196 protein-coding genes and 4 tRNA genes (2 of these 200 running past the window's edge) are annotated in these 230,686 nt (G+C 51.7%); 102 read left to right on the top strand and 98 right to left on the bottom strand.

Going from position 1 to position 230,686, the window contains the following annotated elements; genetic code table 11:
* Positions 1–16, bottom strand: partial view of a hypothetical protein gene (locus JI741_RS15490; RefSeq protein ID WP_202011057.1) — the 5' end (the start) only. The gene continues 905 nt to the left of window position 1, outside the view; only the first 16 of its 921 coding nucleotides appear in the window; its start codon is at positions 14–16; its stop codon lies beyond the left edge, outside the window.
* A 496-nt stretch (positions 17–512) separates the two neighbouring features.
* On the opposite strand from JI741_RS15490, the gene JI741_RS15485 reads away from it, so the two are divergent.
* The 7 genes from JI741_RS15485 (at position 513) to JI741_RS15455 (ending at position 9,942) form a co-directional block, all read left to right on the top strand.
* The gene (locus tag JI741_RS15485; RefSeq protein ID WP_202011055.1) at positions 513–1,844 is read left to right on the top strand and encodes an ATP-binding protein; all 1,332 of its coding nucleotides are present in this window, start codon (positions 513–515) and stop codon (positions 1,842–1,844) included.
* 9 nt (positions 1,845–1,853) lie between these two features.
* On the top strand, positions 1,854–3,851 hold the full coding sequence (locus JI741_RS15480; protein ID WP_202011054.1) for a hypothetical protein: 1,998 nt from the start codon (positions 1,854–1,856) through the stop codon (positions 3,849–3,851).
* A 373-nt stretch (positions 3,852–4,224) separates the two neighbouring features.
* Positions 4,225–5,496 (top strand): hypothetical protein, encoded by a 1,272-nt coding sequence (locus JI741_RS15475; RefSeq protein WP_202011052.1) that lies wholly within the window; start codon positions 4,225–4,227, stop codon positions 5,494–5,496.
* Between the two features lie 224 nt (positions 5,497–5,720).
* On the top strand, positions 5,721–7,454 hold the full coding sequence (locus JI741_RS15470; RefSeq protein ID WP_202011050.1) for a KAP family P-loop NTPase fold protein: 1,734 nt from the start codon (positions 5,721–5,723) through the stop codon (positions 7,452–7,454).
* Positions 7,369–8,100 (top strand): hypothetical protein, encoded by a 732-nt coding sequence (locus tag JI741_RS15465; protein ID WP_202011048.1) that lies wholly within the window; start codon positions 7,369–7,371, stop codon positions 8,098–8,100. Before JI741_RS15470 ends, JI741_RS15465 begins: the two co-directional genes overlap by 86 nt.
* Before the next feature lie 37 nt (positions 8,101–8,137).
* Positions 8,138–8,950, top strand: coding sequence for a DUF4238 domain-containing protein (locus JI741_RS15460; protein WP_202011046.1), 813 nt, complete (start codon positions 8,138–8,140; stop codon positions 8,948–8,950).
* Between the two features lie 191 nt (positions 8,951–9,141).
* On the top strand, positions 9,142–9,942 hold the full coding sequence (locus tag JI741_RS15455) for a hypothetical protein (protein ID WP_202011044.1): 801 nt from the start codon (positions 9,142–9,144) through the stop codon (positions 9,940–9,942).
* A 27-nt stretch (positions 9,943–9,969) separates the two neighbouring features.
* Here JI741_RS15455 and JI741_RS15450 read toward each other — a convergent pair whose 3' ends face one another.
* From JI741_RS15450 to JI741_RS15440, 3 genes are all read right to left on the bottom strand, one after another.
* Complete coding sequence (locus tag JI741_RS15450; RefSeq protein WP_202011042.1) at positions 9,970–10,251, bottom strand: LytTR family transcriptional regulator DNA-binding domain-containing protein; 282 nt, start codon at positions 10,249–10,251, stop codon at positions 9,970–9,972.
* A gap of 905 nt (positions 10,252–11,156) precedes the next feature.
* Positions 11,157–12,386, bottom strand: a complete 1,230-nt coding sequence (locus JI741_RS15445) for a site-specific integrase (protein WP_202011040.1) — start codon at positions 12,384–12,386, stop codon at positions 11,157–11,159.
* 252 nt (positions 12,387–12,638) lie between these two features.
* A tRNA-Lys gene (locus JI741_RS15440) sits at positions 12,639–12,711 on the bottom strand.
* A gap of 93 nt (positions 12,712–12,804) precedes the next feature.
* Between JI741_RS15440 and JI741_RS15435 the strand changes: the two genes are divergently transcribed.
* Entirely contained in the window at positions 12,805–13,539 is a 735-nt protein-coding gene (locus tag JI741_RS15435) for an SH3 domain-containing protein (RefSeq protein WP_202011038.1), read from the top strand.
* Here JI741_RS15435 and JI741_RS15430 read toward each other — a convergent pair.
* The gene (locus JI741_RS15430; protein ID WP_202011036.1) at positions 13,522–16,221 is read right to left on the bottom strand and encodes a T9SS type B sorting domain-containing protein; all 2,700 of its coding nucleotides are present in this window, start codon (positions 16,219–16,221) and stop codon (positions 13,522–13,524) included. The genes JI741_RS15435 and JI741_RS15430 overlap by 18 nt on opposite strands.
* A gap of 78 nt (positions 16,222–16,299) precedes the next feature.
* Between JI741_RS15430 and rlmD the strand changes: the two genes are divergently transcribed.
* Complete coding sequence (rlmD, locus tag JI741_RS15425) at positions 16,300–17,739, top strand: 23S rRNA (uracil(1939)-C(5))-methyltransferase RlmD (RefSeq protein WP_202011034.1); 1,440 nt, start codon at positions 16,300–16,302, stop codon at positions 17,737–17,739.
* A gap of 210 nt (positions 17,740–17,949) precedes the next feature.
* Here rlmD and JI741_RS15420 read toward each other — a convergent pair whose 3' ends face one another.
* Positions 17,950–18,912 carry a c-type cytochrome gene (locus JI741_RS15420; protein WP_202011032.1) on the bottom strand — a complete coding sequence of 321 codons (963 nt, stop codon included), beginning with the start codon at positions 18,910–18,912 and terminating at the stop codon, positions 17,950–17,952.
* An 84-nt stretch (positions 18,913–18,996) separates the two neighbouring features.
* Here JI741_RS15420 and JI741_RS15415 point away from each other — a divergent pair, with 84 nt between their 5' ends.
* The 9 genes from JI741_RS15415 to ilvA all read left to right on the top strand — a co-directional run bounded on the left by JI741_RS15415 (position 18,997) and on the right by ilvA (position 29,237).
* Entirely contained in the window at positions 18,997–19,986 is a 990-nt protein-coding gene (locus JI741_RS15415; protein ID WP_202011030.1) for an AraC family transcriptional regulator, read from the top strand.
* 107 nt (positions 19,987–20,093) lie between these two features.
* The gene (locus tag JI741_RS15410; protein ID WP_202011028.1) at positions 20,094–21,413 is read left to right on the top strand and encodes a pyridoxal phosphate-dependent aminotransferase; all 1,320 of its coding nucleotides are present in this window, start codon (positions 20,094–20,096) and stop codon (positions 21,411–21,413) included.
* A 364-nt stretch (positions 21,414–21,777) separates the two neighbouring features.
* Positions 21,778–21,900 (top strand): hypothetical protein, encoded by a 123-nt coding sequence (locus tag JI741_RS32815; protein ID WP_255534555.1) that lies wholly within the window; start codon positions 21,778–21,780, stop codon positions 21,898–21,900.
* A gap of 87 nt (positions 21,901–21,987) precedes the next feature.
* On the top strand, positions 21,988–22,875 hold the full coding sequence (locus tag JI741_RS15405) for a branched-chain amino acid transaminase (protein WP_202011026.1): 888 nt from the start codon (positions 21,988–21,990) through the stop codon (positions 22,873–22,875).
* A gap of 95 nt (positions 22,876–22,970) precedes the next feature.
* A complete protein-coding gene (gene ilvD, locus JI741_RS15400; RefSeq protein ID WP_202011087.1) occupies positions 22,971–24,653 on the top strand; it encodes a dihydroxy-acid dehydratase in 1,683 nt (560 codons plus the stop codon).
* On the top strand, positions 24,628–26,385 hold the full coding sequence (gene ilvB / locus JI741_RS15395) for a biosynthetic-type acetolactate synthase large subunit (protein ID WP_202011024.1): 1,758 nt from the start codon (positions 24,628–24,630) through the stop codon (positions 26,383–26,385). Before ilvD ends, ilvB begins: the two co-directional genes overlap by 26 nt.
* A 5-nt stretch (positions 26,386–26,390) precedes the next feature.
* Complete coding sequence (locus JI741_RS15390) at positions 26,391–26,729, top strand: ACT domain-containing protein (protein ID WP_202011022.1); 339 nt, start codon at positions 26,391–26,393, stop codon at positions 26,727–26,729.
* 77 nt (positions 26,730–26,806) lie between these two features.
* Positions 26,807–27,877, top strand: coding sequence for a ketol-acid reductoisomerase (gene ilvC / locus JI741_RS15385; RefSeq protein ID WP_202011020.1), 1,071 nt, complete (start codon positions 26,807–26,809; stop codon positions 27,875–27,877).
* 106 nt (positions 27,878–27,983) lie between these two features.
* Entirely contained in the window at positions 27,984–29,237 is a 1,254-nt protein-coding gene (gene ilvA / locus JI741_RS15380) for a threonine ammonia-lyase IlvA (RefSeq protein WP_202011018.1), read from the top strand.
* Between the two features lie 12 nt (positions 29,238–29,249).
* Here ilvA and JI741_RS15375 read toward each other — a convergent pair whose 3' ends face one another.
* From JI741_RS15375 to JI741_RS15330, 10 genes are all read right to left on the bottom strand, one after another.
* Positions 29,250–30,002, bottom strand: a complete 753-nt coding sequence (locus tag JI741_RS15375; protein ID WP_202011016.1) for a LytR/AlgR family response regulator transcription factor — start codon at positions 30,000–30,002, stop codon at positions 29,250–29,252.
* A 34-nt stretch (positions 30,003–30,036) separates the two neighbouring features.
* Complete coding sequence (locus tag JI741_RS15370; RefSeq protein WP_202011014.1) at positions 30,037–30,567, bottom strand: GNAT family N-acetyltransferase; 531 nt, start codon at positions 30,565–30,567, stop codon at positions 30,037–30,039.
* A gap of 36 nt (positions 30,568–30,603) precedes the next feature.
* Positions 30,604–31,620, bottom strand: coding sequence for a sensor histidine kinase (locus tag JI741_RS15365; RefSeq protein WP_202011012.1), 1,017 nt, complete (start codon positions 31,618–31,620; stop codon positions 30,604–30,606).
* 101 nt (positions 31,621–31,721) lie between these two features.
* On the bottom strand, positions 31,722–32,882 hold the full coding sequence (locus JI741_RS15360) for an FAD-dependent monooxygenase (RefSeq protein ID WP_202011010.1): 1,161 nt from the start codon (positions 32,880–32,882) through the stop codon (positions 31,722–31,724).
* The gene (locus JI741_RS15355) at positions 32,879–33,028 is read right to left on the bottom strand and encodes a hypothetical protein (protein WP_202011008.1); all 150 of its coding nucleotides are present in this window, start codon (positions 33,026–33,028) and stop codon (positions 32,879–32,881) included. The genes JI741_RS15360 and JI741_RS15355 overlap by 4 nt, the downstream gene beginning before the upstream one ends.
* A gap of 93 nt (positions 33,029–33,121) precedes the next feature.
* Entirely contained in the window at positions 33,122–33,829 is a 708-nt protein-coding gene (locus tag JI741_RS15350; protein WP_202011006.1) for an ABC transporter ATP-binding protein, read from the bottom strand.
* 39 nt (positions 33,830–33,868) lie between these two features.
* A complete protein-coding gene (locus tag JI741_RS15345; protein WP_202011004.1) occupies positions 33,869–35,113 on the bottom strand; it encodes an ABC transporter permease in 1,245 nt (414 codons plus the stop codon).
* On the bottom strand, positions 35,110–36,234 hold the full coding sequence (locus JI741_RS15340; RefSeq protein WP_202011002.1) for an efflux RND transporter periplasmic adaptor subunit: 1,125 nt from the start codon (positions 36,232–36,234) through the stop codon (positions 35,110–35,112). The genes JI741_RS15345 and JI741_RS15340 overlap by 4 nt, the downstream gene beginning before the upstream one ends.
* Before the next feature lie 135 nt (positions 36,235–36,369).
* Positions 36,370–37,005 (bottom strand): peroxiredoxin, encoded by a 636-nt coding sequence (locus JI741_RS15335; RefSeq protein ID WP_202011000.1) that lies wholly within the window; start codon positions 37,003–37,005, stop codon positions 36,370–36,372.
* Between the two features lie 157 nt (positions 37,006–37,162).
* Positions 37,163–37,609, bottom strand: a complete 447-nt coding sequence (locus tag JI741_RS15330) for an RrF2 family transcriptional regulator (RefSeq protein ID WP_202010998.1) — start codon at positions 37,607–37,609, stop codon at positions 37,163–37,165.
* An 88-nt stretch (positions 37,610–37,697) separates the two neighbouring features.
* Between JI741_RS15330 and JI741_RS15325 the strand changes: the two genes are divergently transcribed.
* The 6 genes from JI741_RS15325 (at position 37,698) to JI741_RS15300 (ending at position 40,317) form a co-directional block, all read left to right on the top strand.
* Positions 37,698–37,769 (top strand) — tRNA-Thr (locus tag JI741_RS15325).
* Positions 37,770–37,952: 183 nt separating this feature from the next.
* Positions 37,953–38,339 (top strand): fluoride efflux transporter CrcB, encoded by a 387-nt coding sequence (gene crcB / locus JI741_RS15320; protein WP_202010996.1) that lies wholly within the window; start codon positions 37,953–37,955, stop codon positions 38,337–38,339.
* An 87-nt stretch (positions 38,340–38,426) separates the two neighbouring features.
* A tRNA-Leu gene (locus JI741_RS15315) sits at positions 38,427–38,510 on the top strand.
* 60 nt (positions 38,511–38,570) lie between these two features.
* Positions 38,571–38,652, top strand: a tRNA-Leu gene (locus JI741_RS15310).
* 133 nt (positions 38,653–38,785) lie between these two features.
* Entirely contained in the window at positions 38,786–39,520 is a 735-nt protein-coding gene (locus tag JI741_RS15305) for a phosphodiester glycosidase family protein (protein ID WP_202010994.1), read from the top strand.
* 74 nt (positions 39,521–39,594) lie between these two features.
* Positions 39,595–40,317 carry an ankyrin repeat domain-containing protein gene (locus JI741_RS15300; protein WP_202010992.1) on the top strand — a complete coding sequence of 241 codons (723 nt, stop codon included), beginning with the start codon at positions 39,595–39,597 and terminating at the stop codon, positions 40,315–40,317.
* 33 nt (positions 40,318–40,350) lie between these two features.
* Here JI741_RS15300 and JI741_RS15295 read toward each other — a convergent pair whose 3' ends face one another.
* From JI741_RS15295 to JI741_RS15285, 3 genes are all read right to left on the bottom strand, one after another.
* Positions 40,351–40,863, bottom strand: a complete 513-nt coding sequence (locus JI741_RS15295) for a GNAT family N-acetyltransferase (RefSeq protein WP_202010990.1) — start codon at positions 40,861–40,863, stop codon at positions 40,351–40,353.
* A gap of 11 nt (positions 40,864–40,874) precedes the next feature.
* Positions 40,875–42,128, bottom strand: coding sequence for an NADase-type glycan-binding domain-containing protein (locus tag JI741_RS15290; protein ID WP_202010988.1), 1,254 nt, complete (start codon positions 42,126–42,128; stop codon positions 40,875–40,877).
* A 103-nt stretch (positions 42,129–42,231) separates the two neighbouring features.
* Positions 42,232–43,017, bottom strand: coding sequence for an XRE family transcriptional regulator (locus JI741_RS15285; RefSeq protein WP_202010987.1), 786 nt, complete (start codon positions 43,015–43,017; stop codon positions 42,232–42,234).
* 751 nt (positions 43,018–43,768) lie between these two features.
* Here JI741_RS15285 and dinB point away from each other — a divergent pair.
* From dinB to JI741_RS15255, 6 genes are all read left to right on the top strand, one after another.
* A complete protein-coding gene (gene dinB / locus JI741_RS15280) occupies positions 43,769–44,962 on the top strand; it encodes a DNA polymerase IV (RefSeq protein ID WP_202010985.1) in 1,194 nt (397 codons plus the stop codon).
* Positions 44,963–44,997: 35 nt separating this feature from the next.
* Positions 44,998–45,534: a 2'-5' RNA ligase family protein gene (locus tag JI741_RS15275; RefSeq protein WP_202010977.1), complete on the top strand. Its 537-nt coding sequence runs from the start codon at positions 44,998–45,000 to the stop codon at positions 45,532–45,534.
* 48 nt (positions 45,535–45,582) lie between these two features.
* Entirely contained in the window at positions 45,583–45,819 is a 237-nt protein-coding gene (locus JI741_RS15270) for a hypothetical protein (RefSeq protein ID WP_202010975.1), read from the top strand.
* 311 nt (positions 45,820–46,130) lie between these two features.
* The gene (gene recQ / locus JI741_RS15265) at positions 46,131–48,278 is read left to right on the top strand and encodes a DNA helicase RecQ (RefSeq protein WP_202010973.1); all 2,148 of its coding nucleotides are present in this window, start codon (positions 46,131–46,133) and stop codon (positions 48,276–48,278) included.
* A gap of 53 nt (positions 48,279–48,331) precedes the next feature.
* Positions 48,332–51,385, top strand: a complete 3,054-nt coding sequence (locus JI741_RS15260; RefSeq protein ID WP_202010971.1) for a DNA polymerase III subunit alpha — start codon at positions 48,332–48,334, stop codon at positions 51,383–51,385.
* 82 nt (positions 51,386–51,467) lie between these two features.
* On the top strand, positions 51,468–52,004 hold the full coding sequence (locus JI741_RS15255; RefSeq protein ID WP_202010970.1) for a M23 family metallopeptidase: 537 nt from the start codon (positions 51,468–51,470) through the stop codon (positions 52,002–52,004).
* 273 nt (positions 52,005–52,277) lie between these two features.
* On the opposite strand, the gene JI741_RS15250 is transcribed toward JI741_RS15255, so the two are convergent.
* From JI741_RS15250 to JI741_RS15205, 10 genes are all read right to left on the bottom strand, one after another.
* Complete coding sequence (locus JI741_RS15250) at positions 52,278–52,823, bottom strand: hypothetical protein (RefSeq protein WP_202010968.1); 546 nt, start codon at positions 52,821–52,823, stop codon at positions 52,278–52,280.
* Positions 52,824–53,206: 383 nt separating this feature from the next.
* On the bottom strand, positions 53,207–53,692 hold the full coding sequence (locus JI741_RS15245; RefSeq protein ID WP_202010966.1) for a hypothetical protein: 486 nt from the start codon (positions 53,690–53,692) through the stop codon (positions 53,207–53,209).
* Positions 53,693–53,952: 260 nt separating this feature from the next.
* Positions 53,953–54,759, bottom strand: coding sequence for a DUF2705 family protein (locus JI741_RS15240; protein WP_202010964.1), 807 nt, complete (start codon positions 54,757–54,759; stop codon positions 53,953–53,955).
* Between the two features lie 9 nt (positions 54,760–54,768).
* Positions 54,769–55,662, bottom strand: coding sequence for an ABC transporter ATP-binding protein (locus JI741_RS15235; RefSeq protein ID WP_202010961.1), 894 nt, complete (start codon positions 55,660–55,662; stop codon positions 54,769–54,771).
* Positions 55,663–55,722: 60 nt separating this feature from the next.
* Positions 55,723–56,232: a DUF4252 domain-containing protein gene (locus JI741_RS15230; RefSeq protein WP_202010954.1), complete on the bottom strand. Its 510-nt coding sequence runs from the start codon at positions 56,230–56,232 to the stop codon at positions 55,723–55,725.
* A gap of 17 nt (positions 56,233–56,249) precedes the next feature.
* Entirely contained in the window at positions 56,250–56,735 is a 486-nt protein-coding gene (locus JI741_RS15225) for a DUF4252 domain-containing protein (protein ID WP_202010951.1), read from the bottom strand.
* 85 nt (positions 56,736–56,820) lie between these two features.
* On the bottom strand, positions 56,821–57,363 hold the full coding sequence (locus JI741_RS15220) for a DUF4252 domain-containing protein (protein WP_202010950.1): 543 nt from the start codon (positions 57,361–57,363) through the stop codon (positions 56,821–56,823).
* A 101-nt stretch (positions 57,364–57,464) separates the two neighbouring features.
* Positions 57,465–57,968, bottom strand: a complete 504-nt coding sequence (locus JI741_RS15215) for a PG0215 family putative anti-sigma factor (RefSeq protein WP_202010947.1) — start codon at positions 57,966–57,968, stop codon at positions 57,465–57,467.
* Positions 57,958–58,470: a GFO_1088 family ECF-type sigma factor gene (locus JI741_RS15210; RefSeq protein WP_202010945.1), complete on the bottom strand. Its 513-nt coding sequence runs from the start codon at positions 58,468–58,470 to the stop codon at positions 57,958–57,960. The genes JI741_RS15215 and JI741_RS15210 overlap by 11 nt, the downstream gene beginning before the upstream one ends.
* A 149-nt stretch (positions 58,471–58,619) precedes the next feature.
* Positions 58,620–61,385 (bottom strand): vWA domain-containing protein, encoded by a 2,766-nt coding sequence (locus tag JI741_RS15205; RefSeq protein WP_202010943.1) that lies wholly within the window; start codon positions 61,383–61,385, stop codon positions 58,620–58,622.
* Between the two features lie 228 nt (positions 61,386–61,613).
* Here JI741_RS15205 and JI741_RS15200 point away from each other — a divergent pair, with 228 nt between their 5' ends.
* Both JI741_RS15200 and ygiD read left to right on the top strand, forming a co-directional pair.
* On the top strand, positions 61,614–62,141 hold the full coding sequence (locus JI741_RS15200; protein WP_202010942.1) for a YceI family protein: 528 nt from the start codon (positions 61,614–61,616) through the stop codon (positions 62,139–62,141).
* Positions 62,142–62,321: 180 nt separating this feature from the next.
* Complete coding sequence (gene ygiD / locus JI741_RS15195) at positions 62,322–63,146, top strand: 4,5-DOPA-extradiol-dioxygenase (RefSeq protein WP_202011085.1); 825 nt, start codon at positions 62,322–62,324, stop codon at positions 63,144–63,146.
* Positions 63,147–63,184: 38 nt separating this feature from the next.
* Here the strand turns inward: ygiD and JI741_RS15190 are convergent, their stop codons facing one another.
* Positions 63,185–63,706 carry a 5' nucleotidase, NT5C type gene (locus JI741_RS15190; protein WP_202010940.1) on the bottom strand — a complete coding sequence of 174 codons (522 nt, stop codon included), beginning with the start codon at positions 63,704–63,706 and terminating at the stop codon, positions 63,185–63,187.
* A gap of 179 nt (positions 63,707–63,885) precedes the next feature.
* On the opposite strand from JI741_RS15190, the gene JI741_RS15185 reads away from it, so the two are divergent.
* Positions 63,886–64,293 (top strand): putative signal transducing protein, encoded by a 408-nt coding sequence (locus tag JI741_RS15185; RefSeq protein ID WP_202010939.1) that lies wholly within the window; start codon positions 63,886–63,888, stop codon positions 64,291–64,293.
* 68 nt (positions 64,294–64,361) lie between these two features.
* On the top strand, positions 64,362–64,868 hold the full coding sequence (locus JI741_RS15180; protein ID WP_202010937.1) for an SLOG cluster 4 domain-containing protein: 507 nt from the start codon (positions 64,362–64,364) through the stop codon (positions 64,866–64,868).
* 87 nt (positions 64,869–64,955) lie between these two features.
* Here the strand turns inward: JI741_RS15180 and JI741_RS15175 are convergent, their stop codons facing one another.
* A complete protein-coding gene (locus tag JI741_RS15175; RefSeq protein ID WP_202010935.1) occupies positions 64,956–65,951 on the bottom strand; it encodes an aldo/keto reductase in 996 nt (331 codons plus the stop codon).
* Between the two features lie 164 nt (positions 65,952–66,115).
* On the opposite strand from JI741_RS15175, the gene JI741_RS15170 reads away from it, so the two are divergent.
* The 3 genes from JI741_RS15170 to JI741_RS15160 all read left to right on the top strand — a co-directional run bounded on the left by JI741_RS15170 (position 66,116) and on the right by JI741_RS15160 (position 67,372).
* On the top strand, positions 66,116–66,616 hold the full coding sequence (locus JI741_RS15170; protein ID WP_202010933.1) for a TPM domain-containing protein: 501 nt from the start codon (positions 66,116–66,118) through the stop codon (positions 66,614–66,616).
* Positions 66,617–66,624: 8 nt separating this feature from the next.
* Positions 66,625–66,852, top strand: a complete 228-nt coding sequence (locus JI741_RS15165; RefSeq protein ID WP_202010931.1) for a UPF0175 family protein — start codon at positions 66,625–66,627, stop codon at positions 66,850–66,852.
* Positions 66,853–66,943: 91 nt separating this feature from the next.
* A complete protein-coding gene (locus JI741_RS15160; RefSeq protein ID WP_202010929.1) occupies positions 66,944–67,372 on the top strand; it encodes an energy transducer TonB in 429 nt (142 codons plus the stop codon).
* A 278-nt stretch (positions 67,373–67,650) separates the two neighbouring features.
* Here the strand turns inward: JI741_RS15160 and JI741_RS32540 are convergent, their stop codons facing one another.
* From JI741_RS32540 to JI741_RS15145, 4 genes are all read right to left on the bottom strand, one after another.
* A complete protein-coding gene (locus tag JI741_RS32540; RefSeq protein ID WP_236676075.1) occupies positions 67,651–67,875 on the bottom strand; it encodes a hypothetical protein in 225 nt (74 codons plus the stop codon).
* A 43-nt stretch (positions 67,876–67,918) separates the two neighbouring features.
* Positions 67,919–68,614: a tetratricopeptide repeat protein gene (locus JI741_RS15155; protein ID WP_202010927.1), complete on the bottom strand. Its 696-nt coding sequence runs from the start codon at positions 68,612–68,614 to the stop codon at positions 67,919–67,921.
* A 123-nt stretch (positions 68,615–68,737) separates the two neighbouring features.
* Positions 68,738–71,578, bottom strand: coding sequence for a CHAT domain-containing tetratricopeptide repeat protein (locus JI741_RS15150; RefSeq protein WP_202010926.1), 2,841 nt, complete (start codon positions 71,576–71,578; stop codon positions 68,738–68,740).
* A 144-nt stretch (positions 71,579–71,722) separates the two neighbouring features.
* The gene (locus JI741_RS15145; RefSeq protein ID WP_202010924.1) at positions 71,723–72,661 is read right to left on the bottom strand and encodes a hydroxypyruvate isomerase family protein; all 939 of its coding nucleotides are present in this window, start codon (positions 72,659–72,661) and stop codon (positions 71,723–71,725) included.
* A gap of 323 nt (positions 72,662–72,984) precedes the next feature.
* Between JI741_RS15145 and JI741_RS15140 the strand changes: the two genes are divergently transcribed.
* From JI741_RS15140 to JI741_RS15125, 4 genes are all read left to right on the top strand, one after another.
* Entirely contained in the window at positions 72,985–74,175 is a 1,191-nt protein-coding gene (locus JI741_RS15140; RefSeq protein ID WP_202010922.1) for an RsmB/NOP family class I SAM-dependent RNA methyltransferase, read from the top strand.
* A 528-nt stretch (positions 74,176–74,703) separates the two neighbouring features.
* Positions 74,704–75,555 carry a formylglycine-generating enzyme family protein gene (locus JI741_RS15135; RefSeq protein ID WP_202010920.1) on the top strand — a complete coding sequence of 284 codons (852 nt, stop codon included), beginning with the start codon at positions 74,704–74,706 and terminating at the stop codon, positions 75,553–75,555.
* A gap of 65 nt (positions 75,556–75,620) precedes the next feature.
* Positions 75,621–76,961 (top strand): Gfo/Idh/MocA family protein, encoded by a 1,341-nt coding sequence (locus JI741_RS15130; RefSeq protein ID WP_202010912.1) that lies wholly within the window; start codon positions 75,621–75,623, stop codon positions 76,959–76,961.
* 123 nt (positions 76,962–77,084) lie between these two features.
* Complete coding sequence (locus tag JI741_RS15125; RefSeq protein ID WP_202010910.1) at positions 77,085–77,834, top strand: lysophospholipid acyltransferase family protein; 750 nt, start codon at positions 77,085–77,087, stop codon at positions 77,832–77,834.
* Positions 77,835–77,899: 65 nt separating this feature from the next.
* Here JI741_RS15125 and JI741_RS32535 read toward each other — a convergent pair whose 3' ends face one another.
* From JI741_RS32535 to JI741_RS15095, 7 genes are all read right to left on the bottom strand, one after another.
* On the bottom strand, positions 77,900–78,058 hold the full coding sequence (locus JI741_RS32535; protein WP_236676074.1) for a hypothetical protein: 159 nt from the start codon (positions 78,056–78,058) through the stop codon (positions 77,900–77,902).
* The gene (locus JI741_RS15120) at positions 78,051–79,604 is read right to left on the bottom strand and encodes a vanadium-dependent haloperoxidase (protein ID WP_202010908.1); all 1,554 of its coding nucleotides are present in this window, start codon (positions 79,602–79,604) and stop codon (positions 78,051–78,053) included. The genes JI741_RS32535 and JI741_RS15120 overlap by 8 nt, the downstream gene beginning before the upstream one ends.
* On the bottom strand, positions 79,601–80,536 hold the full coding sequence (locus JI741_RS15115; RefSeq protein WP_202010906.1) for a transporter: 936 nt from the start codon (positions 80,534–80,536) through the stop codon (positions 79,601–79,603). Before JI741_RS15115 ends, JI741_RS15120 begins: the two co-directional genes overlap by 4 nt.
* Before the next feature lie 223 nt (positions 80,537–80,759).
* Complete coding sequence (locus tag JI741_RS15110; protein WP_202010904.1) at positions 80,760–81,299, bottom strand: hypothetical protein; 540 nt, start codon at positions 81,297–81,299, stop codon at positions 80,760–80,762.
* Positions 81,300–81,458: 159 nt separating this feature from the next.
* Entirely contained in the window at positions 81,459–82,088 is a 630-nt protein-coding gene (gene rsmG, locus JI741_RS15105) for a 16S rRNA (guanine(527)-N(7))-methyltransferase RsmG (protein WP_202010902.1), read from the bottom strand.
* 14 nt (positions 82,089–82,102) lie between these two features.
* Entirely contained in the window at positions 82,103–82,711 is a 609-nt protein-coding gene (locus tag JI741_RS15100) for an RNA polymerase sigma factor (RefSeq protein WP_202010900.1), read from the bottom strand.
* Positions 82,699–83,799, bottom strand: a complete 1,101-nt coding sequence (locus JI741_RS15095) for a glycosyltransferase (RefSeq protein WP_236676073.1) — start codon at positions 83,797–83,799, stop codon at positions 82,699–82,701. The genes JI741_RS15100 and JI741_RS15095 overlap by 13 nt, the downstream gene beginning before the upstream one ends.
* A 701-nt stretch (positions 83,800–84,500) precedes the next feature.
* Between JI741_RS15095 and JI741_RS15090 the strand changes: the two genes are divergently transcribed.
* From JI741_RS15090 to JI741_RS15075, 4 genes are all read left to right on the top strand, one after another.
* A complete protein-coding gene (locus JI741_RS15090; RefSeq protein WP_202010898.1) occupies positions 84,501–85,568 on the top strand; it encodes a LacI family DNA-binding transcriptional regulator in 1,068 nt (355 codons plus the stop codon).
* Between the two features lie 63 nt (positions 85,569–85,631).
* Entirely contained in the window at positions 85,632–86,762 is a 1,131-nt protein-coding gene (gene tgt / locus JI741_RS15085; protein WP_202010897.1) for a tRNA guanosine(34) transglycosylase Tgt, read from the top strand.
* 30 nt (positions 86,763–86,792) lie between these two features.
* Positions 86,793–87,926: an LptF/LptG family permease gene (locus JI741_RS15080; RefSeq protein WP_202010894.1), complete on the top strand. Its 1,134-nt coding sequence runs from the start codon at positions 86,793–86,795 to the stop codon at positions 87,924–87,926.
* Positions 87,927–88,829 (top strand): DMT family transporter, encoded by a 903-nt coding sequence (locus JI741_RS15075; RefSeq protein WP_202010893.1) that lies wholly within the window; start codon positions 87,927–87,929, stop codon positions 88,827–88,829. It abuts the gene before it with no gap.
* On the opposite strand, the gene ispE is transcribed toward JI741_RS15075, so the two are convergent.
* The 3 genes from ispE to JI741_RS15060 all read right to left on the bottom strand — a co-directional run bounded on the left by ispE (position 88,816) and on the right by JI741_RS15060 (position 92,514).
* On the bottom strand, positions 88,816–89,631 hold the full coding sequence (gene ispE / locus JI741_RS15070) for a 4-(cytidine 5'-diphospho)-2-C-methyl-D-erythritol kinase (RefSeq protein ID WP_202010891.1): 816 nt from the start codon (positions 89,629–89,631) through the stop codon (positions 88,816–88,818). The two genes, JI741_RS15075 and ispE, sit on opposite strands and share 14 nt — an antisense overlap.
* A gap of 69 nt (positions 89,632–89,700) precedes the next feature.
* On the bottom strand, positions 89,701–90,513 hold the full coding sequence (locus JI741_RS15065) for an enoyl-ACP reductase FabI (protein ID WP_202010889.1): 813 nt from the start codon (positions 90,511–90,513) through the stop codon (positions 89,701–89,703).
* A 90-nt stretch (positions 90,514–90,603) separates the two neighbouring features.
* Positions 90,604–92,514: an ATP-binding protein gene (locus tag JI741_RS15060; RefSeq protein ID WP_202010887.1), complete on the bottom strand. Its 1,911-nt coding sequence runs from the start codon at positions 92,512–92,514 to the stop codon at positions 90,604–90,606.
* A gap of 217 nt (positions 92,515–92,731) precedes the next feature.
* Here JI741_RS15060 and JI741_RS15055 point away from each other — a divergent pair, with 217 nt between their 5' ends.
* The 13 genes from JI741_RS15055 (at position 92,732) to JI741_RS14995 (ending at position 108,394) form a co-directional block, all read left to right on the top strand.
* Positions 92,732–93,469 carry a hypothetical protein gene (locus JI741_RS15055; protein ID WP_202010885.1) on the top strand — a complete coding sequence of 246 codons (738 nt, stop codon included), beginning with the start codon at positions 92,732–92,734 and terminating at the stop codon, positions 93,467–93,469.
* 65 nt (positions 93,470–93,534) lie between these two features.
* Positions 93,535–94,347 (top strand): glutamate racemase, encoded by an 813-nt coding sequence (gene murI / locus JI741_RS15050; protein WP_202010883.1) that lies wholly within the window; start codon positions 93,535–93,537, stop codon positions 94,345–94,347.
* Between the two features lie 94 nt (positions 94,348–94,441).
* The gene (locus JI741_RS15045) at positions 94,442–95,524 is read left to right on the top strand and encodes a complex I subunit 1/NuoH family protein (RefSeq protein WP_202010882.1); all 1,083 of its coding nucleotides are present in this window, start codon (positions 94,442–94,444) and stop codon (positions 95,522–95,524) included.
* Between the two features lie 4 nt (positions 95,525–95,528).
* Positions 95,529–97,553: an ATP-binding protein gene (locus JI741_RS15040; RefSeq protein ID WP_202010881.1), complete on the top strand. Its 2,025-nt coding sequence runs from the start codon at positions 95,529–95,531 to the stop codon at positions 97,551–97,553.
* Between the two features lie 100 nt (positions 97,554–97,653).
* Positions 97,654–98,385 carry a 4Fe-4S binding protein gene (locus JI741_RS15035; RefSeq protein ID WP_202010880.1) on the top strand — a complete coding sequence of 244 codons (732 nt, stop codon included), beginning with the start codon at positions 97,654–97,656 and terminating at the stop codon, positions 98,383–98,385.
* On the top strand, positions 98,382–98,900 hold the full coding sequence (locus JI741_RS15030; RefSeq protein WP_202010879.1) for an NADH-quinone oxidoreductase subunit J family protein: 519 nt from the start codon (positions 98,382–98,384) through the stop codon (positions 98,898–98,900). Before JI741_RS15035 ends, JI741_RS15030 begins: the two co-directional genes overlap by 4 nt.
* 1 nt (position 98,901) lies before the next feature.
* Entirely contained in the window at positions 98,902–99,207 is a 306-nt protein-coding gene (gene nuoK / locus JI741_RS15025) for an NADH-quinone oxidoreductase subunit NuoK (protein WP_202010878.1), read from the top strand.
* A 5-nt stretch (positions 99,208–99,212) separates the two neighbouring features.
* Positions 99,213–101,153 (top strand): NADH-quinone oxidoreductase subunit 5 family protein, encoded by a 1,941-nt coding sequence (locus tag JI741_RS15020; protein ID WP_202010877.1) that lies wholly within the window; start codon positions 99,213–99,215, stop codon positions 101,151–101,153.
* A gap of 28 nt (positions 101,154–101,181) precedes the next feature.
* Complete coding sequence (locus tag JI741_RS15015) at positions 101,182–102,786, top strand: complex I subunit 4 family protein (RefSeq protein ID WP_202010875.1); 1,605 nt, start codon at positions 101,182–101,184, stop codon at positions 102,784–102,786.
* Between the two features lie 4 nt (positions 102,787–102,790).
* Positions 102,791–104,272, top strand: coding sequence for an NADH-quinone oxidoreductase subunit N (locus tag JI741_RS15010; RefSeq protein WP_202010874.1), 1,482 nt, complete (start codon positions 102,791–102,793; stop codon positions 104,270–104,272).
* A 120-nt stretch (positions 104,273–104,392) separates the two neighbouring features.
* Positions 104,393–106,276, top strand: a complete 1,884-nt coding sequence (locus tag JI741_RS15005) for an amidophosphoribosyltransferase (protein ID WP_202010872.1) — start codon at positions 104,393–104,395, stop codon at positions 106,274–106,276.
* Between the two features lie 106 nt (positions 106,277–106,382).
* Complete coding sequence (locus tag JI741_RS15000) at positions 106,383–106,913, top strand: YcxB family protein (RefSeq protein ID WP_202010870.1); 531 nt, start codon at positions 106,383–106,385, stop codon at positions 106,911–106,913.
* A gap of 110 nt (positions 106,914–107,023) precedes the next feature.
* Positions 107,024–108,394, top strand: coding sequence for an alkaline phosphatase PhoX (locus JI741_RS14995; protein ID WP_202010868.1), 1,371 nt, complete (start codon positions 107,024–107,026; stop codon positions 108,392–108,394).
* Positions 108,395–108,515: 121 nt separating this feature from the next.
* Here the strand turns inward: JI741_RS14995 and JI741_RS32530 are convergent, their stop codons facing one another.
* Complete coding sequence (locus JI741_RS32530; protein WP_236676072.1) at positions 108,516–108,707, bottom strand: hypothetical protein; 192 nt, start codon at positions 108,705–108,707, stop codon at positions 108,516–108,518.
* Between the two features lie 165 nt (positions 108,708–108,872).
* Here JI741_RS32530 and JI741_RS14990 point away from each other — a divergent pair, with 165 nt between their 5' ends.
* The 3 genes from JI741_RS14990 to JI741_RS14980 are packed head-to-tail and all read left to right on the top strand — an operon-like array spanning position 108,873 to position 112,409.
* Positions 108,873–109,286, top strand: coding sequence for an EVE domain-containing protein (locus tag JI741_RS14990; RefSeq protein ID WP_202010867.1), 414 nt, complete (start codon positions 108,873–108,875; stop codon positions 109,284–109,286).
* A 14-nt stretch (positions 109,287–109,300) separates the two neighbouring features.
* Positions 109,301–110,911, top strand: coding sequence for a hypothetical protein (locus tag JI741_RS14985; RefSeq protein ID WP_202010865.1), 1,611 nt, complete (start codon positions 109,301–109,303; stop codon positions 110,909–110,911).
* A 16-nt stretch (positions 110,912–110,927) separates the two neighbouring features.
* Positions 110,928–112,409 carry a hypothetical protein gene (locus JI741_RS14980; RefSeq protein WP_202010863.1) on the top strand — a complete coding sequence of 494 codons (1,482 nt, stop codon included), beginning with the start codon at positions 110,928–110,930 and terminating at the stop codon, positions 112,407–112,409.
* A gap of 27 nt (positions 112,410–112,436) precedes the next feature.
* Here the strand turns inward: JI741_RS14980 and JI741_RS14975 are convergent, their stop codons facing one another.
* Positions 112,437–112,871 carry a hypothetical protein gene (locus JI741_RS14975; protein WP_202010861.1) on the bottom strand — a complete coding sequence of 145 codons (435 nt, stop codon included), beginning with the start codon at positions 112,869–112,871 and terminating at the stop codon, positions 112,437–112,439.
* A gap of 215 nt (positions 112,872–113,086) precedes the next feature.
* Between JI741_RS14975 and JI741_RS14970 the strand changes: the two genes are divergently transcribed.
* From JI741_RS14970 to JI741_RS14950, 5 genes are all read left to right on the top strand, one after another.
* The gene (locus tag JI741_RS14970) at positions 113,087–114,178 is read left to right on the top strand and encodes a TlpA disulfide reductase family protein (protein ID WP_202010859.1); all 1,092 of its coding nucleotides are present in this window, start codon (positions 113,087–113,089) and stop codon (positions 114,176–114,178) included.
* Positions 114,179–114,299: 121 nt separating this feature from the next.
* Positions 114,300–114,842 (top strand): bifunctional pyr operon transcriptional regulator/uracil phosphoribosyltransferase PyrR, encoded by a 543-nt coding sequence (gene pyrR / locus JI741_RS14965; RefSeq protein WP_202010857.1) that lies wholly within the window; start codon positions 114,300–114,302, stop codon positions 114,840–114,842.
* Between the two features lie 5 nt (positions 114,843–114,847).
* Complete coding sequence (locus tag JI741_RS14960; protein ID WP_202010855.1) at positions 114,848–115,774, top strand: aspartate carbamoyltransferase catalytic subunit; 927 nt, start codon at positions 114,848–114,850, stop codon at positions 115,772–115,774.
* 67 nt (positions 115,775–115,841) lie between these two features.
* On the top strand, positions 115,842–117,212 hold the full coding sequence (locus JI741_RS14955) for a pyridoxal-phosphate dependent enzyme (RefSeq protein ID WP_202010853.1): 1,371 nt from the start codon (positions 115,842–115,844) through the stop codon (positions 117,210–117,212).
* Positions 117,213–117,267: 55 nt separating this feature from the next.
* A complete protein-coding gene (locus JI741_RS14950; protein WP_202010851.1) occupies positions 117,268–118,797 on the top strand; it encodes a tetratricopeptide repeat protein in 1,530 nt (509 codons plus the stop codon).
* Here the strand turns inward: JI741_RS14950 and JI741_RS14945 are convergent.
* The 3 genes from JI741_RS14945 to JI741_RS14935 form a co-directional block, all read right to left on the bottom strand.
* The gene (locus tag JI741_RS14945; protein WP_202010849.1) at positions 118,794–120,083 is read right to left on the bottom strand and encodes an OmpA family protein; all 1,290 of its coding nucleotides are present in this window, start codon (positions 120,081–120,083) and stop codon (positions 118,794–118,796) included. The two genes, JI741_RS14950 and JI741_RS14945, sit on opposite strands and share 4 nt — an antisense overlap.
* A gap of 89 nt (positions 120,084–120,172) precedes the next feature.
* On the bottom strand, positions 120,173–122,539 hold the full coding sequence (gene pbpC, locus JI741_RS14940; protein WP_202010847.1) for a penicillin-binding protein 1C: 2,367 nt from the start codon (positions 122,537–122,539) through the stop codon (positions 120,173–120,175).
* A 71-nt stretch (positions 122,540–122,610) separates the two neighbouring features.
* Positions 122,611–128,187: an alpha-2-macroglobulin family protein gene (locus JI741_RS14935; protein ID WP_202010844.1), complete on the bottom strand. Its 5,577-nt coding sequence runs from the start codon at positions 128,185–128,187 to the stop codon at positions 122,611–122,613.
* 950 nt (positions 128,188–129,137) lie between these two features.
* Between JI741_RS14935 and JI741_RS33070 the strand changes: the two genes are divergently transcribed.
* Positions 129,138–129,785 (top strand): response regulator, encoded by a 648-nt coding sequence (locus JI741_RS33070; protein ID WP_202010842.1) that lies wholly within the window; start codon positions 129,138–129,140, stop codon positions 129,783–129,785.
* Positions 129,786–129,791: 6 nt separating this feature from the next.
* On the opposite strand, the gene JI741_RS14925 is transcribed toward JI741_RS33070, so the two are convergent.
* On the bottom strand, positions 129,792–130,565 hold the full coding sequence (locus JI741_RS14925; protein ID WP_202010840.1) for a sensor histidine kinase: 774 nt from the start codon (positions 130,563–130,565) through the stop codon (positions 129,792–129,794).
* Between the two features lie 189 nt (positions 130,566–130,754).
* Between JI741_RS14925 and JI741_RS14920 the strand changes: the two genes are divergently transcribed.
* Together JI741_RS14920 and JI741_RS14915 are read left to right on the top strand one after the other, a co-directional pair.
* Positions 130,755–131,822, top strand: a complete 1,068-nt coding sequence (locus tag JI741_RS14920; RefSeq protein WP_202010838.1) for a mechanosensitive ion channel family protein — start codon at positions 130,755–130,757, stop codon at positions 131,820–131,822.
* Entirely contained in the window at positions 131,819–132,544 is a 726-nt protein-coding gene (locus JI741_RS14915) for a L,D-transpeptidase family protein (protein ID WP_202010836.1), read from the top strand. Before JI741_RS14920 ends, JI741_RS14915 begins: the two co-directional genes overlap by 4 nt.
* Positions 132,545–132,568: 24 nt before the next feature.
* Here JI741_RS14915 and JI741_RS14910 read toward each other — a convergent pair whose 3' ends face one another.
* From JI741_RS14910 to JI741_RS14885, 6 genes are all read right to left on the bottom strand, one after another.
* Positions 132,569–134,527: a DUF3857 domain-containing protein gene (locus tag JI741_RS14910; RefSeq protein WP_202010834.1), complete on the bottom strand. Its 1,959-nt coding sequence runs from the start codon at positions 134,525–134,527 to the stop codon at positions 132,569–132,571.
* Positions 134,528–134,630: 103 nt separating this feature from the next.
* On the bottom strand, positions 134,631–136,565 hold the full coding sequence (locus JI741_RS14905; RefSeq protein WP_202010832.1) for a transglutaminase-like domain-containing protein: 1,935 nt from the start codon (positions 136,563–136,565) through the stop codon (positions 134,631–134,633).
* 222 nt (positions 136,566–136,787) lie between these two features.
* Complete coding sequence (locus JI741_RS14900; RefSeq protein ID WP_202010830.1) at positions 136,788–137,891, bottom strand: chorismate mutase; 1,104 nt, start codon at positions 137,889–137,891, stop codon at positions 136,788–136,790.
* A gap of 12 nt (positions 137,892–137,903) precedes the next feature.
* Positions 137,904–138,785 (bottom strand): prephenate dehydrogenase, encoded by an 882-nt coding sequence (locus JI741_RS14895; protein WP_202010828.1) that lies wholly within the window; start codon positions 138,783–138,785, stop codon positions 137,904–137,906.
* Positions 138,786–138,793: 8 nt separating this feature from the next.
* The gene (locus JI741_RS14890) at positions 138,794–139,993 is read right to left on the bottom strand and encodes a pyridoxal phosphate-dependent aminotransferase (protein ID WP_202010826.1); all 1,200 of its coding nucleotides are present in this window, start codon (positions 139,991–139,993) and stop codon (positions 138,794–138,796) included.
* Between the two features lie 21 nt (positions 139,994–140,014).
* Positions 140,015–140,857 carry a prephenate dehydratase gene (locus tag JI741_RS14885; protein WP_202010824.1) on the bottom strand — a complete coding sequence of 281 codons (843 nt, stop codon included), beginning with the start codon at positions 140,855–140,857 and terminating at the stop codon, positions 140,015–140,017.
* A gap of 376 nt (positions 140,858–141,233) precedes the next feature.
* Here JI741_RS14885 and JI741_RS14880 point away from each other — a divergent pair, with 376 nt between their 5' ends.
* The 6 genes from JI741_RS14880 (at position 141,234) to JI741_RS14855 (ending at position 147,161) form a co-directional block, all read left to right on the top strand.
* Positions 141,234–141,515, top strand: coding sequence for a type II toxin-antitoxin system RelE/ParE family toxin (locus JI741_RS14880; protein WP_202010822.1), 282 nt, complete (start codon positions 141,234–141,236; stop codon positions 141,513–141,515).
* Positions 141,516–141,525: 10 nt separating this feature from the next.
* Entirely contained in the window at positions 141,526–141,822 is a 297-nt protein-coding gene (locus tag JI741_RS14875; protein WP_236676071.1) for a HigA family addiction module antitoxin, read from the top strand.
* Positions 141,823–141,880: 58 nt separating this feature from the next.
* Complete coding sequence (locus tag JI741_RS14870) at positions 141,881–142,333, top strand: hypothetical protein (protein WP_202010820.1); 453 nt, start codon at positions 141,881–141,883, stop codon at positions 142,331–142,333.
* Between the two features lie 172 nt (positions 142,334–142,505).
* Positions 142,506–145,259, top strand: a complete 2,754-nt coding sequence (locus JI741_RS14865) for a T9SS type B sorting domain-containing protein (protein WP_202010818.1) — start codon at positions 142,506–142,508, stop codon at positions 145,257–145,259.
* A gap of 93 nt (positions 145,260–145,352) precedes the next feature.
* On the top strand, positions 145,353–146,438 hold the full coding sequence (gene gcvT, locus JI741_RS14860; protein WP_202010816.1) for a glycine cleavage system aminomethyltransferase GcvT: 1,086 nt from the start codon (positions 145,353–145,355) through the stop codon (positions 146,436–146,438).
* A gap of 12 nt (positions 146,439–146,450) precedes the next feature.
* A complete protein-coding gene (locus tag JI741_RS14855) occupies positions 146,451–147,161 on the top strand; it encodes a 2-phosphosulfolactate phosphatase (RefSeq protein ID WP_202010815.1) in 711 nt (236 codons plus the stop codon).
* Between the two features lie 57 nt (positions 147,162–147,218).
* On the opposite strand, the gene JI741_RS14850 is transcribed toward JI741_RS14855, so the two are convergent.
* From JI741_RS14850 to JI741_RS14825, 6 genes are all read right to left on the bottom strand, one after another.
* Positions 147,219–148,337: an acyltransferase family protein gene (locus JI741_RS14850; protein ID WP_202010813.1), complete on the bottom strand. Its 1,119-nt coding sequence runs from the start codon at positions 148,335–148,337 to the stop codon at positions 147,219–147,221.
* Positions 148,338–148,427: 90 nt separating this feature from the next.
* On the bottom strand, positions 148,428–150,068 hold the full coding sequence (locus tag JI741_RS14845; protein ID WP_202010811.1) for an amidohydrolase: 1,641 nt from the start codon (positions 150,066–150,068) through the stop codon (positions 148,428–148,430).
* Entirely contained in the window at positions 150,065–150,391 is a 327-nt protein-coding gene (locus JI741_RS14840) for a nucleotide pyrophosphohydrolase (protein ID WP_202010809.1), read from the bottom strand. Before JI741_RS14840 ends, JI741_RS14845 begins: the two co-directional genes overlap by 4 nt.
* Before the next feature lie 24 nt (positions 150,392–150,415).
* Positions 150,416–150,847 (bottom strand): acyl-CoA thioesterase, encoded by a 432-nt coding sequence (locus tag JI741_RS14835; RefSeq protein ID WP_202010807.1) that lies wholly within the window; start codon positions 150,845–150,847, stop codon positions 150,416–150,418.
* 42 nt (positions 150,848–150,889) lie between these two features.
* On the bottom strand, positions 150,890–151,771 hold the full coding sequence (locus tag JI741_RS14830) for a DNA-3-methyladenine glycosylase family protein (RefSeq protein WP_202010805.1): 882 nt from the start codon (positions 151,769–151,771) through the stop codon (positions 150,890–150,892).
* A complete protein-coding gene (locus JI741_RS14825; protein ID WP_202010803.1) occupies positions 151,768–152,673 on the bottom strand; it encodes a 3-keto-disaccharide hydrolase in 906 nt (301 codons plus the stop codon). Before JI741_RS14825 ends, JI741_RS14830 begins: the two co-directional genes overlap by 4 nt.
* A gap of 149 nt (positions 152,674–152,822) precedes the next feature.
* Between JI741_RS14825 and JI741_RS14820 the strand changes: the two genes are divergently transcribed.
* Positions 152,823–153,521 carry a 2OG-Fe(II) oxygenase gene (locus tag JI741_RS14820; RefSeq protein WP_202010801.1) on the top strand — a complete coding sequence of 233 codons (699 nt, stop codon included), beginning with the start codon at positions 152,823–152,825 and terminating at the stop codon, positions 153,519–153,521.
* Positions 153,522–153,595: 74 nt separating this feature from the next.
* On the opposite strand, the gene JI741_RS14815 is transcribed toward JI741_RS14820, so the two are convergent.
* Positions 153,596–154,498, bottom strand: coding sequence for an MBL fold metallo-hydrolase (locus JI741_RS14815; RefSeq protein ID WP_202010799.1), 903 nt, complete (start codon positions 154,496–154,498; stop codon positions 153,596–153,598).
* Positions 154,499–154,639: 141 nt separating this feature from the next.
* Between JI741_RS14815 and JI741_RS14810 the strand changes: the two genes are divergently transcribed.
* From JI741_RS14810 to JI741_RS14795, 4 genes are all read left to right on the top strand, one after another.
* Positions 154,640–155,503 (top strand): methylated-DNA--[protein]-cysteine S-methyltransferase, encoded by an 864-nt coding sequence (locus JI741_RS14810; RefSeq protein WP_202010797.1) that lies wholly within the window; start codon positions 154,640–154,642, stop codon positions 155,501–155,503.
* Between the two features lie 166 nt (positions 155,504–155,669).
* Positions 155,670–157,379: a metallopeptidase TldD-related protein gene (locus JI741_RS33065; protein ID WP_202010795.1), complete on the top strand. Its 1,710-nt coding sequence runs from the start codon at positions 155,670–155,672 to the stop codon at positions 157,377–157,379.
* 13 nt (positions 157,380–157,392) lie between these two features.
* Positions 157,393–159,063: a metallopeptidase TldD-related protein gene (locus tag JI741_RS14800; RefSeq protein ID WP_202010793.1), complete on the top strand. Its 1,671-nt coding sequence runs from the start codon at positions 157,393–157,395 to the stop codon at positions 159,061–159,063.
* 210 nt (positions 159,064–159,273) lie between these two features.
* Positions 159,274–163,008, top strand: a complete 3,735-nt coding sequence (locus JI741_RS14795) for a T9SS type B sorting domain-containing protein (protein WP_202010791.1) — start codon at positions 159,274–159,276, stop codon at positions 163,006–163,008.
* Between the two features lie 61 nt (positions 163,009–163,069).
* On the opposite strand, the gene JI741_RS14790 is transcribed toward JI741_RS14795, so the two are convergent.
* Positions 163,070–163,672, bottom strand: a complete 603-nt coding sequence (locus tag JI741_RS14790) for a gluconate 2-dehydrogenase subunit 3 family protein (RefSeq protein WP_202010789.1) — start codon at positions 163,670–163,672, stop codon at positions 163,070–163,072.
* A 25-nt stretch (positions 163,673–163,697) separates the two neighbouring features.
* Positions 163,698–165,407, bottom strand: a complete 1,710-nt coding sequence (locus JI741_RS14785; RefSeq protein WP_202010787.1) for a GMC oxidoreductase — start codon at positions 165,405–165,407, stop codon at positions 163,698–163,700.
* A gap of 185 nt (positions 165,408–165,592) precedes the next feature.
* On the opposite strand from JI741_RS14785, the gene JI741_RS14780 reads away from it, so the two are divergent.
* Together JI741_RS14780 and JI741_RS14775 are read left to right on the top strand one after the other, a co-directional pair.
* Complete coding sequence (locus tag JI741_RS14780) at positions 165,593–168,070, top strand: ABC transporter permease (protein ID WP_202010785.1); 2,478 nt, start codon at positions 165,593–165,595, stop codon at positions 168,068–168,070.
* Between the two features lie 179 nt (positions 168,071–168,249).
* On the top strand, positions 168,250–168,666 hold the full coding sequence (locus JI741_RS14775) for an energy transducer TonB (protein WP_202010783.1): 417 nt from the start codon (positions 168,250–168,252) through the stop codon (positions 168,664–168,666).
* 74 nt (positions 168,667–168,740) lie between these two features.
* Here JI741_RS14775 and JI741_RS14770 read toward each other — a convergent pair whose 3' ends face one another.
* Positions 168,741–171,143, bottom strand: coding sequence for an ABC transporter permease (locus tag JI741_RS14770; RefSeq protein WP_202010781.1), 2,403 nt, complete (start codon positions 171,141–171,143; stop codon positions 168,741–168,743).
* A 569-nt stretch (positions 171,144–171,712) separates the two neighbouring features.
* Between JI741_RS14770 and JI741_RS14765 the strand changes: the two genes are divergently transcribed.
* Together JI741_RS14765 and JI741_RS14760 are read left to right on the top strand one after the other, a co-directional pair.
* Positions 171,713–172,621 carry a sugar phosphate isomerase/epimerase family protein gene (locus tag JI741_RS14765; protein WP_202010779.1) on the top strand — a complete coding sequence of 303 codons (909 nt, stop codon included), beginning with the start codon at positions 171,713–171,715 and terminating at the stop codon, positions 172,619–172,621.
* A gap of 56 nt (positions 172,622–172,677) precedes the next feature.
* Entirely contained in the window at positions 172,678–173,031 is a 354-nt protein-coding gene (locus JI741_RS14760) for a Dabb family protein (protein WP_439647549.1), read from the top strand.
* Positions 173,032–173,106: 75 nt separating this feature from the next.
* Here JI741_RS14760 and JI741_RS14755 read toward each other — a convergent pair whose 3' ends face one another.
* From JI741_RS14755 to JI741_RS14740, 4 genes are all read right to left on the bottom strand, one after another.
* The gene (locus tag JI741_RS14755; protein WP_202010775.1) at positions 173,107–173,739 is read right to left on the bottom strand and encodes an alpha/beta hydrolase; all 633 of its coding nucleotides are present in this window, start codon (positions 173,737–173,739) and stop codon (positions 173,107–173,109) included.
* Positions 173,740–173,748: 9 nt separating this feature from the next.
* The gene (locus tag JI741_RS14750) at positions 173,749–174,372 is read right to left on the bottom strand and encodes an NUDIX hydrolase (protein ID WP_202010773.1); all 624 of its coding nucleotides are present in this window, start codon (positions 174,370–174,372) and stop codon (positions 173,749–173,751) included.
* 81 nt (positions 174,373–174,453) lie between these two features.
* Positions 174,454–175,032, bottom strand: a complete 579-nt coding sequence (locus JI741_RS14745) for an O-methyltransferase (protein WP_369411788.1) — start codon at positions 175,030–175,032, stop codon at positions 174,454–174,456.
* A gap of 131 nt (positions 175,033–175,163) precedes the next feature.
* The gene (locus tag JI741_RS14740; protein WP_202010771.1) at positions 175,164–175,574 is read right to left on the bottom strand and encodes a VOC family protein; all 411 of its coding nucleotides are present in this window, start codon (positions 175,572–175,574) and stop codon (positions 175,164–175,166) included.
* 296 nt (positions 175,575–175,870) lie between these two features.
* Between JI741_RS14740 and JI741_RS14735 the strand changes: the two genes are divergently transcribed.
* Positions 175,871–176,854 carry a GlxA family transcriptional regulator gene (locus JI741_RS14735; protein WP_202010769.1) on the top strand — a complete coding sequence of 328 codons (984 nt, stop codon included), beginning with the start codon at positions 175,871–175,873 and terminating at the stop codon, positions 176,852–176,854.
* Positions 176,855–176,859: 5 nt separating this feature from the next.
* Here JI741_RS14735 and JI741_RS14730 read toward each other — a convergent pair whose 3' ends face one another.
* The gene (locus tag JI741_RS14730) at positions 176,860–178,692 is read right to left on the bottom strand and encodes a glycosyltransferase (RefSeq protein ID WP_202010767.1); all 1,833 of its coding nucleotides are present in this window, start codon (positions 178,690–178,692) and stop codon (positions 176,860–176,862) included.
* A 125-nt stretch (positions 178,693–178,817) separates the two neighbouring features.
* On the opposite strand from JI741_RS14730, the gene clpB reads away from it, so the two are divergent.
* Positions 178,818–181,433: an ATP-dependent chaperone ClpB gene (gene clpB, locus JI741_RS14725; protein WP_202010765.1), complete on the top strand. Its 2,616-nt coding sequence runs from the start codon at positions 178,818–178,820 to the stop codon at positions 181,431–181,433.
* A gap of 104 nt (positions 181,434–181,537) precedes the next feature.
* Here clpB and JI741_RS14720 read toward each other — a convergent pair whose 3' ends face one another.
* Positions 181,538–184,507: a T9SS type B sorting domain-containing protein gene (locus tag JI741_RS14720; protein ID WP_202010763.1), complete on the bottom strand. Its 2,970-nt coding sequence runs from the start codon at positions 184,505–184,507 to the stop codon at positions 181,538–181,540.
* 262 nt (positions 184,508–184,769) lie between these two features.
* Here JI741_RS14720 and JI741_RS14715 point away from each other — a divergent pair, with 262 nt between their 5' ends.
* The 3 genes from JI741_RS14715 (at position 184,770) to JI741_RS14705 (ending at position 189,260) form a co-directional block, all read left to right on the top strand.
* Complete coding sequence (locus JI741_RS14715) at positions 184,770–186,611, top strand: IPT/TIG domain-containing protein (protein WP_202010761.1); 1,842 nt, start codon at positions 184,770–184,772, stop codon at positions 186,609–186,611.
* A 265-nt stretch (positions 186,612–186,876) separates the two neighbouring features.
* A complete protein-coding gene (locus JI741_RS14710) occupies positions 186,877–187,263 on the top strand; it encodes a BlaI/MecI/CopY family transcriptional regulator (RefSeq protein WP_202010760.1) in 387 nt (128 codons plus the stop codon).
* Positions 187,260–189,260, top strand: a complete 2,001-nt coding sequence (locus tag JI741_RS14705) for a M56 family metallopeptidase (RefSeq protein WP_202010758.1) — start codon at positions 187,260–187,262, stop codon at positions 189,258–189,260. Before JI741_RS14710 ends, JI741_RS14705 begins: the two co-directional genes overlap by 4 nt.
* Before the next feature lie 63 nt (positions 189,261–189,323).
* Here JI741_RS14705 and JI741_RS14700 read toward each other — a convergent pair whose 3' ends face one another.
* On the bottom strand, positions 189,324–190,391 hold the full coding sequence (locus tag JI741_RS14700) for a mandelate racemase/muconate lactonizing enzyme family protein (RefSeq protein WP_202010756.1): 1,068 nt from the start codon (positions 190,389–190,391) through the stop codon (positions 189,324–189,326).
* 54 nt (positions 190,392–190,445) lie between these two features.
* Positions 190,446–191,522: an N-acetyltransferase DgcN family protein gene (locus JI741_RS14695; RefSeq protein ID WP_202010753.1), complete on the bottom strand. Its 1,077-nt coding sequence runs from the start codon at positions 191,520–191,522 to the stop codon at positions 190,446–190,448.
* Between the two features lie 210 nt (positions 191,523–191,732).
* On the opposite strand from JI741_RS14695, the gene JI741_RS14690 reads away from it, so the two are divergent.
* From JI741_RS14690 to JI741_RS14675, 4 genes are all read left to right on the top strand, one after another.
* Positions 191,733–192,164: a hypothetical protein gene (locus JI741_RS14690; RefSeq protein WP_202010751.1), complete on the top strand. Its 432-nt coding sequence runs from the start codon at positions 191,733–191,735 to the stop codon at positions 192,162–192,164.
* Positions 192,165–192,226: 62 nt separating this feature from the next.
* The gene (rlmN, locus tag JI741_RS14685; RefSeq protein ID WP_202010749.1) at positions 192,227–193,273 is read left to right on the top strand and encodes a dual-specificity RNA methyltransferase RlmN; all 1,047 of its coding nucleotides are present in this window, start codon (positions 192,227–192,229) and stop codon (positions 193,271–193,273) included.
* Positions 193,274–193,334: 61 nt separating this feature from the next.
* Positions 193,335–194,027: a carboxypeptidase-like regulatory domain-containing protein gene (locus JI741_RS14680; protein WP_202010747.1), complete on the top strand. Its 693-nt coding sequence runs from the start codon at positions 193,335–193,337 to the stop codon at positions 194,025–194,027.
* A gap of 38 nt (positions 194,028–194,065) precedes the next feature.
* On the top strand, positions 194,066–194,935 hold the full coding sequence (locus JI741_RS14675; RefSeq protein ID WP_202010745.1) for an alpha/beta fold hydrolase: 870 nt from the start codon (positions 194,066–194,068) through the stop codon (positions 194,933–194,935).
* A gap of 31 nt (positions 194,936–194,966) precedes the next feature.
* On the opposite strand, the gene JI741_RS14670 is transcribed toward JI741_RS14675, so the two are convergent.
* The 3 genes from JI741_RS14670 to mutL are packed head-to-tail and all read right to left on the bottom strand — an operon-like array spanning position 194,967 to position 198,357.
* Positions 194,967–195,863 (bottom strand): rhomboid family protein, encoded by an 897-nt coding sequence (locus JI741_RS14670; protein ID WP_202010743.1) that lies wholly within the window; start codon positions 195,861–195,863, stop codon positions 194,967–194,969.
* 14 nt (positions 195,864–195,877) lie between these two features.
* Positions 195,878–196,522, bottom strand: a complete 645-nt coding sequence (locus JI741_RS14665; RefSeq protein ID WP_202010741.1) for a rhomboid family intramembrane serine protease — start codon at positions 196,520–196,522, stop codon at positions 195,878–195,880.
* A gap of 29 nt (positions 196,523–196,551) precedes the next feature.
* Positions 196,552–198,357, bottom strand: a complete 1,806-nt coding sequence (mutL, locus tag JI741_RS14660) for a DNA mismatch repair endonuclease MutL (protein WP_202010739.1) — start codon at positions 198,355–198,357, stop codon at positions 196,552–196,554.
* 300 nt (positions 198,358–198,657) lie between these two features.
* Here mutL and JI741_RS14655 point away from each other — a divergent pair, with 300 nt between their 5' ends.
* From JI741_RS14655 to JI741_RS14645, 3 genes are all read left to right on the top strand, one after another.
* Positions 198,658–201,615 carry a serine hydrolase domain-containing protein gene (locus tag JI741_RS14655; protein WP_202010736.1) on the top strand — a complete coding sequence of 986 codons (2,958 nt, stop codon included), beginning with the start codon at positions 198,658–198,660 and terminating at the stop codon, positions 201,613–201,615.
* A 121-nt stretch (positions 201,616–201,736) separates the two neighbouring features.
* Complete coding sequence (gene bshA / locus JI741_RS14650) at positions 201,737–202,879, top strand: N-acetyl-alpha-D-glucosaminyl L-malate synthase BshA (protein WP_202010734.1); 1,143 nt, start codon at positions 201,737–201,739, stop codon at positions 202,877–202,879.
* Between the two features lie 51 nt (positions 202,880–202,930).
* Positions 202,931–203,572 carry a sterol desaturase family protein gene (locus JI741_RS14645; protein WP_236676070.1) on the top strand — a complete coding sequence of 214 codons (642 nt, stop codon included), beginning with the start codon at positions 202,931–202,933 and terminating at the stop codon, positions 203,570–203,572.
* A 79-nt stretch (positions 203,573–203,651) separates the two neighbouring features.
* Here JI741_RS14645 and JI741_RS32800 read toward each other — a convergent pair whose 3' ends face one another.
* Entirely contained in the window at positions 203,652–203,780 is a 129-nt protein-coding gene (locus tag JI741_RS32800; RefSeq protein WP_255534554.1) for a hypothetical protein, read from the bottom strand.
* 167 nt (positions 203,781–203,947) lie between these two features.
* On the opposite strand from JI741_RS32800, the gene JI741_RS14640 reads away from it, so the two are divergent.
* From JI741_RS14640 to JI741_RS14625, 4 genes are all read left to right on the top strand, one after another.
* Positions 203,948–205,045 carry a vWA domain-containing protein gene (locus tag JI741_RS14640; protein ID WP_202010722.1) on the top strand — a complete coding sequence of 366 codons (1,098 nt, stop codon included), beginning with the start codon at positions 203,948–203,950 and terminating at the stop codon, positions 205,043–205,045.
* 54 nt (positions 205,046–205,099) lie between these two features.
* Entirely contained in the window at positions 205,100–206,617 is a 1,518-nt protein-coding gene (locus tag JI741_RS14635; protein ID WP_202010720.1) for a magnesium chelatase, read from the top strand.
* Between the two features lie 214 nt (positions 206,618–206,831).
* Positions 206,832–207,515 carry an AlbA family DNA-binding domain-containing protein gene (locus tag JI741_RS14630; protein WP_202010719.1) on the top strand — a complete coding sequence of 228 codons (684 nt, stop codon included), beginning with the start codon at positions 206,832–206,834 and terminating at the stop codon, positions 207,513–207,515.
* 72 nt (positions 207,516–207,587) lie between these two features.
* Positions 207,588–208,925, top strand: a complete 1,338-nt coding sequence (locus JI741_RS14625) for a PhoH family protein (protein ID WP_202010717.1) — start codon at positions 207,588–207,590, stop codon at positions 208,923–208,925.
* Positions 208,926–208,962: 37 nt separating this feature from the next.
* Here JI741_RS14625 and panB read toward each other — a convergent pair whose 3' ends face one another.
* The 18 genes from panB to JI741_RS14535 form a co-directional block, all read right to left on the bottom strand.
* Positions 208,963–209,781: a 3-methyl-2-oxobutanoate hydroxymethyltransferase gene (gene panB, locus JI741_RS14620; RefSeq protein WP_202010715.1), complete on the bottom strand. Its 819-nt coding sequence runs from the start codon at positions 209,779–209,781 to the stop codon at positions 208,963–208,965.
* Between the two features lie 91 nt (positions 209,782–209,872).
* The gene (locus tag JI741_RS14615) at positions 209,873–210,379 is read right to left on the bottom strand and encodes a phosphoribosyltransferase family protein (RefSeq protein WP_202010713.1); all 507 of its coding nucleotides are present in this window, start codon (positions 210,377–210,379) and stop codon (positions 209,873–209,875) included.
* 34 nt (positions 210,380–210,413) lie between these two features.
* Positions 210,414–210,890 carry an Lrp/AsnC family transcriptional regulator gene (locus JI741_RS14610; RefSeq protein ID WP_202010711.1) on the bottom strand — a complete coding sequence of 159 codons (477 nt, stop codon included), beginning with the start codon at positions 210,888–210,890 and terminating at the stop codon, positions 210,414–210,416.
* Between the two features lie 176 nt (positions 210,891–211,066).
* Positions 211,067–212,218 (bottom strand): glycosyltransferase family 4 protein, encoded by a 1,152-nt coding sequence (locus JI741_RS14605; protein ID WP_202010709.1) that lies wholly within the window; start codon positions 212,216–212,218, stop codon positions 211,067–211,069.
* Entirely contained in the window at positions 212,191–213,090 is a 900-nt protein-coding gene (locus JI741_RS14600; RefSeq protein WP_202010707.1) for an NAD-dependent epimerase/dehydratase family protein, read from the bottom strand. The genes JI741_RS14605 and JI741_RS14600 overlap by 28 nt, the downstream gene beginning before the upstream one ends.
* A complete protein-coding gene (locus JI741_RS14595; protein WP_202010705.1) occupies positions 213,087–213,959 on the bottom strand; it encodes a class I SAM-dependent methyltransferase in 873 nt (290 codons plus the stop codon). Before JI741_RS14595 ends, JI741_RS14600 begins: the two co-directional genes overlap by 4 nt.
* Before the next feature lie 33 nt (positions 213,960–213,992).
* The gene (locus tag JI741_RS14590; protein ID WP_202010703.1) at positions 213,993–214,934 is read right to left on the bottom strand and encodes a class I SAM-dependent methyltransferase; all 942 of its coding nucleotides are present in this window, start codon (positions 214,932–214,934) and stop codon (positions 213,993–213,995) included.
* Positions 214,935–214,956: 22 nt separating this feature from the next.
* Positions 214,957–215,895 carry a nucleotide-diphospho-sugar transferase gene (locus JI741_RS14585; RefSeq protein WP_202010701.1) on the bottom strand — a complete coding sequence of 313 codons (939 nt, stop codon included), beginning with the start codon at positions 215,893–215,895 and terminating at the stop codon, positions 214,957–214,959.
* Positions 215,896–215,965: 70 nt separating this feature from the next.
* A complete protein-coding gene (locus JI741_RS14580) occupies positions 215,966–217,186 on the bottom strand; it encodes a glycosyltransferase (RefSeq protein ID WP_202010699.1) in 1,221 nt (406 codons plus the stop codon).
* Positions 217,165–219,033, bottom strand: coding sequence for an asparagine synthase (glutamine-hydrolyzing) (gene asnB, locus JI741_RS14575; protein ID WP_202010697.1), 1,869 nt, complete (start codon positions 219,031–219,033; stop codon positions 217,165–217,167). Before asnB ends, JI741_RS14580 begins: the two co-directional genes overlap by 22 nt.
* Before the next feature lie 5 nt (positions 219,034–219,038).
* A complete protein-coding gene (locus tag JI741_RS14570; protein WP_202010696.1) occupies positions 219,039–219,779 on the bottom strand; it encodes an FkbM family methyltransferase in 741 nt (246 codons plus the stop codon).
* Positions 219,780–219,954: 175 nt separating this feature from the next.
* Positions 219,955–220,842, bottom strand: coding sequence for a glycosyltransferase family 2 protein (locus tag JI741_RS14565; RefSeq protein WP_202010695.1), 888 nt, complete (start codon positions 220,840–220,842; stop codon positions 219,955–219,957).
* A complete protein-coding gene (locus JI741_RS14560; protein ID WP_202010694.1) occupies positions 220,839–221,957 on the bottom strand; it encodes a glycosyltransferase family 4 protein in 1,119 nt (372 codons plus the stop codon). Before JI741_RS14560 ends, JI741_RS14565 begins: the two co-directional genes overlap by 4 nt.
* Complete coding sequence (locus tag JI741_RS14555) at positions 221,954–222,856, bottom strand: glycosyltransferase family 2 protein (protein WP_202010693.1); 903 nt, start codon at positions 222,854–222,856, stop codon at positions 221,954–221,956. The genes JI741_RS14560 and JI741_RS14555 overlap by 4 nt, the downstream gene beginning before the upstream one ends.
* On the bottom strand, positions 222,853–223,848 hold the full coding sequence (locus JI741_RS14550) for a glycosyltransferase family 2 protein (protein ID WP_202010691.1): 996 nt from the start codon (positions 223,846–223,848) through the stop codon (positions 222,853–222,855). The genes JI741_RS14555 and JI741_RS14550 overlap by 4 nt, the downstream gene beginning before the upstream one ends.
* Positions 223,835–225,052, bottom strand: a complete 1,218-nt coding sequence (locus tag JI741_RS14545) for a hypothetical protein (RefSeq protein ID WP_202010689.1) — start codon at positions 225,050–225,052, stop codon at positions 223,835–223,837. The genes JI741_RS14550 and JI741_RS14545 overlap by 14 nt, the downstream gene beginning before the upstream one ends.
* Before the next feature lie 131 nt (positions 225,053–225,183).
* Positions 225,184–226,302, bottom strand: coding sequence for an ABC transporter ATP-binding protein (locus tag JI741_RS14540; RefSeq protein ID WP_202010687.1), 1,119 nt, complete (start codon positions 226,300–226,302; stop codon positions 225,184–225,186).
* Positions 226,303–226,394: 92 nt separating this feature from the next.
* Positions 226,395–227,237, bottom strand: a complete 843-nt coding sequence (locus JI741_RS14535) for an ABC transporter permease (RefSeq protein WP_236676069.1) — start codon at positions 227,235–227,237, stop codon at positions 226,395–226,397.
* Between the two features lie 205 nt (positions 227,238–227,442).
* On the opposite strand from JI741_RS14535, the gene JI741_RS14530 reads away from it, so the two are divergent.
* The gene (locus tag JI741_RS14530) at positions 227,443–228,522 is read left to right on the top strand and encodes a glycosyltransferase family 4 protein (protein ID WP_236676068.1); all 1,080 of its coding nucleotides are present in this window, start codon (positions 227,443–227,445) and stop codon (positions 228,520–228,522) included.
* Here JI741_RS14530 and JI741_RS14525 read toward each other — a convergent pair.
* On the bottom strand, positions 228,468–229,799 hold the full coding sequence (locus JI741_RS14525; RefSeq protein ID WP_202010683.1) for a hypothetical protein: 1,332 nt from the start codon (positions 229,797–229,799) through the stop codon (positions 228,468–228,470). The two genes, JI741_RS14530 and JI741_RS14525, sit on opposite strands and share 55 nt — an antisense overlap.
* A gap of 146 nt (positions 229,800–229,945) precedes the next feature.
* On the opposite strand from JI741_RS14525, the gene JI741_RS14520 reads away from it, so the two are divergent.
* A protein-coding gene (locus tag JI741_RS14520) for an FkbM family methyltransferase (protein WP_202010680.1) crosses the window boundary here: on the top strand, positions 229,946–230,686 show its 5' portion. It continues 66 nt past the right edge of the window; only the first 741 of its 807 coding nucleotides appear in the window; the start codon lies at positions 229,946–229,948; its stop codon lies beyond the right edge, outside the window.

The following is a 230,686-nucleotide window of genomic DNA, read 5'->3' as shown; positions in this document are numbered from 1 at the left end:
CCTTTTCGGGTAGCATGTGCCGAACCACGAGTTCTAGATTCGTGCTATATGTTTTGAAAAGATCCTCTTTTAGTCCCATTGGAAATTTGTAAAAATACCTGTTTGTTTTTCACAACGACTACGGCATCTGTGAATTACTTGCCGCAGGTTCGCTAGCATAGTTACCAGAGATTAACCGTTTGATAATATGGTTGCCCGGCATGTCGGCTCTGAGCCCGCAGCGCCGTGTTATCAACATGAAATTTATGCATATGGTTTCAAATTAGGTTTTCCGTTTAATCCCGAAATTGGTGTTACGATAGTAACCCTGCCTTGGAGACTTATTGTCATCTGATTTTTTTCCTAGCTATCACGGCACCCAAGGGAACTGTCGATCATTGTAATTGTAAATGGCGGTAATCAGATAATTACGGTGGTTTATTGATAATAGGGGTTAATTCGTTATTTTCACTATGTGTCCCAGTAGCAATGCTTATTGGAGAACAATGGACGTTGTTTTTAACCTTCTATCGATGTCGCTTCGAATTCCCATTGACTATAAAAAATTGACTGACTCCCCTTATTCAAGGGCCAATCAATCTTTTTTTAATTTCTCTAAGGCTGACACCCACGACTTCGTTCATGATCTGGTGCACGGCAATCCGACTTGCTACTTGATTTCTGGATATCGAGGCGTGGGTAAGTCTTCCTTTATCAAGAAGCTTGAAGAGGAGGCCAAAGGTAAATCCACAAATTCTCTATTTGTCTATCTCAATTTTGCCAAACACGAGCCGAAGTCGATACTGTTGAGAAAGCTTATTAGGAATTTTTATCTGCGATTAACAGATAGCGAAAACGATTCACTCTACTCGGGACTTGAAACAAATCAAGAGCTAAAAGTTCCGTTGGAACATTTTCATGAGCTGTATGACCGGACTTTTTTCGACGTATCAAAGAATTCCAATATCAAAAATACCAAAAGTCAAAAAACGATTTGGAAAATTGAGGCAAATCTGGCAAAAATTGCATCGGTCGTTTGCGGATTTGTTGCCTTTGTATTTTTGTCTTCGTCGTTAGATTTGAAGGTATGGCAAAGCTACATTGTTATTATATTGTCTGCTGCGTTTATGACAATGCCGTTCCTTTCACTCTTTGATTTTAGTAAAGTTGATGAAGACCATGAAGAAAAAACCAGCGAGAATTCCAGAAGCCAACTCTATGATGATGAGATTGCAGAATACTCGTTAATTAAGGTTCTCTCCTCTCTGAAGGATCATGTCAAGGTGATGTTCGTTCTGGATGAACTCGATAAGGTCTCGGATGACCGTTTAGTTGAAGATCTGATCAACGAACTTAAGCCAATAATGCTTTCCGGGCTTGCAAGTTTTATAGTCGTGGCCGGGCAAAACCTCTACTACAATTACTTTTCATCGCACACCAAAGACGATAGTCCGCTTTCAAGTCTTTTTGCTAAGGACCATCACATCCCTCTGCTTTCGCCTTCAGAATTTCGTTTACTATTTAAAAAGACCATTCGCACCGACGCGCGGGATTTAAGTGAGGAAGACTCCAAGTTACTAGACTCATTTGTTAGCTACCTAATATTGTCTTCAAAAAGGATACCTCGGAGATTCATTTCACTGATTCGCCAAAACCTGGTTTGGACGGACGATTCAGCTTACTTAGAGATAAGCAAGTCGAAAGAAGACCTTGAAATCTATTCTATCGTGCTTCAAAGCGTAGAAGATATTCAAAATCAGATGATTAATGCCGAGGGATATCCATCTGCCATATCAGATTACCTCAGCATGCAATTGCTACTGGAGTTGGATACCGTGATACATAACCATAATATTCCCAATTAAATCGATACCATGGAGAAGGAACGAAGTGCAGTCTCTCATCAAGCGACCGCGTTAAAAGAAAAATTACAGCCACTGGTCGAAAAATACGTAAACATATTGTTGGCTGACTTAGCTAAGAAGGGGCTTGTTGAGGAACTGTCGGATAGTGTAGGAGGCAGAATATTTAAACTCAGAAATAAGACTGGAAGCAACGTTATCCTCAATTCCGAAAATACACACGCTAGACTTGCAACAGAAGACATTTTGGACTTTCGAGATCTAGCCCAATCGTTATACTTTAATTTGAATGAAAAATTAGGTCCTGATCGTGAAAAAATTCCGGTGAGCCAAATCGTGGAAGAATTTCAAAAAGCAGGCGTGGTAAATATTCCGAACCTTGGTTCAACGCGGCTGCGGGACATTTTAGATAAAGGAAAACTACTTCTTAACGATACGAACTCTGACATTCAGAAAGAGGGAAGCGAACTTCTTGATATACAGAATAACTATAATTATTATGTAGGGGCCCTTTTGGAGTATTACGTGAAGGAGATTGCTCAGAAGGAATTTCAGGGTTTCAAATTTGTAGAACATCATAGAATCGGATCAACCGAGATTGACCTTTTAGCTCAAAGTGACATTAAGCATGAACCCGACGCCATATTTGAAATCAAATACCGAAGAAGAGCGCTCGGTACGTTGCGCGAAGATTTAATCAGCTCTTTTGAGAAGATGTCGCGTTATGACAGAACAGTCCAGAAGGATACATGCCTAATAATAATAATTTTTACTGACGAAGGCAGCGACGTTCTTGAAAAGATCAATTATAGATTTAGACAATATATGGAGGAGTCTTTCCCTTCATTCCGCGATCGAATATTTCTTAAGGCTCTGTATAGCAAAAACAGCCACTTGCTTAAGGAAGGCCTCAAAAACATCCATTCTCAAATTTTGAATTCCAATTCAACGACCTTTGAATTGGAGCTACGCTCTGGCGCCGAAAACCGAGGCATTGAGGGTGATGACCACCTGTTTGAAAAAGTATTCGATCTCAGGAAATTTCGTTATGAAATTTCCATTGAACCTCAAATGGGCATCCGGCATTGGCGAGTGGGGCTGCGGTTCGCCCAAGCGGCATCTTTTCCGCCCCGAGATAAACGGCACGTAATGAACTATCCTCTATTTCATGCCGAAAAGAATGCGAATTCTAAAGGTCTAAAAGTTTCATATTATGGTTTGACTGGTGGCCAGGAGTACACCAAGTCTACAAAGATATTGGACTATCGTGGGGATGCATTCACTTTTTTTGTTTCACTATCAAATAACGTTGCACGTATTGATATGGTTGATAAGAATAGAGATTCGATTCTGCCTGAGCCAATGTTAATATCAGGGAGCCCGTATTTTATGTTGTCGGCCTGGGCAGACGGGAAAAACCAATTTCATTTCAAAGGCCAAGTCAAAGAACAGGCATTAAAGTTATCTCAAGGGACAATTCAACTGGAGCCAAAAGCAAACCCAAAAATCATCTCGGTTGAGGTGCTTAGCGAAAACGATCACGCAATTGAAAATTGTCATATCGTTTTGCTTGCGGAAAATAACACGTTTCATGAAGGCTATACTTCAAGTGATGGTCGATTTCACTTTCAAATACCGGCGGAAACGAATTATGCAATCCTAGCTGCCCACCCGAATTATTTCTGCACAATTCTTGAGAAATTTGATAGTTCAAATGATATACTTGTTCGGCTACCTGATGATGAGGATGGCTCGGGGTCAATCATTTGTCCAAATGGAACGGGAGGTATCCCTGGGTTGGTTGGTGGATTGAATCCGATCCTTGACACAGAACTCCGAACCTATCTATATGCGGACAATATTGCTATAGATGGGGGCGCTCAACAACCAGTCCCTTTTGAAATTGATAAACCCTTGTTCCTTGAAGACAAACATGCAAATAAGAAGAGTGTAATCTTTCGCTTTATCAGAGGTAAAACGTCGGTTGTTGACTTTGTGTCTGTGTCCTAGTGGTTTCCAGGACCGATGGTGAGTAATGTTAAATGGCGCCGGGTGTAAATTTATTTGACCGCTTTCGGCTCTTTTCTAATGAACTCGGTGTTTCTGAAGGTTATTATTTTTTGCTGTCTTTTTGGTACTTAAGTTCGGATTTTCACCGGATTCCTGCCAAAAGACTTCGGCCTAAAACGGCACCTGCCCTACGGCCTTCCTTCCAATTTATTCCGATTCCTTTTGGCGTAAGGATTTGTAGCTGACCCAAACCGATTCTAGTCTCTCTATCTTCCAAATGATAAACCTAACTGTAAATAAATAGTACTACATTAACTGTGTGGAAACCGGTAAAATCTATCTGCACTAAACTCACCCGTTAACTATTTCGAATATGGGATTCAAAATATTTAGAACAACCCACTTCCGAAGTTCGGATTCGACGATACAGCTGAGTGGGAAGCTGAACGCATATAATGTAAGAGATTTCTGCACCGCTCTCGATCGCTTCCACAAGTCCGCAAAATCCAATATTACAATTGATTTTGAGCACGTAGAACTTGCTTATCCAAGTGGAGTCCTCCCGATAATTTCAAGCCTCGATTTGCTAAGAGATCAAGACATAAAAATCTATGTAAAACTTCCCACAAATAATAATACAAGGAAACTCTTCAGAAGTGTAAATTGGGCACATCTCCTAAGCCCTGATCAATTTGAAAAATCAGAATCAATTCATGACCGTCATCTAGTTACACGAAGATTTGAGAATGCAGAGCAGCAAAAAGCTGTCGTAGATGACTTTATGGATGTTGTATTACGAAATATGACTGTCCCTCGTGACATTATTTCGGGCCTTGAATGGTCAATAAATGAAATAACAGACAATGTTCTTAATCATTCCGAATCAATTCACGGTGGCATAGTGCAAGCAAGTACCTATCCCACTAATCAGACAATTGCATTCGCGGTTGCCGATTCTGGACGCGGCATTCTTAAATCAATGCAGGAAGGATTCCCATCTCTTCGAACGGACATTCAGGCAATCGGTGAAGCCGTAAAAGCAGGTGTAACTAGAAATCCAAAGTTTGGACAAGGCAACGGATTAGCTGGTTCATTAAAAGTGACAACCCTAACGGGGGGGTCCTTTGATTTAACAAGTGGTACAGGACGAATTGTAGTCACTAATGACGAGACTATTCGAAAGCCCCTTAAGCAGGGTTACTTTCAAGGAACTGTGGTTTGTGGACAAATTAAAATCAATAATGATTTCAGGGTCTATGATGCCCTAGATTTTGGCACAGGAATAAAATACATTCCTGTTGATATTGTCGAAATGCAATATGAGATGGAAGATAAAGACTGTCTTATTTTGAGGATGAAAGACGAGACAACCGGTTTCGGCACAAGAAAATCTGGAGCACAAATTCGAACAAAACTTAAGAACCTATTAAATGCGCAGCCAACCTACCCACTAGTCGCAAATTGGGAAGGGGTCCCTGTAATTTCCAGTAGTTTTGCCGACGAAGTAATGGGTAAGCTATTTGTTGAGCTAGGAGCCTTGGCTTTTTCTTCGCGAATACGAAATACAGGTATGGAGAAATTGGTTCACGGTTTGCTTGACAAGGCAATTGCTCAACGTCTGACACAGGAAAAGGACACTATCTAAATAATTTCCTTCTAATCCATAGCTTAAAAATTCTGATGAATAAGTTTTATTCGCACGTTCTTGACAAAAAGGTTCTCACGGTCTTTACTACAATTTCAATATTGGTTTTGTTTCACAAGGTCTTCGAAAGGTGGGCGACCGAATATTTTGTATCAACACTAGTGACATTTGTCGATTCCGTATGGTATAATGACGTAATCTTTCTACTTGCAACCGCGCTCGTTGTGGTTCATTTTATTCATCGAACAGGGAAATCCCACCCCAAGCCAAATGTAGTTGTTTTCTTTATCGTAACGTCAGCTGTCTACTGCTATTACAGATTCACGCAGGAGGTTTGGACCTTTAGTCCATTGAAGCTACTTCCCACCATTAAGTATTGTGATTTGTTGTTGATCGCTGCAAGTGGAAATCTCCTTTTATTGCTAAATCGCGATAAAGAATTGCAACAGAATACAGCATCTTCATTTTTAGATGACGAGCCGCTCGGGGTTATAAAAAATGACGAATTGGGCTACAGTGGCTATTCGTCCCTGGTCGCCCACAAGATTTTAGAAAGTCATTTTAATAAGTCTTTCGCAATTGGCATTAACGGACGATGGGGTTTAGGAAAGACATCCTTTATCGATCTTCTCAAACGGAATCTAAAAAGTCCCGCGATAATTGAAGTGAACTACAATCCCTGGAACAGCAAAAGCCCTAGAGCTATCGTAAAAGACTTCTTCGACACAATTCAAGAATGTATACGGCCATATCACTCCAATCTATCGGATGTCATAGTTTCATATTCGGAAAAGTTGGTCGCAATTGACGACAATGCCATTAGCCGATCAATCCACACTTCAATGGCATTTATGACTAGCTCCGAATCGATTAACAGCTTGCATGACGAGATAAACAAAACACTAAAGAATGTTGGCAAAAAGATAGTGATTTACATTGACGATCTTGACCGCCTGGATAAGGAGGAAATATTAGAAGTAATACGACTGATTCGTAATACAGCAAATTTCCACAATACCTATTTCATCGTAGCATACGATAAAAACTATCTCGCGGCAGCTTTACGAGAACACAATTCCTACAACCATGAAAGATTCTTGGAGAAAATATTTCAGCTCGAAATCAGTCTTCCATATTTCGAAAAAAGCATATTTAGACAGAAGCTCGCCGAAAGGATAAAAGGAGCCTTCCCTCAACAGTATCACGAAAGTATTGATAACGAAATATTGGGTACTTTTTCGATGAGGCCAACGTACTTAGACGATTGGTTGGAGACAATGAGAGACGTAACCAGGCTTACAAATTCGTTGGTGCTAAATCTCGGCAGACTGGCTGGCGAAACTGAATTTGGTGATTTTTTAAGAATTGAATTGCTTCGCCTAAAATACCCCGCAGCCCACGAACTACTATTTACGCGTACCACTGAATTCTTAGAAACGTCTCAAAGAAGCAATGACAAATTCACGTACCAACTAAAAAACCTATCGGGGGAGAATAAAAAATCAAACCCCAAATTTACAAACTGCAATAGCGAGCTGGAATTGTTTCTCCTCAAAAATCATTCGACTTTGTCAATTCCAAAAAGGGACATTGGAAAAATTCTAGAGATGATTGGAAATGTCTTCGACAAAGCGCAGTCCTATTCACTCAATTCTCGATCACACTTGTCAATTATTCATCCCAGTAAATTTGATCGATACTTCGCATACAGCTTACCTGAAGGGAATCTTTCAGAGGTTCAATTTGGTAGCGCAAGAGTGTCGTCGCAAGAAGACTTCAATTCTCAGATTACGGGTTGGGTCCAGAAAGGGTATGAATATGAGTTACAAGAAAGATTTACCCGAATAAAGTCCTTCGATAATCGCCAAGATTTTGAAAAAATCATCAGGGCAATTTTCCATTTGGCAAACGGAAAAAGTCAACAACAATTTCGCTCTTACAAGCGTCATCGGATATAGTGGAGATGACTTACTAGACAAGCTAAATAACTACGACAGCAATATCGAAAATAAATTCTATCCGAAAAGAAAAGCAGATTATCAAAAATTTGTAAGAGAATTGTTTACAAATGCAGAAAGTCCATATCGATTTGAATCTGAAATCGCTTCCCTTATTAGTAATCACATGATGGATGATTTTGGCCTCCCGAGGCAGGAATTTGATAACATGGTATTAAGCTATTTCAGAAAATATGCTGCGAATAAGAAATTGGACGAAAATACTTGGATGCTGTTTCATAGTTGCAAAAGAACGCATAGGGTAGATATGGGAAATAGCACTTTCACACGTACGGAAGAAATCATTGAAGATGCTAAACTCGTTATGGCCGAAGTCGTATCAAATGATCTTAACCAATTTCTTTTAGAGATGATCCACCCAGAAATATTTAAGAAAGAGTCTTTTTCTGTTAGTCAATTTGCTCTAACCTTGTATGACACCTGGCCACGATTTAAGGAAATTCTTTACGAAAGTGATGAAACCAAATGGAGTTATCTACGAGAGTTCAAGGAATTCTTTGCTGTATTTGAAGCAAAGGACTTCGCAGTTTATGTCCCATTTGATTTTAAAGAAATTCCAATACACATACGAACTGGAAAGGCATAAGATCAAAAAGACCATTCAGTGCTAAATATGGAAACGCATGTTGCATCCCGTTAAAAACCAACACTACGTACCTAAGTTTCTTTTAAAAAACTTCACAAGCAACGAAACACACGTCTGGACTTTTGATAAAGAGGCACATGCTAAAGGCTGGAAAGCGGTGGAGGAGAAGCCTATAAAGTCCGTTGCAAGTGCCGATTATTTTTATGATAAAGAAGTCGACAGCGTAAAAGAAAGCCTTGAATATCAACTCGGCCTGATTGAGAATAGTGTATCTCCCCTAGTCCGCGAGTTGGCAACACATAGGGACCTGAATATTTTGTCGTCCAGCGAAAGAGAATTATTAGCAATGTTTCTTGCACTTCAGATGTGTCGGACTAAGGAGAGAATGAACAATATTCAGCGTCTTACCAATGAGGTTGCTCAACAACTCCGAGATAAAGCAAATATTTTTGTCCCGCCAGCGGACACTAAGGAACTCTGGCTAGATCAGATTTACGATGCGCCAGAATATGCCGATCTGTTAAAGCGGAAAAACTGGGTACTCCACGTTTGCAAAAGGAATTTCTTTCTCTCAGACAATCCTGTGGTGTTCAGTAATCACAAAAATCCTCCTGGAATCAGAGGCACACTAGGTATTAACTGTGATGGGATTGAAATTTATTTACCATTAACAGATTCATTAATCTTAGCCGTTCTTTGTGAACGTGTTTATAAAGACCTGAAAGGAACCTACAATGTTCCTGATGCCCACCTTGATTACTATAACTCCCTTCAAGTTAGTAGATCCGATCGCTTCATCTTTTCATCGACAGGCAACTTTGATCTGGCATTTGATATGCTAATGCCCTAGATGTTTATTGTCTTCGAAACGGTCGCCCCGCTAACTTCCTAGAGACTTATAGCCTGGGCGTCCCCATTTTGAAAACGTTCCATTTGTTGCGGATAAATCAATTATAGAAATGAGCAAAATCCTATATATTGAGTTGGCATAGGATTTTTCTAAACAGATTGAAGGTATGGGAAGGAAATTTCATTTGAAGTATGAAGAAAGAAAATATAAAGGAGCGATTTATTGGTGTTGAGTTCCGTTTGGATGAAATTACAAAAGAAGAACTAAGTTCGTTACAAATCGGCTTTGGATTGATAGATGGCGCCCTAACGGTGGTACTAAAAACCGATGACCGTGAAATATTAACAAACGCGATCAGGGGATATCAACGTAAAAATAAGCCGGGTTTCAATTTAAAAAAGATATATCACAAGAGTAATTCCGGGAGCCTGGAGCCGCAATCATTTCTCAAAGATACAGACGCCATATTTGCGATAGACACAAATGAGAAACGGATTGGAAAAGTCCACATGTCAGTTGGAGTGGTGGCCGGCCTGGAATTAAAGGCCGGTGAAAATGGAACATTTAATATCAACGCGACTGTGAAAGACTACATTCATTTTCAAGACAGCCATCACGTCGAGAAGAACGAAAACAGGAGTTGGAAAACGTTCATAGAGAATTATAATAGGTTTGAGGAAAACAGAAGCCTAAAAACCACAATTGTCGTCGATAGTGATCTTGGACTACTCGATAAGTATAACAACCGGAATCTGCCCATCTATCAGGACTTCTTTCTTCCTCCGAATATTTCCTTGGTTTATGCATCGGCAGATGTAAGTAACGATACCATAATCAATAAGATGATCACATTTTGTGATGAGGAATCCTCAAGATCCTTGAAGGATGTCGAGAAAGAGCTATACAAGACCTTTCATCTCTTACGTGACAGCCTCATAAAAAAGCATCCGGACAAGGCTTCAGAAATCATTTCGTTCTTTGAATCCCATTAGTTTTCCCTGCTGATATGATACTTTCATTTACGGGACAGAGACATTCACCCACAGCTTTTTTCCTAATTGATTGGAGACATCCCTCACGGCGTTTCTGTTCATTAGAAATTGTCGGTCGGCACGGTAGAAGTCCTTGCCTCCGATCTTTTCAAGTTCTTCCAGATTCTTTCCCGGAAAGTATTCCTTCTCATTGAAGGAGATCAGGTGCACCAGGTCATTCTCCAGGTAGAACACCGCCGTGTCCTGGAGTTTTACCGGAATGATTTTGTCTTTGTATGGCACCAGGCTTGAGCTCGCCGTTTCACTCATTTTGCTTGTCAAACAGGTTCATGATCGTCTCCAGTGAAGCGTCAGTTTGCTCCCATTGGACTGCGTAAGTCATTTGAATTCTTCCAGGGCGACAATTACGGTGGCCAGCGTGAATGGCTTTAGCAGATAATCTATTCCATTGGCACTAAACGCTGTGAGAGCATACTCGTCATAGGCTGTGCAGCTAATCACTGGGGTGGTTAGCTTTATTGTTTTTAGTATCTCAAAGCTCAGTCCATCACCGAGCTTAATGATGCACCACGACACATGGCCCGGACAACGTAGGCTTCAGGCGTCCCCGGGCGCCGTAGCGATCTGATCATTAAGTACGGTAGTAACACGTTCCAATCGCCAAGTCTAGCCTTATTTAATGCTATATAGGCGCACAGATTATTTTTGACAGCGTGCCGAGTTACGCCTATTTGAAAAGGACACAAGGCCAAAGGCTCCCTGAATTTTATGCCGGAAGCTTTTGACTGCTCGATGCATCCGCTGCCCGAAGCATCTTTGTGACAGAATTAAATTCTTCAACGATTTGGACCCAATCAATAAAATCTTCGAGTGTGAATTTACCGCCCGAAGCCTTTTCTACGTTTCCGCTTCTGTGTCAATCTTAGCGATGCTTCTGGTGATTGGTCATGCTCAAGATGAGGGCTGATTAAGCCACCAATAATGCCGGCCAGCGAATCTGCTACGCTTGGGTTCCTTGCGTTAGGAAGGTCTTTGGGCTTTGGACTAGCGTCCAAATTTCTATTGGTTCTGAAAGGAGGCTTAGTTGAATTCTCATTCGAAATCGATGACTTTTTAAGCTAATCAATCTGACCTAGCTTCGTAGCGACAGTTTTTGACCGAGAATTGGCATTTGAATAGTTATGAACCATCCGTCCTGCTTCATTTCGAGTCCCTTATTGAGCTTCTTTATTAGCGACAAACTTTTGCTTCAACAACAGCATGTCATTGCTAACCTTACGATCGACAATCTTAGCATAGTGTTGTGTGGTACGAATATTCTTATGTCCTAGCATTTTGCTAACTGTTTCCATAGGTACACCGTTAGTAAGTGTAACGGTCGTCGCAAAAGTATGCCGGGCACAGTGAAAGGTTAGTTCTTTTTGAATCCCACATACATCTGCCAATTCCTTCAAGTACGAATTAAGCCTTTGGTTGCTAATCACAGGCAAGAGCTTGTTTGATCCCAGCGCTTCCTGGCTCTCTTTATAAATCGCAATCGTCGCGAGAGCTTGTGGAAGTAGGGGAATACGAGACGCGGTATCCGTTTTTGTTCTTGTGGTAAATATCCATTTTTCCCCATCAATACCAGTCGCAATGTCGTCTGCCGTTAACTTTGCGACATCGCTGTAAGAAAGCCCGGTGTAGCAACTAAACAAGAAAATATCTCGAACCTGCTTCAGTCGATTATTTAAAAATGTTTTTTCGGATACGATCTTCAATTCGCTCTCCGTGAGAATAGTTCGATGGGTTTCATGCAGTGAAATTTTATAGACCATGAAGGGATCTTTTTCCAGCCAGTCTTTTGCAACACATTGACGAACAATCTTCTTTAACTTTTTAACATACCCCATCGCAGTATTATGAGCGCAATTTTTTACCGACTTTAAATAGAAGTCATAATCATTAATAAATTCAAAATTCAGCCGAGCAATATTAATATCATCCTCGCCGAACTTCCATTGTAAAAACTCATGTAGAGATTTTCTACACACTTGAAAGCGTTTATAGGTGCCGAGCGAAAAATGTTTCCCGACAAGCTGACGAAACTGCTTATTATGCTCGTCATAAATCTCTATCAGCATTCTAGGCTTTTCATTTTCAATTCCTAAGTATTTGGCTTTAATGGTCGCACCGGTAACCTCTACGCCACACGCAATAAGCTCTCTCTGAATTCCATAGATTCGAAATTCAATTGCTTCCAGAAATAGATTAAACTCTTTTGCCTCTGGGCTTTTCCCATTTACTCTTCCAGCGTGTGCATTCCACTTTTCAGCCGCACACTGGCGCTGTATGGAAATCTCTGTTCTCACCCCATCGATTGTTACTCGCAAGTAAACGGTTGGGTGTAGTGTTGTGCTTTTTGATTTTTTTAAAAAGAAAAGCTGATTGAATGTTTTTTTCATCTTAATGACGCGCTGTTAAAAGTTAGAATTTACAGTTTGCCACTAGTATTGGTCAAGATGTTTTGTCTTTGAACATCTTGAATTTCTGTGTGTTACAGCTAATTCGGTGCGTCATTTTTTTGCTTTCAATGACGCACCGAATCTCCCACCACAGCATTGATATTAGATGAACATTTTGGGTAGGTTTATAAAAGAAAAACCCCCAAAACATTTCGTTTGTGGGGGTTTGATGATCTTCGATTACTTGCTAAGTGATCCCGCTGGGATTCGAACCCAGGACCCATACATTAAAAGTGTATTGCTCTACCAGCTGAGCTACGGAATCGTGATAAACAACGTGTTGGTTTCGCCTACTTCCTTGCCTGTTTAGAGGCCTTTTCCGTAATTGAGGACGCAAAGGTAACAGGATAAAAAAAATATGCAAAGACGCGTTCTAAAAAATCTCATCATTCTTGCACTAAGTTTTTTTTCGGGGCTGCAGGCCGCCAGCGCCCAGGTGGGCGCCTTCAGGCTGGCCCAGGCCGATTCGCTCTATGGCAAAAAACGCTATGTGCAGTCGCTCGAGCACTATCAGGCCATCCTGAACCAGCACGAATACAGCCCGGCCATGTTGCTCAAAATGGCCTACATCCAGGAAGGCCTAAACCGCGTGGGCCCCGCCCTCTACTATCTGAACCTCTACAACCTGGCCACAGACGACGAGCAGGTGCTCGACAAAATGGAAGAGCTGGCCACCAAACACAACCTCGAAGGCTATAGCCAAACCGACAAAGACCTGGCCCTCTCCTTCTATCACAACTATCACCAGCCGCTGTCGGCAGGGCTGGCGGTGGTGGCGCTCTTTCTGGTGGGCCTCACCGTGTTTTCTAAACGGCGCGGTGGCCGCGGCCTGGCGCCGGGCCTGGCGTGCGCGTTGGTGCTGGTGGGCTTGGTGGTGCACATCAATTTTGGCGAAAAAACCGACACGGGCATCATTGGCAACGGCAACGCGTTTCTCATGGACGGCCCCAGCCCGGGTGCGTCTGTCATCTCCGTTGTAGACGAAGGCCATCGCGTGCAGATTGTGGGGCACCGCGATGTGTGGATCGAAATTTTATGGAATGGCCAAACAGCCTACATCCGCGACACCAACTTGCTACCGGTTCGACTGTAGGTCATAGAACGAGAGGGTAATGAGACCCTTATATTCTTTGTTCGAATATTTCAGTAGATAATAATACACGCCCGAGGCTTCGTGGTCGGCATACCACCTGAAGTCGCGGGCGTTGCTTTGAAACACCTGCTTGCCCCAGCGGTTGTAGATCACAATGCCCTCAAACACGCCCACACAATTGTCGCGCGGCAAAATGCTCACCAGCTGGCCCGTGGCTTCATCAACTTTCACCATGGCAAAAAAGTCGTTATAGTTGTCGCCGTTGGGGGTCACAAAGTTGGGCGGCAAAAAGTCGCGGTTCTCGTGGTCAATGTCTTTAATGGTGATGTTCACGGCCACGGTGTCGCCCTTGGCGTTGAAGCAGCGGTCGTCGGTCACGTTAAAGGTAAAGGTGTAGTCGTTTTGGTAAACGTCGTCCACAAAAATGTCGCACACGGGGTTCCAGGCAAAGGTGGCTTCGGCCGTGCCGCGGCCTTCGCCTTTGGCAAAGGTGTAGCCCGAGGGGGCCACGGTGCCTTCGGCGCCAATCAGGTCCACTTTCACCAGGTCGGGTTGGGGTGTCACGTCGGGGTCGTTGCCCACCAACGCCAGCGCTATGGGCTGACCTAACTCAACCGCCATGCTGTTGTTCAGCAGCTGCACCTGTTTGTTCAGGTTGGTAATTTGCAGTTGGGGCCCGGTGTTGTCAGGTGGCAAAAGGGTCACGCTCACGTTCAGGGTGTCGGCTTTGTAGAAGCGGCATTTGTTGGCGTTGTCCACCACCACAAACTCAAACAGAAATTCGTCTTTGGCTTCCAGGTCAAGTTTGTCGCAGAAAATGTTCCAGGCAAAAAGCGATTGTATGTTGCCGTTGCCCTGGCTGCCGGGGAATGAAATGTTGTAGTCTTTAATGTCGAAGCCCACGCCGTTGCCGCTCAGCACAATCAGGTCGTTGTCGCCGTCTTTGCCAAACACGTTGAAGGTGAGGGGTTCGTTCACTTTGCGCGTCAGGCCCAGCACGCGTCGCTCGGCCGGGTCGGCGGTGAGGTCAGAGTCTATGATGGGGTCAAGGTTGCCGGGCAGTTTCACCTTCAGGTTAAACTCCATAATGTCGGGGTGGGCAAAGTTGCAATAGTCCACATCGTCGAGCAGGATCTTTATTTTGAATTGTGTGCGTTTGGTAAAGTCATACACGTCGCAGTGTGTGTCCCACTTCAGTTGTGCTTCATAGAGGCCGGCTTCGTTTTTTATCTGGATCAGTTCCATGCCCACGTCGGCCATGCTAAAGCCGTCCAGGATCACGCCCACAATCAGGTTGTCGCCGTCGTCGTCCACGCCGCGAATGGGCCAGGTGCGCACATCGCCTTCGTTCACGGTTTCGGCCACGTCGGGGGTGGTGAAGCGTGCGTTCTGGTTGGGAGGTGGCTCAATGGTCACCATCACTTTCAGGGTGTCGGTCAGGGGCAGGCTGCAGGCGTCGTCATAGGCCACAATGCCAATCAGGAAAGGCCCTTCCACATAGGGGCAGTCGGGAAAGCAGATGCGAAAGTCTTTTGTGCTGCCGTTCACCAGGGTGGCCGTTGTTTCGGTGGGCAACACGCCCGTCACATCGGCTTTGAACCCGAGGGTCATGGCTTTGATGTGAATGTTTTCCTGAAAATTATCGAGCACGTTCGAGGCATCGGGGTCAGAGACACGCACTTGTATGCAGCGGTCGGCATCGGCCACGGTGTTGGCAAAGGTCACGGCCATGGTGTTGTCGAACGTGAAGGCGGCGTCGGCCAGTTTTTTGCCCATAATCTGGGGTGGTTCGGCGTGGGCGCATTGGTCCAGCACCAGCATCTGGAAGTCGCGGCGCAGCTCGCCAATCTTCACGCCGTCGCGAAACTCTTCGCATTTCACGGCAAACACAAACAGGCCTTGCAGGGTGGGCGTGGTGGTGAGAAAACCATCGCGGCTAATGCGCAGGTCGGGCGCACCGCCCAAAATGTTGGTGAGGCTAAAGGGCGGATGCCACGTCACTTCAGGATAGGGTCCCGAGGCCAGCGGGGGCAAGGCCACCAGCGAGTGCGTGCTCAGGGGGGTCACCATGGTGTAGACCAGCGAGTCGCCGTCGTCGTCAATGCCACCAAAGTCAACATAATAAGGGCGGCCGGGGCAGGCATAGTCGTTCAGGGGTGGGAAGAGGCGTGGCGACGAATTGATAAAGGGCTTGCCGTTGCGGGTCACAGCCGGAAATTCGAGATAGAAGGTTTGGCCGGCGGCGCGTGGGCTAAAGGCGGGGTCTTCGCTATAGATGTTTTTAATAGAATAGTTTCGGCAGCAGCGCTCCCAGCTAATGTAGTATCCACCGGGGTCGTTGTATTCGCTGTCGCGCAGAATAATGTTGGTGGTGTAGAGCAGGCGCGAAGTTTGAATTTCGCCGCTGGAGCAACTGGGTTGTGTGTATTGCACCTGCGATTCGGTGTAGCCACTAAAGTCTACCGTGCGCATCATCATGTTGTCGCGCTTGCGGTAGATGGCGGCGGTAATGTTGAAATCGCGCGCACCTTCCTGGCCATTTTTCAAATCGAAATAAACAATCAGGTTCACCCGATAGGAATTGCCCGAGATATATTTAATCTCAAACTCGCCACCCACAATGTGCGAGGCCATGGCAGGCATGGACAGAGCACACAAAATCACGATCAAAAGCCTTTTCATAGTCTCCTCCAAAGAGATTAAATATAGAGAATAAGGCCGAAGCAGAAAACCCCCTGTTTTGCGTAATTTGACCACCCGATGAAAAAAGGAGACGTAATAGAGAATCTTGTAGTCGAAACCATGGCCGCCGAGGGCAAATGTGTTTCGCGATTGAACGGTTTGGTAGTGTTTTTGGAAGGTGGCGCCCCCGGCGACACCGTGGACGTGCAGCTCACAAAAATCAAAAGCTCCTTTCTGGAAGGCAAAGTCACGGCAATCAAACAACTGTCGCCCACCCGGGCCCAGCCTTTTTGCGAACATTTTGGCCTGTGTGGCGGCTGCTCGTGGCAGCACATTCAATATGAAGCACAGCTGCAATACAAACAACAGCAGGTGGTCGACAACCTCACGCGGCTTGGCGGATTGGCCCTGCCCCCCATTTTGCCCATTGTGCCGTCGGCCAAAACACGGTTCTATCGCAACAAACTTGACTACACATTTTCGGCACACCGGTGGCTCACGCGCGAAGAAATGGAGCACAGAAAAGCGCAGGAAACGCCTGCTGAAAGCTGGCCCCCCGAACCGGCGCTGGGCTATCATATTCCCCGCAAATACGACCTGGTGTTCGACGTGAACCAGTGCCATCTTCAACCCGATCCTTCCAACGGCATTCGGCTCGCCATCAAAGACGAAGCCCTCAAGGTGGGCATTCCGTTTTTCGATCTGCGCAAGCAAATTGGGTTTCTCCGCACCATCACCATCCGCACGGCCAACACCGGCGAGGTCATGATCATTCTGCAGGTGACCTACGACAAGATGGAGTGGACCGAAAAAATTCTGCGCCGTCTCGAAAAAGACTTCCCGCAAATCACGTCGTTCAACTACATCATCAACGGCAAAAAAAACGACACCTTTCACGACCTCGACATCATTTGCTGGAAGGGCAACCCCTACATCACCGAACACATGCCCAAGCCCGACGGCAGCGGCACGTTGCAATTCAGAGTGGGCCCAAAATCGTTCTATCAAACCAACTCAGACCAGGCCTATCAACTCTACAAACTGGCCTGGGAAATGGCCGATTTGAAAGGCGACGAACTGGTCTACGATCTCTATACCGGCACCGGCACCATCGCCAACTTTGTGGCCGCCCAAGCCAAAAAAGTAGTGGGCCTCGAATATGTGGCCGCGGCCATCGAAGATGCCAAGGTGAACTCACAAATCAACAACATCGGCAACACCGACTTCTATGCAGGCGACATGAAAGACCTGCTCAAAGATTCTTTCCTTGCCCAACACGGCACCCCCGACACCGTGATAACGGACCCGCCACGCGCCGGCATGCACGAAGATGTTTGCCGCATGTTGCTAAAGGCCGCTCCCCAACGCATTGTCTATGTGAGCTGCAACCCCGCCACACAAGCACGCGACCTGGGCATTTTGTCGGAGTTGTATGATGTCACAAAAGTGCAGCCGGTAGATATGTTTCCGCATACGGTGCATGTAGAAGATGTGGTGCGCCTGGAGCGCAGAAACTAAACGCAACAAAAAACGAAGAAGCCGGGGCAATAAAACCCCGGCGTGCTTTCCGTACAACCTTCATCAACCCCTTGCGAATTTTGTACACACGCCGGAGGTTTCAAGTCCTCGGCATTCAACCAACTATCTTCGCTGTCGTTTCGGGAGGGCGTGATTGTTTTGCAACGTTCACGCTTTCAAAAAACGTTTATCAATCTCTTTTCAACGCCATCAGTTTTCTTTCGGAATGAACGTGCGCTCCACTTTGTTTTGCACGGGCGTGAGTGTTTTCAAAAATTTGTAGATCGCCTTCAGGTCGTTGTCTGTCATTTGTGCGTAGGCTTCCCACGGCATGTGGCTACCTTCGGGGCCGTGGCCGAGTTTGAAGCGCGCCACAAATTGTTCGGATGTCCACGTGTAAATTCTTCCGGTGGTTGAGTCGGGGGTGAGGTTGGGGGTCACAAACGTGCCGCCGCTTTCGGTTTCATTTTCCATTTCGTTGCCGCCGGCAAAGGGCTCGCCAATAAATTTGCCCGAAGCTTTGTCGCGCTTGGTGTGGCATGAGCGGCAGTTGGCCATGGCCTCCACAATGTAGTTGCCATAGTGCGCGGTGGTGTCGGGAGCAATGGCGGGCATCACCTCGGGGGCAAGGTTGGGTTCAAGCATGAAGCGCGAAATAATTTTGCCCAGCAGGTTGAGGTCGCGTGCGGGCACTTCGTTGTGCACGGGTTTGGTAGCGCGCAAATACGACACCACGGCCGTGAGGTCTTCGTCGTTCATAGACTGAAACATCATGAAGGGCGCCAGTGCATCATTGCTGTGGTTCACGCCATAGCGGATGGCGCGTGCCACCTGGTCATCGGTGAAGCGGCCAATGCCGGTTTCTTTGTCGGGTGTGATGTTGGGTGTGTAGAAGGTGGCCACGGGTGTTTTAAATTCCACGCCGCCCATCATGTCGCGTTCGCTGGGATGCATCCCTGCTTTCAGTGCTGTTGTTTTGGGAGCATGGCATGTCCAGCAGTGGGCCGGGCCTTTCACAATGTAGCGGCCGCGGGCAATGCTGGCCGAGTCGGTGCGGGCGGTGATGCCCGTGGGGGGCGCCGTAAATTTCCGGTTGTAGGTGAGCTGCACATAGACGATGAAGGCCAGCAGGCAGCCAACAAGGAGGGCGACAATTTTGAGAAATCGTTTCATGGGGTTTTCACTTTTTGTATTGACACGAAACCCGGGCCCATCCTTATCCGTGTAAATGGCGACAATCTCAAACCCTCTCACGCCATGTATAGTGTTCAAGTCTCCATCATGCGAGACCTTATCTATGGCGCCGTGTCGCACGGTGCCAGCCTCAACGCCCTCTGCGAACGCATGGGCATTGACCCCCGCCTGCTCACCGACGCCGAAAAACATGTGGACTGGGAAACGGCCGCCGCCTTTTGGGTGCCCGCCGTAGAGATGACGGGCGATGAACAACTGGGCCTGCACATTGGTCAGCACATTGGCGCGTCGGCCTTTGGCATGCTGGGCTTTCTGTCGCAAAGTTGCCAGACCATAGAAGACACGCTCAACACCATAGTGAAGTTCAACAACACCATCAGTTCCATTTTCAAATACAACCTCGCGTTTAGCGACGACCTGGTGCACATTTGTTTTGAACCGCATCCGCTCTATGAAACCAAATATGCAGAGAGCGCGCGGCAGGCAGTAGAAGTGTCAACGTCGTCGTTCACCATGCAGCTGAGTCGCCTCACGGGCAAAACCATTCGCCCCGTGGCGGTGGAACTAACCTATAGCAAACGCGCGCCCGAAGAATATGAGCGCGTGTTGCATGCGCCGGTGAAGTTTGGTGCGGCGCGCAATTGCATCACCATCACCAAAGAGCACTATCGCATGCCCATCATCAGCTACGACCGGTCGCTGTTTGCGCTCTTCAATGCCATGCTGGTGAAAAAGCAAAACGATCTTTCGAAAGAAAAAACACTCTCCGAAAAAATAAGAAGTCTCTTCCTCTTCGACTTCAACGGGCAGGTGCCCGCGCTTGAAATAATGGCATCACACCTCACGCTAACACCACGCACGCTGCAACGCAAGCTCACCGACGAAGGCACCTCCTATCGCGCGCTGGCCCACCAGCTGCGCAAAGAGCTGGCCACCGAAATGCTGAACAGCAAACTGAAAAAACAGGAGATTGCCTCGCTGCTGGGCTACACCGACGACAGCACACTGCGACGACAGTATAAAGTGTGGGGCTTGCAGGAAGCGCGAAGCTGAGTGCTGCTTACTACCGTTAGTGATTGTAATTTTTTTTTGACATTCATTCTCATCCCTGTGCTGCAAGTGTTTACTTTTAGCGCAGAATTTTTCGTGAACATTTTTTTATGCGACAAAAGTTATTGAGCGAAGGGGCTAAAGAGCTTAGCTACGAGATCCGCGAGATTGTGAAGAAAGCCGATCTGTTAAAGAAGCTGGGCGTGGCCATTTCGTGGGAAAACATCGGCGATCCCATTCAGAAGCACCACAAACTTCCGCAGTGGATCAAAGACATCATTGCCGACCTCATGAAGCAGGACGACACCTACAGCTATTGTCCGTCAAAGGGCATGCTGGAAACACGCGAGTTTCTGGCGCGCCAAACAAACGCCATGAACGGCGTGCAGATCACGGCCGAAGACATCTGTTTCTTCAACGGTCTTGGCGATGCCATTTCGAAAGCCTATCAGTTCATATCGCGCACGTCGAGGGTCATCGGGCCCACGCCGGCCTACTCCACGCACTCCAGCGCCGAGGCGGCACACGCTGCGCACGAACCCCTCACCTACAAGCTCGATCCCAACAACAAGTGGTATCCAGACCTGGACGATCTCTACAACAAGGTGAAATACAATCCCAACGTGGTGGGTATCCTCATCATCAACCCCGACAACCCAACGGGCATGGTCTATCCGTTGGAAATTCTGCAACGCATTGTGGCCATTGCCAAAGAGTTCAACCTCTTTTTGCTGGCCGACGAAATCTATATCAACATCACCTACAACGGCGCGCGCGCCCATGCGCTGGCGGAGATTATCGGCGATGTGCCGGGCATTTCCATGAAGGGCATCTCGAAAGAATTGCCCTGGCCCGGCTCGCGCTGCGGCTGGATGGAATACTACAACCGCGACAAAGACGAAGACTTTAACCGCTTCTGCCAGGCGCTCGACAATGCCAAGATGATCGAGGTGTGCTCCACCAAGTTGCCCCAGCTGGCCATTCCGAAAATATTCGGCGATGCGCGCTTCAAACACTATCGCGAACAAACCAACGCCAACATTGGCCGTCGCAGCAAGATCATATCCGACATTCTGGGCACAGTGCCCCAGCTCACGTTCAACGAAACGTTTGGTGCGTTCTATAACACCATCATTTTCCGCGAAGGCAGCCTGAAGCCCACACAGTCGCTGGCCATTGCCGACGCCAACATCAAATCGCTGGTAGAAGGCTGGGTGAACAACCCCGACGGATCGCCACGACACGACATCGCCCTCGACAAACGTTTTGTGTATTACCTGCTGGCCGCGAAAGGTGTTTGCGTGGTGCCCATCTCTTCGTTTGCTTCGGAGCTGCAAGGTTTCCGGGTCACGTTGCTGGAGGAAGATGAAGAGATTTTGATTCGCACGTTCACCAGTGTGCGCGATGCCATTGTGGAGTATTTGAAATAACGCTTCAGAAAAAAAATAATAACCCATGCAAAGGCCTCCACAACGGAGGCCTTTGTGTTTGCGTATAGATGCTCACGACGTTCATTTTTTTGATGCTGAAATTCAGTGCATGGCTTCATCATTTTGAATGATGTGTGTTTCGGAAACGAAGAAAAAAATGAAGCCGTTGTGTTCACGATTTTTGTTTAGAAAAACGGTGTGTTTACAGAGCAAAAATCAGTGACATCGAAGGCGTGTAGCCTCGCTTAACTAACACCCGTATGCAGTAGCTAACATTCGTTATTTGATGAAATTTCAAATATTTTCGTCAAATCACTTGAACGTTACTCGATAATTTGTGACAATTGTACTCGCACAAAATTATATGTTGAAAACAATCCAAACAGCAGAACGCAAAATGATCCCCAACGGGCTCATGAACGTGCTGTCTGTGCTTGTGCTAGTCGTGGTCGTGATTCTCAAACCCGCAGGGGCGATGGTGATATAGCGTTATAACGAAAAACTTCACGAACCGCCCCGATAGCCTCGGGGCGGTTTTGTTTTATATAGGCTAAAACAAACTAACAATTGTTATATGTACTACACGAAAGAGACGATCCTTTTTTTGAATGGTAAGTTCATTAAAGCGGTTGATGCGCATACTGACCTCTACAGCCAGACGCTACACTATGGCTTCGGAGCGTTTGAAGGCATCCGGGCTTACCAGACACAAAACGGAACGAAGATCTTCAAGGCCTATGAGCACTTCGAACGTCTCCGGAAAAGCTGCGCACTGGTGGGCATCCCCTTCCAGTACGAAACCGAAGAGCTGACCCAGATCGCCTACCAGCTCCTCGAACGAAACAACCTTTCGGACAGCTACATCCGCCCCCTCGTGTATTGCGGCCCCAACATGACCCTCACACAACCTCAGGATGTGTTTCTGATGATGTGTGCCTGGGAGTGGGACAAATATCATGGCGACAAACAACTGAAGCTCTGTGTGTCGTCCTATCAGCGCCCCAACCCCAACTCCCTGAAAATGGAAGCGAAGGTGACCGGCCACTATGTCAACTCGATCCTCGCCACCAGCGAAGCCAAGGTGAGAGGCTACGACGAAGCCCTGATGCTTGACATGGAAGGCAACGTGGCCGAAGCGCCCGGCGCCAACATCTTCATCGAAAAAAACGGTGTGCTCTACACGCCACCCCTGGGCCACATCCTGCCCGGCATCACACGTCAAACCGTGATCAACATTTGCCGCGAGCTCGACATTCCCGTGAAAGAAAGACCTATCAAACCCGAAGAACTCGATAGCGCCGACAGCGCATTCCTGTGTGGCACTGCCGCCGAAATTGCCGGCATTGAATCGATCGACGCCAAGCCCTTCAAAAAAGAATGGTATGAAAGCCTGGGCGCCACGGTTCAGGAAGCCTACAAGTGCCAGGTGCTCGAAAAGTCCTTCAGCTACGTCATCATCTAACTACAACCAGATAGATGTTCGGGGAAGTGAAGTGCGTTCCACCAAACAAACTTCACCCCTCGTTATTTTGAATCTCACTTTTTAAACGCAAATAGATTTTGGAACTGAACAAGTATAGCAAAACACTCACGCAAGATCCCACACTGCCCGCGGCGCAAGCCATGCTCTATGGGATTGGCCTCACAGAAGACGATCTGAAGAAAGCGCAGGTAGGCATAGTGAGCACCGGCTACGACGGCAACACCTGCAACATGCACCTCAACAAGCTGGCCGAAGAAGTGAAGGCCGCCGTGTGGAGCAACGACCTGGTGGGCCTCATGTTTCACACCATTGGTGTGAGCGACGGCATGAGCAACGGCACACCCGGCATGCGCTACTCGCTGGTGAGCCGCGAAGTGATTGCCGACTCGATCGAAACCGTAGTGGGCGCCCAATACTACGACGGCCTCCTGGCGGTGGTGGGCTGCGACAAAAACATGCCCGGTGCATTAATGGCCATGGGTCGTTTAAATCGCCCCGCCATCATGGTCTATGGCGGCACCATTGCCGGTGGCCACTGGAAAGGACAACAACTCAACATTATCTCGGCGTTTGAGGCCCTGGGCCAAAAAATGGCGGGCAACATAACACCCGAAGATTTTAAAGGCATCATTCAAAATTCCTGCCCCGGTGCAGGTGCCTGCGGTGGCATGTACACGGCAAACACCATGGCCTCAGCCATCGAAGCCATGGGCATGTCGTTGCCCTATTCGGCATCCAACCCTGCGCTGAGCAAAGAGAAATCGGCCGAGTGCATTGAAGCGGGCAAGGCCATTCGCCTGTTGCTGGAGCGCGACCTGAAGCCGCGCGACATCATGACGAAGGAAGCTTTCGAAAATGCCATCACCGTGGTGATGGTGTTGGGTGGCTCGACCAACGCCGTGCTTCACCTCATCGCCATGGCCAAGTGTGCTGGCGTGTCGGTGACACAAGACGACTTTCAACGCATCTCCGACAAAACACCGCTCATTGCCGACCTGAAGCCCAGCGGAAAATACCTGATGGAAGACCTCCACAAAATTGGTGGCGTGCCCGCAGTGATGAAATATCTGTTGAAGAAAGGTTTCCTCCACGGCGATTGCATGACCGTGACCGGCAAGACGGTGAAAGAAAACCTGGAGAGCATTGAAGATCTCGACTTCACAACACAAGACGTGATCATGCCCTTCGAAAAAGCAATCAAAACCACAGGCCACTTGCAGATCATCTATGGCAACCTGGCCGAGAAAGGTTCGGTGGCAAAAATCACCGGCAAAGAAGGCGAACGCTTCAAGGGCACAGCCCGCGTGTTCAACGGCGAGTTTGAATTGGTAGATGGCATACAGAGCGGTAAAGTGAAAGCCGGCGATGTGGTGGTGATCCGCTATGTGGGTCCGAAAGGCGCACCGGGCATGCCCGAAATGCTGAAGCCCACATCGGCCATCATGGGCGTGGGCCTGGGCAAGAGCGTGGCGCTGATCACCGACGGAAGATTTTCGGGTGGCTCGCACGGGCTCCTGATCGGGCACATCACCCCCGAAGCCTATGAAGGCGGACTGATTGCCCTGGTAGAAGACAATGATCTGATTGAAATAGATGTACAGGGTCACACCATCAACCTGCTGGTTGACGATGCGACCTTGGCCAAACGCAGAGCGGCCTGGAAAACTCCACCGCTGAATGCCAAGAATGGAATTTTATGGAAGTATGCAAAACACGTAAAAACTGCTGCAGATGGATGCGTTACTGACGAAGACTAAACCCACCGCGGGCGTTGACACGCCGGCGAAACAGAAGATAACCGGCTCCGAAGTGTTGCTTCGCAGCCTCGTGGAAGAAGGCGTGGATGTGATCTTCGGCTATCCCGGCGGGGCCATCATGCCCGTGTATGATGCGCTCTATCATTTTGCCGACAGACTCAACCACATTCTGGTGCGTCACGAGCAAGGGGCCATTCATGCGGCACAAGGTTTTGCCCGTGTGTCGGGAAGAACCGGTGTGGTGTTTGCCACCTCGGGCCCAGGCGCCACCAACCTGGTGACCGGTTTGGCCGATGCCCTCATCGACTCCACTCCCCTGGTGTGCATCACCGGTCAGGTGTTTGCGCACCTGCTGGGAACCGATGCCTTCCAGGAAACGGACGTGGTGAACACCACCATTCCCGTGACCAAGTGGAACATTCAGGTGACCGAAGCAAAAGACATTGCCCCCGCCGTGGCCCGCGCGTTCTATATCGCCAGCACCGGCCGTCCCGGCCCCGTGTTGGTCGACATCACCAAGAATGCACAAAACGAAATGATTGAAGAGGCGGAGTACACAAAGTGTGAAAACATTCGCACCTACAAGCCAAAGCCTGTGCTGCAAATGCCACAGGTGGAAGCAGCTGCCGAATTGATCAACAGTGCCAAGCGTCCCTACATCCTGGCTGGCCAGGGCATTTTGTTGTCGGGTGCTTCTGAAGAACTAATCGCTTTTTCGGAGAAAACGGGAATTCCCGTAGCCAGCACGTTGCTCGGCCTCGGCGCGTTTCCTTCCGACCATCCCAACTATGTGGGCTACCTGGGCATGCACGGCAACTATGGCCCCAACGTGAACACCAACGAATGTGATGTGCTGATCGCCGTGGGCATGCGCTTCGACGACCGCGTAACGGGCAACGTGAGCAAATATGCACGCCAGGCCAAAGTGGTTCACCTCGAAATTGACAAAGCCGAAATCAACAAGATCATCAAAGCCGATGTGGCCATTCATGCCGATGCCAAAGAAGGCCTCGCCGCGTTGGTGGGCAAGTGCAACGCCGGAAACCACAGCGCGTGGATTGCCAGCTTCAAAAAGCTGAACGACGAAGAATACGAAAAAGTCATCACCAAAGAATTCTACCCCGTAAGCGAAAAGCTCACCATGGCCGAAGTGATCAACCACCTCTCCAACTTCACCCATGGCGAAGCGGTGGTGGTAACCGACGTGGGCCAGCATCAAATGACCACCTCGCGCTACTACAAATACAAAGAGCCCCGCACCAACGTCACCTCGGGCGGTGCCGGCACCATGGGCTTTGCCTTGCCCGCTGCTATGGGAGCAAAATTAGGAAGACCCGAAAAGCAAGTGATTGCCGTGATTGGCGACGGTGGCTATCAGATGACTGTGCAAGAATTGGGCACCATCATGCAATATAAAATCCCCGTAAAGATTGTGGTGTTGAACAACAACTTCCTGGGCATGGTGCGCCAGTGGCAACAGCTGTTCCACGGCAAGCGCTATTCGTTCACCGAAATGCAAAACCCCGACTTTGTGAAGTTGGCCGAAGCCTATAGCATCCCCGCCCGCAAAGTGGAAGTGCGCGACGATCTGCAAGGTGCCATCAAAGAAATGCTGGCTGCAGAAACCCCCTACTTCCTGGAAGTGGTGGTTGGAAAAGAAGACAACGTGTTTCCCATGGTGCCTGCCGGCGCCGGCGTTGCAGACGTGATGCTCGAAGCCCCTAAAGCCTAATTGTTATGACTATACACACCCGCACCATTATAGAGACCAACCTTATTGACATGAAACAGGACTTCACCCTTGAAATACATTCGGACAATAACTTTTCGGTGCTGAACCGGATCGTTAACATTCTGAATCGTCGGAGAATCAGGATCAAGAAACTGCTGGCCCACGAAGTAGAAGACGACTTCCGCATGGGCGTGGCCGTGCTCCTGCTCTTCACAACACCCGACATGATGGAGAAAGTGAAACATCAGCTGGAGAAGCTCATTGAAGTGGAGTATGCACTCTACTACTCGGGCAGCGATCTCTATTGCGAACTGAGTGCCAAGCACAACGAACAGATTGTGTAAACCGGCACAGGCAACGCGCCACATCATCACTAAAAAAACGTAACTGAAAAAAATCAAAACTTAAACAATAAAGCAAAATGGCAAAGATCAATTTTGGCGGAACGATCGAAGAGGTTGTGACCCGTGAAGAATTTCCGATGGAAAAAGCACTTGACGTACTGAAGAACGAAACAATTGCCATTATCGGCTACGGTGTTCAAGGTCCTGCACAAGCCCTCAACCTCCGCGACAACGGCTTCAACGTGATCGTTGGTCAACGCAAAGGTTCCAAAACATGGGACAAAGCGGTTGAACACGGCTGGGTTCCCGGCAAAACACTTTTCGAAATAGAAGAAGCAGCACAACGCGGCACAGTTATCGAGTTCCTGCTTTCAGACGCCGGTCAGATCGCCCTGTGGCCCACCATTAAACCTTTCCTCACCAAAGGCAAGACCTTATATTTCTCGCACGGCTTTGGCATCACATTCAAAGACCAAACCGGCATCATTCCTCCAGCCGAAGTTGACGTAGTGTTGGCTGCTCCCAAAGGTTCGGGCACATCGGTTCGCCGTTTGTTCCTCCAAGGCAAGGGCATCAACTCGAGCTACGCCGTGTTCCAGGATGCATCGGGCAACGCAAAGCAAAAAGCGATCGCCCTCGGCATTGGTGTGGGATCGGGCTATTTGTTTGAAACTGATTTCAAGAAAGAAGTATACTCCGACCTCAGCGGCGAACGCGGCACACTGATGGGTGCTATTGCCGGTATCTTCGAAGCACAATATGAAGTGTTGCGCGCCAACGGCCACTCGCCTTCTGAAGCGTTTAACGAAACAGTTGAAGAGCTGACACAAAGCCTTATGCCACTGGTTGCCGAAAACGGCATGGACTGGATGTATGCCAACTGTTCTACTACAGCCCAACGCGGTGCGTTGGATTGGAAGAAGAAATTTAAAGCCGCTACACTCCCTGTGTTCCAGGACCTCTATAAGAGCGTGGCCACCGGCGAAGAAGCACGCCGCACCATCGACACCTGCAGCAAGCCCGACTATCGCGAGAAACTGGCTGAAGAGCTGAAAGAACTTCGCGAAAGCGAACTCTGGCAAGCCGGTGCTGCCGTGCGCCAACTGCGTCCTGAAAAGAACACAGTTGAAGCCAGCATGATAAACTAATTCATCTTAAGCCACACAGGCGCAAGGGCGCAAAGGCACGACCGAAAAAACTTTCGACGTCCTTTGCGCCCTCCGTGCCTTGGCGGTTTTATATTCTCTCTTTTTTATGACACCCACTTCCAAAACATACGACCTCAACATCAACGCCGCAGCCTACGCGCTGAAAGCCGTTGCCTTGAAAACACCGCTGCAACTGCACCGTAAACTCTCCGAAAAATTTCAGGCCGAGATTTACATTAAGCGTGAAGATCTGCAGGTGGTGCGGTCCTATAAACTGAGGGGTGCCTACAATCTCATTCAAAGCCTGAGCGACGAGCAACGCCAACGCGGTGTGGTGTGCGCCAGTGCGGGCAACCACGCCCAAGGTGTGGCGTTCGCCTGCAAATATCTCGACATCAAAGGTGTCATCTACATGCCCGCCATCACGCCCAAACAAAAGATCAACCAGGTGCGCATGTTTGGTGGCAGCAACATCGAGATCGTGCTCATTGGCGACACGTTCGACGAATGCCAGGCCCATGCACTGGAGTTTACCGAACAAAACAGCATGGTGTTTATCCCGCCGTTCGATCACATCAAAGTGATTGAAGGACAAGGCACCGTGGGAAAAGAAATTCTCGACGACCTGTCGGGCATCGACTACATCTTTCTGCCCATTGGCGGGGGTGGGTTGTGTGCCGGCGTAGGTCAGTATTTTAAAGTGTTCTCACCCCAAACCAAAATTGTGGGTGTTGAGCCCCTTGGCGCCCCTTCTATGAAGGAAGCGCTGGCGGCTGGCAAGCCCGTGGTGCTCGACAAGATTCAGCGCTTTGTGGATGGTGCCGCGGTTAAGAAAGTGGGCGACCTCACGTTTGAACTTTGCAAGGAAGTGCTCAGCGACATGCTGCTGGTGCCCGAAGGAAAAGTATCGTCAACGATCCTGCAGCTTTACAATGAAGATGCCATCGTGGCCGAACCTGCCGGCGCATTATCAATCGCAGCCCTCGAACAATATGCAGCCCAGATCAAAGGCAAGAAAGTGGTGTGCGTGCTCAGCGGCGGCAACAACGACATTGACCGCATGCAGGAGATCAAAGAACGCTCGCTGCTCTATGAAGGCCTCAAACATTATTTCATTGTGCGCTTTGCCCAACGGCCCGGTGCGCTGAAAGAATTTGTGAACGACATTCTCGGTCCCAACGACGACATTGTGCGCTTCGAGTTTATCCAGAAAAACAACAAGGAAAGCGGCCCCGCCCTGATCGGCATCGAGGTGAAATCGAAAGACGATTTTAATTCGCTTATTGAACGGATGAACGACCGCAAGCTGAACTACACGCTGGTGAATCAGAACGAGAACCTGTTCGAATACCTCGTCTAATCCCTCTTAATTTTATCCAACCCAGTTCTTAAACGCCACCGCCTTTTCGCGGCTGATGTCCATTTCCGTGTGGAACACAGGTTTCAGTTGCACGGTTAGTCCTTTGTGCGTGGTCTTGATCCGGTCCACCGATTGGATGTGGATGATGTATTGGCGGTTGACGCGGAAAAACAATTCCGGGTTCAGCAGACTTTCAATTTCATCCATGGTATGGTGTTCGCTGATGAATTTTTCATTCTCCAGCGTGTGCAGGTAGATGAGTTCTTCTTTGTGGAAGAATGCTATCTGTTGCTGCACCACGGGCACGAGTGTGTTGCGATGAAGCGTGAGGAATCGCTCTTTATATTTTTTGTTGGGTTGCCCCCAGTGTGCCATCACCGTTTTGAGCTGCTCGCCCAATATGCTTTCAGACGACAGAGCTTTGTATTTATCCAACGCTCCTTTTAATTCTTTCTCGTCCACGGGTTTGAGCAGATAGTCGATGCTGTTCAGTTTGAAGGCGCGGATGGCGTAGTCGTCGTAGGCTGTGGTGAAGATAATGGGGCACTTCAGTTGCAGGCTTTCGAAAATGGAGAAGCTTATGCCGTCCGACAGTTGGATGTCGGAAAGAATGAGGTCGGGTGCGGGGTTTGCCTTGAGCCACTTCACGGCCGCGGCAACACTGGTGAGCGCGTCCACGATTTTTGCCGAAGGTTCGATGCGTTGCAAAAGGTTCTGAAGGTCTTTTGCTGCCCAGGTTTCATCTTCGATGATGAGGATGTTCATAACAAAAACTTTTTCGTGACACCCGCCCGCTTCGTCAGGCTTCGTCGAATTCGAAGTTTGGATTTTGCCAGCCCATGGGAATGTCGGCTTCGTAGGTGCCGTCCACATTCCGGATGCGCATCTCGAGCCTGCCTTCAATGAGGAAGCCCACGGATTGATAGAGCTGAATGGCTTTCAGATTTCCCTCGCGCGCAATGAGCTCCACCTTGCCGATGTCGGGGCGGTTGGTGGCAATTTCTTCGAGGTAGACCATGAGAATGGTGCGCCCGATTTTTCGCCCCTGGAAATTAGGATGCACACACAGGGTGACATCGCTGATGACGTGCTTGAACACCTCCAGCCCCATTTTGTAGCCATGCACATCGGCCACAAGCTCTTCGGGTTTGTCGGGATTCTCGGCCACAATGATCAACCCCGACGACAGGCTGTTGTATAAAAAATTCTCAACATATTCTTCCGTCACTTCATGTTCGAGGCGGGCAATGCCATCGGGCACGCGCGACACGGCCTTGTAGAGTTTCAACAAACGTGGAGCATCGTCTTCTGTAGCGGTACGGTAGCGCATGGGTCAAGGCGTTTCGGGTTCTACAGGCGAATGTATTTAAAGCAGGGGAATTTTCACAGCAAAGCGATCGGAGGTTTGTTCGATGAGCAAGGGCCGGTCGGTGAGAAACGTGTAGAGCGAGCTCAGGTTTTCCAGCCCTTGTTTGTTTGATGTGTCAACACGGTTTCGCAGTTGCAGGTTGTTGCTCACCACCAGATAGTCGCCAATGGTCACCACTTCGATGCGCAGCGGCTTGTCGCGATCCACAACATTGTGCTTCAAGGCATTTTCGATGAGGATCTGCAACGTTACCGGAACCACGGCACGTGTTTCGCGGTCTTCCGGCACATCGATAGAAATGGCGAGCGCCCCCGAAAAGCGTGTATGCAAAAGCGACACATAGTGCTGAATGAATTCGAGCTCGGTGCTGAGCGGCACAAAGTTTTTGTCTTTGTTCTGCAACACATAGCGATACACTTTCGACAGCTGCTGCACAAACTGCGAGGCCAGCGCCTGGTTTTCGAAGATGAGGCTGTTGAGCGAGCTGAGGGCGTTGAACAGGAAATGCGGATTGAGTTGGTTCTTCAGGTTGTCGAACTGCACTTGTGATTTTTCTTTTTCGAGGCGTTCGGCCACCACCAGCGAGTCTTTCCAACGTTGCAGAAAATAGTCGGTGAAGAAACCCAGGTTGATAACCACGGTGCAGATCACGTATAATGCCCACGTGGTGGCCACAAACAATTCGTCGAGTTTGAAGGGCAGATGCGATTCACCAAACAGGTAAATCAACCATCGGACGAACAGGCCGATGACCGCGCCCAACGCCAGCTGCAACACAATGCGCCCACTGATGCTGCGTTCGAAGGGATACCGTTTGTCGAGCACGAAGTTGAGGTAGCGCATCAGCTCCCACACGGTGGCCAGCATAACGGTGGATAGGCCAAACATGAAAAACTGCGCGGTGAGCGTGAACGCATCGAACTTTACAAGACGCACCAGAAACCCCATCCACGCAGCGAGCAGCAGGATGCCATAGGTTTTAAAGAATTGACGTCTGGATTTGTATCGCAGCATTCGCGGGCAAGTGACAAAGAAAATTCAGAACTGAATGTATGAATTTTTCCCGGCAACGTTCGCGTGCACGACACCGAATGTGAACATGCACGCCAGCGTGCTCATTGAAACGATACGTCGGAAATGAATTTGAACTGTTGCGCAGCCACCCGTTCGGATGTGAGGCGCAGCGCGGTGTTGCGCACGTTGATGAGAAAGCGATTTTCCCATTGCCCCACGCGACCTATTCTGCGCGAGTCTACGATGATATGCCGCGTGCGGTTGAGCCGCCGGGCTTCGAAGCGTTGGAAGGCCACGATGGGCTCTGCGTTTTGCGCGATGCACTGTGCCAGAATCACAGCATCTTCAATGGCCATGCAGGCGCCCTGCCCCATGTTGGGCGTGGTGGCGTGCGCGGCGTCGCCCATCAACACAATGTTGCCAAAGGCAAACTGGCGCAGCGGTTTGATGTCGACAATATCGTTCCAGATGAGCTGTTCGTTTTTTGTGTGCGCAAGCACTTCGGGAACGGGTGAATGAAACTCGCCAAAAACTTTTTGAAGATCGGCCACCGTGTATGCTTTCTTGCTGAGATCGTTGGCCGGTGCATTGAGCGTGGCAAACCAATAGACGCGATGGTTGCTGAGTGGTACAATGCCAAAGCGACGGCCAATGCCCCACGACTCTCCGGTGGCTTCGCCATCGAGCGAAGGTGGCAGGGTGTCTATCACGGCGCGCCAACAGGTGTAGCCCGCATAGCGCGGCAGGCTGTTGGGAACAAGCTGCTTGCGAAAAACAGAATGCACACCATCGCAGGCCATAACATAATCGGTTTCTATTGCTGACCCATCGCTGAAGTGAAGCACTACACCGGAAGCGCGCTGATCGAACCGCACACAAGTTTTGCCCAACACCACGCTGTGTGGCGGAAGCTTGGACAACAACACCTCGTGAAGATCGGCGCGGTGAATGGTGAAGTTGCTGGGCACGCCATAGCGGCCACTCAATGATTCGGCGTCGGCCACCGACAGTGTGTTGCCGCGCTGGTCGCGCAGGGTAAATTTTTTAAGAATCTTGCCGGCCTGCAACACGTCGTCGCTGATGCCGATTTCGTCGAATGCCTTGATGGCGTTTGCGGCCAGACCCAGGCCTGCGCCCAGCGGCTTTAGTGCTGGAGCACTTTCATAGACCGTGGGTTCGTAACCTTTTTTGCGCAGGGCAATGGCCAGGGTGAGGCCACCGATGCCACCGCCGATGATGGAGAGTCTTTTGGTTTTTGTCATTCGGGTTTCAGAAGCTGCCGCCGGCTTTTCTGGATACGCTTTTTGAGGCGTTCTTCTTCGATGAGCTGGCGGAAATTGGTTTGGGCCACGTAGAAATGTTGCAGGTAGCCATTGGTTGCAGGAGTGAGATTGATCCTATTTTCCATAGTGTGCATGTTTTGAATATGACAATTGAGTAGACGTTTACCCCTATGGTTTTATTTTCATTTTTTCCATCCCCCCAGGGGAATGGAGGATGGTTACGTTTGCATTTTCGGCAGGAGAACACCGCCTGGGTGCACGATGCGGCCGTCGCTCATTTCCACGATGCGATCGGATTTGTGCGCAAAGGCTTCGTCGTGCGTCACGGCGATGATGGTTTGGTGATAGGTGTGGGTCAGTTCCTGAAAGATCTCAAACACAAGGCCCGTGTTGTAGGAGTCCAGGTTGCCCGTGGGCTCGTCGCCCATAATGATGTCGGGATCGTTAATGATGCCGCGCGCAATGGCCACGCGTTGTTGCTGGCCACCCGAGAGTTTTGCCGAGGGCTTGAGGGCGTGTTCATGCATGCCCAGCATCTTCAGCTTTTCGTAGGCGCGTTCTTCAATTTCACTTCGTGTGTAACGTCCCAGTTTTTGTGCGGGGATCATCACATTTTGCAGCGCCGTGAACTCGGGCAACAAGTAATGAAACTGAAACACAAAACCGATGTGCTCGTTTCGAAACCTGGCCAAGGCATTTTGATTTTTTCCCGTGAGGCGTTGCCCCGAAATTTCGAGCTCACCTTCATAGTCGGTGTCCATGGTCGACAACACATACAACAGTGTTGATTTTCCACAGCCCGATTTGCCCACCAACGAAAGAAATTCTCCCTTGTTTACGACAAGGTCTATTTCTTTCAACACCTGAAATTTCTCAGGGTCGTAGAAGTACTTGGTGATCTTGTGCGTTCTTAATACGTGGTCCATGGCCAAAGGTTCGCGATGATTTTAGATTTTAACGACGGGCTACCCCCTCAGTATTTCGATGGGGTCGAGCTTCGATGCTTTGCGCGACGGCAAATAGCCCGCCACGGCCGTGGTGGCCACGCCAAACACGATGCCGATGAAATAATAGCGGGGATTAAAATTTACCGGCAAATGATCCAGCGCAATGAAGTCGCCCCCATTGAACGGCACCTTCGATATGATGAGCGACAGCGTGTAGCCAATGAGCAGGCCGGCCAGGCTTCCCACAAAACCAATCACCAGCGACTGTATCATAAAAATCTGTTTCACATCCTTGCCCGCAAACCCCATGGCCTTGAGGATGGCGATGTCTTTCATTTTGTTGTGGATGGTCATGTTCAAAATGTTGTAGATGCCAAAACCCGCCACCACCAGCAACGTGAACGACACTGAGTAAGTGAGAATGTTGCGGATGATGCTGCCCGTGAGAAACGTGGCGTTGGCCGTTTCCCAATCTTCGGCCTTGTAGCCCGACAGCCGCTGAAACTCGGGCGCCAGTTGTTTGGCCTGATGAAGATCTTTCAACTTCACGTTGATGTCGGTGATGTAGGATGGATCTTGTTGCAAGATGGTTTGCACCGTAGAGATGTTGGCATAGCTCCGGATGTTGTCCACCGTGCCGATGCCCATTTGAAAGATGCCTACAATTTTTAGTGTCATGGTGTAGCCCTGCGGTGTGGTGATGACCACGCGGTCCCCATGATGCACCTGAAGTTTGCGCGCCAGGCCAATGCCCATGATGATGCCCTCGGCATGCGCCTTCAGGTCTTCGATGCGACCGGCTTTCATTTTGGCGCGCAGGTTAAACAGTTTGTCTTCCTCCAGAATATCGACACCGGCAATCATGCCATTCAACTGCACCGGCCCATAGTTATAGAACACCTGCGACGACAGCGTGGGTGCCACACCCGACACACGCGTGTCGTTGCGCAGCAGCGTGGCCAGTTGCAGCGCATGCCGCACCTTGAGCGTTTCCTGTTTTGGTTTTTGATGATGCACCACCTGCAACGCGTCGGGATAGACCACAGACAACAGTGTGGGCCGGCCTTCGGCGATGTCGTTGTAAATATGAATGTCGGGCGACGAGGTCATGGTAAGTTCTTCGGTGAAATTGTTGAGGCCCGTCATCAGGCTCACCATGGCAATGAACATGCCGATGCCAAACGTAACGCCCAACATGGCCACCAGCGTTTGTTTGGGGCGCGACAGCAAATGTGTTTTGGCGATGCTGATGGAGAGTTTCATGGCGTTATGAAAACAGTTGTGCTATCTATGCCGCTCAACACCTCCACCTCGTCCAGTGTTTCGATGCCTTTTCGGATGGCGATCTTTTTTGTGCCACGGTCGGTTTTCACCAACACAGAATCGCCCGGCAGCAATGCGCTTTTGGGAATAACGAGAGCGCGTGCTTTTTGTGCCACGATGATGTTCGCTTCCAGGGCCAGCCCCGAAAATTCGCCCGGCAATGTATCCTGCAACGCAGCGTCTACACGAACGGACTGCTGTTGTTTGTTGATGAAGGGATATACTTTAGAAACCACGGCATGAAAAACCTGATCGGGATAAGCATCCACTTTCACCAGCATGGCCTGGCCCGTGCGCAAGCGGTGAGCGTCGAGTTCGTCTACATTCAGCTGGAGGTAAAAATTACGATCGTTTCCCACCACCGCCACCACTTCGCCGCGCCGAACAAGTTCGCCTTTTTCTTTTAGTGTTTTAAACACCTTGCCATCCACCTGGCTGCGCACCACATAGCGGCTGCTTTCGTCGCCGGCAATTTCCAGTTGGCTTTTTGCATTTTGTTCTTCGAGGTAGAGGCGGTTCAACAGGTTGGCATAGCGATTTTTTTGTGCGGCATAATCGGCCGATGCATTGTCGTATAACAACTTCATGCGGTCGAGTTCGGCCTGTGAGGTGGCACGGCTCTTCCACAGGTTGGTGAAGCGCACAAAGTTTATGGAGTCGAACTTCAGCTTGGTGCGCGATGCATCGAAGGCGGCCTTTGCTTCGTTGAGGGCGGGTGAGCCGTCGCGATAGTTTTGGCGGGCCATGGCGTAGTTTTCTTTTGCCAGCCGGAAGCGTGCCGATTGCTGATCGGCTTCGAGAATGAACAACGCGTCGCCGCGTTTCACTTCGGCACCATCGTCCACAAGCTTCTCCGACAGGTAGCCTTCTGCCTGCGCAAACACCTCATACTCATCCTGCGCCACCACATAGCCGGAGGCGTAGACGGCCTCCATCGCGGGCTTGAGGCGCGGGGTCTGTTCCTGCCCTTTCGGGCCACAGGCGGCGAGCATTAACATGGCAAGAAAAATGGATGCGGCCTTCATGCGTTCTTTTTCAAGAAAAGATACGGGGCTTGGCATCACCGGGTCGTGGCGATTTAAGCGAAGTGTCGAAATGGCTGCGCGAGGTGTGGGCCGTTGGAATCCGAACCAAAAAATAAGCCCTCCCCGATGTTGTCGGAGAGGGCTTGTATGCTTGTTGTGTGCAGGCCTGTGTTAGAGGTTGGGCTGCGGTGTGGTTCTCAAGTAAGGCTTCACGCGGGTGTGACCTTTGGGGAATTTCGCGGCGATGTCTTCGTCTTTCACGGCGGCGGTAATGATCACGTCTTCGCCCTGTTTCCAGTTGGCAGGTGTTGCCACGCTGTAGCTGGCGGTGAGTTGGAGGCTGTCGATAACGCGGAGGATCTCGTCGAAATTGCGGCCGGTAGAGGCCGGATAAGTAATGGTGAGTTTCACCTTTTTGTCGGGGCCGATCACAAACACCGAACGCACGGTGAATTTGTCGGTCACGTTGGGGTGGATCATGCCATAGAGGTTTGCCACTTTAAATTCGGGATCGGCAATGAGGGGATAGTTCACCACGGTTTTTTGCGTTTCGTTGATGTCGCCAATCCAGCGGTTGTGCGACTCGAGCGGGTCGGCGCTAATGGCCACCACTTTCACGTTGCGTTTGTCGAACTCCGAGCGCAGTTTAGCAACGGCGCCAAGTTCGGTGGTGCACACCGGGGTGAAATCGGCGGGGTGCGAAAACAAAACGCCCCAGCTGTTTCCCAGCCATTCGTGAAAATTGATGGTGCCTTCTGTGGTTTCGGCGGTAAAGTCAGGGGCGATGTCTCCTAATCTGATCGACATAAATTGAAAATTTTGAGTTGAACAATTGGTTAGTTATAGTTTTTTCTGATGATCGTTTTCCTGGAGAGCTCTAAATTACTCAAAGCCTATTGATTATATAGAGTTTCAGCGAAAATAAGCGCAAAGATTATATAAAGTAATCCCGGGCTTAAAAGTTTCAGGCTTTGGCTTTTTTCTTGGCCTTCATCTTCAACTCCCTCTTGGCCAGTCCCTCAATGGTGTCGCCGGAAAGGAGGTCTACGGTAGAGTTGCGTATTTCCACGAACGCGTGGTGAATGGCGCAGGTTGCCTCGTCTTCGCATTCGGCGCAGGGCTCGTAGAATTTGTGGGTGGCACACGACACCAGGGCGATGGCCCCATCGAACATGCGCACCACGTCGGCCAGGTTAACCTCGGCGGGATTGCTCCGCAGAAAATAACCTCCACCCTTGCCCTGCTTGCTGCCCAGCACTCCTGCGCGCTTCAGCTCCAGCAGAATGGCTTCGAGAAATTTTTTGGGGATGTTACAGGCTTCCGAGATGTCCTTTATCAGAAACTTTTTTTCAGGCTCCTTGGCCATGTGGACCAGGGCGTGAATGGCGTATTTACATTTCTTAGACAGCATAATTGCGACAATTTAGTAATTTACGATGTACGAAGCGGGATTTGATAGCGATGGTGAATTTCCATCGATTATTTTTACTCAAATCTTTGCCGAGGTAGCTCAGGGGTAGAGCAGCTGATTCGTAATCAGCAGGTCGTGGGTTCAATTCCCATCCTCGGCTCTTTCATCTATTTCCTCCCAACAGTTTGTTATCCTTATAACCCGAAAGCCACGGGTTTCCGTTTCCGGGAGCAAAAAATTTTTACATGAATAAAATACGACAAAGTGTTACCATTGCAGGGTTGGGCTGGGCCTTATGCCTATTCATGTTCCAAAAGTTTCACTTCGAATCAGACGTTTGCCTATGAATGACTCCCTTCTAAAAATTCTCATCGTGGCTGCGGGTGGTGCCTTGGGTAGCGCGGCCCGCTATGTGACCGCCCGGCAGGTCGACGCCCGGCTCAATTCCATTTTTCCTTATGGCACCCTCACGGTCAATGTGGTGGGGTCGTTCATTTTGGGGTTGGTGCTCACGCTGGCGGCGCGCAAGGCGGGGGTCACGGAATCGTGGCGCCTTTTTTTGGGGGCAGGGTTTTGTGGCGGGTTCACCACGTTTTCGACGTTTGCGTGGGAAAATTTTAATCTTATCGAGCAAAAATTTATGGGCACGTTCGTGCTCTACACATCGGTGAGCCTGGTGGCCGGGTTTTTAGCGCTGGCGGCCGGCGCTTTCCTGGGTCGTTTTCTATAAAGGTTTTGCTAAATGCAGAAAAGGTTCTTACTTTTGTCGCCCTTCGTAACCACACACACGCATCACACACACACAATCAAGCTAATTGCCCAGGTGGTGAAATTGGTAGACACGCTACTTTGAGGGGGTAGTGCCTTAACCGGTGTGCTGGTTCGAGTCCAGTCCTGGGCACCCAAAATTCCGCTCGTCAAACGGACGAGCATCCCTGATGTTGGAATTGAGATCACTTTTGCCGAAGTGGTGAAATTGGTAGACACGCACGTTTCAGGGGCGTGTGGCGCAAGCTGTGGGGGTTCGAGTCCCCCCTTCGGCACACAGAGCCATCCCCCGGGGTGGCTTTTGTATTTTAAAGGCAATTCGATTTCCAAAAGTTTTTGCCCTTCACCCTTGCCGGGTTCTTCTCTCGGGACTAAATGACACAAGGCCGTTCTTGTTATCTTTCGTTTATGAAATTTCTGATCTGCCTGCTCCTCGCTCCCATCGTTTTCTTTTCCGGAAGTTTGCCACCGCGCGAAACCGACACAAATTCCATCCTGAGCTATGAGGTGAATCCGGCAGGGCACGACCTTCGCTTTTTTCTGAAAGACCAACATCAACACAGTTTTCAAAATATCGGCAAACTGAAACAGTCGCTCGATTCGGCAGGACTTGAGTTGGTGTTCGCCATGAACGGCGGCATGTTCACCACCGCCTTGTTGCCACAGGGGTTGTTTGTGGAAGGGGGCAAGTTGGTTGCCAAAACCGACACGCTCCGGTCGGGTTATGGCAATTTCTATATGCAACCCAACGGCATCTTCTACCTCACCCGGGCGCACCAGGCCGTGGTGTGCACCACCAGTAAGTTTGTGCTCACGCCCGACATACAATACGCAACCCAATCCGGGCCCATGCTGGTGATTGACGGCGCTATTCATCCGAAGTTCAGCGAGGGTTCAAAAAACGTGAACATCCGGAACGGCATGGGCATACTGCCAAACGGCAACATGCTGTTCGCCATCTCGAAAGAAAAAATCAATTTCTATGACTTCGCGATGTGGTTCAAAAAACGCGGATGCCGGAACGCGTTGTACCTGGATGGCTTTGTGTCGAAGGTGTATCTGCCCGCAGAAAAGATTGAACAAGTTGATGGCACGTTGGGCGTGATTATCGGAGAAGTGAAGAAGAAGGGAGAGAAAAAGTAAACACTTATTCCTACCTTTAACTACCCCCATCGCATCTGGTCATGTTGCCTTCTTATGTACAATTGCTTTACGATATGGAAGTGCATTCCGTAGAAGGAATACGCCGTTATTTCGACGAAGGCGGAAACCCCAACGAAGTGCACGATGGCAAACCCCTTTTCTCTACGCTGCTGGAAATGTATACGCGCAGCCCGCGCTTCACAGCGTGTGTGCATGCATTTGTTCATGCCGGTCTGGACTTTGACGACAAGGCTTTGTTATCGGTGCTGACAGACGATGCTGACGCGCTTGAAAAATTAATCGACCACGATCCGGCCCGCATTGCAAAAACATATTCGCTTTTCAACAATGCCTACACGCCACTAACCGGCGGCTCGCTACTTCACTTCTGCGCCGAATTCAACAGCGTGGCCTGCGCCAATGTGCTGGTGTCTCGCGGTGCCGACGTGAATGCAAAAGCCGGCGTTGACGAGCATGGCTTTGGTGGCCACACGCCCATTTTCCACACCGTGAACCAGAACGGTCACCAGTCGGCCGGCATGCTCCATTTTCTGTTGGAGAACAAGGCAGACCTCACGATGACGGTGAAGGGTTTGGTTTGGGGGAAGGGCTATGCCTGGGAAACGTTTATACCCGCCGTGAATCCCATCAGCTATGCCATGATGGGATTGTTGCCGCAGGTGCACCGGAACGAGAAGACGGTGGCCTCGGTGGTGTCGTTGCTGGTGAAACATGCCTATGGCATTGACTACACGCCGCCAAATATTCCCTGCGCATATTTGCAACCCAGGGCCTGACGTTTTTTTCCACTCCAGCTTTCTTCGCCTCGCCTATAGCATTAGTCGAAACCCAAAAACAGGAAGTTCGCCTTGCATGAAGTCGAGATCGATGGATCGTTTGAAGCCAAGGCTCTCATACATTTTCCAGGCGGTTTGCATGGCATTGGTGGTGTGGATGATGAGCTGACCGAGGTGTTTTTCTTTTGCTTTGCCAATGCAGGTGTTGGTGAGCAGTTTGCCCACGCCCTGGCCACGCGCAGCGTTGCTCACAGCCAATAGCCGGAAACCCGCGGCATTTTTTTCTTGTGTGGCGGTGCCACCGGAGCCATAGTGTTGCATGTCGCCAAAATAAACAACAGCGCCGGCGAGTGTGCCATTGTCTGAAACGGCTACGAGAAGTTCGGTGTCGGGCTTGTTGGTGAACTCGCCAACGTTGGCCAGCATCTTATAATAGTTGGGTTGCTCGTGCTCTTTTGGAAAACCTTCCAGTTGCGAATAGACGTGAATCATCAACTTTCCGATTTCCGGGAACTCGTGGGGTTGTGCGTTGCGGATGGTGTGCATGGTGAATGAACTCAATAGTCAGAAGCCAACGCCTCCACACCCACCACACATCCGTTCGCGACAAACGTTTTGCCGCCCGCTAGTTTTGTTATGGTGTAGGTGTCGTAGTGCCCTTTCAGAAATTCTATTTTCGTTAACACGCTTGTTGTTAGTGTTCCGTCAGGAGAATATTGTTCGAATGCATCGTGCAGCGTAATCAACTCAACGTGTTCAAACCCCTGGTAGGCCGACGATGCGCCGGGGTTTAGCGATGCCCAGCCTTTGCCCTTCAACAGAAAGGGATGGTCTTTGGTGGCCACAATGGAGTTGCCATCGGCAAAGGTGAACTTCACCAGGTTGTGGTGGCTCACCTGTTTCACTTCTTCGACCACGGCGGGTTTCATTTCTCCCGCTTCGTTGCGCGACATCACCACGTCGCCGGGTGCGATGGTTTCGATGTTCTTTGTGTTGCCGTTGGCCATGGTCACGCGGGTGCCTTTGGCGAAGCAGTGCACATCGAGGCCATCGAAGTATATTTCGGTGATGGCCGCGTCGTCATATTTCAGTCCCTTATAGACTTCCTGAATCTCGAATGTGAGTGTCCAGGCCTTTTCCGATTTCAGTTTGTCCCAATCGCTGCGGTTGTTGTTTCCAATCGGGTCGACCGTGAAGTGTTGTGCGGCCCGCTGGTCTTTCAGATTCAACATGGCGAGCGGTTTGTCGTTGAGCAGCACTTTCAATTTTTTCACACGTGCATTGTTCTCCCAGGCGGTTTGGTCTTTCACATAGCCGTTCACCACAATGATTTCGTTTACGCGCGCACTCTCGGGCAAAAATGCATAGCGCAGATATTGCCCCACACCCGGTCCGGCAACGCCTTCGACCCACGCCGTTTTGTAGTTGAGGTCGTGAGCATTGTTTGCGTCGTAGCTATTTCCGCCCTGGGGTTTTAGCCACGACGAGGCCGTGACCTTTTCGGGGCCACCGCCACAATACCAGCTGCACCCACCACCCAGGATGTCCCAATAGTCTTCGCTGGTTTCGTCCCAGGCATTGTAAAGCGCTTGCTCGCTGGCCGGCAAATCCTGTAGCGATGTTCCGGCCTGCAACTTATCGGATATGCGCAGAAAGGTTTGTTTGTCGCGTTCAAATTGCTGTTCGCCTTCGCGGCTAAAATTGAGCGGGGTGATGCTGGAGGGGAAAAGTTCTTTCGGCCCGGATTGCGCCATGGCGTGTTGCTGCATGAGCGCCAGAAACAGGACACCGTGAAAAAATATTCGTTGCATGGCATTCCTTTTCTTTACGGATGAATTTGTGGCAGTGCGAAATTCAATTAGCGGTGGTTCATCTTTGCTGACGCCATGTGAACACCCATCGGCAACGCTCACTTCATTTCTTTTTCAACTTCTGAATCTCCGCCTGCAACGTGAGCACGGTGTGGGCCAAATGATCGGTAGACACGGCCGTGGCGCCTTGCGGGTCGGGAAACTGGTTGGAGAAAAATGCTTTGGCCTGCCAGATTTCCAACACGTCGTCGGCTTCGATGGAATAGGGCTCGTATTGACGGTTGTCGGACACCAGCAACACTTTGCCTTCTTCGGCCGTGAAGTTGAAGAGGCGTTTAAAGACGATGCCGTCTTGTTTGGTGACGATGATATAGAGTTTGCCGTTTTTCACCGAGGCAACATCTTCCATGTATTCGCCGAAGATGATACTGCCGGGCTGCACGGGCAGCATGGAGTCGCCCTGGATTTCGAAGGCGCGGTAGGTCCTGTTTTTGGGCAGCACGGGCATGCTGATTTTGGGAAGGTCTTTCACAAACTCCACATCCTGGTAGCCCGCCAGGTAGCCGGCCGATGCTTTCTGCGACACCAGCTCCACGTTCTCTTTGTTGTGACTGTCGACCGTGATGGTGAGCACGTCTTTGCCTTTCGACGGCGTGTTGGCCTTCCGTTCCTTTTCCGGCATGCGGCTGAGGTCGTGGCGCACGAGGGCGTCGAGGTTCACGTTGAAGATTTTTGTGATGTCGAGCAACGACGCCAGCGGCGGCGTGGACCGTTCTTCTTCATAGGCGCCGATGGCGGCTTGCTTCAAGCCCATCTTTTCGGCGAGCTGCTTTTGCGTGAGCCCTTGCTGGGTACGCAGAAACTTGAGGTTCTTATTCACCATGGCCATGCTACAAAAATAGAAGTTATGTGATAGGAAATAAATGATTTCATCGGAATGACGATTAGACTCCAGCGCTGGTGCCCGACCAACCCATGTCAATAATGAATTAAAACACTGAAATGTTTCATGAACCCGGCCGTTCGCCGGGTTCATTGCACGACACGCCGCTATCCTTTAACGGCGCACGTGCAGGAAACATTACACTCCCTTCGGCCTTGCAGCCTGCGGAGCAACGTGGCACACAACGCGCTTAACACACAACGACACGCTTTTTTCAAAAAACTGTATTCCTAATTTTCCACGCCCGCCGGGGCCGGCCTTTGCGCCACCCCCGGACTGAGCCGGAACCTTTCCAACACCAGGCCCGCCAACTACGACAAGGCACAAAACACAACGGGTAAATATTTATTCAGCTTCCAATTCACTCTTTAGTCTAATCTCACGCTCTCCGGCACCCAACACGTTCCAAACGTGCTTGCCTTCCCGCCATTCCAAAGTCTGCATCTTGCAGACTTCCATTCCCTTCAAAATTGGCCCTATCCCCCTCCCGGCCCGAATGTGATCGATTCGATTTCGTTGTGCGGCGTCGGTTGGTGTTTATACCCAACGATCTGCCGACTATAGAAATACCATCTCTTCATTTCCGGCACGGGAGGCAGGGAAGGGTATTTGCTGCTATGGCGTAACAACAGCACAAAACTAAAATAATTAGTTGAAAAGAAAAACAATACACTAATATTTTTAGTTATTTAGCGTCATGGAACGGAACATCATACACCTGGATCTGGATGCGTTTTTTGTAGCTGTGGAGCGACGCAACAACCGGGCCCTTGCCAACCGCCCTCTTATTATAGGAGGCAGCAGCCGGCGCGGGGTGGTGGCAGCGTGCAGCTATGAAACACGCCAATTTGGGGTTCATTCGGCCATGCCCATGTATCTGGCGTTGCAGCTTTGCCCGGATGCAAAAGTTATTTCCGGCGACATGGAAGCGTATAGCCGCTGCTCGCATGAGGTGACCGAGATTATCGCAGAGGCCGCTCCATCTTTCGAAAAATCGTCGATCGACGAGTTCTATATAGACGCCAGCGGCATGGACCGCTACTTCGGGGCTTTCAAGTGGGCTAAGGGGTTGCAGGGAAAAATAAATCACGAAACACGGCTGCCCATTTCCATGGCCATGTCCACCAGCAAACTGGTGTCGAAGGTGGCCACGGGTGAGTTCAAGCCCCAGGCCAGCCAAAACATTCCCACCGGCACCGAGCAGGAATTTCTTTCACCCCTGGCGGTTGAGAAGATCCCCATGATCGGCAAACAAACCGCATCGTTTCTCTATGATATGGGTGTGCGCACGGTGGCCACGTTGCGCGAGATGCCCCTCAACTTCCTGGTGAGCGCCTTTGGCAAAAACGGCATCAGCCTCTGGAACAAAGCCCACGGCATAGACGAGTCGCCGGTGGTGCCCTATAGCGAGCAGAAGTCTATATCTACCGAATGCACCTTCGAAGAAGACACTATTGATGTGAAACGGCTCAACTCCATTCTCACGGCCATGGTCGAGAAAGTGGCGTTCCAGCTGCGCGACCAGAAAAAACTGACGTCGTGTGTGACGGTGAAAATCCGCTACTCCAATTTTGACACGGAGACCAAGCAGATTCAAATTCCTTATACATCGTCGGATCACGTGCTGCTGCACACCGTCACCGCCTTGTTCAAAAAGCTTTATAACCGCCGCATGCTCATTCGCCTGGTGGGCGTGCGTCTCAGCAACCTTGTGCACGGCAGCCACCAGATCAGTTTGTTCGACGACACGGCCGAGGCCATCAACCTCTATGAGGCCATCGACTTCATTAAACACAAACACGGGGTTGAGAAGATTTTCCGCGCCACCACGCTGGGTGTGAACCGGCGCGTGCGCATGGAGATGAACATGTTTAAAGGAAATGTAAAATAAGAGAATGTAATAACCATCAAAACACAACAATGCTTATGAGAACGTCCATCACAAAAACCAAATCGCCCGTTCAGGAATTGTTTTTCATCATCTCTCCTCCCCGCCACATTCTCAGCGATGTGTTTGTATTGAAAGATGACGTGCACTATCTCATTGGCCACAAATTCGCAGACCGCTATTCCACGGCTCACATCTCGCTGTTCAAATATGCCGACGAACATGTTGACGACATGGTTCGCCACGTGGAAACAAAAGTGTCGACGATGAAGCCCTTCAATGTTTTTATCAAAAACCTGAATGTGTTCTCTCATGGATCGGAGCGGACCATCTACCTGGACATTGTGAACAAATATCCGGTGCGCGACATTTTTGAAAAACTCATTAAAGAAGACGCCAATTTCACGCCACACATCACGATCGCAAAAAAACTTTCGTCCGAAGATTTCCTGAAAGCATGGCCCTATCTTCAGGGCTTCGCCTACAGCCAACATTTTTTGTGCGACCGCATCACAGTGCTGGCCCGCGCCGAAGGGCGCTGGATTCACTACAAGGACATTTTGCTGGGAGAATAAATTGAGAATCATTTCTAAAACTAAACGATAAACAAAAAACAAATTTTTATGGCAAAGGAAAGTATTGCAAAAGAGAACCCAGTCATTGATGTGCTGAAAAGACTGAAAGACGAAGAAGCAGAATTGATGCTGAAGTTGAAACCCGTGCAGGAAGCGATTGGTGCCCTGGAAAAGATTGTGGACAAGTCGGTGAAGAAGGTGAAGTCGTCTTCGGGTGGGAAAGACGGTTCGGGCGATGGTGTGGTTGAGGAGAATGTGTTGGAGTTGAGTGAGCAGGGGGCGTAGGGAGAATGCAGATCCTGAACTAAAATTCCACCGGATTAAAAATGAAAAGAGTAGATTCGGCGGAGCGGATGTGAACAAGCATCCTTTCCGTCGAATCGTTTTTATTAAAATTTAATCAGTCTCAAAAGACGTGGCGTCCTCCGAAATGGCCTGCGAGACTGCTGTGCAAACTTCCCGGAAATAGCTATCGTCGGTAAAACCCGAAATCCTCCAACGCATTTCCCCACAAACCCTACGCAAACCAAGTGATCTCAACGGCAATTGGAGCAATCGCGTTGCGTTGTTACATTTATATCCCTAACGTTGCTGCTATGAAATCGCCCTTGGAAATTCTTCAGACCCGCTTTGGATATGGTTCGTTTCGCCTGCAGCAGGAGTCCATCATTCAGTCGGTGCTGCAAGGCAAAGACACCTTTGCATTGATGCCCACCGGGGGAGGGAAATCGCTGTGCTACCAGATTCCCGCACTCATTTTTGAAGGCCTCACCGTGGTGATTTCGCCGCTCATCGCGCTCATGAAAGATCAGGTCGATGCCTTGCGGCTCAACGGTGTGCCTGCGGCGTTTCTCAATTCCACCCAAAGTTCGTCAGAGCAGGATGCCATTATCGCGCGTGTGCAGTCGGGCGAGCTGAAGTTGCTTTACCTGGCTCCTGAAAGTTCGTTCTTCCGGCGCATCGGCTCGTTCAAGGTGAGCCTCATTGCCATCGACGAAGCCCACTGCATTTCGCATTGGGGCCACGACTTTCGTCCGGAATATCTGATGCTGGCACAGCTGAAACGCACCATGCCCAACGTGCCCGTGATTGCCCTCACCGCCACGGCCGACCGCGTGACGCAAAAAGACATCATCCAGAAACTGGAGCTGAACAACCCGGCCGTGTTTGTGTCGAGCTTTAACCGCGCCAACATTCGCTATACCGTGGAGCAGAAAAAGAAGAGCTTTGAAAAACTGCTCGGTTTTCTGCAAACGCGTCGCGACGATTCGGGCATCATCTATTGCCTGTCGCGCACATCAACGGAGAGCCTGGCAGCCGACCTGGCACGCGAAGGTTTTAACGTGTTGCCCTACCACGCGGGTATGGACAAAGACCAGCGGGCCAAACACCAGGAAATGTTTTTGCGCGACCAGGTGAAGATTATGGTGGCCACCATTGCCTTTGGCATGGGCATCGACAAATCGAACGTGCGCTATGTGGTGCACATGGACCTTCCCAAAAACATTGAGAGCTACTACCAGGAAACGGGTCGCGCCGGACGCGATGGCCTGGAAAGCGAAGCGCTGCTCTACTACACCTATGCCGACGTGAGCAAGATGAAGAAGTTTGTGGAGATCGAAGGCAACAACGCACAAACAGAAATCTACCTCAAGAAGCTGAACCAGATGGCCGCCTATGGCGACCTGGTGACGTGCCGGCGAAAATATCTGCTCAACTATTTCGACGAACCCGCGCCCGACCACTGCGGCAACTGCGACATCTGTCTCACACAAGTGGAGCGCGAAGACGGCACCGTGCTTGCACAAAAGCTGCTGTCGGCCGTGACGCGTTTGCAAGAGCGGTTTGGTGCCGGCTATGTCATCGACTTTTTGCGCGGTTCGCACTCGGGCAAAATCATGGACGACCACAAAGCTCTGAAAACATTTGGCGTGGGCGCCGACGTGAGCAAAGACCAATGGAACGCTATTGTGCGCGACCTGCTGGCGCAAGGCTATCTGGCGAAGTCGGAAGGCACCTACCCCGTGCTCAAACTCACCGCCCGCAGCCAGGCCGCATTGTTTGGACGCGAGCGCGTGATGCTGGTGAGCTCGAAAGAGAAACGCGAAACGGTGATGCACGAGCCCGCCGCTGACCATGAAGGTCCGCTCTTTCAATTGCTGAAGAAGCTGCGCTGGACACTGGCCGAAGAAGAAAACGTGGCCGCCTACATTGTGCTGTCGGATGCGTCGCTGAAAGAACTCGCCACCTACCTGCCCCAAAGTCGCGACGACCTGCGGAAGATCACGGGCTTTGGCGAAATGAAGATTGAAAAATATGGCCGTGCCTTCGAAGACGCCATTGTTCGCTACTGCGAAGAGTTTAACCTGCCTTCGCGCATGCACCTGAAAACACCAAAGCGCACACCACTGCGAAAAGAACGTGAAGCACCAGAACGCGACACCGAAACCAAGCAGCAGACGCTCACGCTTTTCAGGGCAGGTCACAGCATCGGCGAGATTGCCACGATGCGGGAACTTAGCAACGGCACGGTAGAAAATCACCTGGCGTTCTATGTGCAACAGGGCAAGCTTGCCATCGAAGAAATGGTGCGGTCTTCGAAGATCCCGTTCATTCGCGATGCCATCGAAAAAATCGGAAACAACAAGGGCCTCGCGCCCATCAAAGACATGCTGGGCAGCAGCTATAGCTATGGTGAGATCAAGGCGGTGATGGCACACCTCGAATTCAAAAAACAAGTCTGACGGTTTCGCATCTTGCCCGGGTGCAAAAACGTTTAGACATTGAAACGCTAACCATGTATCTCAACTGTCACACCGGCTTTAGTTTCAAATACGGCACCCTGCCGGTGCTCAGCCTGTTTGAAGAGGCCCAGCGCTGTGGTGTGCACAAGCTGGTGATCACTGAAATAAACAACACCGCGTCTTACATTGAGATGCTGCGGCTTTGCAGCGAACGTTCGCCCCAGCAAGGGCCACGCACACCGGGTGGTAAAACAACACATGCCCTCGAAATTGCCGTCGGTGTCGAGTTTCGCAAAGATCATGAATTGCTCTACATCGCCATCGCTAAAAACAACGCGGGCTTCGAAGAGATCAACCGGTTTCTTTCCTATCACAATCGCGAAGACAAACCTTTGCCCGATCGCGCGCCGGCGTTTGAAAATGTTTTCGTCGTCTACACATTTCAAAAATGGGAACCGGAGTTGCTTCGCGATTTTGAGTTTGTTGGAGTTCGGATACAGGAATTAAATCAGCTGGCCATCTATGCGCCGTATGCAGAATACAAACACAAATTTGTCGCGCTGCACCCCGTCACGTTTGCAAACAAGACGGACTTCAACATCCACCGCCTGTTGCGTTCCATTCATCACAACACCCTGCTCAGCAAACTGCCCGAGCACTACCAGGCACAGCCCAACGAGATGATGATGCCTGCGGACATGCTGGCGCATCATTTCCAGCACTATCCCGACTTGATACAGAATGCCGAAAACATTCTGACGCATTGCCACCTCGACTTCACATTGAAAGAAGATAAAAACAAAAAGAACGTTCACGGCTCCGTAGAAAAAGACTGGCAACTCCTGGAAGAAAAAACGTGGGAAGGTTATGCCGTGCGCTACGCTCATCACGACAACCCCGACGAACTTGCCGAGCGCATAAACCGCGAGCTGCGCATCATTCGCAGCAAAAACTTTTGTTCCTACTATCTCATCGCCTATCACCTCATCAGCTTTGCCAAACAGAAGGGATACGATTTTGTGGGCCGGGGCAGCGGTGCCAACAGCGTGGTGGCCTATTGCCTGGGCATCACCAACGTGGACCCGATTGAGCTTGATTTATATTTCGAACGCTTCCTCAACGAAGAGCGCACATCGCCTCCGGACTTTGACATCGACTTTTCGTGGGACAATCGCGACGAGATCTATGACTACATTTTTAACGCGTATGGCATGGATCACGTTTGCCTGCTGGGCACACATACCACCTATAAATATCGTTCCATCCTGCGCGAGCTGGGCAAAGTGTTTGGATTGCCCAAAGAGGAAATTGATGCCATGGTGGAGGAGCCCGCGCAATATCGGAACCGCGACCACATCACCGAGCTGATCTTTAAATATGCCGGCTACATTGTGGAAAAGGAATTGCCGGCCAACATCTCTATCCACGCCGGCGGTGTGCTCATTACCGAGAAACCGATCTATGCCTACACCGCCACCGAGCTTCCACCAAAAGGATATCCCGTTTCGCATTTCGAAATGCACAACGCCGAAGACATGGGCATCTATAAATTCGACATCCTGAGTCAGCGCGGGCTGGGTCATTTGAAAGAAACGGTGAAACACGTGAAGCGCAACCAGGGCATTGACGTGAACATTCACCAGTTCAACGTTTTTAAGGAAGACGAAAAAGTGAAAGACCTGCTGCGCAACAGCAAAGCCATGGGCTGCTTTTATGTGGAGTCGCCGGCGATGCGCATGCTTTTGGAGAAGCTTCGTTGTTCAGACTACCTCACGCTGGTGGCGGCCAGCTCCATCATCCGCCCCGGTGTGGCCAGCTCGGGCATGATGCGTGCCTACATCGAGCGCTTTCACCTGAAACAAAACGGCGGCCGCTATGAATCCATTCATCCCAAAATGGACGAGCTCATGGCCGAAACCTATGGCGTGATGGTTTACCAGGAAGATGTGATTAAGGTGGCCAACAAATTCGCAGACCTCACGCTCACCGAGGCCGACGTGTTGCGTCGCGGCATGTCGGGCAAATATCGCTCGCGCGAAGAGTTTCAACGCGTGCGCGACCGCTTCTTCGAAAACTGTGCGCGCATCGGCTATCCGCAACATGTGACCGACCGCGTGTGGTTTGAGATCGAAAGTTTTTCGGGCTACTCGTTTGCCAAAGGCCACTCGGCAAGCTATGCGGTGGAGAGTTATCAGAGCCTCTACCTCAAGGCACATTATCCGCTGGAGTTTATGGTTGGGGTGATCAATAATTTCGGGGGCTTCTATCGCACGGAATTTTATTTTCACGAAGCCCGCATGAACGGCGCCACCATTGAAGCGCCCTGTGCGAATCGCAGCCACTACCTCACCACCATTGACGGCACCACCATCTTTATCGGCTTCATCCATTTGAAAAGTCTGGAGACCGCGGTAGCCAAAGAAATTTCGGAGGAGCGTTTGCGCAACGGCGACTACAAAAGCCTCGACAATTTCCTTCGTCGCATCACGCTTGGGCTGGAACAAATCCGCATCCTCATCCGTCTTGGCACATTTCGCTTCACGGGCAAAACCAAACAGCAACTGCTCTGGGAAGCCATGCTCTATTTCGGCAACGCCAAACAACGCAACAAAACCACGGCCGACCTGTTCGACACCGAACCAAAGAACTATCCGCTACCCATGCTGCAACGCAACCCGTTGGAAGATGCCTTCGACGAAATAGAACTGCTGGGCTTTCCGCTATGCAATCCCTTTCCCCTCATTGCCTCGCCCGAGCGTGGCGACACGATGGCCCGCGATTTGAAAAGTAAACACGGCAAGCAGGTTCACATAGTGGGCTACGTAATCACCACCAAAAATGCCAGCACGCTCAAAAGTCAATCCATGTTTTTTGGCACCTTCTATGACGAACGTGGCGAAGTGTTTGACACGGTTCATTTCCCGGACAGCGCCCGGAAGTATCCATTCAGAGGAAGAGGATTTTATTCGCTGAAAGGAAAGGTGACGGAAGATTTTGGTGTGTACACCGTGGAGGTGTCGTGGATGGACAAGTTGCCGATTGTGAATAAGCGCGCGGAAGAATTTATGCGTGAGGGGTTGATGGCGGGGAATGCGAATCCGCACTAGATGAATGAATCTACAAATGCACGATACCTACATTTTTTAAATATAAAAGACTTCAGTACGCCACAATAAAGTCCTGCCCGTAATGAAAAGCATTCCAAAAAAGAAACTCTTCCTCACGTTGTGCCTGCTCGCTATCATCGTTGGATTTCTTCTCCCTCAGCCTTTCACTTCACCCGTGGTGGGTGCAAGCCGCAGCAGCTATCATGCAAAATCGTTCTGGTATTATCCATGGGGAAAGTCGGGCACGCACAAGGGTGTTGACATCTTTGCCAGGGAAGGCACGGCTGTGAATTCCTCCACCGGCGGGCTGGTGGTTTTTGCCGGAGAGATTGGCCGTGGTGGAAACGTAGTGTTGGTGCTGGGCCCGAAGTGGCGCCTCCACTACTACGCGCACCTTCGCGACTTCGACACTCATTTTCTGGATTGGACCGTGGCGGGCGAACACATCGGCAATGTGGGCACGACCGGCAATGCCAAGGGTAAGCCCGCACACCTGCACTATGCCATCATCACCCTCGTGCCCTATCCCTGGCAGATAGACGGCGCCAAGCAAGGGTGGAAAAAAATGTTTTATGTCAACCCCATTGTTCTTTTGAACAACTTGTATTCATCTCGCTAGCTTCTGGTGTTCTTTCTGTTTTTCGATTGATCGAAGTTCCATGCCTCACGCGTTGAGCCAGCACTTATGGAAATCAGACATTCAAGAGGTCGTTCTTTCTCGAAACGAAATCATCAATCGCTATTGGCCTTTTTAGCCACCACCTCGCCGACTTTTGGACGCAAATTGAGCATCTGTCCAGTTTTTTGACAAAAATGAACATTTGAGGGTTTTGTGTCCATTCTATTTACTACACCATGATTTGATCCGGATTTTGCATGGTGGTCGGATAACTCATCGACCATTATTAACCATTATGTCTATTACCTGCAAAGCACTCATGACCTTCGGCTTTTCATTTTCATTAAGGAGTAAGTAGTCATGCTGCGGAGCTTCCCATTTGAATATGATTTTTCCTAGACGTTTAACGAAGAAGACGGACCTGGAGCCTTCCGATGGTGGGTTAAAGCATATTTGCCGAACAGACCCTTCCTGTATGGAGATCAGTGCTTCATGAGCATGTTTGGTTGTTATTTCGGACAACTGAGACTTCTTACCCGTCTTTAAATCGATAACGGCCATTTGATCATGTTCATCTTCCAAAACCAGTGCACGATAAGAACCGCTGCCAAGGTAAAACTGAATAAAAAAAGCCCCGTTTTCGGTGTTCGCTATAAACGCCCCGTGTGATGGCGACTTCATGGAGAGAGGTGTCGTATATTCATCGACGTCAAATTCACCTTCAAAAATTCTGCAGTCATCAGTAACGCCTGGGCTTACGCTTACTGACCGACAGCCAATCCAGGTTAGAATAAATAGGGCGTAGAATATACTTTTCATGGCTCCATCAACTTCTCTCCATTTGACATGATATTCCAATAATGCCTCTCCTTTGTTTCACAAACTTTAAAATAGGTATTTCCCTCGATTCCATATGTATGCGTGACGAGAGATATGCTTTGTATGAAAAAATAACCCCCTTACGTTTCACTGCATGTGATATGCCTATGATGACAAGGATGCCGCGTGAGGGACGGTAGCAGAAAGCCCGAAGTGCGGTGGGGTTGTGTGCGGGCGGACTTGGAGCGGACGGCCCGACCCGACGCCAGGAGGGGCACGCCCACGTGATGTTTATTTTACGAAACTATATTGGGCTGATGTCAACATAAAAAAAGACCCCGACACGTCGGAGTCTTTGTGGGATTGGTTACTACTTGAAATTTTTATCTCACCAAGGGCACTCTGCCGATTGTTCCGTTCAGGTCGCCGGCGTTGAGGGTGCGGAGTGTGGTGATGGTGAGAAGTTTGTTTTCTTCGGACCGTGGTTGAATGGCGAGCGTGCTTTCTTTCAGGCTCAGCGTTTCGCCGTTGAGGAGTGCCGACACAATTTGGTTTTCGGTTTCCACGCCGGGGAAACTGTAGTTGTAGCTCGGCACTTTTTTGGTGATGGTGATCTCCAGGATGTCGCCGCTTTCGAAAGCGAACGTCAACTTGTAGAGGCTCTCGCCCACGGGCGTGAGCGTGCCCGATTTGGCAATGTAAGTGACTTTGGTGTTGGCCAATTGTTTGTCGACCGAACCCATGGCAAACCCCGCTGTGTTTGCGTCTGAAAAATCTATACCCCACATCGGCGAGTCTCGGTCGGCTTCTGTGCTGCACGCAAAAAGCATGACGGAAAGACTTAGTAAAAGCAAAAGTTTTGTTTTCATAGCCGTTCTGTTTTTCATGATGTAAAGAGAGTGAATCCACCGCGAAGCAAGAAGTGCTTATCGACATGTTGAATCGGTGGAGGGGGCGGGTAAGTAACCTGCAGTTGCATTTTTCGCAACAGGGAACCCACAACCGGCTATGCAGCCGATCGTTCATCGGCGAAAGCTTTCGCTCATCGACGGGTCTGGATGGACACTATTTGCGGGAAGGGCCTTCGCAACCGCGTTTGCGGTGCTGCAAAATTAACGACGAGTGGTTTCTAGAGGTCCGACCGCTTCAGTTTCAGGTAGCTGATATAGTTGAACGCCACCATCCACGCTGTGGCAATGACCACCGAAAGCGGGTCCACATAGTCCTGGATCTGTTGGAAGGCGTAGCGATAGAGCGGCATTTTTATGAGCGCGCTGATAGACTCCATGGGAAAATAGGGAATGAGCCACTCCACGTAGTTGTCGACGTTGGTTTTGATAATGAACTCCAGCAGGTGTGCAAGCAGCAGCAGAATGATGGTGAGGCCGGAGCGCTGCACGAGTATGCCCAGCATGAGGGCGAACGACAAATAAGAGAACACTTCCAGCAAATAGGCCGGATAAAATTCAAGGTCGGTGAAAACGTAGCTCCAGTTTATTTCCGGTGTGTAGATGAACCCGGTTATGAGCGCGATGAAAAAGATGAGCACCACGCTGAGCACGCTTAACAAAAGATTGGTGAGGATTTTTGATAACAAAAACTCCCAGCGGCTCAGTCCGTCGATGATGTTCTGGCGCAGCGTGCGATAGGTATATTCATTTGATATGGAGATGACCACCATGATGCCGACCAGCACTTTGAAGAAGCCGCTCCACCACACCAGGTTGAGCCACACGTCGGGGAAGTGATAGAGGGGGATGCGCTCGATGTTTATTTTCTGGCCGAAGTTGTCGATGAGGCTGGCTAGCCATTTCAAAAACTCCATGCCGCTGGCGGTGGAGAAACCGATGGTGATGAAATAGAGCCCACACACCACCCAAAAGGTGCGATAGCTGGTGAGCTTCTTGAGGTCTATCTTGAGCAGGTGTAAAAGCATGGGGTCGGCTTAATGGGCTTCTGACAATATTTCCAAAAACATTTTCTCGAGGCTTTTCTTTTTGGTGACGAGGTGGTTTGCCACCACGCCCTTGTCGAACAAAAAGCGGTTGAGGTCTTTGCTGTGGAAGTCGTCGCGCAGCGTTACCTGGAAATAGCCGTTCTCGCGATTTACCGACGCGGTGCCGGAAAAATCCAACAGCATGTCGCTGAGGTTGGGCACGTCTGCCTGCACTTCAACAGTTTCGGCACCTTTGCCCACATCGTCCACCGGGCCGGTGTGCACAAGGTTTCCTTTTTTGAGTACGGCAAAGTGTGTGCACACTTTCTGCACTTCGTCGAGCAAGTGACTGGCGAGGATGATGGTTTTTCCGTTGGCGGCGATCTTTTTGATGAGCTCGCGTATTTCGGCGATGCCCATGGGGTCGAGGCCGTTGGTGGGCTCGTCGAGTATGAGCACAGTGGGTTCGTTGAGCAAAGCCGACGCGATGGCCAGGCGTTGCTTCATGCCCAGTGAATAGGTTTTGTATTTGTCGTCTCTGCGGGCGGTGAGTTCAACCAGGTCCAGCACGTTGGCGATGTTGCTGGCCGGGCACTCTTTGATCATAGCGTTGAGCTCCAGGTTTTTTTGGCCGCTCAGGTAGGGATAGAATATCGGGTGCTCCAGCACGGCACCGATTTTTTTGCGTATGCCGCTGGTGGGCGCTTCGCCAAACCATGAGAACTCGCCGGCAGTGGGATTGACCACGCCCATGAGCATGCCCAGGGTGGTTGTTTTGCCGCTGCCGTTGGGGCCCAGCATGCCAAACACCTGTCCTTGCTTCACTTCCAGATTCATCTGGTTGACGGCGCAGAGGCGTCCAAAATTTTTTGTGAGACCTTTAATGGAGAGAACTGTTTCCAAGCGTGATGTCGTTTGATAAAAGATGAGTCGGCGATGAAGGTTCAGGATTACATAAAGATATCAATCCTTTTTGGTGAACTCCTTTATCTTCTTTCCGATTTCAGAGCTTTGATCAATTTCTTTGAACAGGCTTGTCACTTTGTCGAGGGCGATGCCGCCCACAATGTCCAGCACATAGAGGTTTGAAGAGTCGTTTACGGCCACGACCATGCCTTGTGTTTTGCCGCCGGTTTCTTTGAGGAACACGTCGAAGTTTTTGCCCTGGTGGCGGCTGCTCATAATTTCTTCGTAGGCCTCGGACTTATAGCCCGACACCAGCTTCTTGTATTGTGTTGTGCCGAAGTTTGCCTTCTTATCGATCATGAGAAACTTGAGCTTCTCGATGTTCTTGATGAGTTCGTCAAACTCTTTGTTGTCTGTTTGGTTGATCATGCGCAACGTGTTGTTATAGAAAAACAACGCGAGGGCTTCATGATTTTGTTTGTGAAGCGCTTCGGTGGTTTTGGATTGCGCGTGGGCCGACAGCGAGACGAAGAGAACAAGGATAATAGCACGTACAATAGACTTCATAGCGGGGTGAGATAAGGTTAACTTTTGTTATAAGACATGGGCCGGTTCTTGATCAGGAAGTCTGGGTCTACCTTGCCTCTGAATTCGATGAGGGTGACGACATATTCTTCTTCCACTAATACCATATAACGGTTGTCGTTCTTCTGGGTTGACTGCATGTAGAGTGTGATGTCGTCGCCGTTTTCTTTCACGTGGGCCAGTTCTTCGAACGCGTCGCCATGCAACACATTTTTGAAGCCGGGCACCGAAACGTTTTGTTTTTGGAAGGCCGCTTTGGGCACCGTTACGAGGCGAATGTTTTTGATGGCTTTCACAGCGTGGTTCAGATCGTCTTCGGCCACCATCTTGAAAATGGTGCGTGCAAAAAATCCGTTGAGGCTCAGGTGGTGTACATCTTCGAGGCCTATGAATTTTTCTTTGAACGAGATAAAGCTTTTGCTTTGAGCCACGGCAGTGGCGGAAAGGACTGTGACGAGGAGGAAAGACGCGATAAGGGTTTTCATAACGAAAGGGGTTTAGTACGTTACCAGACAGACGCGTTTCATGGCCCGGGCGTTGCGTGGATGCGCCACGCCCGGGTATGAATTTTTATTCGTTTGTTTTCTTATCCGTTTTTTCGGGCTTGTTCATTTTCTCAAGCTTCTCCAACCCGTCCACGTTCATCTTCTTGCCGATGTGCGACACTTGTTTCAGGTCGATTTCGCCAAAGAGGCTCATCACCATAAAGTCGTTGGTGCCGCCCATGATCATGATGAGCTCCGAAATTTTTCCACCCGATTCCTTGATCAGGAATTTCATGTCCTTGTCTTTGTCGCGCACCGACAACAACTCTTCATAATCTTTCATGGGAATGAGGGTGAACGCTTCCTTGTAGAGCTCGCGGGCGTTGCGTGCATCTTGTTTGCCCAGGATGCGGAGGCCTTTCAGTTTGCTGATGGCGTTGAGCACTTCTTTGTCTTCGGGGGTGTCTGCATCCATGTTGGTGAACAAGCTGAACATTTTGCTCGACACCGTGACCTGGCTGAACGATTCGTCGGACTGGTATTTGGTGAAAAATTTCGAAATGGCATCTTGTGCAAAAGCTCCCTGCGCCACTACCATCACGATCACTACTGCTATTATCTTTTTCATAGACTTAAAATTTTCTTCGTTTCCTGACTTGTTAAAAACTCTGTTTCACTTTTTTCTTGTACTCTCTATTCACTCGCGACGCCACCGCGCAGGGCCCTGCGCTATAGCTTCGTGTCTTTTTTGCGTTGAATTTCTTCCTGTGCTTCGTTGAACATGTTGATCTTTTTGGCTTGCGACTCGGCGGTGCCAAATCCTTTGGAGATCATCATGAGGGCCTTCTTGGTTTCTTCGAAGGCCAGCTTCGGATCGTCGTAAGTGTCTACCACCTCCTGTGGAATGTCTTTGCGCACTTCGCGGCGGATAAACCACGTGGCCGTGAGCAGCACGGTGACACCCGCGGCGATGCGCATGGTGTTGTAGAACAGGCGGGCCGTTTTGCCTTTGGTGGCCGGTTGCATGCGGGCCACGATGTGGTGGTCGAACGCCACGTCGTTAAGAGATTTTTTTTTGTTCTCTTCAAAGTAGCGGAACATGGCGGCGGTTTCTTTCCACTGTTCCGGCACGTTGCCATTGCGGAAAAAGTCGCGCAACTGCTGCTCTTCTTCGAGCGTGGTCTCGCAGTTCCAGTACTTGTTCAACAGGGCTTCTATGTTCTTAGAGTCCATACGCGTTTATCTTCATCAATTTTTCACGCACGGCTTGGCGTGCTCTAAACAGGTTCACTTTCACCTGGTTCATGTCGAGTTCCAAGATCTCGCAGATCTCGTTGTAGCTATACCCCTCCACATCGCGGAGGTGCATTACCTGGCGCTGCTTTTCGGGCAGGGCGGCGATATATTGGCCAATGCGGTTCATGCTCTCCTGTATTTCGGTTGATTCATGAGGCGACAAGCTTTCCTGCCGAATGTCGTAGCCATCTTCCAGCGGGTGGGTTTGTTTTCGCGACAGGGTGCGGATGCGGTCGAGGGAGAGATTTTTGGTGATGCGCATGCACCACGCTTCCCAGTTCTGCACCTCGTTCATCTGCTCCCGTCCGTTCCACACCCGGATAAACACTTCCTGCACCACGTCCTTGGCTTCTTCTTCGTTGCCCAGGAATCGGAGGGCAAATCGAAAAAGCTTGTTTTTCGCTGGCAATACCCGGTTCTGAAAGGATTCGATATTCATTCGGCTAAATTCAAATACAAGACGGCACCCCCGGAGGGATGTTACAAAGGTTTGTAAAAATTCTTTTGGGCTCCCCCTTCTTCAGGCCGGCCATGCCGGCACACCAGCCTGAGTCAAGCGCGGAAACCGCATCCGGCAGTTGCTACGCCTCATTTCTTGCGTTTGGCTTTGGCTTCGCGGATCAGTTTATAGTCCACGTTTTCTTTGGAGATGTATTCATAGTTGCCCTTGCCCATGCCGGCCAGTTTTTCGAGGCTCTTCGATGTGCCCATGCCTTTGCCGAAGTTGAACACGGAAAGAAAAATATCTTCGCGCGAAAACTTGTCGATGAGCTGTTGTATTTCTTCACTGAGAGCAAACTCGCCATCGGTGGCCAGGATGATGCGGTTGTTGCCGCCGCGGATGTAGTTGGCATCGGCCACTTTGTAGGCCAGCTTCACGCCCGCGTTGCCGTCGGTTTTGCCCGACGACTTCAGATCCTGGATGGCCTTTTCAATCTTCTCTCCTTCTTTGAACGATGCTCCTTCGAGCAACACCTTGGGCTTGCCCGAAAAGGCGATGATCGACACTTCGTCTTCCTGGCGCATCATGGACAGCAGGTTGAGCACCGACGTTTTAAGCAGCGGAAGTTTCTCAGGCGAGTTCATGGAACCCGACACATCGAGCAACAACACCATGTTGTTGCTCGCATAACCTTCCATGGAACGAAGGTTCTCGCCCGGCGCGCCGAGATAGACGGTGTCGCGTTTTTCGATATAGACCGTGTCGTGCAACACTTTGGTTTGGGCTGCGGGTTTTGTGGCGGGGCGTTGTGGCGGCGGGCTTGCCTGTGTGGCCACGGCCGGGCTGGTGACCGGCACCGTGGCAGCGCCGCCTTGATTCGCCGGCTTGGCCACGGGGGTGTCGGTCTTCGGTGTGTTGGGGGTTGCTTTTTTCTCGCTGTGCTTCACGTCAAAAAACTCCGGCTGCTTCACGGTCTTGAGCAGGAGAACTTCTTTTGATAGCGTGGCGAACTTATTGAGGTAGTCTACCACGTCGTTGTAGTGATAGACCATTTCATGATAGGGATGTTCGCTGTTGCGATCGGACGTGACGGGTTTGAATTTGGCGAGGCGTTCGCTCAGGGCTTTCGACGACTTGGGCAGATCTTCGTAGGGTGTGTAGGGGCAATTGCCATTGTTGCGTCCTATTTTCTCGATGCCCTTCATGTTGGCATATTCCTTTGCCAGCACCTCGCGAAGTTGCTGATCAATTTTAGCGGTTGAAATCTGCACGCTTGTGTCGCCCCGGTAGCGCGCCCTGGCTTTGAACAACTCTTCGTGGTCGTAGTCTACCAGGGTCTGCAAGGCACTGCCCGACACATACCACGACGATGCTGCATTCACAGGCGGATAGGCTTCGTAGACGGTGCGCACATCGTTATAAAGCTGTTCCTTTTTTGCATCGAACACGTCGTAGAGCACCTTGTTCCGGTCGAGTATGGCGAACACATTTTTCAGATGATCCTGTTCATAGCGCTTCTCCGTTACCTCAACCTGCAGCGACGCGCTTTGCTGGTCCATCTCTTTCAAAATGCTGAGCAACACTTCGGCCTGATCGTTGAGTGATCTGGCCAGGGTGGAGGGCAGTGCCTCACTGTCGGATACTGTTTTTTGAAAGAGGGACAGCGGCACTTCAAAATTCTTATAGTCGAACGTCATGCCGCCGCGTCCGGTAAAGGTTTCGATGGTTTCGTAGTAGGCTGCATCGGAGTTTGCGTTTCGCCACACGTCGTGCAGGTAGCGCAGCTGGCGTTCGCCTTCATTGATGAAGTCGATGTAGTTGTTGAGTGCGTCGAATGCTGTTTTGGAAATGGCCGTCTTTTGTTTGAGCGGCGCCACGGCTGCATGCTTGATGTCGTTGAACGGTTTCACACTCACACCGTCTGACTTCGGCTCGAGGCGGATGCCAAACCGTACGACGTATTTTATGGTCTTTAACCCACTGTAGTTGCCTTGCGCAAAATCCACGTAGGTGTTATAGTCCGACACCAGCACCCCGTTGTAGTAGTTGATGAGGTCGAGGTAAACCTGGTTGCTGTGTGTGTCCGATTTTTTTGCGTCGAAGTTGTAGCCATCGAGGCCATTGCGTTTCACTTCGAGCATGTTGCCCATGGCTTCCTGAAAGGATGGATACATGCTGGAGGCCGGATATTTCAGAAACGGCTTGTAGGCCGCGAACGCTTTCAGTTGGGCGTCGGTCTCTACAATGCTCTTCTCCAATTTATCTACCGGCCAGCCGGTGTGCACCGATTCGTTGAGGTTGAACGTCCACGCGTCGAGAAAGGCTTTCTCGCGGACAATCTCTTGCCGCATCATGGCGTCGGTTTTGTGATAGGCGTTGGTGGCCACGTAGGGATTCATTTTTTTGAACGCGGTCTCCAGCGCTGTGGCCAGGTCTTGTTGCTTTTGCGCATAGTCTCCAACCAACTCCTGCACGGCCACGATGATCTGGTCGGCTTTCGCAAAGTTGTCTTGTTTATAGTCTTCGAGTTTGTGATAGGTGTCGAGCGCTTTGCATTGCTCGTCAATTTTTTCGGCGGCGGTGCGCAGGGCTGTCAGCTTGGCGGCGATCGCCTGGGCGTGGCTGGGGGGAAGCGCTTTGGCTTGCGCGAGGGCGGTGTTGAGGTAATAGTCTTCGAGTTGCACGGGGCACACATAGCGCGGATTCGTGTAGCGTTTGGTGCGGTGCAGGTCGGGATAGTAGTTCATGAGGCTTTTCACCACAGCCGTCACTTCTTCGGCCGATTGGTTGGCATAGTCCACATAGGCATTCAGGGCCTTTTGCTGGATTTGGCTGAGCGGCTGCCCCGTGGCCCGGTTGGCGCCCCAGGGCAAACACACTATTAATAAGAGAAGGGCAAGAGGGTGGCGCATAGGTGAGTTGGAAAAGAGGGTCAGAGACAACACGGAAGCCGCGGGGCGAACGTGACTGAAAGATAGAAAAAATGGCCTCAGAACCCCAAAAAACGCATTAATCAAAAAATATTTAAATATTTCGATGTGTTGTGAACTTCCAGGGTCTACATTTGTTGTATATACAACTGTCGCTAAGACAATAGACAGGAAAACAAAAACGAAACAAACATTTTAACAAACAGTATTATGGCAACCTGGAAACTTGACCCCAACCACTCGGAAGTGAAATTCAAAGTGAAACACTTAGTGGTATCTACCATCGCAGGAAACTTCAACACCTATTCGGCCACCGTGGACAGCAGCAAAGAAGATTTTTCGGATGCAAAAATTACATTCGAAGCCGTTGTTGACAGCCTCGACACCAAGAACGCACAACGCGACGGCCACTTGAAATCTGCCGACTTCTTTGATGCGGCAAATCACCCTGCCATCACCTTCACATCGAAATCGTTCCGCAAAAAATCGGGCAACGAATATGAACTGAGCGGCGACCTGACCGTGCGCGGCACCACGAAAGAAGTTTCGTTGGCTGTGGAATATAACGGCACTGTGAAAGGCTTTGGCGGAAGCTACGATGTGGCGGCCTTCGAAATCACCGGCAAAATCAATCGCAAAGAATTTGGTCTCAACTGGAGTGCACTCACCGAAACCGGTGGCATTGTGGTGGGCGACGATGTGAAGATTGAAGTGCTTGCCGAGTTTGTGAAAGCATAAGCAACAACCTGTATCAAAAAAATTGCATCATACAATCTCCCCCTTCATGGTGAGAGGGGTTTTACGAAGGGTGGAGCTTGTTGATGTGATGTTTTTTGAAACGGCCCGGAAAGATTTGACAAACACGTTGGCATGAACAGAGCTGAATTTCTTCTATCTTCTCTCTTTAGCATTCCGGCTATGAACACGTTAAAAGATCTCAAAAATTTCGGTGACAGTCTCTCGACCCAAAGTCGCAAGACGCCTGCACTGTTTATTGGCCATGGCAGCCCCATGAACGGCATCGAAGACAACGTCTTCAGCCAACGCTGGGCGGCGATGGGAAAAGAAATTCCGTTGCCCACGGCGGTGCTGGTCATTTCGGCACACTGGCTCACCAACGGCACGGCCATCACGGCCATGCAACAGCCTCAAACCATTCACGACTTTGGCGGTTTTCCGCAAGCGTTGTTTGATGTGCAATATCCTGCACCCGGTCATCCTGAACTGGCCCGCCAAACCGCGCAGCTCATTCAAAAAACAAAAGTTCATCTCGATCACGACTGGGGGCTTGACCACGGCACATGGTCGGTGGTGAAAAACATGTATCCCGACGCGAACATACCGGTGCTGCAGTTGAGCATCGACATCCGGCAGAAGCCACAGTATCACTACGAGCTGGCGGCCGAACTCGCTGCGCTGCGCACAAAAGGTGTGCTCATCATCGGCAGTGGCAATATGGTGCACAACCTGCGCGCCATCGACTGGAACAATCCCGACGGTGGCTTTGCGTGGGCCGATGAAATGAACGAGAAGTTCAAAACATTGATTACGGCCAACGACCACCAGGCCCTCATTCAATTTCAGAATCTGGGTCCTGCGGCGGCGTTATCCATTCCCACGCCCGAGCACTACTTACCGTTGCTCTACACGCTGGGTGTGAAAGACAAAAACGATTCGCTGTCGTTCTTCAACGACAAGACCATTATGGGTTCGCTGTCTATGACTTCGGTGAGGCTGGATTGAGATATCCACGAATAACCTTCCTTTCTAATCTAAGATTTCTACAGAAGCCTGTCGCCCACTTCTTTCCAGCTGTTCACCCGGCTGAAGCGATTGATGTGGGTGTTGTGCGGGGCGGTGTAGATGAGTTTTTCTCCATTGAACCGTTCGAGGTTGTGGGGCAGGTCGTCTATCATGTAGTCGCCGTGCACCACGGCTTTGCTTCCGCAGAATACGATCTGCTTCCAATCAAGAAATGAGAAATGTTCGTTGAGCCACGCCAGCTTTTCGGGCAGCGACTGCGGAAACTGCATGGCGGCGGAGACAATGAACAGGTCGTATTTTTTATTAAGCTCGGCCATTACCTCGCGGCTGTCGACGTGGGGCGTCATGGTGCGGAAGAAGTTTTCCTGGAACAGAAACTGCTGAATCTTGTCGTGGTTGTCGGGGAAGCCCTGGAGTTCGTCTTTGTCGTTTAGTGCTTCGCGGGGAATGCGCACGCCGAATTCCTGGTGGTAGTAGTTCAAAATCTGCCCGGTGGCATCGGCCATCACATCGTCCATGTCAACAATCAATCGTTTCATCTTTGTCTTTTCGTTATCTTTCCTAATGCAAAGATGTGGATTTAGGATGGGCAGGCCAATAGCAATTTTTCTGAACAAAGGCAACTACCGCACGTTTAGAGGTGAGGATGGGTCAACTGCACGCACGCTCACCCTTTCCCCTGGCGGAGTCTATCTTGTGAACCTTATAAAACTGAACCATGTCCGGCCCTGAAACCATCATCGCGTTCCGGCAGTTCGACAACGCCATTGAGGCCAACATCGCGAAAGCAAAGCTCGATGCCTATGGCATTGCGTGTTTTCTCACCGAGGAGAACATGGCCAACCTCTACCCTGGAGCACACAGCATGATGATCATACACGTGCGCCTGCATTTGTTTGCCCACGATGCCGAACGTGCCGGGCAGTTGCTGGAAGAACAGAACCTTATGGTTGACGACACGGGCAACACCTGCCCGCAATGTTTCTCGAAGAATGTGGTGCGCGATTTTCCGAACCGGTTTAACATGAAGATAACATCCCTGCTCAACGTGGTTTTCTTTGGCATCTTCTTCCCGCATGAAAAAGTCTTTCGTTGCGGTGATTGTAACCATGAATTTGACGAATGACCCGTTGAAATTTTTGTTACTGTGCGCGCCTGCCTATAAATTGCGTCTTCCTTTGAACCCCCGTCCCTATGTCGTCTAAAATAATTATCGGCGTTATGGGCCCTGGCGAAAATGCCACGCCCGACGAAAACATCATGGCCTTCGATCTCGGCAAAGCCATTGCCAAAGAAGGATGGATCACCCTCACCGGCGGCCGCAGCTTCGGCATCATGGACGCGGCCCTGAAAGGCGCGGTGGAAGGCGGAGGCCTTACCATTGGCGTGCTGCCCGGCGACACCGAGAAAGGTTCTTCCGATCATGCACAAATAAAAATCGTGACCAGCATGGGCAGCGGCCGCAACTACATCAGTGTGCTGTCGAGCCACGTGACTGTGGTGTTGGGCATGGCCGCCGGCACCGCTTCGGAAGTAGCGTTGGCGTTGAAGTCGAAGAAGAAAGTGATCCTGCTCAACCAGGACGAAATCACCATTCGTTTCTTTAAAAATATGGGAAGCTACAATGTGTTGGTGAGCAAGGATGTGCCGGAGACCATTAAGCACATTAAGGAGTTTGTGGGGATGAATAAGCTGGCGTAAAAACACCGTCCGGACTTCAAACTCAAGACCTTAAAAAGGAGACGCTCTTTACGGGCGTCTCCTTTTTTTGTTGAACCCAGGTCGCAATCAATCCACCAGCGTCAACGCTTCGGCTGCTGCGCGAATGGCCTTCAACTCGTTGTCGGTTATTGTGAAGCTTAGCGCTTTAACATTGTCGTTCACTTGCTTGTCGTCGCGGGCGCCCACCAGCACGCAGTCCATGGCGGGTTGGCGCGTGGTCCAGTTGATGATGAGTTGCGCGAGGGTTGCGTTATGTTTTTCGGCGATGGGCCGGAGCGAGTCGAGCATGGTGTTGATGCGCGCAATGTTTTCGGGCTTGTAGAATTTACTTCCTTCGCGTGTGTCGCCGGGGCCGAACACATGGCCAGGCTTTATTTTGCCCGTGAGCAAGCCGCGTTGCAGCGGGCTGTAGGGAACGATGCTCATTCCTTTCTGCACAGCCTGCGGCACAATGTCTTTCTCGATGCCGCGGTTCACCAGGCTGTAGGGCACCTGATTCGATACGATGTTCACGGTCTTCAGGGCCTCACTCACTTGTTCGGCCGAATAGTTGCAAACTCCGGCGGCGCGCACTTTTCCTTGTTCGATCAACAATGCCACGGCTTCCATGGTTTCGGCGATGGGCGTGGTGGCATCGGCCCAGTGGATTTGAAGCAGGTCGATGTAGTCGGTCTTGAGACGTTTCAGGCTGTCTTCGCATTCGCGGATCACACTTTGTTTTGCGGAATACTTATAGACTTTGAGGGGCTTGCCGTTGTTGTCGATGGTGTCGAAATAGAATTCGCCTTCGGGAGTTTTCCAGTTGAGACCGTATTTGGTGAGGATCTCATATTTGTGGCGCGGTGTTCCTTCCATGGCCTTGCCCACGAGTTCTTCGCTTTTGCCAAAGCCATAGACCGGCGCCGTGTCGATGGTGGTGATGCCGGCGTCGAAAGAGGCTCTGAGGGCGCGGAGTGCGGCGGCATCCTCGGCCCCACCCCACATCCATCCACCAATGGCCCAGGCGCCAAAAGCGATGGGCGTTACCGATACAGTTGAGTTGCCGAGGGTCTTGCGTTGCATAAGGAAGGTTGTTAAGAGATTGTAATTTAGGTGCTGCTATGCGTAGACGCAATGGTCCGGATAAAAGTTTGTTCCTTCACATTGCGTACCCATTGCGCATTAAAAATTTTCGCCACAATTTTATGTATCAGACATTCTTAAAGTTTTTATTTCTACTAACCACCATGAAAACACTTCGCACTCTTGCGCTCTTTAGCGGCTCGATCTTGTTCCTTTTTTCCTGTGGAAAATCGAGCGACATAACCATCGCCAACCGTATCTTCGACGAAGCCCACGTGCTCTCCGATGTTCAAAAGGACAGCCTCATCACCATGATCCGAAACATCGACGAAAACCTGGGGCCACAAATTGCCGTGATGACCGTTGTGGATACCCATGGAGAAATGGTCGACCACTATTCGCTAAAGAAAGTCCGCGAGCTGGGCCTGGGCCGCAAAGACATGAACGACGGCGTGCTCCTGTTGGTGTCCACCAAAGGGCACGCGGCCCGCATTGAAGTGGGTACTGGGCTGGAACGCGTTTTGGATGAAGATCTTTGTCTTTCTATCATTTGGGAGATGGCGCCAAAGTTTACGGCAGAGCGATATGGTGAGGGGTTGATTCGCGGGTTGGATAAGGTGCGGGGGGTGTTGATGGTGAATAAGGAGAGGATTGGGAAGAAATAACGATAAGTATGAAGTGCTTAGCGCTACTCGTGCCTGGCGACTTTGAATTCGATGAACTAGGAACCAAAAAATTCCTAGCGGCAAAATTGTATGAAACAGGTCGGCTCTCCCTGGGCCAGGCTGCCGAACTCGCTGGACTTTCTAAAGGAGCTTTCTCAGAAATTTTCGCCGACTACGATGTTTCTCTCATTAACAATCCTCCGTCTGAAATCCTGAGAGATGCCTCACAATTCTGACACTATTGTACCCCGACGCAAAGGAAAGGAAGCTTATTGTTCAATGTGACTTTTCACGTCGCTGTGTATTACAAGAAGTAAACCGCCGACAATGAAAACAAGTCCGGGTATTTCCTTTGTGATGTGCACAACGCTCACACTTTTGTCGTGCGCGCCAAGTGCCCTCGAACCAACTCCCAAACCGGCACAACGCGAACAGCACGAATCAGCGTCCATCATTGGTTACTCTCCCACTCACGCAAGCTTCCCGGGTGGGATCAACGCCCTGAAATCATTTCTTAATAGCCACCTCAAGTATCCAAGAAATGCTGGTTGCTTTGAAGGCAATGTGTTCATACAGTTTGTTGTGAATGAAGACGGGTCATTAACCGATTTCAAAGTAATCAAAGGAATATCTAACATCGTTGATCAAGGGGCCATGTCAACGTTGAAGAAGATGCCCAATTGGGCTCCGGCAATGGAGAACGGCGCGCCCGTCAAATCCAATGTCGTGTTGCCGGTGAAGTATTCTCTTTTTTGATTAATACCATAAGGAGACCGCGGCAAAAAAAAGAACGCCAGATTCAGATCAGACCATACCAGAAATCATTCTCCTCCTTACTCATATTAAAGATGCGGTCAACATCAGCTTTTCGATATTTTTCATCCGCTAGAATTTTCTTCAATGGCTGTACTCCATTATTAATATCGTCAGCAAAGAAAACATAGTGTTCAGTGGTTTGCGTGATGATGTTTTCAAATTTATCAAATTCGAATGGTACTTCAGTAATCCAATTTGGCCAAGACGGCTTGTGTTTTTCAAGAATTTTTCAAAACTTCACAATTATCTTGTTCACTTAAAAAACTCAAGGTATACACCTTCGATTTACGACCTAAATCCCATGCCTTAAGATTTATCATGCACCATTGTTCAATGCTATTAAACTGAACAAAAGCAGAGACAACGCCATCGTACCAGTCAAGAATTATGGTCCTCTCTGGCATTAATGGGGTAACTATTTTTTCTAAATCAATATTAATCATTTGCTTTTTTAAGGCAGAAAAAGAGGTCACCAATCGTTCTTGACTACTCCTTCAACAAACTCCTCGCCTTCTCCAAAAACCTTTTCGACACATCATGCGACGGGTCAATTGCCAGTGCCTTCTCAAATTGCGTGATGGCGTTTGTATAGTCACCCAACCGCATCAAACATTCTCCGATAGAAAACTCGGCCAACACACTTTCAGGATTCTGTTGCAACGACAGGTTAAAATCTTCGATGGCCTCTTGCCACTGGCCGAGGTCCATTTTGCAAAACGCACGGTTGTCTATCGCTTCATAAAACTGAGGGATCAACTCGATGGCATTCGAATAAGCGGTGATGGCGTCGTCGAGTTTCTTCGCGTCGGTGAGGCGATAGCCTTCCATGAAATAGCGGTTGGCTTCCGCAGCGAGTTCTGTGATGTTGGCGGTTTGCCGGAGGTATTCGTGGTAGCCCGTCAGGTCGTTAAACGTCACTTCTCTTTTGGCAAGAAGCGTTGGCGATTCAAACCCGTTCTGATCGATGGGCATGTGATAGACGGCAACGTCGAGATGGTGCACCTCGTCATTGTCGGGCAGCGTCGCAACCGGCTCAAAGGCCATGATGTGGTAGGTGCTATAGGCATCATCTGCCTTCAACACTTTGAAGATGTGATATTCAGTGTCGGCGTGGGTGTAGAAGATATCGCCTTCCGAAAATTTTGCCGAACCGGCGTCTGACGGGTTTGAATTGTTTTCCAAGAGATCGGTTGCTTTGGTTATTGCCTTGCGGGAATGACTCATTGATCGTCAATCCCTAAAAAACCAAATAAAGAAATCTTCGCACGCCGTCAAAATGTGGATTTGAAAAAAAGAACATCCTCCTCACAACCCCATCATCACAAACGCCCCCCAATAATACGGCTCCTTATACTTCGTCATCAACTGAAGCTGTGCCTGTTTGAATGCCTTCTGTTTGTTGCCGAGCTTGATCCAGTTGGTGTAGAAATTAGTCATGAGTTGTTGGGTGGCGGCGTCGTCTACTTTCCAGAGGCTCATGATGAGGGCATCGGCGCCGGCCACGAGGAAGGCGCGTTGCAAACCATAGACACCTTCGCCGCTCTTCACATCGCCGAGTCCGGTCTCGCACGCGCTCAACACGATGAGGTCGGTGCCTTCGAGGTTCAGGTTCATGGCTTCGTAGGCGGTGAGGATGCCGTTGTCATTGCTTTCAAGATTGGGCATGCGTGTGCCGCTCACCGTGGTGGCGGCGCCGGCCAGCATGAGGCCCGAGCGCAACAACGGATTGTTGCCGGCGTTTTCGAGGTTCACGCCAAAGGCAGAGCCGGTGCTTTCAACATCCTGCAAGAAAAAGCCGTGGGTGGCAATGTGCATCAACGCGGTGCCTTTGGTGGCTTTGAGGTTGGCTTCGGTGGCCGTTTTCTGGGTGAATGATTTTAATTGCCATGCGTTGGCTTTCAGAATTTTCGAGATGCCGTCGATCTCCACTTTTGTTCCGGGCAGGGCCGCGATAGACGAGCCGCCATAGTCGGGGAAGCCCAGCAGTGTGCCGTTCTTCTTGATGGCTTTTTGCTTGCGGGCTTTGATGGCGATGAGGTCTTTGGAGTTGCCGAGGATGACGAGGTCATAGCGATTGATAACGTAGTCGCCGTCGGGCTTTTTCATGGTGTTTAGGTTGAGCTCGTTGTAGCTGCCGTCGGGCGAGATGTAGATCATCTTCTTGCCGGCCAACTCCGCCTCTATGCGCGCCCAGTACTGGTCGTAGGAATATTCGTCGGCCACGTGTTGATGGATGGCGTTGCGATAGAATTTGGCATAGCGCGTGTCGAGTTGCTGGCCGTTGTCGAGCACTACCAGCTTTGGCATCTCCGATGTTTTGGTGAGCACCAGCGCCAGGTATTTGGCATCGGCCGTGAACGCCTGATCGTATTTTTGCACTCGGATAATTTCCACCACAGCTTCGGTGTCGGTGAGCAAGCTCTTGATTTGTTTGTAGCTCATCTTCTGTGCCGAATAGCCAGCCGAAAATTCGGTGGAGCGCTCCGACAATTTTTTCTCCATGCCGTTGGCCGCGCGTTGCAGCGAGTCGAGGTTTATTTTCTGAAGGTTCAGTTCGTCTTTGCTATAGGCATAGAGTCGCGCCAGCGTTTCTTTCTGATCGAGCCACGTGAGGTAGTCTTTGATGAGCGCGGCATCTTTGCTGGCCAGAATGGATTGTTTCACTTTGTTGGTGGAGCTGAGCAACAAGGCTTTGGTGGCAATCTGGTAGTCGTATAGGTCCTGCACCACGGCGGGGTTTTCGGTGCTGGCCTCCACGGCAAAATTATAGAAGAGTTGAAAGCGTGGCGAGAGCACATCCCAGTATTTTGTTTTTTCCGCTTCGCTCATGGGCGGGAAATAGTTGTTCACAAAGTCGAGCGACTTGTCCATCACGTCGCGGTAGGTCATGAAGGCGCGGTCCCATGCTTTCTTTTTCCAGGCGAGGATGGCGAGGTCTTCCTGCGACTGCACATAGAGCGGGTGTGTTTTGCCCAGTGTGGTTTCGCGCACGGCCAGTGCTTTTTCCAACAGGGGTTCGGCGTCGGTGTAGCGTGTTTTGTAGCGATAGAAATTTCCGAGGTCGCTGGTTGACTTGGCGTAGGCCGGGTTCTCTTCGCCAAAGTTTGATTTATAGATGGCCACCGATTTTTTCAGGAGGTCTTCCACTTTGTCTTCCTTGCCCATCACCATGTAGAGCGCCGCCTGGTTGTTGAGCATGCTGGCATAGTCGGGATTGTTTTTGCCCAGACGTTTTTCCATGCCGCCATAGATGGCTTCGGCTTCGGCATATTTGCCCATCTGCCGGTAGAGCAGGGCGAGGTTGGAAAGAAACTTGAGGTGGTTTTTTGATTTGTTGCTCTGCAGTTTTTCGGCAATGCCGATGGCTTCCTTCAGGGCTGTTTCGGCTTCGGCATAGCGACCCACAGCCTGAAAAAGCATGGCCTGGTTGTTTAGCACGATGGCGTAGGACATGCCGGTGGTTAGGCCTTTTGTTTTGATGATGCCCACGGCCGATTCGAAATCTTTTTCCGATTCGTTGTAGCGCGCCAGGTTGTATTTCAACACCGCATAGTTGTTGAGCGATGCCGCCACGCTGGCGTTGCTGTCGCCGAATTTGGCTTTGCGTTTTTCGAGGGCGTCTTTGGTGAAGGCTTCGGCCTGGGTGAAGCGGCCCATGGTGGCATAGAGCAGGCCCTGGTTGGAGATTGTTTTGAGGTAGCCCAGGTCTTCGGTGAGGCTGCCTTGTTCGTAGAGTGTTTTGGCGGAGGCAAATCGTTTTTCGGCCATGGTGAGCTTGGTGCTGGCATAGAACACTTCGCCCATTTCGAGGTTGAAGCGTGCTTTGTCTGCATCGCTCAGCTCGCTGTTTTTCATATAGGATGTGCTGTAGCTGAGCATGGACGTGACGCGCGCGGCGTTCTCGCCTTTTTCTTTCACATCGAAGAGGCCGGAGTTATCGCTCAGCAAGATGGCATAGTCAAAATCGGTGGAGTCGAATTTGGCGCGGGCGGCTTCCATGTCGCTCATGACGGCCTTCACCACCTTTTCGCGGTTTTCTTTTGTGTTCAGGCTTTTGGCTTTGTTCTTCAGGTCCTGAAGAATCTGGGCGTGTGAAAGAACCGAGAGGGCAAACAGAAAGACTACGCTGGCGAAGAGACGCTTCATGAGGGTTTTAGTTTTCATTAAACATTCAATTTAACTAAAACCACGGTGAAGGGTTTCGGATTGGCCGATAAACTTTAGCCCGCGTTGAAAATGAAAGCGCCCCGACGAGTCGGGGCGCAAGTAGTGTTTGATTCAGGTTGAGACCTAGAAACTGTCGCTTTCGCGGTAGGCTTTGATGAGGGCCAGCTCGCCTTCCTTGCCGGGTTTGGCGTTGCCGTGCTCCATGCCCATCACGCCTTTGTAGCCGCGGTCGAACAGGTATTTGAAAATGTTTTTGTAGTTGATCTCGCCCGAAGTTGGTTCTTTTCTGCCGGGGTTGTCGCCGATCTGGAAATACGCAATTTCGTTCCAGCATTTTTCGATGTTGGGAATGAGGTTGCCTTCGTTGCGCTGCATGTGATAAATGTCGAACAGGATTTTGCACGACGGGCTGTTGACCGCGCGGCAGATGCTATAGCTTTGGTCGGAGCCGCGCAGGAACAATTCGGGTGTGTCGCTAAGCGGTTCCATGACCATGATGAGGCCCGAGGGTTCGAGTATTTCGGCACCGGCGCGATAGGCATCGATGACGTTGCCCGTTTGCACGCCGATGGGGATGTTGCGTTCGAAGAACCCGGGCACCACGGTGGCCCACTTGGCGTTGACGCGTTTGGCGGCCTCCACGCTGTCTCTACACGCTTTGAGGAAAACGTCTTTGTGCTCCTGCTTGCCGTTGGTGAGTCCGATCTTCCAGTTCTCGCCGCCGTCAATCACAAACACGCCCATGGTCATGCCCAGCTTGGCCAGCAAAGCGCCGATTTTATCCTGTTGATCTTTGGGGCGACCGAGCAGGCCGTTGTCTTCGATGCCGCGAAAACCCTGGTCGTGCATGAAGCGGATCTGGTCCAGAAAATCTTTGCCTGCGTGGTTGGCAAACATGCCGTCGTGCGGCGCATAGTTGAGGCGGAATGTTTTTTCGGCGGCGGTGTTTTTTGTTTCTTCTTTCTTCAGGTCTGCGCGATCGGCGCCGGCAAACACATTGCCGATGGCCAACGTAGAGGCTGTGGCGGTGAGTCCATTGCGGAGAAAATTTCTGCGTTTCATGGTGTGGTCGTAGTTTTTTATAGGATTAGAGTTAGACAAGATAAAAACATTCCTGAATTATCGCTTCGGGGATTATTTGGTGGAGCGGCAAATGTTTGATGTGTGGTGCGCTTCGGCCAGGGATAGAAATGGAAAGCCCGCAGTGCGGTGGGCTTGTGTGCAGGCGGACTTGTAATGGATAGCCCGGCCCGAGGTCACGAGGGGGCCGCCTCTATTTTTTTCTGCATCCGATTTTATTGGAAAGTAGAGGGAACTGCGGGCATGTAAGGCAACCGCATGGCCACGCGGTTAAACTGGGTTGGATGTAGTATCTTTGCCCCGCAATGAAGCTTTATGTAAATCTCGCCCGCGCCGTGGTGCAGGCCCTGGAACTGATCTTTGACGACGCCAAGTATGCCGACAAGGTCATTGAAAAAGTGTTGAAACAAAATCCGAAATGGGGTGCCCGCGACCGGCGCTTTATTGCCGAGACTACCTACGACATTGTGCGCTGGTATAGGTTCCTGGAAAATATTACCGAAGCCGAATCGCGCGACTATTGGAAGTTATTGGGTGGCTGGTGCGTGCTGCACAATATTCAACTGCCCGAGTGGGAAGAGTTTAAAGGCCTCAGCGAAAAACGCATTCGCGAGCGCGACATGAAAATGCGCGCCATACGCCGCTTCCGTGAGTCGATTCCCGATTGGCTCGACACGTTGGGCGAGGCCGAACTGGGCCGCCGCTGGGATAGCGAACTGGCGTCGCTGAACGAAGAAGCCCACGTGGTGCTGCGCGCCAACACCCTGAAAATAACGGCCGAAGAGCTGCAACGCCAGCTGGCCGAAGGTGAAATAGAGACTGATTTATTGGAAGATTTTCCCGACGCGCTGGTGTTGCTGGAGCGTCAGAACGTGTTTCGTCACCCGGCGTTTAAGGAAGGATTTTTTGAAGTGCAGGATGCGGCCTCCCAATTTATCGCGCCTTTTTTGCGCGTGGAGCCAGGCATGCGCGTGGTCGATGCCTGTGCCGGCGCCGGTGGCAAAACGCTGCACCTGGCGGCCCTCATGAAAAACAAAGGCCGCATTGTAGCCATGGATGTGGAAGCATGGAAGCTTGAAGAGTTGCAGAAGCGTGCGCGTCGTGCAGGGGTGAGCAACCTGGAGACGCGTTTCATTGAATCGTCGAAGACTATTAAACGTCTGGACAACTCGGCCGACCGGTTGTTGCTGGATGTGCCCTGCTCGGGCCTGGGTGTGTTGAAACGAAACCCCGACGCCAAGTGGAAATTGTCGCCACAGTTTATTGATGAGGTGAAGACGTTGCAGCTTCACATTCTGGAAGACTATGGCACCATGCTGAAACCCGGTGGGTTGATGGTATATTCCACATGCAGCATTCTGCCTTCGGAGAATGAAAAACAAGTGGATGCTTTTCTGACCAAGCACGGCGACAAGTATGAGATGGTGGATCAGAAGCACAGCTGGCCTTCGGATGGGTTTGACGGATTTTATATGGCGTTGATTAAGAAGAAATAGATTCAGAAAATAAAATCGTAATGATTGGGAGATCGGGCCGTTTGTGTCCGATCTTTTTTTGTGCCTGTGCGACTGACTTTTTGATGACGGGCAATAGACTCACCGTTGTGGATGCATCCCCGCAAATAGGCGAACTATCGTTTCGCTTTCTGTTTCAATTTTTGCTCGACGTCTTTGTTCGGCCAATGCCTGGTAGTTTGATGTGTAAATGATGCCTTCATTGACGGGCTGCTCCCCTCGCACTGGGCTGCTGTGTGCCGAGGGTTGCCCGGCGCACAGTGCCCGGCCTAAACCGGGTTGTCCGGTTGGTTTTTTCCGGGGGCCGCGTCGCAACTTCATTGTGTTGAGCGGTTGTGCAACAGGACAGTGATCGTTGCAGGCGATTGCCGTTTTTCCTACCTTGACCTTTCAACTAATTTTTATTCCGGAGTGAAAGCTTTCTTGTCCTTTTGTTTCTGTATTGTTTTCTGTTTTTCAGTTTCCGCACAGCAGGCTCAGCCCTTTGAGCAGAATGTGCCCGGAACGAGTGTGAAGTTTAAGATGGTGCCCATTCCCGCGGGCTCGTTTCTGATGGGCAGCCCCGCCACCGAGCAGGGTCGCGACGACGACGAGGGGCCCCAGAAGAACGTGACCGTGTCGGCGTTCTGGATGGGTGAACACGAGGTGACGTTTGCCGAGTGGGATGCCTTCTTCAAAAACATGGACGTGCCCCAAACCAAAGCCATTGCCGTGGACGCCGTGTCGCGCCCCACAGCACAATACATCGACCTCACCTGGGGCATGGGCCGCGACGATCGCCAGCCCACCAACAGCATGAGCCAGGCCGCGGCCATCATGTATTGCAAATGGCTCTATAACCAGACGGGTGTTTTTTATCGCCTGCCCACCGAAGCCGAGTGGGAATATGCATGCCGCGCCGGCACCACCACAGCCTATCCGTTTGGCGACGATGCCGGCCCGCTGCGCGAATACGACTACATCAAAGACAACAGCAACAACAAATTTCACAAGGTCGCTCAACTGAAGCCCAACGCCTGGGGCCTGTACGACATGCTGGGCAACCTCACCGAATGGACGCTTGATCAATATGACAGCAAGGCCTATAAAACACTTGAAGACAATGCGAAGGACCCGCTGAAAGCTGCCGGCTCGCGCTATCCGCGTGTGACGCGCGGCGGCTCCTATCTGACGCCGGCAAAAGAGTCGCGTTGTGCCAACCGCATTTCGTCGCTGGCCGACTGGAACAAGCGCGACCCGCAGATTCCGAAAAGCCGCTGGTGGCTCACCGACGGCATGACCATTGGCTTCCGCGTGGTGCGCCCTGCAGTGGCTCCTTCGAAAGATGAGATCGAGAAGTTCTATCAGGTGTATTTGAAATGATTTCCGGATTGTGAATTTAATCCCAACGCCTGGGATACACTATACTTTTAAAAACCAACATGCTTATGAAATCCAATGACGAAACCACAAAGACCACGCGCAGGGATTTTGTGAAACAGTCCACCCTGCTGGCAGGAAGTCTGCTGGCCGCCCCGCTCGTTTCGAACGCCGGCTATTTCAATTCGGTTGACGACACCATCAAGATAGCCCTGGTGGGATGTGGTGGTCGCGGCACCGGCGCAGCCGTGCAAGCCCTGCTCACAAAACAAAACGTGAAGCTCGTGGCGATGGCCGACGCCTTCCGCGATCGTCTCAACGACAGCTACAAAGCACTGACCGACGAGAACAGCGAAGACGGCAACGTGAGCGCCCGAGTGAACGTGCCCGAAGATCATAAGTTTGTGGGCTTCGATGCCTACAGCAAAGCCATTGCATTGGCCGACGTGGTGATCCTTACCACACCTCCGGGCTTCCGCCCCATTCACTTTGCCGAAGCCATTCGCCAGGGCAAGCACGTGTTCATGGAAAAACCCGTGGCCACCGATCCTGCCGGCATCAAGTCGGTGCTGGAAACGGCACAGCTTGCCAAGCAGAAAAAACTGAACGTGGTGGTGGGCTTGCAGCGTCACTATCAAAACACCTATCGCGAGCTCTACAAGCGCGTGAAAGACGGCATGATTGGCGACATCACCTCAGGCCAGGTGTGGTGGAACAACGATGGCGTGTGGGTGAAAAATCGCGAGGCGGGCCAAACCGAAATGGAATATCAAATGCGCAACTGGTATTACTTCAACTGGCTCTGCGGCGACCACATCAACGAACAGCACATCCACAACATTGACGTGATGAACTGGTTCAAAGGAGCCTATCCCGTGAGAGCGCAAGGCATGGGCGGACGCCAGACCCGCACCGGCAAAGAGTATGGCGAAATTTTCGACCATCACTTTGTTGAATTTCATTACGCCGACGGCAGCATCCTGAACAGCCAGTGCCGTCACCAAAAAGGAACCTACGCCATCGTAGACGAAATGCTGGTGGGCACCAAGGGCGTGGTGAAATGCAACGCCGCCGAGATCACACACAAGGGAAAAGTGTTGTATGCCTATGGCAAACAGGACAAAGATCCCAACCCTTATCAAACCGAACACGACGAACTTTTTGCGGCCATCGCGAAAGGGGAATTTAAATTTGAAGATGCCGAACGCGGTGCCAAGTCGACCATGACATCGATTCTGGGTCGCATGGCCACCTATTCGGGTCAAGTGGTTGAGTGGGACAAAGCCATCAACTCGGGCATCAGCATCATGCCAACCCGCTTTGCGTGGGATGCAGCACCTCCCACGCTGCCCGACGCCAACGGCTTCTACCCGATCCCCACACCGGGCGTGACCAAGTACTTCTCTTAAGTATATAAACCTTCAGCGGCCGGCGTTCTGCTCCTCCCGGAGCCACGTCGGCCGCTTTTTTTAAGTTTTGCATCCTTCCTAAACTTTCAGATCTTTCGCGGAAAGTTCATACACGTCAACGTCTTGAAAATCATCCGCTCTATCGCGCTCGGGCTTTATGCCTTCTGGGTATTTCTGGTGTTTAGCAGCTCCATGCTCTTCTTCCTGCCCGGCCTTGTCATACCCTTTTTGCTTGGAAAAAAATTCAGCTGGATCGGCTATTCCTTTCTGTGGATCTGGTCGTGGGTGTTTAGCATGCTCACCTTTATCCGCTATGATTTTTATGGACAGGAAAACTTCCGCAAGGGACAGGCCTATATCTATGTGAGCAATCACACCTCGTTTCTGGATCTTCCGGGCATTCGCATGATCATTCCCGGCGAGTTTCGTCCGCTGGCAAAGAAAGAGCTGTTGAAGATTCCGGTGTTTGGATGGATTGCCCGCGGTGCCACGGTAATTGTAGATCGCTCCAGTGGCGAGAGTCGCAAAAAAAGCATGGACAAACTGAAACGTATTCTGCTGGATGGTCTTTCGATTTTGCTTTTTGCGGAAGGCACACAAAACCGGACAAAAGAATTACTGCAGCCTTTTAAAGAAGGAGCTTTCCGCATTGCCATAGACACACAGCAACCCATTCTCCCTATGGTGGTTGTGGGCGCGGGACCGCTCATGCCTCCCGGCACCATTCGCATGAAACCCGGACGCATCCGCATTTATGTGGCGCCCGAAATTCCAACCGTAGGACTCACGCACGAAGATCTACCCACCTTGCGTCAGCAAACTTTTGATGTGATGAAGGGAATGATTGAGAAGGCAATCGCCGAAAAAAAATGATAGAATTAATCCGGGGAGATTACGCACAACCATAATCTCGCCCGGATAACTCTAACCCATCTTTATCATCCACCCGGACGGCGGATGACCTTATATTTTTTATCAGATCCTGCATCCCTCACCGACTCTCCCCCGAACAATGCGCAGGTTCCGGTCAGTGCCGCTGCGCAAAGCGTGTTTGCGCAGCAGTCTTGAGGGATATCAAAATCAATTTCTTTAATCATCTGCTCCGTCGTTCTTGGCAAAGCCATTCACGAGGAATGTTCCTACGGATTCTCCCAGCACCAGACCATCGTCGCAGTCTTTTCTGTAGTGAATGCCCGCATAGAGGCGCGACATGGCGGCCTCGGAAGCATCGGCTTCAAATTCAGTGGCGTGTTCAGGGAACAGGTAGCTCAACACGCTGGCGGCAGCAGCCGAAAACGTGGAGTGACCCGAAACATAGGAAGGGAAGTTGGGCACACCCGTGCCGGTTTTGATAGCGGCATCAAGTTGCGTGGGACGGGGATTGAAATAGAAATATTTGGTATCCCAGCAGGCCAGGGCTGCATTGTGCTGGCCCATGTTTAACAGTGCAAACGCACGGGCAGCACGCACTTCGCTGAAGTTGGCATCGCGAATGTGTTCGGCAGCAATGTCGTTCCAGTGTCCGGGAGGCGTGTAGGTCCCCACACCGTCGGCCCATTTGTGTACGATGGCAAGGCGTTCGCGGGTGAGGTTGTCTACATACCATTTCACTTCTTTCACTTCGTCGTTCATTTCACCGGAGCCGGTCAACGGCGGAGGTCCGGGGCGCATGGCCACGATGTCGTCGTAGGTCATTTTGAAGGGCGTCACTTTGTAGAAGAACGGCAGCATGGGAGGGCGTGGCGGTGTTTCCAAACTTGCCCAGGCCACGTCGCCACGGCTTGTTGCGTTTTTCTTCAGGTCTTCCCAAAGTTGTTTGTTACCAATGGCGTTGCGCATGCCGTCGTTCGCCGCGCGGGCTTTGAACAGGTCGGCCACCGATTTGCCAAGCGCCAAACCCGCAGCGATATCGCTCGAGGTGGCTTTGCCCGACCACAACGCCGCGTTGCGTTGCTCGCCGGCCTTCAGGGTAATTTCTTCGAGTGCAGCCGGAAACAACACTTTCAACATTTCGGCTGCGGCACCCGACATCACGGCATCTTCTGAAGGATAGGAAGGCAGATCTGATTGGGGAACCAATGCCGTTACACCGGGGTCGGTTACGTAGGGTGCAGGACGTTTGTACAAATACTTATAATACCATGCTGCTTTCAACGCATCATACACTGCCGTGCTCACATACGCATAGGAACGTGCAGCGTAGGGAGGATTTGAAAAGGGGAACTGAGGATCGTTGAACGGATTTTCAGCATCGGGAGCGGGATACGTTCCTTCGGCAGTAGGTGCCGGAGGCAAATTGTAGCGCGCCACGAGCTCGCGGAAAATCTGGTTCCAGCGCAGCACACCGCCGCCGGCCCAATATTCGATCGACTTCTTTTGGTTGGCGTTGAGCTTGCTCTGAATGTCTTTCAAGGAAGCCAGCTCGGCCTTGTAGGCATCCGACGTCACTTCGGCCGGTGCTGGCACAGCAACCTGTGTGTTGCTGGTCATGTGCACCATGGTCCAGTTGCCGGCGTCTTCGTCGACACTGGCAGGTTTCAAGGGCGTGAGTTGCTCGGTTACTGAAATGCTTTTGTCACAGCTTGTCACAAAGAGCAGACAAGCGAGTGCTGTAGTTATGGCGGAGTAGAATGTTTTTTTCATTGCGCAGCGTTATCGACGTCAGTTTTAGAAAATATGAAAGTGTAGAGCAGACCGCCCATCAGCGTGGTAGATTGTCCCACGTTGCGGCCACTCACGGTGTAGGTCACGGCGCCTCTCACGGCAAGTCCGCGGGGCTGTGGCAGGTAGTACATCACCAGCGCTCCGGCTTTGCCATAGTTCATGCGGTTCGAAACAAACGGCATGTCCTGGCGGCGGATGTCGGAACCCGACAATGTGTTTTGTTGTGCATAGTTCAACTCCGCTTGAAGTCCGTGCTTGCGGTAGCCGGCAGCAACAAAGAAATCGAACACGTTGGGCATCCACACTTCGTCGGTGTTGTTGATCTGGCCGTCGGTGTAGTAGGAAGGGCGATCAAGTTTCACGTTGCCACGATAGGTGTAGCCGGCAGAGCCTGTCACAAACAGACCCGAGCTCATCGCAAAGTAGGTTGTGAACCGGCCTTGCAGCGTGGTGCTGTGCAAGCCGATGGAAAGCGGCAGAAAATCGGGCGTGTAGTCAGTGAGTGGTGTTGAGAAAGCACCCACGGCAAAAAAGCGCAGGGTTGTTTTCTCCGTTTTGTTGGTGAAGAAGTTATACTTCAACGCCAGCGTCAGGTCTTGCACACCTTCCATGCTGTGGAGTGTGCCCATGCTGGCTTTGGTTTTCACATAGGGAAGCATGGCGATGGCGTTGAGTTTGTTGCTGATGCCATAGGTGGCCATCCAGGCAAGACTTTGCGTCGTCACCTTTCCGATGTTGAGGTTGTCGCGCTTCAGTGTTCCTTCCCAATAGTTCTTCCACTGATCCTGGGTATAAAGCAAACCCGTACATAATGTCTGCTTTGACATCATCAACCCATCGTTTATTGTCTGCGCCTGCAGGTGGAAGCACCCCAGGCATGACAACAACAGAATCGTAAAAATTTTCTTCATAGTCTATAGTTTGGTTTATAAGGTTTCACTTGTTGTTTACCCAAGCCCAATCCTCTTGAGCCTTGAGTTTTTTTTGCGCGTCGCACAAAACACCCGCGCATTGCGGTTCGCTACCTCCGTCAAAGCCAGGGCTTATCCGGTGTCGCACGGTTCATGAAATTGAGAATGATGTTAAGGAGAATGTCCGGCCCATCGGCCGGCTCACAAAAAGCTGTCTGACCGATCAGGCTCTTGGAGGATGTTTGATGAGGGAAGGATTGGAATCGCTATAGAACGATTCGTGCGAAAAGAAGGACAGAAGGTTTTCCCATCCGCCCGTGGCAGACTCTACGTCTACCGCGCTGCTGATATAGTCTTTAATGAAATTCTGAAAGATTTTGCTGTGCGACTTTGCATCGACGGGCTTGTCGGTGAACGTTTTCACATAGTCGGCCAGGGCTTGATTGATGCGTTTGCTCTGATTGTCTTTGTAGCACACAATATACAGTGTGTCTTGCGAGAGGCGTTGCTTCACCAGGCGGTACACTTCGCCGTCGTGTTCCAGTTCGCCGTCCACGCGCTCATAGTGGTTGTTGTCCATGGCGTAGGGCACCGCGAGGGGAACTTTCAACGTCACGGTTTCCTGCACACCGTAGTCTTCGGAATCGAACCGCGCCATGAGGTCCTGCGAGTTTTTGTAGCTGAGCCCCATAAACACACCATAATAGCCCATCACATTCAAAAGCAACAGCAGCGTGAGCACTATGGTTAAAGTCTTCCTCATTCGGGTTTCAGGAATACAATAGTTAGAAAAATATGTGAGAATAGCAAACGGTTTCGGTCTCGGACCGGGGGAAGGGATGCCGTTTGGGTGGCGGGATTGAGGTGGTGAGTGGAAATATCAGAAAGCTATTACGATACCTAAGGGCATCCCCTCCTGGCCTCACAACGGCACGTAAACAATCTTCTTTGTCTCAAAAAATTCTTCCTTGAAGTAGTCGGGCAAATCAAAAAGCTGGTAGGGATGATGAAGTTCGGCAAGCTCTTCGGCCAGGTCGCCGCCCTTCAGGTAGAGGATGCCGTTGTAGAGATCGTGGATGGATTTCTTTTTCACTTTCTTGTGTATCCAGCCATAAAATTCCTTGAGGCGGGTCACCGCGCGACTCACAATAAAGTCGTATTCGCCTTTGATTTGTTCGGCACGGATCTGTTCGGCCTTCACGTTCTTCAATCCCAGTCCGTCCGCTACATTGTTCACCACGGTGATTTTTTTTCCGATGGAATCTACCAAGTGAAACTGGGTTTCTGGAAACAGGATGGCCAATGGAATGCCGGGAAAGCCCCCACCCGTGCCCACGTCGAGCACCGATGCTCCGGGCTTGAACGTGTTTGCCTTGGCGATGGCCAGCGAATGGAGCACATGATTAATATAGAGGTTGTCTATATCCTTGCGGGAAATGACATTGATCTTCTCATTCCACTCCTGATAGAGGGGAAAGAGTTTGTTGAACTGCGATTTCTGAAGGTCCGTGAGGTCCGGGAAATAGTTGAATATAAGGTCTGCAGAGGGCACGGCAAGAAAGTCGTTTAGATATGATCCCGTTTGTTCTTCACCATGTCGAACATCAGTTCGCGGGCACGGTGCAGCTGAGCTTTCACGGTGCCCAGGGGGGCGTCGAGCTCTACGGCAATTTCTTCGTAAGACAGTTCGTGGAAGTAGCGCAGGCGCACCAGCTTCTGGTATTTGGCCGGCAGTTTGTCCACAAAAATCTGGATGAGCTCCGCCTTTTGGGCCTTGATGGCCTCCTCCTGCGGATCGAGGTTTTCGTCTTCCACGTCGATCGACACCGATTGGCCGTCGTCGTCTGTAAAGGTATTTTCGATGCTGAGGGTGTTCAGCTTTTTCTTGCGAATGAAGTCAATGGTGTTGTTGGTGGCGATGCGAAACAGCCAGGTGCTGAACGTAAAGTCCTTTTTGAAGCGGTGCAGGCTGCGGAACGACTTGGCAAACGACTCGATGGTGAGATCCTCGGCGTCGTCGACGTTTCGCACCATTTTCAGAATCATGTGATAGACCGGGCGCTTGTAACGTTGCAGGAGTTTGGCGTAGGCTTTGTCGTCCCCCCCTACTGCCATGTCTATGAGCTTGAAATCTTCGAGTGCCTTGGATGAAAACCTATTTTCTAATTCTTCCATCGTACTTTTTTTGTTACAGACGCCGCCAGGCCGGTGACAAGATAATAAAAGGCATAAATAAAATCTAAAAGGGGCACGGCCCAGCCCTCAAACCTTTCTCCTAACGTCTTTGTCGCGATCTGTGTTGTGATGGTAAGCAAAATCGTTCGAAATGCCAGCAGGCCCAGGATGATGTAGTGATATTCAGAAAAAACAGACAACGCCACACCGCCAAACCACGACAACATCCAGGTGATCATGAACAGCCCGATCAACGCTTTGGGCACGAAGCGGTAGTATTTGCCCACCGACAAATGGCGGACCTTCTGATGGTAGAAAGCTTTCCATGTAGTCTTTGGAAACGAGTGTGTGAGGGCGGCGGCGCCGAGGCTCACCCCGGTGTTGCTGCCCTTGGCGTGGAGGTTCACAAAAAGATCGTCGTCGCCACCCGTCACGTTCAGAAGGTTGTTGAAGCCTTTCACTTCCAGGAAGTTGGAACGGCGGTAGGCAAGGTTGCGCCCCACGCCCATATAGGGCCGGCCCAGCAGGGCAAACGAAATGTATTGAAGGGCGGTGACCAGGGTGTCGAACCGGATGAAGGCGTTGAGCACGCCGGCCTGCCGTTGATAGGGCGCATAGCCCAGCACAAACTGTTTAGCGTCGCTAAATTGGGAGCTCATGGCCGAAATCCAGTCCTTGCCCGACGGACGGCAATCGGCATCCGTCAGCAAAATCCATTCATAGCGGGCCGCCTTGATGCCCAGCGTGAGTGCATATTTTTTTCCATCCACGTGGGGCGGCGTCCGGTTCACGTGCACCATTTTGAGGCGGTGATCTTTGGCCGTTTCGGCCAGCAGCAAGTCGAATGTGTAGTCGTTGGAGCGGTCGTCTACGATGATGATTTCAAATTCGGGATGGTCCTGTTCCAGCAGCTGGGGGATAAGCGCTTTCAGGTTTTCTTCTTCGTCGTGGGCACAAATGATGACCGACACCGGCAACGCCACACGCGCAGTCGCCTCCTGCTTTTTCGAAAAGGCAACGATAAACACCAGGAAATAAATGACTTGTATTCCTATAATGACAAATAAGCTGATCTCTAAAATTTGCAATGAGGCGTGGTTTTAGCATCACAAATATAGATGTCCTTTACGGACCTGAAAGTAATTACCGGATAATTCCACACAGCACACGCTCAACGAACGCGTTGTTGTGCGTGATTTCCTTTAAGTGCTCGGCTCCTATCGGTCGCCCATTCAGGGGCCATCCGAAGCACATATTACCCGGCCATGGGAGGTGGCATAGTTCATCGGTGCATATACCCACACCGTTATGTGTTCCTTCCTTCGCGACGCCGCATTTGTGATTGTCAGTGTGTGAAAAGGTCGGAACGCACAAGCACACACTACCAGGATTTCCCGAAAAAATAAAGGGCCAGTGAAACCACCGACCCCTTATCACTCTAGCCTATATCCTTACTACAACTAGGTATTTTGTGCCACCCCTGGAGGTGTGTATTTGTCTTCGCATCTCGAAAGCCGAGGGCTTTTGCACGGGAACCAGGCTTCTTGTTGTGACCTGATGGCCCTTGGCACCGTCAAATAGGCTTTCTGCCAGAACATTATTCCGCCTGTTTTGGCCCCGGCCGAATATTCTAGCGGCCAAAACGCATGTTAAAGTAGAAGTTATCAGAAATAAACGCAAGAAAATTTTTAAAATGTGTACGCACACATTTAATTTGTGTGCGAAAACACATTGCGCTTCGCTGCCGGGAACGTTTTCTATTGATTTTAAAATTTCATTCTTTTGAATTATGGACATTGGAAAAAACATCCGAATCAAGGATATAGCCAAGCTCGCCGGCGTTTCTGTCGGCACGGTAGACCGCGTTTTGCATAACCGTGGTCGGGTTTCTGATGAGGCCCTGAAGAAGGTTACGTCCGTCATGGATCAGATCGACTACAAGCCCAACCTCATTGCGCGCACCCTCGGCTCCAATAAGAATTATAAAATCGCGGCCCTCATTCCCGACCCCACCGTAGATGCATACTGGGCACAAACCAACCTCGGCATCATCCAGGCCCAGGCCGAATGGGCCCAATATGGCGTGACCGTCGACACCTTTACCTTTGATATTTTTGATAAAAACGCCTTCATCGGCCTGGCACAAGAGGTTTTGGAAACCGCCCCCGATGGCATTGTGATGGCCCCTATTTTCTATCACGAGTCGTTGCCGGCGTTCGAGTTGTTTCGCGATCAGTCCATACCCTATGTATTGTTCAACACCAACATTCCCGAATCGCAGCCACTGGGCTTTATTGGCCAGAATCTGAATCAAAGCGGCCGCGTGGGTGCCGAACTCATCAACCTGGGTCAACACGAATCCGGAACGTTTGCCGTGCTCCACATCGATGAGGATGTGCACGACTCCATTCACTTGTTGGAAAAAGAAAAAGGCTTCCGCGAATATTTCCAGGAGCACCGCAAGCACAAATTCGAGATCGTTGACTTCATCCTGAACCCCAACGACCCTTCCTTCGACAACCAGCTGGAACAATTGCTGGCCGACAAAACCCTGAAAGGCATCTTTGTGAGCACATCGAAAGGCACTTCGGTGGCCGCGTCGTACCTCGAAAAACACGGAAAAAGAGATATCCGCCTCATTGGCTATGACTTGCTGGACGAGAATTTGAAGTTCCTCCGGTCGGGCATCATCGACTTTCTCATCAACCAAAACCCCAAACGGCAGGCGCTACTGGGGATCAGCCACCTGGTGAACCACCTCATGTTCAAAAAATCGGCACCGTCCATGGAACTGTTCCCCCTGGAAGTGATCACGCAACAAAACGTGGATTCGTATCTGGGTTCCGGCATTCACTAAGCCACCTGCTCCAGCCAAGGCTCAAGGATTTCTGAATCCATAGCGCTATTTTTGCGCCCATTCATGAAATTCACGCTCCACTCCGTCGATCCGAAGTCGGCCGCCCGCGCGGGCGTTTTGCAAACCGGCCATGGCGAAATTCAAACTCCCATTTTCATGCCGGTGGGCACCGCCGGCTCGGTAAAAGCCGTGCATCAGCGCGAGCTCGAACACGACATCCAGGCCCAGATCATTCTGGGCAACACCTATCACCTCTACCTGCGCCCCGGCATCGACTTGCTGGAAAGGGTCGGTGGGCTTCACAAGTTTAACGGCTGGAGCAAACCCATCCTCACCGACAGCGGCGGCTACCAGGTCTACTCGCTGGGCGCCAACCGGAAAATCACCGAAGAGGGTGTCATCTTTAAATCACACATCGACGGCTCGAAACATACTTTCACACCCGAAGGGGTGATGGACATTCAGCGCATCATTGGCGCCGACATCATCATGGCCTTCGATGAATGCACACCCTATCCCTGCGACTACGCCTATGCGCGCAACTCCATGGACATGACCCACCGCTGGCTGAAGCGCTGTGTGGACCGCGTGCATTCCACGGAGCCAAAGTATGGCTATGAGCAGGTGTTATTTCCCATTGTGCAGGGCAGCGTGTACAACGATCTGCGCAAGCAATCTGCCGAGTTCATCGCGTCACAGGATCAGCCGGGCAACGCCATCGGTGGCCTATCGGTGGGAGAGCCACACGAAGACATGTATGCCATGACCAGTCTCGTGTGTGGCATTCTTCCCCAACACAAACCACGCTACCTCATGGGCGTGGGCACCCCGGAAAACATTTTGGAGTGCATCGCTCTCGGCATCGACATGTTCGACTGTGTGATGCCTACTCGCAATGCACGCAATGGCATGCTGTTTACCACACAAGGCATCATCAACATCCGGAACGAACGGTGGAAAGACGACCTGTCGCCCATCGATGCAACGCTGGGTGGCTATGTGAGCACCTTCCACAGCAAAGCCTATCTTCGTCATCTCATCATCAACAAAGAAATATTAGGCGCGCAAATTGCTTCCATTCATAACCTTACCTTCTACCTTTGGCTGGTGAAGGAGGCGCGCAAGCAGATCGTGGAGGGAACCTTCGCGGAATGGAAAAACAAAATGGTTAAGATCGTTTCACAACGACTCTGACCAACATCACAACGCAACCCATAGGGCGACATGAAGCTTCTCGATAAATACATTCTCAAGACGTTCCTCGTCACCTTCTTTTTTGTGGTGGTGATTCTGTTGTCGGTGATCACGGTGATTGACCTCACCGACAAGATGGACAAGTTTTCGGAAGCGAATCTCAGTGCGGGGTCGATCATGTTTTATTACCTGGTCTACATTCCCGGGCTGGGCAGTTTGCTCACCCCCATCACCATCTTCATCGCGGCCGTGTATGTTTGTTCGCGCATGGCGGGGCACACCGAGATCATTGCCATGCTGAGCGCGGGTGTGAGCTTCAAGCGTATGCTCGCTCCCTACCTGGTGGGCGCCATTTTTGTGGGCGTCATCAACTTCACACTCACCGGGTGGATCATTCCCAACTCCACCAAAGCGCGCGTAGAGTTCGAGTTGCAATACCTCAAAAACAAATACTATTTCGACAAGCGCAACATCCACATCCAGGTGGCTCCCGATGTGTATTTGTATATGCAGAGCTACAACAACACCAACAACACGGGCTATCATTTCACGCTGGAGAAATTTGAAAACAACCGCCTGGTAGAAAAGCTTACCGCCGATCGCATCGAGTGGGATTCGACCAAACACAAGTGGACTATGCGCGACTGGGCCATCAAGCGTGTGGACAGTCTCTTCCACATACCAACATCGGCCGAAGTGAGCAAGGGATATATTCCCCATTCTTTTTCCGACAGCGCCAAATTGTTTCGCGGCCCTTCGCGCGACACAGCCCTGGTGATTCAGCCCAAAGAATTTGAAAGCGACTACCTCCGCTCCGAAGGCCTCACGCTCAACGAACTCGACGACTACATCGACATGCTGAGCCGTCGTGGGTCCACCGGCGTGGAAGTTTACCAGGTGGAAAAATACACGCGCTACACCTCGCCCTTCACCATTCTCATTCTGGTGTTTATGGGTGTGATTGTGTCGTCGCGCAAAAGTCGCGGAGGCACAGGTTTGCAGATTGCCCTGGGGTTTGTACTGTCGTTCATGTTCATTCTGTTCTTCACGCTGTTCCGAACATTTGCCGAAGCGGGCTCTATGCCGCCACAAATTTCAGTTTGGATTCCGAACATCATCTTTTTCCTGATCACCCTCGGCATGTATAAATACGTTCCCCGTTAAATGGCCACACGCGCAGACTATCTCAAACTTCACTTCATTGTTTTTCTCTGGGGCTTTTCGGCTATTCTGGGAAAACTCGTGTCCATCCCCACCATGGAGATGGTGTTCTTCCGGGCGCTGCTGGCTGCGCTGGGGTTAGCGATTGTGATTTATGCGCGAAAAGAATCGTTCACTGTCCCTCCCAAGTCATTGCTCTATCTTATCCTGATCGGCTTCGTGGTGGCGTTGCACTGGGTGTCATTTTTTGGAGCGGGACGTGTGGCCAATGTTTCGGTGAGCCTGGTCGGTTTTGCCACCAACTCGCTGTGGACGGCCGTGCTGGAGCCGTGGCTCAACCGCACACGCATAAAAAAATTCGAACTGGTGCTGGGCTGCTTAGTGTTGTTCGGACTCTACGTGATCTTCTCGTTCGACTTCCAATACAAACTCGGGTTGCTGCTGGGCATTATGGCAGGATTGACGTCGGCGCTGTTTTCGATTTTCAACTCGCGCATGGTGCGCACCATCCCATCGTTCACCATCGCGTTCTATGAAATGATTGGATGTTTCCTGGGCCTGGCGTTGTTTCTGCCGGTCTATAAAATGGTGTGGGGCACACACGAAGCGATGTTGTATCTGCCCACGCTCTCCGATTGGTTATGGATTGCCTTGCTGGCAGGTGTGTGTTCGGTCTATGCCTACTCCACCGCCGTGGAGCTGATGAAAAAGATCAGCGTGTTTCTGATTCAGCTCACGCTCAATCTCGAGCCGGTCTACGGCATCATCATGGCCGTGCTCATCTTTGGAGCGTCCGAAAAAATGGGAACTAATTTTTATGTGGGCACCGGCATCATCATGTCGGCGGTGATTGTGTATCCCTTCCTGCGAAAGCGATTCGATCAGCGAAAGCTCATGCCGAAATAATTCCAGACCAGACCAAAGCGTCCGGAAATGCCGAAGATAATTCAATTTGTTTTTGGAAAATTCCAAACACCGTCGAGCCCGAACCACTCATGCAGGCATAGACTGCGCCGGCCTCATAAAGTGTCGTCTTGATCGTTTGAAGCGAGGGGTGTTTTTTAAAAACCGATTCCTCAAAATCATTTTTAATCCAATGCCTCCACTCGTGCAGCGGATGTTGCAGGAGCAATTCTTTCAGCGAATGTTCTTTTTTATGGGGATGAATGCCGGCATACGCATCGGCGGTAGACACGTGCACATTGGGTTTCACCATCACAATATAGTTCCCCTTCAACGACACATCGATGTCGGAAAGCACTTCGCCACGGCCTTCGCCAAACTGTGACCGGTTTTGTGTGAAGAAGGCGCAATCGCTACCCAGTTGCGCGGCAAACCCGGCCAACGCGGTAGCTGAGTGCCCAAGCTTGAAAACCGAATTCAACAACCGTAATGTGTAGGCCGCATCAGACGAGCCTCCTCCCAAGCCTGCACCCATAGGAATAATTTTGTGCAGGTGAATGCGCACCGGCGGAAGTTTGTGGGCGTGCTGCAACAGGTGATAGGCCTTTATGCAGAGATTGTCGTCTTCCCTGCCGGGTATGGCGATGCCCGACGACGTAAACGAAAACGTATCGGATGGAATCACCTCAAGGATGTCGGTCCACGCGATGGGATAGAAACACGTTTCCAGGTTGTGATAGCCATCGGCGCGTTTGCCGGTGATGCTGAGGCCGAGGTTGATTTTGCAGGGAGGGAAAGAAACCATGCGCGTATAAAAACAAACCGGGTTTCACGGTGCCAATGGCATTCATGAAACCCGGTGCTTTTGAGAAAATTATTTCGAGAGTCTGTCCACCATTTCCTGTGTGATGCCCGTGGAGGAGAAGCCGCCGTCGTGCATCAGGTTTTGCATGGTGACCATGCGGGTGAAATCAGAGAACATCACGGTGATGTAGGCTGCGCAGTCTTCGGCGGTGGCGTTGCCCAGGGGCGACATCATGTTTGCAAAGTCGAAGAACACGTCGAAACCGGAGATGCCGGCACCGGCTGTGGTTTTGGTTGGCGATTGTGAGATGGTGTTCACGCGCACTTTCTTCAGTTTGGCAAAACGTGCACCATAGCTGCGGGCAATCGACTCCAGCATGGCTTTCGCCTGGGCCATGTCGGTGTAGTCGGGATACGACCGTTGCGCCGCGATGTAGCTGAGGGCCATAATGGAACCCCACTCGTTCATGGCGTCAAGCTTCTCGGCCGTTTGCAATATTTTGTGAAACGACAGCGCCGAAATGTCGATGGTTTTCAAATACCAGTCGTAGTTCATGTCGCCGTATTCTTTTCCTTTGCGGATGTTGGGGCTCATGCCGATGGAGTGCAACACGAAGTCGATTTTGCCACCCAGCAATTCCATTGACTTGGTGAACAGGTTTTTCAGATCTTCTTCCGACGTGGCGTCTGCCGAGATCACCTCGGTGTTGCATGCCTGGGCGAGTTCATTAATCTTCCCCATGCGCATGGCAATGGGCGCATTGGTCAGCGTAAAAGAACCACCTTCTTCTTTCACTTTCAGGGCGGTCTTCCAGGCGATCGAATTTTCATCCAATGCGCCGAAAATGATTCCCCGCTTTCCTTTCAATAAGTTGTTAGCCATGTTAGTTTAATTGTGTCAAGGCCACAATAATACGAATTTATTGGCGCGCGGCGAACCAGGGGCAGAATTTAGCAGGCAAGTGCCAACCCCCTACTCGTTGGGTATGGTGACGGAGAAAAAAGTGCCTTTGCCCACCGCCGACTGGAAGCGGATTTTGCCGCCCAGTTTGTCGAGGGCTTTTTTCACGAGATACAATCCCAGGCCGTTTCCTTTTGAACGTTCGCTGCCGCGAAAAAAAGGTTTGAACACCTCGTTGTGAAAGGGCTGTGCAATGCCGATGCCTTTGTCCGACACTTCCAGCACCAGCTCGCCCTGTTCTTCGGTCACATGGATGTGAATGGCATTGGTATGCTCGGGGTTTGAAAAATGGATGGCGTTGTCGATCAGGTTCATGATGATGATGCGCAACAGGCGTTCGTCAGACACAAAGCGCACCTCGTCTACCGACACCGCGATGCGAATGTTCTGCTCGTTCAAATCGGCCTCAAATTTCTTGATGACGTCCGACAACAGTTCGTTGAACCGGATGATCGACAGCTCTACGGCGTGGTTGTTCAGGTCGTGCGAAGTGGCCAGCTTCAGCAGCATCAGGTCCATGGCACGGGCCGTCAGGTTCACCTTCTGCAATATTTCGCGGGCCAGTTCTTCTTTGATGAGGTGCTGTCCGATGTTGTTCAACCCCAGAATGGTGGTGATGGGCCGGCGCAGATCGTGCGACGAGCGGTAGAGAAATGTGTCGAGCTCGCGGTTGGCCTCCAGCAGTTTGCGCGTTCGTGTTTTCACTTTGTCTTCGAGATCCTTATTCACTTTTTTGCGAAAGCGGTTGCGGCGATACAGGAATGAGATGAGCACCAGCGCCAGGCCCAGGCCCAGGGCAATGGTGATGGTGAGAAACGATTGGGTTTTCAGTTGCTCGTCTTTCAACTGGTTGTCTTTCACCACCAGGTTGTGGTTGGCCAGTTTCTTTTCGAAGTCGAATGCCGCCTGCAGGTTGGCACGCTCGCTGGAATTTCGTTTGGCCAAAATCGAGTCGCGCTCGGCCTGAAATTTCCGGGTGAAGGAATAGGCTGTTTTATAATCGCCGGCCTCGCTATAGAACCCCGCCACCTTGTTATAATATTCCGGCATCATGAAGTGGTGCGCGCGGATGAGAATGCCCACGGTGTCGAAAGCCTGGCGTGCTTCGGCACGACGTCCCAGTTTTTCGTAGGTGCTTCCCATCACAAAGATGGCGTTGGCCGCCGAATGCCAGTTGCCGAATTTCAAACTCACCTTCTTGTCGATGGCACACATCAGCAATGCCGAATCATATTGACCGGTCCGGTGATAGAGCGTACCGATGTTGCCTGTGGTGAGCCCGGCCCAGAAAGCGTTGCGCGTTTCTTCGGCCAGTTTTTGCGATGCGCGCAAGGCCAGGAGCGACGATGCATTTTTTCCCAGCTTCATGTAGGCGAGGCCCAGCGTGTTCCAGGCACCCATCACCACCGTGAGCCGGTCGTTTGAGTTGAAGTTTTCGGGTTCCAGATGGTAGAGGTGCAACGCCCGGTTCAGCAAGGCGGCCGACGCTTCGAGGTTGTCGCCGTTAAATTGAATGTTGGCAGCCTCATAGTAGTTGGAAAACGATTCGAACGCGTCGCCGTATTTTTCGCTCCAGGGCGCGGCTTTCAAAAATGCGTCGAGTGCTTTTTCTTTTTGATTCTCGCGGTTGTAGATGCTGCCGATGAGGTAGAGTGCCGGGCCTTTTTCGGTGTTATGTTTGAACGCCTCGGCACCTTGCAAAATGCGTTCGGCCACCTGAAGGGCTTCCACGGTCTTGCCTTTGCTGAGCTGCACGCGGGCCAGGATGCGCATGGCCTGCAAGTCGCCACGCAACGCTCCGTTGTTTTGCACATCCGGAAGAAGAATCCGTTCGGCTTCTGCGAGGGGCATGCGCGAGAGCGCTTTCACAGTGCTGTCGAGTTCGGTTTCGGTGATCACCTTGCGGTGTGAAGCCACTGCCATATTTTGTGCGCATACGGGTGACGTCATGCATATGATCGCAACCCAAACCATCCCCCTATACCCTTTCAACTGGCACACGCTCATGAACTAACAGAATGTGGAATTTACCTACGAAAAATAAGAGACAAATTTACAGCTCTGCCCGCAAAGAATGGAGCGTCTTGTGGCATTCGATAGAATATTTTTGTATATATTAGTATACCAAAATTTAATTCTTATGGAAACCACGTCAACGTTCTTAAGCGCGTGGGATCAATACATGTATGTTGGGGCAGTGATGTGTGTGGCGATCGGGGTATTGATCCTTTTGTATCATGAGTTCAAAGTTTTCCAGATCAAAGATTTCAAAGAGAAATACGACTACGTAAACCTCAACGAGATCAAATACTTCTGGTATTCCGTCATGGCCTTCATCGCAGCGGTGGCGATCTATGCCAACACGCTGGCCACCGACAAAATTGTGCACGAGGGTTCGCGCTGGTTTTTTGTGCGCATCTTCATCACGGCCGGATTCGGTGTGATCTCCTACTTTATTTTCTTCAGCCTGGTGCGCATCTATTATCCGCGTCAACTCGAAAAACGGCTCACCAAACTGCGCAACACGCCGCGCATTTCTCCGGAAGGAAACGTCATGCGCAAGCTCAGTGATTCGGAAGAAGAACATCACCTCGAAGACGACATGAAAACGTCGGGACCTGTTCATTCCATCGATTACGACGTGTGGCTCGACGATAAAACAGGCTACAAAAAAATCGAAAAATATCCGGCCTATCAGCACGCCGAAGAGTGCACGGAATGCGGCTACTTCACGCTGGTGATTGACCGCGAAGAAATTGAACGGGCCCCCACACCCATGGAGCCGGGCCTGCTCCTGAAGCACTTCAAATGTTCCTATTGCGGACATCGCGAACAACACGAGATTGTGGTGACTAAACTCACGGCAAACACCGCATGATCCAAAAAATACTTTTCGCCTAAGCGCTTTCCGACCCGCGTCCAACCTGTATATTGGCGCGTTCTATGAAGCTATCGCCCACGCAACCCATCGGAGTCTTTGACAGTGGCATTGGCGGACTCACGGTGGCACACGCCATCCGAAACCTGCTGCCCCAGGAAAGCATGATCTATTTCGGCGACACCGCCCACTTGCCCTATGGCGACAAGTCGGAGGCCGCCATTCAGGCCTACTCCATCAAAATTGCCGATGTGCTCCTGAAAAAAGGATGTAAGGTTATTGTCATTGCATGCAATTCCGCATCGTCTGCCGCCTACGAACTGCTGAAGGAATATGTGCGCAACGATGTGCACATCATCAACGTGATCGACCCCATGGTGGCGCTGGTGCTCGAAAAGTTTCCCGACCGGCGGGTGGGCCTCATCGGCACCAAGCGCACGGTACAGTCGGGTGTGTATGCCCGCAAGATTGAGGAGGGCCACCGGCAGATATCCCTGCATTCAGTAGCCACTCCATTGCTTGCCCCCATGATCGAGGAAGGATTTTTCAACAACCAGATCAGTCATGAAATCATCGCGCAATATCTGGGCGACGAAAATCTTCACCACATCGAAGCCCTCATCCTGGCGTGCACGCACTATCCCCTCATCAAGCGGGAGATCGCGGCCTTCTATGGCGAGCGTATGACCATCCTGGATTCGTCCGAAACCATTGCGCGGGCCCTGCAACGCCATCTTGAAAATGAAAACCTGCTGAACACCACGGGGCCGGTACAGCACCACTTTCTGGTGTCGGACTATACCGAATCATTTGAGGCTGCGGCCCGCATGTTTTTTCATGCCGATGTGCGGCTGGAAAAACACCCCTTGTGGAACTGAGCGGGGCGATGTACTTTTCCAGATAAAAAATTAATAATCCGGAACTATAAAATCCCCAATTTGGAAACCTTTTTAATGCCCGGAGCCTGAGCCCTTGACGACGCTAATATTCATATTACCGTTCCTGTTGTTTTACACCGTGATCGCCATCTACGCGGAGCGCAAGCTATCTGCGTTCATACAGGACCGTCTCGGCCCGATGGAAGTGGGCTACTACGGCATCGCCCAAACCGTGGCCGACCTCCTCAAACTTATTCAGAAAGAAGACATTGTGCCGGCCAAAGCCGAATCGAAGCTGTTCAAGTTGGCGCCCATCCTCATCTTTGCAGCAGTGTTTGCCGGCTTCGCCGTGTTGCCCCTGGCACCCTCGTGGGCCGGTGCCGAACTATCCACTGCGTTGTTTTTCCTGTTGGCCATTGTGTCGCTCGACGTGGTGGGCATTGTGATTGCCGGATGGAGTTCGAACAACAAGTTCAGCATGTTTGGCACCATGCGGTCGGCCGCGCAGATCATTTCCTATGAAGTGCCCCTGGGCCTGAGCGTTCTTTGCGTGTGCATGACGTGCGAGACGCTGAGCCTGCAAGAGATATCGTATCAGCAAAGCAGCTACAGCACGGCTCCCCAATTTCTGTTTGGCATTTCGTCGCTGGGGCTTGACATGTCGGGCGTGGGTGGGTTCACCACCTGGAACGTTTTCCGGATGCCGCTGTTAGCCGTGGCGTGGGTTGTGTTCTTCATCGCCTCGCTGGCCGAATGCAACCGTGCGCCGTTCGATTTGCCCGAGGCAGAATCGGAATTGGTGGCGGGTTTTCAGACGGAATACTCCGGGTTCCGGTGGGCCGTAATAATGCTTGCTGAATATGGAATGATGCTTTTAGTCAGTATATTAGGGGCTGTATTATTTTTTGGCAGCTGGAGCACCCCACTACCGAACATTGCTGCGGTGCGTCTGGCCGACTGGACCAGTGGCTCGGCAGGATCCTGGGGATCGACCTTGTGGGGGATTTTTTGGTTGATGAGTAAGGCCATGTTTTTAGTAGCCGTGCAGATGTGGGTGCGTTGGACTTTTCCCCGCCTCAGGGTTGACCAATTAATGAATGTATCGTGGAAATATTTGACACCGCTGGCTTTGGCACTGGTAGTTGTATGCGGATTTTGGAAATTAATTTTTAGTTGATCGCGTGAAAAAAACTTTTTGGATTGCACTCTTTCTTTTCTCTCAGGTGACCCTGCATGCGCAGGCCCAACACGACCTTGATAGCCTGCAGAAGGCATTGAAAAGTGACTTGCCTGATTCGTCGCGTGTGCGTTTGCTGATACGCCTCGCCGCCCTGAACCAATACTCAGACTACACCAGCAGCGCCCGCTATACGGACGAGGCCGTGAAGCTCGCCGAAAAACTGGACGACCCCTCACTGAAAGTGCTGGCCTACCAGAACAAAGCCTTCATGCTCACCAGTAGCGGCGATCACAGCGCCGCCATTCGTTTCGACAACCTCTCGCTCGAAAATGATATCCTGCTGAAAGACAGCGCCAAAATTTCGCGCGACTACAACAACATCGGCAACGACTACTATGAACTGGGCGAGTATGACGACTCGTTCTACTACTTCACCCAATCGCATCGCGTGGCCGTGGCCGTGCGCGACACCTTCCGCATGCTGGTGGCCTATCACAACGTGGGTCGCGTGTTCAAGGAGTTGGGCCAATACGAACGCGCCCTCGACCACCTGAACCTGGCGAAGCGCATGAGTGAGAAACACAAAGACGAAGAAGGCATTGCCTACGCCTACGATGAAATCGGCGATGTACAGCTGCGCAAAAATGAATACGACTCGGCACTGCTGTCGCTCAAGAAATCGCTTGAGATCATTCACAAACTGAAGGTGAACCAGCTAGAGCCGAAGGTGCATTCCAAACTTGCCACCATCTACCTGCGTCGTGGCGACTTTGCGAGCGCAAAGGCACACTATGATTCGGCCTATGCACTTCACGCCCGCGCCAACGACCGTTTTGGCATGGCCGAGGTTGAATTGGGTCGGGGTCTTGTCTACACCAAGGAAGGCGACTTTGCACAAGCCCTCACCAAAATTGAAAACAGCCTCACGGTGGCCAAACAACTGAATGCCCGTGTGCTGGAAATCAAATGCTTCAACCAGTTGTCGATCCTGTGGGAAATGAAAGGCGACTTCAAGAAGTCGCTGGAATACTACAAACAATTCAAGCAACTGGAAGACACCTTGTTCAGCCAGGAGATGCAGGGCAAACTGCTGCGCGACCAGCTCCGTTTCGAAACCGAATCGCGCGACTCGCAGATTGCTGCACTCAGCCGCCAGCAGGCCGATCAGAAAGATGAATTGAAGAAACAGGAATTTGTGCGCAACATCCTGGTGGTGGTGATGGCGTTGAGCGTGATTCTGCTGGTGACGGTGTATCGCAGCGGTCGCCGCAGACGCCAAATCAACATGCTGTTGCTTCAGCACCAGGAAGAGATGGAAACCCGCAGCGAAGAGCTGGAACGTCTCAACCAGGTGAAAGACAAATTCTTCTCCATTATCTCGCACGACCTGCGTTCGCCCATCAATGCCCTGAGCGGGTTGCTTGACCTGCTCGACAAGGGCGCGGTGACCGAAGCCGAATTGCCCAGCCACGTGCGCGAACTGAAGGTGCGTTTCAACCACACCCGCACGTTGCTCAACAACCTGCTGGACTGGACCCTGCTGCAAATGGACAAGCTCAATGTGCAGGCCGCCAAAATCGACATTGGAAACATTGTGGAAGAAAACATACAGCTGCTGGCCGCCGTGAATGGCAAAGACATCCAGCTTGTGAACGAGGTGCCCAAAAACACCATCGGCTTTGCCGACTCCAACACCATCAACCTGGTGATCCGAAACCTCATCACCAACGCCCTGAAGTTCACCAACGACGGCGGCACCGTGGCCATCCGCAGCCAGGACAAAGGCACACAGTGGATGATGTCGGTGACCGACAACGGCGTGGGCATGCCCCCTGACATCATCAAAATTCTCTTCGACAAAACAGCTCCCTACACCACCCGCGGCACGGCCAACGAAAAAGGCACAGGGCTTGGGTTGATTCTCTGCAAAGAGTTTGTGGAGAAGAACGGTGGGAAAATCTGGGTGGAAAGCGAAGAAGGCAAAGGCAGCACGTTCTACTTCACACTGCCCAAGGCAACCACCTAAACGTCTAACATCTGTTCGCCCCTAAACGCGGCCCAAACTTCTGCGAATAATCGTGCAGAAATGTGGGCCGCGTCCTTTTCCCTTCTATTTTTGCTCTGCAATGACAAAGGGCAAAGAACCATCCTATTGGCAGCATGTGATCGACACGATTCGCTCGTTGAGCAGCGGGTTGAAAATCACCTTTGCACATCTCCGGCAAGCGCGCAAAACACAACCTGTGCGGGCCATCAGCGCGCCCAACTATTTTTCCGAACGCGAGGGCATTGCCACCATTCAATATCCCTACGCCATGCAACCCGTGCCCGACAACGGGCGCTACCGGCTTCACAACGAAATAGACGACTGCATTGTGTGCGACAAGTGCGCCAAGGTTTGCCCGGTAGATTGCATCACCATTGAACCGATCCGCGCCACCGAAGAAATCGGCAGAACCTCCGACGGCACCTCGAAGCGCATCTATGCCGCCACCTTCGACATCGACATGGGCAAGTGTTGCTTCTGCGGACTGTGCACCACCGTGTGCCCCACCGAGTGCCTCACCATGACCAAGGTTTATGATTTCAGCGTGACCGACATCCGCGAACACAACTTTGTGTTTGCCGAAATGACGGAAGCCGAAATTGCCGAGAAGAAAAAACTATTCGAAGAACATCAAAAATCGAAAGCGGTCGCCGCGGCCACACCACCTGCCCCCACGGCGACAATTGTCGGCACCCCTGAAGAAAAGAAAGACAATGGCGATGCCGCTGTGGCCCCTGCTGCACCCAAGGTGAGCAAGCCGGTGTTCAAGCCCAAAATAAAACCACCCGGATCCTCCACGCCCACGTCATGAACGCACCGTTGATCCTGTTCTACTTCTTTGAAGCGGCGGCAGCGATTGCCGCGGTGGCATTGCTCTTTGCGCGCAGTGTTTTTTATGGCGCCCTGCTCGTCATTGTTATCCTGCTGGCGCTGGCGGGTTTGTATGTGCTGGCCTTTGCCGAGTTTGTGGCCGTCACACAAATTCTGGTCTATGCCGGCGGCATCCTGGTGGTCATCATCTTTGGGATCATGCTCACGTCGCGTCTGTCTGGCAAACCGCTGGTGGTGGAACACACACTGCCCGTGTCGGGTGGCTTGGTGGGGCTGGCGTTCTTTGGCGCGCTGGTGTATGCCATTGCGCTGCAAACATTTCCCACCAGCGAAAGTGTTGCCAAAACTTCCACCACGTTTGACGCGACACAAACTGTGGGCATCGCCCTCATGAGCGACTATGTGCTTCCGTTCGAAACCACCGGCATCCTGCTGCTCATGGCGCTCATTGGCGCGGCCGTGATGGCGTCGGACAACGCTTCCAAAAAAATCTGACATGGCACCGGTGCACCACTTTCTATACCTCGGCGCGTTCCTGTTTTCGACAGGCCTCATCGTCATCATCACCAAGCGAAACACCATCATGGTGCTACTGGGATTGGAACTGATGTTGAATGCGTCGAACCTGAACCTGGTGGCCTTCAACAGTCTTCATCCCGGGTCGCTGCAAGGGCAAATGTTTGCCCTCTTTGTTATTGTGGTGGCGGTGTGTGAAGCTGCGGTGGGCCTGGCCATCGTGCTGCGCGTCTACCGGCAATATCGCACCTCGGTGCCCGATCATGTGAACGAACTAAACCAATGACGCCTTTGGATACCCTTCAAGCGCATTCGTCATTCTTCGTGATTTGCCTGGGTGGTGCCCTGGCCCTGCCGTTGCTTTCGTTCCTATTGTGCTTCTACGTCTCTGAAAAATACAGTTGGGCAACTTCGGTGCTGGCGCCATTCCTCATGATGGCGAGCACCGTGTGCGCGGCCGTGGTGTTATACCAAGCCTGGAATCACCCGGCTTTCACCTGGCAACGCGTTTGGTTTTCCATAGCAGACCACACCTTCACGGCCGGCATTCATGTGAACAACGCGTCGGCGTTGATGCTGTTTGTGGTGACGGGCGTGTCGTTTCTTGTACACGTCTACTCCATCGGCTACATGGCCGGCGACACGGCGTTGCGTCGTTACTTTGCCATGCTCGGATTTTTTACATTTTCCATGCTGGGCATCGTAGTATCCGACAACCTGCTTTTGATTTTTGTATTTTGGGAACTGGTGGGTTTCTCTTCCTATATGCTCATCGGCCACTGGAACGAAAGTCCTGCGGCAGCAGAAGCTTCGAAGCGTGCGTTCATCATCAACCGCGTGGGCGATGCCGGCTTTCTGATCGGCCTCATGCTGGTGTGGACGCATGGACACACGTTCAACATCGAAGCGTTGCGCGCGCTGCCGCTTGATCCCGCGTGGATGACCGCTGCGTCGCTCTGCATTTTCTGTGGCGTCGTTGGCAAGTCTGCACAGTTCCCGCTGTTCACGTGGCTTCCCGACGCCATGGAAGGCCCTACGCCCGTGTCGGCTTTGATTCACGCCGCAACCATGGTGACGGCTGGCGTTTTTCTGCTGGGCCGCGCGCATTTTCTCTTCACCCCGGCAGCGCTCAACGTGGTGGCCATCACCGGCGCCATAACGGCCCTGCTAGGCGCCTTTGCGGCCCTATCGCAACACGACATCAAGAAAGTGCTGGCCTACTCCACCATGTCTCAACTGGGGCTCATGGTGGCAGCCATGGGCGCAGGCGCTCCCGAAGCGGCACTGTTGCATTTGTTCACGCATGCTTTCTTCAAAGCGTGTCTCTTCCTTTCGGCTGGCTCCATCATTCATGCCCTTCACCAGGCCCAACACCAATCGCATGTGAATTTCGATGTGCAGGACATCCGTCTGCTGGGCGGCTTGCGGAAAAAGCTTCCGTTCACGTTCATCATGTTTGTGGTGAGTGGTAGCGCGCTGGCCGGTTTGCCGTTGTTCTCCGGATTTTTATCGAAAGATGCTATCCTTGCTGCGTTGGTGCACTGGAGCAACACAGGCGATGCGTGGCATTGGGTGGTGCTGCTGGTTGTGGCGTTGGTTTCGTTTGTGACGGTGCTCTATACGTTCCGCCTGGTGTGGACGATCTTCAACGGCGAAGAAAAGTCAACGGCATCGCTTGTGGTGTCGGAGCCCCCTGTAGTGATGCGGGCACCGATGGCCGTGCTGGCATTGGCTTCGGTGTGGATCTGGTTTTCATGGAATCCGTTTTCATTTTCAGGCTGGATCTATAACCACATCGGCGCCGCCAAAGATTTTCACGGCGGTTTTGTTTCCATGGCGTCGGCCGCATGGGTGTTGCTGGCGTTGGCCGTGGCCTATGCTTCGCGGGGTCGCAAACTGGATTCGCGCCTGCTGGCGCAAGGATTTTATGTGGACCTGTTTTCCCGGAAAGCCATCGAGCAACCCACGTTGCAACTGGCCGACCTCACGCATCGGGCAGACAAAAAATGGATCGATGGTTTTCTTCATGCCACGGCCTATGCCCAGGTGATTGTGGCCAACCTCACGGGGTGGTTCGATCGCGCTATCGTGGATGGTTTTGTGGATGGCGCAGCCGGGTTGGCAAAGAGTATCGGTTCGTTTACGCGCTCTTTTCAGGGTGGGAAAATTCAGCTTTATATTTTCTGGGCGGCGTTCGCAATCATAATTTTTATAATTTGGACCCTGCTTTAAGCCCTATGCAGTCCTAAAGACAAGTTAAATGCAGCCATATCTGATTTCGTTACTGATCTTCATTCCACTGCTGGCGGCATTCCTTGGTCTTTTCCTACCGGCAACCTCCACCACTTCGTTTCGCACGCTGGCCCTCACGGCAAATGTGCTGCAGGTGATTGTGCTGGTGGTGATGCTGTCGCACTTTCATCCGGGCGGCCTGCAACTGGTAGAACTGAAACCGTGGATCACGTTGAACATGGGCTCGTGGGGCGTGCTGAAGGCATCCTATTTTGTTGGTGTTGATGGATTGAGTCTTCCGCTGGTGGCCCTCGCTGTTTTTGTTTTGCTGGTGGCCACGGTGTCGTCGTGGAAGATCACCGAAAACGTGAAAGGCTATTTCATTCTGCTGCTCATTCTCAACGGCGCTATCATTGGAAGCTTCACGGCGCTTGACTTCCTGTTGTTCTATTTGTTCTTCGAATTCATGTTGCTGCCCATGTTCTTCCTCATCGCCATCTGGGGAGGACCGCGGCGCGAATATGCTTCCATCAAATTTTTTCTCTACACCCTGCTGGGCTCCGTGCTCATCCTCATCGTGCTGATCGCATTGTATGTTTCGGTGCAGGAACCTTCCGGCAGCGCCCCCCTGGTGCACAGCTTCAACCTGCTGCACATGGCCGATGCTTCGAATTTTATTCCCCATGCGTTGCTCGATCCTCATCACATTTCCAAACTCGGTCCGCTGTCGTTCCGGGCATGGGCTTTTCTGTTGTTGGTGATTGGCTTCGGCATCAAGCTTCCCATGGTGCCACTGCACACGTGGTTGCCCGACGCGCACGTGGAGGCCCCTACTCCCATTTCGGTTATCCTTGCCGCGTTGTTGCTCAAGATTGGTGGCTATGGCCTGGCACGCATCGCCTTCCCTATCTTTCCCGAAGCGGCCATTGACCTGGGATGGTTTGTGGGGTTGCTGGGCGTGATCTCCATCATTTATGGTGGCTTGAACGCCATGGCCAGCAAAGACCTGAAGCGACTCATTGCTTACTCGTCGGTGTCGCACATGGGTTTTGTGCTGTTGGGATTATCGTCGCTTACGGCCGAGGGCACGGCGGGTGCCGTGTATCAGATGTTTAGCCACGGCCTCATTTCGGCCATGCTGTTCTTGCTGGCCGGTGTGTTGTCTGACCGCACCGCCAACCGAACCATAGCACACTATTCTGGACTCGCCACCAAGATGCCGACCTATACCGCGTTTGTGCTCATTGCATTCTTTGCCTCGCTTGGGCTTCCCGGGTTCTCGGGTTTCATTGCCGAGGTGATGATCTTCCTGGGCGCATTCAAATCAAGCAGCGTGGGTGGTCCGCTTCATGAAAGCCTGGCCATCATTGCAACGTCAGGGCTGGTGATCGGGGCGGCTTATTACTTGTGGACGATGCAGCGGATGTTCTTTGGAGTCTTTAACCTGAAAGGGCAAATGAGCCCCGAACAGCTGCCCGACCTGAACCGGCGCGAATACATCATGCTGGTGCCGCTGGCGGTGGCTGTGCTGGTGTTCGGCATTTTTCCGCAGCCGGTCCTTTCCATCATCGATCCCTACGCACAACACTTTGCAGAATTTGTGCTTCGTTCAGGCAAAAGCATAACCCCGTAGCACCGTGCAAAGCTTCGCAGAAAAATTGCAGTCGACCGCGACAAGCTTTGGCGGGTTTGTTCCCGAGCTTGTGCTTTCGGCAGGCATCGTCATCATTGTCGTTGCCGGGCTCATCGCACGAAAGCAACCCGTCTGGACGGCGTTGTTGTGTGCACTTGTTTTCCTGGCGTCACTTCTCTTCGAACTCACCTACTGGAATGCTTACGCCACACCGCGCGGGTTATTCAGCAACATGCTGCGAAGCGATTCCTTCTCGGCCTACTTGCGAATCATCATCGACATCAGCGGGTTGTTGACTGTGTTCATGACCACCCGCGATCCAAAACCACTGCGTTTTCATGCCGAGTATTATGCGCTGCTGGCCACGGTGATTTTGGGTGCACACTTGTTGGTGATGAGCCAGAGTCTGGCGATGGTGTTTCTGTCGTTGGAAATGATTTCGCTCAGTTCGTATGTGCTGGCGGGATTTTCTTTTTCAAGGCACGGCACCGAGGGCAGCCTGAAATATTTTCTGTTCGGCTCGGTGTCGTCGGCAGCCATGCTCTATGGCTTTTCGTTTTTGTATGGCCTCACGGGCACGCTCGATTTTTCGGCGCCCGAGTTCGCCCGGCAGCTCATAGAGCATCCCAGTCCATTGTTTTTTGTGGCGGCGGCGTTTGCCCTGGCGGGATTTTTTTTCAAGATCGCGGCGGCACCGTTGCACCCCTGGGTGCCCGACGTGTATGAGGCGGCGCCCACGCCTGTTGTCGCTTTTTTTGCTGTGGTCCCCAAACTTGCCGGGCTGGGTGTTTTGGCGCGCTTCACGCTGGTGCTGCAAGCCGGAGGCCACGCGATTTTCGATTGGCAGCTCGTGTTGTGCGCCGTAGCCATCTTGTCGCTGACGGTGGGAAACTTTTCTGCTCTTTGGCAAAAAAACGCCAAACGGCTCATGGGCTATTCTTCGGTGGCACAGTCTGGATTTTTATTGGTGGGGATCGCCGCTTTTCTTCCACAGGGTATACACTATTTACTTTTTTATGCGAGCGCTTATGCCGTCGGGAGTTTCATCGTGTTTTTGTACCTGCACTATTTTGAGAGGCTTGGATTTTCCTCGTTGGAATCGTTTGCAGGAACAGGTCGCGTGTGGTTGTGGCCGTCGGTGTTTTTACTGATCGGTTTTATTTCGTTAACCGGATTACCTCCCACGGGTGGATTTACGGGCAAGCTTTTCATTTTCACGTCGCTTTGGGATGCTTATCAGCTCTCGGGGAAGTCGATTGTGCTGTGGTTGATGATTTTCGGTTTGCTGAACACGGTGGTTTCATTGTTTTATTACCTGCGCATCCCATTTTTCGCCTTTGTACGCAACGGGAAACATGTCGCAACCACAAATAATCTTACGTTCGAAAATCTTTTGGGCCTTCTCTTGGTTGTAGGGATACTCTTTCTCTTCTTCAATCCCGGATTGTTGATGGGATGGATTAATAAAATTAACTTTGCACTTTAATCCCGTTAGCCGGTAGCTGCACCAGTGTTTCCCCCGAGTCCTTTGCCGTGTTCGGTGCAGGTTTGGGATGAGATCAAGGGCGCTTTGAACCGGACAAGGGGTTGTAACGATCTACAAGCCATGAGCGACCAGATTCTCCATGAATGCGGAATAGCGATGATCCGCCTGCGAAAGCCTCTTTCGTATTACATCGAAAAATATGGCCCCCTGTATGCCATGAATAAGATGTACATCCTGATGGAAAAACAACACAATCGGGGACAGGACGGCGCAGGAGTCGCCAACATAAAACTCGACGTAGAATCCGGACACCGTTACATTAGCCGCTATCGTTCCATCAAAGCACAGCCCGTAGCCCATCTCTTCAAAAAAATCGGGAAGAAATTCAAGAAAGCACAAAAAGAAGGAAAAGATAAATTCAAGAACGAGCGCTGGCTCAAAGAAAACGTGGCGTTCTCTGGCGAGCTTTGGCTGGGACACTTGCGCTACGGCACACACGGCCAGAACAGCATCGAAAACGTTCACCCTTTTCTCCGTCAGAACAACTGGAGAAGCCGCAACCTGGTGATGGCCGGAAACTTCAACATGACAAATGTTGACGAGCTTTTCGAATTGCTGGTGGACCTGGGCCAACACCCGAAAGAAAAAGTAGACACCGTGACGGTGATGGAAAAGATCGGCCACTTCCTCGACGAAGAAGTGCAAGGCATCTTTGAAAAATACAAAGACAAGTTTTCGAACCGCGAAGTATCGGACATCATCGAAAACGAACTCAACATTCAACGACTGCTCCGTCGCGCCTGCAAAGATTTTGACGGTGGCTACACCATGGCCGGCATGACCGGTTCGGGTTCGGCCTTTGTGGTGCGCGATCCGAACGGCATTCGTCCTGCTTATTATTATGCCAATGATGAAGTGGTGGTGGTGGCTTCCGAGAAGCCTGCCATTAAAACCGCTTTCAATGTCGACTACAATCAGATCGACGAAATAAAACCCGGACACGCGCTGGTCATCGACAAGAACGGCGAATACAGCCAGCACTCCATTGTGCCGACCGCCGAAAAAACATCGTGCAGCTTCGAGCGCATCTACTTCTCGCGCGGCAACGACCCCGACATCTATAAAGAACGCAAACAACTGGGACGCCTGCTGGTGCCCCAGGTGCTTCGCGCCGTGAACTTCGACATCAAGAACACGGTGTTCTCCTACATTCCCAACACGGCCGAGACAGCGTTCTATGGTCTGATGGCGGGCATTGAAGACTACCTCATCGCCAAACAAAAAGACATTATCATCGACAAGAAACCTTCCGTCGATTCGCTGGAAGAAATTTTGTCGTTCCGTCCCCGGGTGGAAAAGCTCGTATTGAAAGACGTGAAGCTGCGCACCTTCATCACCGACGACGAACATCGCGATGAGATGGTGGCCCATGTTTACGACACCACCTATGAAGTGATCCGCAAAGGCATCGACACCCTGGTGGTGATTGACGACTCCATTGTGCGGGGAACGACACTGGAGAAAAGCATTCTGAAAATGCTCGACCGGTTGGAGCCGAAAAAGATTGTGGTGGTTTCGTCGGCGCCCCAGATCCGCTATCCCGATTGCTACGGCATCGACATGAGCAAGATGGGTGAGTTTGTTGCTTTCCGCGCCATGATCTCGTTGCTGAAAGAAACCGGCAAAGACTATTTGCTGGGCGAGGTCTATGAAAAATGTACACGCGCCCGCGGCCATCAGAGCCAGAAAAACTATGTACAAAATTTGTACGAGTCGTTCACCTATGACGAAATCTCCTCGAAAATTTCGGAGATCGTTCGCCCGGCCGACATGAAGGCCGACCTGGAAGTGATTTTCCAGACGGTAGAAAACCTGCACAAAGCCATTCCCCTGCACAGCGGCGATTGGTATTTCACAGGCAACTATCCTACACCCGGCGGCATGAAAGTGGTGAACCGTTCGTATGTGAACTATATGGAAGGAAAGCTGGTGAGAGCATACTAAGAATTTTCTCACACAAAACATCGGAGAGGCTACTGGAAACGGTAGCCTTTTTGGTTGTGCTATTTTTTTGCGATCTTCTCGCACCGAATGTTCCATTTTTTCTGTCATGACCTTAACCGAACACGACTACCTGACCTATCAACTATACACCGCATCAAAGTCGCCGAGCGTCCGGAAAGGCCGCCTGAGGCGGTGGCTCTTCACCACGATAACGTTCGCCGCCATGGCGTTTTTGTTTGCCGATCGTGACGACTTGTTCCTATTTTACTATTTCGTTGTGGCAACGCTGCTCAGCCTCACATTGTATCCCTTCTATTCGCGCTGGCGATATAAGCGCCACTACGAGAAATATATAAGAGAAGTCTACAAGAACCGCTTTGGCGAGGAAGCTACCGTGGAGATCGGCGATGAGCAGCTTGTCACCAAAGACAAAACGGGTGAAGGAAAATTCAACATCTCGGGTATTGAAGCCGTGAACGAAATAGCCGACTACTATTTCATAAAGATGGTGACCGGCCCCTCGCTTATTGTCCCGAAACGTAATCCGGACATCGACAAATTCCGGAGCGACCTGACATCCCTTGTAGCCACCCATGGCATTGCGCACAACGTAGAATTGGACTGGCGATGGAAATAGTGCCGCTGGTGTAGTTTAACAAATCGTTAATTCAACGCGGTTGGGTTTGGCCGCATTCTATCATTTATTTGAATCTGAAAATTTGCCACTCAACTTCTTAACTTCTTCCCATGAAATCGACCCGTCGTGAATTTATGCGCTCCTCTGCCATGATGAGTATTGGCTTTTTAGGACTGCAACATTTTTCAATTGCCGGCACCAACACGCCACCCCAAACCGGCTATGGCCCGCTGCTTCGCGATCCGAACGGCATCTTCAATTTGCCAAAAGGATTCACATACCAAATCATTTCGCGTCAGGGCAAGGTGATGAGCGACGGTTTGCTGGTGCCCGGCAAGGCCGACGGCATGGCCACTTTCAAGGGAAAAAACAATCGCACCATCATTGTGCGCAACCACGAGAACACGCCCGAAGATCTGGACAACAGTGCGTTCGGAAAAAAAAACGAACTGCTTGGCAAGGTCGACAAAGCCAAGTTCTATGACTATGGCCGCGGCACGCTTCCAGGCAACGGTGGCACCACCACACTGGTGTATAACCACGTGACCAAAAAAGTGGAACATGAATACCTGAGTCTTGCCGGAACCATTCGCAATTGTGCCGGTGGACCCACGCCCTGGAATTCGTGGATCACCTGCGAAGAAACCGTGGAGCGCGCCAACGAAAAACGCGAGAAAGATCACGGCTTCACGTTCGAAGTGCCGGCATTGGAAACCGGCGGGCTGGCCGCCCCACTGCCCATCAAAGGCATGGGTCGTTTCAACCACGAGGCCGTGGCGGTCGATCCCCGGACCGGCATTGTGTATCTGACCGAAGACGATGTGGAAGGATTGATCTATCGTTTCATCCCCAACACGCCTGGAAAATTCCTGAAGGGTGGCAAGCTGCAAGCGCTGGCCTTTGTGGAGCAGGCTTCGTTCGACACACGCAACTGGCCCGAGTCGCCAAAACTTGACGAGCGCAAGCCCGCTGCCGTGCGGTGGATTGACCTCGACAACATTGAAGCGCCCGACAACGACCTGCGCCATCGTGGATTCAAAAATGGTGCGGCCCGTTTTGCACGTGGCGAAGGCATGTGGTATGCACACAACGAAATTTATTTTGCCTGCACCAACGGCGGCACCAACCGCACCGGCCAGGTGTTCCGTTATGTGCCCGGGGCGCACGAAGGCACGGCACGCGAAAAAGAAGGTCCGGGCAAACTCGAGTTGTTTGCCGAACCCAACGACAAAAACATTCTGAAATATTGCGACAACCTCACCGTGTCGCCGTGGGGCGACGTTGTGTTGTGCGAAGACGATCACCATCCGTTTCTGGTGGGCATCACGCCTAAAGGCGAATATTACAAGCTCGGCGAAAACATCGGCTCGGATTCTGAACTGACCGGCGTTGTGTTTTCGCCCGATGGCTCCACGCTGTTTGTGAACATTCAGCACACGGGCCTGACCCTCGCCATTGAAGGGCCGTGGAAAAAAGCGTAGGCCAAACGTAGCACTCCATGAAGGGCTTTTGCGAGGTGTCGCAAAAGCCTTTTCATTTCCCCACCAGCCACTGCCCAACCCGATTCAACGCTACCGCAGTCTGCGTGAAAAAATTTCCAGGTCACGCTTCGTCACCGGCGCATGACACCGGCGTTTTCTGATGCAACAAAATTATCTCCACACCATACTTTCGCAACGGGCCGATGCCTGCAGTTAGTGGCAACGTCACCTCTTCCTGGAAGTGTAACCTGTTTATCGTCAGGCATAACCTTCCCTGGAACCACGTGACGTTCTGGTGGTCGAAATTTTCCATGCAATTCCATGTTGTCAGTCATCGTTCCATTTCATGGCGTATCTTACACCTCTGTGGCCGAAAGGAAACGGATAGTGTGATCGTTTCGCATTTTCATTTCTCCATTGCAACAGGAAAATGCAAAGACTATTTGCTATTTTGTGTGGCTTAACCAACAAATGACGTATGAACTATTGGCTGATGAAAACCGAACCCAGCACGTTTTCGTGGGATGACCTTGTGCGCGACAAGAAAACAGGATGGGATGGTGTTCGAAACTTTCAGGCACGCAACAACCTGAAGGCAATGAAAAAAGGAGACCTGGCATTTATCTATCACAGCATGGAAGACAAAGCGGTGGTAGGCATCGCCAAAATCACAAAAGAGCACTACCCCGATCCGAAAGACAACGAATGGGTGGCCGTGGAAATCGCCCCCGAAAAAAAGTTGAAGCGCCCCATCACACTGGGCGAAGTGAAAGCCGACAAACGTCTGTCGGAAATGGTGCTGGTAAAATCCTCGCGCCTGTCGGTTCAGCCGGTGAGAGTAGAAGAGTTTGACATGATTATTGCCCTTAGTGAAAAGAAAATAAAGGAATAAAAACCGCTTCCCCGATGCACGCCCCCCGCCCGCTATTTCCGCGATTGCTTTTCAGCGCATTAATTGTTGTGGCAAGCCTGTTTGCCGCGCCGTGCGCAAACGCTCAACTGGTGCAAACCCACCGCTATGAGCGACAGCAAAAAATGTCGGACGATTATTACAATGTTATTCCGTTGATCGACGACGGGCTGGTGCTTTTTCGCGAACGCGACAAATATCAGAACAGCAACAAGATCTGGGAGCTGGTGATGCTGGACACGGCCTTGCAGGAAAAAAAGACAATCGAGCTGGAAGTAAACAACCGGAACAAGATGATTGGCTATGAGGTGACTCCCGGCCGCGTCTACCTCCTGTTCCGCACGGGCGAAACCAACAAGAACGATTTTGAAGTGGTGGAAGTGGATTTGAAAACCAGTGAGAATGTGAAACATCATTTCAAACCCGACCTGGACTTTAAGCTCACACATTTCACCAAAGCGGGCAGCAACTTTATTTTTGGCGGCTATGTGAACAACGAGCCTGCTGTGGTGTTATTTGAATTGCCAAACAATCACATCCGCGTCATCCCCGGCTTCTTCCAGAAAGACACCGAGCTGGTAGACCTGCGCACCAACCTGAACCAGACGTTCAACACGGTGCTGATCGACCGCGGATCGAAAGACAACCGGAAGCTGGTGTTCCGCACGTTCGACGAAACCGGAAAACAATTGCTGGAAGACGTGGTGCCCATCGATGAAAAGAAGTCACTGCAGAACGGCATCACCAGTTCGCTGGTGCGCGAAGACCTCAGCATCATCGGCACCTGGGGCGAACGCAACTCGAAGCAGTCGGTGGGTTTTTATTTTATGACCGTCGATCCTTTCAACGAACAGAAGATCCAGTATGTGGATGTGGGGCAACTCAATCATTACCTTGACTACCTCAGCCCCAAGCGTGCTGCACGCATAAAAGAAAACTCGAAGCAGGATGCCGCCGAAGGACGCATTCCAAACTTCACCAGTTATGTGATGCCCTATAAGGTGAAAGAATATGAACATGGATTTTTGTTGCTGGCGGAAGTATACAACCCCGTGTCGAACATGAACCCGTATTATTCAAATCCATATTACTATAATCCCTACTACAGTCCCTATGGCATGAGCGGCTACTACCCCGGCTATTATTATCCCGGCATGGGCCGCATGTATCGTCCGTATTCCTATGGTAGCAATGTGAAAAATGTGGACGAGATCAAAACGGTAGCGAGTGTGTTGGTGTCGTTCGATGCCACGGGCAAGGTGCAGTGGGATCAGAGCGCAAAACTGGCCGACGTGAAAATGTCGGGCATCGAGCAAGTGTCTGACTTCTATGAGAAGAACGACAAGGTGTTTTTTCTGTACAAGAAAGAATCTGAACTCAAGCTGAAATCGATCGTGCTGTCGGCCGACACGGCGTCGGAAAGCACAACGAAGATGCTGGTCAACGATCCGGTAGACGAGATCCGCTCGGAGAAAGAAACCGAGGGCGGCGTGCGGCACTGGATGGGAAATAGTTTTTACGTATGGGGATATCAAACAGTGCGTAATGTATCGAAAGCTGACCGGGTGCGCGATGTATTTTACATCATCAAAGCAGAGGTGCGCTAAGTTTGTCATAGCGCTGATGCTTGTCGGTCTGCAGCCCGGGTTCGCCCAGCAGTTGCAGCAGACCAATCGCTTTGAATTGCCGGTAGCCCGCGACGAAGTTTATTTTGACATCATTCCCGCCCAAGACCAGGGCGTGTATCTGAGCCGACGGCTGGTGACCACCGAAGCCGACGACGTGCTGGAGCTGACCAAGCTCGACACCGTGTTTCACGAGGACTGGAAAGGCTACCTGCCCATCGACCGCCATTTTTTGTTGATGGGAAAGAAAGCCGATCACAAAAATCTTTATCTGCTGTTCCGCTATCGCGACTTCTCCCGCAACGACTTCGAAGTGGTGGTGCTCGATCATGTCACGGGAAAATTCATTACACATTCCGTGCGCAACTTCATCCCCTATGCGCCGTCTGAATTTCAGGTGACCGACAATGGTGTGCTTATTGGTGGCTACTACAACCACGTGCCCGTGGTGATGTTCTATTCGTTTGCCACACACAAATCAAAAATACTTCCCGGCCTGGCCAACGAAACCGGCGAGCTCACGCAAATCAAACTCTATCCCGATGGCACGTTTGACGTCGTGATTTGCGCCCGCAACTATCAGGGACAAAAAACCGTGTGGCTCAAAAACTACGATGCCGATGGAAACCTGCAAAACAACTTTGCCCTGCAACCCGAAAACGGAAAGCACCTCATCTTTGCTCGCTCCATGAAAACCGAAAACAACATGCAGCTGCTGGGCGGCGTGTATGGCGCGCGCAACTCGGAATATTCGCGCGGCCTGTTTCTGGCCAGCATCGACCAGGCGGGTATGGAGCAGGTACGTTATTATGGCTATGGCGACCTGGAGAATTTTTTCAAGTACATGAAAGCCAAACGAGAGATCCGTGTGAAGGAGCGCATCAAGCGGCGCAAGATCAAAGGCAAAAGAATACGATTCAACTACCGTTTCCTTGTGCACGAAATCGTGCCCTACAACAATCAGTATGTACTCTTGGGCGAAGCGTTCTATCCGCACTACACCTCGGTGGGCACCAACGGCTACGGCAGCTTCTTCGGCGGCCGCACCATGTATCAAAACTCTATGGTGCGCGACGGCCGCATCTTCGACGGCTATCAATACACACACGCGGTGGTGATGGGCTTCGACCACAATGGGAAACTTTTGTGGGACAACAGTTTTGAGATCAACGACGTGCGCACCTACACACTGGAACAATATGTGAAGCTGGAAGTGCAGAAAGACAAAATCGTGCTGCTCTATCTTTTCGAAAACGAGCTGCGCAGCAAGATCATTCAAAACAACCAGGTGCTGGAAGGCAAAACGTTCGAGCCCATAAAAACAAAATCGGAAACGGAGTTTGTGAAACGCGAACAAAGCGACATCAACAAACTTGAATACTGGTATGACAGCTTTTTTTATGCCTACGGTGTCCAGGAAATTGTGGGACCGAAGGGGAAGCGGCGGGTGTTCTACATCAACAAGATCGTGTATCAATAAGGCGGTCGACCTCGACAACAAGAACCATCACGATTTTTTCTTAAACGTTTGGCCGGCCCCGGAGTGCAGGTTGCATTCCAGGGCGTTACTGCCCTTACGGATCTGAAGTTGAATGTGCTGGATCACATCCCAGTCAAAATCGGAATAGTCTTTGGCGATGGTGTCGACGATGGCCACCGTATGAATTTCGAACTGTTTGTATTTTTCGGGATGGCCATCGTAGTGAAACGTAAATTTCTTCAGCCAGTAGTAGCGGTTCACAAGAAGCTCCAGCGTGCCAACCGGCGTGCGCATTTTCTCGGGGCAGTGTGTGAGCACAAGATAGTTGCGCAAGGGAAGCGAGTGGTTCACGGCAAACGACAGCAGACTGCTGTCATAGGTGCGCTTGTCCAGGTGGGGCAGCAGTTGCTGATCGGCCACATGATCAAAACATGCGTTGCCTAAGATGCGAAAGGTATCCATAGAATTTGCCATTGCGCAGTGTTGGCATAGGCTGATCAAAAGTGCTTTTCTTTTTTAAGAATAGCGTGAGCATGGACCACATCGGCAGGAAACCGGGCAGGGTGTTCTCCCGAAAAACCCGGCAGCGCTGTACTTTTGCGAATGTTCGGTACGTTGAAACTATTGCACGCCGTGCCGCATCCTGTCTGTAAACGCTAACCAAACCTTTCTACCCGATGCTAAAATTATTTCCCTTAGGCCTCCTTCTTCTGGTGGTCTTTTCCTGCAAAAAAGAATCATCCAGCACCAACGGTTCCATTACCCTCACGGGAAACGTGACGGGCTTTGCCGACAGCACCTGGATATTTCTGCGACAGGGCGATACCGCCAAAGACTCTGCCCGCATTGTGGGCGGGAAGTTTCTAATGACCATTGCCTTGCCCGACAGCGTGCCCGCGGTGCAAATGCTATTGCACACAAAAGACTACAGCGCCTACCGCTTTCTCTGGGTGGAGCACAACGACCTGGTGGTGGAGGGAGAGAAAACAAAATTCCGTCAGGCGCACGTCACCGGCTCGGTGCTGGAAACCGACAGCGAATCCCTGCAAAAACATTTGTCGGTGTTCGACGAACGTGGAGATAGTTTGATGACACTCCTGCGCACGCCGCAACACGACACCACCGGCATCGGTGCAAAAATGCGGAAGACCCGGCACGAACGTGAGCAAGCCGAGATCCAATTCCTGCGCGACCATCCGGCGTCGCTGGTGAGTGCTTATGTGCTGAGCGTGATGGGCTCGACCTACGGTCGCGAAACAACAGCGGAACTATTCAACGGCTTTACCGCACCCCTGAAACAAAGTCAATTTGGAAAAGAGATTGAGCGCTACCTGCGACTCGCCCGGGAGATCAACGTGGGTGGCAAGTTTGCAGACTTCGAGATGGCCGATTCTGCCGGCAACAAACACAAGCTTTCGGACCTTCACGCGAAGGTGGTGCTGCTCGAATTCTGGGCTTCGTGGTGCGGACCGTGCCGCCAGGAAAATCCCAACCTCGTGAAAACTTACAAGGAGTTTAAAGACAAGGGCTTCGCAATTCTGGGGGTGTCGCTTGACGACAAACGGAAATATTGGCTCGATGCCATAAAAAAAGACAGCCTCCCCTGGATGCACGTGAGCGACCTGCTGGGGCGGAACAACGAAGCGGCATTGATCTATGGCGTGAATGGCATTCCTGAAAATTTCCTCATTGGCGAAGACGGCACCATTCTGGCAAGCTCCCTTCGCGGCGAAGGATTGCGCACCCGCCTGAAGGAACTCCTTCATTGACATTTTTTATCCGGAAAAAGCACTACCCCGTGTCGCCTGAAAAAACGGTCGGCCGGGGGTGAATACATTGCCGGGGTGTGGGATGTTATCCTGCCGTTATTATTATATTTGCACGGCAATTATGCAGAAAAAACTCATCCTCGACACCGATCTCCTGGACATCACCATTCGTCGTCTTTGCCAGCAATTAATTGAAAATCATAACGATTTCGCCGATACGGTCATCATCGGCATGCAGCCCCGCGGTATTTTCCTGGCCGAAATCATTCACGAACGCTTAGAGAAAGACACTGGCAGCACCATCTCCCTGGGCTACCTTGACGCCACATTTCACCGCGACGATTTCCGGCGCCGTGAAATTCCCGCCAAGGCCAACGAAACCCGGGTGCCGTTCATCATCGAAGGAAAAAAAGTGGTGCTGGTAGACGATGTGCTGTTTACCGGCCGCTCCATTCGCGCCGCCATGGACGCCATGATTGCCTTTGGCCGGCCTGCTACGGTGGAACTGCTCGTGCTCATCGATCGCAAATACAACCGCGAATTGCCCATTGCCGCCGACTATATCGGCAAGGTGGTGAACACCCTGGCATCACAACGCGTGCTGGTGGAATTGGAAGCACAGGGGCATAAACAAAATAAAATCTGGTTGATCAATAAGGATTAAGGTCTATGTCTAAACTCAGTCAAAAACACCTGCTTGGTATCAAAGACATCACCCGCGAAGACATTGAGCTTATTTTCGAAACCGCCGACAATTTCAAAGAGGTCATCAACCGCCCCATCAAAAAAGTGCCATCGTTGCGCGATGTAACCATCGCCAATGTGTTTTTCGAAAACTCCACACGCACCCGCCTGTCTTTCGAGCTGGCCCAAAAACGGCTTTCGGCCGACGTCATCAATTTTTCGGCGTCCAACAGTTCCGTAAAAAAAGGCGAGACCCTGCTCGACACCGTCAACAACATTTTGGCCATGAAGGTCGACATGATTGTGATGCGCCATGCCAGCCCTGGTGCCCCGCACTACCTGGCCAAACACATCTCGGCCAACATCGTGAACGCCGGCGACGGCACCCACGAACACCCCACGCAGGCGTTGCTCGACGCGTTCTCTATCCGCGAAAAACTCGGCGACCTCACCGGCAAAAAAATCGCCATCATCGGCGACATCCTCCACTCGCGCGTGGCCCTCTCCAACATCTTCGCCCTGCAAAAGCTGGGCGCCAAAGTGATGGTATGCGGCCCTCCCACACTATTGCCCAAGTTCATAGCCCAACTGGGCGTGGAAGTGGAACTCGACGTGAAGAAAGCCCTCCAATGGTGCGATGTGGCCAACGTGCTGCGCATCCAGCTGGAGCGTCAACAAATAAAATATTTCCCCTCCCTCCGCGAATACTCGCTCTATTACGGCATAAGCCGGCGTCTGCTCGACAGCCTCAAAAAGCAGATCATCATCATGCACCCCGGCCCCATCAATCGCGGTGTAGAACTCACCAGCGACGCGGCCGACTCCCCCCACTCCATTATCCTCGACCAGGTCGAAAACGGCGTGGCCGTTCGCATGGCCGTACTCTACTTACTGGCCGGCGCCAAAGGATAGACCAAGTCCTCCTTTTCCTGATATCCCCCTTATTTTTTCGTAATTTTACATCTTCAAAAAAGAACGCATGATCTATAATTCCATTATCGAGACTATCGGCAACACCCCCATCGTGAAGTTGAATAAGATGACGAAAGGTATTGCTGGAACCATCCTTGCCAAGGTGGAGTATTTCAACCCCGGAAACTCTACGAAAGACCGCATGGCGCTGAAGATGGTGGAAGACGCAGAGAAGGCTGGCCACCTCAAACCCGGCGGCACCATCATTGAAGGAACCTCGGGCAACACCGGCATGGGCCTGGCCCTGGCCGCCGCCGCAAAAGGCTATCGCTGCATTTTCACTATGGCCGACAAGCAGTCGCAGGAAAAAATCAACATCCTCAAATCGGTAGGTGCCGAAGTGATTGTGTGCCCCACCAACGTGGCCCCCGACGATCCACGTTCGTACTATTCCATTGCCCGCAAGTTGAACAAGGAGATTCCCAACTCGTTCTATCCAAATCAATACGACAACCTTTCAAACACTGCCGCGCACTACGAAAGCACAGGTCCCGAAATCTGGAAACAGACCGAAGGCAAGATCACACACTATGTGGCCACGGTGGGCACGGGCGGTTCCATGTGCGGCACAGCAAAATATCTGAAAGAACAAAATCCAAAACTGGTCACCGTTGGCATAGACACCTATGGTTCGGTTTTCAAAAAATACAAAGAGACCGGTCTCTTCGACGAGAATGAAATCTATCCTTATCTCACCGAAGGATTTGGCGAAGACATCCTGCCCAAGAATGTGAACTTCGACGTGATTGATCACTTCATTAAAGTGACCGACAAAGACGGCGCCATCGGTGCCCGACGCTTGTCGCGCGAAGAAGGTTTGTTTGTGGGCTGGTCGAGTGGCTCCGCCATTCACGGCGCCTTGGAGTATGCACGCGAGTTTCTGACGAAAGACGATGTGATGGTGATTCTTCTCCCCGATCACGGCACACGCTACCTGGCCAAGGTCTACAACGACCAGTGGATGAAAGACCATGGTTTCCTGGAAACCCGTGCCTTTGGTTCGGCCCGCGAAATCATTGGCAGCCGCAACGGCAAGAACAGCCTCTACACGGTGAACAAATCGTCGAAGGTAGGCGAAGCCATTCTAGTGATGAACCGCGAAGGCATCGACCAGATTCCGGTGACCGAGAACGAAAACTTTGTAGGCAGTGTAAGTTCTTCCAGCCTCCTGGAAAAGATCATACAAGACCCCCAGCTTCAGAACAAACAGGTGGGCGACATCATGGACAAGCCGATGCTGTTCGTGGCACCCGACAGCACATTGGACGTGTTGTCGTCGCTCTTGAACAAAGACAACAAAGCAGTTTTGGTGCGCGATGCACAGGAGCGTGTGCACATCATAACACAACACGATGTGTTGAAAGCGATGACCAGCTAGCCGCAAGGTTACTGCCGGTCTATGTTGCTGTATCAGACATGAACCGCGATCGAATTTGAAATTTTCTTTCATCATACTTTTTATCGTTGCTTCCACAGGCATTGGGCAAGCCCAGTTTGCCCTGCCCGACAGCATACAGCAGCGGTTTGCCGGTGTGCCTCGCGATAGCGTCTACGTTACCAAGCTCAACTCCCTGGCCACCCACTACCTGAAGACAAACCCCACGGCGTCGCGGCGCATTGCATCGTATGTGATCAACGTATCGTCAAACATCAAATTCACCCGGGGCTATGCACGGGCGCTCACGGTGATGGGCAACTCGTATTGGTATGAAGGCATCTATGAATTTGCCCAGAACTACTATCTGCTGGCAGCACGCCAGTATCTGAGCATCCAAGACAGCGTGGGGCTTTCGGGCGTTTACAACAACATTGGTGAAGTGAACAAACGACTGGGCGAACAGGAGCGCGCGCTGGAATATCTGCAACGTTCCATGGAGCTTAAGCGAAACGACTCCACCCGCGCCCTCACGTTGTATAACATCGGAGAACTCTACATCAACCTGAAGCAGTACGGCACGGCCGAAGAATACATCAACCAGTCGCTCACGCTGGCACAAATGAATCGCGACGAGCGCGTGATTGCCTACGACCACTGGAGCATTGCCCGCATCAGTGTGGAACGCAAAGATTTTTCAAAGGCCTTCCGCGAGTTTGAACTTGCCGAAGACGCCTGGATTAGGTTGGGCGAGACCCGTTCGCTCATCCAGACCTACGAAGACATGGCCTACGCCTATCGCGTGCTGCACAAGATCGAGGATGCCCGGACCTATCTGAACCGCGCCTCGGCCCTGGCCTCAAAACTACAGGTGCCCGACCTGCGCATCAGCATCTACATGGAATATTCGCGGCTCGATTCGGCCCGTGGAAACTATGCCGGGGCCTATCACTACCTCACGCGACACAATGCCCTTAAAGACAGTGTTTATTCGCTGCTGAAGTCAGAACAGATTGAGCGCGTGCAGGCCATCTATGAAACCGAAATTCGCGAACGCGAAAACCGAGAGCTGCGCATCGAAAAAGAATTGAAAGATGCCCAGCTCAGCGCCCAGAAAAAAACAATCGCTGCCGTGTCGGCCGGGCTTCTCATCACCATTGTGTTTGCATTGATTTTGTTCCGCCAGCGCCGGAAAATTTTGCATGCGAACAAAGACCTGAAAGAGAAAAATGAAGAGATACACGAACAAAAAAGCGCGATCGAGATGCAGGCCGCGTCGGTGCAGAAGCTAAACGAAACGTTGCAGGAATTGAATCGCACACTGGAAGGCCGCATAGACGAGCGTTCGCGCCAATTGCTGGTTCAAAATCAGAAAGTAGCGGAATACACATTCATGAATGCCCACAAACTGCGGGCACCCGTGGCCAGCATGCTGGGATTGATCAGCCTCATTCAGCAAGCCGATCCCACGGAACACGAAATCATCTTAAAACACCTGAAGACCTGCGGCGAACAACTCGACCGCGTGATCCGCGAGATCAGCCAAAACCTGGAGACCTCGCTTCCACCCGGAAAAATTCCGGACTAGTCCTCGAGTATCTCCACCTCCACGCGCACGTTTTCCTGCGCACGTGTGCCGTTCTTATCCTGTAGCGGACGCTTGCCACCCCAGGCTTTGATCTCCATGCGTTTCGGATCGATGCCGTTGCTCAACAGATAATTCCGGATGATCTCTGCGCGCGCTTCCGACAATTGTTTTGCCGTGCCGATTCCTTCTTTTGTGTCGGTGAGCGAAAAGAAATTCTGACTGTCTTTGCCCATAGAAACGATCTTACCAGCAGCCCCACCGTTGGTGTGGCCATGAAGTTTGATTTTATACTTCGGATTTTCGTTCAGCATGGCCAGCAGGCTGTTCACTTCATAGCGTGACTCGGGCCGCATAACGGCTGCATCCTTAAAGAAGTAGACATTATACATTACCGCCACATCGCCTTTCTGCAGGCGCACCAGTTCAAATGGCACCACCACAGCGCCGGCTTCGTCGGTTGAAATGCCTTCGCCTTCGGGCGCGTTATAGTTGACGCTGTGCTGCACTTTGCGATAGCCAAACACTTCGCACACCAGCGACATCTCACCCGATTTGTTGGCGGGCGATGCCACCTTCACGGGTACGTTGCCTTTGTAGGATCCCATTTTGCGGGCGCGGTCGACGTCGATAGCATCCACATCGCCTTCCACAGAAGCCTGGTCAACACCGCGGACGAGCTTGAATAAAAAGCGTTTTCCTTCCACACCGTTGTCGGGCTCATTTGCCGGAGCGGCAGGCGAGGCCGTAGCCGTGGTGGCCGTTCCCGACGACTCGGTGGCCGGCGGCAACATCGAACTGCTTTGCCCGGCTGGAACTTCGGACGAGGAAGCTGCTTTTGTTTTTTCGGCTGAAGACTCGTCGCTGTGTTTCACCTCGGTCATATGCTGCTCCGTGGCAGGATTGATGTCCACACCCGTCGCGCTGAGGCTGCGGGGTGAATTTTCCTTGCTGAACGAGCCGTGGTAGACCCACGTGTCGGTGTATTCCGACTCTTGTCTCAAACGCAACGCCTCGCGTATAGCCAGGGCGTGGTCGTCGGTGCTCAGCACATAGACATAGTACAACTTACGGTTGGGATTCATCTCAAACTTCGCATTCACTTTCAGTTCTTCGTGCGCGTGCGCCGTGAACTTCAAAGCATTGCGATGCACCGAAAATGCGCCGATCACGACGTAATTCGGAGATTCCTCCAGGCGCGCTTGTTCGACGCGCGCTAATGCGGTAGGCTGAAAAAAAAGAATAATGGCTAAAACGCCTACCAGTGCAAAAAAGTAATAGGTCCTCATAACACTGGGTTTATTGTGAAGGCACAAAAAGTTCTTCAAATATAGGAAAGAATTAACAATATGCAAGTAAGGACCTACTTGTCAGTGATTTACATTTTTGAAAGCACATCAAACCCCTGCTCCACCAGTTCGCCATTCTCGTCTACGAGGGTGAGCACGTGGTGGCCTTCGCCCAGGCGCAGGGCCATGCGGTGTGTTTTCTGGGTGGTGCCCACATAGTCGCCGTCAAGGTGCCAGTAGACCACGGCCGTGTTGCTGCGGTGGGCCAGCTCAAACACGGTGCTGCCCAGCGTGCCGTCCAGCTCGCGGGGAATAAAGATTTTGGAGCCCGCCTTGGGATAAATGAGATCCATCACGGCCACACCAAAGGTTGCCTGGCAATCTCTCCGAAAAGGTGGCAACGGTTTGTAGGACACGGTGTGCGTCCTGTAATAATGTTCCTGGGCCGGTGGCAGCACAAACCAATCAGCAGCCACCATGCGGCCGGCTGGCTCGCACGAGTTGTGCACCCGGAACCTTTTGTCGGCCGAGAGGTATACCGTTTTGTGATAGAGGCACGCGGGGCTTTGAAGACCCTGCCGCACCACCCACGCCGTGTCGATGTCGGGGCAGCGGGCCGTGTTGCGTTGGCCGCTGGCGGCGCACACGGTGATCTGCTCCATTTCCTGCAACGGGGGTTGGAACCAGCGCTGCCCGTCCAGCTGGGCAAAGATGTCGAACATGAGGGGCGATGCGGCTTCGGTGCCCGTGAGGCCGGGGCGCCCCTCCCCGTCTGCATTGCCCACCCAAACCCCAACCACATAGTCGGGGGTAACGCCTACCGCCCAGCCGTCGCGGTAGCCAAAGCTGGTGCCCGTTTTCCAGGCGATCTTCTTTGCACTGTTGAAATACCGCCAGCCGGTTTCTTCGCCGGGGCGATATACTTCTTTCAACACATCGAATGTCTGATAGATGGCCGCGGCGCTCAACCACGACGTTGCTTCCAGGATGGGTGCTGCTTTTGCTGAGGAATCTTCCGCAATGTATCGCAAGGGATGAAAGTCGTTGCGGTCGTATTTGCTGGCTCCCGGGTGGGTGAAATATTGGGTGAGCGTTCGCGACATGGACGCATACATTCCGGCGATGTCCCACAACGAGCCTTCGGCGCCACCCAGGATGAGGGCCAGGCCATAATGATCGGGTGCCTGTGTGAGCGTGGTCATGCCCAGGTTGGTGAGCAGCGTGTGAAATTTTTCGTACCGATAGGAACGCAGCAGCTGAACGGCGGGGATGTTGAGCGATCGAATCAGGGCCTTATCAGCCGGCACTGCGCCATCATAGCCGCGCGAGAAATTTTTGGGCGAGAAGCCGTTGATGAACGTGGGCACATCGGCTACGAGGGTGTGGGGCAATATCTTTCCCTCGTCGAGCATGGCGGCGTAGAGAAATGGTTTGAGGATGCTGCCCGTGCTCCGGTGTGCCGTGACCACGTCCACAGCTTCGCTGTAGTTGCCGGCTTCCTTCACATCGGTGTTGCCCACATAGGCCAGCACATTGCCGGTGTGTACATCGGCCACTATGGCGGCGCCGTTGAAGATGAGATTGTTGAGCAGGCGTTGATGATGCTCGTTCACCAACTGCTCCACGCGAAGTTGCAGCGGCAGGCGAATGGTGGTTTTCACTTTGTGGCCTGCGTTTCCCTCGCGGGCTACACGCGCCAGCAAATGCTTGGCAAAACGGGGCAACGGCGTGGGGGCCTCTGGAATGGGTTCGTCTTTTGACAAGTTGCACGTGAACGCGTCGATGACGCCATGCATCTTCAATGTTTCCAGCAACTGGTCGCGTTTGGCTTTGAGACGTTCGCGATTTTTGCCAGGGTGCATCAACGACGGGGCATTGGGCAGCACGGCCAGCAACGACGCCTCTCCCCACGACAACTCTTCGGGACCACGACCAAAGTAGCGCCAGCACGCGGCTTCCAACCCAACCACATTTCCGCCGAAAGGCGCATGCGAGGCATAGAGCGACAGGATCTCAGCTTTGGAATGGCGCCATTCCAGACGTGTAGCCAACACGATCTCCAGCATCTTTTGAAAAACCGTGCGCGACTTCCCCTTGCGCGACAGGCGAATCACCTGCATGGTAACGGTGCTGCCACCACTCACCACGGCACCCGCCTGAATGTTCTGACGGATGGCACGCGCCATCGACAACACGTCAACACCGGGATGATGATAGAAGCGCTTGTCTTCATAGTGGAGCAGCGCGGTAGAAAATTTTTCAGGAACAGCAGTCGCTTCGGGAAATCGCCACTGGCCATCGGCCGCGATGGAGGCGCTTAGCAATGCACCCTCACGGTCTTCGAGCACCGTGGAATAGGGATCTGTGAACAGCTTTCGCGGAAGAATGAAATAGTAGGCCACGAGGAAAAGAAAAATCCCGACACCCCACTTCCAGTACTTCAGCAGACGTTTCATGTTTCCTCTGTAAAAAATACTGACACGGCGCCTATGCCAGGCGTTGGCACAGGCACGGTGTCAGGGCATTTCTATTGCGTGACGGGCTTCACCACTTCCACCACTTGTCCTTTTTTGCGGGCATACACGCTGTGGTCATACATGGCCTCGCAGCTCACAGACGGCAGATAGTAGGAACCTGCATAGCTGGCGGTGAGCAACACCTTAAACGTTTTGCGTTGACCGGCATTGAGGTCGAAGTAGGTATAGACACGGTCGTCGCGGATGTCCTGGTAAGCAGGCACATCGCTCTTGAGGCGGTCTTCGGCTTCGTCGAGGCGGAGGTTGTTGATTTCCCAGCCCGAGGGGAAGATCTGGTTCAACGCCAGGTTTTTGTAGGTGCCGCGCAGGCCTGGGTTGAACACCGTTACGGTGGCCACAAACTCAGTGCCTTGCTCAAGCGTGGTAGGGTCGATGGCGCCGCCGTCGGTGTCGGCATAGGCCACGTTCAGCGACAGGTTGTTCTCGCCTTCCTCTTCCTGGCCACGGGCCGGTGTGCCTTCCAGGATGAGGCGCGCAAACAAGGTGCCTTGCGTTTCGCTCACCACTTTCAAATCACGCGACTTCACACCGTCTACCGGCAATGTCACCTGCGACACCGTGAGGTCGGTTTGTGCGGTCACGGTTTTGCCATTGTAGGTATACGTGAATTTCATCGGTCCTTTTTTCTCGCCGCTGGCAAAAGCGCCTACGGATTTCAAACACCATGCGGTGGTTTGTGTGCTCATCCAATACGATGGACTGCTGAGCGATGTCGAAATTTCTTTCACCAGTGTGAATCCTTTTGTGCGTTCGTTCAACGTCACCAGCGTTTCCAGCATGATGGCTTTGTCGCGAAGGTCTGAGCCGTAGCTGTAGGCCATTTCCTGATAAGGCTTCACGGCGGTGGGCAGATTGGCGATCAGTTTTTTCGCGGCTTCGGGTTGGCCTGCCTTTGCATAGGCAGCTGCCAGCATCCACGACGCGGTGGGCGGCATGGCCTGTTGTTCGCGCAGGCGGTTCATGGCTCCCATTTCAGGATCACCGGCCAGGGCCAGTGTGTAGAGGCGATAGGCTTGAATGAGTTCGCTGCTGCCGCCTTCCAGATTTTTGCGCCATGCCTGTGCTTTGTTGCGTTGAAATTTCTTCCAGCGTTTCAGCATGTCGTTGGGCACAAAGTAGCCTTTGGCTTCGGCTTCCACCAGGAAATGCCCGGCGTATGTTGTGCCCCAGCTGTCGGAGTCTTCTCCACCCGGCCAGTAGGCAAAACCGCCGTCGCGGGTCACAAACAATTTCAGTCGTTCAACACCGGCTTTCACGTGGCTTTGAATGGCCACCTTCTCGCCGTCGGTCAGGGCCTTCACCTGATCGACATAGAGTTGAGGGAAGACGGACGATGTGGTTTGCTCGATACAACCGTAGGGGTACTGGAGGAGATACTTCAGGCGTTGGCCCAGGTTGATGGGCGGCAGCGACGACAGTTCCAGCACGGCGCTGTTGGTGCCCACAAGGCCCACCACTTCCACGTTGCTGTTCCAGGTCTTGCCCGATTCCACGATTGTTTCCACCGCCTTTGACACTGGCGGGTTGGGGTTGCGTATTTCGATTTCGATGACATCGGTTGCCGTGTAGTTGCCGGACGAGGCCGTCACTTCCACTTTGGCGATGCCGGTGGCACTCTTCACGGCCAAATCAAATTCCACCGTCATGTCGGCACCACTCATGGTCACCGTTTGGGTGGGGTTAGACACTTGGAGCGGCCCCGATGTTTTCACTTCCACCTTCACGTTGCGAATGCTCTTTTCCATAGTAAACAGCGTGACAGGCAACTTCAGTTTTTCTTCCGGTCCGAGCACACGCGGCAGGGTGGCGAGCACCATCAGCGGTTTGCGAACAGGCGTGGCCTTGTCGGCTTTGCCATAGGCGCCTTCATAGCCGGCCACTACCATGGTTTTGACCGAACCGATGTATTGCGGCATGATGAACTTATGCTCGTTGCTTCCTCCACTAAGGGTGAAAGGTCCCAGGAATTTCACGACGGGTTTGAAGCGGTTGGCTTTAGAATCGTCTTCCTTGCCGGCAGCTTCCATGTCGCCACCAATGGCCAGCAATCGCTCGATGCGCGATCCAAAGGCACCGATCACGTCGTCAAAGACATCCCACGTTTTCACGCCGAGTGCCTCGCGGGCATAGAAGCGGTTCCAGGCGTCGGGCGTTTTGAAGCGGGTGAGGTCGAGCAACCCTTCGTCTACAACGGCTAGGGTATACGTCATTTTGCGGTTGGTCTTTTCAGACACTTTTATTCTCACTTCCTTGCCGGGCTCCAGCACATCAGGGATGTTGATGACGGGCTCCAGGTGCGTTTCTTCGTCCACTACGCTGATGGGGATCACACCATACAAACGCAGCGGCAGATCGTTTACCACTTGCGCATGAGGTTGCACCAGGGTAACGTTGGCAAAAACGTTGGGCGACATTTCCTTGGTGATTTCGAAGCTAAAAGGATTGTCGCCTTTCTTGGTTTCCACCCAATAGGTTTGCAACACACTGCTTCCGCTCTCGATGCTCACCAGCGCGCGTCCCTGATCGCTTCCGGGAATGACGATGGTTGCCTTTTCGCCGGTTTTGTACACAGGCTTATCGGAATTGAACGCGAGCATGTTCGCTCCCTCGTTGCCACCACGCGAGCGACCGGCCCATCCTGGCCAATCGATGTATACAATTTTTCCGGACGAATGTCCCGACACCGGATCATAGGCCTTCACATAGTAGCGGCCCCATTCGGGGTAATTGATTTTGAAATTCCAGGCACCTTTGCCGTTCACGGTTTTGGTTGCGCCCGAAGTGATGAGGCGGGTATAGGACGATGACATGAAGTTGGCATCTTCTCCTTCGGAGTTCCACCACCAGCGCCATTCCAGTTTATAGATCGACATTTCGACGCGGTCGCGGTTCACAGGGTTTCCATCGGCGTCCACTGTCACAACGTCTACCCTGTGGGTGGTGTCGGTCAGCAGCATGCCGCGGGCTTTGTCGCCGGGGGGCAGACGCAGGCCGGTGAAGGATGTGTAGGGATAATAGGGAAGCGAGAAGCGGTCGATGCTGAAGTTGCCGCTTTCTTCAAACGCTTTGCCACGGAACACGGCGTTGAGCATGCCGGGTGCATTCTCCGTAGCTTCCAGTGTGGCGTTCACCACGGCGTTGCCTTCGTCGTCGGTGGTGCCTTCGAAGATGGTTTTGGCCTCGCTGGTGAATTCGCGCGACGGGTCGTCGAACGCGAAGTCGGGATAGCGCTGGAATTTGGTTTCGGCTTTGGTCAGCAACACTTCAAATTCTGCTTTCAGGTTGCGTCCGGGTGCGCCGTGCAGCCACTTCACATTGAGCTTGCCCGACACGTTGCTGTTGCCCGCCGAAATTTTATCGACTCCAAAATCAAGATTAATCTTCAGGCGGTTTGGTTTCACGGTTTCGATCTTCACCGGCTGGGTGAATTCGGCACCGCCCACTTTCACCTTGGCCGTCCAGTTGCCCGTAGGGGCATCGGCGGCGGTGTTGGTGGCAAATGTATAGAACCCGTTCTCGCCACTGGACCGCACGATGCGGCTGGTCACTTGTCCCTGCGGATTCTGAAGTTCAAAAACAACGGGATGGGTAGACGGGAGCAACTTGAGTTTGTCTTCGAGCAGGAAGGTTATATAGAGTGAATCGCCGGGGCGCCACACGCCGCGCTCGCCATACACAAATCCTTTCAGGCCTTTGTTTACACGTTCGCCGCCCACATCAAAGTTGCTGATGGAAAGCGATTCGCCGTCGCCGAGTTTGAGGTAACCGCGTTGGGCTCCGCTTTTCGCCACCAGGGCAAAGGGCGTTTCTTTTGTTTTAACAACGGCCTTGCCGTCGCCGTCGGTCACACCCGACCCGATGAGCACTTGTTGATAGTCGTAGATCTCGATGATGACGCCCGATAGGGGTTGCGTTGTTTTCAGGTCGGTCACGATGGCCACGGTGTTGCCGTCGGTGCCGCGCTTGGCCAGCAGACCCAGGTCGGATGCCAGCACGTTTTTCTTGATGTTGCGTTCGCCGCTGTAGTAGGAGCTGTTGCAGGGGTTGTCGCGCTGATCCCAGTCATAGTCTTCACCGTAGTAGTAGTCTTCATAGGAATCCCAATAGCTTCCTTCGCTCTCCTCGCCTTCCCACGCTTCTTCGCTCAGGTTGGCCATGTCGGTCGAGGCCGACGCACTTTCTTCGCCGTCGTCACAGCCATAGGCCAGGTAGGCTTTCTTGAAACCGATGCGCACCTGATAGATGGCGCCGGGTTCGGTGTTGATGAGTTTGGTAAGGTCCAGTGTGAAGCGGTTCCATTTGCCAAGGTCGGTCACGCCCGCATTTTCGAGCGATATGGTTTTGCGCAGCACGGGCCGGCCCACACGGCGAAGCTCGGCGCTTCCATCGTAGTCGTTCACCTGGAAAAACTGGAGCACATTTTTCTCGAATATCTTCACGATCTCCACATCCACCGACTTCAGGTTCACCGCTTCGAAGGGCATGATGAGTCCGTCGGTGCTAGGCAGGATGGAGCCTTTTCCGGTGAAGCGAACAGCAGGGTCCAGTTGCTCAAACACCACTTCTATGGAGCCACCGGCTTTCATTTTATAGTCCAGCACGTTGCGTATACCGGCTTCCCACTTAAGGGTTTTGGAGCCGGTCTGGCGCACGGGCGGGTACACGCGAATTTCATTGTCTTTCACATCAAAGTCGAGCGTGCCCACGTCGGCGATGCTGATGAGGCCGTCGAGCGTTTGTTTTTCGTTGAGGGGATCGGAGAACTGGATAACCACGTGTTGTGTGGCGCTTTGTTCAACTTTCACGTTTGTTACTTTGAAGTCGCCCAGGGCGGGTATCTCCACATCTTTTTGTTCGGTTTGTTTGATGCCAAGGCTAGCGCCATCGAGTGTAAGGTTCACGGCGCTGGCAGTTTCTTTACGGGTCACATCTTCCACAGTGAAGAGGTGTTGTTTGCCTTCGGCGGCGTGGGTCCAGGTGACCTTCAGGTCTTTTCCTTCCTGGGTAGCCTTCATCATTTTCTCCACGGCATCTTTGTCGGCAAGGTCGGCCGTCACCAGCATGCCTTCCACGCGTTGGCGCTTCAGCTCGGTCTTCACATAGGGCCGCACGTTTTCGATCGACATTTCGAAGTTCTGCGGGATCACCTGGAAGGTATATTGAAAAGTTTTCAGGTTGCCGGGCACTTCCAGCAACTTGGAAAGCGCGAAGCTCACCTCATAGACCTGACCTGAGAGCAGGCGGGTTTCGGGTTTAAATTCAACCGTGCGTTGGTCGAGCCACGTGGTTGTTCCTTTCACGCCAGGGCTCAGCGAAAACAGGCTCACGGAAGTCTCCTGCCCCACAGCCGTGGAGTCGACAGCGTCCTGGGCCAGAATGATGCGCACCGATGATCCTGCGCTGACCACCCCCGCTGTGTAGGACGAGATGTATTCGCCAAAGGCAGGGTCTACAAAAGTTTGGGAGGTTTTGGTGCCTTTGGAGGTGGTAACATAGAACACACCGGCAGCCAGGACAATAACAGCCACCAAGCCAATGGCTATTTTCTTCCAGGAATTTTTTTGCATAAGAAACAGGAGATTTGCCGAAAAGATCCGAAAAAAAATCAGTACCAAATCGTAGACCTCGAAAAAAAGAAAATAAACGCATCACGGATACAATGGGCACCCGGAAGCCTCAAAAAAATAAAGCCTCCTATTTCATAAGAGGCTTTTTTTTGAATCATTTCTGCTAACGTATTAACAAGAACAGTATCGCGTGAGCTTTATTTTCTGGTGAACGCTTCGAAATGATCATCCATAAGATGCAATGAATGTATCGAAGGAAAGTAAACCTTATTTGGAGCCCAAGGTATTCACCCCGAATAAAAGATCACGGCGAATCCATTCTTATTGTTTAAATATACTTGAGGTATACGGAATAAGACAAGGGGCAATTCAAAAACCCCCAGGATCAGGGGGTTGAGAAAAAATACGTATCACATCTCACAACGGCACCTGCCGAGGGTCGGCGCCATGGCACTGCGATGCCTTTTGTTGTTGCTACAATTTCATTTCAACCCTTCGATTCCTTTCGCTTGGCTACGTGACGTTTCTGATGGTTCACTACGTAGAAAGAAGACCCTAACCACGCCGTATACGCACAAAATGCTCGGGATCATTGCTGCTCCTGCCAACGCCATCAGAACACATCGCTTTCGAAGCGTTGGCTTTTGTGTTTTCGTTTGGTACCGCGCCCTACAGACCTCCGGATTGGGACGGACATTTTGCCTGGGAGTTGTTCTTTTTATATCCGAACTTCACACACCGGGACACAACCATCGGCCGGGAGTCGCCGGTGGCATTATTGAAAACTTTAATATGAAGCACATGCACGTGAGCCTACATGGGCAAAGTGGTTTTCGGCAACCTTGGGGCGTTCGAAAAACCCCCATCAGCAGGGGGTTGATTAGCCCTAAAGCAACGGTATCTTTGAAGGTGATGATGGATTGTATTCTTATTTTTTAATCTGTTGAAGGGTGAAACATAATACAGTTACGGTACTTATTGCTGACGACCAGTTGTTTATGCGCGAAAGCCTGCGCGCCATGCTGGAGAAAACAAAGTTTGTGAAAACCATCCACGAAGCCGAGAATGGTCAGCTGGCCATGACCCTGCTGGCCCAGCACGCCATCGACATCGTGCTGCTCGACATCCGCATGCCGGTGGTCGATGGCTTTGAAGTGATTGAGTACATCGACAAGCTAAAGCTCTCCACACGCATCATTGCCCTCACGGCCTTCGACGAAGAAGCCATGATCTTTAACCTGCTGCGGGCAGGTGTGGCCGGCATCCTGTTCAAGAAAACCACGCACATGCAAGAGATCTACACCGCACTCATCGCCGTGCTGGAAGGCAAACATTTCTATAACGAGAAGGTGAGCATTGTGCTGCACTCCAAGCCCGACGGCATTCATCATCCACCTCGCATCAAGCTGTCGGCCCGCGAGTTTGAAATCATTGTGTTGTTGTGTCAGGGACTGGGCACAAAAGACATTGCCGAAAAACTTTTCCTCAGCGAATACACCATCGAAGACTACCGCAAGGAGATCATCAAGAAAACAAACACCAAGAACACCTACGAGCTCATTCACTATGCGCTCAGCAACGGCATTGTGGCGCAGTAGGCATTTTCAGGAAGTCAATTCAGGAAAGTAGTAGGTCACCACAAACAATGTTCCCTTGGGAATGGGCTCGTTGGCAACCGTAGCGCCAATCAGTTCGGCCCGGCGTTTCATGCCGATGAGGCCGCGCCCGGTTCTTTTCTCGCCCGTGGTGCGTTCTTTGCCCACGCCGTCGTCTTTCACTTCAATTTTCACAAAGTTTTCCGACCAGTAGATTTTCATGTTGATGTTCCAGGCCAGCGAATGACGCATGGCGTTGTTCACGATTTCCTGAACGATGCGGAAGAGCGTCACCTCCACATTGTCGGCCATGCGGCTCACTGTTCCGGTTTCCAGAAATTCGATGTGGAACGAGCGAAGCTCCTTGAGGTGGTCGCACATTTTCCAGAGCACATACGACAATCCTTTTTCGCGAAGCGACTCGGGTGCCAGGTTCCAGATGATGTTTTGCACACGGTTGAGCAGGTCGTTCAAATCGTGATCGATGCGCAGCAAGAGACTTTTGTTGCGGCCCGAGAGTGTAGGTTCAAGGCGAAGGTTTTCCAGGGCCAGACGTGTGCCCGCCAACAGTTGAGCAAGATCGTCGTGAAGGTCGTGGCCGATGCGCATGCGCTCTTCCTCCAGCGACTCCTGTTGGTCTTTTAAGATCTGACGAAGTTTTTCATTTTCTTTCACCAGCGCATCTTCCCGCACCTGGCGCCGCGCTGCGTGTAGATAATACATGACCAACAACACTATGAGCAGTGAAATCAGCGACACCATCATGAAAATATTGTAGCCCATGCGTGCTAACGTTTCATGCCGGGAAGTAAGCGATATGCATCGACACTTCACAAGGGGCCGATGTTTTAATTTTTAGTCCACGCACACGATGACACCCGTAATCAGGGGGTTTATCTGGCCGGCTTCGTGCGTAGTTGCTTCCATTTTTTTTTACTTTTACAGCTTCAACCCTCGTCCCCTCCAAATCGTATGGAAGATTTTTTGAGCCAAAAATATTTCAACAACACTGTAGAAGACTATCTGATAGCCGCGAGCGTGATTCTCGTGGGCATGGCTGCGCTGGCCATCTTCAAGAAGATCATTCTTATCCGCCTGAAAAAATGGTCGGAGAAAACCGAGACCAACTTCGACAACTATGTGGTGACCGGTCTCGAAAAATTCGGGCTGCCCATTTTTAACTTCATCATTCTTTATGCGGGCACAAAATACCTGACGCTTTCGCCAAGGGCCGATCGCATTCTGGAGATTGCTGTGGCCGTGGCCGTCACCTATTTTGCCTTGCGCCTTATCTCCACCACGGTGTTGCTGATGTTGCAGTCGCGCGTGCGCAGCCAGGAACAGGGCGAAGAAAAAGTGAAACAGCTGGGAGGCGTCATGCTCCTGCTCAACATCATCATCTGGGCGCTGGGCATCCTGTTCCTGTTCGACAACCTGGGCTACGACGTCACCACCATCATTGCCGGTCTGGGCATTGGCGGTATCGCCATCGCGTTGGCCGCGCAAAACATTCTGGGCGACTTGTTCAACTACTTTGTGATCTTCTTCGACCGTCCCTTCGAAATTGGCGACTACATTGTGATCGACGACAAGAAAGGCAACGTGGAACACATCGGCATCAAAACCACGCGACTCAAAAGTTTGACCGGCGAACAGCTGGTGTTCTCCAACAGCGATCTCACCAACTCGCGCATCCACAACTTCAAGCGCATGGAACGAAGACGCATTGTGTTCACCCTGAATGTAGTCTACGACACGCCGCTCGCGCTGCTGGAAGAAATTCCATCGATCATCAAAAAAATAATTGAAGCACAACCCGAAACCACGCTCGACCGCGTGCACTTCCTCACCTATGGCGACTACAGCCTTCGCTATGAAGTGGTGTTTTTCGTAGAGAACGCCGACTACAATCGCTACGCCGACATTCATCAGAAAATCAACCTCAACATCTACCGAGCCTTCCAGGAAAAAAACATCCAGTTTGCCTATCCTTCGCAAACCATTTTCCTGGCGAAAGACATCCCCGCCACCACCGCATGAAAACACTCTTGCTGCTCATGACTTCGTTGCTCATTCCCCCCGCCTTCAAAGAACAACAACTGAAGTATGCGCGGGTGAGGACTGCCTATGACGAAAAGGAAGCGGTGGTGAAAAAATATTTCAGTGACAAAAAAATTGCCTTTGCCGGTTTTCAACTTTTTATCCGCGCCCTGAAACAAGAAGCTGTGGTGGAAGTTTGGGTGAAAGAACGCAGACACAACACCTTTGCCTTGCTGCACACCTACCCTTTCTGCGCCACCTCGGGCACACCCGGGCCCAAGCGACGGGAAGGCGACGGGCAAATTCCCGAGGGCGTCTATCACATCGAACATTTTAATCCCAACAGCAACTTCTACCTGTCGCTGGGCATCAACTACCCGAATGCGTCCGACAAAATTTTAGGCGACAAACAAAAGCCAGGAAGCGACATCTACATTCATGGAAACTGTGTGACCGTGGGCTGCATTCCCCTCACCGACGATAAGATAAAAGAGTTGTATGTGCTGGCGGTTGAAGCGCGCCAGGGCGGGCAGGAAAACATTCCGGTTCACATCTTCCCTTCGAAACTTACCGCCGATGCACTCATATCTTTAAAGCAGAATTTCCGCGAGGCCTCCACGATCAGCTTTTGGGAGAACCTGAAACCGATCTACGACGACTTTGAAAAAACAAAAAAACTCAGAACACCACACGTCACCGCTTCGGGTGCTTATGTGTTCTGAGTTTTTTCTTTGGCCGAATGGCTTCTAGCTCTTTTTCTCCAGCACCAGCGTGATCTTGTTGAAGTCGGCCGCGGCGTTCACCACCTTGCGGAAGTCTTCGTAGCGCGTCAGGGGTGCATAGATTTCTTTATAATATTCCACGATGGTCACCTCCACCACATCGTCTTTCACCGTGTAGTCTGATTTGAACATGTAGGGCACATAGTCGCGGTTGCGATAGGCGATGTCGATTTTCAAGTCGTTGAGGTTTTTCACCTGGTAGCCTTTGGGAATGTGCACGCGGATTTTGCGATCATACTTCCGGTTATATTCATTCTCCACTACGGTGGTGCGTTCGTCGTCGCGATACATTTCGATCTGGGGACCAATGAGCTCACCCACTTTAAACAAAATGCGCGGGCCGGCTTTTTCCACAAAATGGTTCGACACAAAGTCAACGTCCACCAGAAAATTTCCGGCGTTGGCTCCGGGCAAGGGGCTGGCTTTCCAGGTGCTGATAGCAGCGTCGGGTGCGGTTTGTTTGGTGAGTTCTTCGATCATCTTCACGCGCTCGTTGGCGGGAATCAGATCGTAGTAAGGTGTGAACAGCGCGGCGTTGTAGCCACCGAAGTCACGCTTCTGCCGGATCTTGTTGGCCGCAAGGTCTTCGGTAAAGATCACGTCGATGTCGAGGTTGTCCTGGTTCACCGCATAGTCGGTGGCCGGAATTTCACCGATCGACGACGACGCCGATTTCTCTGCACCATTCACCACGGGCTCCATAAACAATCCTTGTGTGGCCGTGAAGTCGGGCTGGATGAGCGGATAGCGGAATTCAAAACTGTAAGGTTCCAGAAAGCCGCGTGTGTCGGGGAAGAACAACACATAGTCATCGAGAAACGACCACGAATCGAACGAGCCGTCGAACTTCACATTCTCGCGACTGCAGGTGATGACGGGCTGGCAATTGATTTTCAATTTATCGAACACCGCCACAAACAGGCGTGTCATGCCCTGGTGCGACGCCAGCTTCACTTTCAAAATACTCTCAACCTGGTTGAGCGATTCGCTGTCGCCTTCCTTGTTCACCTGGATGGTGGTCTTGATTTTGGTTTCCACATTTTTGATGCGGTCTTCCAGTTTATGCGCAGGGTTGTCGCCCAGGGTCTTGATAAATTTATCGATGGCCTTATCGTCTTCTTTCGAAAGTGTCACCAGCATTTTATAAAATGTTTTGGCCGCTTCGTCCCACGTATACAAACGTTCTTGCGAGCGTCCCACGTTGTAGGCGAGTTTAAATTCGATGCGCTTGCGATTGGGCGTGAAATAGGAGAACGGTTCCTTCTTCAGCGCCGGCACGTCTTTCATTTCGGCGGTGTAGGTGTTCAGCACATCGTTCTCTGCTTTCTTTACTTCCGGAAAATTGTTGTACGATTTGAAATCAAACCGCAAGTGCCCGGGGCTGGTGAGCAGAAAAGAATTTTCCTTGATGGGTGCATCAAATTGCATGAAGGCGCGATCGAACAGGTTCGCCGTCATTTTGCGGGTAAAGTAATATTCAATCTCGCTGCCAAGCTCAATGCCTTCTATGGCAAAGATCTTATAGGCGTTTCCGCTGTTTTCGTCTTTCAGTTCCTTCAGGTTGGTTTTATCGAAATACACCGCCTTGCCGTCTTTGTTGATGGCGCGGGCTTTCACATCCAGCAGTTCCAGCGTGCTGTTCATGGAGATCACAATGCGATTGTGTTTCTGCACGGCCTCGCTGTTGTTCACATACACGATGCGATGAACGGTGGAGTACATCAAAAATTCATTTTCCTTCAGCACATAGTCGTACTGCGCGTGTTGTTTGAGAATCACTTCCGACAATGCAGCATCCTTCTCGGCAAGCACATAGCGTTTCCGGTCCTTCTCCCATTCATAGGGCTTGAATTCGTTGGCCCACGCTTTCACACCCGTCAGGCACACCAGCACGAACACGTATACGTTTATCACCTTCATCATTTCACTGTATTTTTTTTGAGAGTTGAATTTACAAAATAGTCATCAGGCAAGCTTCTTAGCATAACGTAAACTTCCCCCGTCATTGTTTTCGAACGGAAGAAGATTATAATTTCTTTTTCAGGATAATCGATTCCTTATAGGCCTCGCTCAGGGTTTTGATCGCTTCATTCCACCGTTCGAACTGGGCCGGTTGCAGCAGGAGGTAGTTGATGTAGAATGTTTTTGTGAACAGGATTTTACCGGGCTGTTTTTCGTAGCGGGCCTCGAAGCCCACCAGGTCGCCGTCGAGCTTGGCATTGGGTGGAAGATATTCCACCTCATAGTCGGCAGGGATGGCCAGTTCGCAAAACTCCAGCTTCTCGTATTTATAGTCGTTCTCTTTCGGTGTCTGGCGCAGGGCCACGTTGATGAAAGCGTTGTAGTAGTCTTTGTTCAGGTTCAGGTTGATGTAAAGTTCGTCGCTGATTTTTTGAAAATAGTCGCCGATGCGAAACTTGTAGCCTACGCGGGTGGGACGCTCGCGGTCGTTTTGATTGGTCACGCTATAGTCGTCGAGATAAAATTTATTGCTGCCCTTGCCCACGAGTCGCGTCACATAGCGGCGCACATCATCTTTTTCGGCGCGGTCCAGTTCATAGCCACCAAACACTTTTGCATAGCCCTGCAAGGCGCTTTTGCCCGTGCCCACAATCTGATTGCCGTCCAGCTTGATGGACACGGAGTCGGACGTGAGATTTTTTTCTTTGGCAATTTCCGGAACCACCTTCACTTCATAGTGATCCTTGTCGATGCCCACCAGGGCTTCTTTGCCCTGAATCATAGACGATGGCAAACCAAACGGCGTGTGGTCGCTGGTGGCATCGAGAAAATAGTATTGACCATCGGCGGCCACATAGGTCGCGATCATATGATTGTCTACAAGCGGTGTGGGCACTTGTGTGTATTTGTAAGGAAGGTCGCGTGTGCCGATCCAGGTGTGATAGGCTTTTACGCCCGCCAGGTGCAGCATGTTCACAATGAGGTTGGCCATGTCTTTGCAATCGCCGTAGCGTTTGTCGCACACATAGTTGGCGTGGTGCGGAATGAGGCCGCGCATGCCTTCCTCGAACGCGATGTATTGAATGTTGTCCTGCACCCAATAGAACACGCCGCGCACCACGTCTTTCTCCGTCTTGCTTTGTGCTTTGATCTTCTCCACCACAGCCACCAGCTCGGGCGATGTGTCGGCATTGAGGTCCTTCACAAAACTATAGTACCAATGATAAAGATCGTCGAGATTGCCGAGCACATTCACTTTGCCTTTCTTCGTCTCATACGACTTCACATAGGTGACGAGGTGCGGGGCATAATAGCGCACGGACGGGCTACTGTCTTCGCTGCGACGGGCCGGCAGGTTGGTGGCGGTCCACTCATAATAACGAAATCCGCCCTTGTCGTACTTTCTGAATTTTATGAGACCCGCCGCATCATTCAATACTTCGTAGAACAAATCTACCTGCGGGCTGGTCTTGATCACATACGCTGTTTTTCCTTGTGGCAGGTAGGTGGAGAAAATAAAACCCGGCAGAAATTTAACATCCTTCAGCGTGGAGCGGTATTGCAGCTGGGTGCGGTTTCCATTCGACACCGACGGATAGTTGAAGGAATAATAGTAGGAGTCGTCATAAAACACACCGGCATCGCGGTCGCTGTTCTTTTTGAAATCCGACACGTTCATTTCCTTGTAGCGGCTTCTGTCCCACACCAGCGTTTTGGCTTTGATGTCTTTCACCTGGTTGAAGTGTGAACCGTAGACACGGCCCGACGAGTAGACTTCGCTTTGTTCTTTCAGGTGCAAAATATCTTCCGACACATCCGAAAACACCAGCAGCGAGTCTTCTTTCAGTTGCAGGGTCACGGTTTCTTCGCGCGTCACAAACACGGCGGGGTCGTCGGGAAATTTTTCCTTCAGGCTTTTATAGAGATCCGAATTTTGCGCGCTTGCCGAAGCAACCACACACACGGCGATAGTGAAACTGGCAAAGATTGTTCTAGTCATGTTTGGCTCTGTTAAAACGAAACGTTGCCGACGGTGATGCCCGGAGAATGGTGAAACCGATCAGAAGGCCGGCGATCGACAACAAGAAACGATTCATATAACGTATTAGCGTACCGAAAGTAAAAAAAATAGTCTCATGCTTTTGGCACCCGAACTAAAAAATAAAACCCCTCTGTAAGAAAAGAGGGGTTTTTGTTTTAAAACGAATGTCGGTGTCGGAGATTAAACGCGCTCTTCCACTTTGTTCATCACCTTGGTCTGGATTTGGATGGACTCCTGGTGAATGAGTTTCAACAAATCGGTGGTGAAGTCGGGGTTGAGGCCCATGGCCTTGCCCAGCGTGATGCGGGTTTGGATGATCTCTTCCCAGCGGTTCACCTGCAAAATGGTGACGCCGTTTTCTTTTTTGTACTGGCCGATCTTCTCCGATATTTTCATACGAGCCGCCATCTTCGACATGATTTCGTCGTCGAGCTGGTCGATCTGCTCGCGCAGGATGCTGAGGGTATCCTTGAACGTCTTGTTGTCTGACGACACGGTGCGCACCACCAGGCCGTCGATGATTTTGGCAAGGTTGGCGGGCGTTACCTGTTGTTTGGCATCGCTCCACGCAGCATCGGGGTTGATGTGGGCTTCGATCATGAGACCGGCCATGTCGAGGTCAAGCGCTTTTTGGGAGATGAACGAGATCAGCTCGCGGTTGCCGGCAATGTGGCTGGGATCGCAGAGTATGTCCAGCTCGGGAATGCGGGTTTTCAACTCGATGCCCATGTCCCACATCGGCGCATTGCGGAAGGGACCTTTTTCGAACGACGAGAAGCCGCGGTGAATGGCCGCCAGTTTGGTGAGGCCGGCTTTGTTGAGGCGTTCGAGGGCGCCGATCCACAACTCGAGGTCGGGGTTGATAGGGTTCTTCACCATCACGGGGATGTCAACACCTTTGAGGGCGTCGGCAATTTCCTGTACCGAGAAAGGGTTCACGGTGGTGCGGGCACCGATCCACAGAATGTCGACACCGGCTTTCAGGCAGGCGTCTACGTGGGCGGCGTTGGCCACTTCGGTGGTCACGGGCAGGCCGGTTTCTTTCTTGGCCTGTACCAGCCACTTCAACCCCTCTTCGCCGGCGCCTTCATATTGGCCGGGGCGTGTGCGGGGTTTCCAGATACCGGCGCGCAGGGCGTGCACTTTGCCGGTGGCGGCAAGTTGCTTGGCGGTGGTCACCATCTGGTCTTCGGTTTCCGCGCTGCACGGTCCGCTGATGATGATGGGCTTGCTGGCTGTGGGCAGCCATTTCGAAATAGATTCCAGTTGCAATGTCTTCTTCATATGCCTTGACGTTTATTTTGCGATTTGCTGTTTTGTTTGTTTATGCTCTATACCATTTAATATCTCTCTGATCCGGTTGGCATCGGCCATGATGCGATGAAGCTCTTTGGCGTCGCGCTTCATTAAGTAATACTGAAACTTCTGCAGGTGCATGATGTATTCCAGCAAGGCCTGGCTAAGATACTCCGCGTTTTGTTCGAAGATCGGCGCCCACATGTCGGGCGAACTTTTTGCCAGACGAACGGTCGATGCAAAACCGCTGCCCGCCAGCGCGAAGATATTCTTTTCGTCGCGCTCAATGTCCAGCACGGTTTGTCCCAACAGAAACGAGCTCACGTGCGACAGGTGCGACACATAGGCCACGTGTTTGTCGTGTTCTTCGGGTTCCATGAAGATGGTGTTCATGCCCAGTGCATCAAACACCTGTCCCACCACGTCAAGGGCATGCGCCGATGATTTTTCGCGTTCGCAGATGATGTTGGTCTTGTTCCGGAACAATCCTTCGAAGGCCGCTTCGGGGCCGGAGTTTTCCGTTCCGGCAATGGGGTGCGCCGCCACAAATTGTTCGCGCTTCGGGTGGTTGGCAATGGCGCGGCAGATCAAACTTTTTGTCGACCCGGCATCCATCACCACAGCATCTTTGTGAATGGTGTCCAGCACCGCAGGCAGCAATTTGCCCAGCGCGTTCACGGGAATGGCCAGCACAATCAGGTCGGATGTTGCCAGGGCTTCCTGTTGTTCGCCAATGCGGTCCACCAACCCCAGCGCCAAGGCTTTGTCGGCATGTTCCTTGTTTTGATCGAGGCCCACCACCTCCGTCACCACCCCGGCCTTCTTCAGGTCCAGTGCGATGGAGCCGCCAATCAATCCCAAACCGATTACCGTTGCTTTCATGGTGTTGCTTATGCGTTTATGGAAGCCTTGTTTTTTGTCGCGGCTTTGTCTCCTAAGAATGTTTCAATACGTTTCACCGCTTCCGTCAACATGGTGACGGTGCAGCATAGTGAAATGCGAATGTATCGGCGGCCGGCTTCACCAAATATGAAACCGGGTGTGATGAACACTTTTGTGCCGTACAGAATTTCGTCGATCCACTTCTCCACGTCCTGAATGTGGTCGGGCGCTTTGGCCCACACAAACAAGCCCGATTGTTTTTCGGAGTAGGTGCATCCCAGCAGGTTCAGCAGGTCTGTGGCCACGCGTTTACGGTGGGCATACACGCCGTTGAGTGCGGTGAACCATTCGGGGCCGTTCTTCAACGCTTCCACGGCGGCATGTTGCAACCCGAGAAACATGCCCGAGTCCATGTTGCTTTTCACTTTCAACACGGCTTCGATATATTCCTTGCGGCCGGCCACCCAGCCAATGCGCCAGCCCGCCATGTTGTGCGACTTGCTGAGCGAGTTCAGTTCGAGCGCCACTTCGTCGGCTCCTTCAATGGAGAGGATGCTCATGGGCTCGTCGTTCAGGATGAGGCTATAGGGATTGTCGTTCACAATCAGGAATTGATTCTTCCGCGCCAGGTCCACCAGTTCTTTCAATTCTTCGCGCGATGCTGTGCGACCGGTGGGCATGTGCGGAAAGTTCACCCACATGATCTTCACCTTCGAGAGGTCGCGCTTCTTCAATGCCTCCATGTCGATACCCCAGTTGGAGTCTTCGCGGAGGGCATAGGGACTGAGCTTTGCGCCCACCAGGTTGGCCACCGACGAATACGTTGGATAGCCCGGGTTGGGAATAAGCACTTCGTCGCCTTCGTTCACAAACGCCATGGCAATGTGCATGATGCCTTCTTTGGAACCCATGAGGGGAAGGATCATCGTTTCGGCGTTCAGCGAAACGTTGTAGATGTTTTTATAGAAGTCGGCAATCGCGTTGCGCAGTTGGGGAATGCCCTTGTAGTTCTGGTAGCCGTGGTTCGCCGGATTTTTTGCTGACGCAATGAGCGCGTCGATCGTCGCGGCAGACGGTGCCTGGTCGGGGCTGCCGATGCCCAGGTTGATGACGCGAAGTTCGGGCGTGTCGAGGCCGCGCACTTCGGCCAGCTTACGGCTGAAGTAGTATTCTTCTACCTGTGCAATTCTGTTGGCGGTTGTTATCATGACGCGTTGTCGTTGACTTCGTTATTTGTATTCGATCTTTGCTTTCTTGTATTCCCCCAGCACGTTGAGGTTTTTCACCTGACGCAACACCTGGTGCATGGCGTCGTCGTAGTTCTTGCGACGTTTCCATTCCACATCGATGTGGATGCTGTATTCGCTGGGCCTGCCAATGATGGGAATAGACTGGATCTTGGTGAGGTTGATGCTGTTGCTTTTGAACGACATCAGGGCATCGGCCAGGCTACCCACCTCGTTGGCCACTTCAAAGTAGAGCGACGCTTTGTTGCTTTCCTTCTTTTCGTTGCTTCGTTTGGTGAGGATGAGGAAGCGTGTGAAATTCTTTTTGTGTGTTTCGATGCGCTTCTCCAGAATCTGCAACCCGTATTTCTTGGCGGCATATTCGTTGGCAATGGCCGCTGTGTTTTTCAGTTTCAGTTCTTTCACGCGCTTGGCCGAAAGAGCCGTGTCGTCGCTTTCGCGGATCTCCACGCCTTTGAGCGCATAGAGAAACTCGGCACACTGGCGAATGGCCATGGGGTGCGATTCGATGGAAGTGATGTCGCTCAGCTTCACGCCGGGCAACGCCAGCAAGTGCATGTGAATGGGCAGGTAGAGCTCACCGATGATGCTGAAGTGATATTCCTGCAACAAGAAGTAGTTGGGCAAAATGCTGCCGGCAATGGAGTTCTCGATGGCCATCACCGCATAGTCGGCTTCGCCCGTCTTCAAACTTTCGCACAGGCGATGAAACGACAAACACTCGATGGTCTCAATGGGTTGATCGAAATACGTCTGCGCCGCGATCTCGTGAAAGCTGCTGGCGATGCCTTGAATTGCAATATTGAGTTTTTTCTTCTTTGCCATTTTTACACTAGGTCCATAAAGCAAAAAGTCCCGGGGTTTCCGGGACTTTTCTGAGTTTCGTTATCGTTATTCAACAACACACCTCTTTAAAGTCCCGCCTGGGCACTAAAAAAGAAGTAATAAAAGTAAACTGATGTGTTGTTGATTTTCATATCTCGTGTTGAACGTGTTCAAATATAGAGGGTTTTCTTTCTGAGATGCAAGTTTGCAACACATCTTTCAAAAATATATTTACAAGAAACTAATGCTTGTTAGTGGTCAGCAAGAGCGAAACGCCATTTTCAGGCTAATTTGGCCGTTCGTCATTACTAGCAAATCACGATAGTATTGCGAAACACTATTATTCCTGTTACCTTGTCATTCTGAAACAACAACTGTGATTCAATCCTTTTCATCGCGCGAAACCGAAATGATCTGGGAAGGTGCCGTGTCTACCACCTTTCCTTTCTTCATTCAGCCCACCGCCCGGCGCAAGCTGGTGCAACTGCATGCTGCTGCCGCCATCAACGACCTGCGAACGTCGCCGGGCAACAAACTCGAAAAGCTCGAAGGCACGTTAAAAGACTTTTATGGCGTGCGCATCAACGATCATTGGCGCATCATTTTCCGCTGGCACAATGGAAATGCGTTTGAAGTGGCCATTGTCGACTACCACTAGCCCATAGGATATGAGTGTGAAGAAACTTGAAAATGTTCACCCCGGTGAAATCCTGAAGGAAGACTTCCTGGACGCGCTCAACGTAACGCCCTATGCCCTGGCCAAGGCCATTGGCGTGGACCAGACCCGCATCAGTCAGTTGATCAAAGGCACGCGCAACATGTCGGCCGACACCGCGCTGCGATTGGGACGATTCTTTGGCACCTCGCCGGAGTTCTGGCTCAACTTGCAGACACGGTTCGACCTGGAGACGGAAAGAAACAAAAACGGTATCTACGAAAAGATCGTGCCTCATCACACTGACTGAAACCTGTCGTGCTGTTTATTGAGCATTGTTCTCTACTTTTGATTCAAAACTTGTACACATGAAAAACACAAATCTGTTGATGACCCTCCTGGTGTGTGTGGTGTTGTTTGCCTGCGGCGGAAAGACGCACGAAAACGAAGGCCATGGCGAAATGATTTCGGATGCCGACAGCAGCAGCGGCAACCGGTTGCTCTACGACAAAGTGATGAAAGTGCACAATGAAGTGATGCCCAAGCTCGACGACATCTATTCGCTCAAGGAGAAACTGAAAAATAAAATTGCCAACACACCGTCTTTGTCTGATGCCCAGAAAAAAGAAATAGACCTCACCATTTCCCAACTGGACTCGGCCAGCGAAAACATGATGGTGTGGATGCGCAAGTTCAACCCTCCGCCCGACAGCCTCGGTGAAGAAAAGGCAAGAGAATATCTGGAATCGGAGATGGAAAAAGTGCAGAAAGTGAAAGCCGACATCCTGGAGTCGATCGAAAAAGCAACCATGGAGAACTAAATCTTCAACAGGCGCCGATGCTTCGCGCACAGCGGTGTTATTTCCAAGAGCCCCCGTGCACATGACGCGGGGGCTTTTTTTATGTTGACCCTGTATTTCCGCAGGAAGACAAGACGGCAGATACTAAGACGAGGCGGGAGTCCGTTGTAAAACTACCCTAACACCTCCTGCCATGAAAACCGTTATTGTCAGTCTTTGCCTGATGTTCGCGGGCATGTCCGCCATTGCATCACACATCCGCTCGGTGCAAATACAAGCCGAACAGATCAACTGCGCATCCCTCACCTATCGCATCACCGTCATTGCCTATACCAACTACGGGAGCACCGTCGCTTTTGGCGGAACAGACGACAGGCTTGATTTTGGCGATGGCTTCTCTATCGAAATCCCCGAACTGGCAACACAGGAAATAATTGACCCTTTGCTGAAGGTTGGCAAAATTCAATTCGAAACCACGCACACTTTTGTCCGCGAAGGAACTTTCATCATCTCCTACCGCGAAGCCAATCGCAACGAGGGTGTTCTGAATGTTCCGGGCTCGGTCAACTCGCCCTACTACACCGAGACTGCCGTGCGGATTGGCTTTGGCCTTTGCAATTCGTCGCCGGTGTTAACGGTGCCGCCCATCGATCACGCGTGTCGCGGCCTGGCGTTCTATCATGTGGTGGGCGCGGTCGATCCGGATGGCGATAGTCTCTCGTATCAACTCACCACACCGCGTTCGCAGGCGAGCGAAGAATTAAAAAACTATTCCCTTCCCAACGCCATCGCCTTCTATGCCGCCATGCACTACGATCAGGCAAACGAAGCTCACAACGGCAAACCCACCTTCGCCATCGACGCACAGAGTGGACTATTGACCTGGGATGCGCCGGGATCGCTGGGAGAATATAGCGTGGCGATCAAAATCACTCAATGGAAATTTAACAACGCCGACAGCACTTGGTATGCTGCCGGCTATGTTATCCGCGACATGCAGATTGTTGTGGACGACTGTGTGAATCAACGGCCGGTTCTCACGACGGCGCAAGACCTTTGTGTAGAGGCCGGCACCACGGTGCACTTCACGCTGAAAGGCTCGGACCCCGACCGGCACAATGTGGTGATCGAGGCGTTCTCGGATATCTTCACCCTAAACCAGGACGCAGCAACCGTGTTGCCAGATTCGGGCATCGTGCAGTCTACCACTCCTCCAACCGACACCGCCTCCATTGACTTCGCGTGGAACACCACGTGTGCGCTGGTGCGGAGCCAGCCCTATGCGGTGGTGTTCAAAATCACCGACCGGCCACCGGCGGGCACACCGTTGGTTCAGTTTCAAACTGTTCGCATCACGGTGATGGCCCCGGCGCCAGTGTTTAAAAGCGTGAGCGTAAATCCCGTCAGCAAAATCATTACGCTGCAATGGCAACCACCCGCCTGTGAAAACACAACCGCCCTTCAGGTATGGCGCCGCGTAGCGCGCTATACCTATACACCTTCCTCGTGCGATACGGGCATGCCCAAAAACCTTCACTACACCCTGCTGGCCGAATTGCCCGCCGATGCCACATCCTATGTGGACCGCGCCATCGATGTGGGTGCACAATATTGTTACCGGGTGGTGGCCCGGGTCGGTGCGGCCAAAACCCCGGGACGGATTTCAATAGACACCTGTCTTATCCCAAAACCGCCCGAGGCCCCCGTGGTGACGCAGGTTTCGGTTGAACGTTCGCGCGCGGCCAATGGCACCACCGTGGTGACATGGACGTCGCCGTTCGCCCTTGATAAAGCACAGTATCCCCCGCCCTACGCCTATGTGATTTATAGAAGTGAGGGCTTTGTCGGCAACACCTATGTGCAGGTTCACGGTCCGCAGACCGACACCGTGTTCGCCGATGTGCTGAACAATGAAGACACGCCCCATCGCTACAAGATCGAATTGTATGTGCCGTCGCTAACCGGCGCGCCTGTAGATACCTCCGCAGCAGCGTCGTCAGTTTTTCTCAAGGCAAAGTCTTCGCCGAGCGGAATTGTTCTGGATTGGGATGGACGCACGCCGTGGTCTAACTATGTTCAGGCCTTTCCCTATCACCGGATCTATCGCAACGAAACGGGACCCGAAGATCCGTTTGCGTTGATTGACAGTGTGGATGTGAATGAGAACGGTTTTCATTTCATGGATAGCCACGTGGCCTACAACAAGACCTACTATTACAAGGTGCTCACCCGCGGCTCCTATGGCAACCCGGATCTCCCGCAGCCACTCGAGAACTTTTCACAGGTGGCCATCGCGAAACTCGACACGCTGGCGCCCTGTGTGCCCATGGTCGTGCTGGAACAACCGCGCTGCAACACCTTTGCGTGCAAAGGCAACGTCTACCATAACATCCTCAGCTGGCAAGCTCCCGCCGGATGCGACGATGCCGTTACCTACAAAGTTTTTATTCGCGACGACAATTCCGGAACGTTCACACTGCTGGCTGTTGTGACCGAAAATTCGTTTGTGCACACTGGGCTGGCATCGCTGGCACATTGCTATGCCGTGTCGGCGATTGATCTGTCGGGCAACGAGAGTGCGTTGAGCGACGCCGTGTGCAACGACAACTGCGGCACCATTGCGTTTGCCAACGTCATCACACCCTATAATCACGACGGACGCAACGATCGTTTCGAGGTGTTTCACAACGACAACGATGCTTCTACCTGTCCAAGGTTTGTGAAGTCGGTGGGCTTGAAAATCTACGACCGCTGGGGCAAAGAGGTGTATGCGCTCGATGCCACGTCGTGGGAAGAAACCAACTACACCTTTTGGAACGGGCTAAGCTCGGAGGGCAGGAAGGTGAGCCCGGGTGTGTATTATTATTCGGCCGATGTCTATTTCGAGATGCGCGACCCCGAAGCCGGCCACCGGGTGGTGAACGGTTGGGTGCACGTTGTGGAGTGACGGCCGGGGCATTTGTTCTTTTATTTCCAAACTCCGGGGTTCAGGTTTCTGCTTTTGGGAAATCTCTTACCTTTGTGCACCAAAAAAATTGCTATGGAACCTAAGAACATACCCCTTCACCAGCTTCACGTTTCACTGGGCGGCAAGATTGTTGACTTCGCAGGATACAACATGCCCGTCCGCTATTCGTCCGACATCGAAGAGCACATGACGGTGCGCAACGGCGTGGGGGTGTTCGACGTGTCGCACATGGGCGAGTTTCTGCTAAAAGGCCCCGAAGCGCTCGACCTGATCCAGCGCGTGACCAGCAACGATGCCTCAACCCTCATTGACGGCCAGGCCCAATATTCGTGCCTGCCCAACGAAACCGGCGGCATCGTGGACGACCTCATTGTGTATAAAATAAAAGACAATGATTACATGCTGGTGGTGAACGCCTCCAACATCGACAAAGACTGGGCGTGGATCAGCAAGTTCAACACCAAGGGCGTGGACATGAAAAACATTTCGGACGACACGTGTCTCTTTGCCGTGCAAGGCCCGAAAGCCGTTGCCTCCCTCCAGAAACTGACCAGCACAAACCTGGGCGACATCAAATATTATCATTTTGCCATCGGCGAAATTGCGGGCGTGAAAGACGCCGTCATCTCGAACACCGGCTACACCGGCGCGGGTGGATTTGAAATTTATGTAAAGAACCAATACGCCGAGAAGGTGTGGAACGCCATCTTCGAAGCCGGCAAAGAATTCGACATCAAACCCATCGGCCTGGGTGCCCGCGACACGCTGCGCCTCGAAATGGGCTTCTGTCTCTATGGCAACGACATCGACGACACCACGTCGCCACTGGAAGGTGGATTGGGTTGGATCACCAAATTCAAAAAAGACTTTACCAACGCTGCCGCGCTCAAGAAACAAAAAGAAGAAGGAGTGACCCGCAAGCTTGTCGGCTTCAAAATGATCGACAAGGGCATTCCCCGTCACGACTATGTTATTAAAGACGCAAGCGGCGCCACCATCGGCAAAGTGACGTCGGGCACCATGTCGCCGTTGCTGGGCATTGGCATCGGCATGGGCTATGTGACCACACCCAACGCCGGCGTTGGCACAGAGATTTTTATCGATGTGCGCGGTCGTGCGTTGAAAGCGCAAGTGAGCAAAACACCGCTGATCGGCTAAGACGTTCACAACATGAAGACCATAGACGTTTGCCTGAGCCCGGACCTGATGCACCTGTATTCGGTGCAAGACCGCACCGTGGTGGTGGTCGACATTTTCAGGGCCACCTCGTGCATGACCACCGCCTTGGCCTATGGCATCGACAGCATCAAACCCTTTGCATCCCTCGACGACTGTCGCGCCATGAAAGACAGTGGCTATTATACCGCCGGCGAGCGCGACGGAAAAAAAGTGGATGGTTTCGACCTGGGCAACTCGCCGTTTGAATACATGGCCGACCATCTCAAAGGACAAAAAATTGCATTCACCACCACCAACGGCACACAGGCCATTGCCAAATCGGAAGGTGCGAAAGAAATCATTATCGGATCGTTCCTCAATTTGTCGGCCGTGGCCAACTATCTGCTGCAAGGCAACAACAGCGTGCTTGTCGTGTGCGCAGGCTGGAAAGGAAAAGTGAACCTCGAAGACACCTTGTTTGCCGGTGCACTAGTGGAACTCCTGAAAGACCACACCGAGCCCGACTGCGACGCGCCCATTGCTGCACAACATCTCTACAACATGGCCAAAAGCGACCTCGCGGGATTTCTGAAAAATGCCAGCCACGTGAAGCGTCTGGCCAAGCTGAATGTATATAAGGACATTTCGTTTTGTCTCACACCCGATCAATACAACGTGATCCCTGTGCTCAAAAACAACGTACTGATTCCCCACCGGATGTAAGTGCACATCTGCAAAGGCGCTTCAACAAACCAAATCACGTTTCCCATTCGCGATATTCTACACGCGGATATAGATCTTCTTTTTATCCAACACAAAACCCACCGCCCAGCACGTCATCATCAATAAAAACGCAAAGGCGAACGACGCGTTGATTGGACTCATAAAACTCGCCAGCCCGTTATAGATTGAGTGTTGCAGATGACGATCGCCAACCGGAATGAGGTATAGTGTGATCAGCAACAGTTCCGACAGTAAATAAATGAACAACGGATTTCTTCCAAACACCAGGAAGAAGGGCGTCCACTTCTGTTTGTGCAGGAGTTCGATCACATAGATCAATGCCGACAACACCACGAGGTCGATGCCCACCGTGAGAAGCACAAATGAACTGGTCCATATTTTTTTGTTGATGGGAAACACCATGTCCCACGTGAGGGCCACCAATACCAATAGAGCCCCGGCCAGCATCAGCTTGGCGATGGTTTCATATTTGTTGCCGTGGCGTTTAATGAAGTCGCCGGCCAGGTAGCCGAAGATCACGTTCACAATAGCGGGCAGCGTGCTCAGCAATCCTTCGGGATCGAACGCGATGCCTTCGCCGTGATACAAATGTTTGTCGCCAAACAACCACAGATCAAATTTCTGTGCAGCATTGCCGGCAAGGCTGTAGGGATCGTTGGCATCGCCAAACGTGTAGCTCAAAAACCAATACAGCACCAGAAAGAATGCTGCACACCAAAAAGCAAATCGTTTCGATCCATAGTGAAGAATGATGGAGGCAAAGAAATAGCAGAGGGCAATGCGCTGCAACACACCCAGCACACGCGTTTCGGCAAACGGCCGCATGGCCAGGTCGCCATTTGCATCCGGCGCAACGAATGGGAACCAGTACATCAGAAAGCCCAGCAGAAAAATGATGAACGTGCGCTTCAACGTCTTTCTCCAAAACACGCTCTCGCCTTGCAGTTCATATTTGTGCAGCGAAAACGCCATGGCATTTCCCACGGCAAACAAGAACGACGGAAACACCAGATCGGTGGGCGTGAACCCATGCCACGACGCGTGCAACAGGGGCGCATACGACACGTCGCCTCCGCCTGAGTTTACGATGATCATGAAACACACAGTCATTCCCCGGAAAACGTCGAGGGATAGGTAGCGTTGATTTTCGGCCATGCCATTCGGGATTTGGCTGAAAGCTCACGGATTTTTTTCACCAGTGCAAGCCACACGGCGCACACCTGCCGAAGATTTTTTAACAGGCTTTTATTTTGTGTACACCACCTTGCCGCCCACCATGGTCATGAGCACGTTCACATCTTTGATGTGCGGCGGTGCCACGACGGTGATGTCTTCTTCCAGCAACACCATGTCGGCCACTTTGCCCGGTTCGAGCGAGCCCTTGATGTTTTCTTCAAACGATGCATAGGCCGCAGAAATGGTGTAGGCTTTCAGCGCTTCTTCTACGGAAATTTTTTGTTCGGGTATCCAACCGCCCTCGTTTTTGTCGTCGCGTGTGCGGCGCGTCACGGCGGCATAAATTCCTTCGAGTGGTGTGGGTGGTGCCACAAACCAGTCGCTTCCAAACGCCAGCGTGGCGCCTGCGTCGAGCAGCGAACGAAACGCATAGGTGGTCATGGACCGCTCGTGGCCAATCACTTTCTCGGCCCAGCGACCGTCGTCTATGGCGTGGTAGGGCTGCATGCTGGCGATTATGTGCTGCTCGGCAAACCGTTTGATGTCGGCCGGCGCAATGTGCTGGGCATGTTCAATACGAAAGCGGCGATCGCGCACGCCGTTTTCTTTTTCAATCGTTGCAAAAGTATTCAGCAGGGTGTTGATGGCTTTGTCGCCAATGGCGTGCACCATCACTTGCAGACCAGCGCTGTCGGCCGATTTGATGCGGCGGTGCAGGTCGGCCTGGGCAATCACAAAGAAGCCTGAATCTTTTGGAGTGTCGTTAAACGGTTTGAAAAATGCTGCCGTGTGCGAACCCAGCGATCCGTCCACAAATTCTTTTAGTCCCCCAATGCGAAGCCATGCGTCGCCGTGTCCTTTCTGCTTCACCTTCTCGTTCAACTGCCGCCAGTCACTCAGCATCATGCCGGCGTATATGCGGGTCGTTAGCTTGCCTGCATCGTGAGCGCGCTCAAACACTTCCTGGAAGCCGCTCATGTTGTGCACCGACGTGACACCCCGCGCGGCCACATAGGCCATGGCGGTGGCCAGCGCTTTGTCTTCCTGGTCTGTGGTGGGCGGTGGCACGACTTTGTAGAGCATATTCATGGCGTTGTCTTTGAAGATGCCTGTGAGTTTTCCTTGTTTGTCGCGCACAATGGTGCCGCCTGCCACATCCTTAACGTTGTCGGGAATGTTTGCTGCCTTCAGGGCCGCACTGTTGGCCAGGCACATGTGGCCGTCGAGACGGTTGATCCACAATGGGTGATCCATCGTCACCGAGTCGACCCATGCCCGGGTGGGTAGTTCGCCGCCCCAGTTTTCGTGATCCCAGTCGCCCGCCGTGATCCACGCGCCGGGCGGCAGTGTTTGCGCATAGGCTTTGATGCGCTGTATAAACTCCGCCGGCGATTTTGCATCGCGAAGTTGCACGGCCGAGAGGGCAAAGCCCCCATCAATAAAATGCGTATGACAATCGATGAAGCCGGGCGTGAGCAACTGTCCTTTGGGCAATGTGGTCACTTCCGTATTTTTTCCGATCCACTTGCGTATCTCTTCTTCGGTGCCCACCGCCACCAGCGTGTCGCTCACGATGGCGACCCCTTCGGCCCAGGGCTTGGTGGCGTTGGCCGTCCAGGTGCGTCCCAGAAAAACTTTGTCGGCGGCAGGATGTTGCGCGCACGAAAACAGGAGCGCAGCAAGTGCTGGCAGCAGGAAGAAGGATTTCATTTTAGCTTGGGGTTTTGGTGATGGCGGTCTTTGTCACGTTGCGTTTTCTTGTCCATATTTTTGGCAAACGCTTCCGTCAGGTTCACGCCGGTTTGGTTGGCGAGGCAAATCAACACCCACAGCACGTCGGCCATCTCGTCGCCCAGGTCTTTGTTCTTGTCCGATTCTTTCTCCGATTGTTCGCCATAACGACGGGCAATGATGCGCGCCACTTCTCCCACTTCTTCGGTGAGCATCGCCATGTTGGTGAGCTCATTGAAATAGCGAACGCCGTTTGTTTTGATCCACGCGTCCACCTGTTGCTGCGCATTTTCCAGAGTCATGATCTTATCAATATTTGCGTTGGTCTACGGATTTATTTTTGAAAACAGCGACGCGGGCACCGGGGCGATCTTGCGCGTGGCATAGTCGAAACAAACAATGCCCGTCTTGGCGATGGCTACATCTTTGCCTGAAGTTTTTTGGGTGACGCGATATACCATATCGAATCCAAATTTATGGATGTCCGCCACGCCCAGTTGAACCATGAGCGTGTCGCCAAAAAACACTTCCGATTTATATTGCACACCCACATCGGCAATGACCTGCCCCACCGTGCCTTCCAACGACAACTCGTCTTTGATGCCCAGGGTGCGATAGAAATTCACGCGGGTTTCCTGCAACAGGGTCAGCAGCGTGTCGTGGCCCAGGTGGCCACCATAGTTCAGGTCGGAGATGCGAATGGCGATCTCGGTCTCATATAAAAATTTATCCGGAAGCTGAAGTTGAATACGTGCCATGGTGTCAAGAAAATCAAATGTAGGGTGAGGTCGGTGCAGGCGCTAGGCGCTTTTCCATAAGTACAAGGTAGCATATGCTTCCCATCCCTTATATTTTTTAAACACCTTTTTCATTTCGTCGGCGGTGGGCTTGCGGTCGAGCTTTTTATATTTCTTCACAACGTTATAGAGGCCTGCGTCTTCCAGGGGAAAGGCGTCGGGGTAGCGAAAGGTTTTCATGAGGGCATAGTTGGCCGTCCAGTTGCCTACGCCCTTTATTTTGATGAGGCGCTCTTTGGCCTCCTGCAGGGGCAATCCCTGAAGGCTTTCTTTCGACACGTTTCCGTTGGCAAACGCCTCGGCTATGGTGACGGCGTAGGTTGCTTTCTGCCGCGAGAATTGAAGCGGCAACAATTGATCGGTCGTCAACACGGCCACCGTGGCGGGCTCGGGGAATAGAAAATATTTCTGATCGCCGTGCTGCAACGTGGCGCCGAAGTTCTCCACAAAGTGTTGCTTCAACGTGTAGGCGAAGGCCACATTGATTTGTTGCCCCAGCATGGCCCAGGTGAGCGACTCGTATAAATCCGGTTGCCCCACGATGCGGTAGCCGTAGTGTTGCTTCACCAGGTCCTTTAACAACTTGTCTTTGTCCGCCAGGGCATAGAATGGCTTAAGGTCGGTGTCGAGGTCGAACCATTCGCGGATGTAGGCCACCACCTCGTATTGCTGGCCTGGGGTGAGGCCGTCGGTGAGCAGGCGAACGTGCAGCTTGTTTTTCTCGAATGTCACGGTGAAGGCGGCCGTAGTGTTGCCCACGCGAATGGCCTTGCTCACGGTTTCGTTCTCGACACGATGAAGCAGTTCGCGCGGCGAACGTTTCAGGAACGTTAACGCCTCGTCGAAGCTAAATTCTTTTGGAACAGGAACAGTGATCGCGCTCATTTATACCGACACTTCGAATTGTCGGATTTCACAAAATACGATTTGTAGTTGAGGGCCTTGGGGTCGGTGCAGCCTTTCAGGTTCAGGAGTTCAACTTTTCTGAATTCCAATGGATGGCTTTCGGCTTGCAACGCGATGTAGCCTTCCATGAGTGGCGCACCTTGTTTGGCAATCCACTGTGTGGAGTCGGCGGCAAAACCACCGGTGGTCCAGTTCATTTCTGTATTCACAAAACCGCCACCCACGCGCAGGTGTTCATAGGTGAGCACGGTGTCGCTTCCCAGAATGTGATGGATGATGGAGTCGCCCAGCACAACCGCTTCAATGGTTACCCATTCGTTCTCGTTGTAGTTTCGCGACTTGGAGTCCGTGCAATGTGCCGTAACAATTTCTCCGTGCTGAAACACTTCTGTGCCGGGTGTGCACAAGTTGCCTGTGTGTTGTTGTATGGAATCGTTGCTGCCCAGGAACTGCATTTCGAGCGACACCGGAAACGACTGGTGCTTGGAAAGGCTGGCCGCCGATTGCGAATGCAGCATCACCCCACTGTTGAGGTAGGCATAGTCGGGACCACCCTGCAGTTGTTTTTTACCAAAGCGATACTGCAAGCGAACCCGATAGTATGAAAAGGGTTGCTGATAATAGAGGTGACCAAACTCACCTTCAAATTTATCATAGCCCGTGTAGTCGATTTTCAAAATACTGTCCTCCACATGAAAGGTATTCTTGAAGTTGTCGTTCAGATCGTGATGGGCAATCTTGATGTCCCACCCGGTGAGGTCTTTGTTGTTGAACAGGGGAATCCATTCTTCGGCCGACGAATCTGCGTTCGGTTTTTCGGCACACGCGGCCATCACAAACGCGAGCGCAAGGCCATAGAGGAGGGTAGTAAGTTTTTTCATGGCGCGAAAGGTAGTGAAATCGTGAAAAGTTTTGAAAGAAAAATTAGGGCAGGAAAATCTTTACGCGAAAGCGGCAACAAACGTACACGAACAGCAAGTTTCGGGTTGAGCACCCTGATGCTGTGTATGACCTTTACCAAAAAATAAACATGCAAGACATTTCGGCTATGAACTGGGATTCCATCTATACCGCACTGAACGAAAAAGGCTATGCGCTGCTGCCCGGCGTGCTCTCGGCCAACGAGTGCCGTCACCTGTCGGGGTTGTATCCCGACGACCCGCTCTATCGCAGCACCATCAACATGCAACGCTACCGGTTTGGCAAGGGCGAATACCGCTACTTCAACTACCCGCTCCCGCCCACCATCCAGGTGTTGCGCGAGATGCTGTATGCCCCGCTGGCCAAATTGGCCAACACGTGGATGCAAAAACTGGGAACGGGTGTGGACTACCCGTTGCAACACAAGGCGCTGGTGGACCATTGCCACGCACACGCCCAACCAAGACCAACGCCGCTCATCCTGCGCTATGAAGCCGGTGGCTTCAACACACTGCACCAGGATTTGTATGGCGCCGTCTACTTTCCATTTCAGGTTGTGTTTGTGTTGAGCCAGGCGGGCAAAGACCACGAAGGTGGCGAGTTTGTGCTGACGGAGCAGGTGCCCCGTGCACAATCCAAAGCCGAAGTGCTGCAACCCAACCAGGGCGATGCGCTCATCTTCACCACCAACTTCCGCCCGGTGAAAGGCTCGCGCGGCTACTATCGCGCCACCATGAAACACGGCGTGAGCGAGGTGAAATCGGGTGTGCGCTATTCGCTGGGAATCATTTTTCACGACGCCGCATAATCCAACATGTTCCAAAAGGAAAAAGACGTGAAGTAAACCTCCACGTCTCTTTTCTTAATGATTGGGATACCCTCCTATTTCGCCGATGCCATTTTCAAACTGTCGGCAATCATCAACACAAAATCTTTTCCTTTCAAAAATCCTTTCCCCCATTCTTCTTCATACTTGTCGGTGATGCCCAGGCCGGGGATGTCTTCTTTCTTTTTGCCTTTCTTCAACGCGGCGGCAACCTGGTCGCGGATGTCGGCGAGGCGGTCGCGGAATTTTTTCACGTCGGCTTTGGTGCTCAGCTCACCGTGGCCGGGAATCACTTTCGATTGATCGTCCATCATGCCCAGCACCTTGTCGAGCGACGAGATGATGCCATTGATGGAGCCGCCGCTGGAGATGTCGATGAACGGATAGCCATAGGTCACAAACATGTCACCCATATGATAGACGTTTGCTTTCTTGAAATGCACGGCCACGTCGCCGTCGGTGTGCGCCGGGTCGAAGTGCACCAGCTCAATGTCTTCGTCGTTGAAGTGAATGTTCAGCTTGTCGGCAAATGTCACTACCGGCAGCGCGTCTTTTTCGCGGGGTGGCACTTTCATGTTCATCCGGTTCACCTGTTCTTTCGACATGCGTTCGCGCACCTGGTCCTGCGCCACGATGGTGACGCCCATGCGTTTAAAATTTTCGTTGCCACCGCTGTGGTCGCCATGCACGTGGGTGTTGATCAGAAATTTAATGTCGCCCGGGCTCAGCGTTTTAATTGCGCCGTTGATTTTGTTGGACAGGGGCGCGAACTGATCGTCTACCATCAACGTGCCGTCGTCGCCAATGAGCACACCGATGTTCCCGCCGGAGCCCTTCAGCATGTAGAGGTTGCCGGCCACCTGCACGGGCCGGATCTTCACGGTGTCGAAGTTGGTTTGCGCCCGCAGTGTGGTGAAGGCCAGCGCCAGGAACAAAAAGGAGAGTAGTGAGGGTTTCATAGAGTCGGTTTGGGTGTATCGATAAAGATAATGGAAAACCACAAAAATGCGATGCCTGCCGGCTACGCGAAGTCCGCAAGAAACAGGTTGAGATGCCGCCCCGGCGGTGGCAATTTTGTCTCAACAAAAAATGATAGCTTTATGCTCTTGACCGAAAACGAAAACCATATCAACTACCAGCGCATTGAAGAAGCCATTCAATACCTGGAGAAAAATTTTCAACGCCAGCCCGAGCTGGACGAGATTGCCGAAAAGGTGCACCTCTCGCCGTTTCACTTTCAGCGCATCTTCACCGAGTGGGCGGGCATCAGTCCCAAACGCTTCCTGCAATTTCTTACGGTTGATTTTCTGAAAACAAAACTCGAACAATCGCGCAACCTCGTGGAAGCCGCCGAAGCCGCGGGCCTCTCCAGCCAGTCGCGGGTCTACGACCTGTTTACTACCCTCGAAGGGGTGACCCCCCAGGAGTACAAGCTGCACGGCACGGGCATTCACGTCCGCTATGGACTTCATGAAACACCGTTTGGCATTTGCCTGTTGGGCACAACCGAACGGGGCATCTGCTGGCTTTCGTTTCTGGCCACCGACGAAGATCCGAAAACGCAAATCGAGGCCATGAAAGAACACTGGCACAATTCTGTTTTCCACCAGGACCAAACGCTCACCGCCACGTTTGTGGAACGGATATTCAACCCCGTGGCCTCCTCGCAAACGGGACGCCTGCATGTGTTTGTGAAAGGCACAAATTTTCAGCTGAAAGTGTGGGAAGCGCTGCTGAAAATTCCGATGGGCAACGTGCTGACCTATCAGGGCATCGCGGAGAAAATTCAAAACCCCAATGCGCTGCAGGCCGTGGGGTCGGCGGTGGGCTCCAACCACATTGCCTACCTCATTCCCTGCCATCGCGTCATTCGCAAAGACGGCATTCTGGGCGAATACCGCTGGGACCCCGTGCGAAAGAAAAGCATTATCGGGTGGGAGATGGCAAAGGTGAAACAGCCCTGAACCCCACACCAACGCCTATCAAAAAAACGCCGGAAGAAATCGTTCGCATTTCTCCCGGCGTTTTTTCTTCTCTTGCCTTCATGCATTTTTTGCGATACTTTACCGTTACTTTATACATGCGGTGGATTAAATAAGCACCGTTTCTAACTTCTGAATTGTGAAAATCGTGATCCGTAAGATAATCAAACCGCTGGGCCTGGGCTTGTTGTTGGTTCATCTGTCTCTTCCCCTGCTGGCACAGGATTCGTTGATGACGATCCTGCAAGGCGAACTGCAACGCAGTTTCGAAGCCTTGAAAAAAGCACCCGTTCCCGCCTACTACATCGACTACCGCGTAGATGATGTTGAGCACGCACAACTCAAAACATCGTTCGGAAGCCTCGTGCGTTCGGGCAGCGACAAAAGCCGCGTGCTGGTGTCGCGCGTGAAAGTGGGCACCTACCAGTTCGACAACACCCATCCCCTTTCCATAGACGACATGGACGATTTTCGCGGTGGCTCGGGTCCGTCGGACCTCACGTATGAAAACAATCCAGTGGCCGTTCGCATGGCGCTGTGGTCTACAACACAGTCGGAATACAAACAGGCGCTTCGCGGATTCAAGGCTGCGCGCCAGGCAAAGGAACGCATCACCTCTCAACCCCCATCGACCACCGACGATTTTTCGCAGGAACAACCCACCACCTACTACGAACCTCCTCAACCCAGCCTGGCCTCGCGTTTCGAGACTGCGGTGTGGACCGAGAAGCTGAAAAAATATTCCGCGCTCTTCCTGAAAAACACCGACCTGCTCGAAGGCGACGTGAGCCTGCAATTCACGTCGCAGCGCAAATATTTTCTGACCACCGAAAACACGCACATCGTTCAGAACAACACCTCGGCCTACATCTATGTGAACAGCAGTGTTCGCGCAACCGACGGCGACATCATTCCCCTTCACATTTCATACTACGCCGTGACGCCCGCGGGTTTTCCTTCGGATGAAAAAATTATGAGCGACATCGAAAAGATGATTGCCACACTCGAAAAATTAAAAACCGCGCCATTGGCAGAACCCTACAGCGGACCGGCCATATTGCTGGCACCGGCGGCCGGTGTTTTTTTTCATGAGATCTTTGGCCACCGCGTGGAAGGTCATCGCATGAAGAAGGAATACGATGGCCACACGTTCAAAGCCAAGATCAACGAATATGTTTTACCCAAAACCTTGCAGGTGTATTTCGATCCCACACTTTCGGAAATAGACGGCAAGCCGCTGAACGGCGGATTTAAATACGACGACGAAGGCATCAAAAGCCAGCGTGTGACGGTGGTGGACAAAGGCATGCTGAAAACATTTCTGATGTCGCGCACGCCGCTCGAAAACCTGTCGCACTCCAACGGCCACGGCCGCGCGTCGCTGGGCATGGAGCCGGTGTCGCGACAATCGAACCTGATCGTAGAAACCACAAAAGGCGTTTCGATGGATGAGCTCCGCAAAATGCTGGTGAAGGAATGCAAGCGCCAGGGCAAACCCTATGGCTATCTGTTTCGCGATGTGGTGGGTGGTTTCACCATCACCGATCGCTACAACCCCAATGCATTCAACATTTTTCCCACCGTGGTCTATCGCATCTATGCCGACGGACGCGCCGACGAACTGGTGCGCGGCGTGGACCTGATCGGAACGCCGCTGGCCATGTTTGCCGAAATTCAGGCCACCGGAAATGATCGCGACACCTTCATCGGATTTTGTGGCGCCGAATCAGGCTATGTGCCCGTGAGCGCGGCATCGCCATCGCTGTTTGTGCGCCGCATCGAAACACAAAAGAAACCGAAGCAACACCAGGAAGCCACACTGCTGGCCCGCCCCGGAACCATTCAACCACATCCCTGACACTCCCGACACTATGCGTCACATCACGATATTAAAAACCAGCGCCCTGCTTCTCGCTTCAACCCTGCTTGCCGGCACGGTCACGGTCAACGCGCAAGAGCAGGAGTCGGTGATCCTCAAAGCCATGAAGGATGAAATGAAACGCACGCTTGCCGAGGCGCAATACGAAGGCCACGACAAACCGTTCTACATCAGCTATGGCATTACCGACCTGAACGTGTTCACCGCCAACGCCACCCTGGGTGGACTGGTGCGCTCGGACGTTTTTCGCGACCGGAACAAATCGGTTCGTCTGCTGGTGGGCAACTATGTTTTTAACGACGAAAGCCTCGACAACAACCTCACCAGCCCACCCAACGCCAACGATCTGCAAGTGCCGCTTGACGATGACTACTTTGGCATTCGCCGGGCCTTGTGGGCATCGACCGATGTGGTCTACAAAGGGGCCGCGCAGAAATACAAGAAGCACCAGAGCACGCTGAAAGAAGAAAACAAAAAACTGGCCGACATGCCCCATCGCGAATTTGCCACCGTGCCCGTGGTGACGCTGCTGGAGCAACCTAAACCCTATGCGCTCGACAAGGAAAAATGGAATCACTATTGCAAGGAGCTTTCGGCGCTCTTCAAAGCCTATCCCGTCATCGAAAATTCGGCGGTGGCGATGAGCTTCACCTATGGTGAGGAATATTTTGTGAACAGCGAAGGCACCACCATTGTGAAACCCCTCACCATTGCGTTTCTGCAATGCGGCGCCATCATGAAAACGGAAAAAGGTGAACCCCTGTTCGACAACCTGGTGCGTTACGCGCGCACACCCGAAGGTCTGCCATCGCTGGCCGACATGAAAGCCCAGGTGAACGCCATGGCCAAAAAACTTACTACGTCAAAAGACAATCCGGTGCTGGAAGAAGACTACAACGGCCCGGTGTTGTTTCAGGGCACAGCCGTGGCCGAAGCGTTTTTGTCGGCGCTGTTTGCCTATCGCGAAAACCTGACGGCATCCAACACCCTGGCCAGCACGATGGACTATCGTTCGGAAAGCAACGGTTCGCTGGATTCCAAAATTGGAAAGCCTGTTGTTGACAATACACTCACCGTGACCGCGCGCACACGCCTCAAAACCTACAACAACATTCCACTGATCGGCGCCTATGAAGTAGACGACGAAGGCGTGGTGCCCCAGGACGACCTCGTGCTGGTGGAAAAAGGCATCCTGAAAAATCAACTGAACGACCGCTCGCTCACCAAAACCGGTCAGATGGCCAACGGCCATGCATCCGGCCCGGGCGTAGTGGAAGTGTCGGTAGAAAAAGGTTCTGCTGTGCAGGCCATGAAACAACAGCTGATCGCATCGGCAAAAAAAGAAGGGTTGTCGTTTGCCATCATCGTGCGCAAAATCGCACCCGGTGGCGATGGCATTTCCGAAGTGTATAAAGTGAACCTGGAAACCGGGACCGAAACCTTGTTGCGCTCAGCGCGGCTTAGTTCGCTTGGATTAAAAAACCTGAAACGCGTGGCCGCCACCGGCAAAGAAAAACAGGTGATCACACTGCAAACGGGTGGCAACAACCTCGTTTCCTACATCGTGCCCGATGCATTGCTGCTCGACAACATGGACATTGCGCCGCTGCGCATTCCCTATCAGGAAGAAGACAAAGACTACATTCCCAGTCCATTGAATTAACAGATGCGATCGCGCGCCCACGCGTTATCCGTTCTGTTACCTAACGCAGGCGTTGTGCGCGTCTGAAAACCACTCGCTTTAAAAAAAGAATCTGAACATCAACGGCTTGCCCGTTGATGGCTCAGAATATCTGCCACTGCAAAAACATTTCAGTGTGCAACAGTACCATTGCCTTGATTCGCCCCGGTGTGGCGCAAACCAAAAAGGCATATGAGACCACTTTCAATTCTATTTATTGCATGGAGCACAGGTGTGCTGGGCAGTATGACCACGTTTGGTCAGAACGTCGTCACCTGGGGCGCCACGGCCAATGGGTTGAACGCTGTTCCGGCGGGCACCAACATGACGCTGAGTGTGGCTGCAGGCTCGCGCCACGCCGTGGCACTGCTTACCAACGGCCAACTGATAGCCTGGGGCGACAATGCCGCTCAGCAGCTGACGATTCCCACGGGGCTGAGCAACGTGAGGGCCATTGCTGCGGGCGACGTGCACAACGTTGCGCTTATGGGCAACGGGCGCGTGGTGTGCTGGGGAGGATCGGATGCGGATGTGATCACACCGCCTTCCACGCTGCGACAGGTATTTGCCATTGCCGCAGGTGCACGCCACTCCGTTGCCCTGAAAGCCAACGGCACGGTGGTGGCCTGGGGAAGCGCCGGGCAAACACACTGGCAAGTGCCTGCAGGACTTCACGATGTCATCGGCATAACCGCGGGCGATCATCACACGGTGGCCCTACTGGCCAACGGCACCGTGCAGGCCTGGGGCGACAACACACATCACCAGCTGGACGTTCCGGCGGGACTAACCCACGTGATTGCAGTAGCCGCCGGAAGCAATCACACTGTGGCATTGCTGGCCAACGGCACGCTGGTGGTGTGGGGCGACAATGATCCGGCCGACGGCGACCAACTCTCACTACCTGCTGGCGCCGATCATGTCATTGCCATCGCGGCAAAAGGCGGCTACTCCCTTGCGCTGCGAAGCGATGGAACGTTGATCGGCTGGGGCGACAACACACACGGCCAACTGAATCTTCCCTCCCAGGGAGGACTCATTGGCGTGGCTGCAGGAACGGGGTTTGGATTGGCCATCACCTCCGACCGGCTGGCGGTGCGCGCCTGGGGAACGAATGCCTTCAACAGCAACAGTCTGCCCTCGACGTTGCGTTCGGTGAAAGACATTCGCCAGGGCCTGGATTTCACAACGGTGTTGCTAAGCAACGGCACCGTGCAGGCAACCGGCCGGACGCCACGCGCCAACGTGCCCACCAATGTTGTGGACGTGAAACAAATCACGAACGGCACGCAGCACACCGCCGCGTTGCTCGCCAACGGCACCGCGCGGGCGTGGGGCGAAAACACAACAGGCTTTTTTCAGACCGCCGTTCCACCAGGCTTGCAAAACATAAAAGCACTGGCCAGCCACAACATCGCCCCCCAAACGATGGCTCTGTTTGCCGACGGTACGGTGACGGTGTGGGGCCAGGGACCCACCGGGCGGTATCATATTCCTGTGGCTTATAATCGTTCGATCCGCTCCATCGCATCCGGTGCAAACCATACGCTGGTCGTTTATGCGAACGGCACCGTGCGAGGTTTCGGACTAAACACCAACGGTCAGCTCAACGGTATCGACACACTCACCAACGTGATTGCCGTTGCCGGCGGGCACATGTTCAGCGCTGCGCTGCGCGCCGATGGAACATTTCTGGTGTGGGGAAACTTAGGCTCAACCGTGACAACACCGCTAACGGGCGCAGATGCCCGAAGCCTTGAAGGAGGCTTTGACCTGCTCGTGGCAGTGTTGCTCGACGGCAGCACCGTGGGCCTGGGCACACCAATGGGCGACGAACTGCTGATGCTGCCGTGGGCGAAAAAAATCTATGCAGTGGCCACCGGTACCCGCGACCTGGGCATCATCACCGCAGAGATGCCCGCGGCCGTGACACCGCTTGTTGCCGATGTGGACGTCTACGAATCGTTGACGCCCCAGGCATGGCCACCTCCGCCGCTCAATCCACCCTTAACGATTTCCGGCAACATCATCACGTCCATGGTGCTGCAACTATCCGATCCGCTCGACCTCACATACTGGCCGGGGAGCCTCGCGCTTGGAGCGCCCTGTCGCACCCCGCCGTGCATTTCGTTGATCCGCAATAACAGAACGGGCACCTTGCTTCTTTCCGGAGAAGCCTCAGCGTCCGTCTATCAAAACATCTTGTCGAACCTCGGCTACCAGTATCGCGGCAACAACTGGGGTTCCGTTCACACCATCAGCGTGAATGTTGACGACGGACTGGGATTGAGTGCTGCTGCCATCCTGCGCATTCATCTTATCGCCACAAACCACGCGCCTTCGTTTGTGAAAGGCAGCGACATTACATTACTGGAAGATGCGCCGCTTATTCAACAAACTTTTGCCGCGTGGGCCACGGCCATGTCGGCAGGGCCCGCGCGTGAAAAAAATCAAACACTCACGTTCAACTTATCGAACGACAACCCGGCGTTGTTCGCCACACCACCATCTATCGATCCCGCGAGTGGAACGCTTTCGTTCAAGCTTGCCGACAATGCCAACGGGGTGGCCCACGTCACGGCGGCGTTGTCTGACAACGGAGGAACAGCGCATGGAGGCATCGATCGCGCGGAGCATACGTTCACCATCACCGTGCTGCCCGTGAACGATGCACCAACGTTCACCGCATCGGATGTTGTGACCACGCTGTCGCAGTCAGAAACGTTCGCCGGGTGGGCTTCGCAGATTTCGCCGGGCCCGCCTGACGAGGCCAGCCAGACGTTGACATTCTCCATCGCCGGCATCACCAACGCTAACTTGTTTGCCGTGGGTCCCGCCGTAGCGCCCGATGGCACACTCACCTTCACCGCGGGTCAGAACGCCGGTGTTTCTCAGGTAACGTTGTTGCTGCGCGACAACGGACTTACGGCCAACGGTGGACTGGACACCAGCACTCCGTTTATGTTCACCATCACCATCCAACCCAACCAGCCGCCCTCGTTCACCAAGGGAGCTGATGTGACAGTGCCGGAAGATGGCGGGCCACAGGAATTCAACGGCTGGGCTACGCAACTTTCGGCTGGACCGACATGGGAGAAGAATCAGACGGTGGCGTTCATCGTCAACACCGACAACCCTGCACTTTTTTCTGCAGGGCCTGCGCTTTCATTACAAGGTATTCTTTCCTTTACAACCGCGCCCGACGCCCACGGTGTGGCAAACGTGACGGTTATCTTGAAAGATAACGGCGGAACCAGTCAGGGGGGTGTTGATGAAAGCACGGCGCAGCATTTCATGATCACGGTCACCCCGGTGAACGATGCGCCTTCCATGACACCACCGGCCGACGTCAGCATACCGGATGAGGTGTCCACGCCAATAGACCTGGATGGTATCACGGCCGGCCCCAACGAAGGCGACCAATCCGTAACGCTAACGGTCACCGTCAATCCATCGCAAGGTCTTGGGGCCGTGGTTCGGTATGCGTCAGGAACAGCGGGTGAGATCATGTTCACACCCGCACCAGGCTTTACAGGAACGGTGCAGGTCACCGTTCACGTTCGCGACAACGACGCATCGGGTGGTACGAGTCAACGCGACTACACCTTCAACGTCACGGTGTTCAACGAAGAGGATGTATACGTCCCCACCACCTTCAGTCCAAACAACGACGGCGTCAACGATGTGTTTCGTTTAAGGAGCGCGCGCATCGCGGACGTGCACTTTGCCGTGTACACCACTAATGGTTACAAAATTTTTTCGACCGAAGATGTGAACACCGCCACACAAACCGGATGGAACGGCACGTGGAAAGGTGAGGAAGTTCCCACGGGCACCTACGTGTGGGTGCTGAGCGGTTCACTCGCCGACGGCCGCCCGCTGTCGTTTCGGGGCGCGAAGTCCGGACAGGTTCTTCTGATTCGTTAAAAAAGAAAGCACGGCGCATGCGACACCGTGCTTTTATACTTCGATCTTCCTTCTGCTAAAACTACGTGGCCCAGGCCTTGCCCACTTCTTTCAATGGAACACAGCCGTGATAGGGTCCGGGCACTTGTTTGTATTGCAACACTTCGGTAGCGCCGGGCTGACTGGTGAAAAATCCCAGCAGCGTCAGTTCTTTCACCACCAGCACAAAAGGTTTGTCGCCGCCTTTGCCTGCGTTCCACCAACCGGTCGATCCGCCTGTTCCGGCCGAAGCCAGCGCTGCATCGTGATGCCTTTTGAAATGGGCCAGTTGCTGTTCGGGATCAAGATCCACAAAACGTTCGCCGTATGATTTCTCTGCATCGTCGTCAAACGCTTTGAGGTCGGCCAGAAATTTTTGTTGTGCTTGGGGCTTGTAAACTTCTTTGAGCATGCTGTCGATAAAGCCGGGCACACCGGCATCTTTCGCACCGGGCGTGGAGGTCTTGGGTAAAATAATTTCCGCCATCTCGGCCACGGTGGCCGCTTCGGGCACCGAGAAAAACACGGGCTGGAACGGCAGCTCGGGTTGCGCTTTGCATCCGTTCAGCACACCGGCCAGAGCCGGCGCCGAAATGGCATAGCCCAGGGCGAGGGCTGTGCGTTGAATCGCTTCTCTTCTGTTCATCGTCGTTAAGCGTTTATGTCGTTTCTTAAAGATTTCCTTTTTTCAATTCGTTCACCGCATACTCGGCCGCGCGGGCGGTCAGGGCCATGTAGGTGAGCGACGGGTTCTGGCAGGCCGACGAGGTCATGGCGGCTCCGTCGGTCACAAACACGTTAGGTGCTTCGTGCACGGCGTTCCATTTATTCAGTACTGATGTTTTAGGATCTTTGCCCATGCGGGCTGTTCCCATTTCGTGAATGCCAAGGCCCATGTTGTCGGGATTGTCGTAGGTGTTCACGTTTTTGAAGCCGGCGGCTTCCAGCATTTCGGCGGCGCTCACTTTCATGTCATTGCGCATAGCCTTTTCGTTGGGTCCCCACTCGGCGTCGATGTTCAGTGTGGGCAGGCCATAGCGATCTTTTTTATCTTTGTTTATGCTGACGTGATTTTTATGATCCGGCAGGCATTCGCCAAAGCCGGTGATGCCAATGCCCCACCCGCCGGGTTCCATCAACGATTCTTTCAACGCTTCGCCAAACGCCATCTCGCGCACGCCACGCGACCATTCCTGCCGACTGGCCGCACCCTGATAGCCAAAGCCACGGAGGTAGTCGGTTCGTTTGTCATTGCCAATGTTGCGGAAGCGCGGAATGTAGATGCCGTTGGGACGGCGACCGATGTAATACTTGTCTTCGAATCCCTCCACGCGCGCGTCGGCGCCTGCGCGGTATTGGTGGTCCATGAGGTTGTGACCCAATTCGCCGGAGCCATTGCCAAGGCCGTTGGGAAAACGGTTTGATGTTGAGTTGAGCAGAATGAACGTGCTGCCCAAGGTGGACGCGTTCAGGAAAATGATCTTTGCAAAGAAATCAATCTCTTCCTTTGTTTCGGCATCGAGCACTTTCACGCCAATGGCTTTTCCCTTCTTCTCGTCGTAGATGACGGAGTGCACAATCGAGTTTGGACGCAACGTCATGTTACCGGTTTTGGCTGCCGCCGGAAGTGTTGACGCGTTGCTGCTGAAGTATGCACCATAGGGACAACCCCGGTCGCACATGTTGCGCGATTGACAAACCCCGCGGCTGGGGTCGTGCGCAAGCGGTGCGGTGAGGTGCGCCACACGACCGATGGTGATTTTGCGACCACCAAATTTCTCGGCCACCTTGTCGCGGAATGCTTCTTCCACACAGTTGAGGTCCATGGGTGGCAGAAATTTTCCGTCGGGCAAATGTGCGAGCCCTTCGGCACGACCGCTCACACCGATGTAGGACTCCACGTAGTCGTACCATGGCGCGAGGTCGGCATAGCGGACGGGCCAGTCAACTCCTACGCCGTCTTTGGCATTGGCCGTGAAGTCGAGATCCGAGAGGCGATAGGTTTGTTTGCCCCACATGATGGAGCGACCGCCGGTGTGATAGCCGCGAATCCAGTCGAACGGTTTCACTTCGGTGTATGGATTTTCCGTGTCCTTCACCCACCAGTGTTTGTTGGCCTGGGTTACCCAGTTGGTGCGGGATTGCACGGGATAAAATTTCAGCTCTTCGTCCGACAGCCGGTTGGCGTGCGGCAGCTGCCAGGGATCTTTGGTCATGGTGGGATAGTCTACCACGTGTTTCACATCGTGGCCGCGTTCCAGCACGAGTGTCTTCAGTCCTTTTTCTGTCAGCTCTTTGGCGGCCCAGCCACCGCTGATGCCCGTGCCCACCACAATGGCATCGAAGGTTTGTTGCTTCTCGGCGTCAATGTTCAGATTCATGTTGTCGGTGTAAAATTTAGAATAGTCAACTTACCGCCCGCGCCTGCCATTTCCAAGCTGAAAACGGTTTTTCTTATGATTTCAATCGTTGTAAGCGGGAATGACCCGTTCGAAAAATCAGGCGTCGTGGGGGATAACTTCATTGGGTGCTTTGTTCGTACTTTAACATACCAACCCCACCCACTATGCTGCGCAACTACCTCACCATAGCCCTCCGCAATTTTCAGCGTCAGAAATTGTTCGCCTTGCTCAACATGTTTGGCCTCGCCCTTGGATTGGCCAGCGCCATCCTCATTTTTCTGTATGTGAGCGACGAGCTGCAATATGACGTGATGCATCCCTACTACAAAAACACCTATCGCATCGGCTCACGCTTCACCAACCGGGAAGGCCAGGTGTTCGACAACACCACATCGCCCGGGTTCTGGCTGAAGCGATTGAAAGAAACACGCAGTGAGGTGGTGAACGGCGTGCGCATCGACTACATCGGCTATCCCACATCGCTGCACCACAAAGCCAAAGACAAAATTATTCTCACCGAAGAAATCCGCTGGGCCGAACCGCACTTCGACGACGTTCTGGATTTTCACCTAGTGAAAGGAAACCGCGAAAAAATATTTAACGATCACAACACGTTTGTCGTCAGCGAAACCGGTGCGCGGCGCTTGTTTGGCGACGACGATCCCATCGGCCAGATTGTGACGGTGAAGCACAACTTTGCTACACAGGGCAAGGAGATCGATGTGATGGTGACCGGCGTGTTTCGCGACTATCCCGCCAACTCGCACTTCAAACCAAAATACATCCTCAACGTGAACGCCCTGCGAAGCGTGCTCGAAAATTTTGACACCTACATGGAAGGCACCCGGTTCGGCACCAACTTTTCGAACGGCATCGAATTTTTCGAGAACTACCTCGTGCTGAAACCCGGCGCCGACATCAAGCCCATTGAAGCCAGTCTGCAAACCATGGCCAAGGAACTTTCACAATCCGATTCAAGCTTTGTGGCCAACGGTTTCAAACTCGATCCCTTCCTCATCAAAATGGAAGACATGCATTTCGATCAAAAAAATCTATGGGAAGAAGACAACACGCAAGGCGACAAAAAATCGTTGGCCATTTTCAGCTCGGTGGCCTTCCTGATTCTGCTCATTGCCTGCATCAACTACATGAACCTGGCCACCGCGCGGTCGGCCCGCCGTGCAAAGGAAGTGGGCCTGCGCAAATCGCTGGGCAGCAAACGCGGCGAGATTGCCAAACAGTTCTTCTACGAATCAGGTCTTATGACACTGGGCGCCCTGCTGCTGGCGCTTGTGCTGGTGATTATTTTTCTGCAACCTTTCAATCAACTGGCACATAAAACTTTTACGGTAGCCTCGCTGCTCAATCCCTACATGCTTCTGATTGTGTTGATGGTGGTGGTGTTCATGGCGTTTCTTTCCGGCAGCTATCCGGCGCTTTACCTGTCGGCCTTTCGTCCATCGGAAGTGTTGAAGGGGCAGGTGGTGAAAGGGCAAGGTGCCGAATTGTTTCGCAAGAGCCTGGTCACCATTCAATATGCTGTGTCGCTGGTGCTCATCATCTGCACGATCACGGTGATCCGGCAAATGAGCTTCATGCAAAACACCAAGCTGAACGAGCAGGGGAGCCAGTTGCTTTCTATCCGCTATGGCGGCAACGCGCCACAAGATAAGTTCGCCGCTTTCAAGCAGGCAGTGCTTCAAGACAAAGACATCGAACACGTGACGATGGCCAACCACCTTCCACGACTTAACTACTTCGGTTTCATTGGCGCCAACGTAAAGTTTCCAGACCTGCACGACGACGACCTGCGTTGGAACCAGCTGAACGTGGATTTCGATTTCCCCAAAACATACGACCTCGAATTTGTGGCCGGCCGCGACTTCGACGCCAGCAACCTCAACGACTCTTCGGCGCTCATCCTGAATGAATCCGCAGTGAAAGCGTTGAATCGGCCCATCGAAAAAATTATCGGCGCCTCCGTCACGCACGTGAGCGACAACAACCGGCTCTTCAAGGTGATTGGCGTGGTGAAAGACTTTCCCTTCCGGTCTATGCATCAAGTCATCGAACCGCTCATGCTGAACCCGCGCGTTCATTTTATCGACCGCATTGCCTACATCAAACTGCCACCCGGAAAATTTCAGGAGAAGATCAAGTCGATCGAAAAGACCTGGAAAGAAATATTCCCCGGCGTGGGGTTTGACTATTGGTTTTTGAGCGACGAGTTTAATCGCATGTATCAGTCAGAAAGTAGAATATCGTCGTTGGCGAAAAGTTTTGCTGTGTTGGCCATGCTCATCACGGTGATGGGTGTGTTTGGGTTGGCGTCGTACACGGCCGAGCAGAAGACCAAGGAAGTGGGCATACGCAAGGTGCTGGGTGCCGTGGTGAAGCAAGTGGTAGGGTTGTTTGTGTGGGTGTTTGTGAAAATATTCCTGGTGGCCAGCCTCATTGCTGTGCCGGCGGCCTACTTCATTGCGCGCTACTGGCTCGACGGGTTCACCTATCGCGCGCCCCTCAGTTTGCTGGTGTTTGGTGCAAGCCTGTTGGGTCTTTTGGTTGTGACCCTGCTCACCATCAGCTATGAAACCTGGAAGGCGGCGCGCGCCAACCCGGTGAAGTCACTGCGAAGTGAATGAGGTTTTGAAGACGCATGGCTGAACTGGGATGGCCGGCCCCTGCAAACGTCAGCAATCCTTAAAATTGCCTGTGCCCCGGATTTTTTCGCGAAGGTTTTGGGTCGTTGATGCTTCGTCAATTTTTGTTAGGTTTGTGATGCGCGATCCCGAAAAAGATCCAAACAGCACCAGCCCACAACATGAAAGCATCGATCACCGCAGTTTTTTTCTTCGCCATGCTCAGTGCCTACGGACAAGCCACTGACACGGTTAAACAAAAAGTTATTGTCCGCACCGACACGGTCACCAAAGTCATTTACGTGGCAGGGGACACACCGGCCGAGTTTCCCGGCGGCCCCAACGCCATGAATAAATTTATCAAGAAAAATTTCAAGTGGAAGCAGCCTCACAACGTGGTGGTAGGAAAGGCCTTTGTTGAATTCTGGGTAGATACCAACGGAAAAATTGTTGACGAACACGTGGAGCGCGGCCTTTGCCCCACGTGCGACAAGGAAGCGTTGCGCCTCATCAGACTAATGCCCGATTGGAAACCCGCCACACACCTGGGCAAACCCATCAAAGCACGACAACTTGTTCCCATTGCGTTCACGTTGTGAGCTTTAACAAATGTGAAAAGCCGTTCGAAAAAACGGCTCTTCACATTAAAATTCCATTACAAATCATTTTATCATCATTCGCTTCGCAGCACCTTCACGGGATTTCTGCGCGCGGCCGAAATGGATTGATAGCCCACCGTGATCAACGCAATGAAGGTGATGAACACCACCGCGATGAGATAGGGCACCACGCCGATGTTGATGCGATAGGCAAACTCGTTGAGCCATTGATCAAAGAAATAGTAGGCCAATGGACTCGCAATGACAAACGAGATGAGAATCAACACCAGAAATTCCTTGTAGAGCAACGCCACCAGACCTGCTTCGGACGCACCCAGCACTTTGCGCACACCAATTTCTTTCATGCGTCGTTCGGCACTGAACGAGGCCAGCGCAAACAACCCAAGCGAGGCCACGAAGATGGCAAGGCCACAAAAATATTTGAACACGTTTGCCAGGTTCTCTTCGGCCGCATAGGTTTCGGCCAGACCTTCCTCGAGAAAATAGAAACTGAATGGTTTGTCGGTGATCTGTTCACCCCACGCTTTCTCCACCGACGCAATGGTCTGCTGATAGCTGCCCGGTTTCACCTTCACAGCCACGTTGCCTTGCACGGGCGAGAAATACATCACAAGCGGCCCCACCTTGTTGCGCAGCGGATCAAAATTAAAATCTTTCACCACGCCAATCACCTGGCTGTTTGGACTTCCGCCCACGCCATACGACATCTTGCGTCCGATGGGATCGGTCCAGTTGAGTGCGCGCGCCGCCGACTCGTTGATGACAAAGGCGAGCGTGCTGTCGCTGTTGTGCCCCTGGTCAAAGAACCGACCGCTCACCACGTCGATGTTAAATGTTTCCACAAAGTCATAGCCCACCGACATGATGGGCAACATCTGCTCGTCTTCTTTTCCTTCCACAATCATGGGCAGATAGGGCAGCGTTTCCTGGCCCAGGTTGTGCGACACGTGCGTGACCGACGCCACGGCTTCCAACTGTTTCAGTTTATTTTTGAACGCCGGAAAATCGCGCGCCATGGTGGTGCCCCCCACGGGAATCATCATCACCTGGTCTTTGTCGAAGCCCATATCCTTGCTGCGCATGAACGACAGCTGCTGCGAAATGACCAGCGTGCCGATAAGCAAAATGAGCGACACCGTGAACTGTGCGATGACCAGCACTTTGCGCAAGCTCATTTTCTGATTGGCCGCCTTGTGCAAACCCTTCAACACCTTCACGGGATGAAACGCCGCCATCACCAGCGATGGGTAAAGACCCGCCAGAAGACCCGTGAACAAAACGATCACAACAATGGCCAACAGGTTTTGGGGCGCGATGATGGCCATAGGATCGAGTTGCACAGAGGCCAACCGGTTGAACAACGGCATCGCCAAACGCACCAGCGCCAGCGAAACCAATCCCGACATCATCGCAATCAAAATCGATTCGCCCAGGAATTGAAAGATGAGGTTTTGTCTTTCCGCACCCATCACCTTTCGCACACCCACTTCCTTGCCGCGGTTGGAGAACCGGGCAATAGAAAGGTTCATGAAGTTGATGCAGGCTATGATCAGGACCAGCACGGCAATGGAACCAAGCGTATACACATATTGAATGTTGCCGTTCACCGACATGTCGCCGGTAGAGAAGTTTGAATGAAGGTGAATGTCTTTTATGTTCTGAACGGTGAGCTTCGCATTGTTTTCGGTGTAGCGCGGCGGATAATATTTTTTCACAAACGCGGGAAGCTTGGCTTCCAGCGCAGCCGGTGAACTGCCGGGCTGAAGCACTACATAGCTATAATACCAAAGGCCCACATAGGCATTGTCAACACGAAAGCCGATGAGTTGATTAAGTAGCGGCTTGGCGTGTGCCAGGAAATCAAATTCAAGGTGAGACTTTCCTTTACGGGGTTGCAACACGCCTGTCACTTTCAGCGCCACGGTGTCCTGCAATTGCAACAGCTTGCCCAGTGGGTTGGTGTCGCCAAAATATTTTTTGGACATGGCCTCGGTCAGCACCACAGAGTTTGTGTTCTCGAAGGCTTTGGCGGCGTTGCCGTATTTGAAGTCGAAATCGAACACGGTGAAGAAGCTGGAGTCGGCCAGAAAAAATTTGCTCTCTTCGAACTGTGCTTCGCCATAGCGCACCTTGGGCAAAACGTTCGAAAGGTAAAACATCCGGTAGAGTGTGGTGGCATTCACAGCTTCGGGATAGTCCTGCACCATGTCGAACGCGGCCGGGTAGTGTGCCGTGGGATAGTTGTTTGACACGCCGTTCACGTCAACATGTGTGTTGATGCGATAGATGTTGTCGGCATTGGCATAGCCTGTATCGTAGCCCGTTTCGTCGCGGATGTATAACGCGATAAGAATGAAGCAGGCGAGCCCGATGGCCAGACCCGAAATGTTGATGAAGGTGTAGACCTTATTCTTCACCAGGTTGCGAAGGCCGATGGTTATGTAGTTTCGAAACATAGGGTTGCGGATTAGGATGTTACGGCAAGTAATATGGTCAATGAAGATAAGGACATAAAACGGGATTTATGAGAGTGGCAAAAAACCAATGTGAGTTTGGGCGGCCTGACGAGGTAGATACCCCGCCACGGGTGAGCTCGCGTCAAATCAGAAGAAAGTCTTCTGACGGATGTGGATTTCTAAAGTGATGTTTCATTGGCATGAAAAGAAGTACATGAATCACATACGGCATCTGTGTTATCAACCTTCTATCTCATTCACATAAAAGAACAATAAAATTTATATGCGACACTGCAAGTACCCATGACGTTAGCAGCGAATTGTATGCGCGTTGAAAAACATACCAAACACGATTCTACCGATTCTATTTGGAGTTGCCCGCATGAGCCGATCACCGGCACATCAACACACGTCCTGAACAACTAATACTCAACAGCCAAGTCCTGCCACGACAAACACGGCCCCGATCCGCCTGTGAGGACGCCCTTTCCACTCACCATTTTTTTATCATTTTCTTCGATAAAAACATTACCTTTCCTTTCTATCAACTTTAAACACCCCATAGGAATATGAACACTTCACGACGCGATTTTATCAAGAAGGGCGCCCTCTCGCTGGCGGCCACTTCGATGATTTCCAATGTATTGTTTGCCAAGGCAAAATCCGAGATGACGGGCGTGCAGCTCTACTCCGTGCGCGAGCAAATGAAAAGCGACCCGCTGGCCACCCTCAAGCAAGTGGCGGCGCAGGGCTACAAATATGTGGAACACGCCAACTATGTCGACCGCAAATTCTATGGCTATGCGGCCAAAGACTTCAAAAAAGTGCTCGACGACCTGGGCTTGAAAATGCCAAGTGGCCACACCGTGATGGGCAAAAAACATTGGGACGATGCCAAAAAGGATTTCACCGATGTGTGGCGCTACACCGTGGAAGATGCCGCCATAGTGGGACAAAAATATGTGATCAGCCCCTCGCTCGAAGAAAGCCTTCGCCAGAACGCCGACGACCTGAAGCGCTACATGGAAGTGTTCAACAAATCGGGTGCGCTGTGTCAGAAGTCGGGCATGAAATTCGGCTATCATAACCACGATTTTGAATTCAGCCAAAAGCTCGATGGCACAAGCGTCTACGACCTCATTCTGCAAAACACCGACCCTGCCCTGGTGATGCAGCAGCTCGACATCGGCAACCTCTACAACGGCGGTGTGAAAGCCATCGACATCGTGCGTCAATATCCCGGCCGCTTCGAATCCATGCACGTGAAAGATGAAATTCTGGCACCGGCCGGTGGTCACGACAAATACGAGAGCACCATCCTTGGCAAAGGCATCGTGAATCCGAAAGAAGTGATTGACCTGGGGCGCAAGTCGGGAGGCACCACGCTGTTCATCATCGAGCAGGAATCGTATCAGGGCAAAACGCCGCTCGACTCCATCAAGGAAGACCTGGCCGTGATGAAAAAATGGGGCTATTAATTATAAACGAAACAACTATGAAGAAAATACTCGCACTGATCCTTGGCATCGCACTTATGGCAACACTTTCCACTACCGACACTTCAGCCCAAACCAAAGGCGGCAGCGTGCTGCGCCACGTGGTGTTATTTAAATTTAAAGACGACGCCTCCGAAGCCGATGTAAAAAAAGTGGAAGACGCGTTTCGCGCGCTGCCCACAAAAATCAAAACCATCAAGAGTTATGAATGGGGCAAAAACTCCAGCCCCGAAGGTCTGAACCAGGGCCTCACCCATTGCTTCTTCCTCACGTTCAACAGCGACAAAGATCGCGATGCCTACCTGGTGCATCCCGATCACGCTGCGTTTGGCAAATTACTGGGCCCTTACCTGGATAAAGTTACGGTGGTAGACTATTGGTCTACTAAGTAAGGCATCTCTTTTTCCATTCTTCGTCCTGCGTCTTTGCATTTGAAATTCTTGCAACGACGCGGGACGTTTTATTTCTCAGATAATCTCCTTCACCAGGGCATCAATTTCCTTCGCCCGGTTTATGATCATGAGATGTCCACCACCTTCAATGCGATAGTCGGCCGTGGTAAAGGGAATCAATCGGTCGTTTGTGCCGTGTATATGGATGGCATGGGGGAGAATGGTTTCGTTTTTCCAGTTCACAATCTTGCCGATGGCCCACCGGAAAAACACTACATCGGTGTCGCGCATGATGGCGCGGAGCAAATCCTTTTCATAGGTCTTGTCTACACCAAAGAACCAGAACACAAGCGCGTTCGGATGTCTTAAGGCCCTGGCGGGAATAAACCGATGGAGCCGTAGTGGCTTGAAAAAGCTGAACTGTGTCGGAATGTCGTCGCGTGTTTTGGCCGAGGAAATCAGAATCACTTTTTCGACCGCGCGTTGCTTCGCGATCTCCACGGCAATCATGCCTCCAAACGAAACGCCCATGAGGATTGGGTTGGGTGCTTGAATCTGTTGCGCCAACCGGCCGGCATAGTCTTCGAGTGTTTCATGGTCGTGGTGCGCGATCCAGTCGATGTGATGAACCTTATAATCGCGGAGGTCCAGAAAATCATACACCCGTTTGTCGGCACCAAGGCCGCTTAGCAAATACAGTTCCTTCATGCGGACAGCTTAATCAAAGTAAGGACTGGTGTTTGTCGCCATGGCATGCTTAAAAAGAATTTCCAGCTGCGATTTCAGGATGCGGTCGCTCGAAAGTTCGGGCAGGTTTTGCATGTCGAAATATTGCACATCCAGCACATCAAATCCTTTCTGAATTTCGTGCGACAGTGCGCGACAGAGAAACGCCACCTTATAAACATAAAAAGGCTGCACAGGATGGGGATGCATTTTTTTATCGAACAATGCCAGCAAACGTTCGGCACTCACATCCAGTCCTGTTTCTTCCTTAAATTCTTTCACGATCACTTCGCGGGGACTGTAGCCCACATCGGCCCAGCCGCCGGGCAATGACCATTTGCCATCGGCGCTTTCTTTCACCAGCAACACTTTGTTGTCGGGCGCCAATAACAAACCGCGTATGTCCACTTTTGCTGTGGGGTAGTCTTTTGCAGGAACGTAAAGTTGCTTCAGCGTGTCGATGTCCACACCCGTTAGCGTGTGGTGGAACGCGTGTGTTATTTCCTGAAGCTCGCTGTAGCGTTCGCGATCGTAGGGATCTTTTGCATAGAGCAAGCCAACATCGGCGATGGATTTAATTCTTTCTACCAGCGTGAGAATAGCGTCGTGCGGCATACGTGCAGGGTTTGCGTATGCGCTCAAGGTATGAAACATCCGGAAGGTAAAAAAAAAGAAAACCGTTTGGGTCGAGGCGTACTACTTCTTCACCCCGATCATGATGCCCGTGGACCACACTTGTTTGGTGAACCACAGATCTGTTCGTGCCTCCAGTGCCGCCACAAGCTTCTCTGCCTTTTCCGCATGACCTTCGGGCCAGTTGGGTTGTCGCAACATGTCGTCGATCACATAGAGACCACCGGGGTTCAGCATGGCCAGCGCTTCGTCGAGCAGCAGGTATTTGCCATGCCAGGTGTCGGCAAAAATAAAATCAAAACGCAGGTGTGGGTTGGACGCAAGCCATTCGCCGCCATCGGACGTGACCAACGAGAGGCGTTTGTCCGCACCGAGAAATCGCTCGGCGATCTCCATGTATTTCGGATCATAGTCAACCGAAATGAGTGACGCCTGCGCATTCATTCCCTCCAAAATCCACGACGCCGAAAGACCGGTGCCGGTTCCCATCTCCAGAAACTTTCCACCGGGCTTTGATGCCGCGAGTGTTCGAAGCAGCGAGCCGGTGAGAATATCGGAAGCCATTGTGAAACCGGACTCTTTGGTGGCGGCTTCAATCGCGTTGAATACTTTTGGCAGGGGTTGGCGCAGCTCGTTGTTCACACTAACGTTTGTTTATGTTAAACATATTTTTATTCGTCAATGTAGAAACTTCTGCTCCGTAAAATCAAGTGCCAAAACAATAATTTGCGGGTACATTTCAATACACGCCAGACACCTGCATATCGTCCATCCTAGTTCTTACTGTAGTTCAACATCCAGTTCATGCCGTATCGGTCGGTGAGTTCTCCATAGAGTGCGCCCCAAAACGATTGGTGCACGGGCGTTTTCACTTTGCCGCCAGCCGATAGTTTTGTGAAGAAGGTGTTGATCTCTTCGTCGCTGCTACAGTTCAAACAAAGGCTCACCACATTTCCATTCACCAGCGAAGCCCCCATCATGTCGGAGCCCATCAGCTGGATGTCGTTGTTGGAAAGCAGTCCGTGCAAAATTTTTGCACCTTCTTCCGAAGGCATTTGTGCAGCCATGGGCGATTCGGAAATTTTCTGCAACGTGAGTTCGCCGCCAAAGCAGTCGTGATAGAACGTCATCGCTTCGCGGCAGCTGCCGTTGAAGTTCAGATAAGCATTGATTTGTGTTTTCATGTTGTGTTTTTTTTAGGCTATGCCAACACAACAAACCTAGCCACGGAACACGGATGCTCTTTAGTGTGAACACGACAATCTATAGTGCCGTTTGCGTCAGCACGTTTTTCAAACACGTATCAATTTCACATTCACCCTCCTTGCGGCAAAACCATTCCGGCACAAATGATCAATCCACGAAAAGAAGTCAAAAGATGGTGCGAATACGTCAATCTGAAGGGTTGATTGCGACAGGTCCATCTTTTACCTTTGGTCTAAACATTACTGGTTCCTCCCTAACCCAAAACGACCACAGGATGAAAAATGTCATTATTCTGGTTCCCGAAACCGCTGTCTCCGCCGCCATTGTCGACCCACGCTATATGTTCACCGCCGTGAACGAGTTCATCAAAAGTGCGGGCCAGCCACCGCTTTTCAACGTGCAACTGGTGGGGCTCACTAAAGAAGTGAAGCTGAGCGATGGCCTCATCTCCATTCACACTGATGCCACGCTCAAAACGGTGAAGCATGCCGACCTCATCATCGTGCCGGCCATCAGCGGAAACATCGCCAATGCTATTAAGATGAATCGCGACTTCATTCCGTGGATCGTGCAGCAATACAAGAACGGCGCCGAAGTGGCCAGCCTCTGCATCGGCGCTTTCCTTCTCGCATCCACCGGGCTGCTCGACGGCAAACAATGTTCTACGCACTGGCTATATGCAAACGAATTTCGCGCGATGTTTCCAGACATAACGTTGGTCGACAGCAAAATCATCACCGAACAAAATGGACTGTATTCCAGCGGCGGCGCCAACTCTTACTGGAACCTGTTGCTCCACCTCATCGAAAAATATACAAACCGCGACATGGCCATCCTGGCGTCGAAGTTCTTTGTGCTCGACATCGGCCGCGACACACAATCGCCATTCAGCATTTTCAAAGGGCAAAAAATTCACGACGACCCCGAGATCGTGAAGGTGCAGGAGTTCATTGAAGGCCATGTGCCCGAAAAAATTTCCATCGACCAGCTCTCCGAAGAGTTTGGCATCGGCAGAAGAACACTGGAACGTCGCTTCAAAAAAGCCACCAACAACACCGTGGTGGAATACATCCAGCGTGTGAAGATCGAAGCCTCTAAAAAACAACTGGAGTCCGGAAGAAAAACCGTGAACGAGGTGATGTATGATGTGGGCTATACCGACTCAAAAGCTTTCCGCGACGTGTTCAAAAAAGTGGCTGGTGTGTCGCCTGTCGATTACAGGAATAAGTATAACCGCGAATTGACGATCGCGAAATAGAATCGCTACGGGTTCGGGCTCTTCATGGCCAGCATGTAGGCTTCTTTATAGTGCCGGATCAGGTTGGTCCAGTCGAAAATGGATGAATTGTTTTCAACATTGTTGCGCTGCATGATGCGCTCGCGCATGGACTGCATCAGGAAACCGTACATCACATCCGCCAGTTGACCGGCCGACCAATCGAAAGTGCGCTTGCCACGTTCAATCACAAACAGACCGTATTTCTCCGGGTCTTCAATGTGGTGCAGAATGTAGTCGCCAAAACCTGAAAGGTCGCTGGTCACCGACGGAATGCCGCTGGCCATACACTCCAGCGGTGTGTAGCCCCAGGGTTCATAGTAGCTTGGAAAAATGCCCAAGTGACATCCGCGCACAAATTGGTTGTAGTCCATGCCAAACAGCGGGCTGCTCACATTGATGAAGTCGGGGTGATAGACCACCTTCACCGGGTCGTCGGCATTGTTCAGCAGTTTTTTGGCCTGCAACGCCTGCAGCACCTCATCCTGGTCCTCGTTCACCAGGCGGTGCGTCACAATCAGCGGGTTCTTTTTTGTCTTCCAGGCCTGCAGCGTGCGGCGGTAGCGCAGTTTCCAGTATTCGTCCACAAACGTGTTGAGGTCCGGCAGGTGATTGTCGTCCTGAATGGTGCTTTGATAAAACAGGCGCTTACCCACTTGTTGCTGAATGGCGGCCGTGGTTTGAAAAATTTCCTGCATCATGGCCTTAGACTGCAACACTTCGGGGCGGATGTTGAGGAAGTCGCGCTTGGTCACAAAAAACATCACCACGGTGAGGTCCGATTTTTCTTTTTTCAATCGCGCGTTTAACCGGTGCAGGGCTTCGATGGTGAGGTCGAATCCCTTGTTCTTGAATTCGTAGCGACCCGATGTGAAGAAATAAAGCGTTTTCTGAAGATCGAAAGAATACGACTGAAAGAAATGGGCCATCACAAAGCGATGGATTTCTTCCTTGTTCATCACGTGCTGGTTCTGGAATTCGTGCAGGGCTTCAAACCGTTCGATGTTGAGGCCGTTGGGCACCACCACTTCGGGTTTCCGGTGCAGCAGGTGTCTGCATTCGCGGGCCGTTACTTCACTCACGGTGCTCAACACATCGGCTTGCTGTGCGCAGCTCACTTCAATCTTCGCCTCGGTCTCAATGCCAAAGCGCTTCGCCTCGTCTTCCCATTTAAAGAATGGAAGGTGCGCATAAAACAACGGCGAGTTGATCGCGAGGTGCCGCCCCAGTTGCGTGGCGTGTGTGGTGAACACGGTCTTGATGGGCATCCCTTCTTTCTTGATGTCGAGAATGGGAAGCCCTGCCATCCATTCGTGAAAGTGCGCAATGATGGGATGATCTTTATCGACCAGCTTCACCAGCTCATCAAAAAAAAGTTTTACGAGATAGCCAAACAAAATCACCTGGTTGATAAGGGCATTGTCGGGCGGTGTGCTGATGCCATGGTTTTTCCACAGCAGATATTTCACAACACTAAGTGTTTTGTCCTGCACCGCATTGGGGTTCAGCAACACCACGCGGGGCTTACCGGTCACGAGCCATTCGGCATAGATCACATCAAAGCCTTTCTTGCGGAGAATGGCCGCTGCCTGACCAAACACATCCTGCGAATCGTCCAGGGGTTCCAGTTCGGCGTGGATATTTTTGTTGACATACGGGCCCACCATGCAATAGGGGCCATTGGCATTCTTCACCATGGCAGGCGCCTTCGAACGAATGACGGTGTAGATGCCACCCACCTGGTTGCAAACCTCCCAGGCAACTTCCGCGATGCACGCGGCAGGAAAATGGTTGGCTAATGCAATGGAACGTTTTGACATTATAGTGGTCAGGATGGCCGATTTCCTGCGATTAAAGCTATTAATTAAATGTCAAAATTTCCGAAATAGGGGTATATCATTTATATGGATAGTAATTTGTTAATGCAGCAGGAGACCTTACTACTATGAACTTCGAAAAATTTACCATAAAGTCCCAGGAAGCTCTGCAAAAGTCTGCGGAGATTGCCATGGCGAAGCAGCAGCAGGCCATCGAGCCCGGGCATCTTTTGAAAGCCATTCTGGAAACGGATGAAAACGTTTCCAATTACCTGTTTAAAAAATTAAACGTCAACGAAGTCATCCTGCAAAACAAGCTTGAGGACCTGTTGACATCCTACCCCCATGTTTCGGGGGGCCAGGCCTACCTTTCGTCGGCTAGCAACACCGTGTTGCAGCACGCCGAAAAAGAACTGCGCGAATTTAAAGACGAATTTATCGCCGTCGAACATTTGTTGCTGGCCTTGCTGGCCTCGAAAGACAAAGTATCGAGCGTGCTGAAAGATGCCGGGCTGGAACGCTCGCCGCTCATCAAAGCTATTAAGGAATTGCGCGGGGGAGCCACGGTGACCGATCAGAATGCGGAAGCCAAATACAAGTCGCTCGAACGCTATTCCAAAAACCTGAACGATCTGGCCAAGAAGGGCAAGATCGACCCGGTGATTGGCCGCGACGAAGAAATTCGCCGTGTGTTGCAGATCCTTTCCCGGCGCACAAAGAACAACCCAATCCTGTTGGGAGAACCCGGTGTGGGCAAAACCGCTATCGTGGAAGGCATGGCCCAACGCATTGTTGACGGCGACGTGCCCGAAAACCTGAAAAGCAAAATTCTCGTGTCGCTCGACATGGGTTTACTGGTGGCCGGCGCGAAATACAAAGGCGAGTTTGAAGAACGTCTGAAGGCCGTCATCAAAGAAGTGACCGACGCACAAGGCGAGATCATCCTCTTCATCGACGAGATTCACACCCTCATTGGTGCAGGCGGTGGCGAAGGCGCGATGGACGCGGCCAACCTGTTGAAGCCGGCCCTGGCCCGTGGTGAGCTCCATGCCATTGGTGCCACCACGCTGAAAGAATATCAGAAGTACATCGAAAAAGACAAAGCCCTCGAACGCCGCTTTCAGGCGGTGATTGTGGACGAACCTTCTGTGGAAGATTCCATCTCGATCCTGCGCGGCATCAAGGACAAATATGAGCTGCACCATGGCGTGCGCATCAAAGACGACGCCGTGATTGCCTCGGTAGAGTTGTCGAGCCGCTACATCAGCGATCGCTTCCTGCCCGACAAAGCCATTGACCTGATGGACGAAGCGGCAGCAAAGCTCAGGCTGGAAATGGATTCGATGCCCGAAGAGCTCGACGAGCTGAATCGCAAGATCATGCAACTCGAAATTGAACGCGAAGCCATCCGCCGCGAAAAAGACAAAGACAAGGAACACTTGCTCAGCAAGGACATTGCCGAACTGTCGGAAGCGCGCAATTCGCTAAAAGCCAAATGGGAAAGCGAAAAGGAAGTGGTGCACGGCATCCAGAAAGAAAAAGAAACGATCGACAAACTGAAGCTGGAAGCCGACCAGGCCGAGAAGGCTGGCGACTACGGCAAGGTGGCCGAAATACGCTACGGAAAAATTACCGAAGCCGAGAAACGCCTCAACGACATTCAGGCGCAAATGAAAAACATGCAAGGCGAAAAATCCTTGTTGAAGGAAGAGGTAGACAGCGAAGACATCGCCGAAGTGGTGGCCAAGTGGACGGGCATCCCCGTTTCGAAAATGCTACAGAGCGAACGCGAAAAACTGCTGCACCTCGAAGCCGAGCTCGGCAAGCGCGTGGCCGGACAGGAAGAAGCTATCACCGCCTTGAGCGACGCTGTGCGACGCAGTCGTGCCGGATTGCAAGATCCGAAACGGCCCATCGGTTCGTTCATTTTCATGGGAACCACCGGCGTGGGCAAGACCGAGTTATCGAAGGCCCTGGCCGACTACCTCTTTAACGATGACACCGCCATGGTGCGCATCGACATGAGCGAATACCAGGAGCGCCACAGCGTGAGCCGCCTCATTGGCGCGCCTCCAGGCTATGTGGGCTACGATGAAGGCGGGCAACTGACGGAATCCGTGCGACGCAAACCCTATTCGGTGGTGTTGCTCGATGAAATTGAAAAAGCGCACCCCGACGTGTTCAACATTTTGTTGCAGGTTTTGGATGAAGGAAGGCTCACCGACAACAAAGGACGTGTGGCCAACTTCAAGAACACCATCATCATCATGACCACGAACATCGGCTCGCAGCTGATTCAGGAGAATTTTGAAAAGATCACGGACGAAAATTATTTCGACGTGCTCGAGAATACAAAAGACGAAGTGCTGACGTTGTTACGAAAGTCTGTGCGACCAGAGTTTGTGAACCGGATCGACGAGATCATCATGTTCCGCCCGCTGAGTCAGAAAGACATTCGCAAAATTGTCGACATCCAGGTGGAAGGCGTCCGCAAACGGTTGGACGAGGTGGGTGTGAAAATAGATATTTCAGACAGTGCCCGCGACAGGCTGGCCAAACTGGGCTTCGACCCGCAATATGGCGCACGGCCCCTCAAACGGGTGTTGCAGCGTGAATTGCTGAACGAGCTGTCTAAACAAATATTGGCCGGCAAGGTTCAAAAAGACTCGGTCATTTTTATTGACCTGAAAAATGAAACAGATTTCATTTTCGAGAACCTTGAAGAGGCTGAAGTTGTTAAGTAATTGGTTTAAGGATTGGTGATTCCCTCCCGGCTTCGGTCGGGTCGGATGTGTTGGTTGAGGGGTTTGGTTTGAAGCCCCGGGGTGGTTCCCGGGGCTTATTTTTTTCAGTGCATCAACAACACCTGCCCATATCGTTTTCCGTGATAGGCAATGTCAGTGCCGTCGAGATAATGTCCGTTCAGCACCCAGGTGTAGCTGCCCACCGGAAGCGCAGTTCCGTTTTTCATGCCGTTCCATCCCTGTTGAATGGCCTCATCAACACTGTTTGTACGGAAAACCTCCCGTCCACTCACATCATACACAGCAAGCTCCAGCGATTGAATGCCCGCGCCACGAACGCGAAACACATCGTTCACCTGGTCGTTGTTGGGTGAAAAAACAGTCGGCACAAAAATTTCCTGGATGGCATCTTCAATGGTCGCTTTGAAGGTATAGCGAGTTTCATCTATGCCACCGTTTGCCGTGCCTCCATTGTCCTTAATTATGATGTCAATATCGGTGCTGCCCGTGAGAAATGTGTTTGGCAAAAACTCAAGCGTCGCCTGCGTGCCCGATGAATAGTTGAGCGAAAAAGTATTGATCAGAGCCACATTGCCAAACGATGCCGTAGCGGACAGCGTTTGGCTTTGCTCATTGGGTGGCCCCGGCGAAAAACCTGTGATGATGATTTTGCGTGGACGGCTGTTCACCGGAATGATGAGCGACGCCACCGGATCAATCGTCGGCGCATCATTCACCGGCGCGATGATGATGGTGAGCGATGCTGTTGTTCCCGCGCTTTGCCCTCCTCCATCGTCTTCTATCGTCACGGTCATCGACGTGGTGCCGTTGGCATTGTGCGCGGGCGTAAAAGTGAGAAGTCCGTTGGCATCGATGGCCGGAGGGTGATGGAACAAGGCTGGGTCATAGCCGTTGACATGAAAGGAAACGCGTTGGGTTGATTCACCCGGGCCCGCTGACATGTTATCGGCCCACAACAATGACAAAGCGGGACTGTCTTCCAACACCGTCACATCAGTGCCCCCACGAAAGGTTGGCGGATCGTTGACCGGTGTGATCGTGATGTTGAAACTTTGTGATGCACTATTATGCTGCGCCGGAGTACCGCCGCCGTCGTCGACCGCATAGACCGTTACAACGGTTTGCCCAGACGCGTTTGGCGCTGGTGTGAACGTTAATGTTCCGGTGCCGTCTATTTGCGGACCCGCGGCAAACAGCGACGCGTCATAGTCCTGAACGATTTCAAAATGAACCGTCTGGCCAGGATCGCCGGCGTTGATGGCGGTGGCCCAATTCAACAGGCGTTGTGGCCCGCTGTCTTCAGGCACCGACACATCATTGCCCTTGGTGAAAGAGGGTGGCACATTGATTGGCCGCGCGAGGAATGTGAGCGCGAGACTGTGGTGCTCACTGGCAAACACCTTCATGACATGCGACAGCTGTGCCGGAATCGTGGTTTGTCCATAGGGATTCCTTCCCCAGGCGCGCACCGTGCCGTCGGCAAGTAGCGCCAGCGTGTGCACAAGCGCGGAACTGATTTGCCGTATTCCGGTGAGGCCGGCTGGAATCTGAAGCTGCCCATAGTCAATGGATTGATTTCCATAGCTCGATGCCGCCACTGATGCCGTGATCACGAAGCTCGAAAAATAGCCACAGGTGACGCTGCTGACGTCGCTCACTCCAGGAGGTAGGTCGAGTTGATTGAAGGCATTGTTGCCAAAGCCTATCGCCGCGCCGTTGCCTGCCAGTGCCAGCGTATGGATATACCCCTGGGAAACTTCTTTCACCAGCGGTGCCTGCGCGTAGGACGGGGAGCCTTGTCCCCAGCCCACCATCGTGCCGTTTGCCAACAACGCAACAGAAGGAAATCGCCCACCGCTTATGGCGATAACGTTCGACAATCCTGCGGGCACGGTAGATTGGCCCGAGGTGTTAAGGCCCCACGCCACCACAGTGCCGTCGGCCTTTAACGCCATCGTGCGGTTTTCGGAGGCGAACACTTCCTTCACGTTGGCAAGACCGGGCGGCACCTCCAACTGACGACTGGCATTGCTGCCCCAGCACGACACGGTGCCATCGGCAAGAAGCACAACCGTGTGCAGAGCCGTAGCCGACATGGAAATGACGTTTTCGCCCATCCCATCGGGCACCGTGCTTTGACCTTGGAGATTATTTCCCCATGCCCTCAGCCACCGGGTTGCCGTGGTCAGCGCGAGACTATGGCGTGCACCCGCTGCGATCGTGGCAACCGATGCCAGGCTCGCCGGCGGTGTTGCTTCGTTGTGCGTGTTGGTGCCGCGTGCCGTCACCGTGCCATTGGCGTGCAGGTATAGCGTGTGTTCTGCGCCGCAGGCCACGGCCTTCAGTTGCGAGAGTCCTGACGTGACAGTTTGCCCTTTGGCATTGTCGCCCCAGGCCACGGCCGTGCCATTGGCAAGCAAAACCACCGAGTGGCCGGCGCCAGCGTCAATAGCCCACACGTTATTCAAGCCTGCCGGCACCGCGCTTTGTCCTTTTGAATTCTCGCCCCACGCCACCACGGTTCCATCCAGCAACAGGGCCAGGGCATGACGACGACCGGCAGCAATGGCCTTCACGGCAGGCAGCACGGGCGGCAACATCGCGGCATCGCCCCAAACACGCACGGTGCCGTTGCTTAACAATGCCATGGCAAACGAATCGCCGGCCTTCACCGACAACACATTTTGCAATGCGGGCACCGCCTGCAAACTGCCCAGCGTGCGATCGCCCCACCCTACCAACGTGCCATCTTGCTGCAAGGCCCACGACTGATTGCCGGCCGCTGCAATGGCCGTGACAGGTTTGAGCGTTGGAATAGAAATCTGACCCAGATCATTTGCGCCCCACCCTTCCACCGTGCCGTCGGCGTGCAGGGCAAGCGTGTGGCGGTCGCCTGCAGCCAGCGCAGTGATGTCATAGAGACCTGTCGGGGCATTTCGTTGGCCGTCTGTGTTGTCGCCCCAGCTCTGGAACTGCTGCGCGCAGACGGTGGCCGATGGCAGTATAAAAATCAGGCAAAGCCAAACCAGTTTTTTTTTGAGCATCGTCGTCATAGCGATAGAATTTGGCCGCTAACCTACTGCGACAGACTGCAACGGGATTGCAGTTTTATTTTCAGTGAAAAGATTTTGTACTCCATCCCATGATCGGTTTGCCACACAACGCCATCGCGCTTCAAAACCCTACAACATCTTTCAACCGTTTGTCGATTCTAAATAACACCAATCATCCCTGCGCCGCGTTTTGACGAGCCTGAAAACTACTGCAAAATTCTTGCAGTGCGCGACGCTAGTCTTGCATCAAACCATGGCATTTATGTACTCAAAAAAAATCATCTCCACATTTTTCCAGCACGGCAGGCAGACGGCGCGTCGCCGGCATCCGTTTGTGATCGTCCTGTTGCTGCTGTTAAGTTTTTGCGCGAAAGAAAATGAAGTTCCTGTACCGGCTCTTCACATCACAAGCCTCTCGCCCACGCACGGACCGGCGGGCACACGGGTGACCGTTGCGGGATCAGGCTTTAGCACAATGCCGCTTTCGAATGTTGTCACCTTCAACGGCACCCCAGCCACGGTGACGTCAGCCACCGAAAACCAGCTGGTAGCGACCGTGCCTGCGACGGCGACCTCTGGTGTTGTGAATGTGACGGTCGACGGCAGAGAGGCCACGGGTCCCGTGTTTACGGTTGAGGCTGTGTTGGGCCCCGGGCCGGTCGTCACTAACATCACACCGCGTGCCGGCCCGGTTGGCACACAGGTGATTATCGCGGGAAGCGGGTTCGATACAAACGCGTCTCAAAATGCCGTCACGTTCAACGGCACAACGGCCACCATCACCCAGGCGTCGGCAACCGAACTGAAAACAACGGTGCCGACAGGCGCCACCACCGGCAACCTGGTTGTGACAACCGGTGGGAAAAATTCAGCGGGCATGCTCTTCACCGTCACGCCCACGCTGAGCATCACGTCGTTCGCGCCAACGTCGGGTGGTGCTGGCACGAAGGTGACGCTTCAAGGTTTAGGATTCAACATCACGCTGGCGGCCAATGTTGTTAAATTCAGTGGTGTTGTTGCCACGGTGGTGTCGGCCACGCCAACCATGCTGGAAGTTATCGTACCCAATGGCGCAACTACCGGACAACTAACGGTAGCGATAGACGGCACAGTGGCAGAAGGCGGTATCTTTATTGTGAACTCCACAACAGGAAGGATAACGGTGTCGACGGTGGCCGGTGATGGATTGATAAACACCTTGCGACCCGCGGGCCTTGCCTTTAATGTGAACGGCGACCTGCTGATTGCCGACCAGATCAACCATCGCATCATGAAATACAACAGCAGCGGCCTTTCGCTCTATGCCGGCAGCGGCGTGCGGGCGCAGACGGGACCGGTTGACGGGCCGTTTGCTTCGGCGCAGTTCAATGGCCCCACAGGCATCTCGGTAGATCGGGCAACGGGCTTCGTATATGTAGCGGAACAGATGAACAACGTGATCCGCAAAATTGATCCCACCGTTGTGCCCACCATGGTATCGACGTGGGCCGGCTTTTCGAACGGCACGCCGGGCACCAACAACGGCAGCGGCGCAGGCTTGCCGAACAGCGCAGCGGCAGGGTTCTTCTTTCCCACCGGCATTGTGAAATCGATCAACTTCGACGCGTGGTTCGTGACAGACTACATGACACACGTGATCCGCAGAATAGATGCGTCGGCACAAGTGACCACCTTTGCAGGAGAGGCGTCGCAGGGCGGCTCCGCCGATGGCCAGGGTTCCGCCGCACGCTTCAACTATCCGTCAGCATTGGCTGTCGACAACAGCAACAATCTTTATGTGGGCGATTGTTTCAATGGCACCATTCGCAAAATTGACCTCGACGGCAACGTGACCACGTTCGCCACCGGCGTAGGATTTGTTTATGGACTGGCGTGGGACGGCAAGGAAAGCCTGTATGCCACCAGCTTCACGCAGCATGTGATTTATAAAATTGACCTGGCCGGCAACAAGACCATCATCGCCGGCTCCATGGAAGGTTATGCCGATGGCGATGGGAGCACCGCCACGTTTAGTGAACCCTATGGCATTGTGGTAGACAAAGACGGGAATCTGCTGGTGAGCGATCAGAACAACGGGCGTATCCGAAAAATCACGTTTCACTAGTTCATTGTCATACAACCATTCACAAAGGGAGACGCTGCACAATCAGCGTTTCCCTTTTTGATTTTTCAGGGATTGTATTCGCCGCAGTCGGTTCGGCGCGTTCGGTTTAAAAAAACCAAACAGGCTCTAAGATTTTAAGGCCATGAAGCGATCTGACAAAACAATCGCCCAAGGAACGTTGAAACCCACTTACGAAATAATTCGTAAAAAGCTTTGAAGTCTGGCGACGGCGTTTTAACATTGTAGTACGAACAAATTCGTAATTATGAGCAATCCCCCTGTAAAACCAACGGAAAAAGAGCTTGAAATCCTGCAAATCGTGTGGGAAAAGGAGGCTGTATCCGTGAAAGACGTTCACGAAGCCCTGGGCGGCGACGATGCGAACGGCTACACCACCATTCTGAAACTGATGCAGATCATGCACGAAAAAGGATTGGTGACACGCCAAAAAAGCGGCAAGCTGCATCTCTATACAGCCGTGCCCTCGCTGGAAAACACACGGCAGCAAATGCTGGACAAGATGATCAACACCGTGTTTCAGGGTTCGGCTGCTCAGTTAGTGCTGAGTGCGCTGGGCACCAACACCTCTTCGAAAGAAGAGCTTCTGGAAATCAAAAAGTATCTCGAAAAACTGGAAGGAGGCGCATCATGAACACAATCCTCGAATTTGTGCAAGGCACGTGGGCGCAGGCGCTGGGTTTCACCGTGCTGCATTCTCTTTGGCAGGGGTTAATCATCTTCATGATGGTGGTGGGCATTTTGCGTTGTGTGCCCTCCCGGCTTTCGGGTTTGCGTTATAGCGTTGCCGGCGCGGGCATGGTGCTCATCTTCTGCTCTGCCGCGGTCACGTTCTTTCTATTGTACAGCCCTGTGCCTACTGTGAGAGAAGAACTTTTGTCAGGCATCGGGCAAACGGGTGAAGCTCCTACTTCTTTATTGGCGCAAGCGTCCTTCACGGACTGGCTCGCCACCGTGTCGAACTTTCTGCACAGCACGATTCCCTTTGTGGTGCTGGCGTGGGTGGCCGGGTCGATCTTGTTTCTGCTCCGCCTTTTTGGTGGATGGTGGTTCACGGCACGGTTGAAGCACACAGCCCTTCCGTTAACAAACACTTGGTCGTTTCGCATCGCCGAACTGGCCGGGCAATTTGAATTGAAGCGCGCCGTCACGTTAGCCGAGTCCGCCTTTATTCACGCGCCGGTGGTGATTGGTTATCTCAAGCCCATCATTCTCATTCCCACCGGCATGTGTGCAGGTCTTTCCACCGCGCAGCTCGAAAGCATTTTTATACACGAACTCATTCACATCCGCAGAAACGACTATCTGCTCAACCTGCTTCAATCTATCGTGGAAGCATTGTTCTTCTTCAACCCGTTTGCCTGGATGATATCGGGCATCCTGCGGCAGGAACGCGAACATTGCTGCGACGATGCCGTGGTGCTTCACCAGGGAAATGCCCTAGCGTATGCGCATGCGCTGGCATCTCTCGAAGAAGTGCGGCTGTCGCGGGCGGGCCTGGCGTTGTCGCTGGCGGAAAATAAAAACCAATTGTTGAACCGAATAAAACGCATCATGGAAAAGTCTGTAAAAAATTATTCCCTCCGCGAGCGCATGGCTCCGGCGGTGCTGCTGGTCATTGGCCTCATGTGTGCTTCGTGGCTCACGGTGCACACCTCACGCACAGAAAAAGATCTGACCCTCGATCATTCGGCCATCGCTCCCATCGCGATGGCTGCCGACACGGCGAAAAAGAAAAAACCATCGCACAAAGGACTGCGAAAAATCACTACCACACCAACCGTCACAACAGAGATGACGGAGGTGACCGAAGAAGTGGAAACGGCACCGGAGGTTGATCATGAAGAAATTGAAATCCACAACATGGATATGGAGGCCGCCATGGACGACATGGACATGGACTTTGACATCCACATTCCTCCCATACCGCTCATGCCCCCCATGCCCGACATGGAACCCATCGAACCTCTTGAGCCCGTCGCGCCCCTCCCGCCCATAAACTTTCAGTGGAACGACAACAAAGATTGGGGTGCCTTCAACGAAGCCTTCGAACAAAAATTCAAAGAGCAGTTTGGCGACTTCTACAGCAAGAACGGTGAGAAGATGAAGGCCATGATGGACGAGCTGGAAAAAAACATGAAAGAAAGTTGGGACACCGAAGCCTTTGCCCACAAAATGGAAGCCCTGGCCGAACGTCACGCCGATTTTGCCACACGTCAGGGAGAACGCATGGCCGCACAAGCCGAGCGCCAGGGAGCGGCAGTGCATAGCGAGGCCGAAAAACAAGCTGCTGTTGCCCGGCGGCAGGCCGAACGAACAAAGGCTCACGCCGAGCGACAAGCCGAATTATTCAGAGCACAATCCGAGAAGCATGTCGAGCTTGCCAAACGCCACGAAGAAATGGCCCGCAAACACCGCGACACCATGAACGCCATGAAAAAAGATCTGAAGGAAATGCTCGTGAAAGATGGCTACCTCGGCAAAGACGAAAACATCAACTCCATCGACTGGTCACACCCCGGCGATCTGAAGGTGAACGGAAAAACCGTGAAAGAATCAGACAAAAAGAAATACGAAGCCATTCATCAGAAATATTTCAACGGCGGCACCTTTCATTATTCCGAAAATTAGTATTAAGTATTGAGTCCTTAGTATTTAGTACTCAAGACTAAGGACTCAATACTTAATACTTTTTTAGATTCTCTCCACGCCAAGTCCCGGTTTGTCGGAACAGGTCATGTAGCCGTCTTTCAAAATAAATCCTCCTTTCACCACGTCGCGGGCCAGGTCGAGGCTGCCGTCGAGGTCGATGTATTTGGTGTTGGAGCAGGCAAACGCAGTGTGTAGCGCGGCCGTGATGCTCACGATGCTTTCGTCGTTGCAGCCCCAGAACAAGTCGATGTCTTCGTGCAGACCGATGTCGGCAATTTTCAAGGCCTGGCTCACGCCGCCGCATTTCATCAGCTTGATGTTGAAAATTTTTGCGGCCTTGGGTGGCTTCAGCAGTTCGATGGCATCGGCGGGTGTGATGAGCGATTCGTCGGCGGCCACTTTCTGGCGCACTTCCGACGGCAGGCTTTTCATTTCAGAAATTGCTTTCGCGGGCAACGGTTGTTCGATAAGTTCAACATCCAGGTCATAGGTGCGACCATAGAACTGAATGGTCTGCTCCACGGTATAGCCCTGGTTGGCGTCGATGCGGATAACGATGCCTGGACCAAATTTTTCGCGCAGCTTCATGATGCGCTCCACGTCTTCCATGAGGTCGCGGCCCAGCTTCACTTTCAGCACACGGAAGCCACGTTTGATATAGTCTTCGGCTTCTTTCAACGTCTCTTCCACGTTCTTGATACCAATGGTGTTTGACGTGGGCAGCTTCTTGATTTTTTGTCCCAGAAATTTCACGAGGGGCACATCCAGAAATTTGGTGAACACATCGTAGAGTGCAATATCGAGGGCGGCGCGGGCAGAAGGATTTTCCGGCAGGCGCTTCCACACTTCAAAGGTCAGCTGGTTGATTTCGCGGATGTCGCGACCGATGAGGAACTCGATGTTTTTTTCTTGCAAGGCATCGAGGCACTGATCGAGTGTTTCGCCCACAACGTATTCGCTGGGGTTTCCGGCGCCAATGCCGGTGAGGCCGTTGTCGAGGGTGATTTCAACAAACGCGTTCTTCACTTCGTCTACTGTTTTGAACGCGATGGTGTAGGGTTTGGTGTTGCCCAGGTCAACGCTCCATACTTTTATGTCTTTTATCTTCATCGGAAAAATTTCTCAGTGGTTTAGATTGATGATTATCGTTGTTCCGTGTGTTTTTTAGTCAGCGTGTGCGAGGCTTTTTTTGATCATGGCTTCAAACACGGGCACCAGGCTATCTACGCCGTCTTCGAGGGGAAGCACAGTGGGTATGTTCAGTTCGGCCTGATAATTTTTCGCCGATTCGCGCGCATCTTGTTCCGACATTTTTGCCGAGTTGATGGTGATGGCCACCGTGGGGGCACCATAGATTTTGATGAGCGCCACTTCATCTTTCAATGTGGGCAGGTAGGCCGGATAATATTCCATGTCCTTGTATTGTTTGCGCGCGGGGTTGTGCTGCAGCACCACGCCGTCGGCATCGGCCGACACAATCCACTCTGCGCCGGCGGGGCCGCTGGGGTTGCGCAGCGCCGATTGGCCTTCAATGAAAATGATGTCGGGTTTGGCTTCGTTATAGCACGTCACCACGGCATGTTCCATTTCGCCTGAAATAAAATCGTTGAGGGTGGAGTCGAACACAAAACCGTATTTGGCGCCCTGCATCCAGCCGGTTTGGCCGGTGTAGATCATCTCGGCTTTGTAGCCGGCTTTGCGCATGGCCTCTACGAGGAAGCGTGTGGTGGTGCGTTTGCCCAGGGCGCAGTCTGTGCCCAGCACGGCGATCTTGGGGCACTTTGCCTCTTTGATTTTGCCCGACCAGAAGTGAAGGTCTTTAAATTTTTTAGGCTTGCGCACGTCGATTATTTCCAGCCCTTTTTGTTGGGCCAGCGCGGCCAGTTCGGGGATGTCGGAAACGTATTCGTGCAAACCGTTCACAAGATGAAAGCCGTTTTGCAAGGCTTCTTTTAATTCGGCCCGCAGCGAATCGGGAATGACGCCGCCTTTGGTGGCCACGCCCACGATGCAATAGGTTGCTTTTTTGCCCGACTTCAGAAAATCTTCCAGGGTGGCATAGATGGGGATGTTTCTGTTTTTTCCATCGAGCACTTCGCCGGCGTCTTTGCCAAAACTTTTTGAATCGACAAAGCCCACAATATTGAAACGATCCGTGCCGCGGATCAGTCCATGGGCGGTTTTGGCATTGCTGCTGGCCAGGTATCCTCCTGTGATGACAATTGCATTACTTTTCTCCATGCGCTAAGTTTTGAAGGGTGAAAATTTCGGCTATTAAAGCGAGTTTTCAAACAAACACGCAGGCCGTGCATGGATTTATATCGGGTTTGTGAATGACCCGCCGCCAGCTGCGAACAAAACGGGAACACATGGCGCTGATGGGCGGCAAAATTATGCGAAGGGTCCATTCAATGGCCTGAATTTTGGTTAAATTTGGTTAAACCTCACGCCATGAAAACCCTGCTGCTTCTGATCGTATCCGTAGTGTACTGCGTGCATAGTCCAGCCCAATCCATCGTAGGCAAATGGCAGCTGGTGAAACAAAGCAATTGTGTGGAAGACGACCTTCCCGATCAGGACACCGACACGGATGCGCTGGTGGAAGACATGAAAGGCATGTCGTCGGCCGGTGGGCTGGCCCAGATCCTGGAATTCAAAAGCAACAACACGGGGCAGGAAAGCACCAAAATCATCAGTCGCAAAAAGGCCTATAACTCCAAGAGCTTCCTCTACAAATTCAACGGCGAGGGTCTTTACATCCTCGACAAAAAATCGCAAACCATCATCGAAGGCTTTTCTGTGGAAAAATTCGACGCCGACTCGCTCATCATCACCAACAGCAGCCGGGTGTGCGAGACCAAGATTTTTCTGCGGGTCAAATAGCGTCCGAAATTTGAGACTCCCCGAGTCGCCCCTACGTCCTTCATTTTCCCTACCTTTGCCGCATGGTAGAAACGACGGCCAAGCGTGATATTCGAAAGCTGAAGCTCGACGAGCTGAAGGCGTTTTTTGTGGAGCATGGAGAGAAGGCTTTTCGGGCACAGCAGGTCTATGAATGGCTGTGGAACAAGTCGGCCAAGGATTTTGACCAGATGACCAATTTGTCAATTGGCCTGCGCGACATGCTGAAAACGCATTTCACCATCAACCACATCAAGGTAGACCACATGCAGCGGAGCGCCGACGGCACCATCAAGAACGCCGTGACGCTGTTCGACGGCATGGTGGTGGAGTCGGTTTTGATCCCTACCGAAAAACGCATCACGGCCTGTGTTTCGTCGCAGGTGGGCTGCAGCCTGGCCTGTAAATTTTGTGCTACGGCTCGTCTCAAACGCCAGCGCAACCTCAGTCCCGACGAAATCTATGACCAGGTGGTGGCCATCAAGGAACAAGCCGAGCTGTTTTTTAACCGCCCCCTCACCAACATCGTGTTTATGGGCATGGGCGAACCGTTGCTGAACTATGCCAACGTGATGACGGCCATCGAAAAGATCACAGCACAAAAAGGCCTGAACATGGCATCGAAGCGCATCACCGTGAGCACCGTGGGCATTGCCAAAATGATCCAGAAAATGGCCGACGACGGTGTGAAGTTCAACCTGGCGGTGTCGCTGCACGCCGCGCTCGACAAAACGCGTTCGTCCATCATGCCCATCAACGACACCAATCCCCTCGACGAGTTGGGCGAATCGCTGCGCTATTGGTATGCCAAGACCAAACGCAAGGTCACCTACGAGTATGTGGTGTGGAGAGGCATTAACGACTCCGAAGAACATGCCCGGGCGTTGCTCAAATTCTGCAAGATCATTCCCTCCAAAGTAAACCTCATCGAATACAACCCCATCGACGACGGCGAGTTTCAGCAGGCTTCGGAAGACTCGCTGAACATGTATATGGACCTGCTGGAACGGAACGGCATCACTACCCGCATCCGCAAAAGCCGGGGCAAAGACATCGACGCCGCCTGCGGACAGCTGGCCAATAAAACTTAATGACCGTTTCGTGCATCCTAGTCCAGACAAAAAAACTTTCGGTTTCAAGAACGGGATAGGCATGATGCGCTGGAAAAAAATAGGATGGTTGGTGGGACTGCTGGTCTTAGTAGTAGGTTCAGGTTGGGCACAGACCGCGCCCCAAAAGCGAACGCGGGGCATTGTGGTAGACTCCATCGCCATGTCGGCCCTTGCCCGCGTGCACGTGGTGGTGAAGGGCAAACACCGGGGCACGCTCACCGACGCCAACGGCGTGTTCACGGTGGTGACCGCGCCTACCGACACCCTGGTGCTCTCGTACCTGGGTTATCGCACCGTCGAAATTCCGTTGTTGTTTGAAGAAGACGACATTCTCATCCGCATGGGCGAGCGTGTGAAGATGCTGAAGGAAATTACGGTGACCGGCGCGCGCATTGCCGAGAATGAAGTGACCCGCACCGAACATGCCAAGCCGCGCAAGATGACCACAGCCGACGCGTTCTCAAGTCCGTGGGAATATTTTTCGCGGGGCCAGAAAGAACGACGCAAGGTGGTGAAGCTCATCAACGAAAACGACCGCATCAAAACCTACATCCAGGTGATCAACGATGCCACGCTGCGGGAAACCATCATGCAGGAGCTGGAGATTTCGGAAACGGAGTATTACAGCACGCTGGCAAAATTTAACCAGCAAAGTCGCCCGGTGCTCTACTCGACCGATCCCGAAGAAATTGTGTCGTCGCTGCGATCTTTCTTTGAGCGCGCGTATCATTAGCGAACGCTCCGTCGTATAGGTAACTAAACCCCGTATGCATGAAAACCGCTCCCGCCTGGGTAGACCGCCAACGCTACCCGTTCACTTCGCGCTGGCTCACTATAGACGATAACGAACTTCACTACATCGACGAAGGCAAAGGCGATGTGATTTTGTTTGTGCACGGCACGCCGGAATGGTCGTTTGCCTATCGCGACGTGGTGAAGGCACTGCGCGATAGTTTTCGCTGTGTGGCCATCGACCTGCTGGGGTTTGGTTTGTCTGACAAGGCGCCGGGCGAGTTCTATACGTGCGCCGCGCACTCCCAACGCTTGGAGAAATTCATACAACAACTCGACCTCAAAAACATCACCATCGTGGCCAACGACTTTGGAGGAAGCATTGCCATGCGCTATGTGCTGGACCATCCCGAAAACATTAACCGGATTGTTCTCTCCAACACGTGGATGCGTTCGCTGAAAAACGAACCACACTATGCACGGCCTGCGCGATTGATCCGTACGTTGCTGGGGAAATTTCTGTATGTCACGCTCAACGCACCCGTCAACACCATTATGCCGGCCGCCTATGGCGACAAGAAAAAACTCACGAAACAAAATCATCAGCACTACAAACATGCTTTGCCACGCGGAAGCCGCAAAGGCCCATATGGTTTCGGACTGGAGATGTCGCACGCTAACGAATGGTGGCAGGGCTTGTGGGAACGGCTTGATACCGTGCGCGACAAACCGTTTTTATTCTTTTGGGGAATGAAAGATTCGTTTGTGTTGCCTGCTGAATTGAATCACTGGAAATTGAAGTTGCCCTATGCACAGTATATCGCCTTCGACGATGCCGGGCATTTTGTGCAGGAAGAAAAACCGGAAGCGATGGCCGCCGGCATTCGCACGTTTTTAACGACTCGATAATTTTATAACACGCCTTTAACTACGAGGCGTGTTATTTTTTACTGGCGTGAAAGAGCTTGTCTTTTTCTTCTTTGGTGAGGCTTTCATAGCCGCCATCAGAAATTTTATCGAGTATGGCATCTATTTCCGCCTGAGAGATGTTGGAGCCTTTCGTCGCCTTGCGCGCCGCCGATGACGCTTCCTTGCGGTAGGTCACTTTAACGTTTTGCCTGGGCGCCAGTAATTTTTTCACACTTTGAATGATGAAGGTGACCCAGCCCCCCAGGTTATTCCCGCTCTGCAATTGCTTGATGTAGACAAAGCCCATGAGCGCGCCTCCAAGGTGTGCAAGGTTGCCACCGGCGTTGGCCTGGGTTGTGCCGAGGAATGACAACACAACATAGAAGCCCGCAATGTATTTGATGCGCACCGGCCCCAGAAACAACATGAAAAATGTGTAGTCGGGCAACAGCGTCGCCACGCCCACCACAATGGCGTAGATGGCGGCCGAGGCGCCAACCATATACGACGACATGCCGTGTGTTCTTTCGATATAAAATGGCACGGTGTTGAACATCACCAGATAGATCAACGCACCGGCAAGTCCACCCATAACATACAGCGCAATCATCTTGTCGCTGCCCAGATACTCCACGAAGAGGCTGCCGAACCAATACAACGCCAGCATGTTGAACAGGATGTGCATAACATCCAGCCGGCCATGCGCAAACATATACGTCACCAACGTCCAGGGACGTACAAGCAATTCCGGAAGGGCAGAAGGAATGGCAAACTGCCTCTCAATAAAATCACCAAACCACGACGCGCCCGACAGATCGCTGACCACGAAGATGACGGACATGGCCAAAAAAATCACCACGTTAATGATGATCATCTGCACGTGTGCATTGTTGTAGCGGTGAAATGCGTTTTTAAAGTCTTCGAACATATAAGCCTCTGTTCCTAGTAATTTCCTCCTTCACGTTTCCACGCAGTGACGAGGAAGTATGCAAAAACAACTCCTCCCAAGTGGGCAAAGTGCGCCGTGTTACCGCTTGGATCCATCATATAATTCAACGCTCCTAGTATAAACACCAGATATTTTGCTTTGACAGGTATGGGGGGAATCAGCAGTTGCACTTCCATGTTGGGAAACATCATGCCGAAGCCCATCAAAATGCCGTAGATAGCGCCCGAGGCCCCCACCATTCTGCTGAATGATCCCAGCCCCAGAAACTGGTCTATAAAAATATTAAATATACCGGCACCGATGCCACAGACGAGGTAGAATATCGTGAAGCGTTTTGTGCCCCAATAGGTTTCGAGAATGGGACCCATGAAGGCAAGGCTCAGCATGTTGAAAAAGATGTGCATGAAGCCGCCGTGCACAAACATATACGTGAAAAGCTGGTAGGGCTTAAAACAATCTGTTTTCACGTTGAACAACGAGAGGTAAGCGTGAATCAGGTCGTCGGAACCAGCGCCGGGCATGCCGAAACAGTAGCCGATGTCAACTTGCGGCATAATGCTTCCCGCGAGGAAGGCGGCCACAAACACAATGACGTTGATCATGATTAAACTTCGTACAACCGGCGTAAGTCTCAGCATAAGGGTGGTTTAATTACTAACTCTATAGTCTATCGAAAGTAAGCTTCTATTTTATTCAACTCAAAAATAAAAAATGTGGGCTTCCCGTCCGGCGCATAGTTGGGCGTGGTGCACACAAACAAATTGTCGATCAGGGCCTGCATTTCCTCGCGTGCCATCACCTGTCCGCTTTTGAGGGCGGCGCGGCGGGCCAGGGCGCGGGCCAGGTTTTCGCGCAATGGCAGGGAAAGTTCGGATTGGTTGATCTTGAACTGCTCGATGAGCCCTTCAAACAATTCCTTTTCGCGGCTGGCCGGAATATTACCGGGCACACCGTTCACCAGCAAGGTGTTTTTGCCAAACACTTCGATGCGGAAGCCCAACGCCTCTATTTCCTGTTGCATCTCCAGCACCAGGGCAAAGTCGGCGGCGTTGAACGTGATGGCCTGAGGGAACAGGCTCTGCTGGCTTTGCGCCGATTTGTTTTTGGCCTGCGCCAGAAACTTTTCGTACAAAATGCGCTCGTGTGCCGCCTGTTGATCCACCACCATCATCCCCGATTTCACCTGTTTAACGATATAGCGGTTATGAAGTTGGAAACATGTTTTTTGTTCCTGCGCGGCGTCTGGCCCCTGGTTTAGGGCGCTCTCGAAACGCAGGGTTTGCACGGGCGGTTGCTCCGCCGGCACCGTGAACCGCGGCGTGGGCGCGTCGCCTTCGTAGATTTTTTCCCAATTCTCTTTGTTGCCGCGGTGCAGGGCCGTGCTGAACCGTTCTTCGAAATATACTTCCCGCGATTGCGTGGGGTCGCCCGAGAGTTTGGAGATGATGTTCACATCGGCATCGAAGTCGATGGCGGGCATGAGGTTATGGGCGCCCAGGGCCTGGCGCGCAGCCGACAGCACCACCGCATAGACCGCCCGTTCGTCGTCGAACTTGATTTCGGTTTTGGTGGGGTGCACGTTCACGTCGATGTGTTTGGGATCGATCTCGATGAAGAGCACATAGAACGGAAACGTGTTTTCGGGGAGCAGCCCTTCGTAGGCACTCATCACGGCGTGGTTGAGGTAGGCGCTGCGGATGAATCGTTTGTTAACAAACAAAAATTGCTCGCCGCGTTTTTTCTTGGCCGAATGGGGTTTGCCCAGATAGCCGGTCATTTTCACCAGTGCCGTTTCTTCCTGACAGGCGGCCAGTTGTTCCTGGTAGGATTTGCCAAAGATGCTGACGATGCGTTGACTCAGCTTGCCGGGGTGCAGGTCGTATTCGATCGTGTCGGTTTCGATGAGCTGAAACGCCACGTCGGGATGGGCCAACGCCAGCCGCTGAAACTCGTCCACGATGTGTTGGTACTCGTTTGCGTTCGACTTCAGAAAATTCCGACGCGCGGGAATGTTATAGAAAAGATTTTTTACGCTGATGCTCGTGCCCTTGTCGCAGGCCACGGGTTCCTGACGTTTCACGTCCGAGCCTTCCACTACCAGCAGCGTGCCCAGTTCCTGTTCGGCTGGGCGCGTCTTCAGCTCCATCTGCGACACGGCCGCCAGCGACGCAAGGGCTTCGCCGCGGAACCCCATGGTGTGGAGGGTGAAGAGGTCTTCGGCCGAGCGGATCTTGGAGGTGGCGTGCCGTTCGAGGCTCATGCGTGCATCGGTCTCCGACATGCCCTTGCCATCGTCGATCACCTGGAGCAGGGTTTTGCCCGCTTCCTTCAGGATGAGTTTGATGTGGGTGGCGTCGGCGTCGATGGAGTTTTCCATCAGCTCTTTCACTGCCGACGCCGGTCGCTGCACCACCTCGCCGGCGGCAATCTGGTTGGCGATGGAGTCGGGCAAAAGCTGGATGATGTCAGGCATGCAATGAATATAGGGGTAACCGGTCACAAAAATGTGGCATTCCGGTTGTATTCTAAAGACAAATGTGAAAGAACATTCGCGGCTTGCGCGGAGTTATTTAAGGGTCGGGCGATATCGAAAAATGTGATCGAGCGTTAGTCACCGATGACGTCCATTGACCGGGCAGGTCCTGCGTTCGTCTTGCCGTTCAACATCTTCGGTGACCGGAATGTTTAAATAGCCCTTTCAATTCGCTAATTTTATAGGCTGGAGCTTTACACAATTTTTTTCGAACCTTTTCATTTTTAACCTGAAGGCCTGATGGTAAAGAAAGTTTTCCTCTCATTTCTATTCCTCGGCTGCGGACTTGCCGTGGCTCATGCACAAACGCGAAAAAATCATTGGGTCGACAGCGTGTTCCACGCATTGACCGTGGAAGAAAAGATCGGTCAGCTGTTCATGGTGACCGTGCCCCCCAACGCCAACAAAGACGAGCTTCACGCCGTGAACGACGCCATCGAAAACCATGATGTGGGCGGCGTGATTTTTCAATACGAAACCCCCACGCATCAGGCGCAAGCCACCAACAGCTTTCAAGCCGCATCGCGCATCCCGCTGTTTATTGGCCAGGACGCCGAGTGGGGACTGGGCCAATCGGTCGACAGCACGCTGAGCCTGCCGCGACCGTTGGTGTTGGGTGCCATCAAAAACGATTCGATGGTTTACCTGGCCGGCCGGGAAGTGGCGCGACAGATGAAAGTGTTGGGTGTGAATTTAAATTTTGGTCCCACAGCCGACGTGAGCAGCAACCCGCAAGATCCACTGGTGAGCTACCGGTCATTTGGTGAAGACAAGGTGAATGTTGCCGCGAAGGCCACCGCGTTTATGCGTGGCTTGCAGGACCACGGTGTGCTGGCCTGCGCCAAACATTTCACCGTGAAAGGGCTGACCGTGCTGGATGTGAAGAATGACATTCCCACTATCAAACCCACACTCGACTCGGTGAAGGCCTATCCCTATATAAAACTCTTCGAAAGCAACCTGGCGGGTGTGATGCCCGCGGCCTCCACGTTTCCGTTGTTTTATGAAAGTAAAAACCTGGCCCGCAAAAACAACTTCGACGCCTCCACCCTTTCGCTGTTTTTTACGGGCGAGTGGCTGAAAGGCAAACTGAACTTCAACGGCCTTGTGTTTGTGGATCTGCACCAGGTGAAAACGGTGACGGAGAAAATACGCACCGGCGAAGCAGAGATGTTTGCCTTCCAGGCGGGCAACGACATTCTGATTGGCTCCGAACAAATCGGGCCGGCTATACGCAAAATCAAAAAACTGGTGAAGGGCAACGATGCGTATGAAAGCCAGCTTGACAAAACCGTAAAGAAAATTCTGGCTTTTAAATATGACGCCGGTCTCGCCAAACGCAAACCGGTGATCGCCGACAACCTCGTGGCCCGCCTCAACGGATCGTCGGCCAAGCTGATGAATCAGAAGTTGTATGAAGCGGCCATCACCGTGGTGAACAACACAAACCAGGTGTTGCCCCTGAAGGTGGTCGACAACAAACACTTTGCCTACATCTCGAGCCAGGCCGAAGAACCGAACAAAGAATTTTTTAATGTACTGAGCAAATACGCCAACGCATCCTATTTCACGCTCGACGAAAAGAGCGATCTGATGGAACTGTCGGATGGACTGCACGACCAGGAAGTGATTGTGGTGGGCATCTTTCCGCAGACTACCACGGCCGTGATTGACCGCTTAACACAATTATTGAAGTTGCTGACGCCGGCCCGCGAAGTGATTTATTGTGACTTTGGCAACGAGTCGTTTCTGAAAACGGCGGGCAACTATCCCACCGTGATCACAGCCTATGCCAACACACCGGAGACCTTGCGCGCGGTGCCCCAGATCATTTTCGGCGCGTTGCCGGCACAGGGACATTTGCCCTTCACCGCCGCGCCCCAACTCCGCTCCGGACAAGGCCACACTTTTGCCTCGCTGAAACGTCTCTCATATTCCATTCCCGAAGACGCGGGCATGGACGGCCGCCTGCTGCCCAAGATCGACAGCATCGTGAGCGAAGCCATACGCATGAACGCCACACCCGGCTGCCAGGTGCTGGTGGCCCGTCACGGCAAAGTTATCTACGACAAAAATTTCGGTGCCCTCACCTACGACAAAACCTCGCCCGTATCCAGCGAAACCATCTACGACCTGGCCTCGCTCACAAAGGTGAGTGCCACGCTGCAGGCCGTGATGTTTATGTATGAACACGGCAAGATCGACCTGCATAAAAAAATATCGTTCTACCTGCCCGAGCTGAAGAACACCAACAAGAAAGACATCACCTTGCTGGAAATCCTGACACACCAGGCCGGCCTCACACCCTTTGTGCCCATGTGGAACGAGACGGTGAAAGACACCACCTTCCTCCCGCTCTACTATAGCCGCAAGCGCGACGCACATTATCCGTTGCAGGTGTCGGGCAACCTCTATGCAGCGCCCAACATCCGCGACTCGGTGTGGTCGTGGATTGCCAAGTCGAAATTGGTGGAGCGGCCTGCACGCACACCCTTTGCCTATAAGTATAGCGACCTGGGATTTCTGATGCTGCAACGCCTGGCCGAACGGTTGCTGAACCAGCCGCTGGACGAATTCCTGCATCAGAATTTGTATGAGCCCCTGGGCGCCTACACCACGGGTTATCTTCCGCTGAGCCGCTTCCCGCTGCAAAGCATTGCGCCCACGGAAGACGACAAGATTTACAGGAAGACGCGCATCGCGGGCACCGTTCACGACGAACGGGCGGCCATGATGGGCGGTGTGGCGGGCCACGCAGGACTTTTCAGCAACGCCACCGACCTGGCCAAACTGGGCCAGATGCTTTTGCAGGAAGGCGAATATGGCGGCCTGCGCTATTACCGGAAGTCGACCGTTCAGACGTTCACGGCCAAGCAGTTCGACAAGAGCAGGCGTGGATTGGGATGGGACAAGCCTGTGCAAAGCGACTGGAACAGTCCTACGTCGCTGAAAGCCTCACCCAAAACCTTTGGCCACACGGGTTTCACGGGCACGTGCATGTGGGTGGACCCCGAGTTTGACCTGGTTTATATTTTTCTGTCGAACCGGGTGTATCCCGACCGGAGCAATAAACTTAATAATGCCAATATACGTTCTCGCATACAAGACGTGGTTTACGACGCGATTTTCGCCTATTGTGGCGAGGCTCCCGACGACGACAAGGAACCCGAACAGGACGTTATGAGCAGCCGCCGGTAGCAATAAATGTGTGCAGGATTCGTCTCACTCCGTAGTTTTGTAGTCTCACAACGCGTCTCACACACTCACACCCACTGCCCTGTGGCAGCCTGAACACAAACTACTACCAACGAACCCGAACATGAATATTGGAATTGTCTGCTATCCCACCTTTGGCGGAAGCGGTGTTGTTGCTACCGAACTTGGCAAAGCACTGGCACAAGAAGATCATAAAGTTCACTTCATCACCTATTCGCAACCACCCCGCCTGGATTTTCTGAACGAAAATCTGTTTTATCACGAGGTGGATTTTCACTCCTACCCGCTGTTCGATTTCCCGCCCTACGAGTTGGCGTTGGCCAGCAAGATGGTGAGCGTGGTGAAAAACGAAAAGCTTGATTTGTTGCATGTGCACTATGCCATCCCTCACGCGTCGGCGGCCTACATGGCCAAACAAATTTTGAAGACGCAGGGCATCATCATTCCCGTGGTCACCACGCTTCACGGCACCGACATCACGCTGGTGGGCAAGGATGCATCCTATGAGCCGGTGGTCACCTTCAGCATCAACCAGTCAGACGGTGTGACGGCCGTGTCGGAAGACCTGCGGAAAGAAACCTATCACTCCTTTCAGATCACCAACGAAATCGAAGTGATTCCCAACTTCATCGACCTGGAGAAATTCAAGAAACAGAAGAAAGATCACTTCAAAAAAGCCATCTGTCCCAACGGCGAAGTGCTGGTGGTGCACACGTCGAACTTCCGCAAGGTGAAGCGTGTGGGCGATGTGATAAAAATATTTGCCGACATCCACGCCGAAGTGCCCGCAAAGTTGTTAATGATTGGAGACGGTCCTGAACGAAGCAAGGCCGAGACCATGTGCCGTGAGCTGAACATCCATCAGGATGTGCGGTTTCTCGGAAAGCTAGAAGCGGTAGAAGAAGTATTGTCCGTAGCCGACCTGTTCCTGATGCCCTCTGAAAAAGAGAGCTTTGGGTTGGCGGCGCTGGAGGCGATGGCATGTGAAGTGCCGGTGATTTCTTCCGACACAGGAGGATTGCCCGAACTGAATGTGCAGGGAGTGACCGGGTTTATGAGCCCGGTGGGTGATGTGGAGGACATGTCGAAAAAGGCATTATTCGTATTGGATAAAAATAACTTGCCCACCTTTAAAGAGAACGCTCTGAAACGCGCCAAGGAGTTCGACATTAGCCAGATTTTACCGCTGTATGAGGGTTATTATCAACGGGTCATGGAAAAAACTGCATCAAAAGCAGCGCTGTGACCGTATAAACTCTTGAGTTACAAAAAATCTGTTTCTAAATTCGTGACAACCATGCAATCGGATGTAATGGAGCAAAACGTTAAACCGAAGAACCAAGGCACAAAACAATTATTCAAAAGCCCTGTGCTGGAAAAACTTTCCCGCACACACATCGCGGTTCCGCTTATTATTTTCTTTTCCTATTCCATCGCCCTGCTCTACTGGAGTGTGACCCACACATCGCTTTCGGTGTTTCAAACATCGCTCCTGTTTTTCCTGGGCGTGGTCGCGTTTTCGTGGGTGGAGTACAATGTGCACCGTCACCTTTTCCACATGTCGACCTATACTAAACTGCGTGAGAAGGCGCAGTATATCATGCACGGTGTGCATCACGAATTTCCAAAAGATAAAGACCGCCTGGCCATGCCTCCATTGTTGAGTGTGACCATATCGACAGTGCTCTTGCTTTTGTTGCGCGTGGTGTTGGGAGACTTCACGTTTGCTTTCCTGCCCGGATTTTTGGTGGGGTATGCGGGCTACCTGGCCGTGCACTATGTGGTGCATGCACATCAGCCGCCAAAGAATTTTTTCCGGAAACTCTGGATCAATCACAGCATGCATCACTACAAGCATGGCGACATCATCTTTGGTGTGTCGTCGCCGTTCTGGGATTATATCTATGGAACCATGAAAGAAAAGAAAGCGTCGAACTAACGAATTTCATAAAAAAGTAAAAAGCCGCTCCGGAAACCCGTTGCGGCTTTTTTATTTAGCTCAGGTTAATGAGTCGCTTCTAGATACGGTTTTGTTTCACCGTGGTGGTTTTGGCCGGAGCCTTGGTATAGGTCGGGCAGGTGTACTCAGAACAAGCAGCCAGCATGACGGTGGCGGCTAAGATTAAAACAGCTACAGACTTTTTCATGGGATTTTTGTTTGTTTGTCGAACAAAATTAGCACACACCGATTATTCCGGAATTTTCTTTTTCTCCAAATCCTTACATGGGACTTTAAACTTTTTAGAAATTAAGTTTTGCAGGCGAAACAGATTTCAGAAATTAATGGTTTAGTGAGGTATACACGCTTTCCCAGATGCTAGGATACAGATTTTCGAACTACACACCACCCCAGGGCCAGAACAGCAGCGATTTCGACAAACTGCTCAAGGTCTTCATGCAATTGATACTAATCACCTCTGGTAACGTTTCCGAGGCCCTGCAATGGCTCACAGAGGTAGATCGCCAATATGGCCTCACCAGCGACCAATATGGCATCGGAAACTTCATTGAAGACATGAAGCGCAGCGGCTACATCACCGACGAGGGCCCCAAGGGCGAGTTCAAGCTGAAGGCCAAAAGCGAGCAAAACCTGCGGCAGTCGGCCCTGGAAGAGATCTTCGGAAAGCTGAAAAAGTCCAAATCGGGCGATCATAATACACACCACAGCGGCCGCGGCGACGAGCAAACCACGGAACACCGCGACTACGAATTTGGCGACACCCTCGACCAGATTTCGGCCACCGACTCGCTGCGCAATGCCCAGATCAACCACGGCCTCGACAACTTCTTCATGACCGAACAAGATCTGGAAGTGACGGAGAGCGAATACAAAACGCAGACCTCAACGGTGCTGATGATCGACATCTCGCACTCCATGATTCTGTATGGCGAAGACCGCATCACCCCCGCCAAAAAAGTGGCGATGGCCCTGGCCGAACTCATCACCAAAAAATATCCAAAAGACACCCTCGACATTTTGGTGTTTGGCGACGACGCGTGGCAGATTGAAATCAAAGACCTGCCCTATCTGCAAGTGGGCCCCTATCACACCAACACCGTGGCCGGCCTCGAACTGGCCATGGACATTTTGCGCCGCCGCAAAAACACCAACAAACAAATCTTTATGATCACCGACGGCAAACCGACGTGCATCAAACAAGGCATTAAATATTACAAGAACGCGTTTGGCCTCGATCAGAAAATTTTGAGCAAGACCCTCAATCTCGCAGGCCAGCTGCGCAAACTGAAAGTTCCCGTTACCACCTTCATGATTGCCACCGATCCTTACCTCAAATCTTTTGTGCGCGATTTTACAAAAGCCAACAACGGCAATGCCTACTACAGCAGCCTCGAAGGACTTGGCAACCTGGTGTTCGAAGACTTCAAGCGGAACAGAACAAAAAATTTATAACCGACAACGACGTTGCCGCACGCCGGCAATCTAATTAAACATCAAACCACACGAATGGATCACTCACGCATTACCACCCTGGGCCAGCTGAAGCAGGCCGGCTACACCTCGCGAACCATTAAAGAAGAACTGCGCGAAAACCTCATCGCGCGACTGCGAAAAAAAGAAACCGTGTTCGCCGGCATCTGGGGCTATGAAGAAACGGTTATCCCTGACCTGGAGCGGGCCATACTGGCGGGACACGACGTGAACCTGCTGGGCTTGCGCGGCCAGGCTAAAACACGACTGGCGCGACTGATGGTGCACCTGCTCGACGAATATGTTCCCGTGATTGAAGGCTCTGAACTGAACGACGATCCGCTGGCGCCATTTTCGCGCTTTGGTGTTGACAAGGTGAAAGAACTTGGCGACAACACCCCCGTGACATGGCTTCACCGCGACGAACGTTATTCCGAAAAACTGGCCACCCCCGATGTGTCCATTGCCGACCTCATTGGCGATGTGGATCCTATCAAGGCGGCCACGCTGAAGCTTCCGTATTCTGACGAACGTGTGATTCACTTCGGCCTCATTCCCCGCTCCAACCGGAGCATCTTTGTGATAAACGAGTTACCCGATTTGCAGGCACGCATTCAGGTAGCGCTCTTCAACATCCTGCAAGAAGGCGACATCCAGATTCGTGGCTTCAAACTGCGCATGCCGCTCGACATCCAGTTTGTGTTCACGGCCAACCCCGAAGACTATACCAACCGCGGCAGCATTGTGACGCCGTTGAAAGATCGCATCGACAGCCAGATCATCACGCACTATCCTAAAACACTCGACATCGGCAAGCGCATCACCCAACAGGAAGCACGCCTCAAGGCCGTGCAACGCGAAACCGTTTCGGTGAACGAGATCGCGAAAGACCTGGTGGAGCAGATTGCCTTCGAAGCCCGCAAGAGCGAATATGTTGACGCGAAGAGCGGTGTGTCTGCACGCCTCACCATCTCGGCCTATGAGAATCTGGTGGCCGCGGCCGAACGCAGAAGCATCATCAACAACGAGAAGCACGTGCACATCCGCATCTCCGATTTCATTGGAGTGGTGCCGGCCATCACGGGCAAGGTAGAACTGGTCTATGAAGGCGAACAGGAAGGCCCCGGCATTGTGGCCCAGAACCTGGTGGGCAAAGCCTTGCGCTCACAGTTTCTCAACTATTTTCCCGACCCCGACAAATACCGGAAACAAAAAGAGAAGAGTCCCTATAAAAAAATTGCCAACTGGTTTGGCGACGGCAACACGGTTGACTTGCTGCACGACAGCTCGCAAGCCGACTTCGAACAAAAGCTGAAGGCCATCCCAGGTCTGCTCGATCTGGTGAATGAGTTTCACAAAGATCAGGATGCCGTGCTGAAACTATTCCTTATGGAATTTGCCCTTCACGGCCTGGCTGAATACAGCCTCATCAGCAAACACAACCTCACGGCGGGCTTGCAATTTAAAGACCTGCTCAGCAGCATGTTCACGTTGCCACGGCCGGGTCAGGAAGAAGATGAAGACGACGACGAAGCATCGGGAGGAAAATTTTAGTCGGTTGCGACTGAAACTTCGTGCGCCACTATTTTTTTGAGATGGCGCTTTCTTTAACTCCTGTTGGATTTCGTAATTTTAAAACATTGAGGCAGCATCATTCCAACGTTCGGGATGGTGCTGCTTTTGGATATGGGCAGCCGCCGTGGCACGACGATACATCGCGTTGGCCTTGCCAAACACATCCCCGACACTTTAAAAATTTCAATCAAGCATGAACAAGCCGACGGAATCGATCTCCTATCAGCCCCGGCAGGTTCAGCTTCTGCAGCAGCTTGTGCGGAAGGGCGAAGGTGCGCGTCTGGAGTTTAAGCGCAAGGCGTCGAACCCGGAAAAAATTGCCCGCGAAATGATTGCTTTCGCCAACACCGACGGCGGCACGTTGCTGGTGGGCATTGGCGACGACGGCAGCATTCCGGGATTGAAGTATCCGGAAGACGATGCACACGTGGTGAACGAAATTCTCAAACGCGTGCGGCCCGCCCTTCCGCTCACCGAAACTTTTATTGCTCTCGGTCACAACCGGACCGTGATTCAATACGACATCCAAAAAAGCGAACAGAAGCCCCACCATTTTCTGAACACCAACCAGGTGAAGGAATCGTTTGTGCGCGTGGAAGACAAAAGCATAAAGGCCAGCCGTGAAGTACGCGAAATCATCAGGCGCCAGCAAAAGCAGAAAGACATACAGTTCCGTTATGGCGAGCACGAACAGTTCCTCATGAAGTATCTGGACGAACACAAACACATTACACTGAAAGAGTTTGTGTCGCTCACGGGTATGAAACGTTTCTATGCATCAAAAAAATTAGTACTGCTGGTGTTGGCCGATGTGCTGCGCGTGTCGCCTCACGAGAAGGGAGATGTGTATTCGATTGCGTATCGAAAAGTTTCGTAAAAATCTTTTTTCAAAAGTAACGCGCATTTCATTTCCATTCATTACATTTCGTAAACCAAGTTCTTTGTTCGCATGGCCAAGACCAAAAAGGAAAAAAAGATCTTCGTACTCGATACTTCTGTCATTATATACGAGCACAACTCCATCCTTAATTTCGACGAACATGATGTGGGCATCCCCATCACCGTGCTGGAAGAACTCGACAACTTCAAGAAAGGCAACGACACCAAAAATTTTGAAGCCCGCGAATTTATCCGCCTGATCGACAAGCTGGCGAAAGGCCAGATGCTTCACAACTGGAACCCGATCAACGGCAAAGGCAAAGGCGTGTTCAAAGTGTTGATGGACACCAACAGCAGTGTAGACGCCAACAAGATCTTCAACGAAAACAAAGCCGACCACCGCATCCTCAACTCAGCCCTGCAACTTCAGAAGGAATCGCGTGGCCGCAACGTCATTCTGGTATCGAAGGATGTGAACCTGCGGCTCAAGGCAAAGGCGCTGGGTCTGCAGTCGGAAGACTACACCACCGGCAAGGTTCAAAACATCTCTTCGCTCTATTCGGGAAAAACCATCATCGAAGACGCCGACTCCAACATGATCAACTTGTTGTATGAGAAGGGGTATTGTCCTCCCGGCGATTTGCTGGGCAAGCTGGCGCCGGTGAAGAACCACTACTATATTCTGAAGAGCGGAAAGAAGTCGGCCCTCGCCTACTACAATCCGCTGAACCAGATGCTGGAGCATGTGGAGAAACGATCGGTCTATGGTGTGAAGCCGCGCAACGCCGAGCAGACCTTCGCGATACACGCAGCCCTGAAGCCGGAAATCAAACTGGTGTCTATTCAGGGTGTGGCCGGAACAGGCAAAACGCTGCTCGCCCTCGCGGCTGCGCTCGAACAAAAGAAAGAATACAAACAGATATACCTGGCGCGTCCCATCGTGCCGCTCAGCAACAAAGACATCGGCTATCTTCCCGGCGACATCAAGTCGAAAGTGAATCCCTATATGGAGCCGCTGTGGGACAACCTCAAGTTCATACAGAACCAATATCACGAAACCGATAAGGAATATGCGCGCATCACCGAAATGGTGAACCAGGAAAAGTTGATGATCACGCCACTGGCATACATCCGCGGCCGCAGTTTGTCGAACATCTGTTTCATCGTGGACGAAGCGCAGAACCTGACGCCGCACGAGGTGAAGACCATCATTACCCGCGCCGGCGAAAACACAAAAATCATTTTCACAGGCGATATCTACCAGATCGACACGCCTTATCTCGACTCGCAAAGTAACGGCCTCTCCACGCTCATCGACCGGTTGCAGAACCACGAGCTCTATGCGCACATCACCCTCGAAAAGGGCGAACGCTCAGAGCTTGCCAACCTGGCCAACGAACTGCTGTAGGAAATTGAAGGATTGGGATGTGTGCTGAATATAGTGTTCAGTACTTCTCGTCTTCGTTGGGAAAATCTTTTGCCTTGATGTCGGCGATGTATTTGCTCACCGCCTCTGTGATGATGGTGTGCAGGTCGGCATAGCGACGCAGAAAGCGCGGCTTAAATTCTTTCGTGATGCCCAGCATGTCTTGCATCACCAACACCTGGCCGTCGGCATCGGGGCCGGCGCCAATGCCAATGGTGGGGATGAACAGCGACTCCGACACCTGCTTGGCCAGCAACGCGGGAATTTTTTCAAGCACAATGCCAAAACAACCGCAGGCCTCCAGCAACTTGGCATCGTCCATCAGCTTCTTGGCCTCGGCTTCTTCCTTAGCGCGTACGGTATACGTTCCGAATTTATAGATAGACTGTGGTGTGAGACCCAGGTGACCCATCACCGGAATGCCCGCGCTGAGGATGCGCTCCACAGAGTCTTTCACTTCGCTTCCGCCTTCCAGCTTCACGCCGTGCGCACCCGATTCTTTCATGATGCGGATGGATGAACGCAAGGCTTCTACCGAACTCCCCTGATATGCGCCAAAGGGAAGGTCCACAATCACCAGCGCGCGCTTCACCGCTCGCACCACCGATGCGGCGTGGTAGATCATCTGGTCAAGTGTGATGGGCAGCGTGGTTTCGTAGCCCGCCATTACGTTGGAAGCAGAGTCGCCCACCAGCACAATGTCGATGCCAGCGCCGTCGATGATCTTGGCCATGCTGAAATCGTAGGCCGTGAGCATGGCGATTTTTTCGCCACGGTTTTTCATTTCCTGCAACTGGTGCGTGGTAATGCGCTTGATATCTTGTTTGTGAACAGACATGATTTCTCGTTTTTTAAAGATCCGGAGTTTACCCTATGTCAACACAAAGCCGACAACAATGGTGCGAACAGGATCGCGTGGATTTATACTATCAATCCAGTAAGTACACAGCCGTTTCTTTCAACAGGTTCACCTCCACGTGATCTTTGATGGTGGTGGCCAGCTCATAGCCGGTGTATTGCGGATAGATGGGGAAAAGTGTGTGGCTGCGATTGACGAGCACGGCGGTCTCTATTTTTTTTACCTCGATGTTCAGAAAGGGTTTCATGCCATAGGCAAAGGTGCGGCCTGTGTTCAGCACATCGTCAACCAGGATGATGCACTTTTTTTTTAGGTCTTTCAGTTCGCTGTCGAGCGTCACTTCGCTTTGCAGCGGGGCGAGTTTGTCGAGCGTCACCTTCACGAGCTTCACTTCGAGGGGAGAAATTTCCTGCACGTGCTTCATCAGCAGTTTGGCCAGCACATAGCCCTGGCCGTCGATGCCCGCGAGCACTACCGTCTTTTCCTTGAAGTTGTGTTCGTAGATTTCATAGGCCATGCGCTTGATTTTCTGTTGCACCTGGCGCGCATCGAGGATCAACGTTTTTTCTGAAACCATAGTCAAAAAAGAAAGTTATGAAGAAGCGTGCGCGTCACGCACTGGGCAGCGGCATGGACTTGCTGTCTTTGAAGGTCGAAAGGATCACCATCGACTGCAGGCTATCCACCACTTCGATGTTCGACACTTTCTCCAACATCAGTTGTTGATAGGCGGCGATGTCGGCACACACAATTTTGAGAATGAAGTCGCCGGCGCCTGTGATGTGATGACATTCCACTACTTCGTCGATGCCCTTGATGGCCTTGATAAATTTCTCGATGTTCTCTTTGTTGTGACCTTTAAGCGTGGCCATCACAAACGTGCTCACGCCAATGCCCACACTTCCCGGGTCAATCACGGCATGATAGCTTTTGATGACCCCTGAGGTCTCCAGCTTATTCACACGCTCCAGGGTTGGGGCGGGCGACAGCCCGATTTCTTTGGCCAGCTGGGCGTTGGTGATGTTGGAATTGGCTTGGAGTATCTCCAGGATCTTGCGATCTGTACCGTCTAGTTTTACTGGTTTCATATTTTGCGTTACGAGGGTTCGTTCCAAATAAAATTTGGCCAAAAATAATGGAAAAATGGAATTGTTTGGCTAACGACCGTTTAATAATTTGATGAAAGGCAGGATATGGGGTGCATGCTTCGTTGGTTTTTGGGGCTTACCCAGCATTCACCAGTCATCCCGGCTCCGAAAACGCTTCAGCCCTTTGCCAGCGACCCGGCAATGCGCATAAAACGCTTTCCAAACTCCTGAACATTGCGGCGGTAGTCTATGGAAAGCGGCACCGGACCCCGATCGATGAAGTTCTTCATGTGCGTGCCCAACGCCACGGCATCGTCGGGCAAAAAGAAGAATGGGTGGTCTGGCAGCTGCTCGCGATGCACGGGGATATCTGACACAATAACGTTGTGATTAAGCGCCTTGGCATCTTCCACCACCGTGCTCCATCCTTCAAACAAAGAAGGCTGAACAATGGCCAGCGAATGTTGCATGAGCACCAACTGATCTTCGCGGGGAATGAATCCCAGGAAGCTCACCTGGCTGCTGATGTCTTCCTGTTCGGCCAACGACTGCAGCCCTGGATAATATTCCGGGTTCCGGTTGTCGAACGGCTTGCCCGTGAAAAGCACATGCGCCGACACGCCTTGCTTCTTTAACCACGCCAGCGCCTTGAGCACCACGGCGTGATTTTTATGCGCCCAGAATTGATTGGAACAAACAAAATATTTTTCAGGCAAGGCATACTTCACCTTCAAATCGCTGAACAACGTTTTCGACAAGTCGGGCAACGTCACAGCAAAGGGCATAACAAACACTGCGTTGGTAGCCTGCGGATAGAGTTCCTGAAAATCGCGACGCGCATGTTCGCTGCTGAACACGATGGGAAGATTTTTTTTTACCAACACATCAACACTCGTCTTCCGGTCGGCCAGTTGTTGCGCAGAAAAAAAGCGGGGGAAATGTTTCTCCTGAAAATCAGGAATCCAAAACAGCTTTCCCTTGAAACGATCGAACTGATAGATGACCGGGTTGGGAAAAACCACATCAACATCGCGATGAAGACCACCGGTGACCCAATGCGTGTTGAATATGCGATACGAAAAAGCGTTGATCAGCCGCGCGAATAAATTTGACACATCGCGAATGTATTCGGGGCGACTGTTTTTGTAGCCCGTTGCCGACAACATTTTCTGATAGTCGCTTTCCTGATAGGTATAGATCACAATAAACGGCTGATCATTTTCGGGCAACGCCTTGAGCGAACAGATCAGGTTTTCGACATAGTAGGTGCCGGCAATCCAGTTTTCGTTTACGCTGTAGATTAATCCAATGGTACGCTGCTTACCCATTCCGCATATTTTTTTATACCTTCTTCAATCGTCACCTGTGGCACAAAGCCCAGCCCCTTCAACTTCGAAATGTCGGCTTCCCAAAAATCCGGATCACCCGCGCGCTTCTGGCCGGAGAACGTGAGGGTTCCGTCCCAGCCGAGGCAGGTGTAGAAGTGTGAGGCGATTTCTTTTAATGTATATGATTTTCCGCTGGCCACATTGTAGCTCTCGCCGTCACACGGCGCATGATGCACGAGTGTATTGAGCGTGCTGACAATATCTGAAACATAAATATAGTCGCGGGTTTCCTCTCCGGTCCCAAAGAGTTCCACGCGATTGCTTTTTCTGGCTTTCAAAAAAAGGTCCCAAAAAATTTGTTTCCGAAGGCCCGGGCCATAGGCCGAAAAAACCCTGAGGCTGCATGCGTGAACCTTGAAGTGCCGGGCAAATTCATCGCACAGTTGTTCGGCATACAACTTATGCATGCCATAAGGCGACACGGGCGCTGGCGATTGTGTTTCGACAATGGGCAGCGCTTTCGGATTTCCATACACCGCCGCGCTCGAGATGTTGATGAACTTGCACGACGGGCTGAACTGGCGGATGGAATTCAACAGCTTAAACACCAAATGTGTATTCAATTCATAGTCACGCTCCGGATGTTTCAGCGAATCCGGAACGCTGGCTGCACCCGCACAGTTGATACAAACATCGAAATCTGTTTTTTGAAACAGTGAATGATAGGACGGACTGAGCGTGTCGATCAGAAAAAAATTTTCTTCGTTATAGTCCGTGAACACGTCGCAGCCCCACGTTTCGTGGCGTGTCGAAAAAAAATGCAATGCGTGCGAGCCGATAAAACCTTTGGAGCCGATGATTAATATCTTCATGGACGTTTTGTGAATTCGATACAACAAATAGCCCGACTGTGCGCAGCGCCATCGTTCTTGAGACCTTTGCCCGTGTGTGGATTGTAGGATTCTGCGTCGTTGCATTCCTGTTGCGTAGCACGCGACCAACCCTCTTTTAAGTATTTAAAGAACGTCAACTCCAGGCTTCCAAAGGGCTGCAGTGTGTCGGCCAAACGGCCGATCATTTCGGCATCCATCTGCTGGAAGAATCCATGCGCTTCATGTTTTCCATAGGGCACGGTCACCAGCAAAAGACCACCTGGCTTTAGCACACGATTTAATTCGGCCACAACTTTCAAATAGTCATACGATTTAACCTGGGCCTGGGCTTCGTTCGGAATGTCATAGCCATACATGGAGTTGTCCATGTCGATGTGTTCCAGGGTCGAAATACAAACCGCCTCATCAAAATGCTGATCGCGAAACGGCAAGTGACGAAGATCGTCGTATACATAGCTGATGCGTCGCTCGGTGAATGAGGGCATTTCGGGATTGTATGTGCAAATCGACAACTTCTTTTGCGCCAGCAACGGATGGTCCAGAATGTAGTCGTGGTTCAACGTTGAGCCGGCGTCCAACAATTCGGAAGCTTCCCTCCGAAGGTGGTTGATGATCCATGGAAATTCAATGATGCGTTCGTCGAGTCCTACACCTGTATTCTTAACGGCCACATCATTCCAGGATGCGTTGGCAATGGCCTTCTTTATCTCATCTTGTCTATACTCCCAATAGCCGGTCGTCCATGCCACACGGCCCTGCGTGAGGTATTGATTGATATTTTTCTTACGGATGTTTTCCGTCTTTCGCCGATTGCGTTCGTGGTATAGCTTGCGTAGTAGACCGATCATGATTTCATTTTTTACTTGGATCCTTTTAACACCTTATTTCCGTATCCATTCAAAACAGACAAACAGGTGCTGATGAGGATAAATGAATCTTTTAAAATTTCCGCTAAAAGATAGTTTGTCGAGCCAACTGGCCAGTGGCAAAACTATGCCGGTAAACAAGTCTCCGGGTTTTTCAATTCCCTTCAGGCTCATGGCCTGCGCAATATCAAGCTCTGTTTTGTTCACGATATACTTATTTTGCAATGTGCAGAACGAGCCAAGATATTTCTCCAGCTCACCGTCATAGAATGGCACTTCCTTGGGTGAAATGTACCAGCCGTTCTGATCTGCATCATTGTTGATTTTGTTCATGGCTTCGGTCAGCGCACGATCGTCGGTGGGCGACTTGCTGATTTTGCGCAGGGCAAAATTCCGAAGCATATTTTTCAGCCGGTTGATGATGCGATCATACACAGACGCTTCCTCGGTAGAGGGTGTGTAGAACACGGGTTCGTAAATAAAGATCCTGGTGCCCGATGCCACCTGCGCCAACTGTTCAAAAAAAACAGTCAGTTCCCGATGCGACAAATGGTGCAACAGGGCATGAATCAACACACCATCAACATTCTGTTTAAAGGTAGACGCATCGGCCAGTTCATAGCGACAAAATTTCTCCTTGTGCCACACACGTGCATTCTTTTCTGCAATGGCAAGCTGGCCACTGGAGAAATCTGTTCCGATGATGTGCAATTGGTCGTCGGCCACCAGGCGACCCACCCAGCCTGAGCCACAGCCAACTTCCAAAATATTGACCTGACCGTTTTTGCCGTGTTGAAAGAAGCGTTTCATTCTGCTCAGGTAGCCAAGGCGAATCGCTTTCTGATAGTGAATATTCTGTGCCCATATTTTTTCGATGGTGCCCGCGTTCGCATCCCACCATTGCATCTCCTCAAGGTCCAGGGCCGCATCCGAGTCAATGATTCTTTCCGTTCTCATCTTTCCTGATTCTTGTCTATCCTCATTTTTTTTTCTTTCCAGAAGTCTTTACGATCTTCCTAATCAGTGTTTTCACTTTTTGAGCCTTCGTAGCACTACTCACTGAGTAAAATGTCTGCGAATATTTTTCGTCGTATTCTTCATCGATCATGATGGCTTCAGGGTGCACAAACGGAAACGGTAAATCATATAACGGCAACGCCGCAAGGGCGGAGGCAGGATCATGTGTATGCGTGGCTCCATCGCCGAAGCCAATGTTCGATACTAGGTTCACACTGGGGACAATGCCCAATCGCGACGAAATGACCCGTGCGAATATCCATTGATAGTCCCACCAGGTAACCCCAACGCGAGAGTAAGCCTTTTCCAATCCAATGCGATACGCTTCACGCTCCAGCAAATGCGGAATGCGGGCTTCAAACATCGACCGAACGACTTCATCACCCCAACGTGCCACATAGAAATCATATTCCTTCCACGCACGCCGCCACGTTGCCCAACCCCATATTCCCGATTGTCTGGAAAAAAAGTAAGACTCGTTCTTGCGACTCCACTTTCCGAATGGGTTAGTCCCAGCTATCGACTGAATCCGTTCGTCGTGCTTATATTTCTCAAGTAGCGTAGCACAAAACAAAAAAAAACCATCGCCAGGCAGACAATCATCCTCCAGTATAACACCCTGTTCAACGTGCTGAAAAAACCATGTGATTGCATGGGCAGGACCGATGCCACAGCCAAGATTTGTTTCCCGGAACAATGTCTTAACGTCACAATCCCAATCAACTCTGGATGTAATTGCACGAACACGTTCTGATCGCTCACCATCTGTTGGGTGATTAGGCCGGGGACCATCACAGGCCACAAACAACCGCCTGGGCTTTGCCCTCCGAATAGCGTCAAAGACTTGCCGCGTGGTATCAGGTCGGTTAAAAACAATAAGAAGAATAGGTGTATCAAGCATGTGATTAATCAAAAATCGCTTACTGGATTAAAATTAAGGATAAGATGATATATATTTTTCCATAAGTGCGCTAAAGTTTCCGATACACGGCTAGATACCGCTCTATGCCACCCTCAAGAGAAAAGCTATCCTTTACCCTTTCATGAAAGGGCTGTGATTTCTTTGCCCTAAACGCCACAAGCGCATCAACCGCTTGTGCATAGTGAGCGGCTTCGAATTTTTCCAACAGCACACCGGCGTTGAGGTCTGTTATAATTTCTTCCACATCCCCCCAACCACCATTTGCCACCACCGGAATTCCCATTGCCATTACCTCAGCCATCTTTGTCGCTGATGACGCCTTCTTTGAAAAAGTGGGGCTTATGAATATCACGGAAGCGTCGGCCAGTTGAATATAGTTGGGCACCTCTTGGCGCGTTGCCTGCCTGGCTATGACATCCTCTTTGTAAATATAGTCTGTAAGGTCAAGTGCGTCGGGGCTAATCAACAAGAACTTGGCATTGGGTATTTTGTTCTTTAGTGTAGAAAAAAACAGCAACATTTCATCGGACAGGTACCATGTGCCCAATGACCCGAGATACAGCAAAACAAAATCATCGTCACCGATGCCAAGTTTTGCACGGAGAATTTCCTTCTGCTTGACATTCCCTTCCTTGATACGGAAATGCTCCAGGTCCACACAACATGGAATGACATCAATAGTCGAGGTCAAATTCCATTGGAGCATTTCTTCCTTTGCATTTTTTGTCAGTGAAATCACGGCATTTGCCTCCCTTATAAATTCCTTCTCCTTTCTTTTAAAGAAACGATAGATGATTTTGAAGAACGGATTCTTCAGATTCCACAATCCACCGTCCACGCGCTCGTCAGCCCAAAACCCGCGCATGTCAAAAATAAACTTCACGCCAAGCGTTCGCTTCATCCACAAGCCAACCAGGGCAGTGATGTAGCTACGACAATGAACGATTTTGAAGTCATTTGTTTTATGAAGCGCTGCCGAAGTGCGACGAAGTTTCCACACATCATATAGGGTTGAAAAGACCGGCGGTGTTTTGTGATAGCGCAAGGGAACCCAGCGAATGTTGTGCTGGTCGCACAAGGCCTGAATACCTTTTCGGCCCGAGGCAAACCGCTCGTCTTTTTCGAAGCTGATGATTGTGAACGTGTAGTGCTCAGACAATCCGATCACATAGGGAAGGATCTGCGACTGGCCCAGGGGATCGGTCAGGCCGTCGTATGATAAATAGAGCACATTGGGTTTGTTCTTCATCAGCAATTCTCCTTCCACCATTTGTGTAACACAATGATCACCCACAGTCGGTTGTATATATACTCTTTCCCTGCAAAAAAAGCAGCCTTCAATTCACGCACATACTCTATTTTGAACAAACCCACTTCATCCACTATTGTATCGTTCAGATAGTCGTCTAACAGATAGCGCAGTTCGCCTTTCATCCAACGGCTCAGGGGCACACTGAAGCCCCACTTGGGCCGGTCTATATATTCCGTCGGGATATGCTCGCGGAGCAATTCCTTCAACAGGAATTTCGCCGTTCCGTTTTTCACTTTCAGGTTGTAATCCAGGGACAACGCATACTCAATAAGGGAGTGATCCAGTAATGGGCAACGACATTCCAACGCATAATACATGGAAGCGCGATCCACCTTTACCAGCAGATCGTCTTTCAGATAAAATTGAAGGTCGAACAACGCCTGTCGCTCACCGGCATTGAGATGATTCGTATTGAAGTTTGATTCATCGTAGCGAAACGCATGAAAATCTTCGGGCCGACGGAGGAGTTTTGTTTTCGTTTCGCTCTGTGAAAAAAGATATTGCTCTTGTGAAAAGATGTGGCTTCGGTCTGTGTCGTCGGGGCCATGCTGCAATAAACGGGCAACCCGTTCCAATCTGCTCTTGCCGATCAGCTTCAATGAGCCGGCCAGCGGTGTGCGCACCAATTTCCACAGAGGATTGTTGAGGCGGTTGGCCCACGTGTAGGCACCATAGCCCTGGAAGAGTTCGTCGCCGCCATCGCCTGTGAGCACCACCGTTACCTGCTGACGTGCCAGCTTCGACACCAGCATGGTGGGGATGGCCGACGTGTCGGCAAAGGGCTCGTCGAAATGGCGCAGGTATGTTTCCATGAGCTCTGCCGCTTCGCGCTCTGAAAGTTCGTAGGCCGTGTGGTCCGTTTTCAGGTGATCGGCAACGGCCTTGGCGTAGCGGCTTTCGTCAAACTTGCTTTCGCGAAAGCCGATGCTAAAGGTTTTCAGCGGTGTGGTGGTATGGCGTGCGGCAATTGCCGACACCAACGATGAGTCTGTGCCCCCACTTAGAAATGTTCCCAGCGGCACATCGCTTATCATGCGGCTTTGCACGGCATGATCGAGCAATTTACTCAAGTGTTTTTTTGCTTCCCCTTCGTTCCTAACCTGTGGCGTGTCAACATAGTCGCCTACGCTCCAATAGGGTTGTGTGGATAGTGTGATGTTTGCATCCACCACACCACTGTGCCCTGCAGGGAATTTATAAATGTTCTGATAAATCGTGTGCGGTTCGGGGATGTAGCCCAGGTGCAGAAAGGTGTTGATCACGGCGCGGTTCACTGACTTCTGACGCTGCACCATGGGGTGACGAAGCAATGCTTTTATTTCCGAAGCAAAAGCAAACAATCCACCGGCATGAAAATAATAGAGAGGCTTCTTGCCGATGCGGTCGCGAAACAGAAATAACGTTTCGGTTTGCTGATCGAAGATGGCCAGCGCAAACATGCCTTCCAGCCTTGACGCCATGGCACTGCCCCAAACCGAAAAAGCCTCTACAATCACTTCCGTATCCGATGTGGTGCGGAAGGTTTTATGGTGTTCGCGGATCAACTCTTCGCGAAGGGCTTGAAAGTTATAGACCTCTCCGTTGAAGGCAATGACGAAGCGTCCGTCGTGTGAGTAGAAGGGTTGATTCGCGCCGGTGCTAAGATCAATGATGCTAAGCCGGTTGTGTCCCAGCGCCACGCGTTGTGAAGCACTCACAAACACGCCGTGGGCATCGGGGCCACGGTGCGCTATGGCTTGCACCATCGCGTCGATGGTGGTGCGCTCCACTGCGCCTGAAGAAAATATGCCGGAGATGCCGCACATGGTTGTTAGTCCAGATCCAGGTTGATGAACAACAACATCGCGCCATGCACAATTGTTTTGAACCGATAGTTGGCAATGGCTTTGAATACCGATCGCGAACATCCTTCTTTAATCCAATCGTGGAGTTCAACAATGATCACCTTTGTCTTGGGCAGCCATTGGTCGTAGCCGTCCATAAACAACTCACGCTCCGATCCCTCAATGTCGATCTTCAAAAAATCAATTTTTTCTATTCCGTAACGTTTCATAAGCCCGCAAACAGAAACGGCTTTAAACGCACCAGCATCCTGTTCGCCACATTCCTCCACTTCAAATGCCCATGCGTCGGCGCTCTCATTTCTGACGCGTAGAAATGCATCGCGATGCCACAGTCCGGAATGAATGGGCACTACGTTTTGCAGCGGCGCCACATGCTGCGCCAACACCTGAAAATTGCCGCCATCGGGTTCGATGGCATAGATTGAGGCGGCTGGAAATCGTTTTCTGAAATAGACAGCCGCCAACCCAATGTTTGCGCCCGCGTCGATGATTACCCGGGGCTCAACGGGCATGCTAAAGTTATATTCGTGAAATAAAAACACCTCACGAAAAACCTTGATGTCAGATGTGTGTTTTCGGATGGTGATGGGATGATCATAGCCCTTCATTTTCACCTGGCTGGTCTTCCAAGCTTCCACCTGCAGAAAGGCGCGTGTGCCCTCTATGAGGCCAAGGTTCAAAATATAGCGAGGAAGAAGCTTTAGCATAAGATCAATGTTTTGAATTCAGCGTTCGTCTCACAAACTACCGTAAGTTTTCATTCGTGCAAAAGCCGTTAAACCGGCAATATATAAACACTTTCCAAATGGCGACCGACAAATCAAAAAACACCGTATGATCGGACCCTGTTCCCATGTAATATTTTTAATGGAAGAAGACTTATTAACTTCTTGTCACTACTCTTTTAGATCGTTGCACCAAAATATTTGTCACCAGCGAAGGTTTCTTCACAAAGCTCTTCCAACCCCACCTCAGCCCTTTCATGAGGCTCTTGCCATCGCCGGCCCACGATGCCGCCAGCATGAGGTATAGCCGCGCAAAACATTCATCTTCAAAAGCCTTGCTGCCGAAGAATTTTTGATGCGCTGCGCGTCCAAACACATACAGCATGTCGTGCTCCATGCGTGCAATATTTTTATGCATGTTGTTGGCATGTATCCTGTATTTCCAGGTCACAGCGTCCACTTTGCCAATGGTGAATTGATGTGCCACTCTCAGAAAGAACTCATAGTCGGCAGAGGTGGTCAGAATTTCATCGAACACACCAACTTGCTCCACCACGTCGCGCTTCACCAGGATGCTGCTTGGTCCGGGCACCTGGGTTTCCTGCAAGGCCAGAAGTCCCGCAACCAGGTTGCCTTCTTTTCCGCTCATCTCTTTTCCCTGGGGTTGTGAATGCTCATCGATGATTATGGCGGCGGAGTGAACAAGGCCGTAGTCGCCGGATTTAAATTTCTCCAGTTTCAGGGCGAGGTTGTTGGGCAGCCAAACATCATCGGCATCCAGGAAGGCCACAAACTTTCCCGACGATTTCCGAAAGCCGTTGTTCCGCGCGGCACAAACACCGGCATTGGGTTGATAATAATAGCGAACTCTTGCGTCGCCAGCGGCCAGCGCCTCAATATACTCGCGTTGATTGTCGGTCGACCCATCGTCTATCACAATCACTTCGAGGTCGCGCTCCGTTTGTTGCAATACCCCGGCAATCGTTTCACGGATGAACGGCGCACTGTTATAAGCCGGTATGATCACGGATATCAGCGGCGTCATTTTGAGAGGTATAAATTTTCGAGACGTTCCATAAAAAGGCCTAGGCCGAACGACTTCACCACATCGCTACCCGAGGCCGTTAACTGTTCACGCAACACCAGCGACTCCAGAATTTCAACAATGGCTTCTTCAATCTGAAGGCTGTTTTCAAAGTCAACGACCATGGCATTCTCACGATGCTGAATATATTCACGCGCCACGCCCGACAACGTGAACACCGAAGGCACACCGGCTGCCAGCGCTTCAACATAGGTTTGCCCAAAGGCTTCGGCATGCGCGTCGGTGGGCACGTGCACAAAGACATCGAACAGCCGGTAAAGTGCCGCGATGTTGGCTTCAAATTTTATTTCGGTATAGGAACCTTCCGGCAATGTCCGAAGCATTTCACGAATAGCCCCCTCATATTCACCTTGTGCATTGGCCAGCACAAGATGACCCTTGTCGTATTTCTCTCGGATTTTTTTAAATGCGGGAATAATAAACTGAATGCCTTTCCACGGTGTGTAGCGGGCAATGACACCCACCACGGGATGTTGCCCGGCCAGCTTGTATTTGTCGCGCAATCGGTCAACCGTTTCAGGTGCTATGGCTTCGAAGTAGTGCAAGTCAAACCCGTGATGAATGCGCGTCACTTTTGCGGGGTTGGCCCCATCCCAATCCACCAAAATTTCTTCGATGCTTTTGGAGATGGCCACGATGTCGGTGGCCAGCCGGTTATTCAACTTGTCCCACTTCAGTCCCGAAGGATACTCGCGATAGTGAAGCGTGGCATGGTGGCGTGTGTAAATTCTTTTCCGAATGCCGGCAAGCCACGAAGCACTCAAGCCCAACAGATTGGCAATCCAGAGATGGGTATGCACAACATCGGGCTTATGGTTGCGTAGTATTTTAAAAACACTCCACCAGGCGCGCAGCAGGTCTGCTTTGCCGCGATAGGGCACAACGTGGTGTGGCGTGTTGCGCGAGCGCAAAAATTCGATGAAGGGTGTTTCGGTTTTTCCCAGCAACAGGAAGTGAAGTTCAATCTTATGCTTGTCAAGACCGTCGTTCACCCACTCAAATGCGAGGGCTTTGTCGATATCCGATATGATGTAAAATACTTTGACGCGTTTCATAGTTTCACATCCTTATACACTTCCGAAAGCGAAAATGTGATGGCGTCATAAAGTTTATAGCGCAGCGTCGTGGGGAGCACACGAAAGACGTTAACCCCATCGATAGCCGACACCCACAGCGGCGACGCCAACAGGCGATAGACCAGCTTCTTCCCGGAAGAGATATGCCTTGCAGAAGAAGCCTTCATCATGTCGGGATGCAACTGACCCACCACATGATTAGCCACGGCGTATTGCCGGAGCCGGCGAATGTAGATGCGACACGTCAGGTTTTCGCAATGCCACGCGGCGTTCTGAAGGTCCACAAACAACGCCACGTGTTGTTTGAATGCACGGAACGCAAGCTCCCGATCTTCGGCGTCTTTCAGAGTGGAATCGAAGCCGTTCAGCTTCGCGAAAGTTGCTTTGGTCATCGAACAATTGGCTGCGGTCATAAACACGTCACCACCTTGCAAGGCCGTTGGCCCGTTGCGGAAAGGCATCATCCAGTTTTTGTGAATGAAGGCGCGATAGTGTTCGAAGTCGCGATCGTTCAACACGGCCTGTTCGGCGTGTCCCGTAACAATGGCGTTAGGATGATGTTCGTGAAAGCGGATGTGTCGTTCAACCGAGTCCGGCATGGGCAGCATGTCGTCGTCGTAAAATATCAGCACATCACCTGTGGCCACGGCCACGCCCGCATTTCGCGCGCCTGCACGACCTTTGTTTTCCTGTTCAACAATGCGCACGGCGATCGATTCTGTTGGGCGGCTGCGAAGCAATTCGCCGGTGCCGTCGGTGGAGCCATCCACAACAAAGATCAATTCAAAATCTCTGAAGGTTTGCGCCATAAGCGCCTTCGCGATGTTCAGCACGCGCGAGTGCCCTTGATATGTAGGAACGATGACACTGGCTTTCATCGTCGCAGGGCTTTAATCAATCCAACCGGCAAATAGCGACTGCGGAACCTGAGCTTGTCATAAGCCTTTTGGTCTTCCACAGCCAATGCATTTTTATCAATAGGGGCAAGAAGTCTGCGGCAGTGTGTCATATCAAGCCGGAAGTAGGCTTCGTCGGCACGCAACAACATAAAATAATTCAACGCCTTCGATGCAAGCCCCGCATCCGCCCGAAAGTGTTCGGGATAGGTCAGCGCAAATTTATCCGGATCAATCGACAAGAGTGCCGGCATCACGCTCATGAAGTGGCGATCATTATTCTGCACGGCCAGCTGATAGGTGAGTTGGCTTGACTCGATATCAAATTTTTCAGATTGACTCTGCGTCTTGGATTGGTCGTGCCAGCGAAAATTAGCCAGCAGGTCGGGTATTTTCACCACGCCGTCCAAGCCATAGCGCAGCAGAAAACGCATCCAGAATTCCTTGTCCATCACATAGTGCAGCCGTTCGTCGAGGAAGCCCAGCGTTTCATAGACCGATCGTCTGAAAAAAGTTTCGGGCTGATCGATGCGCGCCATGCCCACTGTCTTGGCCACGTTGTTGGCATAGACGTCAGTACCCGAGGTGGTGCGAATCAACTTGCCGTCTTGCACAATGTTGCTTCTGCCCACCACCACGTTCACAGATGGGTCAGTAAATTTTTCGCCGAGTGTCTTCAAAGCGCCCGGCTCAAGATAGTCGTCTGAGTTAAGCCAGTTCACCACATCGCCGCACACCCTGGCAAGGCCTTTGTTGATGGCATGACTTTGCCCGCGATCGGATTCGCTTACCCAATAGGCAAAATGTTTTTCATATTTCTTAATGATCTCCACCGAACCATCCTTGCTACCGCCGTCCACAACAACGTATTCCAGGTTGGGATAGCCTTGCGAAAGCACAGAGTCGATCGTTTGCTCAATGTATTGAGCCTGATTGAACGATGGTGTTATGATGGAGATCTTAGGCGCTTGCATGGGCGGCGAACGCTTTTGTGAATGATTCGGTAAGGTTCTCTTCTTTGTGAAGAGATAAATATTCGTCGTAGCGTGAAAAGTCGAGCGTGTTGGTTTTGATGCGGTCGCGCAGCGTGTTCAATGCCGTTAGGGTTTGTGAAAGATTCCCTTCCTCTACAGTCTCACCCATCAAAAATTTTTCGGTGACTTTGCCTATCCAGAACCGTTTTGTCGCGAGCACGGGTTTCCTGAAATGAGCGGCCTTGGTGTTAAAGTTGCTCGAGCTTTTAAAATTGTCGTATACCAGAAACAGAATGTCCAGGGCATTGATCACCGCGTTTATGGTTTCGCCTTCGGCAATACTGTTGGGATAGTGAAAACAGTTTTTGGGAGGGTTATCAAAAAATGATTTTGCTTTCGTGTATTCTTCGGTTGTGTAATCAGCTTCGGGAAGCTTTCCGGCAAAGAAGAAAAAAAACTGCGACGGATCTGCGTGAGTTGCCAGCGCCAGCAAATGCAGTGTGCCTTTTCGTTTGGCCAGGCCAATCAATCCAACAACAATGCGTCCGTTCGCTCTGGTGCGAATTTCTTGTGCGGTAGGTTCGTCTTGTCGTGGTGGCGTCGCGTCGGCAATTTCCGGAAAAAATATGACGCGCTTTTGAATCCGCTCCGCCAGTTTCGGAAGCAAAAATTCATCGTGCACCGCCACCGACAAACACTTGCGTGCGCGCAGCACCGAGTCGATGCTTGACACTGTGGCGCGATTTTTCAAGCCGTCTTGAAAGAGATACCACGGATGAAAGTAGAGACCGCTCCACGAATACGGAAACACAGCATCAACCGCTTGTGGTGGCAGGTAGTTTGCCAGGTAGTCGTCGAGCCAGGCCAGGAACACACGATCGAACTTCAGCTTCAATTTTTGTTCGGCGGCTTTCAATGCGCGCCGGGTGTCTATCCAGAGTTGCAGAACAGAAGCCGCTTCGTTGAACCTGCCCAGGCGGGTGTGCGTCTGCCGGGTGAGGGTGAATGTAAAAAACTGAACGCGCGACACATCCACACCGTCGGCACTCAATTCTGAAAGGATCAATTCTTTGTTCACCGGAAAAAAAATGCAGACATCGTAGCCGGCCCGGAGAAGATACTTTGTGAATAGTTTAATGAAAGCATGGTGATGACCTTCGGCATGATGATCGAGCAGGGCCACCGTGCTCCTGCCCTTCCCCATAGTCTTCGTGTGTCGACTGCCTGCGATACGCACATCTTCTGTCATTGAAGTTTCCATTGGTCTCAATTACGTCAGAAATTCCATCCCCGGTTTTGCAGGCTTCACCACACTGAATATACTAAATACTGTTTCTATATTTTTTTGATATCCCAATCCGATTTCACCGAAAGGATGCCGGCGCTGGATTTATTCCATTCTTCCAGTTCGCTCACGGCGGGAAGAATGTCGAGGGAGGCCACCGAAGGTATAAACTCCAGGTGCGACACATCCGATCGCGCGCCCACGTTCAGGTTGTAGGTGCCCGACGACACGCCCGGAAACACATCCACGCGTGCGCGATAGCGCCCCACAGCGCCTTCAAATTTTTTATACGATGCGGTTGAGCGACACTCCACCACGTTGTTGCCATAGAAGTCGGTAAGCGAAAATCCAACCACCAGTTCGTTGATGGGCGCAAATACTTCATACTCTATCTCCAGCGACAGCTTGTCGCCTTCCAGCACCTGCAGATCTTCTTTCACATTCAACACCCGCATCGTCTGGATGGTGAAGTCGGGCGACTTGGTGCCCATGCGGCCCAGCGAACTCACGTCGATGTTGTTGTTGCGCACGCTGTTGTTGAGGTATCCCGAAATGGCATCGTGCATGTTGCCCACAAACTGCAACTTGCCCTGATCGAGCAACACGCCTTTTTTGCAAAGCTGCTTCACCTGCGTCATGTTGTGCGACACCAGAATGATGGTGCGTCCTCCCGAGCTGATGTCTTCCATTTTCTGAAAACACTTTCGTTGAAACGCCACGTCGCCCACGGCCAGCACTTCGTCGAGCACCAGAATTTCGGGCTCCAAATGCGCAGCCACAGCAAACGCGAGGCGAAGCTGCATGCCGCTGGAGTAGTGCTTCAGAGCCATGTCGAGAAACTTGTCGGTTCCGGAGAAGTCAACAATCTCGTCGAACTTTTTATCGATCTCCCACTTGCGCATGCCCAGAATGGAGCCGTTCATGTAGATGTTTTCGCGGCCCGTCAGTTCCTGGTGAAAGCCCGTGCCCACTTCCAGCAAGCTGGCAATGCGACCACGGCTCACAATGCGGCCGGTGGTGGGTGGCGTGATCTTCGAAAGAATTTTGAGCAGGGTAGACTTGCCCGCGCCGTTGCGACCAATGATGCCGATGGATTCGCCGGGTTCTACGGTGAAAGAAATATCTTTCAGCGCCCAGAACTCCTCCACCTCATCGCGCTTTTTGAACATGCCTGTTATCCGGTCGCGAAAACTCAGGTAAGGCAGGCCTTTGTGGTATAACTGAAACAGTTTAGATACCTGTTGTATATCAAGAATGGGTTTCACGCTATATCTGCAAAAAATGCCTCCGTCCTTTTAAAGTAGTAGATGCCCAGCAAAACAAAGAGAGTAGAAGAAACTGAACTGATCAGCATGAGAACAATGTCGATGCTGTTGGCGCCCGTGAGGGGCACCCTGAAAAAGTTGATGGCCGCATACATCGGGTTAAGCGCCAGCACATAGTTCACCCAACGCTCACTGATGATGGACGCCGGATAAATGACCGGACTCACAAACAGCGCAATCTGCAAACCAAAGGGAATGACATACCGGAAGTCGCGATACTTCACGTTCAATGCAGCCAGCCAGCAACTGATGCCCAGCGTGCCCAGCAAAAGAAACATGATGGAGATGGGCCAGAAGATGAGCAACGCCATAAAATCGATATGCACGTTGTAGTAGATCAGCACGCCGACATAGGCCACAAAGGCTACAATAAAGTCAACACCCGAAACCAGCAATGCCGTGACGGGAATGATGATGCGGGGGAAGTATATTTTTTTGATGATGGGCGCATTGGTCAACATGCTGTTGCCTGCGCTGTTCACGCTGCTGGAGAAAAAATTCCAGAGCAGCAGCCCCGAAAAAACAAACACGGGATAAGGCAACCCGGGAGAAGTCTTCTCGACATTGAGGGCGCGTCCGAAAAAAAAGGAGAAGATGATCACCGTCAGAATCGGTTGCAGCACCACCCAAATCACGCCCAGGGTAGTCTGTTTGTACTTCACCTTCACATCGCGCCACGTAAAAAAATAAAAAAGCTCACGGTAAGACCAGAGCTCACTTAAGTTTAATATAACCGAACGGTCTGATGATATAATGTTCTCTTTTTGCTGTGCTTGCATCAATAGGCTTAGGCACCCAAGCGCCTTTTAAAAATCTTCAAATGCGACCTTACAATAATCAGTCTACAATGTTAAAGTGATAAAAACCCTTTAATTTATGGAAAATGCCAGGTTAGGGGGTTTGACATGCAGGATCAAAGTTAATGCTATTGGAAAACATATCCCAAAACAAGACCTACGATTTCATTTTATACCTTTGAAGGCAATGATGAAGATCCTTTTCCTGATTCCCTATCCTTTGGGAGAATCACCATCGCAGCGCTTCCGGTTTGAACAATATTTCGACGCAATCCGCGCCCGCGGGGCCACCTTCGAAACGCAATCGTTTTGGGACCTTGAAACATGGAAAATTCTTTATAAACCCGGTTCGGGTCTCCAGAAATCTATCGGGCTCCTGCGTGGCTATGGCCGTCGGCTGAAGATGATCTTCCTGGCCTCGAACTACGACCACATTTTCATTCACCGCGAATGTGCCCCTTTGGGGCCTCCCATCTTTGAATGGCTGCTGGCAAAAGTGCTTCACAAAAAAATAATATACGACTTCGACGACTCCATCTGGTTACCCGACGCGCCGTCGGGTGGACTGGTTAATTTGCTGAAGTGGCACCGGAAAGTGAAAGCCATCTGCCGGTGGAGCCATACGGTGAGCTGTGGCAATGCCTACCTCGCCGACTATGCCCGGCAATTCAACAACCGTGTGGTAGTGAATCCCACCACCATCGATACCGAAGCACTGCACAACCCGGTGTTGTATAAGACGCTGCCTCATCCCGAAGAAGTTGTTATCGGCTGGACCGGCACCCACTCTACACTGAAGTATCTCGACCCGTTACTTCCCGTGCTTCAGACTGTGGAACAGAAGTATGGAAGCCGCATTCGTTTTTTAGTGATCGCCAACAAACCCCCAACGCTACCGCTTCAACGGTTGCAGTTTGTGCCTTGGCAAAAAGAAACGGAGATCGAAGACCTGTTGCGCTTGGACATCGGCATCATGCCCCTCACCGACGATCTGTGGGCAAAAGGCAAGTGTGGGTTCAAAGCCCTTCAGTATATGGCCCTTGGCATTCCCGCCGTGGTATCGCCAGTGGGTGTGAATGCAGAAATGGTAGATGCCTCCGTAGGCTACACCGCCGCCACAGCGACCGAATGGGAGAAAGCTTTGGAAGCACTTCTCGACGACGACACGTTACGGCATCGCCTTGGCAAAAAAGGAAGACAGAAGGTTGTTGATCAATATTCGGTTTCTTCCAATACCTCAACATTCTTGTCGCTCTTTGAAAAGTAAAGCAACACCAGGGCGATGGCAAAGAAAGGAAGCAGCGGTATCTTATAGCGCGCCAGCGTTCCGAAGTTGAATGTGGAAGCTCCCACGGCAAACGCATAGATGATGGAGAACGTGAGGCAAAACATGACGTCGGGTTCGGTGATGGCCGCAAAGATGCCGAGACGACTTTTGAAAATAATAATGATGGTGAAGATCAACAACATCAAACTTTCCACGGCCGACAACAACATCAACGGGTTTTTCACTTCCCACAGATAGGGTCTGAACAGCGCCACATTTATGGCCTGCGGTGCCAGCTTCACCATGCCGCCAAAGGTGCCGTCCATTTCGCCAAGCGTATAGCCCGAGCCCGCGTCTTTGCCCGTCCAGTAGCGAATGTCCATGGCCGTCATGCGGGCCGTTTGCGCTATTTTGTCCACCGAATAGCGTGCATCGCCTTCACCGATTTTCACCACCGAAAAATAGGCAGAGCCCGCAGCAAACAGCATGATCAACGGAAACAACATCAGCTTCACCACAACAGATTTCAGGCGCATGGTGTAGTTCATGTAGACCCATAACAACACGCCGGGCAGAAAAGCTTGCAGAATAAATTTCTTTACTGCAAAAATAAAGTAGAGCGATATCAGGAGTAGCAACAAATGCATTACCGAAAAACGTCGTTGCAACAGCAGCCGGTTAAATTCATAGGTGGCAATGCCCAGGCATCCCATAATCACCGTGTCTTTCAACAAACCCGAACCCCAGAAAAAAACCGAAGGTATGAACAGACACGATATGGCAAGCCAGCGATGCAGGTGCGGATACTTTTCATAGAACATGATGAACAACATCCACATGCCTACAAAACTGGTGAGCGCAAACAAAATAGCCGTGGCCGAATAGGTAGAGAATGTGAAGACATCGAAGATGGCCGCCAGTCGCACAATGAAATAGGACGAGTCATCGCCAAAGAATGCAATGCGGGAGGCGTACTTGAATATACGAGGCGTATATTCACCCTCCGAAAACAACAACTCCACGCCCGTCAGTGGCGACTTCATTAAGGCCTCCCACACGAAGCGGCTTCCCCAGGTGTGATAGTTGAAGGTGTCGCCGCCGCCGTAGTAGAATTGATAGATGATGCCCACAGCCAGAGCACCGATAATCTTCACCGTGATGGCAGGAAGAAAATAGACACGTGTTGTGGCATCCGTGACCCGCGGGCGAATGATGAACGCAATCGCATACACAACGATGATAAGCACAGGGGTGATAAGAAGGTCGCGTATGTCCACGGCAATTTTCTACAAAGGTAGAATAACGATCACCTTAATAATCCTTAATTTGCAAGAATTTTAATGAACTTCGCCAGGCCAAACCAACCTCGTTTGGACGACCGGCACACAGATTATTAAATCCAACTTTTGAACACACTACAACCATGCAGCTTGCCTATTTAAAATTCATTGGCCGCAAACTACGACCCGTAGAACTTGCCATGTTTGCGAAATGGGCCTTGCGCACCCGGCGAAAACCCTTTGCCTATCGCGACGTGTTCCAGTTCTATATCGACCCCATTTCAGATTTCGGATTGCAACTTCAGGAGTTTGGAAAATACGAACCCGCCATGACCGACGAGATCAGTCGCATGCTCACCGAGGGTGACACGTTTGTGGATCTGGGTGCCAACGAAGGTTTCTTCTCCGTCATTGCATCGCGCCTCGTGGGCAAACGGGGCCATGTGGTTTGCATCGAGCCACAACAACGCTTGTGGGAAGTCATCACAAAAAACTTTGAACTAAACAACGCGTTCAACTGCCAGCTGCTTCCCTATGCAGCAGCCGAAACCAGCGGCACAGCCACCATCTTTTTATACACTACGCTAAACACCGGCGCCTCATCGCTGTCGAAGGGCTTCAATTTCAAAATAAGCTTTCCCGCAATACGCAAATTTTTCTATGGCACCTCCACTATCAAAACCACCACGCTCGACGAAGTGGTGGAACAAATCGGCCTCACCAAAATCAAACTCATCAAAGTAGACATCGAAGGCTTCGAATTTGAAGCACTGAAAGGAAGCCGGAAAGCGCTCACCCAAAAAGTGTTCGACAACCTGTTGGTAGAGATCCATCCCGAAGCGCTTGTGAAGATGGGACAATCGCCCGAACAACTGAGCCAATAC

Origin of the sequence: Chryseolinea lacunae (genome assembly GCF_016735595.1) — a bacterium.
Lineage (GTDB): Bacteria > Bacteroidota > Bacteroidia > Cytophagales > Cyclobacteriaceae > Chryseolinea > Chryseolinea lacunae.
The sequence above is the reverse complement of the archived record's forward strand: the minus strand, read 5'-3'. Positions and strand labels throughout refer to the sequence as shown.

Bases quoted from the DNA above. Each gene is read 5' to 3' on its own strand.
- JI741_RS14710 (WP_202010760.1), top strand. From the start codon at position 186,877: ATGAGCAATCCCCCTGTAAAACCAACGGAAAAAGAGCTTGAAATCCTG.
- rlmN (WP_202010749.1), top strand. From the start codon at position 192,227: ATGGTAGAAACGACGGCCAAGCGTGATATTCGAAAGCTGAAGCTCGAC.
- JI741_RS14925 (WP_202010840.1), bottom strand. From the start codon at position 130,565: ATGGGCTACAATATTTTCATGATGGTGTCGCTGATTTCACTGCTCATA.
- JI741_RS14795 (WP_202010791.1), top strand. From the start codon at position 159,274: ATGAGACCACTTTCAATTCTATTTATTGCATGGAGCACAGGTGTGCTG.
- asnB (WP_202010697.1), bottom strand. From the start codon at position 219,033: ATGTGCGGCATCTCCGGCATATTTTCTTCAGGCGCAGTGGAGCGCACC.
- recQ (WP_202010973.1), top strand. From the start codon at position 46,131: ATGAAATCGCCCTTGGAAATTCTTCAGACCCGCTTTGGATATGGTTCG.
- JI741_RS15170 (WP_202010933.1), top strand. From the start codon at position 66,116: ATGAAAACACTTCGCACTCTTGCGCTCTTTAGCGGCTCGATCTTGTTC.
- JI741_RS15055 (WP_202010885.1), top strand. From the start codon at position 92,732: ATGGAAACCACGTCAACGTTCTTAAGCGCGTGGGATCAATACATGTAT.
- gcvT (WP_202010816.1), top strand. From the start codon at position 145,353: ATGGAACCTAAGAACATACCCCTTCACCAGCTTCACGTTTCACTGGGC.
- JI741_RS14750 (WP_202010773.1), bottom strand. From the start codon at position 174,372: ATGCCGCACGACGCTATTCTCACGCTGGTAGAAAGAATTAAATCCATC.
- JI741_RS14890 (WP_202010826.1), bottom strand. From the start codon at position 139,993: ATGATAACAACCGCCAACAGAATTGCACAGGTAGAAGAATACTACTTC.
- JI741_RS14670 (WP_202010743.1), bottom strand. From the start codon at position 195,863: ATGTTCGAAGACTTTAAAAACGCATTTCACCGCTACAACAATGCACAC.
- JI741_RS14815 (WP_202010799.1), bottom strand. From the start codon at position 154,498: ATGAAACCCTCACTACTCTCCTTTTTGTTCCTGGCGCTGGCCTTCACC.
- JI741_RS15350 (WP_202011006.1), bottom strand. From the start codon at position 33,829: ATGGACCACGTATTAAGAACGCACAAGATCACCAAGTACTTCTACGAC.
- ilvC (WP_202011020.1), top strand. From the start codon at position 26,807: ATGGCAAAGATCAATTTTGGCGGAACGATCGAAGAGGTTGTGACCCGT.
- JI741_RS14785 (WP_202010787.1), bottom strand. From the start codon at position 165,407: ATGAATCTGAACATTGACGCCGAGAAGCAACAAACCTTCGATGCCATT.
- JI741_RS14600 (WP_202010707.1), bottom strand. From the start codon at position 213,090: ATGAAGATATTAATCATCGGCTCCAAAGGTTTTATCGGCTCGCACGCA.
- JI741_RS14870 (WP_202010820.1), top strand. From the start codon at position 141,881: ATGAAAAACACAAATCTGTTGATGACCCTCCTGGTGTGTGTGGTGTTG.
- JI741_RS14920 (WP_202010838.1), top strand. From the start codon at position 130,755: ATGGAAGATTTTTTGAGCCAAAAATATTTCAACAACACTGTAGAAGAC.
- JI741_RS15335 (WP_202011000.1), bottom strand. From the start codon at position 37,005: ATGTCGATCAGATTAGGAGACATCGCCCCTGACTTTACCGCCGAAACC.
- JI741_RS14690 (WP_202010751.1), top strand. From the start codon at position 191,733: ATGAAAACCCTGCTGCTTCTGATCGTATCCGTAGTGTACTGCGTGCAT.
- JI741_RS15420 (WP_202011032.1), bottom strand. From the start codon at position 18,912: ATGAAACGATTTCTCAAAATTGTCGCCCTCCTTGTTGGCTGCCTGCTG.
- JI741_RS14960 (WP_202010855.1), top strand. From the start codon at position 114,848: ATGTCTAAACTCAGTCAAAAACACCTGCTTGGTATCAAAGACATCACC.
- JI741_RS15190 (WP_202010940.1), bottom strand. From the start codon at position 63,706: ATGAAACGATTGATTGTTGACATGGACGATGTGATGGCCGATGCCACC.
- tgt (WP_202010897.1), top strand. From the start codon at position 85,632: ATGAAATTCACGCTCCACTCCGTCGATCCGAAGTCGGCCGCCCGCGCG.
- JI741_RS14730 (WP_202010767.1), bottom strand. From the start codon at position 178,692: ATGTCAAAACGTTCCATTGCATTAGCCAACCATTTTCCTGCCGCGTGC.
- JI741_RS14845 (WP_202010811.1), bottom strand. From the start codon at position 150,068: ATGAAATCCTTCTTCCTGCTGCCAGCACTTGCTGCGCTCCTGTTTTCG.
- ilvB (WP_202011024.1), top strand. From the start codon at position 24,628: ATGGATGCGTTACTGACGAAGACTAAACCCACCGCGGGCGTTGACACG.
- murI (WP_202010883.1), top strand. From the start codon at position 93,535: ATGAAGCTATCGCCCACGCAACCCATCGGAGTCTTTGACAGTGGCATT.
- JI741_RS14675 (WP_202010745.1), top strand. From the start codon at position 194,066: ATGAAAACCGCTCCCGCCTGGGTAGACCGCCAACGCTACCCGTTCACT.
- JI741_RS15345 (WP_202011004.1), bottom strand. From the start codon at position 35,113: ATGAAACTCTCCATCAGCATCGCCAAAACACATTTGCTGTCGCGCCCC.
- JI741_RS14680 (WP_202010747.1), top strand. From the start codon at position 193,335: ATGATGCGCTGGAAAAAAATAGGATGGTTGGTGGGACTGCTGGTCTTA.
- JI741_RS32530 (WP_236676072.1), bottom strand. From the start codon at position 108,707: ATGGAAAATTTCGACCACCAGAACGTCACGTGGTTCCAGGGAAGGTTA.
- JI741_RS14865 (WP_202010818.1), top strand. From the start codon at position 142,506: ATGAAAACCGTTATTGTCAGTCTTTGCCTGATGTTCGCGGGCATGTCC.
- JI741_RS14720 (WP_202010763.1), bottom strand. From the start codon at position 184,507: ATGACGACGATGCTCAAAAAAAAACTGGTTTGGCTTTGCCTGATTTTT.
- JI741_RS14855 (WP_202010815.1), top strand. From the start codon at position 146,451: ATGAAGACCATAGACGTTTGCCTGAGCCCGGACCTGATGCACCTGTAT.
- JI741_RS14850 (WP_202010813.1), bottom strand. From the start codon at position 148,337: ATGGCCGAAAATCAACGCTACCTATCCCTCGACGTTTTCCGGGGAATG.
- JI741_RS15060 (WP_202010887.1), bottom strand. From the start codon at position 92,514: ATGGCAGTGGCTTCACACCGCAAGGTGATCACCGAAACCGAACTCGAC.
- JI741_RS15340 (WP_202011002.1), bottom strand. From the start codon at position 36,234: ATGCCAAGCCCCGTATCTTTTCTTGAAAAAGAACGCATGAAGGCCGCA.
- JI741_RS15475 (WP_202011052.1), top strand. From the start codon at position 4,225: ATGGGATTCAAAATATTTAGAACAACCCACTTCCGAAGTTCGGATTCG.
- JI741_RS15455 (WP_202011044.1), top strand. From the start codon at position 9,142: ATGAAGAAAGAAAATATAAAGGAGCGATTTATTGGTGTTGAGTTCCGT.
- JI741_RS15360 (WP_202011010.1), bottom strand. From the start codon at position 32,882: ATGACAAAAACCAAAAGACTCTCCATCATCGGCGGTGGCATCGGTGGC.
- JI741_RS14770 (WP_202010781.1), bottom strand. From the start codon at position 171,143: ATGTTTCGAAACTACATAACCATCGGCCTTCGCAACCTGGTGAAGAAT.
- JI741_RS14900 (WP_202010830.1), bottom strand. From the start codon at position 137,891: ATGAAGAAGACATTGCAACTGGAATCTATTTCGAAATGGCTGCCCACA.
- JI741_RS15295 (WP_202010990.1), bottom strand. From the start codon at position 40,863: ATGCACACCATCCGCAACGCACAACCCCACGAGTTCCCGGAAATCGGA.
- JI741_RS15480 (WP_202011054.1), top strand. From the start codon at position 1,854: ATGGAGAAGGAACGAAGTGCAGTCTCTCATCAAGCGACCGCGTTAAAA.
- JI741_RS15230 (WP_202010954.1), bottom strand. From the start codon at position 56,232: ATGAAGTCTATTGTACGTGCTATTATCCTTGTTCTCTTCGTCTCGCTG.
- JI741_RS14735 (WP_202010769.1), top strand. From the start codon at position 175,871: ATGAAAAATGTCATTATTCTGGTTCCCGAAACCGCTGTCTCCGCCGCC.
- nuoK (WP_202010878.1), top strand. From the start codon at position 98,902: ATGGCACCGGTGCACCACTTTCTATACCTCGGCGCGTTCCTGTTTTCG.
- JI741_RS15365 (WP_202011012.1), bottom strand. From the start codon at position 31,620: ATGCTGCGATACAAATCCAGACGTCAATTCTTTAAAACCTATGGCATC.
- JI741_RS15065 (WP_202010889.1), bottom strand. From the start codon at position 90,513: ATGGCTAACAACTTATTGAAAGGAAAGCGGGGAATCATTTTCGGCGCA.
- JI741_RS14590 (WP_202010703.1), bottom strand. From the start codon at position 214,934: ATGAGAACGGAAAGAATCATTGACTCGGATGCGGCCCTGGACCTTGAG.
- JI741_RS15275 (WP_202010977.1), top strand. From the start codon at position 44,998: ATGAGAACGTCCATCACAAAAACCAAATCGCCCGTTCAGGAATTGTTT.
- JI741_RS14580 (WP_202010699.1), bottom strand. From the start codon at position 217,186: ATGGTGGAAGGAGAATTGCTGATGAAGAACAAACCCAATGTGCTCTAT.
- JI741_RS14760 (WP_439647549.1), top strand. From the start codon at position 172,678: ATGGCAACACTTTCCACTACCGACACTTCAGCCCAAACCAAAGGCGGC.
- JI741_RS15115 (WP_202010906.1), bottom strand. From the start codon at position 80,536: ATGAAGAAAATTTTTACGATTCTGTTGTTGTCATGCCTGGGGTGCTTC.
- JI741_RS15110 (WP_202010904.1), bottom strand. From the start codon at position 81,299: ATGAGGAAGACTTTAACCATAGTGCTCACGCTGCTGTTGCTTTTGAAT.
- JI741_RS15410 (WP_202011028.1), top strand. From the start codon at position 20,094: ATGCGACAAAAGTTATTGAGCGAAGGGGCTAAAGAGCTTAGCTACGAG.
- ispE (WP_202010891.1), bottom strand. From the start codon at position 89,631: ATGGTTTCTTTCCCTCCCTGCAAAATCAACCTCGGCCTCAGCATCACC.
- JI741_RS14700 (WP_202010756.1), bottom strand. From the start codon at position 190,391: ATGAAGATAAAAGACATAAAAGTATGGAGCGTTGACCTGGGCAACACC.
- JI741_RS15140 (WP_202010922.1), top strand. From the start codon at position 72,985: ATGAAGCTTTATGTAAATCTCGCCCGCGCCGTGGTGCAGGCCCTGGAA.
- JI741_RS15250 (WP_202010968.1), bottom strand. From the start codon at position 52,823: ATGAAAAGTATATTCTACGCCCTATTTATTCTAACCTGGATTGGCTGT.
- JI741_RS14840 (WP_202010809.1), bottom strand. From the start codon at position 150,391: ATGACTCTGGAAAATGCGCAGCAACAGGTGGACGCGTGGATCAAAACA.
- JI741_RS14615 (WP_202010713.1), bottom strand. From the start codon at position 210,379: ATGGTTTCAGAAAAAACGTTGATCCTCGATGCGCGCCAGGTGCAACAG.
- JI741_RS14775 (WP_202010783.1), top strand. From the start codon at position 168,250: ATGAAAGCATCGATCACCGCAGTTTTTTTCTTCGCCATGCTCAGTGCC.
- JI741_RS14555 (WP_202010693.1), bottom strand. From the start codon at position 222,856: ATGAAAGCCAGTGTCATCGTTCCTACATATCAAGGGCACTCGCGCGTG.
- JI741_RS32800 (WP_255534554.1), bottom strand. From the start codon at position 203,780: ATGAAAAAGTCTGTAGCTGTTTTAATCTTAGCCGCCACCGTCATGCTG.
- JI741_RS15430 (WP_202011036.1), bottom strand. From the start codon at position 16,221: ATGAAAAGGCTTTTGATCGTGATTTTGTGTGCTCTGTCCATGCCTGCC.
- JI741_RS14695 (WP_202010753.1), bottom strand. From the start codon at position 191,522: ATGGAGAAAAGTAATGCAATTGTCATCACAGGAGGATACCTGGCCAGC.
- pbpC (WP_202010847.1), bottom strand. From the start codon at position 122,539: ATGAAACGTCTGCTGAAGTACTGGAAGTGGGGTGTCGGGATTTTTCTT.
- JI741_RS14935 (WP_202010844.1), bottom strand. From the start codon at position 128,187: ATGCAAAAAAATTCCTGGAAGAAAATAGCCATTGGCTTGGTGGCTGTT.
- JI741_RS14645 (WP_236676070.1), top strand. From the start codon at position 202,931: ATGCAATCGGATGTAATGGAGCAAAACGTTAAACCGAAGAACCAAGGC.
- JI741_RS15015 (WP_202010875.1), top strand. From the start codon at position 101,182: ATGCAGCCATATCTGATTTCGTTACTGATCTTCATTCCACTGCTGGCG.
- JI741_RS14830 (WP_202010805.1), bottom strand. From the start codon at position 151,771: ATGAGCGCGATCACTGTTCCTGTTCCAAAAGAATTTAGCTTCGACGAG.
- JI741_RS14560 (WP_202010694.1), bottom strand. From the start codon at position 221,957: ATGAAACGCGTCAAAGTATTTTACATCATATCGGATATCGACAAAGCC.
- JI741_RS14740 (WP_202010771.1), bottom strand. From the start codon at position 175,574: ATGAAAACACAAATCAATGCTTATCTGAACTTCAACGGCAGCTGCCGC.
- JI741_RS14595 (WP_202010705.1), bottom strand. From the start codon at position 213,959: ATGATCGGTCTACTACGCAAGCTATACCACGAACGCAATCGGCGAAAG.
- JI741_RS14800 (WP_202010793.1), top strand. From the start codon at position 157,393: ATGCGTCACATCACGATATTAAAAACCAGCGCCCTGCTTCTCGCTTCA.
- JI741_RS15260 (WP_202010971.1), top strand. From the start codon at position 48,332: ATGTATCTCAACTGTCACACCGGCTTTAGTTTCAAATACGGCACCCTG.
- dinB (WP_202010985.1), top strand. From the start codon at position 43,769: ATGGAACGGAACATCATACACCTGGATCTGGATGCGTTTTTTGTAGCT.
- JI741_RS15185 (WP_202010939.1), top strand. From the start codon at position 63,886: ATGTCCGGCCCTGAAACCATCATCGCGTTCCGGCAGTTCGACAACGCC.
- JI741_RS15130 (WP_202010912.1), top strand. From the start codon at position 75,621: ATGAAATCCAATGACGAAACCACAAAGACCACGCGCAGGGATTTTGTG.
- JI741_RS14535 (WP_236676069.1), bottom strand. From the start codon at position 227,237: ATGCAAGCACAGCAAAAAGAGAACATTATATCATCAGACCGTTCGGTT.
- JI741_RS15035 (WP_202010880.1), top strand. From the start codon at position 97,654: ATGACAAAGGGCAAAGAACCATCCTATTGGCAGCATGTGATCGACACG.
- JI741_RS15415 (WP_202011030.1), top strand. From the start codon at position 18,997: ATGTATAGTGTTCAAGTCTCCATCATGCGAGACCTTATCTATGGCGCC.
- JI741_RS14895 (WP_202010828.1), bottom strand. From the start codon at position 138,785: ATGAAAGCAACGGTAATCGGTTTGGGATTGATTGGCGGCTCCATCGCA.
- JI741_RS15090 (WP_202010898.1), top strand. From the start codon at position 84,501: ATGGACATTGGAAAAAACATCCGAATCAAGGATATAGCCAAGCTCGCC.
- JI741_RS15355 (WP_202011008.1), bottom strand. From the start codon at position 33,028: ATGGAAAATAGGATCAATCTCACTCCTGCAACCAATGGCTACCTGCAA.
- JI741_RS14910 (WP_202010834.1), bottom strand. From the start codon at position 134,527: ATGATGAAGGTGATAAACGTATACGTGTTCGTGCTGGTGTGCCTGACG.
- bshA (WP_202010734.1), top strand. From the start codon at position 201,737: ATGAATATTGGAATTGTCTGCTATCCCACCTTTGGCGGAAGCGGTGTT.
- JI741_RS15160 (WP_202010929.1), top strand. From the start codon at position 66,944: ATGAAAACAAGTCCGGGTATTTCCTTTGTGATGTGCACAACGCTCACA.
- JI741_RS15285 (WP_202010987.1), bottom strand. From the start codon at position 43,017: ATGGCCATGGTGAATAAGAACCTCAAGTTTCTGCGTACCCAGCAAGGG.
- panB (WP_202010715.1), bottom strand. From the start codon at position 209,781: ATGTCTGTTCACAAACAAGATATCAAGCGCATTACCACGCACCAGTTG.
- JI741_RS14625 (WP_202010717.1), top strand. From the start codon at position 207,588: ATGGCCAAGACCAAAAAGGAAAAAAAGATCTTCGTACTCGATACTTCT.
- clpB (WP_202010765.1), top strand. From the start codon at position 178,818: ATGAACTTCGAAAAATTTACCATAAAGTCCCAGGAAGCTCTGCAAAAG.
- JI741_RS32815 (WP_255534555.1), top strand. From the start codon at position 21,778: ATGTTGAAAACAATCCAAACAGCAGAACGCAAAATGATCCCCAACGGG.
- JI741_RS15405 (WP_202011026.1), top strand. From the start codon at position 21,988: ATGTACTACACGAAAGAGACGATCCTTTTTTTGAATGGTAAGTTCATT.
- JI741_RS14545 (WP_202010689.1), bottom strand. From the start codon at position 225,052: ATGGGGAAGGGCAGGAGCACGGTGGCCCTGCTCGATCATCATGCCGAA.
- JI741_RS14640 (WP_202010722.1), top strand. From the start codon at position 203,948: ATGCTAGGATACAGATTTTCGAACTACACACCACCCCAGGGCCAGAAC.
- JI741_RS15180 (WP_202010937.1), top strand. From the start codon at position 64,362: ATGTCGTCTAAAATAATTATCGGCGTTATGGGCCCTGGCGAAAATGCC.
- JI741_RS14915 (WP_202010836.1), top strand. From the start codon at position 131,819: ATGAAAACACTCTTGCTGCTCATGACTTCGTTGCTCATTCCCCCCGCC.
- JI741_RS15445 (WP_202011040.1), bottom strand. From the start codon at position 12,386: ATGAAAAAAACATTCAATCAGCTTTTCTTTTTAAAAAAATCAAAAAGC.
- JI741_RS15435 (WP_202011038.1), top strand. From the start codon at position 12,805: ATGCAAAGACGCGTTCTAAAAAATCTCATCATTCTTGCACTAAGTTTT.
- JI741_RS15245 (WP_202010966.1), bottom strand. From the start codon at position 53,692: ATGAAAACAAAACTTTTGCTTTTACTAAGTCTTTCCGTCATGCTTTTT.
- JI741_RS15005 (WP_202010872.1), top strand. From the start codon at position 104,393: ATGAGCGACCAGATTCTCCATGAATGCGGAATAGCGATGATCCGCCTG.
- JI741_RS14905 (WP_202010832.1), bottom strand. From the start codon at position 136,565: ATGACTAGAACAATCTTTGCCAGTTTCACTATCGCCGTGTGTGTGGTT.
- ilvA (WP_202011018.1), top strand. From the start codon at position 27,984: ATGACACCCACTTCCAAAACATACGACCTCAACATCAACGCCGCAGCC.
- JI741_RS15290 (WP_202010988.1), bottom strand. From the start codon at position 42,128: ATGCAACGAATATTTTTTCACGGTGTCCTGTTTCTGGCGCTCATGCAG.
- rlmD (WP_202011034.1), top strand. From the start codon at position 16,300: ATGAAAAAAGGAGACGTAATAGAGAATCTTGTAGTCGAAACCATGGCC.
- mutL (WP_202010739.1), bottom strand. From the start codon at position 198,357: ATGCCTGACATCATCCAGCTTTTGCCCGACTCCATCGCCAACCAGATT.
- JI741_RS15460 (WP_202011046.1), top strand. From the start codon at position 8,138: ATGTTGCATCCCGTTAAAAACCAACACTACGTACCTAAGTTTCTTTTA.
- JI741_RS14780 (WP_202010785.1), top strand. From the start codon at position 165,593: ATGCTGCGCAACTACCTCACCATAGCCCTCCGCAATTTTCAGCGTCAG.
- JI741_RS15075 (WP_202010893.1), top strand. From the start codon at position 87,927: ATGGCCACACGCGCAGACTATCTCAAACTTCACTTCATTGTTTTTCTC.
- JI741_RS15270 (WP_202010975.1), top strand. From the start codon at position 45,583: ATGGCAAAGGAAAGTATTGCAAAAGAGAACCCAGTCATTGATGTGCTG.
- JI741_RS14635 (WP_202010720.1), top strand. From the start codon at position 205,100: ATGGATCACTCACGCATTACCACCCTGGGCCAGCTGAAGCAGGCCGGC.
- ygiD (WP_202011085.1), top strand. From the start codon at position 62,322: ATGAACACGTTAAAAGATCTCAAAAATTTCGGTGACAGTCTCTCGACC.
- JI741_RS14715 (WP_202010761.1), top strand. From the start codon at position 184,770: ATGTACTCAAAAAAAATCATCTCCACATTTTTCCAGCACGGCAGGCAG.
- JI741_RS14970 (WP_202010859.1), top strand. From the start codon at position 113,087: ATGCTAAAATTATTTCCCTTAGGCCTCCTTCTTCTGGTGGTCTTTTCC.
- JI741_RS15165 (WP_202010931.1), top strand. From the start codon at position 66,625: ATGAAGTGCTTAGCGCTACTCGTGCCTGGCGACTTTGAATTCGATGAA.
- JI741_RS15240 (WP_202010964.1), bottom strand. From the start codon at position 54,759: ATGCTTTTACACCTGCTCAAGATAGACCTCAAGAAGCTCACCAGCTAT.
- JI741_RS15080 (WP_202010894.1), top strand. From the start codon at position 86,793: ATGAAGCTTCTCGATAAATACATTCTCAAGACGTTCCTCGTCACCTTC.
- JI741_RS14820 (WP_202010801.1), top strand. From the start codon at position 152,823: ATGCAAGACATTTCGGCTATGAACTGGGATTCCATCTATACCGCACTG.
- JI741_RS15485 (WP_202011055.1), top strand. From the start codon at position 513: ATGTCGCTTCGAATTCCCATTGACTATAAAAAATTGACTGACTCCCCT.
- JI741_RS14665 (WP_202010741.1), bottom strand. From the start codon at position 196,522: ATGCTGAGACTTACGCCGGTTGTACGAAGTTTAATCATGATCAACGTC.
- JI741_RS15375 (WP_202011016.1), bottom strand. From the start codon at position 30,002: ATGAACATCCTCATCATCGAAGATGAAACCTGGGCAGCAAAAGACCTT.
- JI741_RS14655 (WP_202010736.1), top strand. From the start codon at position 198,658: ATGGTAAAGAAAGTTTTCCTCTCATTTCTATTCCTCGGCTGCGGACTT.
- JI741_RS15390 (WP_202011022.1), top strand. From the start codon at position 26,391: ATGACTATACACACCCGCACCATTATAGAGACCAACCTTATTGACATG.
- JI741_RS14990 (WP_202010867.1), top strand. From the start codon at position 108,873: ATGAACTATTGGCTGATGAAAACCGAACCCAGCACGTTTTCGTGGGAT.
- JI741_RS14755 (WP_202010775.1), bottom strand. From the start codon at position 173,739: ATGAAGGAACTGTATTTGCTAAGCGGCCTTGGTGCCGACAAACGGGTG.
- JI741_RS14565 (WP_202010695.1), bottom strand. From the start codon at position 220,842: ATGACGCCGCTGATATCCGTGATCATACCGGCTTATAACAGTGCGCCG.
- JI741_RS15300 (WP_202010992.1), top strand. From the start codon at position 39,595: ATGGAAGTGCATTCCGTAGAAGGAATACGCCGTTATTTCGACGAAGGC.
- JI741_RS15210 (WP_202010945.1), bottom strand. From the start codon at position 58,470: ATGAATATCGAATCCTTTCAGAACCGGGTATTGCCAGCGAAAAACAAG.
- JI741_RS15145 (WP_202010924.1), bottom strand. From the start codon at position 72,661: ATGAAACGCAGAAATTTTCTCCGCAATGGACTCACCGCCACAGCCTCT.
- JI741_RS14955 (WP_202010853.1), top strand. From the start codon at position 115,842: ATGATCTATAATTCCATTATCGAGACTATCGGCAACACCCCCATCGTG.
- pyrR (WP_202010857.1), top strand. From the start codon at position 114,300: ATGCAGAAAAAACTCATCCTCGACACCGATCTCCTGGACATCACCATT.
- JI741_RS14570 (WP_202010696.1), bottom strand. From the start codon at position 219,779: ATGCTAAAGCTTCTTCCTCGCTATATTTTGAACCTTGGCCTCATAGAG.
- JI741_RS32535 (WP_236676074.1), bottom strand. From the start codon at position 78,058: ATGATTAAAGAAATTGATTTTGATATCCCTCAAGACTGCTGCGCAAAC.
- JI741_RS14985 (WP_202010865.1), top strand. From the start codon at position 109,301: ATGCACGCCCCCCGCCCGCTATTTCCGCGATTGCTTTTCAGCGCATTA.
- JI741_RS15100 (WP_202010900.1), bottom strand. From the start codon at position 82,711: ATGGAAGAATTAGAAAATAGGTTTTCATCCAAGGCACTCGAAGATTTC.
- JI741_RS14945 (WP_202010849.1), bottom strand. From the start codon at position 120,083: ATGAGGACCTATTACTTTTTTGCACTGGTAGGCGTTTTAGCCATTATT.
- JI741_RS14885 (WP_202010824.1), bottom strand. From the start codon at position 140,857: ATGGCAAAGAAGAAAAAACTCAATATTGCAATTCAAGGCATCGCCAGC.
- JI741_RS15220 (WP_202010950.1), bottom strand. From the start codon at position 57,363: ATGAAAAAGATAATAGCAGTAGTGATCGTGATGGTAGTGGCGCAGGGA.
- JI741_RS15330 (WP_202010998.1), bottom strand. From the start codon at position 37,609: ATGCTGTCTAAGAAATGTAAATACGCCATTCACGCCCTGGTCCACATG.
- JI741_RS15200 (WP_202010942.1), top strand. From the start codon at position 61,614: ATGGCAACCTGGAAACTTGACCCCAACCACTCGGAAGTGAAATTCAAA.
- JI741_RS14995 (WP_202010868.1), top strand. From the start codon at position 107,024: ATGAAATCGACCCGTCGTGAATTTATGCGCTCCTCTGCCATGATGAGT.
- JI741_RS15215 (WP_202010947.1), bottom strand. From the start codon at position 57,968: ATGGACTCTAAGAACATAGAAGCCCTGTTGAACAAGTACTGGAACTGC.
- JI741_RS14540 (WP_202010687.1), bottom strand. From the start codon at position 226,302: ATGTTCAAAAAGCGCGATGAGGTGGAGGAGTTCTGGGCGCTGAAAGAT.
- JI741_RS14975 (WP_202010861.1), bottom strand. From the start codon at position 112,871: ATGGATACCTTTCGCATCTTAGGCAACGCATGTTTTGATCATGTGGCC.
- JI741_RS15225 (WP_202010951.1), bottom strand. From the start codon at position 56,735: ATGAAAACCCTTATCGCGTCTTTCCTCCTCGTCACAGTCCTTTCCGCC.
- JI741_RS15255 (WP_202010970.1), top strand. From the start codon at position 51,468: ATGAAAAGCATTCCAAAAAAGAAACTCTTCCTCACGTTGTGCCTGCTC.
- JI741_RS15370 (WP_202011014.1), bottom strand. From the start codon at position 30,567: ATGCGCTACCGTACCGCTACAGAAGACGATGCTCCACGTTTGTTGAAA.
- JI741_RS15000 (WP_202010870.1), top strand. From the start codon at position 106,383: ATGACCTTAACCGAACACGACTACCTGACCTATCAACTATACACCGCA.
- JI741_RS14605 (WP_202010709.1), bottom strand. From the start codon at position 212,218: ATGGGTAAGCAGCGTACCATTGGATTAATCTACAGCGTAAACGAAAAC.
- JI741_RS14585 (WP_202010701.1), bottom strand. From the start codon at position 215,895: ATGCTTGATACACCTATTCTTCTTATTGTTTTTAACCGACCTGATACC.
- JI741_RS15305 (WP_202010994.1), top strand. From the start codon at position 38,786: ATGAAATTTCTGATCTGCCTGCTCCTCGCTCCCATCGTTTTCTTTTCC.
- JI741_RS14630 (WP_202010719.1), top strand. From the start codon at position 206,832: ATGAACAAGCCGACGGAATCGATCTCCTATCAGCCCCGGCAGGTTCAG.
- JI741_RS14765 (WP_202010779.1), top strand. From the start codon at position 171,713: ATGAACACTTCACGACGCGATTTTATCAAGAAGGGCGCCCTCTCGCTG.
- JI741_RS15175 (WP_202010935.1), bottom strand. From the start codon at position 65,951: ATGCAACGCAAGACCCTCGGCAACTCAACTGTATCGGTAACGCCCATC.
- JI741_RS14550 (WP_202010691.1), bottom strand. From the start codon at position 223,848: ATGCAAGCGCCTAAGATCTCCATCATAACACCATCGTTCAATCAGGCT.
- JI741_RS14530 (WP_236676068.1), top strand. From the start codon at position 227,443: ATGATGAAGATCCTTTTCCTGATTCCCTATCCTTTGGGAGAATCACCA.
- JI741_RS14705 (WP_202010758.1), top strand. From the start codon at position 187,260: ATGAACACAATCCTCGAATTTGTGCAAGGCACGTGGGCGCAGGCGCTG.
- JI741_RS14810 (WP_202010797.1), top strand. From the start codon at position 154,640: ATGCTCTTGACCGAAAACGAAAACCATATCAACTACCAGCGCATTGAA.
- JI741_RS14835 (WP_202010807.1), bottom strand. From the start codon at position 150,847: ATGGCACGTATTCAACTTCAGCTTCCGGATAAATTTTTATATGAGACC.
- JI741_RS14875 (WP_236676071.1), top strand. From the start codon at position 141,526: ATGAGTGTGAAGAAACTTGAAAATGTTCACCCCGGTGAAATCCTGAAG.
- JI741_RS32540 (WP_236676075.1), bottom strand. From the start codon at position 67,875: ATGATTAATATTGATTTAGAAAAAATAGTTACCCCATTAATGCCAGAG.
- JI741_RS15150 (WP_202010926.1), bottom strand. From the start codon at position 71,578: ATGAAGCGTCTCTTCGCCAGCGTAGTCTTTCTGTTTGCCCTCTCGGTT.
- JI741_RS14825 (WP_202010803.1), bottom strand. From the start codon at position 152,673: ATGAAAAAACTTACTACCCTCCTCTATGGCCTTGCGCTCGCGTTTGTG.
- JI741_RS14980 (WP_202010863.1), top strand. From the start codon at position 110,928: ATGCTTGTCGGTCTGCAGCCCGGGTTCGCCCAGCAGTTGCAGCAGACC.
- JI741_RS15120 (WP_202010908.1), bottom strand. From the start codon at position 79,604: ATGAAAAAAACATTCTACTCCGCCATAACTACAGCACTCGCTTGTCTG.
- JI741_RS15030 (WP_202010879.1), top strand. From the start codon at position 98,382: ATGAACGCACCGTTGATCCTGTTCTACTTCTTTGAAGCGGCGGCAGCG.
- JI741_RS15450 (WP_202011042.1), bottom strand. From the start codon at position 10,251: ATGAGTGAAACGGCGAGCTCAAGCCTGGTGCCATACAAAGACAAAATC.
- JI741_RS14790 (WP_202010789.1), bottom strand. From the start codon at position 163,672: ATGAACAGAAGAGAAGCGATTCAACGCACAGCCCTCGCCCTGGGCTAT.
- JI741_RS14610 (WP_202010711.1), bottom strand. From the start codon at position 210,890: ATGAAACCAGTAAAACTAGACGGTACAGATCGCAAGATCCTGGAGATA.
- JI741_RS15205 (WP_202010943.1), bottom strand. From the start codon at position 61,385: ATGCGCCACCCTCTTGCCCTTCTCTTATTAATAGTGTGTTTGCCCTGG.
- crcB (WP_202010996.1), top strand. From the start codon at position 37,953: ATGAATGACTCCCTTCTAAAAATTCTCATCGTGGCTGCGGGTGGTGCC.